General features: G+C 68.1%; 213 protein-coding genes, 11 tRNA genes, 1 other RNA gene and 3 pseudogenes (2 of these 228 running past the window's edge). 124 read left to right on the top strand and 104 right to left on the bottom strand.

Annotated elements, in window-relative coordinates; translation table 11 throughout:
* Positions 1-435: the 5' portion of an enoyl-CoA hydratase-related protein gene (locus AC3A5T_RS07145; protein ID WP_487627980.1), read on the bottom strand. 348 nt of this gene lie to the left of the window's left edge; the window shows 435 of its 783 coding nt (coding positions 1-435); the start codon lies at positions 433-435; its stop codon lies off the left edge, out of view.
* Between the two features lie 181 nt (positions 436-616).
* On the opposite strand from AC3A5T_RS07145, the gene AC3A5T_RS07150 reads away from it, so the two are divergent.
* The 3 genes and pseudogenes from AC3A5T_RS07150 to AC3A5T_RS07160 all read left to right on the top strand — a co-directional run bounded on the left by AC3A5T_RS07150 (position 617) and on the right by AC3A5T_RS07160 (position 3,124).
* Positions 617-1,309, top strand: coding sequence for an FKBP-type peptidyl-prolyl cis-trans isomerase N-terminal domain-containing protein (locus tag AC3A5T_RS07150; protein ID WP_332076793.1), 693 nt, complete (start codon positions 617-619; stop codon positions 1,307-1,309).
* A gap of 131 nt (positions 1,310-1,440) precedes the next feature.
* Positions 1,441-2,261 (top strand): annotated as a pseudogene (locus tag AC3A5T_RS07155) (CoA pyrophosphatase).
* Complete coding sequence (locus AC3A5T_RS07160) at positions 2,258-3,124, top strand: sulfurtransferase (protein WP_487627981.1); 867 nt, start codon at positions 2,258-2,260, stop codon at positions 3,122-3,124. Before AC3A5T_RS07155 ends, AC3A5T_RS07160 begins: the two are co-directional and overlap by 4 nt.
* Positions 3,125-3,385: 261 nt before the next feature.
* Here the strand turns inward: AC3A5T_RS07160 and AC3A5T_RS07165 are convergent, their stop codons facing one another.
* The 3 genes and pseudogenes from AC3A5T_RS07165 to uvrA all read right to left on the bottom strand — a co-directional run.
* Positions 3,386-4,144, bottom strand: a complete 759-nt coding sequence (locus AC3A5T_RS07165) for an enoyl-CoA hydratase/isomerase family protein (protein ID WP_487627982.1) — start codon at positions 4,142-4,144, stop codon at positions 3,386-3,388.
* Positions 4,145-4,253: 109 nt separating this feature from the next.
* Positions 4,254-4,664: an acyl-CoA thioesterase gene (locus tag AC3A5T_RS07170; protein WP_332076796.1), complete on the bottom strand. Its 411-nt coding sequence runs from the start codon at positions 4,662-4,664 to the stop codon at positions 4,254-4,256.
* A gap of 191 nt (positions 4,665-4,855) precedes the next feature.
* Positions 4,856-7,738: pseudogene (gene uvrA / locus AC3A5T_RS07175) on the bottom strand (excinuclease ABC subunit UvrA); the annotation flags it as partial.
* Between the two features lie 353 nt (positions 7,739-8,091).
* Between uvrA and rplU the strand changes: the two are divergent.
* From rplU to cgtA, 3 genes are all read left to right on the top strand, one after another.
* Entirely contained in the window at positions 8,092-8,412 is a 321-nt protein-coding gene (gene rplU / locus AC3A5T_RS07180) for a 50S ribosomal protein L21 (protein WP_332076797.1), read from the top strand.
* Between the two features lie 12 nt (positions 8,413-8,424).
* A complete protein-coding gene (gene rpmA / locus AC3A5T_RS07185; protein WP_332076798.1) occupies positions 8,425-8,685 on the top strand; it encodes a 50S ribosomal protein L27 in 261 nt (86 codons plus the stop codon).
* Positions 8,686-8,900: 215 nt separating this feature from the next.
* A complete protein-coding gene (gene cgtA, locus AC3A5T_RS07190; RefSeq protein ID WP_332076799.1) occupies positions 8,901-9,941 on the top strand; it encodes an Obg family GTPase CgtA in 1,041 nt (346 codons plus the stop codon).
* A 545-nt stretch (positions 9,942-10,486) separates the two neighbouring features.
* Here cgtA and rpsT read toward each other — a convergent pair.
* The gene (gene rpsT, locus AC3A5T_RS07195) at positions 10,487-10,759 is read right to left on the bottom strand and encodes a 30S ribosomal protein S20 (protein WP_232136107.1); all 273 of its coding nucleotides are present in this window, start codon (positions 10,757-10,759) and stop codon (positions 10,487-10,489) included.
* Positions 10,760-10,938: 179 nt separating this feature from the next.
* Here rpsT and murJ point away from each other — a divergent pair, with 179 nt between their 5' ends.
* The 6 genes from murJ (at position 10,939) to AC3A5T_RS07225 (ending at position 18,278) form a co-directional block, all read left to right on the top strand.
* Positions 10,939-12,483, top strand: coding sequence for a murein biosynthesis integral membrane protein MurJ (gene murJ, locus AC3A5T_RS07200; protein ID WP_487628192.1), 1,545 nt, complete (start codon positions 10,939-10,941; stop codon positions 12,481-12,483).
* A gap of 108 nt (positions 12,484-12,591) precedes the next feature.
* On the top strand, positions 12,592-13,563 hold the full coding sequence (locus AC3A5T_RS07205) for a bifunctional riboflavin kinase/FAD synthetase (RefSeq protein WP_487627983.1): 972 nt from the start codon (positions 12,592-12,594) through the stop codon (positions 13,561-13,563).
* A 65-nt stretch (positions 13,564-13,628) separates the two neighbouring features.
* Positions 13,629-16,445 carry an isoleucine--tRNA ligase gene (gene ileS, locus AC3A5T_RS07210; RefSeq protein WP_487628193.1) on the top strand — a complete coding sequence of 939 codons (2,817 nt, stop codon included), beginning with the start codon at positions 13,629-13,631 and terminating at the stop codon, positions 16,443-16,445.
* Positions 16,445-16,936 (top strand): signal peptidase II, encoded by a 492-nt coding sequence (gene lspA / locus AC3A5T_RS07215; protein ID WP_487627984.1) that lies wholly within the window; start codon positions 16,445-16,447, stop codon positions 16,934-16,936. The genes ileS and lspA overlap by 1 nt, the downstream gene beginning before the upstream one ends.
* A gap of 279 nt (positions 16,937-17,215) precedes the next feature.
* The gene (ispH, locus tag AC3A5T_RS07220; RefSeq protein ID WP_332076802.1) at positions 17,216-18,166 is read left to right on the top strand and encodes a 4-hydroxy-3-methylbut-2-enyl diphosphate reductase; all 951 of its coding nucleotides are present in this window, start codon (positions 17,216-17,218) and stop codon (positions 18,164-18,166) included.
* Positions 18,167-18,202: 36 nt separating this feature from the next.
* Positions 18,203-18,278: transfer RNA gene (locus tag AC3A5T_RS07225), tRNA-Thr, on the top strand.
* 63 nt (positions 18,279-18,341) lie between these two features.
* Here the strand turns inward: AC3A5T_RS07225 and AC3A5T_RS07230 are convergent.
* Positions 18,342-19,397 carry a diguanylate cyclase gene (locus tag AC3A5T_RS07230; RefSeq protein WP_487627985.1) on the bottom strand — a complete coding sequence of 352 codons (1,056 nt, stop codon included), beginning with the start codon at positions 19,395-19,397 and terminating at the stop codon, positions 18,342-18,344.
* A 214-nt stretch (positions 19,398-19,611) separates the two neighbouring features.
* On the opposite strand from AC3A5T_RS07230, the gene radA reads away from it, so the two are divergent.
* Both radA and AC3A5T_RS07240 read left to right on the top strand, forming a co-directional pair.
* Positions 19,612-21,000: a DNA repair protein RadA gene (gene radA, locus AC3A5T_RS07235; protein ID WP_487627986.1), complete on the top strand. Its 1,389-nt coding sequence runs from the start codon at positions 19,612-19,614 to the stop codon at positions 20,998-21,000.
* Between the two features lie 26 nt (positions 21,001-21,026).
* Positions 21,027-21,602, top strand: coding sequence for a hypothetical protein (locus tag AC3A5T_RS07240; protein WP_487627987.1), 576 nt, complete (start codon positions 21,027-21,029; stop codon positions 21,600-21,602).
* Positions 21,603-21,688: 86 nt separating this feature from the next.
* Here the strand turns inward: AC3A5T_RS07240 and AC3A5T_RS07245 are convergent, their stop codons facing one another.
* From AC3A5T_RS07245 to AC3A5T_RS07265, 5 genes are all read right to left on the bottom strand, one after another.
* Positions 21,689-23,263, bottom strand: coding sequence for a DHA2 family efflux MFS transporter permease subunit (locus tag AC3A5T_RS07245; protein ID WP_332076806.1), 1,575 nt, complete (start codon positions 23,261-23,263; stop codon positions 21,689-21,691).
* A gap of 22 nt (positions 23,264-23,285) precedes the next feature.
* Positions 23,286-24,485 (bottom strand): EmrA/EmrK family multidrug efflux transporter periplasmic adaptor subunit, encoded by a 1,200-nt coding sequence (locus tag AC3A5T_RS07250; RefSeq protein WP_487627988.1) that lies wholly within the window; start codon positions 24,483-24,485, stop codon positions 23,286-23,288.
* A complete protein-coding gene (locus AC3A5T_RS07255; RefSeq protein WP_487627989.1) occupies positions 24,482-25,984 on the bottom strand; it encodes an efflux transporter outer membrane subunit in 1,503 nt (500 codons plus the stop codon). The genes AC3A5T_RS07250 and AC3A5T_RS07255 overlap by 4 nt, the downstream gene beginning before the upstream one ends.
* 2 nt (positions 25,985-25,986) lie before the next feature.
* Entirely contained in the window at positions 25,987-26,445 is a 459-nt protein-coding gene (locus AC3A5T_RS07260; RefSeq protein WP_487627990.1) for a MarR family winged helix-turn-helix transcriptional regulator, read from the bottom strand.
* A 220-nt stretch (positions 26,446-26,665) separates the two neighbouring features.
* Positions 26,666-27,454, bottom strand: a complete 789-nt coding sequence (locus tag AC3A5T_RS07265; protein ID WP_487627991.1) for a cytochrome C assembly family protein — start codon at positions 27,452-27,454, stop codon at positions 26,666-26,668.
* 116 nt (positions 27,455-27,570) lie between these two features.
* On the opposite strand from AC3A5T_RS07265, the gene ffh reads away from it, so the two are divergent.
* From ffh to rplS, 7 genes are all read left to right on the top strand, one after another.
* A complete protein-coding gene (gene ffh / locus AC3A5T_RS07270) occupies positions 27,571-28,941 on the top strand; it encodes a signal recognition particle protein (protein ID WP_487627992.1) in 1,371 nt (456 codons plus the stop codon).
* Positions 28,942-28,945: 4 nt separating this feature from the next.
* Positions 28,946-30,016, top strand: a complete 1,071-nt coding sequence (locus tag AC3A5T_RS07275) for an NAD(P)H-dependent flavin oxidoreductase (protein WP_487627993.1) — start codon at positions 28,946-28,948, stop codon at positions 30,014-30,016.
* Between the two features lie 8 nt (positions 30,017-30,024).
* Positions 30,025-30,834 (top strand): aminotransferase class IV, encoded by an 810-nt coding sequence (locus tag AC3A5T_RS07280; protein WP_487627994.1) that lies wholly within the window; start codon positions 30,025-30,027, stop codon positions 30,832-30,834.
* Positions 30,835-30,927: 93 nt separating this feature from the next.
* Positions 30,928-31,194, top strand: coding sequence for a 30S ribosomal protein S16 (rpsP, locus tag AC3A5T_RS07285; protein ID WP_232116211.1), 267 nt, complete (start codon positions 30,928-30,930; stop codon positions 31,192-31,194).
* A gap of 37 nt (positions 31,195-31,231) precedes the next feature.
* Positions 31,232-31,759 carry a ribosome maturation factor RimM gene (gene rimM / locus AC3A5T_RS07290; protein ID WP_487627995.1) on the top strand — a complete coding sequence of 176 codons (528 nt, stop codon included), beginning with the start codon at positions 31,232-31,234 and terminating at the stop codon, positions 31,757-31,759.
* Between the two features lie 180 nt (positions 31,760-31,939).
* Positions 31,940-32,707, top strand: a complete 768-nt coding sequence (gene trmD, locus AC3A5T_RS07295; protein ID WP_487628194.1) for a tRNA (guanosine(37)-N1)-methyltransferase TrmD — start codon at positions 31,940-31,942, stop codon at positions 32,705-32,707.
* Positions 32,708-32,853: 146 nt separating this feature from the next.
* Positions 32,854-33,297: a 50S ribosomal protein L19 gene (gene rplS / locus AC3A5T_RS07300; protein ID WP_232136089.1), complete on the top strand. Its 444-nt coding sequence runs from the start codon at positions 32,854-32,856 to the stop codon at positions 33,295-33,297.
* Between the two features lie 326 nt (positions 33,298-33,623).
* Here rplS and AC3A5T_RS07305 read toward each other — a convergent pair whose 3' ends face one another.
* The gene (locus AC3A5T_RS07305) at positions 33,624-33,956 is read right to left on the bottom strand and encodes a PepSY domain-containing protein (RefSeq protein WP_487627996.1); all 333 of its coding nucleotides are present in this window, start codon (positions 33,954-33,956) and stop codon (positions 33,624-33,626) included.
* Positions 33,957-34,084: 128 nt separating this feature from the next.
* Between AC3A5T_RS07305 and AC3A5T_RS07310 the strand changes: the two genes are divergently transcribed.
* From AC3A5T_RS07310 to AC3A5T_RS07325, 4 genes are read left to right on the top strand one after another with little or no spacing between them, the layout of a single operon-like run.
* Complete coding sequence (locus tag AC3A5T_RS07310; RefSeq protein ID WP_487627997.1) at positions 34,085-34,405, top strand: PepSY domain-containing protein; 321 nt, start codon at positions 34,085-34,087, stop codon at positions 34,403-34,405.
* On the top strand, positions 34,405-35,067 hold the full coding sequence (locus AC3A5T_RS07315) for a response regulator transcription factor (protein WP_487627998.1): 663 nt from the start codon (positions 34,405-34,407) through the stop codon (positions 35,065-35,067). Before AC3A5T_RS07310 ends, AC3A5T_RS07315 begins: the two co-directional genes overlap by 1 nt.
* The gene (locus AC3A5T_RS07320) at positions 35,064-36,404 is read left to right on the top strand and encodes an ATP-binding protein (RefSeq protein WP_487627999.1); all 1,341 of its coding nucleotides are present in this window, start codon (positions 35,064-35,066) and stop codon (positions 36,402-36,404) included. The genes AC3A5T_RS07315 and AC3A5T_RS07320 overlap by 4 nt, the downstream gene beginning before the upstream one ends.
* The gene (locus AC3A5T_RS07325) at positions 36,401-36,814 is read left to right on the top strand and encodes an RNA-binding S4 domain-containing protein (RefSeq protein WP_332076819.1); all 414 of its coding nucleotides are present in this window, start codon (positions 36,401-36,403) and stop codon (positions 36,812-36,814) included. The genes AC3A5T_RS07320 and AC3A5T_RS07325 overlap by 4 nt, the downstream gene beginning before the upstream one ends.
* Before the next feature lie 7 nt (positions 36,815-36,821).
* Here AC3A5T_RS07325 and AC3A5T_RS07330 read toward each other — a convergent pair whose 3' ends face one another.
* The 3 genes from AC3A5T_RS07330 to mutS all read right to left on the bottom strand — a co-directional run bounded on the left by AC3A5T_RS07330 (position 36,822) and on the right by mutS (position 42,630).
* A complete protein-coding gene (locus AC3A5T_RS07330) occupies positions 36,822-37,064 on the bottom strand; it encodes a hypothetical protein (RefSeq protein WP_487628000.1) in 243 nt (80 codons plus the stop codon).
* A 236-nt stretch (positions 37,065-37,300) separates the two neighbouring features.
* A complete protein-coding gene (katG, locus tag AC3A5T_RS07335) occupies positions 37,301-39,547 on the bottom strand; it encodes a catalase/peroxidase HPI (RefSeq protein ID WP_487628001.1) in 2,247 nt (748 codons plus the stop codon).
* 482 nt (positions 39,548-40,029) lie between these two features.
* Positions 40,030-42,630 (bottom strand): DNA mismatch repair protein MutS, encoded by a 2,601-nt coding sequence (mutS, locus tag AC3A5T_RS07340; protein WP_487628002.1) that lies wholly within the window; start codon positions 42,628-42,630, stop codon positions 40,030-40,032.
* Positions 42,631-42,897: 267 nt separating this feature from the next.
* On the opposite strand from mutS, the gene AC3A5T_RS07345 reads away from it, so the two are divergent.
* Complete coding sequence (locus AC3A5T_RS07345) at positions 42,898-45,453, top strand: TonB-dependent receptor (RefSeq protein WP_487628003.1); 2,556 nt, start codon at positions 42,898-42,900, stop codon at positions 45,451-45,453.
* A gap of 140 nt (positions 45,454-45,593) precedes the next feature.
* Positions 45,594-46,094, top strand: a complete 501-nt coding sequence (locus tag AC3A5T_RS07350; protein ID WP_487628004.1) for a CinA family protein — start codon at positions 45,594-45,596, stop codon at positions 46,092-46,094.
* Between the two features lie 106 nt (positions 46,095-46,200).
* Here AC3A5T_RS07350 and AC3A5T_RS07355 read toward each other — a convergent pair whose 3' ends face one another.
* A complete protein-coding gene (locus tag AC3A5T_RS07355; RefSeq protein ID WP_487628005.1) occupies positions 46,201-47,427 on the bottom strand; it encodes an endonuclease/exonuclease/phosphatase family protein in 1,227 nt (408 codons plus the stop codon).
* A complete protein-coding gene (locus tag AC3A5T_RS07360; protein ID WP_487628195.1) occupies positions 47,424-48,326 on the bottom strand; it encodes an arginyltransferase in 903 nt (300 codons plus the stop codon). The genes AC3A5T_RS07355 and AC3A5T_RS07360 overlap by 4 nt, the downstream gene beginning before the upstream one ends.
* Here AC3A5T_RS07360 and AC3A5T_RS07365 point away from each other — a divergent pair.
* Complete coding sequence (locus tag AC3A5T_RS07365; protein ID WP_487628006.1) at positions 48,325-48,981, top strand: EF-hand domain-containing protein; 657 nt, start codon at positions 48,325-48,327, stop codon at positions 48,979-48,981. The genes AC3A5T_RS07360 and AC3A5T_RS07365 overlap by 2 nt on opposite strands.
* Before the next feature lie 168 nt (positions 48,982-49,149).
* Here AC3A5T_RS07365 and AC3A5T_RS07370 read toward each other — a convergent pair whose 3' ends face one another.
* The 4 genes from AC3A5T_RS07370 to AC3A5T_RS07385 all read right to left on the bottom strand — a co-directional run bounded on the left by AC3A5T_RS07370 (position 49,150) and on the right by AC3A5T_RS07385 (position 52,798).
* Positions 49,150-50,331 (bottom strand): RNA polymerase sigma factor, encoded by a 1,182-nt coding sequence (locus AC3A5T_RS07370; protein WP_487628007.1) that lies wholly within the window; start codon positions 50,329-50,331, stop codon positions 49,150-49,152.
* Between the two features lie 97 nt (positions 50,332-50,428).
* Positions 50,429-51,247: a hypothetical protein gene (locus AC3A5T_RS07375; protein ID WP_332076828.1), complete on the bottom strand. Its 819-nt coding sequence runs from the start codon at positions 51,245-51,247 to the stop codon at positions 50,429-50,431.
* A gap of 1 nt (position 51,248) precedes the next feature.
* Positions 51,249-52,136 (bottom strand): acyl-CoA thioesterase, encoded by an 888-nt coding sequence (locus AC3A5T_RS07380; RefSeq protein WP_487628008.1) that lies wholly within the window; start codon positions 52,134-52,136, stop codon positions 51,249-51,251.
* A gap of 89 nt (positions 52,137-52,225) precedes the next feature.
* On the bottom strand, positions 52,226-52,798 hold the full coding sequence (locus tag AC3A5T_RS07385; protein WP_487628009.1) for an N-acetylmuramoyl-L-alanine amidase: 573 nt from the start codon (positions 52,796-52,798) through the stop codon (positions 52,226-52,228).
* A gap of 23 nt (positions 52,799-52,821) precedes the next feature.
* Between AC3A5T_RS07385 and AC3A5T_RS07390 the strand changes: the two genes are divergently transcribed.
* The 4 genes from AC3A5T_RS07390 to AC3A5T_RS07405 all read left to right on the top strand — a co-directional run bounded on the left by AC3A5T_RS07390 (position 52,822) and on the right by AC3A5T_RS07405 (position 57,330).
* A complete protein-coding gene (locus AC3A5T_RS07390; protein ID WP_487628010.1) occupies positions 52,822-53,322 on the top strand; it encodes an MOSC domain-containing protein in 501 nt (166 codons plus the stop codon).
* Positions 53,319-53,849: an alpha/beta hydrolase gene (locus tag AC3A5T_RS07395; protein ID WP_487628011.1), complete on the top strand. Its 531-nt coding sequence runs from the start codon at positions 53,319-53,321 to the stop codon at positions 53,847-53,849. Before AC3A5T_RS07390 ends, AC3A5T_RS07395 begins: the two co-directional genes overlap by 4 nt.
* A gap of 183 nt (positions 53,850-54,032) precedes the next feature.
* Positions 54,033-56,240: a bifunctional 23S rRNA (guanine(2069)-N(7))-methyltransferase RlmK/23S rRNA (guanine(2445)-N(2))-methyltransferase RlmL gene (gene rlmKL, locus AC3A5T_RS07400; RefSeq protein ID WP_487628012.1), complete on the top strand. Its 2,208-nt coding sequence runs from the start codon at positions 54,033-54,035 to the stop codon at positions 56,238-56,240.
* Between the two features lie 238 nt (positions 56,241-56,478).
* Positions 56,479-57,330, top strand: coding sequence for a pirin family protein (locus AC3A5T_RS07405; protein ID WP_487628013.1), 852 nt, complete (start codon positions 56,479-56,481; stop codon positions 57,328-57,330).
* Positions 57,331-57,586: 256 nt separating this feature from the next.
* On the opposite strand, the gene AC3A5T_RS07410 is transcribed toward AC3A5T_RS07405, so the two are convergent.
* The 12 genes from AC3A5T_RS07410 to AC3A5T_RS07465 all read right to left on the bottom strand — a co-directional run bounded on the left by AC3A5T_RS07410 (position 57,587) and on the right by AC3A5T_RS07465 (position 67,946).
* Positions 57,587-58,036, bottom strand: coding sequence for a hypothetical protein (locus tag AC3A5T_RS07410; protein WP_487628014.1), 450 nt, complete (start codon positions 58,034-58,036; stop codon positions 57,587-57,589).
* Between the two features lie 78 nt (positions 58,037-58,114).
* Complete coding sequence (locus AC3A5T_RS07415) at positions 58,115-58,975, bottom strand: pirin family protein (RefSeq protein WP_487628015.1); 861 nt, start codon at positions 58,973-58,975, stop codon at positions 58,115-58,117.
* Positions 58,976-59,249: 274 nt separating this feature from the next.
* Complete coding sequence (locus AC3A5T_RS07420; RefSeq protein ID WP_487628196.1) at positions 59,250-59,756, bottom strand: DNA-deoxyinosine glycosylase; 507 nt, start codon at positions 59,754-59,756, stop codon at positions 59,250-59,252.
* A gap of 317 nt (positions 59,757-60,073) precedes the next feature.
* Positions 60,074-60,322, bottom strand: a complete 249-nt coding sequence (locus AC3A5T_RS07425; protein ID WP_487628016.1) for a hypothetical protein — start codon at positions 60,320-60,322, stop codon at positions 60,074-60,076.
* A gap of 272 nt (positions 60,323-60,594) precedes the next feature.
* Entirely contained in the window at positions 60,595-60,960 is a 366-nt protein-coding gene (locus AC3A5T_RS07430) for a hypothetical protein (protein WP_487628017.1), read from the bottom strand.
* Between the two features lie 1,443 nt (positions 60,961-62,403).
* Complete coding sequence (locus AC3A5T_RS07435) at positions 62,404-62,832, bottom strand: hypothetical protein (RefSeq protein WP_487628018.1); 429 nt, start codon at positions 62,830-62,832, stop codon at positions 62,404-62,406.
* A gap of 74 nt (positions 62,833-62,906) precedes the next feature.
* Positions 62,907-63,338 (bottom strand): tetratricopeptide repeat protein, encoded by a 432-nt coding sequence (locus AC3A5T_RS07440; RefSeq protein ID WP_487628019.1) that lies wholly within the window; start codon positions 63,336-63,338, stop codon positions 62,907-62,909.
* Between the two features lie 597 nt (positions 63,339-63,935).
* Entirely contained in the window at positions 63,936-64,313 is a 378-nt protein-coding gene (locus AC3A5T_RS07445) for a ribonuclease E inhibitor RraB (protein ID WP_487628020.1), read from the bottom strand.
* Between the two features lie 77 nt (positions 64,314-64,390).
* Positions 64,391-64,738: an Imm8 family immunity protein gene (locus AC3A5T_RS07450; protein ID WP_487628021.1), complete on the bottom strand. Its 348-nt coding sequence runs from the start codon at positions 64,736-64,738 to the stop codon at positions 64,391-64,393.
* A 552-nt stretch (positions 64,739-65,290) separates the two neighbouring features.
* Positions 65,291-65,638: a hypothetical protein gene (locus AC3A5T_RS07455; protein ID WP_487628022.1), complete on the bottom strand. Its 348-nt coding sequence runs from the start codon at positions 65,636-65,638 to the stop codon at positions 65,291-65,293.
* Positions 65,639-65,708: 70 nt separating this feature from the next.
* Positions 65,709-66,077, bottom strand: coding sequence for a hypothetical protein (locus AC3A5T_RS07460; RefSeq protein WP_487628023.1), 369 nt, complete (start codon positions 66,075-66,077; stop codon positions 65,709-65,711).
* Between the two features lie 1,347 nt (positions 66,078-67,424).
* Positions 67,425-67,946, bottom strand: a complete 522-nt coding sequence (locus tag AC3A5T_RS07465) for a DUF2199 domain-containing protein (protein ID WP_487628024.1) — start codon at positions 67,944-67,946, stop codon at positions 67,425-67,427.
* A gap of 632 nt (positions 67,947-68,578) precedes the next feature.
* On the opposite strand from AC3A5T_RS07465, the gene AC3A5T_RS07470 reads away from it, so the two are divergent.
* The 16 genes and pseudogenes from AC3A5T_RS07470 (at position 68,579) to AC3A5T_RS07545 (ending at position 83,036) form a co-directional block, all read left to right on the top strand.
* On the top strand, positions 68,579-69,583 hold the full coding sequence (locus AC3A5T_RS07470; RefSeq protein WP_487628025.1) for an integron integrase: 1,005 nt from the start codon (positions 68,579-68,581) through the stop codon (positions 69,581-69,583).
* Positions 69,580-72,103, top strand: a pseudogene (locus tag AC3A5T_RS07475) (DNA internalization-related competence protein ComEC/Rec2); the annotation flags it as partial. The gene AC3A5T_RS07470 and the pseudogene AC3A5T_RS07475, both read left to right, overlap by 4 nt.
* Positions 71,997-72,638 (top strand): MotA/TolQ/ExbB proton channel family protein, encoded by a 642-nt coding sequence (locus AC3A5T_RS07480; protein ID WP_332077694.1) that lies wholly within the window; start codon positions 71,997-71,999, stop codon positions 72,636-72,638. The pseudogene AC3A5T_RS07475 and the gene AC3A5T_RS07480, both read left to right, overlap by 107 nt.
* A 3-nt stretch (positions 72,639-72,641) precedes the next feature.
* Positions 72,642-73,091, top strand: coding sequence for an ExbD/TolR family protein (locus AC3A5T_RS07485; protein ID WP_332076860.1), 450 nt, complete (start codon positions 72,642-72,644; stop codon positions 73,089-73,091).
* Position 73,092: 1 nt separating this feature from the next.
* Positions 73,093-74,895: a lipid A export permease/ATP-binding protein MsbA gene (msbA, locus tag AC3A5T_RS07490; protein WP_332076861.1), complete on the top strand. Its 1,803-nt coding sequence runs from the start codon at positions 73,093-73,095 to the stop codon at positions 74,893-74,895.
* Positions 74,892-75,863 (top strand): tetraacyldisaccharide 4'-kinase, encoded by a 972-nt coding sequence (gene lpxK, locus AC3A5T_RS07495; protein ID WP_487628026.1) that lies wholly within the window; start codon positions 74,892-74,894, stop codon positions 75,861-75,863. Before msbA ends, lpxK begins: the two co-directional genes overlap by 4 nt.
* 218 nt (positions 75,864-76,081) lie before the next feature.
* Entirely contained in the window at positions 76,082-76,852 is a 771-nt protein-coding gene (gene kdsB / locus AC3A5T_RS07500; RefSeq protein ID WP_487628027.1) for a 3-deoxy-manno-octulosonate cytidylyltransferase, read from the top strand.
* Positions 76,849-77,331: a low molecular weight protein-tyrosine-phosphatase gene (locus AC3A5T_RS07505; protein ID WP_487628028.1), complete on the top strand. Its 483-nt coding sequence runs from the start codon at positions 76,849-76,851 to the stop codon at positions 77,329-77,331. Before kdsB ends, AC3A5T_RS07505 begins: the two co-directional genes overlap by 4 nt.
* Before the next feature lie 7 nt (positions 77,332-77,338).
* Positions 77,339-78,766 carry a thioredoxin-like domain-containing protein gene (locus tag AC3A5T_RS07510; RefSeq protein WP_487628029.1) on the top strand — a complete coding sequence of 476 codons (1,428 nt, stop codon included), beginning with the start codon at positions 77,339-77,341 and terminating at the stop codon, positions 78,764-78,766.
* Between the two features lie 32 nt (positions 78,767-78,798).
* Positions 78,799-80,688 (top strand): excinuclease ABC subunit UvrC, encoded by a 1,890-nt coding sequence (gene uvrC, locus AC3A5T_RS07515; RefSeq protein ID WP_487628197.1) that lies wholly within the window; start codon positions 78,799-78,801, stop codon positions 80,686-80,688.
* An 18-nt stretch (positions 80,689-80,706) separates the two neighbouring features.
* Positions 80,707-81,306, top strand: coding sequence for a CDP-diacylglycerol--glycerol-3-phosphate 3-phosphatidyltransferase (gene pgsA / locus AC3A5T_RS07520; RefSeq protein ID WP_159679254.1), 600 nt, complete (start codon positions 80,707-80,709; stop codon positions 81,304-81,306).
* 36 nt (positions 81,307-81,342) lie between these two features.
* Positions 81,343-81,418 (top strand) — tRNA-Gly (locus tag AC3A5T_RS07525).
* Positions 81,419-81,495: 77 nt separating this feature from the next.
* Positions 81,496-81,569: transfer RNA gene (locus AC3A5T_RS07530), tRNA-Cys, on the top strand.
* Between the two features lie 46 nt (positions 81,570-81,615).
* Positions 81,616-81,691: transfer RNA gene (locus AC3A5T_RS07535), tRNA-Gly, on the top strand.
* Positions 81,692-81,794: 103 nt separating this feature from the next.
* Positions 81,795-81,881: transfer RNA gene (locus AC3A5T_RS07540), tRNA-Leu, on the top strand.
* A 210-nt stretch (positions 81,882-82,091) separates the two neighbouring features.
* Complete coding sequence (locus AC3A5T_RS07545) at positions 82,092-83,036, top strand: GGDEF domain-containing protein (RefSeq protein ID WP_487628030.1); 945 nt, start codon at positions 82,092-82,094, stop codon at positions 83,034-83,036.
* A 10-nt stretch (positions 83,037-83,046) separates the two neighbouring features.
* Here the strand turns inward: AC3A5T_RS07545 and AC3A5T_RS07550 are convergent, their stop codons facing one another.
* A complete protein-coding gene (locus AC3A5T_RS07550; protein ID WP_487628031.1) occupies positions 83,047-83,358 on the bottom strand; it encodes a hypothetical protein in 312 nt (103 codons plus the stop codon).
* Complete coding sequence (locus AC3A5T_RS07555; protein WP_487628032.1) at positions 83,355-83,603, bottom strand: hypothetical protein; 249 nt, start codon at positions 83,601-83,603, stop codon at positions 83,355-83,357. The genes AC3A5T_RS07550 and AC3A5T_RS07555 overlap by 4 nt, the downstream gene beginning before the upstream one ends.
* Before the next feature lie 238 nt (positions 83,604-83,841).
* On the opposite strand from AC3A5T_RS07555, the gene AC3A5T_RS07560 reads away from it, so the two are divergent.
* A complete protein-coding gene (locus AC3A5T_RS07560) occupies positions 83,842-85,473 on the top strand; it encodes an FMN-binding glutamate synthase family protein (RefSeq protein ID WP_487628033.1) in 1,632 nt (543 codons plus the stop codon).
* A gap of 168 nt (positions 85,474-85,641) precedes the next feature.
* Here AC3A5T_RS07560 and arsC read toward each other — a convergent pair whose 3' ends face one another.
* The 7 genes from arsC to AC3A5T_RS07595 all read right to left on the bottom strand — a co-directional run bounded on the left by arsC (position 85,642) and on the right by AC3A5T_RS07595 (position 91,984).
* The gene (arsC, locus tag AC3A5T_RS07565; protein WP_487628034.1) at positions 85,642-85,998 is read right to left on the bottom strand and encodes an arsenate reductase (glutaredoxin); all 357 of its coding nucleotides are present in this window, start codon (positions 85,996-85,998) and stop codon (positions 85,642-85,644) included.
* The gene (locus AC3A5T_RS07570; protein ID WP_487628035.1) at positions 85,995-87,281 is read right to left on the bottom strand and encodes a dicarboxylate/amino acid:cation symporter; all 1,287 of its coding nucleotides are present in this window, start codon (positions 87,279-87,281) and stop codon (positions 85,995-85,997) included. Before AC3A5T_RS07570 ends, arsC begins: the two co-directional genes overlap by 4 nt.
* Positions 87,282-87,351: 70 nt before the next feature.
* Entirely contained in the window at positions 87,352-87,819 is a 468-nt protein-coding gene (locus AC3A5T_RS07575; protein WP_487628036.1) for an N-acetyltransferase family protein, read from the bottom strand.
* Positions 87,816-88,595, bottom strand: coding sequence for a L,D-transpeptidase family protein (locus tag AC3A5T_RS07580; RefSeq protein WP_487628037.1), 780 nt, complete (start codon positions 88,593-88,595; stop codon positions 87,816-87,818). The genes AC3A5T_RS07575 and AC3A5T_RS07580 overlap by 4 nt, the downstream gene beginning before the upstream one ends.
* Positions 88,596-88,612: 17 nt before the next feature.
* The gene (locus AC3A5T_RS07585) at positions 88,613-89,452 is read right to left on the bottom strand and encodes a MurR/RpiR family transcriptional regulator (RefSeq protein WP_487628198.1); all 840 of its coding nucleotides are present in this window, start codon (positions 89,450-89,452) and stop codon (positions 88,613-88,615) included.
* 7 nt (positions 89,453-89,459) lie between these two features.
* Entirely contained in the window at positions 89,460-90,557 is a 1,098-nt protein-coding gene (locus AC3A5T_RS07590) for a dipeptide epimerase (protein ID WP_487628038.1), read from the bottom strand.
* Positions 90,558-90,580: 23 nt separating this feature from the next.
* Entirely contained in the window at positions 90,581-91,984 is a 1,404-nt protein-coding gene (locus AC3A5T_RS07595) for a C40 family peptidase (protein WP_487628039.1), read from the bottom strand.
* A 255-nt stretch (positions 91,985-92,239) separates the two neighbouring features.
* On the opposite strand from AC3A5T_RS07595, the gene AC3A5T_RS07600 reads away from it, so the two are divergent.
* Positions 92,240-95,035, top strand: coding sequence for a TonB-dependent receptor plug domain-containing protein (locus AC3A5T_RS07600; protein ID WP_487628040.1), 2,796 nt, complete (start codon positions 92,240-92,242; stop codon positions 95,033-95,035).
* A gap of 5 nt (positions 95,036-95,040) precedes the next feature.
* Positions 95,041-96,606, top strand: a complete 1,566-nt coding sequence (locus tag AC3A5T_RS07605; protein ID WP_487628041.1) for a serine hydrolase domain-containing protein — start codon at positions 95,041-95,043, stop codon at positions 96,604-96,606.
* Between the two features lie 75 nt (positions 96,607-96,681).
* On the opposite strand, the gene AC3A5T_RS07610 is transcribed toward AC3A5T_RS07605, so the two are convergent.
* The 4 genes from AC3A5T_RS07610 to AC3A5T_RS07625 form a co-directional block, all read right to left on the bottom strand.
* A tRNA-Asp gene (locus AC3A5T_RS07610) sits at positions 96,682-96,758 on the bottom strand.
* Positions 96,759-97,267: 509 nt separating this feature from the next.
* Positions 97,268-97,344 (bottom strand) — tRNA-Asp (locus AC3A5T_RS07615).
* 15 nt (positions 97,345-97,359) lie between these two features.
* Positions 97,360-97,434 (bottom strand) — tRNA-Val (locus AC3A5T_RS07620).
* 20 nt (positions 97,435-97,454) lie between these two features.
* The gene (locus AC3A5T_RS07625; RefSeq protein ID WP_159679230.1) at positions 97,455-97,736 is read right to left on the bottom strand and encodes an HU family DNA-binding protein; all 282 of its coding nucleotides are present in this window, start codon (positions 97,734-97,736) and stop codon (positions 97,455-97,457) included.
* Positions 97,737-97,997: 261 nt separating this feature from the next.
* On the opposite strand from AC3A5T_RS07625, the gene AC3A5T_RS07630 reads away from it, so the two are divergent.
* The gene (locus tag AC3A5T_RS07630) at positions 97,998-99,983 is read left to right on the top strand and encodes a peptidyl-prolyl cis-trans isomerase (RefSeq protein WP_332076880.1); all 1,986 of its coding nucleotides are present in this window, start codon (positions 97,998-98,000) and stop codon (positions 99,981-99,983) included.
* 93 nt (positions 99,984-100,076) lie between these two features.
* Here the strand turns inward: AC3A5T_RS07630 and AC3A5T_RS07635 are convergent, their stop codons facing one another.
* Both AC3A5T_RS07635 and gloB read right to left on the bottom strand, forming a co-directional pair.
* Positions 100,077-101,234, bottom strand: a complete 1,158-nt coding sequence (locus tag AC3A5T_RS07635) for a lytic transglycosylase domain-containing protein (protein WP_487628042.1) — start codon at positions 101,232-101,234, stop codon at positions 100,077-100,079.
* 11 nt (positions 101,235-101,245) lie between these two features.
* Entirely contained in the window at positions 101,246-102,010 is a 765-nt protein-coding gene (gloB, locus tag AC3A5T_RS07640) for a hydroxyacylglutathione hydrolase (protein ID WP_487628043.1), read from the bottom strand.
* 43 nt (positions 102,011-102,053) lie between these two features.
* Here gloB and AC3A5T_RS07645 point away from each other — a divergent pair, with 43 nt between their 5' ends.
* From AC3A5T_RS07645 to dnaQ, 3 genes are read left to right on the top strand one after another with little or no spacing between them, the layout of a single operon-like run.
* Positions 102,054-102,707 (top strand): class I SAM-dependent methyltransferase, encoded by a 654-nt coding sequence (locus AC3A5T_RS07645; RefSeq protein ID WP_487628044.1) that lies wholly within the window; start codon positions 102,054-102,056, stop codon positions 102,705-102,707.
* A 20-nt stretch (positions 102,708-102,727) separates the two neighbouring features.
* Complete coding sequence (gene rnhA / locus AC3A5T_RS07650; RefSeq protein ID WP_487628045.1) at positions 102,728-103,174, top strand: ribonuclease HI; 447 nt, start codon at positions 102,728-102,730, stop codon at positions 103,172-103,174.
* Positions 103,175-103,187: 13 nt separating this feature from the next.
* Positions 103,188-103,913, top strand: a complete 726-nt coding sequence (gene dnaQ / locus AC3A5T_RS07655) for a DNA polymerase III subunit epsilon (protein ID WP_487628046.1) — start codon at positions 103,188-103,190, stop codon at positions 103,911-103,913.
* 15 nt (positions 103,914-103,928) lie between these two features.
* Here the strand turns inward: dnaQ and AC3A5T_RS07660 are convergent, their stop codons facing one another.
* Entirely contained in the window at positions 103,929-104,633 is a 705-nt protein-coding gene (locus AC3A5T_RS07660) for a PP2C family protein-serine/threonine phosphatase (RefSeq protein WP_487628047.1), read from the bottom strand.
* A gap of 554 nt (positions 104,634-105,187) precedes the next feature.
* Positions 105,188-105,278: transfer RNA gene (locus AC3A5T_RS07665), tRNA-Ser, on the bottom strand.
* 113 nt (positions 105,279-105,391) lie between these two features.
* On the opposite strand from AC3A5T_RS07665, the gene AC3A5T_RS07670 reads away from it, so the two are divergent.
* Positions 105,392-105,802 carry a DUF6165 family protein gene (locus AC3A5T_RS07670; RefSeq protein WP_487628048.1) on the top strand — a complete coding sequence of 137 codons (411 nt, stop codon included), beginning with the start codon at positions 105,392-105,394 and terminating at the stop codon, positions 105,800-105,802.
* A 3-nt stretch (positions 105,803-105,805) separates the two neighbouring features.
* Here the strand turns inward: AC3A5T_RS07670 and AC3A5T_RS07675 are convergent, their stop codons facing one another.
* Positions 105,806-106,180 (bottom strand): hypothetical protein, encoded by a 375-nt coding sequence (locus tag AC3A5T_RS07675; protein ID WP_487628049.1) that lies wholly within the window; start codon positions 106,178-106,180, stop codon positions 105,806-105,808.
* The gene (locus AC3A5T_RS07680; protein ID WP_487628050.1) at positions 106,180-107,259 is read right to left on the bottom strand and encodes a glycosyltransferase family 9 protein; all 1,080 of its coding nucleotides are present in this window, start codon (positions 107,257-107,259) and stop codon (positions 106,180-106,182) included. Before AC3A5T_RS07680 ends, AC3A5T_RS07675 begins: the two co-directional genes overlap by 1 nt.
* Positions 107,260-107,315: 56 nt before the next feature.
* On the opposite strand from AC3A5T_RS07680, the gene AC3A5T_RS07685 reads away from it, so the two are divergent.
* From AC3A5T_RS07685 to ffs, 9 genes are all read left to right on the top strand, one after another.
* Positions 107,316-108,086: a 3-deoxy-D-manno-octulosonic acid kinase gene (locus AC3A5T_RS07685; protein ID WP_487628051.1), complete on the top strand. Its 771-nt coding sequence runs from the start codon at positions 107,316-107,318 to the stop codon at positions 108,084-108,086.
* A complete protein-coding gene (locus AC3A5T_RS07690) occupies positions 108,086-108,856 on the top strand; it encodes an MBL fold metallo-hydrolase (RefSeq protein WP_487628052.1) in 771 nt (256 codons plus the stop codon). Before AC3A5T_RS07685 ends, AC3A5T_RS07690 begins: the two co-directional genes overlap by 1 nt.
* Positions 108,853-109,875 (top strand): GTP 3',8-cyclase MoaA, encoded by a 1,023-nt coding sequence (gene moaA, locus AC3A5T_RS07695; RefSeq protein ID WP_487628053.1) that lies wholly within the window; start codon positions 108,853-108,855, stop codon positions 109,873-109,875. Before AC3A5T_RS07690 ends, moaA begins: the two co-directional genes overlap by 4 nt.
* Positions 109,876-110,186: 311 nt before the next feature.
* A complete protein-coding gene (gene moaC / locus AC3A5T_RS07700) occupies positions 110,187-110,702 on the top strand; it encodes a cyclic pyranopterin monophosphate synthase MoaC (protein WP_487628054.1) in 516 nt (171 codons plus the stop codon).
* Positions 110,699-110,941 carry a MoaD/ThiS family protein gene (locus tag AC3A5T_RS07705; protein WP_232135930.1) on the top strand — a complete coding sequence of 81 codons (243 nt, stop codon included), beginning with the start codon at positions 110,699-110,701 and terminating at the stop codon, positions 110,939-110,941. The genes moaC and AC3A5T_RS07705 overlap by 4 nt, the downstream gene beginning before the upstream one ends.
* Before the next feature lie 2 nt (positions 110,942-110,943).
* On the top strand, positions 110,944-111,387 hold the full coding sequence (locus tag AC3A5T_RS07710; RefSeq protein ID WP_487628055.1) for a molybdenum cofactor biosynthesis protein MoaE: 444 nt from the start codon (positions 110,944-110,946) through the stop codon (positions 111,385-111,387).
* Complete coding sequence (locus tag AC3A5T_RS07715; protein WP_487628056.1) at positions 111,384-112,397, top strand: Vgb family protein; 1,014 nt, start codon at positions 111,384-111,386, stop codon at positions 112,395-112,397. The genes AC3A5T_RS07710 and AC3A5T_RS07715 overlap by 4 nt, the downstream gene beginning before the upstream one ends.
* On the top strand, positions 112,394-112,957 hold the full coding sequence (locus tag AC3A5T_RS07720) for a hypothetical protein (protein ID WP_487628057.1): 564 nt from the start codon (positions 112,394-112,396) through the stop codon (positions 112,955-112,957). The genes AC3A5T_RS07715 and AC3A5T_RS07720 overlap by 4 nt, the downstream gene beginning before the upstream one ends.
* A 104-nt stretch (positions 112,958-113,061) precedes the next feature.
* Positions 113,062-113,158, top strand: an RNA gene (gene ffs / locus AC3A5T_RS07725) — signal recognition particle sRNA small type.
* A gap of 93 nt (positions 113,159-113,251) precedes the next feature.
* On the opposite strand, the gene AC3A5T_RS07730 is transcribed toward ffs, so the two are convergent.
* Together AC3A5T_RS07730 and AC3A5T_RS07735 are read right to left on the bottom strand one after the other, a co-directional pair.
* Positions 113,252-113,803: a lipocalin-like domain-containing protein gene (locus tag AC3A5T_RS07730; protein WP_487628058.1), complete on the bottom strand. Its 552-nt coding sequence runs from the start codon at positions 113,801-113,803 to the stop codon at positions 113,252-113,254.
* A 449-nt stretch (positions 113,804-114,252) separates the two neighbouring features.
* Positions 114,253-114,345, bottom strand: a tRNA-Ser gene (locus AC3A5T_RS07735).
* 124 nt (positions 114,346-114,469) lie between these two features.
* On the opposite strand from AC3A5T_RS07735, the gene dnaX reads away from it, so the two are divergent.
* The 4 genes from dnaX to AC3A5T_RS07755 all read left to right on the top strand — a co-directional run bounded on the left by dnaX (position 114,470) and on the right by AC3A5T_RS07755 (position 117,725).
* Entirely contained in the window at positions 114,470-116,257 is a 1,788-nt protein-coding gene (dnaX, locus tag AC3A5T_RS07740) for a DNA polymerase III subunit gamma/tau (RefSeq protein ID WP_487628059.1), read from the top strand.
* Entirely contained in the window at positions 116,257-116,577 is a 321-nt protein-coding gene (locus tag AC3A5T_RS07745) for a YbaB/EbfC family nucleoid-associated protein (protein WP_487628060.1), read from the top strand. The genes dnaX and AC3A5T_RS07745 overlap by 1 nt, the downstream gene beginning before the upstream one ends.
* Before the next feature lie 88 nt (positions 116,578-116,665).
* Complete coding sequence (gene recR, locus AC3A5T_RS07750) at positions 116,666-117,259, top strand: recombination mediator RecR (RefSeq protein ID WP_487628061.1); 594 nt, start codon at positions 116,666-116,668, stop codon at positions 117,257-117,259.
* Between the two features lie 118 nt (positions 117,260-117,377).
* Complete coding sequence (locus AC3A5T_RS07755; protein WP_487628062.1) at positions 117,378-117,725, top strand: histidine triad nucleotide-binding protein; 348 nt, start codon at positions 117,378-117,380, stop codon at positions 117,723-117,725.
* A gap of 31 nt (positions 117,726-117,756) precedes the next feature.
* Here the strand turns inward: AC3A5T_RS07755 and AC3A5T_RS07760 are convergent, their stop codons facing one another.
* Genes AC3A5T_RS07760 through AC3A5T_RS07775 form a run of 4 tightly spaced genes read right to left on the bottom strand, consistent with a single transcriptional unit; the run spans position 117,757 to position 122,088 of the window.
* Positions 117,757-118,248, bottom strand: a complete 492-nt coding sequence (locus tag AC3A5T_RS07760) for a Slp family lipoprotein (protein ID WP_487628063.1) — start codon at positions 118,246-118,248, stop codon at positions 117,757-117,759.
* The gene (locus AC3A5T_RS07765) at positions 118,245-120,188 is read right to left on the bottom strand and encodes a transglutaminase TgpA family protein (protein WP_487628064.1); all 1,944 of its coding nucleotides are present in this window, start codon (positions 120,186-120,188) and stop codon (positions 118,245-118,247) included. The genes AC3A5T_RS07760 and AC3A5T_RS07765 overlap by 4 nt, the downstream gene beginning before the upstream one ends.
* Positions 120,188-121,141: a DUF58 domain-containing protein gene (locus tag AC3A5T_RS07770; RefSeq protein WP_487628065.1), complete on the bottom strand. Its 954-nt coding sequence runs from the start codon at positions 121,139-121,141 to the stop codon at positions 120,188-120,190. The genes AC3A5T_RS07765 and AC3A5T_RS07770 overlap by 1 nt, the downstream gene beginning before the upstream one ends.
* Positions 121,141-122,088: an AAA family ATPase gene (locus AC3A5T_RS07775; protein WP_487628066.1), complete on the bottom strand. Its 948-nt coding sequence runs from the start codon at positions 122,086-122,088 to the stop codon at positions 121,141-121,143. Before AC3A5T_RS07775 ends, AC3A5T_RS07770 begins: the two co-directional genes overlap by 1 nt.
* A 63-nt stretch (positions 122,089-122,151) precedes the next feature.
* Here AC3A5T_RS07775 and AC3A5T_RS07780 point away from each other — a divergent pair, with 63 nt between their 5' ends.
* Entirely contained in the window at positions 122,152-123,993 is a 1,842-nt protein-coding gene (locus tag AC3A5T_RS07780; RefSeq protein ID WP_487628067.1) for an ArnT family glycosyltransferase, read from the top strand.
* An 11-nt stretch (positions 123,994-124,004) separates the two neighbouring features.
* Here the strand turns inward: AC3A5T_RS07780 and AC3A5T_RS07785 are convergent, their stop codons facing one another.
* Both AC3A5T_RS07785 and AC3A5T_RS07790 read right to left on the bottom strand, forming a co-directional pair.
* Positions 124,005-124,583 carry a Maf family protein gene (locus AC3A5T_RS07785; protein ID WP_487628068.1) on the bottom strand — a complete coding sequence of 193 codons (579 nt, stop codon included), beginning with the start codon at positions 124,581-124,583 and terminating at the stop codon, positions 124,005-124,007.
* Positions 124,580-124,933 (bottom strand): hypothetical protein, encoded by a 354-nt coding sequence (locus AC3A5T_RS07790; protein WP_487628069.1) that lies wholly within the window; start codon positions 124,931-124,933, stop codon positions 124,580-124,582. The genes AC3A5T_RS07785 and AC3A5T_RS07790 overlap by 4 nt, the downstream gene beginning before the upstream one ends.
* A 134-nt stretch (positions 124,934-125,067) precedes the next feature.
* Here AC3A5T_RS07790 and AC3A5T_RS07795 point away from each other — a divergent pair, with 134 nt between their 5' ends.
* The 8 genes from AC3A5T_RS07795 (at position 125,068) to fabF (ending at position 131,450) form a co-directional block, all read left to right on the top strand.
* Positions 125,068-125,586: a YceD family protein gene (locus AC3A5T_RS07795; protein ID WP_332076907.1), complete on the top strand. Its 519-nt coding sequence runs from the start codon at positions 125,068-125,070 to the stop codon at positions 125,584-125,586.
* Between the two features lie 20 nt (positions 125,587-125,606).
* A complete protein-coding gene (gene rpmF / locus AC3A5T_RS07800) occupies positions 125,607-125,801 on the top strand; it encodes a 50S ribosomal protein L32 (RefSeq protein ID WP_159679179.1) in 195 nt (64 codons plus the stop codon).
* A gap of 137 nt (positions 125,802-125,938) precedes the next feature.
* The gene (locus AC3A5T_RS07805; protein ID WP_487628070.1) at positions 125,939-126,922 is read left to right on the top strand and encodes a beta-ketoacyl-ACP synthase III; all 984 of its coding nucleotides are present in this window, start codon (positions 125,939-125,941) and stop codon (positions 126,920-126,922) included.
* A gap of 80 nt (positions 126,923-127,002) precedes the next feature.
* Entirely contained in the window at positions 127,003-127,794 is a 792-nt protein-coding gene (locus tag AC3A5T_RS07810) for a BUD32 family EKC/KEOPS complex subunit (RefSeq protein WP_487628071.1), read from the top strand.
* Positions 127,795-127,888: 94 nt separating this feature from the next.
* Positions 127,889-128,836: an ACP S-malonyltransferase gene (gene fabD, locus AC3A5T_RS07815; RefSeq protein ID WP_487628072.1), complete on the top strand. Its 948-nt coding sequence runs from the start codon at positions 127,889-127,891 to the stop codon at positions 128,834-128,836.
* A 103-nt stretch (positions 128,837-128,939) separates the two neighbouring features.
* Positions 128,940-129,683, top strand: coding sequence for a 3-oxoacyl-ACP reductase FabG (fabG, locus tag AC3A5T_RS07820; protein WP_487628073.1), 744 nt, complete (start codon positions 128,940-128,942; stop codon positions 129,681-129,683).
* A 131-nt stretch (positions 129,684-129,814) separates the two neighbouring features.
* Positions 129,815-130,054 (top strand): acyl carrier protein, encoded by a 240-nt coding sequence (gene acpP, locus AC3A5T_RS07825; RefSeq protein ID WP_096297753.1) that lies wholly within the window; start codon positions 129,815-129,817, stop codon positions 130,052-130,054.
* A gap of 157 nt (positions 130,055-130,211) precedes the next feature.
* Positions 130,212-131,450 (top strand): beta-ketoacyl-ACP synthase II, encoded by a 1,239-nt coding sequence (gene fabF / locus AC3A5T_RS07830; protein WP_487628074.1) that lies wholly within the window; start codon positions 130,212-130,214, stop codon positions 131,448-131,450.
* Between the two features lie 278 nt (positions 131,451-131,728).
* On the opposite strand, the gene cysS is transcribed toward fabF, so the two are convergent.
* Positions 131,729-133,096 (bottom strand): cysteine--tRNA ligase, encoded by a 1,368-nt coding sequence (cysS, locus tag AC3A5T_RS07835; protein WP_487628075.1) that lies wholly within the window; start codon positions 133,094-133,096, stop codon positions 131,729-131,731.
* Positions 133,097-133,261: 165 nt separating this feature from the next.
* Between cysS and AC3A5T_RS07840 the strand changes: the two genes are divergently transcribed.
* The 11 genes from AC3A5T_RS07840 to AC3A5T_RS07890 all read left to right on the top strand — a co-directional run bounded on the left by AC3A5T_RS07840 (position 133,262) and on the right by AC3A5T_RS07890 (position 144,769).
* Complete coding sequence (locus AC3A5T_RS07840) at positions 133,262-133,747, top strand: hypothetical protein (protein ID WP_487628199.1); 486 nt, start codon at positions 133,262-133,264, stop codon at positions 133,745-133,747.
* 292 nt (positions 133,748-134,039) lie between these two features.
* Positions 134,040-135,050 carry an N-acetylornithine carbamoyltransferase gene (locus AC3A5T_RS07845; RefSeq protein WP_487628076.1) on the top strand — a complete coding sequence of 337 codons (1,011 nt, stop codon included), beginning with the start codon at positions 134,040-134,042 and terminating at the stop codon, positions 135,048-135,050.
* A gap of 51 nt (positions 135,051-135,101) precedes the next feature.
* Positions 135,102-136,310: an argininosuccinate synthase gene (locus tag AC3A5T_RS07850; RefSeq protein ID WP_487628077.1), complete on the top strand. Its 1,209-nt coding sequence runs from the start codon at positions 135,102-135,104 to the stop codon at positions 136,308-136,310.
* A 117-nt stretch (positions 136,311-136,427) separates the two neighbouring features.
* On the top strand, positions 136,428-137,519 hold the full coding sequence (locus tag AC3A5T_RS07855) for an acetylornithine deacetylase (protein WP_487628078.1): 1,092 nt from the start codon (positions 136,428-136,430) through the stop codon (positions 137,517-137,519).
* 58 nt (positions 137,520-137,577) lie between these two features.
* Positions 137,578-138,903 (top strand): acetylglutamate kinase, encoded by a 1,326-nt coding sequence (locus tag AC3A5T_RS07860; RefSeq protein WP_487628079.1) that lies wholly within the window; start codon positions 137,578-137,580, stop codon positions 138,901-138,903.
* Positions 138,904-139,530, top strand: a complete 627-nt coding sequence (locus tag AC3A5T_RS07865) for a GNAT family N-acetyltransferase (RefSeq protein ID WP_487628080.1) — start codon at positions 138,904-138,906, stop codon at positions 139,528-139,530. It abuts the gene before it with no gap.
* Entirely contained in the window at positions 139,527-140,480 is a 954-nt protein-coding gene (gene argC / locus AC3A5T_RS07870) for an N-acetyl-gamma-glutamyl-phosphate reductase (protein ID WP_487628081.1), read from the top strand. Before AC3A5T_RS07865 ends, argC begins: the two co-directional genes overlap by 4 nt.
* A 97-nt stretch (positions 140,481-140,577) precedes the next feature.
* Positions 140,578-141,873: an argininosuccinate lyase gene (gene argH, locus AC3A5T_RS07875; RefSeq protein ID WP_487628082.1), complete on the top strand. Its 1,296-nt coding sequence runs from the start codon at positions 140,578-140,580 to the stop codon at positions 141,871-141,873.
* 30 nt (positions 141,874-141,903) lie between these two features.
* Positions 141,904-142,161 (top strand): YciI family protein, encoded by a 258-nt coding sequence (locus AC3A5T_RS07880; RefSeq protein ID WP_487628083.1) that lies wholly within the window; start codon positions 141,904-141,906, stop codon positions 142,159-142,161.
* A 13-nt stretch (positions 142,162-142,174) separates the two neighbouring features.
* A complete protein-coding gene (proB, locus tag AC3A5T_RS07885; RefSeq protein ID WP_487628084.1) occupies positions 142,175-143,323 on the top strand; it encodes a glutamate 5-kinase in 1,149 nt (382 codons plus the stop codon).
* Positions 143,324-143,500: 177 nt separating this feature from the next.
* Positions 143,501-144,769 (top strand): glutamate-5-semialdehyde dehydrogenase, encoded by a 1,269-nt coding sequence (locus tag AC3A5T_RS07890; protein ID WP_487628085.1) that lies wholly within the window; start codon positions 143,501-143,503, stop codon positions 144,767-144,769.
* On the opposite strand, the gene pgaD is transcribed toward AC3A5T_RS07890, so the two are convergent.
* The 6 genes from pgaD to AC3A5T_RS07920 form a co-directional block, all read right to left on the bottom strand.
* Positions 144,770-145,210 (bottom strand): poly-beta-1,6-N-acetyl-D-glucosamine biosynthesis protein PgaD, encoded by a 441-nt coding sequence (pgaD, locus tag AC3A5T_RS07895; protein ID WP_487628086.1) that lies wholly within the window; start codon positions 145,208-145,210, stop codon positions 144,770-144,772.
* Positions 145,207-146,466, bottom strand: a complete 1,260-nt coding sequence (gene pgaC / locus AC3A5T_RS07900) for a poly-beta-1,6-N-acetyl-D-glucosamine synthase (protein ID WP_487628087.1) — start codon at positions 146,464-146,466, stop codon at positions 145,207-145,209. The genes pgaD and pgaC overlap by 4 nt, the downstream gene beginning before the upstream one ends.
* Before the next feature lie 4 nt (positions 146,467-146,470).
* Positions 146,471-148,363 (bottom strand): poly-beta-1,6-N-acetyl-D-glucosamine N-deacetylase PgaB, encoded by a 1,893-nt coding sequence (gene pgaB, locus AC3A5T_RS07905; protein WP_487628088.1) that lies wholly within the window; start codon positions 148,361-148,363, stop codon positions 146,471-146,473.
* On the bottom strand, positions 148,360-150,405 hold the full coding sequence (pgaA, locus tag AC3A5T_RS07910; protein WP_487628089.1) for a poly-beta-1,6 N-acetyl-D-glucosamine export porin PgaA: 2,046 nt from the start codon (positions 150,403-150,405) through the stop codon (positions 148,360-148,362). The genes pgaB and pgaA overlap by 4 nt, the downstream gene beginning before the upstream one ends.
* A gap of 292 nt (positions 150,406-150,697) precedes the next feature.
* Positions 150,698-151,918, bottom strand: coding sequence for a CynX/NimT family MFS transporter (locus tag AC3A5T_RS07915; protein ID WP_487628090.1), 1,221 nt, complete (start codon positions 151,916-151,918; stop codon positions 150,698-150,700).
* A 104-nt stretch (positions 151,919-152,022) separates the two neighbouring features.
* A tRNA-Pro gene (locus AC3A5T_RS07920) sits at positions 152,023-152,099 on the bottom strand.
* Between the two features lie 197 nt (positions 152,100-152,296).
* Here AC3A5T_RS07920 and cydD point away from each other — a divergent pair.
* The 5 genes from cydD to AC3A5T_RS07945 all read left to right on the top strand — a co-directional run bounded on the left by cydD (position 152,297) and on the right by AC3A5T_RS07945 (position 159,798).
* Positions 152,297-154,132: a thiol reductant ABC exporter subunit CydD gene (gene cydD / locus AC3A5T_RS07925; protein ID WP_487628091.1), complete on the top strand. Its 1,836-nt coding sequence runs from the start codon at positions 152,297-152,299 to the stop codon at positions 154,130-154,132.
* Positions 154,129-155,823, top strand: a complete 1,695-nt coding sequence (gene cydC / locus AC3A5T_RS07930; protein WP_487628092.1) for a thiol reductant ABC exporter subunit CydC — start codon at positions 154,129-154,131, stop codon at positions 155,821-155,823. The genes cydD and cydC overlap by 4 nt, the downstream gene beginning before the upstream one ends.
* Before the next feature lie 39 nt (positions 155,824-155,862).
* On the top strand, positions 155,863-157,233 hold the full coding sequence (hisS, locus tag AC3A5T_RS07935; protein WP_487628093.1) for a histidine--tRNA ligase: 1,371 nt from the start codon (positions 155,863-155,865) through the stop codon (positions 157,231-157,233).
* Between the two features lie 289 nt (positions 157,234-157,522).
* Positions 157,523-159,439, top strand: coding sequence for an HAL/PAL/TAL family ammonia-lyase (locus tag AC3A5T_RS07940; protein WP_487628094.1), 1,917 nt, complete (start codon positions 157,523-157,525; stop codon positions 159,437-159,439).
* Complete coding sequence (locus tag AC3A5T_RS07945; protein WP_487628095.1) at positions 159,436-159,798, top strand: hypothetical protein; 363 nt, start codon at positions 159,436-159,438, stop codon at positions 159,796-159,798. Before AC3A5T_RS07940 ends, AC3A5T_RS07945 begins: the two co-directional genes overlap by 4 nt.
* A gap of 111 nt (positions 159,799-159,909) precedes the next feature.
* Here the strand turns inward: AC3A5T_RS07945 and AC3A5T_RS07950 are convergent, their stop codons facing one another.
* Together AC3A5T_RS07950 and AC3A5T_RS07955 are read right to left on the bottom strand one after the other, a co-directional pair.
* Positions 159,910-160,233 carry a tetratricopeptide repeat protein gene (locus AC3A5T_RS07950; RefSeq protein ID WP_487628096.1) on the bottom strand — a complete coding sequence of 108 codons (324 nt, stop codon included), beginning with the start codon at positions 160,231-160,233 and terminating at the stop codon, positions 159,910-159,912.
* 3 nt (positions 160,234-160,236) lie between these two features.
* Positions 160,237-161,394 (bottom strand): hypothetical protein, encoded by a 1,158-nt coding sequence (locus tag AC3A5T_RS07955; protein WP_487628097.1) that lies wholly within the window; start codon positions 161,392-161,394, stop codon positions 160,237-160,239.
* Between the two features lie 209 nt (positions 161,395-161,603).
* Between AC3A5T_RS07955 and AC3A5T_RS07960 the strand changes: the two genes are divergently transcribed.
* The 13 genes from AC3A5T_RS07960 to AC3A5T_RS08020 all read left to right on the top strand — a co-directional run bounded on the left by AC3A5T_RS07960 (position 161,604) and on the right by AC3A5T_RS08020 (position 172,765).
* Positions 161,604-161,927: a YerC/YecD family TrpR-related protein gene (locus AC3A5T_RS07960; protein WP_332076940.1), complete on the top strand. Its 324-nt coding sequence runs from the start codon at positions 161,604-161,606 to the stop codon at positions 161,925-161,927.
* Positions 161,928-161,937: 10 nt separating this feature from the next.
* Complete coding sequence (gene hisG / locus AC3A5T_RS07965) at positions 161,938-162,852, top strand: ATP phosphoribosyltransferase (RefSeq protein WP_332076941.1); 915 nt, start codon at positions 161,938-161,940, stop codon at positions 162,850-162,852.
* Positions 162,849-164,186: a histidinol dehydrogenase gene (gene hisD, locus AC3A5T_RS07970; protein WP_487628098.1), complete on the top strand. Its 1,338-nt coding sequence runs from the start codon at positions 162,849-162,851 to the stop codon at positions 164,184-164,186. Before hisG ends, hisD begins: the two co-directional genes overlap by 4 nt.
* Entirely contained in the window at positions 164,183-165,265 is a 1,083-nt protein-coding gene (gene hisC / locus AC3A5T_RS07975) for a histidinol-phosphate transaminase (protein ID WP_487628099.1), read from the top strand. The genes hisD and hisC overlap by 4 nt, the downstream gene beginning before the upstream one ends.
* Complete coding sequence (gene hisB, locus AC3A5T_RS07980) at positions 165,262-166,347, top strand: bifunctional histidinol-phosphatase/imidazoleglycerol-phosphate dehydratase HisB (protein ID WP_487628100.1); 1,086 nt, start codon at positions 165,262-165,264, stop codon at positions 166,345-166,347. The genes hisC and hisB overlap by 4 nt, the downstream gene beginning before the upstream one ends.
* The gene (hisH, locus tag AC3A5T_RS07985) at positions 166,347-166,946 is read left to right on the top strand and encodes an imidazole glycerol phosphate synthase subunit HisH (protein WP_487628101.1); all 600 of its coding nucleotides are present in this window, start codon (positions 166,347-166,349) and stop codon (positions 166,944-166,946) included. The genes hisB and hisH overlap by 1 nt, the downstream gene beginning before the upstream one ends.
* A gap of 3 nt (positions 166,947-166,949) precedes the next feature.
* Positions 166,950-167,684 (top strand): 1-(5-phosphoribosyl)-5-[(5-phosphoribosylamino)methylideneamino]imidazole-4-carboxamide isomerase, encoded by a 735-nt coding sequence (gene hisA / locus AC3A5T_RS07990; RefSeq protein WP_487628102.1) that lies wholly within the window; start codon positions 166,950-166,952, stop codon positions 167,682-167,684.
* Complete coding sequence (gene hisF / locus AC3A5T_RS07995; RefSeq protein WP_487628103.1) at positions 167,678-168,451, top strand: imidazole glycerol phosphate synthase subunit HisF; 774 nt, start codon at positions 167,678-167,680, stop codon at positions 168,449-168,451. Before hisA ends, hisF begins: the two co-directional genes overlap by 7 nt.
* A complete protein-coding gene (hisIE, locus tag AC3A5T_RS08000) occupies positions 168,448-169,083 on the top strand; it encodes a bifunctional phosphoribosyl-AMP cyclohydrolase/phosphoribosyl-ATP diphosphatase HisIE (RefSeq protein WP_487628104.1) in 636 nt (211 codons plus the stop codon). Before hisF ends, hisIE begins: the two co-directional genes overlap by 4 nt.
* A gap of 155 nt (positions 169,084-169,238) precedes the next feature.
* The gene (locus AC3A5T_RS08005) at positions 169,239-169,802 is read left to right on the top strand and encodes a GNAT family N-acetyltransferase (protein WP_487628105.1); all 564 of its coding nucleotides are present in this window, start codon (positions 169,239-169,241) and stop codon (positions 169,800-169,802) included.
* A 28-nt stretch (positions 169,803-169,830) separates the two neighbouring features.
* Entirely contained in the window at positions 169,831-170,619 is a 789-nt protein-coding gene (locus tag AC3A5T_RS08010) for an SAM-dependent methyltransferase (protein ID WP_487628106.1), read from the top strand.
* 33 nt (positions 170,620-170,652) lie between these two features.
* The gene (locus AC3A5T_RS08015; RefSeq protein WP_487628107.1) at positions 170,653-170,904 is read left to right on the top strand and encodes a hypothetical protein; all 252 of its coding nucleotides are present in this window, start codon (positions 170,653-170,655) and stop codon (positions 170,902-170,904) included.
* 82 nt (positions 170,905-170,986) lie between these two features.
* Entirely contained in the window at positions 170,987-172,765 is a 1,779-nt protein-coding gene (locus AC3A5T_RS08020; RefSeq protein ID WP_487628108.1) for a sensor domain-containing diguanylate cyclase, read from the top strand.
* 21 nt (positions 172,766-172,786) lie between these two features.
* On the opposite strand, the gene AC3A5T_RS08025 is transcribed toward AC3A5T_RS08020, so the two are convergent.
* From AC3A5T_RS08025 to xseA, 3 genes are all read right to left on the bottom strand, one after another.
* Positions 172,787-174,253 carry an aldehyde dehydrogenase family protein gene (locus AC3A5T_RS08025; protein ID WP_487628109.1) on the bottom strand — a complete coding sequence of 489 codons (1,467 nt, stop codon included), beginning with the start codon at positions 174,251-174,253 and terminating at the stop codon, positions 172,787-172,789.
* A gap of 42 nt (positions 174,254-174,295) precedes the next feature.
* Positions 174,296-175,945 (bottom strand): acetolactate synthase large subunit, encoded by a 1,650-nt coding sequence (locus AC3A5T_RS08030; RefSeq protein ID WP_487628110.1) that lies wholly within the window; start codon positions 175,943-175,945, stop codon positions 174,296-174,298.
* 151 nt (positions 175,946-176,096) lie between these two features.
* Positions 176,097-177,440 (bottom strand): exodeoxyribonuclease VII large subunit, encoded by a 1,344-nt coding sequence (gene xseA / locus AC3A5T_RS08035; protein WP_487628111.1) that lies wholly within the window; start codon positions 177,438-177,440, stop codon positions 176,097-176,099.
* A gap of 497 nt (positions 177,441-177,937) precedes the next feature.
* Here xseA and AC3A5T_RS08040 point away from each other — a divergent pair, with 497 nt between their 5' ends.
* Positions 177,938-178,477, top strand: coding sequence for a copper chaperone PCu(A)C (locus AC3A5T_RS08040; protein ID WP_487628112.1), 540 nt, complete (start codon positions 177,938-177,940; stop codon positions 178,475-178,477).
* 28 nt (positions 178,478-178,505) lie between these two features.
* Here AC3A5T_RS08040 and AC3A5T_RS08045 read toward each other — a convergent pair whose 3' ends face one another.
* A complete protein-coding gene (locus AC3A5T_RS08045; RefSeq protein ID WP_332076958.1) occupies positions 178,506-179,087 on the bottom strand; it encodes a response regulator transcription factor in 582 nt (193 codons plus the stop codon).
* A complete protein-coding gene (locus AC3A5T_RS08050; RefSeq protein WP_487628113.1) occupies positions 179,084-180,325 on the bottom strand; it encodes an ATP-binding protein in 1,242 nt (413 codons plus the stop codon). Before AC3A5T_RS08050 ends, AC3A5T_RS08045 begins: the two co-directional genes overlap by 4 nt.
* 187 nt (positions 180,326-180,512) lie before the next feature.
* Here AC3A5T_RS08050 and ispG point away from each other — a divergent pair, with 187 nt between their 5' ends.
* Both ispG and AC3A5T_RS08060 read left to right on the top strand, forming a co-directional pair.
* Positions 180,513-181,772 carry a flavodoxin-dependent (E)-4-hydroxy-3-methylbut-2-enyl-diphosphate synthase gene (gene ispG, locus AC3A5T_RS08055; RefSeq protein ID WP_425497212.1) on the top strand — a complete coding sequence of 420 codons (1,260 nt, stop codon included), beginning with the start codon at positions 180,513-180,515 and terminating at the stop codon, positions 181,770-181,772.
* Positions 181,762-182,466, top strand: coding sequence for a phosphatase PAP2 family protein (locus AC3A5T_RS08060; protein WP_487628114.1), 705 nt, complete (start codon positions 181,762-181,764; stop codon positions 182,464-182,466). The genes ispG and AC3A5T_RS08060 overlap by 11 nt, the downstream gene beginning before the upstream one ends.
* Before the next feature lie 304 nt (positions 182,467-182,770).
* Here AC3A5T_RS08060 and AC3A5T_RS08065 read toward each other — a convergent pair whose 3' ends face one another.
* The 17 genes from AC3A5T_RS08065 to asnS all read right to left on the bottom strand — a co-directional run bounded on the left by AC3A5T_RS08065 (position 182,771) and on the right by asnS (position 197,475).
* A complete protein-coding gene (locus AC3A5T_RS08065) occupies positions 182,771-183,304 on the bottom strand; it encodes a DUF2939 domain-containing protein (protein ID WP_487628115.1) in 534 nt (177 codons plus the stop codon).
* Between the two features lie 95 nt (positions 183,305-183,399).
* Positions 183,400-184,086 carry a DUF2461 domain-containing protein gene (locus AC3A5T_RS08070; protein WP_487628116.1) on the bottom strand — a complete coding sequence of 229 codons (687 nt, stop codon included), beginning with the start codon at positions 184,084-184,086 and terminating at the stop codon, positions 183,400-183,402.
* Complete coding sequence (gene sbcB, locus AC3A5T_RS08075; RefSeq protein WP_487628117.1) at positions 184,083-185,555, bottom strand: exodeoxyribonuclease I; 1,473 nt, start codon at positions 185,553-185,555, stop codon at positions 184,083-184,085. The genes AC3A5T_RS08070 and sbcB overlap by 4 nt, the downstream gene beginning before the upstream one ends.
* Positions 185,552-186,931, bottom strand: coding sequence for an FAD-dependent oxidoreductase (locus tag AC3A5T_RS08080; RefSeq protein ID WP_487628118.1), 1,380 nt, complete (start codon positions 186,929-186,931; stop codon positions 185,552-185,554). The genes sbcB and AC3A5T_RS08080 overlap by 4 nt, the downstream gene beginning before the upstream one ends.
* Positions 186,928-188,205 (bottom strand): kynureninase, encoded by a 1,278-nt coding sequence (gene kynU / locus AC3A5T_RS08085; RefSeq protein WP_487628119.1) that lies wholly within the window; start codon positions 188,203-188,205, stop codon positions 186,928-186,930. Before kynU ends, AC3A5T_RS08080 begins: the two co-directional genes overlap by 4 nt.
* A gap of 64 nt (positions 188,206-188,269) precedes the next feature.
* Positions 188,270-189,280: an amidohydrolase family protein gene (locus AC3A5T_RS08090; protein WP_487628120.1), complete on the bottom strand. Its 1,011-nt coding sequence runs from the start codon at positions 189,278-189,280 to the stop codon at positions 188,270-188,272.
* A gap of 56 nt (positions 189,281-189,336) precedes the next feature.
* Complete coding sequence (locus tag AC3A5T_RS08095) at positions 189,337-189,966, bottom strand: hypothetical protein (RefSeq protein ID WP_487628121.1); 630 nt, start codon at positions 189,964-189,966, stop codon at positions 189,337-189,339.
* A 30-nt stretch (positions 189,967-189,996) separates the two neighbouring features.
* Positions 189,997-190,545 (bottom strand): 3-hydroxyanthranilate 3,4-dioxygenase, encoded by a 549-nt coding sequence (locus AC3A5T_RS08100; protein WP_332076970.1) that lies wholly within the window; start codon positions 190,543-190,545, stop codon positions 189,997-189,999.
* A gap of 4 nt (positions 190,546-190,549) precedes the next feature.
* Positions 190,550-190,975: a RidA family protein gene (locus AC3A5T_RS08105; protein ID WP_487628122.1), complete on the bottom strand. Its 426-nt coding sequence runs from the start codon at positions 190,973-190,975 to the stop codon at positions 190,550-190,552.
* A complete protein-coding gene (gene can, locus AC3A5T_RS08110; protein WP_332076972.1) occupies positions 190,968-191,642 on the bottom strand; it encodes a carbonate dehydratase in 675 nt (224 codons plus the stop codon). Before can ends, AC3A5T_RS08105 begins: the two co-directional genes overlap by 8 nt.
* Before the next feature lie 7 nt (positions 191,643-191,649).
* Complete coding sequence (locus tag AC3A5T_RS08115; protein ID WP_487628123.1) at positions 191,650-193,077, bottom strand: aldehyde dehydrogenase; 1,428 nt, start codon at positions 193,075-193,077, stop codon at positions 191,650-191,652.
* A 31-nt stretch (positions 193,078-193,108) separates the two neighbouring features.
* Positions 193,109-193,918, bottom strand: coding sequence for a DNA-formamidopyrimidine glycosylase family protein (locus AC3A5T_RS08120; RefSeq protein ID WP_487628124.1), 810 nt, complete (start codon positions 193,916-193,918; stop codon positions 193,109-193,111).
* A gap of 61 nt (positions 193,919-193,979) precedes the next feature.
* Complete coding sequence (locus tag AC3A5T_RS08125) at positions 193,980-194,765, bottom strand: SDR family NAD(P)-dependent oxidoreductase (protein WP_487628125.1); 786 nt, start codon at positions 194,763-194,765, stop codon at positions 193,980-193,982.
* A 19-nt stretch (positions 194,766-194,784) separates the two neighbouring features.
* A complete protein-coding gene (locus AC3A5T_RS08130; RefSeq protein WP_487628126.1) occupies positions 194,785-195,402 on the bottom strand; it encodes an FMN-binding negative transcriptional regulator in 618 nt (205 codons plus the stop codon).
* A gap of 27 nt (positions 195,403-195,429) precedes the next feature.
* Positions 195,430-195,744 (bottom strand): hypothetical protein, encoded by a 315-nt coding sequence (locus tag AC3A5T_RS08135; protein WP_487628127.1) that lies wholly within the window; start codon positions 195,742-195,744, stop codon positions 195,430-195,432.
* A gap of 16 nt (positions 195,745-195,760) precedes the next feature.
* Positions 195,761-196,063 (bottom strand): hypothetical protein, encoded by a 303-nt coding sequence (locus tag AC3A5T_RS08140; RefSeq protein WP_332076978.1) that lies wholly within the window; start codon positions 196,061-196,063, stop codon positions 195,761-195,763.
* A 14-nt stretch (positions 196,064-196,077) separates the two neighbouring features.
* Positions 196,078-197,475: an asparagine--tRNA ligase gene (asnS, locus tag AC3A5T_RS08145; RefSeq protein WP_332076979.1), complete on the bottom strand. Its 1,398-nt coding sequence runs from the start codon at positions 197,473-197,475 to the stop codon at positions 196,078-196,080.
* 121 nt (positions 197,476-197,596) lie between these two features.
* Here asnS and AC3A5T_RS08150 point away from each other — a divergent pair, with 121 nt between their 5' ends.
* Positions 197,597-197,932 carry a HesB/IscA family protein gene (locus AC3A5T_RS08150; RefSeq protein ID WP_487628128.1) on the top strand — a complete coding sequence of 112 codons (336 nt, stop codon included), beginning with the start codon at positions 197,597-197,599 and terminating at the stop codon, positions 197,930-197,932.
* Positions 197,933-198,354: 422 nt separating this feature from the next.
* Here the strand turns inward: AC3A5T_RS08150 and AC3A5T_RS08155 are convergent, their stop codons facing one another.
* The 5 genes from AC3A5T_RS08155 to cyoA are packed head-to-tail and all read right to left on the bottom strand — an operon-like array spanning position 198,355 to position 203,402.
* Positions 198,355-199,095 (bottom strand): SURF1 family protein, encoded by a 741-nt coding sequence (locus tag AC3A5T_RS08155; protein WP_487628129.1) that lies wholly within the window; start codon positions 199,093-199,095, stop codon positions 198,355-198,357.
* A gap of 13 nt (positions 199,096-199,108) precedes the next feature.
* Positions 199,109-199,492, bottom strand: coding sequence for a cytochrome o ubiquinol oxidase subunit IV (cyoD, locus tag AC3A5T_RS08160; RefSeq protein WP_332076982.1), 384 nt, complete (start codon positions 199,490-199,492; stop codon positions 199,109-199,111).
* Positions 199,489-200,142 (bottom strand): cytochrome o ubiquinol oxidase subunit III, encoded by a 654-nt coding sequence (gene cyoC, locus AC3A5T_RS08165; RefSeq protein WP_332076983.1) that lies wholly within the window; start codon positions 200,140-200,142, stop codon positions 199,489-199,491. Before cyoC ends, cyoD begins: the two co-directional genes overlap by 4 nt.
* Positions 200,143-200,144: 2 nt before the next feature.
* Positions 200,145-202,157, bottom strand: coding sequence for a cytochrome o ubiquinol oxidase subunit I (gene cyoB / locus AC3A5T_RS08170; protein WP_487628130.1), 2,013 nt, complete (start codon positions 202,155-202,157; stop codon positions 200,145-200,147).
* Between the two features lie 45 nt (positions 202,158-202,202).
* A complete protein-coding gene (gene cyoA, locus AC3A5T_RS08175; RefSeq protein ID WP_487628131.1) occupies positions 202,203-203,402 on the bottom strand; it encodes a ubiquinol oxidase subunit II in 1,200 nt (399 codons plus the stop codon).
* Between the two features lie 180 nt (positions 203,403-203,582).
* Here cyoA and AC3A5T_RS08180 point away from each other — a divergent pair, with 180 nt between their 5' ends.
* From AC3A5T_RS08180 to alr, 6 genes are all read left to right on the top strand, one after another.
* Complete coding sequence (locus AC3A5T_RS08180) at positions 203,583-204,902, top strand: MFS transporter (RefSeq protein ID WP_332076986.1); 1,320 nt, start codon at positions 203,583-203,585, stop codon at positions 204,900-204,902.
* A gap of 407 nt (positions 204,903-205,309) precedes the next feature.
* A complete protein-coding gene (gene rpsF / locus AC3A5T_RS08185; RefSeq protein WP_232135821.1) occupies positions 205,310-205,747 on the top strand; it encodes a 30S ribosomal protein S6 in 438 nt (145 codons plus the stop codon).
* 11 nt (positions 205,748-205,758) lie between these two features.
* Positions 205,759-205,989, top strand: coding sequence for a 30S ribosomal protein S18 (gene rpsR, locus AC3A5T_RS08190; RefSeq protein WP_096208774.1), 231 nt, complete (start codon positions 205,759-205,761; stop codon positions 205,987-205,989).
* An 86-nt stretch (positions 205,990-206,075) separates the two neighbouring features.
* Positions 206,076-206,528 carry a 50S ribosomal protein L9 gene (gene rplI, locus AC3A5T_RS08195; RefSeq protein ID WP_159679047.1) on the top strand — a complete coding sequence of 151 codons (453 nt, stop codon included), beginning with the start codon at positions 206,076-206,078 and terminating at the stop codon, positions 206,526-206,528.
* Positions 206,529-206,927: 399 nt separating this feature from the next.
* Positions 206,928-208,337 (top strand): replicative DNA helicase, encoded by a 1,410-nt coding sequence (locus AC3A5T_RS08200; protein WP_487628132.1) that lies wholly within the window; start codon positions 206,928-206,930, stop codon positions 208,335-208,337.
* 79 nt (positions 208,338-208,416) lie between these two features.
* On the top strand, positions 208,417-209,505 hold the full coding sequence (gene alr / locus AC3A5T_RS08205) for an alanine racemase (protein WP_487628133.1): 1,089 nt from the start codon (positions 208,417-208,419) through the stop codon (positions 209,503-209,505).
* A gap of 9 nt (positions 209,506-209,514) precedes the next feature.
* On the opposite strand, the gene AC3A5T_RS08210 is transcribed toward alr, so the two are convergent.
* The 3 genes from AC3A5T_RS08210 to AC3A5T_RS08220 all read right to left on the bottom strand — a co-directional run bounded on the left by AC3A5T_RS08210 (position 209,515) and on the right by AC3A5T_RS08220 (position 212,647).
* Positions 209,515-209,871, bottom strand: a complete 357-nt coding sequence (locus AC3A5T_RS08210) for a YbaY family lipoprotein (RefSeq protein ID WP_487628134.1) — start codon at positions 209,869-209,871, stop codon at positions 209,515-209,517.
* 167 nt (positions 209,872-210,038) lie between these two features.
* Complete coding sequence (locus AC3A5T_RS08215; protein ID WP_487628135.1) at positions 210,039-210,860, bottom strand: endonuclease/exonuclease/phosphatase family protein; 822 nt, start codon at positions 210,858-210,860, stop codon at positions 210,039-210,041.
* Positions 210,857-212,647 carry a M14 family metallopeptidase gene (locus AC3A5T_RS08220; protein WP_487628136.1) on the bottom strand — a complete coding sequence of 597 codons (1,791 nt, stop codon included), beginning with the start codon at positions 212,645-212,647 and terminating at the stop codon, positions 210,857-210,859. The genes AC3A5T_RS08215 and AC3A5T_RS08220 overlap by 4 nt, the downstream gene beginning before the upstream one ends.
* Before the next feature lie 168 nt (positions 212,648-212,815).
* On the opposite strand from AC3A5T_RS08220, the gene AC3A5T_RS08225 reads away from it, so the two are divergent.
* From AC3A5T_RS08225 to AC3A5T_RS08235, 3 genes are all read left to right on the top strand, one after another.
* A complete protein-coding gene (locus AC3A5T_RS08225) occupies positions 212,816-214,435 on the top strand; it encodes a POT-type proton-dependent oligopeptide transporter (RefSeq protein ID WP_487628137.1) in 1,620 nt (539 codons plus the stop codon).
* A gap of 15 nt (positions 214,436-214,450) precedes the next feature.
* Positions 214,451-215,065, top strand: a complete 615-nt coding sequence (locus AC3A5T_RS08230) for a rhomboid family intramembrane serine protease (protein WP_487628138.1) — start codon at positions 214,451-214,453, stop codon at positions 215,063-215,065.
* 87 nt (positions 215,066-215,152) lie between these two features.
* Positions 215,153-216,133 (top strand): hypothetical protein, encoded by a 981-nt coding sequence (locus tag AC3A5T_RS08235; RefSeq protein ID WP_487628139.1) that lies wholly within the window; start codon positions 215,153-215,155, stop codon positions 216,131-216,133.
* Between the two features lie 51 nt (positions 216,134-216,184).
* Here AC3A5T_RS08235 and AC3A5T_RS08240 read toward each other — a convergent pair whose 3' ends face one another.
* Positions 216,185-216,355 carry a hypothetical protein gene (locus AC3A5T_RS08240; protein WP_332076995.1) on the bottom strand — a complete coding sequence of 57 codons (171 nt, stop codon included), beginning with the start codon at positions 216,353-216,355 and terminating at the stop codon, positions 216,185-216,187.
* A 225-nt stretch (positions 216,356-216,580) separates the two neighbouring features.
* On the opposite strand from AC3A5T_RS08240, the gene AC3A5T_RS08245 reads away from it, so the two are divergent.
* The 3 genes from AC3A5T_RS08245 (at position 216,581) to AC3A5T_RS08255 (ending at position 218,293) form a co-directional block, all read left to right on the top strand.
* Positions 216,581-216,868, top strand: a complete 288-nt coding sequence (locus tag AC3A5T_RS08245) for a GNAT family N-acetyltransferase (protein WP_332076996.1) — start codon at positions 216,581-216,583, stop codon at positions 216,866-216,868.
* Positions 216,869-217,107: 239 nt separating this feature from the next.
* Positions 217,108-217,317: a cold-shock protein gene (locus AC3A5T_RS08250; RefSeq protein ID WP_096006981.1), complete on the top strand. Its 210-nt coding sequence runs from the start codon at positions 217,108-217,110 to the stop codon at positions 217,315-217,317.
* A gap of 142 nt (positions 217,318-217,459) precedes the next feature.
* A complete protein-coding gene (locus tag AC3A5T_RS08255; protein WP_487628140.1) occupies positions 217,460-218,293 on the top strand; it encodes an RsiV family protein in 834 nt (277 codons plus the stop codon).
* A gap of 3 nt (positions 218,294-218,296) precedes the next feature.
* On the opposite strand, the gene AC3A5T_RS08260 is transcribed toward AC3A5T_RS08255, so the two are convergent.
* The gene (locus AC3A5T_RS08260; protein WP_487628141.1) at positions 218,297-219,133 is read right to left on the bottom strand and encodes an NAD-dependent protein deacetylase; all 837 of its coding nucleotides are present in this window, start codon (positions 219,131-219,133) and stop codon (positions 218,297-218,299) included.
* Positions 219,134-219,257: 124 nt separating this feature from the next.
* Positions 219,258-221,453: a M3 family metallopeptidase gene (locus AC3A5T_RS08265; protein ID WP_487628200.1), complete on the bottom strand. Its 2,196-nt coding sequence runs from the start codon at positions 221,451-221,453 to the stop codon at positions 219,258-219,260.
* Between the two features lie 198 nt (positions 221,454-221,651).
* Between AC3A5T_RS08265 and AC3A5T_RS08270 the strand changes: the two genes are divergently transcribed.
* The gene (locus AC3A5T_RS08270; protein ID WP_487628142.1) at positions 221,652-222,134 is read left to right on the top strand and encodes a glutathione peroxidase; all 483 of its coding nucleotides are present in this window, start codon (positions 221,652-221,654) and stop codon (positions 222,132-222,134) included.
* 139 nt (positions 222,135-222,273) lie between these two features.
* Here the strand turns inward: AC3A5T_RS08270 and AC3A5T_RS08275 are convergent, their stop codons facing one another.
* Together AC3A5T_RS08275 and AC3A5T_RS08280 are read right to left on the bottom strand one after the other, a co-directional pair.
* Positions 222,274-223,068, bottom strand: coding sequence for a ferredoxin--NADP reductase (locus tag AC3A5T_RS08275; RefSeq protein ID WP_332077000.1), 795 nt, complete (start codon positions 223,066-223,068; stop codon positions 222,274-222,276).
* A 133-nt stretch (positions 223,069-223,201) separates the two neighbouring features.
* Positions 223,202-224,860 carry the 3' portion of an ABC1 kinase family protein gene (locus tag AC3A5T_RS08280; RefSeq protein WP_487628143.1) on the bottom strand. It continues 18 nt past the right edge of the window, so only the last 1,659 of its 1,677 coding nucleotides appear in the window; its start codon lies off the right edge, out of view — the gene reads right to left on this strand; it ends in the stop codon at positions 223,202-223,204.

Consider the following 224,860-nt stretch of genomic DNA (forward strand, 5'->3'; position numbering starts at 1 on the left):
GCCGCCGAAGCCCGGAATCAGGCCGAGATTCACTTCCGGCTGGCCGACCTTGGCGGTGTCACTGGCGATCCGCAGATGGCAGCACATTGCCAGTTCCAGCCCACCGCCCAGCGCGAAGCCGTTGACCATCGCGATCACCGGCTTGGGCAGGGTTTCGACCCGGCGCATCATCGCTTGGCCGCGCAATGCGAAATCGCGACCTTCGACGGGGCGCAGGTCGGCCATTTCGGCGATGTCCGCACCGGCGACGAACGCCTTGGGGCCGGCACCGGTCAGCACCACGACGCGCACCGCGTCATCGGCCGCGGCATCATCGAACGCGTGGTGCAGCGCATCGAGCGTCGCCGAGTTCAACGCGTTCAGCTTGTCGGGCCGGTTGACGGTGATGACGCGCACGGCGCCCTGGTCTTCGATCAGCAGCGGGGATTCGGACATGGAGACTCCAGGCGCAAAAGCGCCGCCCGTGGAACTTGTCGGGGCGGCCGCGGTCTAGTTGGGGGTCGTCAGTGGCGGTTAAGCCCTTCGACCGGTATCCTAGCGCGTCCATAGGGGGCGGTTCGACCGCCCCTTCGCGCGACAGGCGATATTGAAATCTGACCTAGCGGAGATCCACGGAATGAAGTTGCGTTTTATTGCGGCCGCCGTCGCGGCCATCACGTTCAGCGGCGCGGCGTTCGCGCAGCAGGCGGCAGCCCCCGCGGCTAACGCGAACGATCGCACCACGCTCAGCTATGCGTTGGGTTTCGATCTTGGCAATCGTCTGGCGGAGACCGGTGAGTCGGTCGACGTCAACACGATCATCAAGGGCCTGCAGGACGGTCACGGTCGCAAGGACCCGACCTATACGCCTGAGCAGATGGGCACGGCCTACAACGCGTTCCAGCAGCGCATGCAGGCGAAAATCGTCGCCGAGCGTCGTGCGGCACTGACCCAGAACGAGGGCCAGGCCACCACGTTCATCAACGAGTACAAGGCGCGCGAAGGCGTGGTCTCGCTGCCGAGCGGCGTGATGTACCGCGTCGTCGAAGCCGGCGCCGGCGCCAAGCCGACGACCAGCAGCACGGTCGAAGTCGCCTACCAGGCCCTGATCGTGCCGGCCGGCATCGGTCTGAGCCAGGAAGACAAGACCCCGCCGTTCCGCGTGTCGGAAGCCCCGATCGCCGGTCTGCGCGAAGTGCTGCCGCTGATGCCGCTCAACGCGGTGTACGAAGTGGTGTTCCCGCCGGGCAAGTTCGTCACCGGTGAAGGCACGCAGGAAATCGCACGCCAGCCGGTCGGCGTGATGGTGAAGCTGCTCAGCACCCGCTGATCCGCACTGCGATACGCGATACCCGACGCCGACGTGCTTGCACGTCGGCGTCGTCGTTTCCGGGCCGCGTGCAACGCCGATGCGCGTCCGCGTGCGCGGCGCCTGCGACAGTGCACCGGTAGAATCGGTGCATGGACGAACGCCCACGCGCCGTGCTCACGCCCTGCACCGGCGTCTGCACCCTCGACGAACACGGCACCTGCCACGGCTGCCTGCGCAGCCTGGCGGAGATCGGCGGCTGGCTGCAGATGAGCGATGCCCAGCGCCAGTGGTTGATGGATGTCGAACTGCCGGCGCGCGAGGCCGCGCGCGGATGAGCACCATGTTCGACACCGCTTTCGATACCGACAGCCTCGCGCAGGCGCTGCATCCACTCGATGCACCGCCGTCCGCACGCGGCTGGAACGTCGACGAACTCGATGGCCTGCTGGACGGTGCGGTCCAGCTGCGCGAAGCGGCGGTGCTGGTCGGTCTCGTGCGCCGCGCCGACGGTTTGCAGGCCGTGCTGACGCGCCGTACCGACACGCTGCGCCACCATGCCGGGCAGGTCAGCTTCCCGGGCGGTCGCGAAGAACCCGGCGATGGCGGGCCGCTGCAGGCGGCGCTGCGCGAAGCCTGTGAGGAGATCGGTCTGACCGCAGCGCAGGTGCAGCCGCTCGGCTATCTCGATCCACTGGCGACGATCACCGGCTATCGCGTGACGCCGGTCGTCGCGTTGCTCGATCCCGACTTCGAGGCGGTGCCGGAACCCGGCGAGGTGGCCGAGGTGTTCGAAGCGCCGCTGGCGTTCCTGATGGCGCCGGACAGCCTGCGCCACGTCGACATCGAATTCCGGGGCCGTATGCGCCACGTGCTGGAATACGAAACTCTCGCGGCCGCGCCCTCGCATCGCATCTGGGGCGCGACGGCGTCGATCCTGCTCAACCTGCGCGACCGTCTGGAACGCGCGTGAGCACGCGCTGGACCACGCTGGTCGACGCGCCGACGCTGGCGGCATCGCTGGGCGATCCGGACCTGCGCATCGTCGATTGCCGCTTCACGCTGGCGGTCGCCGGTGCATCCGACGGCGCCGGCGAATCGGCATGGCGCGACGCACACATTCCGGGCGCGGTCTACGCGCATCTCGAACGCGATCTGTCGGGTCCGAAAGGGCCGGGGCTCGGTCGTCATCCGTGGCCGACGGCCGATGCGTTCGCCGCGACGCTGTCGCGTCTGGACATCGCACCGGACATGCAGGTCGTCGCCTACGACGACAGCGACGGTGCATTCGCCGCGCGCCTGTGGTGGTTGCTGCGCAGCTTCGGGCACCGGCACGTCGCGGTGCTCGACGGCGGCTGGGCGGCCTGGCGTGCGCTCGAACTGCCGGTCGAGACGGCGGCGCCGCAGATCGCAGCGGCACCGTTGGCGGTCGGCGCCTTCGACGAAACGCGGCTGCTGCGTGATGCGGACGCCGTGCAGCGTCATCTCGATGCAGGCGGTCTGCTGCTCGACGCCCGCGCGGGGGCGCGCTTCCGGGGTGAAGTCGAACCGCTGGATCCACGCGCCGGCCATGTGCCTGGCGCGCGCAACCGGCCGTCTGCCGACAATCTCGACGCGGGGCGGTTCAAGCCTGCGAACGTGCTCGCGGCGGAATTCGATGCGGTGCTCGGCGGGCATGCACCGACGGATGTGGCGGTGATGTGCGGCTCGGGCGTCACCGCGTGTCACCACCTGCTGGCGATGGCGCATGCCGGCCGCGATGGCGCGAAGTTGTATGCGCCGTCGTGGAGTGGTTGGGTAGCTGATCCTGCGCTTGAGGTTGCGGTCGGGGAGTGAGCCGTCGCTGATGTAGGCGACGAGCCGCTTTGACCGAGAGCATTGTTCAGCCTGTTCGGAACGACCAGCTCGATATCGCCAACAGATCAAAATGGATCCCAGCGTGCGCTGGGATGACGATCCGGGCGGACCACTGACGCAACGGATTGGCGTTGTTGGGCCACGAGGCGCCCACTTGCGTGCGCGAAACTCGAAGCCGTCGCCCCAGCGCACGCTGGGGCCCATCTTGATTCTGCTCTTGGCGAACCGGTCGACCGGACCTCAACGCCCCAGCCGCGCCACCAGCGCCCGCAACCCCGCCTGCGTATCGGGCGCGTTCCACGCATCGACGAAGCGATCGAGTTCGATGTTCGCGGGCGACAGCGCCTCCACCAGATCCGCCCGCGCGATCGCGCGGGTTTCGAGCATCGGCGCGCGGGGCAGGGCGAGCAGGGATTCGAGCCACAGGCGCGCGCGCAGCGGCACTTCATCGATACCCGCCAGTTCATCCACCAGACCGAGACGCAGCGCCTCGTCCGCATCGACGAGCAGGCCACCGACCAGCAACCGCTCGGCCTGGCGCGCGCCGATCGTGCGCCGCATCAGGCGCTGGATGCCGTCCGGTGCGACCAGGCCGACCTGCGTCTCGTTGAGACCGATGCGGTACGCGCCGGACGCCATGACGCGGTAGTCGCAGCACAGCGCCAGCACGCAGCCGCCGGCAGGCGCGTGGCCTGCGATCGCGGCGACGACCGGCATCGGCGCGCCGGCGAGTGCACGCGTGCCAGCGAAGAACGCATCCCAGGCATCGCTCAGCGACGCGGCGTTCGGCAGAGACAACAGATGCGGCACGTCGAGGCCGCCGGAAAACACCTTCGGGCCACCGGCGAGCACGACGCCGCCGACGCCATCTGCGGCCGCGGTTTCGATCGCATCGCGCAGCGCGAGACACAGCGCCGGATCGAGCGCGTTCGCGGGCGGTCGTGCGAGCCTGAGCTCGCGGATCGGGCCGTGGTCCTGGGTCTCGATCAATGCGGTCATCGCGTCGGATCCATGCGGGAAGACTCCGCATGGTAGCGACAGTGCGATGTCTGGGCCGTGGCCCGGCGCTGGAAATGCAGCGCCTGCAGGTGACAGGCGCCGCGTTGAATCAGCCGGCGGCGAGCGCCTTCGCGCGCACCGATTCCGGCAATGCGACCGGACGCCCGGTCGCGCGGTCGATCCACACCATCACCACATGCCCGTCGGCGTGCAGCGTGGCGCCGTCGTCGGACACGATGCGGTGGCCGATCGTCACGCTGGAGTTGCCGAGACGATCGGCCAGCAGTTCGACGACGATCTTCGACGGATACGGAATCGGCACCTTGTAGTTCATCTGCACCGCCGCGAGCAGCGGCGCGGTCTCGTCGGTGACCCAGGCCTCGCCCACCGTGTCGAACCAGCGGATGCGCGCCTCCTCGAGGTAGGTCATGAAGTTGGAATTGTTGACGTGGTTGAACGCATCGAGATCGCGCCAGCGCAGCTCGATCGGCATCCGGATCAGCACCTTCGATTCGCTCATGCCTTGGCTCCCTTCTTCTTCGGCGCCTGTTTCGCGGCGGTTTTCTTCGCGATCGGCGGCGTCGCCGCGTCCGCGTCGGGGTCGACGTGCTTCGAGCCGGCCTTCATCAGTTCCGCGCGCACTTTCGCATCGGCCTCGGCGGCCTTCGTGGAGGCGCCCTTGCGCGGCAAGGGCTTGGGCAGGTGCGACGTCGATTTGCGCGCCAGTTTGCGTTCCGGCTTCGGCGCCGCGGGTTCCGGCAGCGTCGTCTCGAGCAGGCGCGCGAGGAACTGGCCGGTGTGCGATTGGGGCATCGCCGCGACCTGCTCGGGCGTGCCCTCGGCGATGATCTGGCCGCCGCGGTGGCCGCCTTCGGGGCCGAGATCGATGACCCAGTCCGCGGTCTTGATCACGTCGAGGTTGTGCTCGATCACGACCACCGTATTGCCGTCGTCGCGCAGCTTGTGCAGCACGGCGAGCAGATGCTCGATGTCGTGGAAGTGCAGGCCCGTCGTCGGTTCGTCGAGGATGTACAGCGTGCGCCCGGTGTCGCGACGCGAGAGTTCCTTCGACAGCTTGACGCGCTGCGCCTCGCCGCCCGACAGCGTGGTCGCGCTCTGGCCGAGCTTGACGTAGGCCAGGCCGACGTCGACCAGTGTTTCGAGCTTGCGCGCGATCGGTGGCAGGTTTTCGAACAGGCCCAGCGCGTCCTCGACCGTCATCTCCAGCACGTCGTGGATGCTGTGGCCCTTGTAGAGGATCTCCAGCGTCTCGCGGTTGTAGCGCTTGCCGTGGCAGACGTCGCAGGGCACGTAGACGTCGGGCAGGAAGTGCATCTCCACCTTTAGCAGGCCGTCGCCCTGACAGGCTTCGCAGCGCCCGCCGCGCACGTTGAAGCTGAAGCGGCCGGCCGCATACCCGCGTGAGCGTGCCTCGGGCACCTGCGCGAACAGCTCGCGCAGCGGCGTGAACAGGCCGGTGTAGGTCGCCGGATTCGAACGCGGCGTACGGCCGATCGGCGACTGGTCGATGTCGACGACCTTGTCGAACAGGTCCAACCCTTCGATCTCGCGATACGGCGCCGCCTTGTGCGAGGCGCCGTTGATCTCGTTCGCCGCCAGCGAATGCAGGGTGTCGTTGATCAGCGTCGACTTGCCCGAGCCGGACACGCCGGTGATCGCGGTGAACAGGCCCGAATGGATCGTCAGGTCGACGTTCTTGAGGTTGTGGCCGGACGCGCCGAGCAACTTGAGCTGCATCTTCGGATTCGGCTTGTGGCGCTTGGCCGGAATCTCGATGCGCTTGCGGCCGCTGAGGTACTGGCCGGTCAGCGAGCGCGGTGCCTTGAGCACGTCCTCGTACGAGCCTTGCGCCACGACTTCGCCGCCGTGCACGCCGGCACCGGGACCGATGTCCACGATGTGATCGGCGAGACGGATCGCGTCCTCGTCGTGCTCGACGACGATGACCGTATTGCCGAGGTCGCGCAGCCGCGTCAGCGTGCCGAGCAGACGCTCGTTGTCGCGCTGGTGCAGGCCGATCGACGGCTCGTCGAGCACGTACATCACGCCCACCAGACCGGCGCCGATCTGCGACGCCAGGCGGATGCGCTGCGCTTCGCCGCCCGACAGCGTGTCGGCCTTGCGTTCCAGCGTCAGGTAGTCGAGACCGACATCGACGAGGAAGCTCAGGCGCTCGCCGATTTCCTTGACGATCTTGGCCGCGATCTCGCCGCGCCAGCCCGGCAGTTCCATCGTGTTGAAGAACGTCAGCGCTTCATCGATCGGCAGCACGACCAGCGACTGCATCGGCCGGTCGGCGACGAACACGTTGCGCGCCGAACGGTTGAGGCGCGCGCCGCCGCAATCGGGACACGGCCGCTCGCTGATGTACTTGCCCAGCTCCTCGCGCACCGCCGACGACTCGGTCTCGCGATACCGGCGCTCGAGGTTCGGCACGATGCCTTCGAAACGGTGCTTGCGCTGGGTGCGCGCGCCCGAATCGGTGATGTAGGTGAAGTTGATCGTCTCGGTGCCGCTGCCGAACAGCACCGCATCGCGCGAGGCCTGCGGCAGTTCCTGCCACGGCGTGTCGACGTCGAAGCCGTAGTGCTTGGCCAGCGACTGCAGCAGCTGGAAGTAGTACGCGTTGCGGCGATCCCAGCCGCGCACCGCGCCCGCGGCCAGCGACAGCTCCGGATGCACGACCACGCGGTCGGGATCGAAGAACTCGCTGACGCCCAGACCGTCGCAGGTCTGGCAGGCGCCGATCGGCGAGTTGAACGAGAACAGGCGCGGCTCGAGCTCGGGCAGCGCGTAATCGCAGACCGGGCAGCTGTACTTGGACGAGAACAGGTGCGGCGCGATCGAGGCATCGTCGATCGCCTGCACCGACACCATGCCTTCGCCGAGCTTGAGCGCGGTCTCGAAGGATTCGGCCAGGCGCTGCTTCATGTCCTCGCGGACCTTGAAGCGGTCGATCACGGCCTCGATCGTGTGCTTCTGGCGCAGCGCGAGCGTGGGCAGGCCGTCGATCTCGTAGAGCTCGCCGTCGACGCGTACGCGCACGTAGCCCTGCGCGCGCAGCTGCTCGAACACCTGGGCGTGTTCGCCCTTGCGCTCGCGCACGACCGGCGCCAGCAGCATCCAGCGCTGCTCGGGATCGAGGGTCAGCACGTGGTCGACCATCTGGCTGACCGTCTGCGCTTCCAGCGGATAGCCGTGGTCCGGGCAGCGCGGACTGCCGACGCGGGCGTAGAGCAGGCGCAGGTAGTCGTAGATCTCGGTGATCGTGCCGACCGTCGACCGCGGATTGTGCGAGGTCGACTTCTGCTCGATCGAGATCGCCGGCGACAGACCTTCGATGTGGTCGATGTCGGGCTTTTCCATCACGCTGAGGAACTGGCGTGCATACGACGACAGCGACTCGACGTAGCGGCGCTGGCCCTCGGCATAGATCGTGTCGAACGCGAGCGACGACTTGCCCGAGCCCGACAGACCGGTGATGACGATCAGCTGGTCGCGTGGCAGGTCGAGGTCGATGTTCTTGAGGTTGTGGGTACGTGCACCGCGAATGCGGATGGTATCCATCGCCATCGGCTTGGGAATCCGGTTGTGGAACGGGGGGGAGGACGGTCCGGACCCGCACTGCGGCACACGGGGCGCGCGGCGCGGGGCAATCAATCAGACTAGCGAGCCCGACAGATGGGGGCAAACTCCGGATGGACCAGTCTGCGGGCGGGCCGTCGCAGGATCTGCGAATGGCGCCCGTTCATCGCCGCGGGCGGATCGGGAGCGGGAAACGGCCCCTCCGGGCCGGATCGGGGCCGGCTGCGTGGCGACGCCGGGGCGCGGGTTGACCGCAAGTCACTGATCCCATTAAAATCCCGCTCCTGTCCGCCCTCGATGGCGGCAGGTGAGACCACAATAACTACAGAGGAAGTCTGGTCATGAGTTATGCAGTCCTCGTCACGGGCGGTAAGCAGTACCGCGTGATGGCAGGTGAAACCCTCCGCGTCGAGAAGCTCGAAGGCGACGTGGGTAGCGAGATCAAGTTCGACAATATCCTGCTGCTGGGCGACGGTGATGGCGTGAAGCTGGGCGACGCGCTGAAGGGCGCGACGGTTGCCGCGACGATCAAGTCGCACGGCCGCGCCGACAAGATCCGCATCATCAAGTTCCGCCGCCGCAAGCACCACATGAAGCAGCAGGGACATCGTCAGCACTACACCGAAATCGAGATCACCGGCATTGCCGGTGGCAGCAAGTAAGGAGCAGCAGGCATGGCACACAAAAAGGGCGTAGGTTCTTCGCGCAACGGCCGCGACTCCAACCCGAAGTATCTCGGCGTCAAGATCTACGGTGGCCAGGCCATCGAAGCCGGCAACATCATCGTGCGTCAGCGCGGCACCCAGTTCCATCCGGGCGCAGGCGTCGGCCTCGGCCGTGACCACACGCTGTTCGCGCTGGTCGACGGCACGGTCAACTTCGGCACCAAGGGTCCGAAGAACCGCCGCACCGTCAGCGTGCTCGCCGAGGCCTGAGCCTCCCGCGACGCGTGACACCGGAAAGCCCCGCTTCGGCGGGGTTTTTCGTTGATGGCCGCCGCGCGGTGGCCATCGGTTCTCCGCCCGTGCGCCCGTGATGCGATGCATCGCGATCCGGCGCCTCGGGTAAGCTGGCCGGCGATGTGCGTGGTATCTGCCGCGCATCCCGGGCCTGCATTCCTCTTTCCGTTCCGCTCTACCGGTTGCCTGTCATGAAGCTCGTCGACGAAGTCGAAATCACTGTCACCGCCGGCAATGGCGGCAATGGCTGCGTCGGATTCCGGCGCGAGAAGTTCATTCCGCTCGGCGGTCCGGACGGCGGCGACGGCGGCAACGGCGGCAGCGTGCTGATCGTCAGCGACGAGAACCTCAATACCCTGGTCGACTTCCGTCACCAGACGATGTTCCGCGCCGGTCGCGGCGAGAACGGCATGGGCCGGCAGATGTACGGCAAGGGCGGCGACGACAAGGTCATCGTCGTGCCGGTGGGCACGGTGGTGCACAACGTCATGACCGACGAGGTGATCGGCGATCTGACTGAGCACGGCCAGAGCCTGCTGGTCGCGCGCGGCGGGCAGGGCGGTCTGGGCAACATGCACTTCAAGAGCTCGACCAACCGCTCGCCGCGGCAGTCGACGCCGGGCGAGCCGGGCGAAGAGCGCACTCTGCGCCTGGAACTCAAGCTGCTGGCCGACATCGGCCTGCTGGGCTTCCCGAACGCCGGCAAGAGCACGCTGATCCGTGCGGTGTCGGCGGCGACGCCGAAGGTGGCGGACTATCCGTTCACCACGCTGTATCCGAATCTCGGCGTCGTCAGCGTCGAACCTGCGCGTAGCTTCGTCATCGCCGACATTCCGGGCCTGATCGAAGGTGCGGCCGACGGCGCTGGCCTCGGTGCGCTGTTCCTGCGCCACATCCAGCGCACCCGCGTGCTGCTGCATCTGGTGGAGATCGCGCCGCTCGACGGCACCGATGCCGTCGACCAGGTGCGCGCGATCGAGCGCGAGCTCGAGAAGTTCGATGCCGCGCTGCTCGACAAGCCGCGCTGGCTGCTGATCAACAAGGCCGACACGCTGCTGCCGGAAGAGGCCGAATCGGAGGCCGCGCGCATCATCGATGCGCTCGGCTGGACCGCGCCGTGGTTCCTGATCTCGGGTCTCGCCCACGACGGCACCCGCGAAGTCATGCTGAAGCTGCAGGCCACCCTCGACGACATGGATCGCGAGGCACGCGAGGCCGCGGACGCCGTCTGAGGCGCGCAGGCAGCGAGATTGCGCTGCCCGGTCTCGCGACACCGGTTCTGATCGCGTCGCGCCTGCGTATGGGGCGCTTCGTTAACGGTGTCAGCGCGGCACGCACTCGACCGCGTCGACGTCCCTGGTCAGGCCGGTCGACTGCGAATGGCGCGCTTCAGCCATGCGCGCGGTCGCGCTTCGGCGCGCGACGAACGTCTTCGCATCGCGCTGACGACGTATCTGCTGACTGATGCGTACAGTGCGTTGGCTATGCGGTAGGCGAGGGCGCCCGCGCGACATGGGGCGTGCGGTCCCGGCACGGCGTTCGTGTCGACGCCGCAGTGATGCAGGCCGTACGCGTCGAAAGTCGGCTGCTGGCGCACGTGCGCATGTCCGGCGATCCTCGCTTGGCCCCCGGCAACGCAGCGCAGATCCGCCCGTCATCGCGCGGTGCCGCGTTCGCGTCGCACGCAATGCCGGATCGGCCTGGGAGCGGCCCAATAAAAAACCCGGCCGAAGGCCGGGTTCTTCTCGCATCGACCGCCGAAGCGGCCGGGCAGGGATCAGGCAGCGGCCTTGATCGCCTTGATGCGTGCGGTCAGACGGCTCTTGTGACGAGCTGCCTTGTTCTTGTGGATCAGACCGCGCGAGCTGAAACGGTCGAGGATCGGCTGGGCGACGTTGAACGCCTCCTGTGCGCCGGTGGCGTCGTTGGATTCGAGCGCCTTGAGCACTTTCTTGACGGCGGTGCGGAGCTGCGAGCGCTGGGCGGAGTTGCGCGCATTGCGCACGACGGTCTGCTTGGCGCGCTTCTTGGCGGACTTGATGTTTGCCACGATGGATTCCTGGAAGCTGGACGTGTGAAAATCCGGCTTGGCCGGACGAACTGGAAATTTGAGCAGGAAATTATGGGTCTTTCAGATACTTGCGTCAACCGGCCCGGCCTGAACGGCGCGATCTGGTGACGGCCCCCGATCCGGCGGCCGCCAGTCCGGCCCCGAAGAAGCGCGGCGGACTGCTGCGTTCGAGCGCGGTGTTCAGCGCGATGACCCTGATTTCGCGGATCGCCGGCTTCGCCCGCGACATGCTGCAGGCGACGCTGTTCGGTACCGGCGGCGCAATGAGTGCGTTCATTGTCGCCTATCGCATTCCGAATTTTCTGCGTCGCGTGTTCGCCGAAGGCTCGATGGCGATGGCCTTCGTGCCGGTGCTCAACGAGATCAAGGAGCGCGGAGACCGGGCCGCGCTGAAGTCCTTCATCGACCACATGGCCGGTGCACTGTGCGCGGTGGTGCTGGTGGTGTGTGCACTGGGCATGTTGCTGGCGCCGGTGATCGCCCGGCTGTTCGCGCCGGGCTGGGCGGACCAGCCGGAGCTGCTGGGCCAGACCGCGCAGATGCTGCGCATCACGTTTCCGTATCTGCTCTTCATCTCGCTGATGTCGTTGTCGGCGTCGATCCTCAACAGCCACGGCAGATTCGCGCTGCCGGCGTTCACCCCGGTGCTGCACAACCTGACGATGATCGCCGCGATGCTGTGGCTGGCGCCGCGCTTCGCACTGCCGCCGCAGGGGCTCGCCTGGGGCGTGCTGATCGCCGGTTTCCTGCAGCTCGCGCTGCTGTGGCCTGCGCTCGGCCGGCTCGGTCTGCGCCCGCGCTTCCGTCCGGGATTCGCGCATCCCGATGTACGCAAGGTCGGCCGGCTGATGCTGCCGACGCTGTTCTCCTCGTCGGTGGCCCAGGTCAATCTGATCGTCGGCACCGCATTCGCGTCGCTGCTGGCGGCGGGCAGTGTGGATTGGCTGTACTACTCGGATCGCCTGATCGAATTTCCGCTGGGGCTGTTCGGCGTCGCGCTGGGCACGGTGATCCTGCCGCATCTGTCGCGCCGCCATGCGGCCGAGGATGCGCAGGGCTACAACCAGTCGCTGGACTGGGGCCTGCGCATGGCGCTGCTGGCCGGGGTGCCGGCGGGGCTGGGCCTGCTGCTGCTGGCCGAGCCGATCACCGCGACGGTCTACAACTACGGCGCGTTCGGCGCCGACGACACGCGCATGGCGGCGATAAGCCTCACCGCGATGAGCCTGGGCGTGCCGGCCTTCATGCTCAGCAAGGTGCTGGCGCCCGCGTTCTACGCGCGACAGGACACGAAGACGCCGATGCGTGCGGCAATCTGGACGGTCGCCGCGAACGTGGCGCTGACGATCGCGCTGACCACGCCGCTGTGGCTCTACGACGTACCCGGTGCGCATGGCGGCATCGCGCTGGCAACGGCGCTGGCCGGCGTGGTCAATGCGGCGCTGCTGTGGCGGTATCTCCGCCAGCGCGGGATCTTCACGCCGGAGCCGGGCTGGGCGACCTACGCGCTGCGCCTGACCTGTGCCTGCGCGGCGATGGCGCTCGTCGTGCTGGGCCTGCGGTTCTGGATCGGCGCCTGGACCGACATCCACGGCGCGCTTCACCGCATCGGCTGGCTGGTGCTGGTGATCGGGGCAGGCGGAGCGACCTATGCGGTCGCGATGGTCGCGCTGGGGTTGCGTCCGCGACACCTGCGCCACTGACCACCGCCCGAACGGCCGGCTGAACCCGAGTAGAGCCGGGTGGCGGCTATACTTGGCGGTCACTTTTTCCGCGGGCGTGCACTGGTGCGCCCGCCGCAACGGACCCACATGAGCAGGCTGTTCCGCGACATCGCCGGCGGGCCCCTCTGTGCCGACGGCAGCGTGGTCTGCATCGGCGCGTTCGACGGGCTGCATCTCGGACACCAGGCGCTGGTGCGTCACGCGGTCGCGCGGGCGCAGCTGCTGGGCGTCGACGCTGCCGCACTGAGTTTCGAGCCGTTGCCGCGCGAGTTCTTCGCCGCCGCATCGCCGCCGCCGCGGCTGGGGCCTGTGCGCGCGAAGTTCGAAGGCCTGCGGGGTCTCGGTGCCGACGTGGTCGGTCTGTTGCGCTTCGACGCGCGCATGGCGGCGATGTCGCCCGAGGCCTTCGTCGAGGCCGTGCTCGTGCAGCGGCTGCGCGCGCGCGAAGTCTGGGTCGGCCCGGGTTTCCGTTTCGGCCACAAACGCGCCGGCGATCTGGCGACGCTGCAGGCCCTGGGCCGCGAGGCGGGCTTCATCGCCGGCGAGATCGAGCCGCTGGTCGTCGATGGCGAACGCGTGTCGAGCACCCACATCCGCAGCGCGCTGGTGGCGGGTGATTTCGAACACGCCGCGCGTCTGCTCGGACGGCCGTACGCGGTGTCCGGACGCGTGGTGCGCGGCCAGCAGCTCGGCCGCACGCTCGGCTATCCGACCGCGAACCTGCGCTTCGGCGGCAAGGTGCCGGCGCTGCGCGGCATCTACGCCACGCGCGTGCACGGCATCGGCGATGCACCGTGGCCGTCGGTGTCGAGCTTCGGCACGCGGCCGACGGTCGGCGGTGTCGAGCCGCTGCTCGAAGCGCATCTGTTCGATTTCGACGGCGATCTCTACGGCCGCCGCATCGAAGTGGAATTCGTCGCGCGCCTGCGCGACGAGGAAAAGTTCGACGACCTGCCGAGTCTGGTCGCGCAGATGGATCTCGACGCCGCACAGGCGCGGGCCGTCCTCGCCGCACCGCCTTCCCCACGACACGAAACGCAACGACAGGACTTCGCGTGAGCGCAGACGCCAGCAACTCCAATCCCTACAAGTCGACGATCCACCTGCCGGCGACCGACTTTCCGATGCGCGGCGATCTGCCCAAGCGCGAGCCGGCGATGCTTGCGCGCTGGGAAGACGAGGGCCTGTACGCGCAGCTGCGCGAACACGCGCGCGGACGTCCGCAGTTCGTGCTGCACGACGGCCCGCCGTATGCGAACGGTTCGATCCACCTCGGCCACGCGGTCAACAAGATCCTCAAGGACATCATCGTCAAGTCGAAGGGCATGGCGGGTTTCGATGCGCCCTACATCCCGGGCTGGGATTGCCACGGCCTGCCGATCGAGATCGCGATCGAGAAGAAGTGGGGCAAGGTCGGCGTCAAGCTCGATGCGGTGGAGTTCCGGCAGAAGTGCCGCGAATACGCCAATGAGCAGATCGACATCCAGCGTCGCGACTTCAAGCGCCTTGGTGTGCTCGGCGACTGGGACAACCCGTACCGCACGCTCGATTTCCGCTTCGAGGCCGACGAGATGCGCGCGCTGGCCAAGGTCGTCGACAACGGCCATCTGACCCGCGGCGTGAAGCCGGTGCACTGGTGCTTCGACTGCGGCTCGGCCTTGGCCGAAGCGGAGATCGAATACGCGGACAAAGTCTCGCCTGCGGTCGACGTCGCCTACGTCGCGCGCGACTCGGCCGCGTTCGCGCATGCCTTCGGCGCGACGCTGCCGGCCGATGTCGATGTGGCGTTGCCGATCTGGACCACCACGCCATGGACGCTGCCGGCATCGCTCGCCGTGTCGCTGGGCGCCGATCTCGAATACGCGCTGGTGGAAGGTCCGCTTGCGCAAGACGGTCGCCGTCGCTGGCTGGTGCTGGCCGATGCATTGGCCGAGCGCGCGCTGCGCCGCTACGGCGTCGAAGGCGACGTGGTCGTGCACGGTCGCGTCGCCGGCAGCGCGCTCGAGCACCTGGTGCTCGCGCATCCGTTCTATGCCGAGCGCGACATCCCGGTGATCCTCGGCGACCACGTGTCGGCCGAAGACGGCACCGGCGCCGTGCACACCGCGCCCGGCCACGGTCAGGAGGACTACGTCGTCGGCAAGGCCTACGGCCTGCTCGACCGCTACACCGCGGCCCAGCTCAATCCGGTCGATGGTCGCGGCGTCTATCTGCCGTCGACGCCGCCGATCGGCGACACCGTGCTCGCGGGTCTGCACATCTGGAAGGCCAACGACGTCATCGTCGATGCGCTGCGCGCGCAGGGCAGTCTGCTCGCGTTCGCGAAGCTCGAGCACAGCTATCCGCATTGCTGGCGCCACAAGACGCCCATCGCGTTCCGCGCGACGCCGCAGTGGTTCATCTCGATGTCGCAGGCCAACCTGCGCAACGATGCGCTGGCCGCGATCAAGAACGTGACCTGGTATCCCGAATGGGGCCAGGCGCGCATCGCCGGCATGGTCGAAGGCCGTCCGGACTGGACGATCTCGCGCCAGCGCACCTGGGGTGTGCCGATCGCGCTGTTCGTGCATCGCGAAACCGGCGAACCGCATCCGCGCAGCACCGAGCTGATGCGTCTGGTCGCCGATCGCGTGGAAGAACACGGCGTCGACATTTGGTACACGCTCGACGCCGGGGAACTGCTCGGCGACGACGCGGCCCACTACGACAGGATCACCGACATTCTCGATGTCTGGTTCGATTCCGGCGTGACCCACGAAGGCGTGCTGCTGGCGCGTGGCTACCAGAAGCCGGCCGACCTGTATCTCGAAGGCTCCGACCAGCATCGCGGCTGGTTCCAGTCTTCGCTGCTGACCGGCGTGGCGATCGACAAGGCCGCCCCGTACCGGCAGTGCCTGACGCACGGGTTCACCGTCGACGAGCACGGCCGCAAGATGTCGAAGTCGCTCGGCAACGGTATCGAGCCGCAGGACATCATGAAAACGCTGGGCGCCGACATTCTGCGCCTGTGGATCGCCTCGGCCGACTACAGCAACGAGATGTCGCTGTCGCAGGAAATCCTCAAGCGCACCGCCGACGCGTATCGCCGCATCCGCAACACCGCGCGCTTCCTGCTCGGCAATCTGGCCGGCTTCGAGCCGGCGCGTGATCGCGTCGCGCCGCAGGACATGATCGCGCTGGACCGCTGGATCGTGCATCGCGCGGCCCAGCTGCAGGCGCGCATCGAAGACGCCTACGCGCGCTACGACTTCGCCGAGATCGTGCAGGCGCTGTCGAACTTCTGCAGCGTCGATCTGGGTTCGCTGTATCTCGACGTCACGAAGGATCGTCTCTACACGATGCCCGAGCATTCGGTCGGCCGCCGCAGCGCGCAGACCGCGATGTACCACATCGCCGAAGCGTTCACGCGCTGGATCGCGCCGGTGCTGAGCTTCACCGCGGACGAGTTGTGGAGCCACCTGCCGGCGCCGGCGGACGGCACGCGCGAAGCCAACGTGCAGTTCGCGACCTGGTACACCGGTCTGCAGGAACTCGGCAGCGATGCCGACTGGTCGGCGCAGGATTTCGATCGCGTGCTGGACCTGCGCGAGCGCGTGGCCAAGGTGCTCGAACCGATGCGCGCCAGCGGCGAGATCGGTGCGGCGCTCGATGCCGAGATCGAACTGCGCTGCAATGTGGCGGACACGCACTGGCTGTCGCCGGTCGTCGACGAACTGCGCTTCCTGCTGATCAGTGGTGACGTGACGATCGTCGACGACGCGGCGGCGACCGCGATCGGTGTGACCGCGCGCGCGACGACTAAGCCCAAGTGCGTGCGCTGCTGGCAGCGTCGCGACGACGTCGGTGCGCACGCCGGGCACGCCGAGCTGTGCGGCCGCTGCGTGGAGAACATCGCGACCGATGGCCGCGACGGGCAGGGCGAAATCCGGAGGTGGTTCTGATGGCCAAGGTGACCCCCAACGCGCTGCCGTGGCTGGTGCTGTCGGCCGTGGTGATCGTGCTCGACCAGCTGACCAAGTACTGGGTGCTGACCTCGCTGCCCGAGTACACCGCCATTCCGGTCATCGACGGCTTCTGGAACTGGTACCGCACCTACAACACCGGCGCGGCGTTCAGCTTCCTGGCGAACGCGGGCGGCTGGCAGAAGTGGTTCTTCACGATCCTCGCGATCGGCATCTGCGGGATGCTCGGCTGGTGGCTGGCCAAGACCCCGCGCCGCGACTGGCGCACCGCGCTGCCGTTCGCGCTGGTGATCGGCGGCGCGCTGGGCAATGTGATCGACCGGCAGATCCACGGCCACGTCGTCGATTTCATCCAGTGGCACTGGCAGGAGCATTACTGGCCGGCCTTCAACCTCGCCGATGCCGCCATCGTGGGTGGTGCGATCGGGATCGCGTTGTTCGGGTTTTTCCCGGTGAAGAAAGCGAAGTAGGCCGCCACAGCCGCTGATCCAGCACCTCTCCCTCCGGGAGAGAGCTTGCCCCGGACTCGATCCGGGGTCGACGCGCAAAGCGCGCCGGGTGAGGGAAGGGCTCCCGCGGAGATTCTTTGAGATCCTGAACACATCCAAGGCTCATAAGCAGCATCTCCGCGGCGTCGCCCTCACCCCGTCCCCCTCTCCCCAAGGGAGACAGCGTACGTGCCACGCGGGAGACACTTCGTCATGCCCGTTGCCGCTTCATTCCAGCAGCCTTCGGTAAACTACGGTTCTATGGACATCGTCCTCGCCAACCCCCGCGGCTTCTGTGCCGGCGTCGATCGCGCGATCGAGATCGTCAAGCGTGCGATCGAGACCCTCGGCGCGCCGATCTACGTGCGCCATGAAGTCGTGCACAACCGCTTCGTCGTCGAAGACCTCAAGCGCCGCGGCGCGATCTTCGTCGAGGAGCTCGACGAAGTGCCCGATGGCGTGACCGTGATCTTCAGCGCGCACGGCGTGTCGCAGGCCGTCCGCGAAGAAGCCGCGCGTCGCGGCCTCAAGGTGTTCGACGCCACGTGCCCGCTCGTGACCAAGGTCCACTTCGAAGTCGCCCGTCACTGCCGCGCCGGTCGCGACGTGATCCTGATCGGCCACGAAGGCCACCCGGAAGTCGAAGGCACGATGGGCCAATGGCGCGCGGAAGCGGGCACCGGCTCGATCTATCTGGTCGAGGACGAGGCCGACGTTGCCGCGCTGGTCGTCGGCCAGCCGGAGAACCTCGCCTACACCACGCAGACCACGCTGTCGGTCGACGACACCCGCGGCGTCATCGCGGCGCTGCGCGAGAAGTTTCCGGTGCTGCAGGGGCCGAAGAACGACGACATCTGCTATGCCACGCAGAACCGCCAGGACGCCGTGCGCGACCTCGCGCGCGAATGCGATCTGGTGCTGGTCGTCGGCTCGCCGAACAGCTCCAACTCCAACCGCCTGCGCGAGCTCGCCGAGCGCGACGGCGTGGAGGCGTATCTGATCGACGGCGCCGAAGAGATCGATCCGCGCTGGGTCGAAGGTCGCCGCCACATCGGCGTGACCGCGGGCGCCTCGGCGCCGGACATCCTCGTCCAGGGCGTGCTCGACCGCCTGCGCGAACTCGGCGCGGATGGTCTGCGCGAGTTGTCCGGCGAGCCGGAGAACATGGTCTTCGCCCTGCCCAAGGAACTGCGCCTGCAACTGGTCGATTGACCGCAGGCGCCGCGCTCCCTAGAATTCGCGTCCCAAGCCGGAATAGCTCAGTTGGTAGAGCGGCGCATTCGTAATGCGTAGGTCGTAGGTTCGATTCCTATTTCCGGCACCAGGTTCACGAAAAAGGCGACCTCCGGGTCGCCTTTTTCGTGCGCGTTTCGGGCTGCCCGGGCGCTCAGCCGACTTCGACGCGATCGCGGCCCGCTGCCTTGGCGCGGTACAGCGCGGCGTCGGCGTCGCGGATCCAGTCGGCGAGCGTCGCCTGGCCGCTGCGGGTTTCGGCCAGGCCCACGCTGACCGTGCACGTCAGGCCGGGCTCGGCTTCGAACGTCAGAGTGGAGACGCCGATGCGCACGCGCTCGGCGATCACGATCGCGAGTTCGCGGTCGGCGGAGGTCAGCAGCAGCGCGAATTCGTCGCCGCCGAAGCGCGCGGGCACGTCGTCGCCGGTCGCGACGTCGCGCAGCACGTCGCCCACGCGTCGCACCACCACGTCGCCCATGCCGTGGCCGTAGCGGTCGTTGGTGGTCTTGAACTGGTCGATATCGATCAGCAGCAGCGCCGCACGGCGCCCGCTGCGCTGGAACAGCTTGAACGCATGCGCGGCGCGCGCGTCGAAGTGGCGACGGTTCGGCAGGTCGCTGGCGGCATCGGTGCGGGTGGCGCGTTCGAGTTCGCGGTTCTGGCGCGCGATGGTGCGGCCCAGCCGCCAAGTCACCACGCTCAGTGCGAACTGGTAGCCGAACATCAACGGCAGGCACGCGAACACGGTGCGCAGCGAGGTGTCCGGCGCGAACGGCCGGCCGAGCAGCAGCCAGACCAGCAGGAAGCCCGCGAGCAGTGCAGGCAGCGCGCGCGACAGCAGACGCCAGCCGCCGGCCGCGAACCGGTCGGCACTGAGCACGGTCAGCAGGATCGCCGACGGCAACAGGTTGACGCCCATGACCGCGATCCACACGCCACCCGCTGCGGCATCGACGACGAGGCTGCGGTATTCGACGGCCGCCGGATCGCGCGCGCGACGCGCGAGCAGCCAAGCGATCTGCGGCCAGACCAGCGCATTGAAGAGCAGCGCCGCCCAGGTCCACGCGGACGCGGCGGTTTCGTGCAGGACCGACGCGATCGGCACGGCGCAGAGCAGGGTGCCGAGCATGCGCATGCGGTGGATGCGGGTCACGAAGCGCAGCGCGGGGGTGCGCGAGCGATCGGCGATGTCGTCGTAGTAGGGCACCGGCGTGCGGGTTCGCAGAGTCGTGGGGACGTGCGCGGAAATTGTAGAGCGAACGTGAACGCGCGCGGCGGATTTCGTGACGTGCGCCGCAGCATGCATGACCTTCGGCCCATGCGCGGCGGTGGTCGGACATCGCCGCGCGCGGATGTGGGGTCTCCGATGCTGCGACGGGGCTCCGCTATGCTGCGGCGACTTCCGTTTTCGCAAACACGCAGTGGCCAAGAACGCTTCCAAAGCCCGCACCGCCTTCGTCTGCAACGAATGCGGCGCCGATTTCAACAAGTGGCAGGGCCAGTGCAGCGCCTGCGGCGCGTGGGATTCGATTTCCGAGATCGTGCTCGAAAGCGCGGCGGCCGCCAGTTCGCCAGCGTCGCGCCGCAGCGGCTGGGCCGGCAAGATCGATGCGCCCAGGGTCATGGCGCTCAAGGACGTGCAGCAGGGCGAAGACGTGCGCGTGTCGACCGGCATCGGCGAGTTCGATCGCGTGCTCGGCGGTGGTCTGGTCGAGGGCGCGGTGGTGCTGGTCGGCGGCGATCCGGGCATCGGCAAGTCGACGCTGCTGCTGCAGGCGCTGGCGCAGATGGCCGGCACACTGCCGGGCCTGTACGTCACCGGCGAGGAATCGCTGGCGCAGGTCGCGGGTCGCGCGGTGCGGCTCGGCCTGTCGCTCGATGGCCTGCATGCGCTGGCCGAGACCGGCATCGAGCGCATCCTGCAGCACGCATCGGAACTGCGCCCGAAGCTGATCATCGCCGACTCGATCCAGACGTTGTGGACCGAGTCGCTGACCGCCGCCCCGGGCTCGGTGAGCCAGGTGCGCGAGACCGCCGCGCGTCTGGTGCGCTACGCCAAGGAGACCGGCACCGCCGTGTTCCTGGTCGGCCACGTGACCAAGGAAGGCGGCATCGCTGGTCCGCGCGTGCTCGAGCACATGGTCGACGCGGTGCTGTACTTCGAGGGCGACAGCGGCAGCCGCTTCCGGGTCATGCGCGCGTTCAAGAACCGCTTCGGCGCGGTGAACGAGCTCGGCGTGTTCGCGATGGGCGATCGTGGCCTGAAGGAAGTGCCGAACCCCTCGGCGATCTTCCTGTCCGGCGGCAGCACGCCGCAGCCCGGCAGTTGCGTGATGGTGACGCGCGAAGGCACGCGTCCGTTGCTGGTCGAGGTGCAGGCGCTCGTGGACGCATCGCCGCTGTCGAATCCGCGCCGCGTCGCGGTGGGCATGGAGGGCAATCGCCTGGCGATGCTGCTGGCGGTGCTGCATCGCCACGGCGGCATCATGACCGGCGACCAGGATGTGTTCGTCAACGTCGTCGGCGGCATCCGCGTGCAGGAAACCGCGGCCGATCTGCCGGTGCTGCTGTCGGTGCTGTCGTCGCTGCGTGATGCGCCGCTGCCGGACAAGACCATCGCGTTCGGCGAAGTCGGATTGAGTGGCGAGATCCGCCCCGTGCCCAATGGCGAGGAGCGCCTGCGCGAAGCGGCAACGCATGGGTTCAAGCGCGCGATCGTCGCCAAAGCGAACGCGCCCAAGACCGGCAGCTTCAAGGGCATGGAGGTCATCGGCGTCGAGCGCCTGGCCGAGGCGCTGGAACACATCTGAAGCGGCGCGCCGGCTAACATCGGGCGATGCCCCGAAGGTCCCGTTCGACGACCGCTGCGCGCGTCGTCTCCATCGTGCTGCATCCGTTCCTCGTGCTCGCAGCGCTTGCGCTGCTGGCCGCCTGGCGCGTCGATCCGGCATCGCTCGCCCGCACCACGACAGGAATCGGCGTCGCCATCGCGATCGTGTCGCTCTTCATCTGGCAGCGCCGCCGCGGCGGCCATTGGCAGACGGTGGATGCGTCACGGCGGCAGGAACGACCATTGCTGTATGTCCTTGCGTTGCTGGTTGCCGGCGGCTACTGGCTGTGGATGGGCGGCCGCGCGTCGGCGACATCGAACGGCGTACTCGCTGCGGTCGCGATGCTGTGCGTCGCCGGCATCGCCAACCGCTGGATCAAGCTGTCGCTGCACATGGCGAGCCTGTCGTTCGCGGGCGTCGCCGCGTGGGCGCTGTGGCCGGCCGCGGCGATCGTCACGCTGGCCACGATCCCGCTGCTCGGATGGGCGCGTCTGAAGATGGCGCGGCACACGGTGCCTGAAGTGCTCGGCGGCATCGTGCTGGGTCTGCTCTCAGGTACGACGCTGCTCGCAGCGGGCTGACGACGCGGCGGGAGCGCGCTTGCGCGCGATGCGGCTTTCCCGGGGACCATCGCGCGCGAGCGGGCTCCCGCGTTCGCGCGTGGGGCTCAGTGTCCGCCCGACGCGGCGCCCCCCATCTTCGCCGCGAACGGCGGCTTCGCCATCCACACGAAGGCGATGACCACCAGGAACAGGATGCCGAGCAGGTGGAAGACCTCGTTGAAGCCGAGTTGCGCGGCCTGCTGGGCGATCATCTGGTCGAGCATCAAGGCGCCGCGCTGCACGTCGCCGTTGCCGAGTGCGGCGACGGTCTGCTGCATCGTCGGATCGTGCGCCGGGATGTGTTCGACCAGTTGTGCGTGATGCACCGTGGTGCGCTGGTTCCAGCCCCAGGTCGTCAATGACGCGGCGAAGCTGCCGCCGAGCGTGCGGCAGAACGTCGCCAGGCCCGAGCCCGCGGCGATTTCGTGCGGCTCCAGGTCCGACAGCAGGATCGTCAGCACCGGCATGAAGAACAGCGCCACGCCCAGGCCCTGCCACAGCTGCACGGTCGCCACGTGCTGGAAGTCGACGTCGAGGTTGAAGCCCGAGCGCAGGAAGCTGGTGAAGGCCATCACCATGAAGGCGAAACTGGCGAGAATGCGCAGGTCGAAGCGCGTCGCGTACTTGCCGACCAGTGGCGTCAGCAGCACCGGCAGGATGCCGATCGGCGCGGTCGCGAAGCCGGCCCAGATCGGCGTGTAACCGAGGTTGCGCTGCAGCCATAGCGGGACCAGCAGGCCGACGGCGAAGAACGCCGCATAGCCGAGCACCATCGCGATCGTGCCGAAGGCGAAATTGCGGTGCCGGAACAGGCGCAGATTGACGATCGGATCCTTTTCGGTGAGTTCCCAGATCAGGAACACCGCCAGACCGATCACCGCGGTGATGCCGAGCCACACGATCTTCGTCGATTCGAACCAGTCTTCCTCGTTGCCGAGGTCGAGCAGGGTCTGCAGCGCGCCGACACCGATGATCAGCGTGATCAGCCCGACGTAATCCATCTTCGGCGTTTCGAGCTTCTCCGGCCGGCCGCGCAGCTGGTTGGCGACGACGAGACTGGCGAAGATGCCGATCGGCACGTTGATGAAGAAGATCCATTCCCAGCTGTAGTTGTCGGTGATCCAGCCGCCGAGGATCGGTCCGCAGATCGGCGCGACCACGGTGACCATCGCGAGCAACGCGATGGCCTGCCCGCGTTTGGCGGGCGGGTAGATCGAGATCAGCAGCGCCTGGGTCACCGGATACATCGGGCCGGCGACGAAGCCCTGGATCGCGCGCGCGGCGACCAGGAATCCCATGCTCGATGCGAGGCCGCACAGCAGCGAGGCGACCACGAAGGCGAACGTCGCCCAGATGAAGAGTTTGCGTTCGCCGAACCGGCGGGTCATGTAGCCGGTCAACGGCAGCGCGATCGCATTGCTGACCGCGAACGAGGTGATCACCCACGTCGCCTGGTTGGAACTCGCGCCGAGGTTGCCGGCGATCGTCGGCAGCGAGACGTTGGCGATCGTGATGTCGAGCACCTGCATGAACGACGCCAGCGCGAGGCCGATCGTCGTCAGCGCGAGATTCGGCGGACGGAACGCGGATGGCGCGGCCGGGGCAGGGGCCCCGGGCGCGTCGGCGGTGGTCGTGGACATGGCGGCCTCGGCGGGCGACGGATCAGCGACGGGCGACGGTGGTCGCCGGCAGGTTCTGCGCGATGGTGCGTTCGATCAACTCATCGGCCTGCTTCAGCTGCTCGGCATAGGCATCGGTCGCCAGCAGCGGCGTGTTGCGCGGGGCGTCGACCGAGGCCAGCACGGCGCCGTCCTGGTCGCGGATGGCGACATCGACGTGCATCGACAGGCCGAGCCGCAGCGGATGCTCGACGACCTGCTTCGGGTCGAGTTCGATCCGCACCGGTACGCGCTGCACGATCTTGATCCAGTTGCCGCTGGCGTTCTGCGCCGGCAGCAGCGAGAACGCACTGCCGGTGCCCATGCCGAGACTCGCGACGCGACCGTCGTAGCGCACGTCGCTGCCGTAGAGATCGGCGTGCACTTCGACGGGCTGGCCGATGCGCATCTTCGTCAGCTGGGTTTCCTTGAAGTTGGCTTCGATCCACACCTGTTCCAGCGGCACGATCGTCATCAGCGTATTGCCCGGCGCCACGCGCTGGCCGAGCTGCACTTCGCGCTTGGCGACGTGGCCCGAGACCGGTGCGACGATCGCCATTCGCTGCAGGTTGAGCCACGCCTGGCGGAGCTGGCCGGCGGCCGCCTGCACCTGCGGCTGGCTGGCGATCTCGGTCGCGTCGACCAGCGCGCGGCTGCGCGAGAGCTGGCCCTGCGAACCCGACAGCGCCGCCTCCGCCCCGGCCAGGATGTCGCGTGCGTGCGCGAGTTCCTCGCGCGAGACCGCGCCGCTGGCGACGAGCCCTTCGCGACGCTTCACGTCCTCGCGCGCCTGGCGCACGGCGACCTGACGCGCGGCGAGATCGGCCTGGCCGGATTCGACGCTGCTGTAGAGCCCGCGCACCTGGCGCACGGTGCCGGCGAGGTTCGCGACCGACTGGTCGTAGGCGACCTGCGCATCGTTGGGATCCAGATGCACTAGCGCCTGGCCGGCTTCGACGCGCATGCCTTCGTCGGCATCGATCGACACCACCGTGCCCATCGTCTGCGGCACGATGCTGACGACATTGCCCTGCACGTAGGCATCGTCGGTGTCCTGGTGCCAGCGCGCGACCAGCAGGTACCACGCGGCCCAGCCGATGCCGGCGACGATGGCGACGGTGGCGAGGATCGCGAGCGCGCGGCGGCGCTTGCCGTTCTTCTGCGGTGCGGCGGCGTCGGCGACGGAAGTGGATTCGGAAGTCATGGCGTGATCGTCCCGGCGTGGGTCTGCATGGAAGAGGTGGGCGCGGTCGGCGCGAGGCCACCGCCGAGCGCGCGGTCGAGATCGACGGCGGCGCCGAGACGCTGCGCGCGTAGTGCGGCGAGCTGCTGTTCGAGCTGGAACAGCGGGCGTTGCGCGGCGAGCACGTCGAGCTGGTTGCCGAGGCCCGCCTGATAGCGCGTGTCGGCGAGTGCGAATGCCTGGCGCGCGGCTTCGGTGGCGTCGCCGACCGTCGCGATCTGCGCATCGAATGCGCGCGCAGACTGCAGCGCATCGGTCACTTCGCGCAGGCTCGTCACCAGCGTCTGGTTGTAACTGGCGACGGCGAGGTCGTAATCGGCATCACGTTGCGACAGGCCCGCGCGCAGGCGGCCGCCGTCGAAGATCGGCAGGCTGATCGCCGGACCGCCAAGGCCGAGCACCGCGTCGCTGCCGAACAGGTCCGACAGATTGCCGGCGGCGAGGCCGACCAGCGCGCTGAGATTGACGCTCGGCTTGAACGCGGCCTGCGCCGCATCCACGCCGCGCGACGCGGCCTCGACCCGCCAGCGGGCAGCGACGACATCGGCGCGATGGCCCAGCAGTTCGCTCGGCAGCACCTCCGGCACGGTCGGCGCGGCCGCCTGCAGCAGCTGCGGGCGTGCGATGTCGAGACCGCGGTCCGGGCCCTTGCCCAGCAGTGCGGCCAGCGCATTGCGCAGCGCGTCGATCTGCTGCTGCGCGGCCTGCGCCTGCTGGCGCGCGATGGCGATCGACGCATCGGCGTTGCGAAGCTGCAGCTGGTTGTCGAGACCGGCGTCGACGCGTTGCGCGGCGAGATCGCGCAGGCGGCTCGCGCGCGCCTGTTCGCGCGCGACGACGTCCTGCGTGTCGAAGGCCTGCGCCAGCGCGATGTAGGTGCGCGCGACGTTCGCCGACAGGGTGAGCCGCGCCGCCTGCGCCTCCACTTCCGCCGCGCGCGCCTGACCGGCCGCGGCTTCGAACGTGGCGCGCTGGCCGCCCCACAGATCGGGCGCCCAGGCGAAGTTCAACAGCAGCACGTTGCTGGCCTTGAAGTCGCCGCCGAGCGGTTCGGGCGCGATGGTCGCGGGCAACTGCACGCCGCTGACGCGCGCGCTGGCGCCGAGCGTCGGGTTGCGCTGCGCATCGGCGAGCCCGGCCTGCGCACGCGCACTGCGGGCGCGGGCATCGGCCGCAGCCAGCGACGGACTGTCGCGCAGGGCTTCGTCGATCAAGGCATCGAGCTGCGGATCGGCGAACGCGGTCCACCAGTCGGCCCGCGGGAAATCGGCCGCGCTCAGCGCGTCACCGCCGAGGCTGCGCGAGGTGGCGAGTGTGTCGGCATCGGTGGCCACCAGTTGCGGTGCGAGCCCGCGGCTGCTGGCGCAGCCGGCGAGCAGCAGCGCAGATGCGAGCACGGCGACGATCGGCAATGCGGCAGCCCGCGCCCGGCGCGGGGCGCGTGTCGTGGAAGAAGACATGGTCACTGTCCGGGGAAGGAGAGGTTGTCGCGGACCTGTTCGAGGACGCGGATGAACTGCAGGCGCTCCGCCTCGTCCATGCCCGACATCGCGCGCTCGCGCACGCGGTTGCCGCACTGGTCGATGTCGCGCCAGATCGCCTGGCCCTGTTCGCTGAGCTGGATGCGCACCACACGCCGATCGCCGGGATCGGCATGCCGCTCGACCAGGCCGCGTTCGATCAGCTTGTCGATCAACCGCGTCATCGCGCCGGGATTGAGCTCGGCGGCGCGCGCCAGATCGGTCGCGCCGGTGGTGCCGAGGGCCAGCTTCTTCAGCGTGATGTACTGGCTGAAACTCAGATCGTGGCCGGACTTCGACAGCTCGTCGGCCATCCGCGCCCACATCGCATCACGGACCTGCCGGAACAGCAGGCCGAGCGAAGAACCGCTGGCGGAGGCGCAGGGGCGGGAGATGTCCATGGCCGCGCATATTCCTCGCCCGCGCAATTGTTGTCAAGGCAAGTATTTTTGCGGCAATGGATTTCCCGAGGCCGCGTGGGACACCGTTCAGATCCCGAGGTCGTTCCGCGACGGGGTTCCACACGGGAACGGCCGGCTGCGCGGCGCGTGGTGGAGTCGTGCCAGGCCGTAATGCCGGCCGCTCGAAATGATTGGCCTGCGAGCGGTCGCGCCGCAGCGGTCAGCCCGTCCGCCGCAGTACCAGCTCCAGCACGAACTTGCTGCCGAAGAAGGCCAGCACCAGCAGTGCCATCGCAGCGAGCGTCCAACCGACGGCGCGGGCGCCGCGCCAGCCGTGACGCCAGCGGCCGAACAGCAGGGCGCCGAAGGCCAGCCACGACAGCACGCTGAGCACGGTCTTGTGCATCAGGTGCTGGGCGAAGAAATCGTCGACGAAGAGCACGCCGCTCACCAGCGTGGCGGTGAGCAGGATGAAACCCACCCAGATCGTGCGGAACAGCAGCGATTCGAGTTCGGTCAGCGGAGGCAGGGCACGCAGCCAGCGATGGAATTCCCGACGGCGCAGCGCGCGTTCCTGCGCCCACAGCAACAGCGCGAGCAGTGCGGCGACGGCGAGCGCGGCGTAGGCGAGCAGCGCGCACCAGGCGTGCAACTGCAGGCGCCAGTCGAGCGTGTCGGACGACGTATGCGCGGCCTGCCCGTACCCGAGCAGGGTGAGTGCGGCGATCGGAAACACGATCACGCCCAGCGCCGCCATGCGGCCGCGCACGTCGTAGAGCACCGTCAGCGCGGCCATGCCGAGACCGACCAGCGACAGCGCCGCGAAGAAGTGCAGTTCGGCGCCGACCTCGCGCCACACCAGCACGTGCGCCGACACGTGCAGTGCGATCGCACCGAGCGCGGGCGCCGCCCACCAGAGCCTGCCGGGCGCCGGCTCGCGCGCGACGCCGCGCACGAGCGCCGCGGCCGCCAGCAGGTACAGCAGGGCTGCGATGAGAACGATTGTCATCGCGCGAGTGTCGCACGGCGGGCCGGTCCGAAGGGAGCGTCGAGGTGCGCGGGCAGCGGGCCGCGCGGGGTGGCGGGCTATAATCGCCGGCCGAATTCCGTCGCATCGAGTCCCGCATGTTCGAGTCCCTGACCCAGCGCCTGTCCGGCACCATGGAGCGCCTGCGCGGCCGCGGTCGTCTGACCGAGGAGAACATCCGCGAGGCCACCCGCGAAGTGCGCATCGCGCTGCTGGAAGCCGACGTCGCATTGCCGGTGGTGCAGGCGCTGATCGAGCGCATCAAGGTGCGGGCGGTCGGCCAGGAAGTACTCAAGTCGCTGACACCGGGCCAGGCGCTGATCAAGGTCGTGCGCGACGAGCTGACCGCGGTCATGGGCGCGCAGGCGACCGAGCTCAACCTCAACGTGCCGGCGCCGGCGGTCATCCTGATGGCCGGCCTGCAGGGCGCGGGCAAGACCACGACGGTCGGCAAGCTCGCCAAGCTGCTCAAGGAAAAGCGCAAGAAGAAGGTCATGGTGGTGTCGGCCGACGTCTACCGTCCGGCTGCGATCGAGCAGCTGAAGACGCTGGCCGAACAGGTCGATGTGACGTTCTTCCCGTCCGAGTCTTCGGAGCAGCCTGTCGACATCGTGCGCGCGGCGATCGCCGCGGCGAAGAAGTCCTTCATCGACGTGCTGCTGGTCGACACCGCCGGCCGCCTCGCGATCGACGAAGCGATGATGGACGAGATCAAGGCGTTGCATGCCGCGGTCAATCCGGTCGAGACGCTGTTCGTCGTCGACTCGATGACCGGCCAGGACGCCGCCAACACCGCCAAGGCCTTCGGCGAAGCGCTGCCGCTGACCGGCGTGGTGCTGACCAAGACCGACGGCGATGCCCGCGGCGGCGCGGCGCTGTCGGTGCGCTACATCACCGGCAAGCCGATCAAGTTCGTCGGTACCGGCGAAAAGGTCGACGGGCTCGACGTGTTCCATCCCGAGCGTGTCGCCAGCCGCATCCTCGACATGGGCGACGTGCTGTCGCTGGTCGAACAGGTCGAAGGCCAGGTCGACAAGGACAAGGCGCAGAAGCTCGCCGAGAAGGTCGCCAAGGGCAAGAAGTTCGACCTCAACGACATGCGCGACCAGCTCGAGCAGATGCAGAACATGGGCGGCATCGGCAGCCTGATGGAGAAGCTGCCGGGCCTGGGCCAGGTGCCCGAGCATCTCAAGCAGCAGGTCAGCCAGGGCAAGGAAGTGCCGCGCATGATCGCGATCATCGGTTCGATGACGAAGAAGGAACGCCGCAATCCGAACCTGCTCAACGGCTCGCGCCGCGCGCGCATCGCCGCCGGTTCCGGCACCACGCCGGCCGACGTCAACAAGCTGATGAAGCAGTACATGCAGATGGAAAAGATGATGGGCAAGATGGCCCGCGGCGGCATGAAGGGCATGATGCGCGGCCTGCAGGGGATGATGGGCGGCATGGGCCGCATGCCGTTCCGCTGATCGCATGCGCCATCCGACCCGCCAGCGCAGCGACGCCTTCTGTTCGCGCTTCGGGCTGCGGCTGCCGGTGCTGTTGTCGCCGATGGCGGGCGCGTGTCCCGTGGCGCTGTCGCGTGCGGTGATCGAAGCCGGCGGCATGGGCGCAATGGGCGCGGTGCTGTCGCAGTCCGGGGACATCGGCACGTGGATGGACGATCTGCGCGCCGCAGGCGGCGGCCCGGCCCAGATCAATCTCTGGATACCCGATCCTGCGCCGGTGCGGGACGCTGTGGCCGAAGCCGCGACGCGTGGGTTTCTCGCGCAGTGGGGGCCCGTCGTGCCCGTCGAGGCTGGCGACGCGACACCAGCTGATTTCGATGCGCAATGCGACGCGCTGCTCGCCGCCAGGCCGGCGGTGGCGTCGTCGATCATGGGTGTGTTCCCGGCGCCGTTCGTCGCGCGTCTGAAGACGGCAGGCATCGCCTGGTTCGCGTGCGCGACGACGCTCGACGAAGCGCTCGCGGCCGAGGCGGCAGGCGCCGATGCGGTGGTCGCGCAGGGCTTCGAGGCGGGCGGGCATCGCGGCGCGTTCGACGCGGCCAAGGCCGATGTGCAACTCGTCGGTCTGTTCTCGCTGGTCCCGCGACTGGCCGATGCGCTGCGCGTGCCGGTGATCGCTGCGGGCGGCATCGCCGATGGTCGCGGCATCGCCGCGGCGCTGACACTGGGCGCGAGCGCGGTGCAGATCGGTACCGCCTTCCTGCGTACGCCGGAGGCAGGCATCGCACCGGCTTGGGCCGAGGCGCTGGCAGCAGCGGAACCCGAACAGACCCGGCCGACGCGTGCCTTCAGCGGCCGGCTCGGCCGCGCGCTGGCGACGGATTACGTGCGCGCGGCCGCATCCGGAAACGCACCGCCACCGCAGCCCTATCCCGTGCAGCGCGCACTGACCGCGCCGATGCGCGCGGCCGCGGTGCGCGACGGCCGGATCGATGCGATGCAGGCCTGGGCCGGCCAGTCGGCTGCGTCTGCGCAGGCGCGGCCTGTGGCAGAACTCGTCGCCGACTGGTGGCGCACGGCCGACGCATTGTTGTGAACAGGATCGTGTCAGCCACCAGTCTCTGGATCGAGGGCCGGCCTGCCGACACGGCCATGCTGTCCGCGCTGCAGACCAACTACGGCCACCTATCCACCATGCAAGTGCGTGGCGGCGCGGTGCAGGGGTTGGGGCGTCATCTGTCGCGGCTGCAATCAGCCAATATCGAACTGTTCGGCAGCGCGCTGTCCGCTGCGCGCATCCAGCACGAACTCGCCTCGGCGCGTCTCGCTGCCGCAGTCGACGACGCCACGCTGCGGATCTCGGTCGGCGCGCTGGATGCGGCGGCGGTCGAGCGGGGCGATGCAGTGGACGTGACGCTGCTCGTCGCGCTGTCCCCGCCGCGCACTGCGCCCACGGCGCCGCAGCGTCTGCAGAGCTGCCGGCACCAGCGTCCGTTGGCGCATCTCAAACACCTCGCCACGTTGCCCTTGCTGCATGCGCGGCGTACCGCCCGCGCCGCCGGCTTCGACGACGCGCTGCTGGTCGATGATGCGGGCCATGTGCTCGAAGGCGCCTTGTGGAACATCGGTTTCGTCGACGCCGAGGGCGCCATCGTCTGGCCGCAGGGCGATGCCCTGCGCGGCGTCACCGAAAGCATGTTGCGCGCGGGTCTGGACGCCGCGGATTCGGCCCAGCGCATCGAACCGGTCCGGCTGACGGACTGCGTCGGCTTCCGGGCAGCGTTCGCCTGCAACAGCAGTGGCCTGTGGCCGCTGGCAGCGGTGGACGGGCAGTCGTTCGCGGGAGATCCGGTCGTTCCGGAGGCGTTGCAGGCCATTCTGAAGGCCGTGTCGTGGGACCCGCTGGGCGACTGAGCGGCCCCGGCTTGCCGAGCAGGCGGGGGTTTCCGCTATAATCGCCGGCTTACCTCGCCACCCTGGCGACTGGGCAACACAGGAAGCAAAGCAATGGTCAAGATCCGTCTGACGCGCGGCGGCGCCAAGAAGCGTCCGTTCTACCACATCATCGTGACCGACTCGCGCAGCGCGCGCGACGGCCGCAACATCGAGCGCGTGGGTTACTACAACCCGGTCGCCACCGGTGGCGAGCAGCGCATCGTTCTCGATACCGCACGCGTCGACCACTGGGTGTCCAAGGGTGCGCAGATGACCGACAAGGTCCGCGCGCTGTACAAGGACGCCGGCAAGGTCGCTGCTGCGACCGCCGCTGCCTGATTGACGGGCCGCGCCTGCGGGCGCGGCCGTTGTCGACATGAACGACCCGACGCGCCAGCCTCCCCGCCGGATGATCCAGGTGGGCAAGGTCCATGGCGCGTTCGGTGTGCGTGGCGAAGTGAAACTCGAATCCTTCACCGAACCGCGCAGCGCGATCTTCCGCTATCAGCCCTGGGTGCTGCGCGACGTGCGTGGTATCGAGCGCGAATGCGAAGGCGCGAAGGGTCGCGAGACACCCAAGGGTGTCGTCGCGACGTTGCCCGGGGTCGAGGATCGTGACGGTGCCGAAGCGGCGCGCGGACTCGAAGTCTTCGTGCCGCGCGAGGCGCTGCCGCCGCCCAAGCCCGGCGAGTACTACTGGGTCGATCTCGAAGGCCTGCGCGTGCGCAACGTCGAAGGCGTCGATTTCGGCGTCGTTTCGCACCTGTTCTCGACCGGCGCCAACGACGTGCTGGTCGCACAGAGCGATCGCGAGCGCATGGTGCCCTTCGTCGTGCCGGACTACATCGTGTCGATCGATTTCGACACGGCGCTGGTCACCGTGGACTGGGATCCTGATTTCTAGGACGGCGCGACGCGCCTTCGAAACGGCCGCTGTGGCCGTCGATACACCGCTGCATATGCAGGCACCTCAAGCGCTGCGCGATGCGATCGCAGGGGACACGCCATGACGTCCGACCTCATTCCGAATCCAGACGACACCGCGTCCGCAGATGCAGTGCGCGCGTCCGCCGATGCACGCGCCATCCGCATCGACGTCGTCAGTCTGTTCCCCGATTTCATCGACCAGGCCGCAGCCGTCGGCGTGGTCGGCCGTGCGCGTGAGCGCGGCCTGCTGACGATGCAGGGCTGGAATCCGCGCGATTACGCGGACGGCAATTACCGCCGTGTCGACGATCGCCCCTTCGGCGGCGGCCCCGGCATGGTGATGCTGATCGAGCCTCTGCGCGCTGCACTCGCCGCGGCGCGCGCGGCAGATCCGGCGCCCGTGCGGGTGATCTACATGAGTCCGCAGGGACGCCCGCTGACCCAGGCCAAGGTGCGCGAGCTCGCGGCGCTGCCACGGTTGTTGCTGCTGTGCGGGCGCTACGAGGGTGTCGACGAGCGCCTGCTGCAGGCCGAGATCGACGAGGAGCTGTCGATCGGCGACTACGTGCTGTCCGGCGGCGAGCTGGCCGCGGCCGTCGTCGTGGACGCCGTCGCGCGGTTGCAGGAGGGCGCGCTTGGCGATGCGGAGTCCGCGGTGCAGGACAGTTTCGAAGGGGATGGCCTGCTGGATTGTCCGCACTACACGCGTCCCGTCGAACACGAGATGGGCCGGGTGCCGGACGTACTGCTGTCGGGCAACCACGCCGAGATCGCCAAGTGGCGGCGCCAGCAATCGCTGGTCCGCACGCTGGAGCGGCGCCCGGACCTGATCGACGAGGGCGCGCTGGGCAAGGCCGATCGCCGTCTGCTGGCGGCCTGGCGGGCCGGGCAGGGCGGGGATACGACCGGCGGATCGGGCGGCTGATCCGCGCTGCCCGGGTGCTGGCATTCGGCCCGCGGCCCCGTCTATAATGCGCGGCTAACCCGTTTCACCCAGAGCCCAAGAGCTCGCCGAGCCAGAGCGTGCGTCCACGTGCACCACGCCAATAACGACACCAACAGGCCAAGACCATGACCAACAAGCCCTCCTTGCACACCCTGCTGCAGAACTTCGAAAGCGCCCAGACCACCCGCGAACTCCCCGAGTTCGGCCCGGGCGACACCGTTGTCGTCAACGTGAAGGTCAAGGAAGGCAACCGCGAGCGTCTGCAGGCCTATGAAGGCGTGGTCATCGGCAAGAAGAACGCCGGTCTGAACTCCGCGTTCACCGTTCGCAAGATCTCGCACGGCTTCGGCGTCGAGCGCGTGTTCCAGACCCACAGCTCGATCATCGATTCGCTGGAAGTGAAGCGCCGTGGCGCCGTCCGCGCCGGCAAGCTGTACTACCTGCGTGGCCTGGAAGGCAAGAAGGCGCGCATCAAGGAAGACCTGTCCGCTTCGGCGAAGGCGAAGAACGAGAAGGCGCGCGCCGACAAGGCCGCAGCCGCTGCAGCACCGGCTGCCGCTGCCGAGTAATCGGACCGCTCCGAGTCGCACGACGGCCGCCGCAAGGCGGCCGTTTGCGTTCGAGGGGTCAAGAAATTCCGTAATGCTGGTGGAGCGCGCTTGCGCGCGACGCGGCTTCACTGGCGCAGGTCTGAGCGCGCGAGCGCTCGTCTCCACAGGCGCCAGGGCGCCCATAAGACGTCTCGAAGCCGTCTTGCGCGGTGCAGGGCCTGGAGAAATCACGTGCATGTAGGAGCGTGCTTGCGCGCGACGAAGCTCTAACCGGAAAACCGATGCAAAAAAAGGGCGCTGGATACATCCAGCGCCCTTCGGTCCGACGATCCGTCGTCGAACGGTCAGTCGTAATCGGCCTCGAGCAGACGACCGGTGCGCGCCGAATATTCCAGCTCGACGATGCGGCCGTCGTCCTGGCGGATGTCGATGTCGTATTCGCCGTCGTCGTAGGACACGTCGATGACGCGGCCCGGATGACGACGCTGCGCATCGGCGAGGATGGCGTCGAGCGAGGCGCTGTTGGCGCGGAAACGCGGGTCGGCCTTGGCGGCCGCCGCGGCGTGCACGCGGTCGTCGTCGCCGCGGCGGTTGTCGCGGTCCTGGGCGAATGCGAGCGGTGCGGCGACGGCGAACGTGGCGGCGGCGATCAGGCTGGCAATGGCGGTACGGGTCATGGTGAGTCCTCGGTGTGGGATGGGTGCACCGGTCTGCAACCGGTTGACGCCAGTCTCCCCATCGCGCTTAACGCGCTTCTGATCGAGCCGTTCACGGTTCTGTTAATCCGCCTCGCCACACTTGCGCCATGCGTACTCTCATTGCTCCGCTGGCACTCGCCACCCTGCTGCTCGCCGCGCCGCTCGCGCTGCCGCTGCACGCCGATGCGCAGGATCCCCAGGGCACCGCTGACTACGCCCGCGACGGCGTGCGCAGCGGCGAATTCGTCCGGCTCGAACGCCTGCTTGCTGATGCCGAGCGCCGCTATCCGGGGCGCGTGATCGAGGTGGAACTCGACCAGGACGACGACGAGTACGAGATCGAGATCCTGATGCGCGACGGTCGCGTCGCGGAGCTGAAGTACGATGCGCGCACTGGGCGCCTGCTCAAGGTCGAGATCGACGACTGATGCGCATTCTGCTGGCTGAAGACGACGTCGAACTCGCGGCGCGCGTCGCTGCTGCGCTCGGTGCCGCGGGCTTCGCGGTCGATCGTGCACAAGACGGCGCCGACGCCGAGTTCCGCGGCCAGACGGAAGCCTACGACGCGGTCGTGCTCGATCTCGGCCTGCCGAATCTCGATGGCGTCTCCGTGCTGCACCGCTGGCGCGAAGCCGGGCTGACGCTGCCGGTGCTGGTGCTCACCGCGCGCAGCCGCTGGCACGACAAGCTGGCCGGTTTCAACGCCGGCGCCGACGACTACCTCACCAAGCCCTTCCAGATCGAGGAACTGGTGCTGCGGCTGCAGGCGTTGATCCGCCGCAGCGTGGGCCACGCGTCGCCGCGACTGCGCTGCGGACCGCTGGAGTTCGACGCGAATGCGGGCCGCTTCGCGCTCGACGGCGATCCGCTCGCTTTGACCGCGCAGGAACACCGCATCCTCGCGTATCTGATCCATCACGCCGGTCGCGTGGTCAGCCGCGGTGAACTCGGCGAACACGTCTACGACAATGGCTTCGATCCCGATTCCAACGCGCTCGACGTGCTGATCGGCCGCATCCGTCGCAAGCTCGGCGTCGCCCTCGTGCACACGGTGCGCGGGCAGGGGTTCCGGCTGTCGGAGACGCCATGAGGGCGCGGCGCGCCTTGTCCTTGCGCTGGCGGCTGTGGCTGGCGGGCGCGGCGGGTGTCGCGATTTCGGCGCTGATAGCCGGTGGTCTGCTCGGCGCGATGTTCGAGCGCTCCGGACAGCGTGCGCTCGATCGCCGCCTCGACGACGATTTCGCGACCCTCGCCGGCCTGCTCGAAGCACGCGCGGATGGCGGCTGGCAGCTGCGTCGTCCACCGGCCGATGAGCGCTGGGCGCGCGTGTTCTCCGGCTGGTACTGGCGCATCGGCGACGGCGCGGACGCACTGCGCTCGCGCTCACTGTGGGACGACGAACTCGTCGCGCACGACGTGCCCGGCACGGCGGCGGTGTGGTCGGTCGTCGAAGGCCCGCGCGGCCAGCAGCTGCGCATGCGCGCGCAGTTGCTGCGGCTGCCGGGTGTCGCCGATCCCATTCCCGTGCACGTCGCGGGCGACCGTGGCGACGTCGTCGCCGAGACGCGCGGCTTCCGGCAGGCGGCGATGCTGGCCTTCGCCGGCGCGGCGGCGGCGTTGCTGGCGCTGCTCGCCTGGCAGATCGAATGGGGTCTGCGTCCGCTGGGGCGCATGCGCGGCATTCTGCAGCGCGTGCGCAATGGCGACGACGTACGCTTCGGCGCCGAGCGCTGGCCCGCCGAGGCGGCGCCGCTGGCGGAACAGATCGACGATCTGCTCGACGAACATGCACGCCGCGTCGCTCGCGCGCGCCATGCCGCCGAGGATCTCGCGCATGCGTTGAAGACGCCGCTCGCCGTGCTATCGGCGGAAGCGCAGCGCCCGGGCGACGACATCGCCGAAGTGGTCTCGGTCCAGGTGCAGCGCATGCGCGGCGAGGTGGAGCGCAGGCTCGCGGGCGGCTTCGCGGTCGATGCGCGCCAGCGCACGCCGGTCGCGCCCGTGGCCGAGGCACTGTGCGCACTGTTCGCGCAGGCCGCCGGCGATCGCGTGACGCTGCGCTGCGAGGTCGCGGCCGATCTGGTGTTCGCCGGCGCGCGCGAGGACTTGGAAGAGATGCTCGGCAACCTCGTCGACAACGCGGTGAAGTGGACGCGCACGCAGGTGCGGATCCATGCGACATCCGCTGACGGGCGCGTGCGGATCGCGGTCGACGACGACGGCCCCGGCATGCAGTCCGACGCGCTGCAGCAGGCATTGCAGCGCGGCGTGCGCCTCGACAGCCGGATGCCGGGGCACGGGCTGGGTCTGTCGATCGTCGACGGCATCGCAGCCGGTTACGACGGCCGACTAGTGCTCGAGAACCTGCCGGGCGGTTTCCGCGCGCAGCTTGATTTGCCGGCCGGCGCACCGATATCGCACGCATGAGCGAAGCACAGGTTCCCAACGCCGCCGACACCGTGCGCCTGGATCTTTGGCTGTGGGCGGCGCGTTTCTTCAAGACCCGCGCGCTGGCCAAGCAGGCGATCGAGACCGGCAAGGTCGATGTCGGCGGTCAGCGTGCGAAACCCGCGCGCGCGGTCCGCATCGGCGACGCGCTGCGCGTAGCGCGTGGCGAGGAAGTCTTCGACATCGCGGTCGCCGGACTGTCGGACACGCGTGGACCCGCGAGCGTCGCGCAGACGCTGTACAGCGAAACGGAGGCCTCGCGTGAAGCGCGGCTGGCGCGGCTGGCCGAAGCGCGTGCCGCGCGTGCCGGCTACCAGGCGCCGGAGCACAAGCCCGACAAGCGCGCGCGGAAACTGATCCGCGCGCTCGGCGACATCGACGCGCTCTGAGTCCGTCTCAGCCGGGCAACCAGGCTTCGACCAGGGTCTCCGAAACGTCCCACAGCCGCCCAGCCATCGCTGTGTCGCGCTGCGCGTCGCTTTGCGGTGCCGGCGCGAAATCGCGGTAGAACGCACCGTTGATGGCGGATGCCGCAGGCGAGGCCGCGAGCCAGCACGGGGCCCCTGCGTAGGCCGGGTAGCGCGCTGCGAAATCCATCACACGATCCGTCCGCAGCGGCACGCAGAACGCGTGCGTCACGCGCCTAGTCGCGTCGACGCGCGTCTCGACGCAGGCGTGCGATGGATTGTGCTGGGCTTTCCCATCTGACGTTTCCGTGGAAGCGCACTCGCGCGCGACGGCGCGTTTCCGGCAGCGTGTATTCGCGCGCGAGCGCGCTCCCACGGATGCGGGCTTGTCGTCGAAAACACAGACGCCGATGCGTGGAGCATCGGCGTCCGGTCACCCTATCGCCCGAAGGCGATCTCGCGCAATGATCAGCGCAGGTCGTAGCGGTCCAGGTCCATGACCTTCGCCCACGCGGCGACGAAGTCACACACGAACTTTTCCTGCGCATCGTCGCTGGCGTAGATCTCGGCCAGTGCACGCAGGATCGCGTTCGAACCGAACACGAGATCGACGCGGGTGCCGCTCCACCGCTTTTCGCCCGTGCCACGCGCGCGCCCTTCGAACGTGGTGCGGCCCGAGGGCGCCCACTCGGTGCCCATGTCGAGCAGGTTGCGGAAGAAGTCGTTCGACAGCACGCCCGGGCGATCGGTCAGCACACCGTGCGAGCTGCCGTCGTGGTTGGCGCCGAGCACGCGCAGGCCGCCGATGAGCACGGTCGTCTCCGGCGCGGTCAGGGTCAGCAGCTGTGCGCGATCGACCAGCAGATGCTCCAGCGGCACCACCGAGTGGCCCTTGGCGTAATTGCGGAAGCCGTCGGCCCAGGGTTCCAGCGCGTCGAAGGATTCGACATCGGTCTGGTCCTGCGAGGCATCGCTGCGACCCGGTGAGAACGGCACGGTCACCGATACGCCTGCGTCCTGCGCGGCCTTCTCGACCGCCGCCGCGCCGCCGAGCACGATCAGATCGGCCAGCGACACCTGCTTGCCGCCCGCGGCCTTGCCGTTGAAGTCGGCCTGCATTTTTTCGAGCGCGGCGAGCACCTTTGCCAGCTGCGGCGGATTGTTGACCGCCCAGTCCTTCTGCGGCGCGAGCCGGATGCGCGCGCCGTTCGCGCCGCCGCGCTTGTCGCCGCCGCGGAACGTCGACGCCGACGCCCATGCGGTCGACACCAGTTCCGAGACCGACAGGCCGCTGGCGAGGATCGCCTGCTTCAGCGAGGCGACATCGGCATCGTCGATCAGCGCGTGTTCGACCGCCGGCACCGGGTCCTGCCAGATCAGCACTTCGTCCGGCACTTCCGGGCCGAGATAGCGCGCACGCGGGCCCATGTCGCGATGGGTGAGCTTGAACCACGCACGCGCGAACGCGTCGGCGAACTGGTCGGGATTGTCGAGGAAGCGGCGCGAGATCTTCTCGTACGCGGGATCGAAGCGCAGCGCGAGATCGGTGGTGAGCATCGTCGGCACGAGCTTCTTCGACGCGTCATAGGCGTGCGGAATCGTCGCGTCCGCATTCTTCGCCACCCACTGCTGCGCGCCGGCCGGACTCTTCGACAGTTCCCATTCGAAACCGAACAGGTGTTCGAAGAAGTCGTTGCTCCACTGCGCCGGCGTCTTCGTCCAGGTGACTTCGAGACCGCTGGTGATCGTGTCGGCGCCCTTGCCGCTGCCGAAGCTGTTGTGCCAGCCGAAGCCCTGCGCCTCGAGCGTATGCGCCTCGGGCTCTTCGCCGACGTGCTCGGACGGTGCCGCGCCGTGGGTCTTGCCGAAGCTGTGGCCACCGGCGATCAGCGCGACGGTTTCCTCGTCGTCCATCGCCATGCGGCCGAAGGTGTCGCGGATATCCGCGGCGGCAAGCAGTGGATCGGGATTGCCGTCCGGGCCTTCCGGATTCACGTAGATCAGGCCCATCTGCACCGCGGCGAGCGGGTTCTCGAGCTTGCGCGAATGCACGTCGCCGTCGGCGTCGTCATCCGACACCAGCACGCCGTCGTCGCCGTCCTTCGGCACGCCGTGCGAGCCGTGCGCATAACGCACATCGCCGCCGAGCCAGGTGGTCTCGCGGCCCCAGTACACGTCGAGGTCCGGCTCCCAGGTATCGTCGCGGCCGCCGGCGAAGCCGAAGGTCTTGAAGCCCATCGTCTCCAGCGCGACGTTGCCGGTGAGGATCATCAGGTCCGCCCACGAGATCGCGCGACCGTACTTCTGCTTGATCGGCCACAGCAGGCGGCGCGCCTTGTCGAGGCTGACGTTGTCCGGCCAGCTGTTGAGCGGTGCGAAGCGCTGCTGGCCACGACCGCCGCCACCGCGGCCGTCGCCGATGCGATACGTGCCGGCGCTGTGCCAGGCCATGCGCACGAACAGGCCGCCGTAGTGGCCGAAGTCGGCCGGCCACCAGTCCTGCGAATCGGTCATCAGCGCGGCGAGATCGCGCTTGAGGCCGTCGTAGTCGAGCTTGGCGAATTCGGCGGCGTAATCGAAATCCCCACCCATTGGGTCGGACTTCGCGGAATGCTGGTTGAGCAGATCCAGACGCAGCTGGTTCGGCCACCAGTCGCGGTTGCTGGTGCCGCCGCCGGCGGTCTGGTGGAAGGGGCACTTGGCGTCGGTCGACATGGCTGGCGTTCTCCCGTGTGGTGTCTGGACGATGGCGTGCCGGTCACGGCCGGCGGGGCATCGGGGTCGAGTGTGCGAAAAACGGATGACAGAAGGCGTGCACGCGCGGGCGCGGGCCTTCGATCAGTCGGTGCTGGAAGACCACTCGCGACAGCGGCATCGCGGTATTGGGGAATCGATGAGCTGGTGCATGGCGGGCGGCCTCCCGGACTGGACGTTCAGCGTAGGCGCAGTCATTGCCGGGAGGGAAATCGATTGTTCGCGTCTATTTGATAGGGATGGGCTATCGAAACAGCGTCGCGCGATCGCGTAGACGGGCTGGTGCTCGTTCCGCAGCTGGCTGGATTGCCGTCGTGTTTTCGTGATTCCCGCTCGGAATGCCGAGATCAAAATGGGTCCTAGCGTGCGCTGGGACGACGGCGTTGAGACGCGATAGCGAGCGTTGGCCGCGGCGCTGCACCAATCGAGCCGCGCCGCATGCGTCAGAGCAGTGCCCGCACCCGATACAAGGCTTCCAGCGCCTGCTTCGGCGTCAGCTCGTCGGGATCGAGCCCGGCCAGCGCTTCGAGCGCGGCCGAGGCTGGCGCGAACAGGCCGATCTGCTGCGGCGTGTCGAGCGTGCCGGCCGACATCGGCGCGGGCGTTGGACTGTCGTGGCGGCGCTGTTCGAGTTCGGCCAGGCGCGCACGCGCGTCGCGGACCACCGCCTTCGGCAGACCGGCCAGCGCGGCGACCTGCAGGCCGAAGCTTCGATCCGCCGGGCCGGCCTTGACCGCGTGCATGAACACCAGCGTCTCGCCGCCCTGCTTGTCGCGATGCTCGACCGCGTCCAGATGCACGTTGGCGATGCCGCTGCCCTGCTGCGCGAGCGCGGTGAGTTCGAAGTAGTGCGTCGCGAACAGGGTGTAGCTGCGGTTCGTGGCCGCCAGATGGCGCGCGCAGGCATCGGCCAGTGCGAGGCCGTCGTAGGTCGAGGTGCCGCGGCCGATCTCGTCCATCAGCACCAGCGACTGGTCGGTCGCGTGATGCAGGATGTAACTCGTCTCCGCCATTTCGACCATGAAGGTCGACTGGCCCTTCGCGAGATCGTCGCCGGCGCCGATGCGGGTCAGGATGCGGTCGATCGGTCCGATCACCGCACGCGACGCCGGCACGAAACTGCCGATGTGGGCGAGCAGCACGATCAGCGCGTTCTGGCGCATGTAGGTGCTCTTGCCGCCCATGTTCGGGCCGGTGATGACCAGCATGCGACGCGCGTCGAACTCCGCGCCGTCGCCGAGCACCAGATCGTTCGGTTCGAAGGGTTCGCGGCGCACCGCCTCGACCACCGGATGGCGGCCGCGTTCGATGCGGATGCCGGGCGCGTCGTCGAGCTGCGGACGCGACCAGTCCAGCGCTTGGCCGCGTTCGGCGAAGCAGGCCAGTACGTCGAGTTCGCTGAGCGCGCCGGCGCAGTGCTTGAGCGCCTCGATACGATCGTTCAGCGCGTCGAGCAGCTGCTCGTACAGCAGCCGCTCGCGGGCCAGCGACCGTTCGCGCGCAGACAGCACCTTGTCCTCGAAGGTCTTGAGCTCTTCGGTGATGTAGCGCTCGGCATTGGTCAGCGTCTGCCGCCGCGTGTAGTGCGCGGGTGCCTTCGCCGAATGCGCCTTGGAGACTTCGATGTAATAGCCGTGGACGCGGTTGTAGCCGACCTTCAGCGTGGAGATGCCGCTGGCCTCGCGCTCGCGCGTTTCCAGATCGACGAGGAACTGGTCGGCGTAATTGCTCAGCCGCCGCAGTTCGGCCAGTTCGGCATCATGACCATCGGCGAACACGCCGCCGTCGCGCGCGAGCACCGGCGGTTGTTCGACCAGCGCGGTGGACAGCAGATGCGCTTCGCCCGCGTGCTCGCCGAGACTGTCGTGCAGGGCGCGCAGCCGCGGCGAATCGAGCGTGCCGAGAATGCCGCGCAGATCCGGCAGCATCGTCAGACCGTCGCGCAGCGTGGACAGGTCGCGCGGGCGCGCCGAACGCAACGCGATACGCGTGAGCACACGCTCCATGTCACCGAGCGCGCGGAAGCGCTCGCGCAGCGTGTCGTCGCCGCCGGAATCGATCAGCGTCTGCACCGCATGCAGGCGTTCGCCCAGCACGGTGCGGTCGCGCAGCGGCCGGTGCAGCCAGCGCCGCAGCAGACGTCCGCCCATCGGCGTGACGGTGGAATCGAGGACGCCGAGCAGTGTGTTGCGGGTGTCGCCGTCGACACGCGTGTCGAGTTCGAGATGGCGGCGCGTCGCGGCGTTCATCGCGATCGCGCCGTCGCCGCTTTCGACGGAAATCGAGGTCAGATGCGGCAGGCGTTGCTTCTGGGTTTCCTCGACGTAGCCGAGCAGCGCGCCGGCAGACGCCACGGCCAGCGGCTTGTCGTCGATGCCGAAACCGGTGAGGTCGTGCAGGCCGAAGAACTGCAGCAGCTGGCGACGGCCGGAATCTGCATCGAACAGCCACGGCGGGCGGCGACGTGCACCGGTGCGTTCGGACAGGAAGCCCGGCCAGCCGTCTTCATCCGGCACCAGGAGTTCAGCAGGATCGAGTCGGGCGATTTCCGCTTCGAGCATGTCTTCGGTCGCGCACTCGCAGACCAGAAAGCGACCACCCGCGAGATCCGCCCAGGCGATGCCGTAATGCCCGGCGCGATTGCGCGCCACCGCCATCAGCAGCGTGTCGCGACGTTCCTGCAGCAGCGCCTCGTCCGTCACCGTGCCCGGCGTGACGATGCGCACCACCTTGCGCTCGACCAGACCCTTGCTCGCCGCGGGATCGCCGATCTGCTCGCAGATCGCCACCGATTCGCCGAGTGCGACCAGCCGTGCCAGATAACCCTCGGCCGCGTGATGCGGCACGCCCGCCATCGGAATCGGTGCGCCGGCCGAATTGCCGCGCTGGGTCAGGGTGATGTCGAGCAGTCGCGCCGCCTTGCGGGCGTCGTCGTAGAACAGTTCGTAGAAATCGCCCATGCGGAAGAACAGCAGCACATCGGGGTGATCGGCCTTGGCGGCGAAGAACTGCTGCATCAATGGCGTGTGCTGGGGCGAAGACATCCAATCGCTCGTTTGGCCGGCCGCATAGTCTGCCCGAAACCGACGTTTTCCGCGGTCCGCAGTGGCCTCGCGCGCGGCCCGCAGATCGCGCGCAGGTTCCATGCGCACGCGTGTGGAAGCTGTGTTAGGTTTCCGTTCACGGCAGGCGACTGTCGGACGTTCCGGTCTGTCCCCCACGATGACCGGAGCGGCGGGGAATCCCGATGGCGCAATGCCGTCGGGCGTCGGTTTTCGGAAAAAACCACACCACGTCATTCGGGGGACAACATGGATTCACGTAAGTTGCAGCGCAGCCTGCTCAGTCACGCTGTCGTCGTCGCGCTGGCCGCCACGGTCGCAGGTCCGGCGCTGGCGCAGTCGACCAGCACCGAGAACGAAGCACCGACCACACTGTCGGCGATCACCGTCACCGCGCAGAAGCGCGAAGAAGCGCTGCAGGATGTGCCGATCGTCATCAACGTGTTGCCCGAACAGTTGCTGCATGACACCGGCGTGCGTGACATCAAGGACATGCAGGTCCTGGTCCCCGGCCTCACCGTCACCAGCACGCAGTCCGCGGCGCAGACCACCGCGCGCATCCGCGGCATCGGCACGGTGGGCGACAACCCGGGTCTGGAATCCTCGGTCGGCATCGTCATCGACGGCGTCTACCGCGCCCGCAACAGCGTGGGCTTCGGCGATCTCGGCGAGATGGAGCGCATCGAAGTGCTTAAGGGCCCGCAGGGCACGGTGTTCGGCAAGAACACCTCGGCCGGCGTCATCAACGTGATCACCCGGCGCCCGAGCTACACGCAGGCGGTCGAAGGCGAAGTCACCGTGGGCAACTACGGTCTGCTCGGCGTGTCGGGGTCCTACAACGACGCGCTCAGCGACAACGCCGCGTTCCGAATCTTCGCCACCAAGCGCAAGCGCGACGGCGTCGACAACGTCGACACCTCCGGCGGTCCCCGCCAGGAGACCGACGACGGCGACCAGAACTACCACTCGCTGCGCGGCCAGCTGCTGCTCGAGCCGACGTCGAACCTCAACATCAACTTCATCGCCGACTACACCAGTCGCGAAGAGAACTGCTGCGTCTCGATGACCACGTTCCGCGGCCCGACCGCGGCGATCATCGATGCGCTGACGCCGGGCGGCGAGGGCATCATTCCGGTCGTCGATCTCGACCGACGTCTGGCCTACGCCAACCGCACCACCGAGCAGGACCTCAAGGACAAGGGCATCTCGGCCGAGGTCAACTGGACCACGCCGTGGGCCAATGATGCGGTGCTGACCTCGATCACCGCGTTCCGCGACTGGGAGGCGATCACCAGCATCGACTTCGACTACAGCGGCGCGGACATCCTGTATCGCCCGCCGAATCCGGACGGCTCGCTGGTGAAGTTCGAGAACTTCAGCCAGGAACTGCGCCTGACCGGTTCCAGCGATCGCATCGACTGGATGGTCGGCCTGTTCTATTCGGACGAGGATCTGGGTCGCAACGATTCCTACTACTTCGGCGCCGCCTACGAGCCGTATCTGTCGACCGCCGTCGCCTCGCAGGTGCTGCCGGCGATCGCGGCGCAGCTCGCGCCGCTGGGCCTGACCGTCAACACCGCGAATCCGGCGACGTTCCTGTCGCAGGTCAGCGGTCGTCCGTTCGGCACCAACTTCACCGGGCAGGGCGCGCTCGACCGCTACGAGCAGAATGCCAAGAGCGCGGCGATCTTCACCAACAACACCTTCCACGTGACCGACGCGCTCGACGTCACCCTGGGCCTGCGCTACACCCGCGAGAAGAAGACGCTGCAGTCCGATTACACGAATCCCAACGGCGCGCAGGGCTGCGCGGCGACGCTGGCCAATCCGGCCGCGCGTGTCGGTGGCGCGCTGGCGCAGCGCATCAACGGCTTCGCCAGTCTGCCGCCCGCCTTGCGCGCGCAGCTGCTGGCGGGTCTGGTGCCCGCCGTCGCACCGCAGATCGCGGGCTTCATGTGCCTACCTTGGGCCAACATCGCGCACAACGGCCGCAGCACGTTCCAGGAACGCACCGAGAAGGAATGGTCGGGCACCTTGAAGGTCGCCTACGACTGGTCGGATGACGTGATGACCTACGTGTCGGCGTCGCGCGGCTACAAGGCCGGCGGCTTCAATCTCGACCGCGTGCAGGTGGGCATCACGCCGGTGGACGACACCGCGTTCGACGGCGAGTTCGTCGACAGCTACGAGCTTGGTCTGAAGACCAACTGGGCCGACGGCAACCTGCTGTTCAACGCGGCGCTGTTCCACCAGACCTACGAGGACTTCCAGCTCAACAGTTTCCTCGGCACCGCCTTCGTCGTGCGTTCGATCCCGGAAGTGACCTCGATGGGCATCGACGCCGAAGTGCTGTGGCAGACCGGCATGCCGGGCCTGATGCTGCAGGGTGGCGTGACGTATGCGGAAACCGAGTACGGCGACGACATCGTGCCGGATCTGCCGCTGCTGCCGGGCAACCAGATGAGCTTCGCGCCGAAGTGGTCGGGCAACGCGTCCGCCACCTACCAGTGGGACATCGGCTCGGCGCTGCAGGGCCGCTTCAACATCGGCGCCAAGTACATGTCCGAGTACAACACCGGCTCGGATCTCAAGCCGCAGAAGATGCAGGACGCCTACACCGTGCTCAACGCACGCCTCGGCTTCGGGCGTCAGGACCAGCGCTGGATGCTGGAGTTCTGGGGCCAGAACCTGACCGACGAGACCTACAAGCAGGTCGGCATCGATGCGCCGATCCAGACGGGCTCGTTCAATGCGTTCCTCGGCGCCCCGCGCACCTATGGCGTGACGCTGCGCATGCGCTATTGATCCACCGCGTCGACGCGACGGCCGGCCCGAGAGGGTCGGCCGTTCGCGTTTCGGGCGCGTGGAAACGCGGCGTTCCAGGCGCTGGGGCGACGCGCGCGGCACGATGCGGTACAACGGCGGCTCCGATCGCGGGACCGCCCATGCACGACACCCATTCCGATGCCGCGCTGCACGCGCTCGCCGAAGAGACCGGCGCGCTGCTGCGCGCACGCCACCATCGCCTGGTCACGGCCGAGAGCTGCACCGGTGGCTGGATCGCCAAGGCCGTGACCGATGTCGCCGGCTGCTCGGACTGGTTCGACTGCGGCATGGCGGCCTACAGCTACGAGGCCAAGCAGGCGCTGCTGGGCGTCAATCCGCACACGCTGGAAACCCACGGTGCGGTCAGCCGCGAGACCGTGATCGAAATGGTGTCCGGCGCGCTGGTGAATTCCGGCGCGAGTGTCGCGGTCGCGGTGACCGGCATCGCCGGGCCGGGCGGCGGCAGCGAGGACAAGCCGGTCGGCACGGTGTGGATCGGCTGGAAGCGTCGCGGCGGCTACGCGCGCGCGGAACTGTTCCAGTTCGGTGGCGACCGTGATGCGGTGCGGCGGCAGACGGTCGCCGCCGCATTACGTGGTCTGGGGTCGACGGTCGGCTGAGGCAGCCATTCGCCGGACACGTCGTCGACCGGATACCGGCAGTTGACGCGCAGGCGTGATCCATCCGCCTGCGACGCGGCGTCCTGCCGCGTCGCGTGCAACCCGTTTACTGCGTCACATCCACCCACACGAGGCGATGGTCGGTGCCGTCGACGATGTCGGCATGCGCCGCGTCGCTGCGCGGCCAGAACACGCCGTTGCCGACGAGGGCATGCCCCACCGACGGCAGCGCGTAATCGAGGCGCAGGTTGCCCACGCGCGGGCCGAAGCTGCCGGTGTCGTGCGCGGCGGCGCCGCGATGCTGCGCATTCGCGCCGCCATCGGCCTCGGCGGCTTCGATCGCCCCCTCGCTGCGCGGCGTGGCCATGCGGATCACGCGCGGATGTTCGAGCAGTTCGACGATCGCGGTGTGGTCGCCGGCGCCGTCGACGGGATCGTTGTTGAGGTCACCGAGGATCACGAAGCGCGCATCGGGTTCGAGCCCGCCGCAGCGGCCGGCGTCGTCGCACAGCCAGTCGCGCGGGCCCGGCGACAGGTATTCGGTCCAGAACCGGATCTCGTCGTGATTGCGCGCGACGTTGCGCTTCTCCGGGCCGTCGAATGCGGGCGGCGTGGGATGCGAGGCCAGCAGGTGGAGTACGCCGCCGGGCGCGCGCACCTGCACGTCCCAGTGCGATTTCGACGACAGCCGCAGCTGCGACCAGGTGCTGTCGGGATGGAAGGGGCGGCCGTCGGGATAGCGTGGTCGCCGTGCGTCGGGCATCGCATTCCACTTCAGCAACTGGAAGGTGCGCGCGGTCGTCGCATCGATCGGATAGCGCGACAGCAGCAACATGCCGTACTGGCCCGCGTGCAGGCCGTAGCCCCAGGCATCGTTGCCGCGGTCACGGCCGTCGCCGCCGATGCTGCCGTTGTTGTCGAGATCCAGGCCGCTCTGCACGCCGGTGTTGACCGGTGCCAGGTAACGGTAGGGATAGCGGAGCGGTTCGCCGCCGCCCGGCTGCGCGCGTTCGAGCCAGCGCCGCTGGAATAGATCGGCGGCGCTGCCGTCGGCGACGTAGTCGAACTCGTTGAGCAGCACGATGTCGGGCCGCACCTGCTGCAGCACCGCGGCGACCTTGCGTGCGCCTGCGTCGTCGCCCTGCAGGCGTTCGAGCAGACCGCCGGCTTTGTCGCTGTTGAGCGACGTGTTATAGGTCGCGATGCGCAGCGTGCCCGGCGAGGCCGCGTCGGCGGCGTGCGGTGCATCGCCCTGCATGTTGGTGCGCACGCAGGCGGCGAGCAGTACGACGGCCGCGCAGGCGAGCGCGGCGATCAGCCACGTGCGGCTCATGGCGCGGCGTCCGTCAGCGGGCGCCACTGGCGTCCATCGAAGCCTTCGAGCGGCTGGAAATTGCGTTTGTAGGCCATCTTGCGGTGTCCATCGATCCAGTAGCCGAGATAGAGATAGCGCCGGCGGTCGCGCTGTGCCCAGGCGATCTGTCGCAGGATCGCCAGTGTGCCGAGTCCGCGTGACACGCAGTCGGGGTCGTAGAAAGTGTAGACGGCCGACAGCGCGTCCTCGATCAGATCCGTCACCGCGACGGCCACCAGCTGCCCGTGCAGGCGCAATTCCAGCAACCGACCCTCGTTCCAGCTGCCGATCAGGAACTGGTCGAACTCGAGCGCGCCGTGGTCGTCCATGCCGCCGGCCGGATGGCGCGACACCAGGTATTTCCGGTACAGCGCGAGGCGCTCGTCGTTGCGCTCGGCCGGCACCACGCGCGCGTCGATGTCGGCGTTGCGCGCGAGCGTGCGGCGCTGGCTGCGGTTGGGCACGAAGGCCTCGACCGGAATCCGCACCGCCGTGCACGCGCGGCACGCATCGCAATGCGGGCGGTAGACGATGTCGCCGGAGCGGCGAAAGCCCCAGCGCAAGGCCTGCGGGTAGACCGTCGCCAGGCGCGGATCGCGGGGGTCGAGTACCAGGTCGCGTGCTTCGCGATCCGGCCAGTAGCCGCAGGCATGCGACGCGGTGTGGAACAGGCGCAATTCGCCCGTGCCGGCATCCGGTTCTGGTGCGGGGCGCGACGGCGTCTGCATATGCGCAGGATACGCACCGGCGTCGCAGCCGGCGCGACCGCTTCGCCGACCGGCGGCTGAACCGCGCGGGCGTCCGGTCAACGCCGGGTGCGGTGCGGGCGTTGATCCCTGCACAGCGGCACGGTGCCGCGGCAACGGGAACACATCCATGAAGACGAGGCTCATCACCACCGCGCTGCTCGCGGCGCTGTCCATCACCACGATCGGTGCGGCCGCCGCGCAGGCGCCGGCAGCAGGGACGCAGGCGGCGAAACCCGACGGCGAACGGCATCGCGGCCACGGTCCGCGCGGCCACGGCGGCGACCGCGTCGATGCGCTCGCGCGTTTCGACACCGACAACGACGGCCGCATCAGTCGCGCCGAGGCGCAGGCCGGCCAGCAGGCGATGCAGGCGCGTCGCGACGCCCATCGCGCCGCGCGTGGCGACGCGCCGCGTGCGGGCGGCGTACGCAGCTCCGATGCGCGTGGCGAACGTCCGCAGCGTGGCGCGGGCGGCCCGCGTTCGCACAAGGGTTTCGACCTGGTCGCCAACTTCGACGCGATCGACACCAACCGCGACGGCTATCTCACCCGCAGCGAATTGCGCACCTGGCACGCGGCGAAGTCCGCCGAGCGTCGCGCCGAGGGCGAGCGCCGTTTCGATGCGAAGTTCCGCGAAGCCGACCTCAACAACGATGGCAAGCTGAGCCGCGTCGAGGTGTCGGAGAAGATGCCGCGTCTGGTCGAGCGTTTCACCTGGCTCGACGAGAACCGCGACGGCTTCCTGAGCCGTGAGGAACTGCGCCCGGCACGTCCGCAGCGCTGAGCCGCGGGTAATCCGTCAACGGAAAGGCCGCGCAGTGCGCGGCCTTTTTTTCGGGTGCATGCCAGGCATCCCGCGGCGACGTGTCGCCGGGAGGCATGATTCGCGACGACAGCACGCAGTGGAAGACAGGATCCGCGCGCGACCTATAGGCGCCGCCGTCGGAAACGCTCAGGCGGTCTTGAGCCACAGGATCAGCAGCACGCCCACCAGGCCCACGTTGGTCAGGATCAGGCCACTCGTTCCGAACATCAGGCGGTAGCCGAGTGCGCGGCGGGCGCCGCCCCTGGGATCGCGGGCGATGTCGCGGGCGATCAGCGGATTCATCAGGCGCGGCATGCTGGTCAGCAGCGGATAGTTGTAGGGAAACAGAGCGGTCACGAGCAGGATCGACATCCAGCCGACAGACAGTTGGCCAAAGCCCGCGACGAAACCGATACACAGCGCCAGCAGACCTCCTGCCAGGGAACCCCACAGGAACCAGCGGTCGTAGAGCTTGAGAATGGCGATGCGCTCGGCCTCGGTATCGGCATATCGCGCGACCATCTTCCGGCACAGCCACATCGTCAGCCCGCCGAACACCAGCGACACACCGGCAGCGCCGAGTGCGCTCGCACTGCCCAGCGCCGCCTTGCCGGCGACGCCCGCGCCGAATGCGCCGCCGGCGGCGACACCTGCGACCGTGCCCGCCGCGGCAGGTTTCGCGAATGCCGCCAGCCCGGCCGTGACCAGCAGCGTGAACGCCGTGCCCGGCGCCGAGCCCGCCGCGAACTCCTGAAAGCGCGCCATCAGATCCTCGCGCAGGCTGCGGCGTGCGCGCGACAGGCGCTTGCGCACCGCGGCGTCCGACAGGCCGAGCAGGGCGGCGACCTGCTTCGAATTGCCGCCCTCGCGGTAGTACAGCAACAGCACTTCGCGGCTTTCGTCGGGCAGGTCGGAGATCAGGTCCGCGGCGACGCGGCCGGTTTCGTCGTCGATGATCTGCTGCATCGGGCAGGCGTCGGGATCGGCGGCCTGGGCGATGGCGATGTCGGCGGCCTCGCCGGCCACGATGCGGTCACGGCGCGCGCGCAGATGGTCGCGCGCGAGGTTGCGGGTGATCTGTCGCAGCCACGGCAGGAAGCTCGTCGTGTTCTGCAGTCTGCCCAGTTGCTGCCAGGCCTTGAGATAGGCCTCCTGCGCGATGTCCTGGCTGGCCTGCACGTCGCGGGTGATCGCCAGCGCGATCGCGGTGGTCGCGTTCTGGCTCATCTGCACGATGCGGCCATACGCGGCCTGGTCGCCACCGCGCGCAGCGGGCAGCTCCAGGTGGATCCGGTCTTCGAGGCCGAGATCGGCGGCGATGGCGTTCATGGCGATCCTTGCAGGTCAGGTCGCTTCCAAGGACGCGACCCGCGCGCCGGATGTGACCGGCGCCGTCGATGATGCCCGCGGACGCGCGCCGCCGCGATCAGTCGACGGCGCCGAACTGCCAGTCGCGGCCGTCGCGGCGGACCTCGAGGGTGCGCCTGACCAGGCCCTGCGCGGCATCGCTGCCCCCGCGGACCAGATCCACCGTGCCCTGGCCGGAGCCGTCGGTCCGGTAGTTGGTGACGTCGAGCGACGCGGCCTGGCCGTCGCCGCCCCCGCAGGCCGAGGACGGCCGCACGTCGGGATAGCCGGCTTCGAGTTCCGCCAGCAGCGGCGCTGCCGGCGCATCACCGTCGATCGCCACGCAGACCGGGCCGGCCAGCGACGAAAGTGCGTCGGCCAGCACGGCCGTCGCGAGCGCGCGCGGCACCGGTGCGCGGTACTCGCTGGCTTCGACGGTCGGCGGCACCATGTCGAGTGCCGGCTCGGGTGCGGCCGCGACTGTCGTCTCCGCAGGCGCGTCGCTCGACGGCCGGCTCCACCACGACAGCGCGATCACCAGCACCGCGCCGCCGATCAGCGTGTAGCGCACCTTCGAGGCGCGCGACATGCCCTTGCGCGCTTCGGCGGCCGGCGCGAACACCACGTCCGCCTGCTGCAGATAGCTGCGCGCCGACGGCTGGCCCTGCAGCAGTCCGGCCTCGCGCAGCAGTTCGCGCGCGCGCGGCTGGTCGTCGGAGCGGGTGACCCACACCGCCGGCCTCGGGCCACCGGCGTCCTCGCGATAGCTGAAGTTGCTGCGGCGGTTGCCCTTGTAGGAACGGCCGTTGAGGATCTGCACCTCGATGCCGGCATCGCGCAGCAGGGCGGCGACGCGCTCGACGTTCTCGAGGCGGGGACTGGAGAAGACCTGACGCATCTCAGCCCGCCTTCGCCGCGGCGTCGTCACCCGGCAGCACGCGGATCATGCCTTCCTGCGCGGTGCTGGCGACGAGGCGCCCGGCGCGGTCGAAGATCTGCCCGCGCGCCAGTCCGCGCGCGCCCTGCGCGCTGGGGCTGTCGAGCGAATACAGCAGCCAGTCGTCGACGCGGAAGGGACGGTGGAACCACAGCGCGTGATCGAGCGAGGCCATCTGCACGTTCGGCTGGTAGTAGCTGATGCCCTGCGGGAACGTCGCCGTGCCCAGCAGCTGGAAATCGGACGCGTAGGCCAGCAGTGCGCGGTGCAGGGCCGGGGTGTCGTCGACCGGGCCGGTCAGGCGGAACCACATCTGCTGGAACGGCGGACGCTTGGGCGGGCGCAGTTCATCGCGCGGATACACGTGGCGGAATTCGAACGGGCCGCTGCGGTCGAGCCAGCGCTGCACCTTGACCGGCAGCTTCGCCAGCACCTGCGCAGGCAACGGGTCCTGCGGCTCGAGATCCTCGGGCGCGGGCACCTCGGGCATCGACAGCTGGTGCTCGGCGCCGGCCTCTTCTTCCTGGAACGACGCCGCACAGAAGAAGATCACCTTGCCGTGCTGGATCGCGGTCACGCGCCGCACCGAGAAGCTGCCACCGTCGCGGGTGCGGTCGACGTCGTAGACGATCGGTGCTTCGATGTTGCCCGCGCGCAGGAAGTAGGCGTGCAGCGAATGCGCCGGGCGCGGGTTGTCCATCGTGGCCTGCGCCGCCGACAGCGCCTGGCCCAGCACCTGGCCACCGAACACGTACTTGGTGCCGATGTCGCGGCTCTGGCCACGGAACAGGTTGTCTTCGAGGCGCTCGAGCGAGAGCAGGTCGATCAGTTCGGAAACGGGCGGGGTCATCGCGGGGCCGTGCACGGTGGGGCGGCATCGCGGACGCGTGCCGGCCGACGATTATAGGTGGGGGCGGGCCGGGGCCCTGACGCGGGCGTTCAGACGCCGATGCGGGCCAGCGGCACGCGCGCCAGCACGTCGGCCCACGGGAACAACGGCCCGGGATCGCGCTTGCGGGCCACGGTCAGGGCCGGATCGTCACTGGCGGCGACGCGATCGGTGTCCAGATCCTCGTGGCCGGCGATCTCTTGCAGGTTAGGCAGTGTGGCGCGCAGATGCGCGAGGAGGGCGACCAGCGCATCGATCTGCATCGGCGTATAGGCCTCGTCCATCGCCTGATGGCGGCTGTCGTACCAGTCCGGGAAGCGCCCGGTGTTGACCAGTTCGATGCCGACCGACGTCGCGTTGTGGCCGCGCACGTGATGGGCGATGCGGGACGCCGGCACGTATTCGACGATGCGGCCGTCGCGGTCGATGTACCAGTGGCCGCTGGCGCCGGTGCCACTGTCGTAGAGCACGCGCTCGCCGTAGACACGCGCCGTCGCGAGGTCGGGCAGCTCGGTGCAGTGGATGACGGCGAGGCGGATGTCCGACGCGGCGCGGGGCGCCAGCAGGTCCACGTAGGGCAGCGGTTGCAGCGCGATCCGGGGCGCGGACGTGGGGTCGGACATGGCCCGGATGCTAGCATTCACACATGAGAAATCCGCCGCCAGACTCCGACTTGCACGCCTTGATGACGCAGTTTCCGCGCGTCGGCCGGGTCGACTGGATCGGCCTGCGGCCCGCCCGTGAGGCGCCGATCCGCGCCGTCGACAGCGCGGTCGCGGTGACCGGCATCGGCCTCGAAGGCGACCGCTATACCGGCGGCAGCGGCAAGCGCGGCGTGACCCTGATCCAGGCCGAGCATCTGCCGGCGATCGCTGTGCTGAGCGGGCATGCCGAGGTCACGCCGGTCACGCTGCGCCGCAACCTCGTGGTCTCGGGCATTCCGCTGATCGCGCTCAAGGGCCGACGCTTCCGCGTCGGCGAGGTGCTGCTCGAAGGTACGGCGCCCTGCGATCCCTGTTCGAAGATGGAAGTGGCGCTCGGCGCCGGCGGTTACAACGCGCTCCGCGGCATGGGCGGCCTGTGCGCGCGCGTGATCGAAGGCGGTGCGCTGAAGATCGGCGACGCGGTCGAATGGGTGGACGCATGAGTACGCGCGGCCACTGCATCCTCTCGCACGGCTTCGAAAGCGGCCCGGAGGCCACCAAGGTCACCGCGCTCGCCGAAGCGGCGGAGCGTCTGGGCTGGAGCCACGAGCGCCCGGACTTCACCGATCTCGACGGCAAGCGCGACGTCAGCCCGCTCGGCGATGTCGCCGCGCGCATCGAACGCCTGCTGCGGCTGACGCGCGACGCCGCCGCGCGTGGCCCGGTGGTGCTGGCCGGTTCCAGTCTCGGCGCTTGGATCGCCGGGCACGTGTCGCTGCAGGTGCCGGTCGCCGGCCTGTTCCTGATGGCGCCGCCGGTGCGGCTCGACGCCGCGCATCCGCTGCAGGCGGCCGAGGTGCCGCTGTCGGTCGTGCACGGCTGGGACGACGAACTGATTCCCGCCGCCGATGTCGTCGGCTGGACCTGCGCCCGCCGCGGCCGGCTGCTGCTGGTCGACGACAATCACCGCCTGACCGCGCATGTGGAAGTGTCGGCGGATGCATTCGCGGCCTTGCTGCGGTCGCTTTGACGCGAACAGCTGATGTCCGCATCCACGTCTTCCAGCACCATTTTCGTCATTCCCGCGTAGGCGGGAATCCAGTGCCTTGATCGGCACACATCGCTCGGCCAGCACGTCAAGACACTGGATTTCCGCCCGTGCGGGAATGACGGCGTCGACACGTCGGCCTTCAAACGTACGACCCAGGTCCCCATGAAATTTTTCGCCAGCTGCCCCAAGGGCCTCGAATACCTGCTCGTCGACGAGCTGCTCGCACTCGGCTGCGCGCACGCCACCGCGACAACCGCCGGCGCCAACGTCGAAGGCACGCTGCACGACGCGCAACGCGCGGTGCTGTGGTCGCGCCTGGCCAGCCGCGTGCTGTGGCCGATCGCCGACTACGCCTGCGAGGACGAGGACGCGCTCTATGCCGGCGCGCGTGCGATCGACTGGACCGCGCATCTCGACGCGACCATGACGCTCGCGATCGATCCGCATGTCTCGGGCAGCGCGATCACCCACGCGCGCTACGCCGCGCAGCGGGTCAAGGACGCGATCGTGGACGGCTTGCGCGAAGCGACCGGTGCGCGTCCGGACGTCGATGTCGAATCGCCGGATCTGCGCCTGAGTCTCGTGGTGCGCAAGGGCCGCGCGATCCTGTCGGTCGATCTCGGCGGTGGCCCGCTGCACCGTCGCGGCTGGCGCCGTGCGCAGGGCGAGGCGCCGCTGAAGGAGAACCTCGCCGCCGCCGTGCTGATGCGCGGCGGCTGGCCGGCGCTGTATGCCGAAGGCGGCGCGCTGCTGGATCCGATGTGCGGCAGCGGCACGCTGCTGATCGAAGGCGCGCTGATGGCCGCCGATGTCGCGCCCGGCCTGGCGCGCGATGGCGGTGCGGCGACGGCGGGCCGTGCGCCGAGCCGCTGGCGTGGATTCGACATCGCGCACTGGGAAACGCTGTGCGAAGACGCGCTCGCGCGTGAACGGATCGGCCGTCAGCGCCTGCGCGCGGTGTTCTTCGGCCGCGATCTCGACCCGCATGCGATCCATGCCGCGCGCGAGAACGCGACGGCCGCCGGCCTGCGCGAGGCGATCGAGTGGCAGATCGGCGACATCGCCACCCTGCAGGCCCCGGTGCCGCCGGCTTCGCAGGAAGACGCAGCGTTGGCGGAATCGGTGAAGCGCGGGCTCGCGGTCTGCAATCCGCCCTACGACGCGCGCCTTGCCGCCGATCCCGCGCTGTACCGCACGCTCGGCAATGCGCTGGGACGCGCGGTGCCCGAATGGCGCGGGAGCCTGCTGTGCGGCGACCCCGAGCTCGCGCACGCCACCGGCCTGCGCGCGAAGAAGAAGTACCAGGTGTTCAACGGCGCCATCGAGTGCAGCCTGATCGTCTGCGATCCGGTACGGCCGCCGCAGCGCGCCGTCAGCGAATCCGCGGAAGACCTCGGTGAAGGCGCGACGATGGTCGCCAACCGCCTGCGCAAGAACCTGCGCAAGTTCAAGACCTGGCGCGAGCGCGAGGGCGTGACCTGCTACCGCGTCTACGATGCCGATCTGCCGGAATACGCCGCTGCGATCGACGTCTACATCCAGTCCGAAGCGGACGTCAGCGCCGAAGGCACGCCGCTGTGGCTGCACATCCAGGAATACGCGGCGCCGGCCGAGATTCCCGAAGCCGTGACCCGGCGACGTTTCGGCGACGTGCTCGCCGCCGCGCGCGACGTGTTCCGCATTCCGCGCGAGCGCATCGCGGTCAAGACGCGGTCGAAGGGCAAGGGCGGCAGCAAGTACGGCCGGTTCGACGCGCGCCACGAATTCCTGCTCGTCGACGAAGGCCGCGTGCACCTGCGCGTGAACCTGTTTGACTATCTCGATACCGGCCTGTTCCTCGATCACCGCCCGATGCGCCTGCGCATCGCCGACGAAGCCGCCGACACCCGCTTCCTCAACCTGTTCGGCTACACCGGCGCGGCCACCGTGCATGCGGCCGGCGGCGGCGCGCGCACCACGACCACTGTCGATCTGTCGGGCACCTATTTGCAGTGGTGCGCCGACAACCTCGCCGCGAACGGCTACGGCGGCGCGAAGCATCGGCTGGTGCAGGCCGACGCGCTGCAGTGGCTGGAAGCCGAGACGGCGCAATACGATCTGATCTTCTGCGACCCGCCGACGTTCTCGAACTCCGCGCGCGCCAAGGACTTCGACATCCAGCGCGAACACGTGCGCCTGCTGGAAGCCGCGGTGGCCCGGCTCGCGCCGGGCGGGGTGCTGTACTTCTCCAACAACTTCCGCCGCTTCAAGCTCGACGCCGAAGCCGTCGGCGCGTTCGCGCACGTCGAAGACATTAGCCCGGCGACGATCCCGCCCGATTTCGAACGCAACCCGCGCATCCATCGCGCCTGGCGCATCACCGCGCGCTGAAGCGTCGGCTCGGGCCGCCACGTTCCGGGCTGATTCGAGCCCCTCTCCCCTTGGGAGAGGGGTGAGGGCAAGTGGATTGCAACGGTCGATCTCCGCGCGCGTAAGCTTTGTCGACATTCGACCGTCAGCGCTGCTCCCACCGCCGTCCCGTCTCCACGGAAACCTCCGTTCCACCCACGCGCGTATAAACCACGCCTCGCGCCCGCATCGTGTCGGCACATCCGACAGGAGCCGCCCGATGACCACCCCCGATGCCGCCCGCATCATCCGCCACGTGCGCGGCATGCCCGCCAGCGACGGTGCCGGCGTCAAGCTCACCCGTGTCATCGGCAGCCCGCAGCTGCCCGACCTCGATCCGTTCCTGATGCTCGACGAGTTCGGCACCGACACGCCCGAGGATTATCTCGCCGGCTTCCCGAAGCATCCGCATCGCGGCTTCGAGACCGTCACCTACATGCTCGACGGCCGGATGCGGCACAAGGACAACCACGGCAACGAGGGCCTGCTGGTGCCCGGCAGCGTGCAGTGGATGACCGCCGGTCGTGGACTCGTGCATTCGGAGATGCCCGAACAGGAGGCCGGCCGCATGCGCGGGTTCCAGCTGTGGGTGAACCTGCCGGCGAAGGACAAGATGACCGCGCCGAGCTATCAGGAATTCGCGCCCGACCGCATCCCGGTCGTGCAGGCGGGCGAGGGCGTATCGGTGAAAGTGATCGCCGGTGTCGTCGACGGCGTCGCCGGACCGATCGCGCAGCCCGCGACCGATCCGCTCTACGTCGACATCACCCTGGCACCCGGCGCGACCTGGCGCCACGCGCTGCCCGACGGCCACAACGCCTTCGCCTATGCCTTCGAAGGCGCCGTCCGCGTGGGCGAGGGCGACGACGCCCGTTCGCTGGCGTCACAGGAACTCGCCGTGCTCGGGGGCGGCGCGCAGCTGATCCTGGAAGCCGGCGACACCGGCGCGCGGTTGATCCTCGTCGCCGGTCGCCCGTTGCGCGAGCCGGTCGCCCGTCATGGCCCTTTCGTCATGAACACCCGCGAAGAACTGATGCAGGCGTTCGTCGATTTCGAGCAGGGCCGTTTCTGATACGCCTCTAAATGGACGACGTTCGAATCGAGCGCATCTCCAGCTATCCGTGATCCCGGCGGCTTTCAACAGACGCAGGTCTGGTAACGCCGGGATTCAGCGCTTCGCACGACTGGCGACGGTCTGATTGCTGCTCTGCGCTCGGATCCAAGTCGCAGGATTGCCCGCGTTGCACATCGGCGTGAAGCACCCCGGACGTCCCCGGGGTGACGACGCCATCGGGCTTCGGCACCACAGGCAGGCGAGCAGTCTCGGCTTACTTGCTGCCGAGGTGCACGTCCGAAAAATGCAGCGATTCGGCATCGCGCAGCGAACGCGTCAGATCGGCCTCATCCCGTGCGCGCACGATGATGTGTGCGTAATCGCCCGACGGCAATTCCAGCAGCGTTTCGCGCACCAGTGCGCCGGTCAGCTCGTTGTCCGGCGCGTGCCACCAGGTGCGTGTGCCATCGATGGTGACGCGATCGCCCACGCGGTCGTTGCGGCGCGGTTTGAAAGTCGCACTGCGGCCCACGGTCACGGCGAAGGCCTGTTGACCGCTGGCGACGTCCATCGCGCGGCAGAACACGAAATCGGGCCCAGGCTGCACTTCCCAGCGCACGGCCGCATCGGGTGGCAGTTGCGGACATTCGGTGGCGGTCTGCGCGTGCGCCGTGCCCGCACAGAACAGTGCGCCCAACAGCGCAAGCGGTCGGATCGAAAGCATCGTCGTGGTCCCCTGTGACTCGACTTCCGACCATACGCCTGCATCCATGCTGCGGCGCGGTAGCGATTGTGACAACCGTCACCGTTCCGGAAGCGGAATGAATTCCGGGTCGCCCGGGACGGTGCCGAAGCGGCCGGCGCGCCAGTCATCCTTGGCCTGCTCGATCCGGTCCTTCGACGACGACACGAAGTTCCACCACAGGTGACGCGGCCCGTCGAGCGGTTCGCCGCCGAACAGCATCGCCTTGAGCGGCGTCTTCGCGCGCAGCCGGGCGACTGCCCCGGCATCCAGCACCGCAAGGTGACGCGGCGGAATGTCGGCGCCGTCGAGCTGCGCCTCGCCTTCGAGCACGTAGAGCGCGCGCTCGGCATGCGAAGACGGAATCGAGAGCTCGGCGTCCGGCTCGAGATCCAATGCCACGTTGAGTGTGTCGGCGAACACGCGCACCGGCGATTCCTCACCGAAGCCGCGGCCGGCGATCACCCGCACCCAGGCGCCCTCGCGGCGGAACTGCGGCAGCGTCGCCGCGGCATGGTGATGGAACTCCGGCGCGGTTTCCTCGTACGTCTTCGGCAGTGCGACCCAGGTCTGCATGCCGTGCAGCGGGTGCTCGCCTTCGCGCAGCGATTGCGGCGTGCGCTCGGCATGCGCGATGCCCCGACCGGCCGTCATCCAGTTCACGTCGCCCGCGGTGATGTCTTGCGAGTAGCCGAGCGTATCGGCGTGATGGATCGTGCCCGACCACAGGAACGTCACCGTCGCCAGTCCGATATGCGGATGCGGTCGCACGTCCACGCCGGCGCCCTTTTCGAAGATCGCGGGGCCCATGTGATCGACGAACACGAACGGCCCCACGCTGCGCGCCTGCAAGGTCGGCACCGCGCGGCGCACCTCGAAACCGCCGAGATCGTGGGTACGTGGATTGATCAGCAGGGTCATGGCAGCGGCTCCAGCGGCGGCGAGTGCAGGGCATCAGCATGCCAGCGGCGCTGCCCGCGTGGCCCCTGGTCAGCGGGACGATCCGTTGCGGCTGGAAATTTCGTTGGGTGCATGAGGCACCGACCTGGTCCGGGAGATCAATCGCACCCGGCCTCCGGCCTGTTCGCGGGAAACCGGGACATCTCTTTCGTCGGCGAGCATCTGCCTTGGAGTCGATCGATGACCGAGGCGCATGGCGGGTTGGGGAACTGGGTATCGCCAAGTCCAACGCACCTCAAACGTCGGCCAACCCCGCACGCCACACCGCCAGCTTCGCCTCGAATCCCAGCGCCGCGTGCGCCGGACTCGTCGAGGGCAAACGCAGCAGATCGGGCACGACGTCGAGCGTCGGCAGCACATGCCGCCGGAACAGCGTTTCCGCCGCCGCGCCGTTGAACCTGATTCGGGTGATCCCCGGATAGCGCGCCAGCAGCCCGCCGATATCGTTCGGCACCACGCTGCCCGCCTCGATACGCGCATCGAGACTGCCCGGCCGCACGCATTCGCCAGCCACGTCCCACAGCGCCACGCCACGGCCCGTCAGCTGCGCAAGCCGCGCGTCATAAGGCAGCGCCGGATCGAATCCGAACAGCGCGCCGACGATCGGCCAGAACAGATTCCGCGGATGCGCGTAGTAGCGATCCGCGTCCAGCGATGCCACACCCGGCATGCTGCCGAGCACCAGCACGCGTGCGTGATCGCCGACGACAGGTGCGAAGCTGCGGATGCGAATGCCAGTCACAGGAATACGATGCCCATCTGCGGCGGCGTCGGCCAAGGGCATTGGCCAGCGCTTCCACGCGCCATGTGGAGAACGCACATGTCAGTTGCGGTCTTCATGCTGGACGGGCAAGGCTGCTTGACTGCACGACGCAAATCGAACTGCCGACATCGAAGAGCGGCTGCAATCGCATGCGGGTCGGCATCCTGTCGACGCGAGTTCGATGCGCGCACGACATCCCAGACGTAGAGTCACAAGACGACTCGCGACGACATCTGCTGACGCCGAAGATCGATGAAGCTGAAGGAGGTCCGCCCTCCGGGCGCGCGGGTGCTGATTCAGTTGCTTGGCGTGCCGGGCTGCCGCTTGCCCTGTGCTTGCGCGTCAAGCGTTTTGACTTCCCGTCGCGCTTCAACGGCGCGCTCCTGGTCACGATATTTGTGCCAGTTGTTGTCAAGACGATCCGACCGGAGCTGCGCAGATTGCGCTGCCCGCTCTTCACCCGATAACCCGCGCCCGCTTTCGGTAGAAGCGCAACCCGCGACCATCAGGGTCGCAGTCAACATCAGAATTGTGGCCTTGCGCATACCGAATCTCCGTTCATGGAATGGCGAAACGTTTTCGATCGTTGTGCGATCTCGCTGAGTTCTGGCTGCCTCATAACGTCATATCACGTTATGCGCGTTGCACCAATCCGACGTGCACGCCTCCCCAAGTCGCAGCACATCTCTGGATCGACGCGGGCGTCGATACGTGACGAATCGCAACCCGCCAAGCAAGACAGACGGAGTGCGTTCGATGAGCGGAATCGTGCGACGGAAGAGGCGGATATCGCTCATGCGATCTGCGCCAGATTTCTCTAGCTGCCACGCCGCCTGACCGTCACTTCGAGGCCGAGCTCCCCGTCCCGGACACTGGCAGCCTCATCCGGCCGAACGACGATCGTGGGCGCCATGGAACCGTGGGGTGAGTCGAGATTCGCGACCACTTGAATCTGGTCCTCCGTGATTTCGGACACCGTGACCATGAGGGTGTAGCCGTCAGACCCTGCGACCTCGACGGTCGCGGGCGCATTGGCCAGCACCACGGCGTTAGGCTCCCCGAAAGTTCGACCCGCGTTTGTCAGCTTTGCCGACACCACGAACGAGTCAGTGGGGCCAGCCTGGCTGGCAGTCGTCACCGTGATCAAAACGAGTAGTGCGAACACTTTCGAAATCCAACGCATCGGCATCTCCTGGATTGAATAAACCAGACTGCGAGCCTTCCCGCCCATAACGAGCACGAGGGGAGCATCTTCTGCCATATCAAGCCTGAGCTGATGAATTGTTAGGCCGCAATGCCATGGCTTGGAGGCATGAACAGCGCGACCGCAAGAAACCCAACTGCTATGAGCGCCATGAGCAGAACGATAGAGCGATTCTCTGGGATGCTGCCAGGCCTGAGATAAGACTGGACCCCGATACCCAACACGGAGCCGGGGAGCGTGGCCGGCGCGCCTCGAAGTCATGCGGCGTCGAACCAGCTTAGTCCTTGAACTTACAGACTCAGTGCAACTCCAAAACATTACGCAATGAGCGTTGCAATGAATAGCGGATGGACCGGACGTAGATGCTCCCACCCGTACTCAATTTTCATTCCAGAAGATCTGCTCATGTGCGGCCTGACACCTTGAATTAAGCCGAGCCACGAGGCGACTTCGACTTCGATGAATTGTTAGATGGCGCTGCACATATGTGCGCCCACCTCGCCCTCAACTTACGCGTGACGTACCACGTGAGGATCAGTTGGGTGGGCGGGATGAGCAACCACCAGTAGTCGTAACGAAGCCTGATATCCGCAAGAGTGGTGCGCCTGCAGCTACACCCGACACTTCCAGTTGGGGCGCGACAAAGATCTCGTACATCTCGACCGGAAGCAGAATTGCGAACGCTAGGAAAGAGAAGACCCCATACACCAAGGCCGCAATCACCCCGACGAACAGATAGCGGCGTGGCAATGGAGGGCGGGAGCGCAAAGCGACGGTGGCTGGTCACCACAAGGGGGCAACGGACAACAGGCCGTATGAGACTGCGAGGAGCACCATGAGAGCCGCGAGCTTTGGTCCGAACGCTTCAATTGCTTCCATAGACGTCTGACGCCTGAATTAAGCCGTGCCGCGAAGCGGCATCGGATCGAATGAGTTGTTAGCGCTCAGGCCAATAACCTTCGAGCCGCGCCACATGATCGTCGAATGTTGCCGAAGTCACCGCAAGCGACTCAGATCGGAACGTGAACTTTGCCCAGAACTCGCACGAGCACAGGGCAGACACCTTCTTTGGGTTGTACAAATCGTACGGAAGATTGATGACCCCGGAGCTAAAAAATGGACCGTGGGTTGCGTCCGGTGCTTGCCCCGCAGGTCCTAGGGTCGCGAAACAAATAGGTGGCGCCTGTGTCCGAACCCATACCCTAGATCTCCGGTGAGTCCTCTGTATCTGTCCAGTCGCCGCTGCAGCCCAAAAACTCAAATGAATCGATAGCGACTGGATCCCCAAATCGCGCGGCCACGAAGGTAGCTAATCCTCCAGCTGCAATAACGAGTGTGAGAATTAGAATTGCGAGAATCTTTCTCATGAGCGCTAACGCTCGAGTCAAGCCGCGCCGCTTGGCGGTGCCGGCTTGAATGACGTCACTTGCACAAGTTGTCTCTGACCAAGGTGGCGCCTACCTGCTCGGCAGACCAATGGCGAGTGATCCAGATCGACAGCGCGGTGCCAGAAGTGTGCCACCACAAGTTGCTGCTCACAGGGTGCGACGCATTATGAGTGCTAGCGATTTGCCAGGCAGCACGCTCGCCGGCACTTGCGCGACGCGGGTCGTCGAACAAAAGGGTGCCCGCCACTTGCCAAGGATTGGCAACTCCAACTGCGATGGGCAGCTCCTCGCCGCACTGCAGCCATGCCGTGGAGATCGCCTCGGGGCTGAAGATGGTCGGATCTGCGGGCGTCGGCCGACTATGCACCTTGGCAAGACCGATCACGTAGACGAAGCCAGGCCACGCTATGAGCAGTGCGGTCAAGACCAACATAGCTAGGATGGCTCGGTGCCAGATGTGCATTGTGTGACGCCTAACGCCTGAATTAAACCGTGCCGCGAAGCGGTATCGGCTTGAATGAATTATTAGCCCTCACCTTAGGGTGCCGGCTTGAGCCGCCTCTCTGAAAATTCAGTCTCTAGCAACTCCAGCCAAGCGTCGACGCGGTAATGCTCCTCTGGGGCAAACTTGAGCAGGCTATTGAGCACCTGCTTGGCCTCCGATAGCTCACCAAGTTGATAGTGCGCCTTAGCCAGTGCCCAGTGCGCCTCAGGCTTGAATGGCTGTGCCGCAACCCACTCCATTGCAGTTAACTTCGCCGCTTTGCTTTGTCCGGAGGCGAGGAGCTCATCGAGCTCCGAACTCTTTGCTTGGCTCCTGCTCTTGCTCCTGCCCTCTTTGATTGCATCCAGCATATTGACTACAAGAACAAAGAAACTAATCAGCACCCCCAGCGCGCAGATGGCGATAAACACCAAGAGCCACTTGATTGCAGTGAGCTGACTCAGCGACGGCGTTAATGATTCCAACACACTCTCCAGTGAGGGCTAACACCTATGTTAAGCCGAATTGCAGCGCGTAGCCGGACACATGGCAAGCTCTTTCTGCCATACGGCTGGCGTAACGATGCAATTTCGGCTTGAGCGCATTGTTAGGCGCCATCCATAACGCACTGTTTTATCACTGGCTGGATGAGTGCCCGACGCAGAACAAAGGGGCTCTCATCTTTCAAGTCAGGGTCTTTTTTCAGAGCCAGAAAATAGCCGTCAATCATAGCTAGACCCTCGCGCGGCAATTGACCTTGGACGCACGCGACGCTGGAGAGGTGAATTGTCTCAACCGCCCGGCATGAGGCTGCAGAGCTTGGCGTATCCCCGTCGGCGCACACGTTGAGATTGCACCTATTGCCATCGGCAACAACGAAGCCGCAAGTCCTGACAAACTTTCCGTCCCAAGAGCTGGAGCTCTGGACCAGCACCGACGGAGTAACCTCCGTAAATCCGCCGCTACCGCAACCTGTCAATAGAGCAGCAAGTGTCAGACACAGGGCATATTTCATATGGCACATAACTCCTGAATTAAGCCGTGCCGCGAAGCGGCATCGGCTTGAATGAATTGTTAGGCCGCTACTCGACTGCACCCGTACCCCAGCCATCGTAGTAGCCGCCATGCCTAGAAGCCAAAGCCTCCAGGTGGCGAGTGATGGCGGTCATTGCCTCAAGTTGAGGAGCCATGCGGCGTTTAGCGTGCACCTGCCATTGCGACTGATCCGGTGACACGGTGACTGCTACCACGCTATAGCCGAGCTGCTCCATCTCCGCTGCGACAACCTCGGCTCCGGCTCGGCCAGAGAGCATGATGAAGAAGTCGATGTCATGTAGCTTGGACGTATCGGCGCCAGCCGCGCGGAGGTTCTCGATGACGCGAGCATCTTGCTGCTCTGCGACGGACTGCGCAACGCAGGGAGCGATGGCAACCAGGTAGAGGAATGCCCATAAGTACAAGAGACGTCTCATAGCGGCCTATCGCCGAAATTAAGCCGACCCGCGAAGCGGGTTCGGCTTGAATGAATTGTTAGCCGTCAACTCGGACGGTACCCGTCAAACTCCCACAGCAACTCGTGATTGAGAGCTTGGGCAACCTCTTGCCAGCTTGGCCGGGAGGCCTGTGCAAGGAGGCGATTGACCAAGCGCTCAACCTGGGGCCAAGAGAACGAATCCACGATTAACATGCCACGCCCCCATCCAAGCCTCCCCGACTCAGCTATCGCACTTGGCGTGGCCGCAATGAAGGAAAAGTCGTCCCCAGCGGTGCCGGAGCTCGGTCCAATCGTAGCTAGCATCGGGACGAGGCAATGCGCCGGGTCTGGAGCAAGCTCTCCAGCGGCGAGATCGGAGCTTGAGAGACCGAGCAGCTCAGGAACGATCATTGACGGCTAACGCCTGAATTAAGCCGACCCGCGAAGCGGGTTCGGCTTGAATGAAATGTTAGAGCGCACTGCCGCACCGTACGTGCTGTGGTGTGAAAGACGAAGCCCGTACGAAGGCCGGCTTACCCTCAAACTCAACTGGCTCAGGAACAACTGCTACTTGGTACTCAGCCAGAGCTTCGAACAGACAATTTGAGCATTCCCGAGCAGAAAGAACACGCATTTGAGTCCCAGGCGCGAGCGAGAGAGAAAACGTTCTTTCTGGCCCGCTGAATCCGGGGTTCCAAATAGAAATGTAGTCAGTTTTCTTCTCCCTTGCGAGCTTCCTCATTACCCCATGGGCACGGAGGGCTACAAGAAGCTCGCAAGTGTCTCCAACAAACTCCCGATATTTCGGCTTTCCAGAGACGTCCGTATGTGTCTGCTGCATCTCGCAGCCAAGCAGCGAAACGATGAACACTACTAGTGCCGCCAGAGACCGAGCAAGCTTCATGTGCGCCCTAACGCCTGAATTAAGCCGCGCCGCGAAGCGGCGTCGGCTTGAATGAACTGTTAGGCCTCATCCGACGTGCCAGCGCCATTTTGGACAAGGTGCTCGCGAACTTGCAGAAGCGACTTGAAGAGCGGTGTAGGTTCGAGCCTTGCGATCTCATGTAACGCTTCAGCGAGATGCGCGTGATGCTCTGGCGACGCCGGAGTCAGGCGGTAATTGCCGCTCTGGACAGAAAACCAACCTCGCTTGTTGGGGGTGATGAACTCCGCCTCTAGCGGCGAGCCATCAGCGGCCCAGAACAACCAGGTAGCAACCTCAACATCAAGCCCTTCGCAGTACGCCACAACGTCGCGCTCGGTTGGGAAAACCGTCAGCGATCTTTCTTCGGTTTCGACGGCAAAGATCATGGAGGCCTAACGCTTGAATTAAGCCGATCCGCACAGCGGCTTCGGCTTGAATGAATTGTTAGGGGGCGGCCTACGTGGCGTCATGGCTAATTGCCAGGGTGGCGACGAACAACAAGTACCCGACGGCAGCAGCAGTGAGTAGATGAAGCAGGCCGATCCAGCGCCAACGAAGCGAGAAGGTTGAAGGCAGAACCAGAATAAGTGCCGCAATAAAGCCTGCCATAGGCAAGAGTTCAGCGAACTGCGAAGTCTCAATACCCGACACACCTGCCAAGAGACAGGACCCGAAGAACACCAGAAGAGCGGCAAGGCTGGGGGACGAGGCCCAAAGCTTGCGACCAGGAGATGCATTGAGGGCGAAGAAAGGCAACGTTGCTGCAAGTGCGAGCAAGCCCGGTGTGCCTTGCTCCATGGCAAAGAGAACATGATGCCAATCCATAAACTGTCTCTGCCCCCTAACACCTGAATTAAGCCGCGCCGCGAAGCGGTGTCGGCTTGAATGAACTGTTAGGCGGCATTGCGGCCACCTATAGCTCCCTGCAGAACCACTCCCCAAACCCTAGATTGGGCTGGAGCACCTGGTAACAGTCTCCAGCAAGTGTGATCTCCCGTACAACTGGATTGCCACCTACAGAGTGCTTAACAAGGAAGGTGCTGCCGGAGCGAGAAATCAGGTGCCAAGGCTCCCATGCAGCGCTTTCAGGCGACTCGTCAGGGAAGTAAGAACGAGAGTCCCTCTCTCGCGTCTCAACTATCAGCTGGCCATAGAAGTCATTGCGAAAGAACTGGCGTTGCTTATCCGACAAGAGCGTGCTCTTTTCCATTTCCTGCAGCGTAAGTTTGGCATTGGAGCGCCAGCGACTACACAGCTCGCAGGGTTGAGCTGCACAGCTTGACATTGCGATTGCTAATGCGAGAGCTACCAGAATCTGTCTCATGCCGCCTAACGCCTGAATTAAGCCGATCCGCGAAGCGGATTCGGCTTGAATGAACTGTTAGGCCGCGCCACCTGGGGCCGGCCTTCCTGACCGCCGCCGAAGGTATGACGCCGCCGCATACGCCCCACTACCAAGCAATGCATAGAGGACGGTGTTAGAGAGCATGACTAGCGCAAGCATATTTAACGAACACGAATCAAACGGCTCACACGTCGCTGTAGCTAGGAAAAACATATAAGGCGGGCAAAGCACCAAGACAATCACTTGCAGCCAAACGGGAAAGAGTGGCACTGCAAGGGCCAAGAGCGAGAACACCACAGGAACTACAGCACCTACGGCGGCGGATCTTGCGAGGAACTTGAGCAGTGGTGCCATAGCGGCCTAACGCCTGAGCTAAGCCGCGCCGCGGAGCGGCGTCGGCTTGAATGAATTGTTGGGCCAACAGCTAACGCTTGCGAATGGCGCCTGGCTCATTGGCGCCGCACTCAAGAATATAACGTTGGCCTGCCACGAATGATGCACGTACCTCTGGACGGAAATCCATGGAGATGACATTAGGGCAGTTATAGACAATCATGTGCTCCCCGGCGGGCACTCGAATGACGCTGGGGTAGCCTTGTATGCGTTTTCCATTCAATTCCTCGAAGCCACCCGGGTAGCCTTGCGCGCCATTCTCCCGTGCAAAGGTCAATTCCGCTGAATTTGTTATGTCAAGCAATGTCGGATGAGTTGCGCACCCGGCAAGAAGAAAGCTAACGGCTAAAGCCAGAGCTCGCATCGAGTCCTCCATGTTGGCCTAACGCTTGAATTAAGCCGAGTTGCGAAGCAACTTCGGCTTGAATGAGTTGTTAGGAATCACTCTCGTCGAAGTGGCCGCACAACTCAAGGAGTCGATGATGTCTGGCGTGACCGATGCCATCGCGTTGGTCAATAGCGAGCTCATGATCCGCGGACAGCGGAAACGTAAAGATGGGCCGGCTCTTTGCACTCTGAATCTCAATGTCGAGGAGCAGCCCGGTGATCTCAGGAAAGCCGGGGATGGTGTTGGCGAGCTTTCCTTGAAATTTGGTGCCTTGGACGAGTTCGTTGCTGTAGTTGTCCACGTAGAAGTCATGCTCAGGCTTTGAGACCTCGGCCCAAACGCCCCAAGCAAACTCACCTTCTTGGTGGTTGAATGGAATCATGAGAATGCCGCGAATGAAAAAGCGTTGCTCATCAAGGACGCAAAGGTCGGTGTTAGAGCGGGTGCGCCGATACTTGTCCATGTAGGAAAGCTCAAAGGCTTCATCCGGCAGCTTGAAGCCCCAGTCTGTGGGCAACCCCTCGTGCGTCCTGCCGCAACTGGCACAAACGTAGCTCGAATCTGTCATGTGATGCCTAACGCTTGAGTTAAGCCGCGCCGCGAAGCGGCGTCGGCTTGAATGAATTGTTAGGCGGCAGCTTGGGTGCGCCAGATTAGTGGAGCAACAAGCACAAAAGCGCCGCCGAATGCCAGCAGAACATATGTGAACGAAAAGGCCCGGTCACCAACCAAGCCAGCGGTCCACGCGAGGGAGGCATCCTTTGGCTCTCGCCCGTTGAGTCCGACGAACAGTCTCAGGCAGACGCGGAAAAGAATGAGGTGAAGGAAGGGAATTGAGGACGCTACAGCGAAAGCGAGTCCGATAAGGCCGGCGAGGAGCAGTCCTGCAGCGACTACTACGCTCAAAGCGGCTAGAAAGATCAATCGTAGCCAGCGCTTGCGGTCATTCAGCACAGAAATCTTCCCCAGGTAAAGGAGACCTGGAACGAGCATCGTTGTAACCGCAATGAATATGCTGATGCTCAACCTACCGCCTAACTAGTATTCGACCCCGGAAGCGGGGTGTTGCGTCGAGTATGCGGTGGAACTCGGGTGCTCGCAAAGCGGGGAAATCCGACGGCGGATCAACGGCTTGCCGCAGTCGTCTCAGTGTGGGCGCGGATTAGCCTGCCGATGTTATCCGGCGCATGGAGGCGCACCGTGTTATCCGACGGAAACGGGGTGGTAACGGCAGCCGCGGCGCCGCGCTTGCTCGATCAGGTGCGGGCTCGGTGTCGGGTGCGGCATCTGAGCGTGCGGACCGAGCGGGCCTATGTCGGTTGGATCAAGCGTTTCATCCTGGCGAACGGGAAGCGGCATCCGAGGGAGATGGGCGGACCGGAGGTCGAGACGTTTCTGACGGGTTTGGCGACCCGGCATCAGGCGGCAGCGGGCACGCAGAACCAGGCGTTGGCGGCGCTGTTGTTTCTTTACCGGGACGTGCTTGGTATCGAACTGCCGTGGATGGATGACGTGGTCCGCGCGAAGCGGCCGCGGCGGGCGCCGGTCGTCTTGAGTGTCGAGGAGGTCCAGCGGCTGTTGCTGGCGATGGAGGGGCGACCGGCCTTGCTCGCGCGTCTGCTTTACGGCACGGGCATGCGGTTAATGGAGGCCATGCGCCTGCGGGTCAAGGATGTCGATTTCGCGCAAAGACAGATCGTCGTGCGTGAGGGTAAGGGCGGCAAGGACCGTCATGTGCCGTTGCCGGACCGCCTGGTGGCGGGTCTGCATGACGAGATCAAGCGTGCCTTGCACTTGCATGCTGCCGATCTCGCGGCGGGCCAGGGGGCGGTGTGGCTCCCCGACGCGCTGGCGCGCAAATATCCCGGTGCCGCGCGGGAGCCGGGTTGGCAATACGTGTTTCCCGCGCGGCAGCAGTCGCGCGACCCGCGTGAGGGCGTGTGGCGACGGCATCATCTCGACGAGTCGGTCTTGCAACGCGCGATACACACGGCGCGCGTGCGCATCGGCCTGCATAAACCCGCCAGTTGCCACACGCCGCGGCATTCGTTCGCGACGCACCTGCTCGACGCAGGTCAGGACATCCGGACGATCCAGGCTCTGCTTGGCCACAAGGATCTGTCGACGACGCGGATCTACACGCATGTGCTCCAGCGCGGTGGACTGGGTGTACGCAGTCCCCTGGACCGGCTTCCGGGCACGTGAACGCGCAGCGGGTGCCCGGACTGGGGCTGGGCGTCGCCGCCGGGCTGGTGCTCGGCGCGATCGCCTGTCTGCAGTTGCCCGGTCTGCCGCCCTGGTGGGTGATGACGTTTGCGCTCGCTGCAGCCTTCGCGGCCTGGGCAGTCGGGAGCGGGCGAGGGCGCCTGGTTGCGGCTTTCGTTGTTGGCGCAATGCTGTGCGGGCTGCACGCGGCGCATGCCTTGTCGCTGCAGTTGCCGACGACGATGGAGCGCGGTGATTTCGGGGTGCGAGGGCAGATCATCGGGCTGCCGGTGCACGAGCCGCAGCGCACGGCGTTTCTGTTCCGGGTTGCCGGTGACGACGCTGTGCCCGAATCTCTGCGTGGACGTCTGTTGCGTTTGTCGTGGTACGACGATCGGCGCGAGGGCCCCGATCTCCGGCGGTATGAGCTGTACGCCGGCAGCGACTGGGCATTCACCGCGCGGCTGCGTGCGCCGCGCGGGCTGCGCAACCCCGGCTGGTTCGACGGTGAGAAGCGCGCGATGGCGCAGCGGGTCACTGCGGTCGGGTATGTGCGCAGCGCCGAGCCGGTCACGCGTCTCGAAGCCGGCGGCGGCGTGGATCGTTGGCGCGAGCGGGTCGCGACGCGGATCGATGCGGTCGTCGACCGCGACAGTGCGCGCTATGTGCGGGCGCTCGCGATCGGCGACACGCGCGGGCTCGGCGATCTGGACTGGGAGGCGTTGCGTGCGACCGGGCTGACGCATCTGATCGCGATCTCCGGTTTCCACGTCGGCATGGTCGGCGGCTTCTTCGCGCTGGTCGCGACCGGCGTGTGGTGGTGCCTGCCATGGCTGGGCCGCTGGCTGCCACGACCGCAGGCGGCGGCGATCGTCGCGTTGCTGGCGAGCACTGTCTACGCGGCAGTTGCAGGATGGGAGCTGCCCACCGTGCGCACGGTGCTGATGATCGGCGTGGTCGTGATCGCGCGGTTGGCGCGACGGCATCTGCGCATCGCCGACTCGTTGGCCTATGCCGCGATCGCCGTGGTGCTGGTCGATCCGATGTCGGTGCTGTCGGCGGGCTTCTGGCTGAGCTTCGCCGGTGTCGCCTGGCTGGTCTGGTGCCTGCCCGACGCGCGCGAGCTGTCGAAGCTGCGCGGCCTCCTGGCCTCGCAATGGGTCGCGACCATCGGCTTGTTGCCGCTGACCGTGATCCTGTTCGGACAGGCCTCGCTGGCCGGACCGATCGCCAATCTCGTCGCGATCCCCTGGTGGAGCTTGGTCGTGGTGCCGCTGGCGCTCGTCGGCACCGGACTGGAGGCGATCCACAGCGGCGCCGGCGACTGGGCCTGGCGCAGCGCGGCGTGGGCTTTCGATCTGAGCTGGCCGTTGTTCGACTGGCTGGCCGCGAGCCCGATCTCGCTGTGGTGGCTGCCCGAGCCGCACTGGCTCGCGCTGCCGCTCGCCCTGCTGGCCGCGTTCTGGATGCTCTTACCGCGCGGCGTGCCGGGGAAATGGCTGGCGACATTGCTGTGGTTGCCATTGCTGTGGCCGGATCGGCAACTGCCGCGAGAAGGCGAGGCCGAAGTGGTGGTGCTCGACGTGGGGCAGGGCCTGTCGGTGCTGATCCGCACCGCGCATCACGCGGTGCTCTACGACACCGGCCCGGCGGTGCCGGAGGCCTACGACGCCGGCGAGCGCGTCGTGGTGCCCGCGCTGCAGGCGCTGGGCGTGCGGCGGCTGGACGCGATCGTCGTCAGCCACGGTGATGCCGACCACGCCGGCGGCTTCGGCGCCGTGCAGCGACGCTTCGCTGCGCCGGTGATCTTCGCGCCGCAATGGGACCGGGTGCCGGGCGCGTCGCCATGCCTGATGGGCAGCGCCTGGCGCATGGACGGCGTGACGTTCCGCTTCCTGCACCCGGATCTGTACTTCCCCGCATTCCGCAACCCGTCGAGCTGCGTGCTGCGGGTCGAGACCGCACATGGCGCCGCGTTGCTGCCGGGCGACATCGACGATCTGGTCGAGCGTCTGCTGATCCGGCGCGATGCGGCTTCGCTCGAGGCCGATGTCGTGATCGCCGCCCATCATGGCAGCCGCAGTTCATCCGATCCCGCGTTCGTGCGCGCTACAGGCGCTGCGGTCGCGATGATGTCGGCCGGGCACGGCAACCGCTTCGGGCATCCACATGACGAGGTGGTCGAGCGCTGGACGCAGGCGGGAGCTGCGGTGGGCAGCACCGCAGGCGGTGGCGCGACCCGGTTCCGGCTGCAGGCCGGCGGCCTGGGAGTCACGCAGGAACGCGTGCGGCGGCCGCGGTTGTGGGATGCCGCGCGGCAGATCGAGCGGCGGGAACCCCGGGCCGAAGCGGCCGTGCAGGCTGGGCTATCCTATTCCCCGGATTGAACCGGCCTTCGGCCGAAGGGGTTGGCGTGCTCGAACTGGTGAAGGCTGGCGGCTGGCCGATGCTGCCCTTGCTGCTGCTGTCGGCATTCGCGCTGGCGATCATCGTCGAGCGGTTCTGGGCGCTGCGCCGCAAGGCGGTGCTGCCGCCGGGCCTGGGCGAGGAAGTCCGTGCCTGGGCCGCGCGCGGCACGCTCGATCCCGCGCACATCGAATCGCTGCGCGGGACCGCGCCGCTGGGCGCGTTGCTGGCCGCGGCGCTGGACGTGCGCAACCGCCCGCGCGAGGAGATCCGCGAGCGGGTCGAGGATGTCGGCCGCCACGTCGCGTTCCGCATGGAGCGCTATCTCAATGCGCTGGGCACAATCGCCGCCGCCGGTCCGCTGCTGGGCCTGTTCGGCACCGTGGTCGGCATGATCCAGATGTTCATGGGCGTCATGGACCACGGCGTGGGCGATGTGAACCAGCTCGCCGGCGGCATCGGCAAGGCGCTGGTGTGCGCGGCGGCGGGCATGATCGTCGCGGTGCCGGCGCTGATGTTCCATCGCCACTTCCGCGCGCGCATCGACGGCTACATCGTGCAGATGGAACACGAGGCGATCGCGCTGATGGACGTCATCGATCCGCGCAACCGCCGTGGCGTGCAGGTGCAGGCACCGGTGCAGGGCTGACCCATGCGCATCCGCGACCGCCGCGCCGAGGACAATCCGGAACTCAACCTCGTGCCGCTCATCGACGTGATCCTGGTGCTGATCATCTTCTTCGTGATCACGACGACCTTCGATGCGCGCTCGGTGCTCAAGCTCGAACTGCCGCAGGCCAATGGCGAGCGCAACGACGCGCAGGACGGCACGCTGAGTCTGTTGATCAACGCCGACGGCCGGTACTTCGTCGACGACCGCGAAGCACTGCGCACGGATGTCGAATCGCTCAAGCGCACGATCGCCGAGGTCGCCGGCGACGACCGCGAACGCACCGTGCTGCTGCGCGCCGATGCGCGCACCCCGTGGCAGGCCGTCGTGACCGCCTACGACGCGCTGGGCCAGCTCGGCTTCAAGCGCATCGCGAATGCGACCGCGCCGCAGACGGCGGCCGCGCCCGCTGCGGCCACGCAAGAGGAATGACATGAGTACCGTTGTGGACAAGGCGCAGCACGACGCGCCGACGCCGGGACCCGCGCGCGCAGATCGCGCTTGGCCGGTCTATCGCCGGCTGCTGCAGTTCGCCACCGACTATCGCGGGCTGCTGTCCGTCGCCCTGGTCGGCATGCTGATCGAGGCGGCTGCCGGCGGCGCCTTCACCAAGATGATGGAGCCGATCATCGACGAGACCTTCGTCGGCGAAAACGCGGGTGTGAACCTGTGGTTGCCGGCGGCGATCATCGGTCTGTTCGTGATGCGCGGCGTCGCCGGCTATCTGGCCGACTACAACATGGCCAAGGCCGGCCGCGGCATCGCGCGCGATCTGCGCGTGCGCGTGCTGGGCAAGTACCTGCGGCTGCCGGGCATGCGCTTCGATGCCGAGCCGGTGCCGTCGATGCTGGTGCGTCTGGGCTCGGATTCCGACCAGGTCTCGCAGGCGGCGGTCGACGCGGCCAAGGTGATGATCCAGCAGTCGCTGCAGATCATCGCCTCGCTGGTCGTGATGCTGTGGACCAGCTGGCAGGTGACGCTGACGATCCTGGTCATCGCGCCGCCGCTGTCGTGGATCATGGGTAAGGTCGCGCGTCGCTACCGCCGTGTCAGCCACAACATCCAGGACAGCTCGGCGCTGCTGCTGCAGGCCGCCGACCAGTCGCTGAGCAACCAGCAGGAAGTGAAGATCTATGGCGCGCAGGCGGCCGAGAACGCGCGCTATCGCGCGGTCGCCGATACCCACATGCGACTGAACCTCAAGGTCGAGGCGACGCGCGCGATCTCCTCGGCGGTCGTGCAGCTGATGGGTTCGGTGGGGCTGGCGCTGCTGATCGTCATCGCCGGCTACGAGGCGTCGCAGGGTCGCCTGACCGCCGGAGGCTTCGTCGCGCTGATGATCGCGATGATGGCGATCATTCCCGCGCTCAAGCAGCTGACCAACGTGCAGAACATGCTGCAGCGGGGCGTGGCCTCGGCCGAGCGCCTGTTCGAGATTCTGGATTCGGACGACGAACGCGACACCGGCTCGCGGCCGCTGGCGCGTGCGCGTGGCGAGATCGAGTTCCGCAACGTCGGCGCGCGCTACCCGGGCCAGAACGCGCCTGCCTTGCAGGACGTGAGCTTCATCGCCAGGCCCGGCACGGTGACCGCGATCGTCGGCCGCTCGGGCAGCGGCAAGTCGACGCTGATCAAGCTGATTCCGCGCTTCTACGCGCAGGCCGAAGGCGAGATCCTGCTCGACGGCCATCCGATCGACGAGTACAGGCTGGCCGATGTCCGCCGGCAGATCGCGCTGGTCGGCCAGCAGGTGATGCTGTTCGACGACACCGTGGCCGCGAACATCGCCTACGGCGAGATGGCCGGCGTGTCGCCCGACGCGCTGGACGCGGCGATCCGCGGCGCCAACGCGATGGAGTTCATCGAGAAACTGCCCAGGCAGCTCGAAAGCGGCATCGGCAGTCGCGGCGGTCGCCTGTCGGGCGGCCAGCGCCAGCGCCTGGCGATCGCGCGCGCGATGCTCAAGGACGCGCCGATCCTGATCCTCGACGAAGCCACCGCCGCGCTCGATACCGAATCCGAACGTCTCGTGCAGGACGCGCTCGAACACCTGATGCCGGACCGCACGACCCTGGTCATCGCGCATCGACTGTCGACGATCGAACATGCCGACCAGGTGCTGGTGCTCGACCACGGCCGGCTCGTGGAGCACGGCACGCACCAGCAGTTGCTCGAACAGGGTGGTCTGTACGCACGCCTGCATCGCATGCAGTTCCGCGAAGGTGACGCTGGATGAAGGCACCGCGGTACTGGTTCGACGGCAGCCGTCCGCCGCTGCACGCGCGCGCGCTCGCCCGTGTCTACGGCGCCGCATCGCGACTGCGGCTGAAATTCGTGCGGCCGCGCAAGGTGTCGAAGCCCGTGCTGGTGATCGGCAACCTGATCGCCGGCGGCAGCGGCAAGACCCCGTTGACGATCGCGATCGTCACGCGCTTGCAGGCCGCGGGCTGGACACCGGGCGTCGCCAGTCGCGGCTACGGCCGCGACGACGCCCGCACGCCGCGCTGGGTCGAGCCGGTGACCGATCCGAAACTCGCCGGCGACGAGCCGGTGCTGATCGCCGCGCGCACAGGCGCGAAGGTGCGCGTGGACGCGGACCGCGTCGCCGCTGCGAAGGCTTTGATCGCCGCCGGCTGCGACATCGTGGTCTGCGACGACGGTCTGCAGCATTACCGGCTGCGCCGCGATGTCGAAATCGAAGTCATCGATGGCGCGCGTCGCTATGGCAATGGTCTGCTGATTCCGGCCGGGCCGATGCGGGAACTCGCCGCACGCAGTGCCGGTGTCGATTTCCGCGTGCTCAACACCGGTAGCGCGACCGATGTCGCAGCCGAATTCGGCGAATGGCCGATGCGCCTGCTGACCGGTCAAGCGCTGCCGCTGGCCGGCGGTCGCGCGTTGCCGCTGTCGCGCTTCTCCGGCCAGCGTGTGCACGCGGTCGCGGGGATCGGGGATCCGGAGCGTTTCTTCGCGACTTTGCGCAGCCATGGCATCGCGATCGTTCCGCATGCCTTCGCCGACCATCACCGCTATACCGCCGAGGACCTGCGTTTCGGCAGCGATCTGCCGGTCCTGATGACCGAGAAGGACGCGGTGAAGTGCATGCGCTTCGCCGGTGAGCGCCATTACAGCGTGCCGGTGTCGGGGGAGTTGCCCGAGGCGTTCTGGATCGCGTTGCTGGATCGGTTGGCCAAGCTGCGATGAGCGAGCGCTGACCGAAAGCGCGCGGCGTGAGCCCGTCTCCTTCAGGGAGAGGGTTGGGGTGAGGGCCGACGCTCGCGATATGTACTACCCGCGCACAGCTTGTGACTCGACGGGTTTGGTTTTGCTCTATCCATCCATCGCTCCACCGTGTTGGCCGTTGCGCAGGCGCAGCAAAGCGCCCCACAGCCGCGTGCGCCGCGATCTGTGACAATTCCGGCATGAGCACATCCACCGGTTTCGTCGTCGCCATTCCCGCGCGTTACGCGTCCACCCGCCTGCCGGGCAAGCCCCTGCAGTTGCTCGGCGGCGAGCCAATGTTGCTGCATGTCGCGCGGCGTGCGCTGGCGGCCGGCGCGGACGAGGTCTGGGTCGCGACCGACGACGCCCGCGTGAGAGACGCATTGACCGGCACCGCGGTGCAGGTGGCGATGACGTCGCCCGACCATCCCTCCGGTACCGATCGCCTGGCCGAGTGCGCCGCGCTCGCGGGTTGGGACGACGCGCGCGTGGTCGTGAACCTGCAGGGCGACGAACCGTTCGCGCCGGTGTCGGGCATCCGGGCGGTCGCGGCGCTCGCATCGCAGCCAGGCGTGGATCTCGCGACGCTGTGCGCGCCGGTCGAGGACGTCGAGACGCTGCTCGATCCCAACGCGGTCAAGGTCGTGCGCGGCGCGCACGGCGATGCGTTGTATTTCAGTCGCGCGCCGGTCCCGTGGCCGCGCGATGCATTCGCGCGCAGCCGCGACGTCATGCCCGACGGCGACTGGTGGCGGCACATCGGCATCTACGGCTACCGCGTCGGCTTCCTGAAGGCGTTCGCAGCCATGCCGCCAGGGCGGCTGGAGCAGATCGAAATGCTCGAACAGTTGCGCGTCCTCGAGGCCGGGCACCGGGTCGCGGTCGGCATCGCCGCCGAACCGTTCCCACCCGGCGTCGACACGCCCGACGATCTCGCCCGCGCGGACGCGCACCTGGCGGCCGGCGGATGACCCGCCTGCTGGTGGTGTGCCTGGGCAATATCTGCCGCTCGCCGGTGGCCGAAGGCGCGCTGCGCGCGCGGATCGAGGCGGCCGGTCTGGGTCACGTCCTCGAGGTCGACTCCTGCGGCACCGGCGACTGGCATGTCGGCGACCCGCCGGACCCGCGCGCGATCCGCAGCGCCGCGGCGCACGGCGTCGACATCTCCGGCCTGCGTGCCCGCCAGCTCGACGACGCGGATTACCGCGATTTCGACGTGCTGCTGTGCGCCGACGCCAGCACCCTGCGCATCGTGCGGGAGCGCCAGCCGGCCGATGCCACCGGCGACATCGCCCTGCTGCTCGACTGGGCCGGGCAGGGCGGCGGCGACGTGCCGGACCCGTATACCGGGGACGCGGCAGGCTTCGAATCGGTCTGGCAACTGGTCGATGCGGCAGCCGCGGGGGTCGTCGCGCGGCATCGACGCGGCGCCCCGGCCGTTCGCGCATAATCCGGGCATGACCGACGCCGTGACCGCACCCGAGTTCCCGGCCAGCCTGGAGTGGCTGAACCTGACCGACCCGCTGCGTATGGCGCAGCTGCGGGGGAAGGTGTGTGCGCTCGCGTTCGTGAACCTCGCCTCGGCCTGGTCGCAGCAGCGTCTGGCGGATCTGGGCCATCTGCGTGCACGGCATCGCGAGCGTCTCAACGTCGTGGCGGTGCACGCGCCGCGGTTCGATGCCGAGCGCGAATCGCGCCGCAGCAGCAAACGCGTGCATCGCCAGCAGATCGAGTTCCCGGTCGCCCACGATCCGGATTGGACGCTGTGGCAGCACTACGGCGTCGACGCCTGGCCGACCGTGGTGCTGATCGACGGCGAGGGCCGGGTGCGCGAACGCATCGTCGGCGAGGGTGGCATCCGCGAACTCGATGCGCGCGTCAGCGCGCTCGCGGCCGAGCTCACCCCGCATGCCGTCAATGGCGATCCGATCCGCATGCGCCGCAGCGGCGAGCCGCCGTTGCCGTTGCGCTTTCCGGTCGGTCTCGCACTGGCGGGCAATTTCCTCTACGTCGCCGACAGCGGTCACCACCGCGTGCTCGAATGCGACACCAGCGGCCGCGTGCTGCGGCAGTTCGGCAGCGGCAGTCCCGGCTTCATCGACGGGCCGATGGAACTGGCCGCGTTCACCCGGCCGCACGGCATCTACGTCGAACGCGACGTGCTCTACGTCGCCGACACCGGCAATCACGCGGTGCGGCGCATCGAACTGCGCAGCGGCGACATCTCGACGATCTGCGGCGCGGGACGTCCCGGCATCACCGCCGAAGGTGCGCTGAGCGATCCGCGCGCCGTCGCGCTCGACCAGCCGCGCGACATCGTGCTGGCCGGCGACAAGCTCTACATCGCCTGCGCCGGCGACAATCGCATCTGGCGGCTCGATCTCGGCCGCTCGACGATCGAACTGCTGGCCGGCAACGGCAAGCTCGCGGTGATGGACGGCAGCGGGTCGATGGCCTCGTTCGGCGAACCGGTCTCGCTGGCCTGCGTGCAGCAGACGCTCTATGTCTGCGATGCCAGCGGGTCGGCGATCCGCAGCGTGCATACGCGCACGGGCGCGGTGTCGACGCTGGTCGGCCAGGATCCCTGGCAGTTCGGTCGCGTCGACGGTCCGCGCACCGACGCGCGGATGCAGCATCCGCAGGCGCTCGCGCTCGAGCCCGACGCGCCGGTGCTGTGGATCGCCGATGCCGGCAACGACAGCCTGCGCCGCCTGCGGCTGGGCGGCGGCGAACTCACCTCCTTCGATCTGCCGCAGCGCCTGCACGCGCCCGGCGGTCTGGCGATCGGCAGCGATGCGGTGTGGATCGCCGATACCGATGCGCACGCCGTGCTGCGGCTCGATCCCGTCAGCGGCGCCGTGCGGCACGTTCCGATAGGCGAATGACCGGGGCGCGCAAGGCGAGCAGCGGTGGCGTGATGTTCGACGGCAAGGCGTTCGTCGCTGGGCTCAGCACCGCACCGGGCGTCTACCGCATGTACGCGGCGGACGACACCGTGCTGTACGTGGGTAAGGCCGCGGACCTGCGCAAGCGCGTGGCGAGCTATTTCAACGCCTCGCCCAAGGTCACGCGGACGATGGCGATGATCGCGCAGATCGCGCGCATGGAAACCACGGTCACGCGCAGCGAGGCCGAGGCGCTGCTGCTCGAGAACCAGCTCATCAAGTCGCTCAAGCCGCGCTACAACGTCTCGCTGCGCGACGACAAAAGCTATCCCTATGTGCTCGTGACCAGCGACGACTGGCCGCGCATCGCCGTGCATCGCGGGCCGCGCAACGTGCCCGGCCGGTACTTCGGTCCGTATCCGGGCGTGACCGCGGTGCGCGAGACGCTGAACCTGATGCAGAAGCTGTTCAAGCTGCGCAACTGCGAGGACAGCGTGTTCCGCAACCGATCGCGGCCGTGCCTGCAGCATCAGATCGGCCGCTGCACGGCGCCCTGCGTCGGCATGATCTCGGCGCAGGATTACGGCGATGCGGTGCGCCGCGCGTCGCTGTTCCTCGATGGCCGCAGCGACGAGCTCACGCAGGAAGTCACGCGCGATATGGAAGCGGCGGCCGAGAAGCTCGACTTCGAAGACGCCGCGCGCCTGCGCGATCTGCTCGGCAACATGCGCAGCATGCAGGCGCGCCAGTACGTCGACGGCAAGGTGGCCGAACTCGATGTGCTCGCCTGTGCGATGCAGGGCAGTCAGGCCTGCGTGCTGCTGCTGGCGTTCCGCGACGGCCGCAACCTCGGCACGCGCGCGTTCCATCCGCGTACCAACGGCAGCGACGATCCGGCCGAAGTGCTGGCCGCGTTCGTGTCGCAGCATTACGCCGAACAAACGCCGCCGCGCGAGATCGTGCTCGACCGCGCGATCGAGGACGTCGCGTTACTCGAAGAAGCCTTCAGCGAATCCACCGGGCGCCGCGTGCAGATCAAGACCAGCGTGCGCGGCGATCGTGCGCGCTACGTGGATCTCGCGCGCCGCAATGCCGAGATCTCGTTGGCGACCGAGATGAGCAGCCAGGCGGCGCAGAACGCGCGCGCCGAATCGCTGCGCGAGATGCTCGGTCTCGCAGCGGTCGCGCAGCGCATCGAGTGTTTCGACATCAGCCACACCATGGGCGAGGCGACGGTGGCCTCGTGCGTCGTGTTCGACGCCGCCGGCCCGGTCCGTGGCCAGTACAGGCGCTACAACATCGCCGGCATCGAGCCGGGCGACGACTACGCGGCGATGCACCAGGCGCTGACCCGGCGCTTCCGCAAGGCGGCCGACGCGCGCGCGGCCGAGGTCGCTGCGGCAGAGGCGGGCACCGACGTGCCTGCGGCCGCGGAAGGCGCCGGCATCCTGCCCGACGTGCTGCTGATCGACGGCGGCACCGGACAGGTCGCGCAGGCGCGTGCGGTACTCGACACGCTCGGCATCACCGGCATCTGTCTGGTCGGCGTGGCCAAGGGCGAGGCGCGCAAGCCCGGCGACGAGACCCTGCTGCTGCCGGACGGACGGGTGCTCAAGCCCGGCGCGGCATCGCCGGGACTGCAGCTGGTGCAGCAGGTGCGCGACGAAGCGCACCGGTTTGCGATCACCGGTCATCGTGGACGGCGTCAGAAGGCGCGCACGACCAGCCGGCTCGAGGACATTCCGGGCATCGGTCCGCGCCGCCGCGCCAGCCTGCTGAAGCATTTCGGCGGTCTGGGCGGGCTCAAGGCCGCTGGCGCCGAGCAGATCGCCCAGGTCGAAGGTGTCAACGCGGCGCTCGCGCAACGCATCTATGCGACCCTACACGGGCTCGACCCCGGCCCCGGCGCCGGACACGACTGAATCCCCCACAGGCGTCCGATGAAATTCACGATTCCCACCTGGATCACGCTGATGCGGATCATGCTGATCCCGGTGCTGGTGCTGGTGTTCTATTTGCCGTTCCAGTGGACCAACTTCGCCACCGCGCTGGTGTTCGCGTTCGCGTCGATCACCGACTGGCTCGACGGCTGGATCGCGCGCAAGTACCACCAGTACTCCGCATTCGGCGCATTCCTCGATCCGGTGGCCGACAAGCTGATGGTCGCCGTCGCGCTGTTCCTGATCGTGCAGGGCCACCCGACGCCGTGGATGGCGTTCTGGGCGGCGGTGATCGTGGGCCGCGAGATCGCGGTGTCCGCGCTGCGCGAGTGGATGGCCGAACTCGGCCAGCGTGCGACGGTGCGCGTCGCAGCGATCGGCAAGATCAAGACCATCGCGCAGATGGTCGCGCTGCTGTGCCTGCTGTACTCGGTCACGCCCGACCAGCCGCCGCGTCCACTGCCGTGGCTGGGCCGCGAGATCTTCATCATCGGCGACTGGCTGCTGGCGATCGCGGCGATCCTCACGCTGTGGTCGGGCCTGCTGTATCTGCGTGCCGCATGGCCGATCATGCGCGCTGCGGAAAAGAACAAGTATTGACACCCCGGTGGCGATGGGTAGAATTTCGCCTCCCAAGCGGGAATAGCTCAGTTGGTAGAGCGCAACCTTGCCAAGGTTGAGGTCGAGGGTTCGAGCCCCTTTTCCCGCTCCAGTTTCGAAGACGAAGCCCCGGGTTGTACGCGGGGTTTCGTTTTGTCGACAGGACCCAAAGTCCTGCACGGCGTCACCGGCCTGGTGGCAGAGTGGTTATGCAGCGGATTGCAAATCCGTGTACGCCGGTTCGATTCCGACCCAGGCCTCCAGCCGGCGCACCACACGGGTCGCAGGCGGGTTACAATTCGGTTCCAAGCGGGAATAGCTCAGTTGGTAGAGCGCAACCTTGCCAAGGTTGAGGTCGAGGGTTCGAGCCCCTTTTCCCGCTCCAGTTCGAAAGGCCCTGCAGATGCGGGGCTTTTTCGTATCTGGCGCCGCGCGATCGACGCGGCGGTTCCAATCGACCGCGCGCTGGGGCACGCTGTCGACCGCCTGCCCGGATGGCGAAACTGGTAGACGCACCGGACTTAAAATCCGTTGGCCGCAAGGTCGTGCCGGTTCGATTCCGGCTCCGGGCACCATCGTCGGACGCTGCGTTTGCGGACCGACTTCGCAGTTCCCTCGCAGCCCCCACGGATCGACGCGTGTCTTCACGGGCGCATGCGCGCGGCCGGTCCAGGGTGCGATCACAGCGGATGCAGCGCTGGTCGGCGGGAGGAACGGGTACGCCGCCGGCGTGCCCCGGGACGGGCGCCACCACGATGATTTCGAGACTCCGGAACAATTTCCAATTGGCCATCATCACCCTGCTCGGGTCGGTGACCGCGGTCGTGCTCGGCAGTTTTCTGGTGTGGCGACTCGCACGCGGTGACTGGGGCGTCGCGGCGCTGGATGCAGCCGTTGTCGTCACGATGGTCGCGATCGTACGGCTGGCGTGGCGCGAGGGGCGCACCGAACGCGCGGGCGCGTGGATGGTGGTGTTCAATTCCGGTTTCGCGATTCTCGCGTGCCTGACCCTCGGTCCGGCGGCGAGCGGCTGGGTCTACGTCGCGCTGATGACCAGTTTCTATCTGGCGCCGTTACGCGTGGCGACCTGGAGCGGCGCAGTGCTGTTGCTGGTCGCGTCGGCGACGCTTTTGTGGCGCGACGTCGGTCCGTACCACATCAGCACGCTGGTGACGTGGTCGCTGGTGTACGGCTTCTCGCTGGTGTTCGCGCGGCGGCTGCGTACGCACAGCGATTCGCTGGAACTGCTGGCGAGCGTCGATCCGCTGACGCGCATTCCCAACCGCGGCATGCTCGAAGCCGATCTGCGGCATGCGATCGCGACCGGCCAGAGCGGTCGTGCAGGCCTGCTGGTCCTCGACATCGATCGCTTCAAGACCGTCAACGACACCTTCGGCCATGCGGCCGGCGACACGGTGCTGATCGATCTCGCGGTGCTGCTGCGCGAGGAATTGCGACAGGGCGATTCGGTCTATCGCTTTGGCGGCGAGGAGTTCGTGATGTTGTTGCCGGTGCTGTCGGAGCAGGCGCTGACACGCGCGGCTGAGCGCGTGCGCGATGCGGTGGCGACGCGCCTGGTCGGTCCCGGAGGACGGATCACGGTGGCGGTGGGCGGCGCGATGCTGTCGGCGGAGCGCGACTGGCAGGACTGGTTCGCACGTGCGGATGCATCGCTGTACCAGGCCAAGCGCGCAGGCGGCAACACGATCCACATCGCGGAACCGCTCTGAGGACGGACCGTCAGCTCTGGCTGGCGTGGTGCGCGACGCCGGCCGGCGCGTCGCGGTCTTCCCAGTCGGGTGCAGCAGGACGCACGCGCGCGGCACGCACGCGGCGCACCGCGGACAGCCTGCGCCGCCAGCGCAGCAAGGCGCCCAAGATCGACAGCAATGCCAGCGCTGCGGCGAGCACCACGACCCAGGGCGCGAGCCCCGCGAGCGGGGAGAGGATCGATCCGGCCGTGTTGCGCAACGCGAGCGAGAACACGGCGCCCGTGATCAGGATGTAGGTCGGCAGCACGAGCACGCGCCAGATCGTGCGGGGCGAGATCATGAGGCGCTCCCCGTTTCGGCCGGTGACGGTCCGACGACGGGCGCCGCATCAGGCAGGCCGCGCATCGTGCGGAAGTGCGAAGCGGCCGCGGCGCGTGCCGTATCCCAGTCGATCGCGCGCGGGATCAATTCCCACTGCGCACGCAGCACGGGTTCGAGTTCATGCCAGTCCGCGTCCGGTCGGTCCGCATGGACGGCACGCGTCATCTCCGCAAGGATCACCGGGTTGTAGGGAGGCAGCGACATGGACGTTCGACAGGCACGTGGGATTCGGATCGACAGTAGGCAGCGGCCCGCCAAACCGCCGTGAAGCGGCGGCGCGCGCAACGGAACATTCAGTTTCGACTGGCCGTGTGCGGAGGCGCTCCCTACCATGCGTACAACGCGCCGCACGGGGCCGACCGGCCTGCAGCTGGCTTTCACCGTCGTCCGGGGAGGATGACGCGCCGGACGCCACGTTCCGGCGGTTCTGCAAGGGAGTCCAATGGGCCGCTATCTCACATTCGCACTCTGCGTCGTCATGGCGCTGGTCTCGATCGCCTTGGCGTCGCTGCACCAGTCGGTGGGCTGGGCGATCGCGGCGGTGCCGCTGCTGGCCCTGACGGTGCTGGGCACCGTCGATCTGCTGCAGACGCGCGCGACGCTGCGCCGCAGCTATCCGCTGACCGCGCATTTCCGTTACGGCCTCGAAGCCTTCCGACCCGAGATCCGCCAGTACTTCATCGAGGACGACCAGGACGAGGTGCCGTTCTCGCGCCAGCAACGTGCCCTGGTCTACCAGCGGGCGAAGAACGTCAGTGACGTGGTGCCGTTCGGCAGCGAACTGCCGATGTACGGCACGCAGTACGAGTGGATCAACCATTCGCTGGTGCCCGCGCATGCCGAGTCGCACGACTTCCGTGTGCCGGTCGGCGACGAACGCGCGCAGCCGTATACCGCGAGCATCTTCAACATCTCGGCGATGAGTTTCGGTTCCCTGTCGGCGAACGCGATCCGCGCACTGAATCTCGGCGCGAAGCGCGGCAACTTCTTCCACGACACCGGCGAAGGCGCGATCTCGGAGTATCACCGCGAGCACGGCGGCGATCTGGTCTGGGAAATCGGCTCGGGCTACTTCGGCTGCCGCGATGCCAAGGGCCGCTTCGACGAAGACCTGTTCGCGCGCCACGCGGCCGAGCCGCAGGTGCGCATGGTCGAGCTGAAACTCTCGCAGGGCGCCAAGCCCGGCCATGGCGGCATGCTGCCCGGCGCCAAGGTCACGCCGGAAATCGCGGAAACGCGGGGCATTCCGGTCGGCCAGGATTGCGAGTCGCCGGCCGCGCACACCACGTTCTCCACGCCGCTCGGGCTGCTGGAATTCGTCGACCGCATGCGCACGCTGTCGGGCGGCAAGCCGGCGGGCTTCAAGCTCGCGATCGGGCATCCCTGGGAATGGTTCGGCATCGCGCGCGCGATGCTCGACAGCGGCATCCTGCCGGACTTCATCGTCGTCGACGGCGCCGAGGGCGGCACCGGCGCGGCGCCGTCGGAGTTCATCAACCATGTCGGCCTGCCGCTGCAGGAAGCGCTGATGCTGGTGCACAACACGCTGGTCGGCATCGGCCTGCGCGACCGCATCCGCGTCGCCGCGGCCGGCAAGATCACCAGTGGGTTCGACATCGCGCGCACGCTGGCGATGGGCGCGGACTGGTGCAACGCGGGCCGCGGTTTCATGTTCTCGCTCGGCTGCATCCAGTCGCGCACCTGCCATACCGACCAGTGCCCGACGGGCGTGGCCACGCAGGATCCCGCGCGCTGGCGCCTGCTCGACGTGCCGGACAAGGCCAACCGCGTCTTCCACTTCCATCAGAACACGCTCAAGGCGCTGCGCGACATGATCGGTGCGGCCGGACTGGAACATCCGATGCAGATCGGCCCCGAGCACATCCTGCGCCGCGTCTCGCCGACCGAAGTGCGTTCACTGGCGGCGCTGTATCGCTTCCTGGAGCCGGGCGAGCTGCTGACCGGCGTGCCCGAGCACGCGGTGTTCAAGACCTTCTGGCCGAGCGCGCGCGCCGACAGCTTTGCGCCGCCAGCGCGCGCATCGGCGATGCATGTCGCCAAGCGGACCCACTGAGTCCGATGCGCACGCCGGCGATCGATCGCCTGCGTGCGTCGTCCCAGCGCACGCTGGGACCCATCGTCGCCGTCGATTCCAGTTCCAGATGGGCCCAGCGTGACCGGACGTGCGTCCGTCGAGCGCCGCTGGGGCGACGGCAGCTGAAGCTCTAAGAGACAGGCGCTCTCAGTCCAGCAGTGCCAGCAACCGCTCCGTCGGCCTGCCGATGACCGCGCGCTCTCCGTGCACCAGGACCGGCCGTTCGATCAATTCGGGATGCCGAACCATCGCCTCGACGATCGCATCGTCATCGAGCGCTGCATCGGCGAGTCCGAGTTCGCGATACGCATCCTCGCCGGTGCGCAGCAGGTCGCGGGGCGCGATGTCGAGGCGCCGCAGCAGCGTGCGGAGTGCGTCTGCGTCGAGCGGCGTGTCGAGATAACGCACGACGTCCGCCTCGATGCCGCGCGATTGCAGCAGCTCGAGCGCGGCGCGCGATTTCGTGCAGCGCGGGTTGTGCAGCAGGGTCCAGGTGTCGGTCATGTCGGTGGAAGATCCGCAGTGGCTGACGTACCGCTGTGCCGGGCGACGACGGCGGTCGCGGTGACGTCGGCGGTGGTGTTGGCGACGGTGGCGAATGCATCGGGCAGCGTGTCCACGGCGAGCAGCACGCCCAATGGTTCGATCGGCAGGCCCATCGCCTGCGTCACCGGCAGGTTGTTGGTCATGAAGCTCACCTGGCCCGGCAGGCCGACCGAACCCATGCTGATGACGATGCTCAGGCCGACCGCGATCGCGAGCTCCGCGGGTCCCAGCGCTGCACCGTACATCCAGGCGATGAACACCACGACGCTCAGGTACTGGGTGGGGCTGGCGATGCGGAACAGCGACACCGCCATCGGCAGCACCAGCGAGGTCACCGCCAACGGATAGCCCAGACGGTTGCGTGCGCTGTCGATCATCACCGGCAGTGATGCGAGCGAGGACTGCGTGCTCGCGGCGATCGCCTGCACCGGCAGCAGTGCGGCCGCGAAGCGCGGCAGGCGCTCGCCGGCCACGGTCACCGCGACGACGTACATCAGCAGCGTGATCGCGACGTACAGCACGCACTGCAGCGCTATGTAGTAACCCAGCGCGGTCAGCACGCCGAGGCCGACGTGCGCGCAGACCGCGAGCACCAGCGCGAACACGCCCACCGGCGCCGCCCATAGCACCCAGCGCACGACGACGATCATCGCGTCGCCGATCGTGCGCACCAGATCGAGCATGCGTTCGCGGCGCTCGGGTTCGAGCCGGGTCAGCGCGAAACCGAAGAACATCGAGAACACGACCAGTGGCAGCATCGCGCTGGCGGCCGCCGCGGCGATCGCGTTGCTGGGGATCACGCTGGTGATCCACAGGCCGAAGCTCGGCGCCTGCGGCAGGACTTCGGGTGCCTGGATCGCGGCGCGGAACGCGCTGACGAGGGCGTCGTCGCGCGGCACCAGCGACAGCAACGCCGGCGCGGCGATCGCGGCGAAGGTGCCGCAGACCGCGAGCAGCACCGCGAACGTCGCCATCGCCATGCGCGCGTTGCGGCCCGACGCCGCGGCATCGGCCGCGCCGTTGATGCCGACCACGACGAGCGCCGCCACCAGCGGCACCACGGTCATCTGCAGCGCGTTGAGCCAGAGCTTGCCGATCGGCTGCGCGAACTCGGCGACCCGCAGCGCGGTATCGGCGTTCCAGGCCGCGAGCGAGAGACCCACGACCGCGCCGGCCAGCAACGCCAGCAGCACGCGGACCGAGGCGGGAAGGGTGCGACGTGCGGGAACAGCTTCGGTCATGGCGCGCGGCCGGTTCGACGGACCGCAGCAGCATGCCATGCGGCGTGACGCCGGCGCGGCCATCGATGCATCAAGGCCGCGTCGCCAGATCGAGCGCGAGCGTGTCACGGATACCGTCGACGAAACCCGCCCGCAGGTACAGGGCCTTCGCGCGCGGATTGTGGTGATGCACTTCCAGCCGCAGCACGGCGACGCCCCAGGTGCGCGCCTGCGTGCTGGCCAGTGCGAGCGCCTGCGCGCCGAGCCCACGGCCGCGTGCGGCGGGCGCGATGTAGAGCTCGTCCAGCAGGGCGTGGTGGCCGCCCTGTTCGAGACTGAAACCGCGGGTCAGCGCCATGTAACCGTCGGCGCCATCTGCGCCGAGCAGCAGCAGCGCACCGCAGCCGGGATCCGACAGCAGCGCCGACACCGCGCGCGGCGTGGCGACGTCGTCGAAGTGCAGGCGGTCCTCGCTGTAGAACGCCCGCATCATCGCCAGCACCGCGGGCAGATCGTCGAGCGTGGCGATGCGCGAGACCAGCGGCGTCGCGGGGCTCATCGCGGCAGCGCCGGCAGCTGCCAGGCGGCCTGCAGACGCGTGTATTCGGCGTCGGGCAGCAGCACGAAGCGCGGCGTGCGCGCCGGGTCCAGCCAGCCGAGCAGAACGTCCATCGCCGCATCGCTCATCGCGGTGCAGCCGGCCGTGGTCTCGTCGGGGCGGCGCAGCAGGTGGGCGAAGATGCAGCTGCCACGGCCGGCTTCGCCTTGCGCGTTGTGTTCGATGACGAAGCCCTGGCGGTAGCGCACGTCGCCGTCGTTGTGCAGGTCGAGACGCATGCGCTCGCTGGAACCCGCCACTGCGGCCGCGCCGACGTCGCGCTCGTCGACGATGCGGTTGTAGAGCGGCGAGGCCGGCACGTCGATGCAGTAATGCGAGGCCTGCATCGGCAGGTAGGGCAGGGCGCCGATACCGGTGGGGGCGTAGCCGAAGGCCTCGCCGATCGCGAACACACCGGCCGGTGCGCGGCCGTCGCCTTCGCGTTTCTGTGGTTCGCCCGTTTGCGCCGGATGCAGGCCGATGCCCCAGCCACCGCCGCTGCGGCCCAACATCACCGGCACCGCATCGCCCACCGCACGCCAGGCGCCGTCGCCGTCGCGTTCGAAGCGCTGCATCCGCGCCTGCGCGGCGTCCCAGTCGGCGGCGGTCACGACGACGAGCTGCTGCGCACCGGTCAGCGGCGCTGCAGCCGGCGTCCGTGTGGTGCCGCAGGCGGCGAGCAGCAGAGTGGCCAGCAGCAGCGCGGCGCCCGCGGCGCGTCGAGGGAATCGGGGCATGGGAACGTCCTCTGGAGTCATGGATCGAGCAGGCGGCGCATGCGCGCCTGATGGTCGGCGAGTCGGGCCTGCCGGCCGGGCATCGCGCACAGCTGCACGATGACGACATCGAGCAGCTGCTGCAGCGCGCTGTGATAGAGCAGCATCGCGACATGTGGCCGGGCGTCGTGCGCCGAGACCAGCAGCGCATGGTCGGCGCGAGCGCGCAGCGGATTGCTGGAGTGCCGCGTCGCCGACAGCACACGTGCGCCGCGTTCGTGTGCGAGCTTCGCGAGTTGCAGCAACGCCGGCTGCTGGCCCTGTTCGGAGAACAGCGCCAGCAGGTCGCCTTCGCCGAGGCCGGCGACCTGTGCGGCGGCGAGTGCAGGGTCGGGGTGGTAGGCCGCGGCGACGCCGAGCAGCGACAGCCGCAGCGCGAACGCGCGCGCGGCGAGGTTGTCCTCGCCCGAGCCGACCACGACCACGCGTCCGGACGCATGCAGTGCAGCCGCGATCGATTGCAGGCCGGATTCGGGATTGATCGAACGCGTCGCGGCTTCGGCCTGGCTCTTGCCCTGCCACAACGCGTCCGCGACTGCGGGCACGTCGACCGTAGCTGCGGGCGCGACGGCGATCGGCTCGCGTTCGCGCGCGACCGATTCGCCGACCGAGAATTTCAGATCCGGATAGCCGCGGAAGCCGAGTTTCTGGCTGAACTTCACCACGCTCGACTGGCTGATGCCGAGCGCACCGGCGAGCTGCTGCGAAGAGTAGTCGCGCAGCAGATGCGCGTTCTCCAGCACGAAGTCACCGATGCGGCGCTCAATCGCCGACAGCCGGTCGCGTTCGGCGCGGATCTTCAGCAGCGGCGAGGCCATCTGCACGTCAGCAGGCGATGGGCTGCACGTCGCGGATCGACACGATGCCGAGCCCCGGCGCATCGCCGATCGAGATCTCGGCATCGTCGAACGCGACGCCACCCTCGACCGGATTCCAGGCGCACAGCGAAGGGCCGTCGAGATCGACCTTGGTGATGACGTCGGACTTGGCGACGGCCAGATGCGCCGCCGCGGCGACGCTGATGCTGGTCTCGATCATGCAGCCGATCATGCAGTCGACGCCATGCAGGCCGGCGATGTCGGCGAGCTTGATCGCATTCGAAAGGCCGCCGGTCTTCATGAGTTTGATGTTGACGATGTCGGCCGCGCGCATGCGGATCAGTTCGATCAGTTCCACCGGGCCGAACACGCTTTCGTCCGCCATCACCGGCACGTGCACGCGATCGGTGACGTACTTCAGGCCGGCGAGATCGTGGGCCTTGACCGGTTGCTCCAGCAGTTCCGGTTCGATGCCCGCATCTTCGAGCTGGCGCATCGCATGGACGGCCTGCTTCGGCGTCCAGCCCTGGTTCGCATCGAGGCGCAGCAGCGCGCGGCCGTCGACCGCGGCATGGATCGCGCGGATGCGTTCGAGATCCACGCCGAGATCCTTGCCGACCTTGATCTTCAGCGCGCCGAAGCCGCGATCCACCGCCGACAGCGCATCGGCGACCATCTTGTCGATGTAGTCGACGCTGATCGTGATGTCGGTGCTGATCACCGGATCGCCGCCGCCGAGGATGCGGTACAGCGGCGCACCATGCAGTTGTGCGAACAGATCGTAGAGCGCGATCTCGACCGCGGCCTTGGCGCTGGTGTTGCGCTCGAGCGCGGTCTGCACGAGACGCGTCAGCGCGTTGAAATCTGCGATCTCGCGGCCGACCAGTCGTGGCGCGATGACGGTCGAGATCGCCGCGACGATCGCGCCGTGAGTATCGCCGGTGATCACCGCGGTCGCCGCGGCCTCGCCGTAGCCGATGTGGCCGGTGTCGGTGTGGATCGACACGATGATGTCGTCGACGCTCTCCACGGTGCGCAGCGCGGTCTTGAACGGCGTCTTCAGCGGCACGCGCACCATGCCCAGCTGGATGTCGGTGATCTTCATGGAAGTCCGGTGAGGTGCACGCGTCAGCGCACGCGCTGGATGCTGGTGATGCGGTCGATGGTGGTGCCGTCGGCGCCGGACAGCAACGGCGTGACCGGCGTGACCACCACGCCGTTGAGTGGCAGACGCGCGATCGCACCGCCGGCGTCGCGCACGCTCATGCCGGCGGTGTCGTGGATCACCCAGGGCTCGCCATCGACGTGGCCGATGACCATCATCACGTGGCCCGGAATGAACACCATGTCGCCCACGTCGGCGTCGCGCAGCAGTTGCAGCCGCTGTGCATGCGGCGTGTCGGCCGGCACTTCGATGCGGTTCAACGCCGGGCTCGTCGCTTGTGCGCTGGTATTGCGGGGCAGCAGGATGCCGACGCTGCGGTAGATCTCCGACACGAAGCCGCTGCAATCGCGCGCGTTGTATGCGTGTCCCCAGCCGTAGCGTTCGCCGAGGAACTTGAAGGCCTGGCGGATCAGCGCGGCGCGCGTGTAGGGCAGCACGTCGTCGGCCACCTCGGCGGACGCCGGAAGCAGCGCTGGCGAAAACGACAGCGCACCATCGTCAGCGCGCACGGGCAGTTCGACGATGTCACCGAATGCCGGCACCTGCCCGTGCAGCACGCGCGTCGCGCCCCAGTCGGCACGCGGCACGCGCACGCCCATCTCCAGCTGCACGTCCGAGACCGCCGGTGCCTCGGGTGTGAAGACCGTGCGCGCGGTGGCGCCGGTGACGACGATACCGTCGGCTGCACGCGCCGCGTATCCGGCGACCGCATCACGCGTGCCGATCGCGATGTGCGTGGTCTCGACCCAGGCGCGATAGCGCTCGCTGACCACGAACAGCCAGTCGCCGTCGCGGCTGGCATGCAACACCGCGACCGGCGCACCGGGGAACAGGGCATCTTCCTGGAAGCGGTCGATGTCGGTGTCGCCCGGGCGGCTGAAGACGCGGGTCGCGGTCGGAAATGCGCGCAGGTTGGCGCGGCGCACGACGAGGCCGAAACGCGGCGTCACCTGCGCGGGCAGGGCGTCCAGCGCCAACGCATCCATCCAGCCATCGAGCGTCGCGGCATCGACCTGGCCGTCGACGGTGAAGCGTGGCGCCGTGGGACGCGTCGACAGCGCTTCGATCCAATCGGCGACCGTGCGCCGATCGAGTCGATCGGGTAGGGCGAGTGGATCCTGGATCGACGCATCATCGCGCCGCATTGCCATGTTCTGCGCGTCGATCGCGGCGGCGTCGAGGACCACGGCATCCGGTGCGTCGAGTCGCGCGATCCAGTGTTCCGGCGACAGCATCGATGCGCTCAGGCCCGGAATCGCCGGCGACGCCGCATGCGTCGCGCCGGGTGCCGGCAGCAGTGCGGCGAGCGTCAGCAGCGTGGCGAGGAGGGCGCGCGTGGCGAACGGGGACAGTCGGTTGAAGCGCATTGCGGCTCCTGCGGTCGGCGCGCATGCACGCGCGCCGGTCTGCGATCGAGGCTTTGAGAATATTTGTTTTCAGCGTCAGAACAAGGCGGAATAATTAATTGACATCGATTCATGGTGGGTGTTAATCACGTGGTCATACCCGTCCGGTAAGGGGGCCCTCCGGGGCGGCCGGGTTGCTACCGATCTCGGCCGCACCGGTGTGACCTGCCGGTTGCGCGCGCCGTGTCGCCACGCCAACCGGGGAGTCCGTTCCGCATGTCCTGCCAGCCCACGTCGCCACCGCCCGTCCTCCGTCGCCTGAGCGCTGCGCTGCTGCTGGCGCTGGCCATGCCCGCAATCGTCCATGCGCAGACGTCCACCGCGGACGAACGCGTCAGCACGCTCGACCAGGTGCAGGTGACCGGCTCGCGCATCGCGCGCACCGAGATCGAGGGTCCGGCGCCGGTCACGGTGATCACCGCCGAAGACATCCAGAAGCAGGGCTTCAGCACGGTCTGGGAATCGCTGGGCACGCTGACCCAGTTCACCGGCAACACGCTCAACGAATCCGACCAGACCGGCAATTCGCCGAACGGGCAGTTCATGAATCTGCGCGGGCTGGGGCCGGGCTACCAGCTGATCCTGCTCAACGGCCAGCGTCTGGCCGACTACCCGCAGCCCTACGGTTCGAACGGCACCGCGGTGAGTCTGGGCAGCATTCCGGCGGCGGCGATCGAGCGCATCGAGGTGATGAGCGGCGGCGCCTCGGCGATCTACGGATCGGACGCGGTCGCCGGCGTCGTCAACATCATCACCAAGGAAAATTTCAGCGGCGACACCATCCGCCTGCGCGGCGGTACGACGACGCAGGGCGGTGGCGATACCGGCCTGTTCCAGTGGACCGGCGGGCGCACCGGCGACCGCTGGAGCCTGACCTACGCGATCGAGCGGCTCGACCGCGAGGAGATCGTCGCCTCGCAGCGCGATCTCACCTATCTGGCGCATCCGCAGTACCGCACCAACCCCGAACGGCCGACCGCATCGATCAGCGGCGTCTATTTCCGCGCCGGCCAGAACTACCTGTGGCGCAACGATGCCGGTGCGCTGTCGCCGTCCTACCAGGCGCTGCTCGAAGCGTGCGATGCGACCAATCCGGATTTCGTGCCCTTCCATTCGGCCACGACCGTCGCCGTGCCCAACCGCTGCGGCGCGCTCGGGTACTACGACGCGCGCTCGATCCAGAACGCCTACGGCAAGACGTCGGCCTACGTGTCGGGCAGCTTCGACTTCAGCGACACGCTGACCGGTTATGCACAGCTGCTGGGCAGCGATTCCAACGACAAGAGTTCCAGCCAGACGCATTACTACATCGGCGAAGGCCCGTTCACCGAGCGCGACCCCGTGCGCGGCCTGGTGACCGCGCAGCGCATCTTCCTGCCCGACGAAGTGGGCGGCACCAAGTACATCGAGTACGACGAACGTGCGTGGTCGATCAACGCCGGCCTGCGCGGCACGCTGGCCGATGGCCGTTTCGACTGGGACGCGAGCCTGACCTCGTCGCGCTTCGAGATCACCACCACGCGCCCGCGCTTCCTCACGCGCGCCGTGCGCGACTACTACATGGGTCCGGTGCTGGGTATCGCGCCGGACGGCAACGAAATCCGCGAGTTCTACACCGATCGCCTGTTCGCACCCGGCTCGGCCGCGTTGTACGACCGGCTCACCACCACGGTGGTCAGCGATGGCGTGTCGAAATCCGACCAGGCGCAGTTCGTCTTCAGCGGTCCGCTGTTCGATCTCCCGGCCGGTCCCTTGCAGATGGCGGCCGTCGTCGAAGCGGCCAAGCAGGAGTATTCGCTGACGCCCGACCCGCGCACGACCGTCGACTACACCGGGCCGGACCGCGTCTACAACCTGACCAGTACGCCCGGCGGTGGCCCCCGCAACCGCTACGCCGCCGGTCTGGAGTTCCGCGTCCCGGTCTTCTCCAGCCTGGATGCCACGCTCGCCGGCCGTTACGACAAGTACGACGACGTCACATCGGTCGACGATGCGATCACCTGGCAGGCGGGCCTGGAATGGCGGCCGTTCCGCAACCTGCTGCTGCGCGGGGCGCACGCGACCAGTTTCCGCGCGCCCGATCTGCTGTGGATCTACGCCGGCACCACGGGGTCCAATCCGATCGTCGACGACGAATACCTGTGCCGGCTCAACGGCATCGCCGCCGAGACGCCCGCCTGCACGGCGGCATTCAATTACCAGACCTACATGACGCAGTCGTCGAACCCGCTGCTCGAAGAAGAGAAGGGCAAGTCGACGACGCTGGGCGTGGTGTGGGACGTGCTGCCGACCCTGTCGGCGAGCGTCGACTGGTATCGCATCGAACTCGAAGGCCGGGTGCAGGCGCTGTCGAACAGTTACTACCTCGAACAGGAAGCGAACTGCCGCCTCGGTCGGGATCGCAACGGCGGCGCGGTCGATACGAGTTCGCAGGCCTGCCAGTTCTATGCCGGCGCCGTGCAGCGCGTGGTGTCGGACCTCAATCCCGAGGGCCGCATCACCCGTTTCGCGACCTATCCGATCAACGCCTCGCTGATGCGCACCGAAGGCCTCGACGCGTCGTTGCGCTACGGGCTCGACCTCGGCCGCTGGGGCGATCTGAACCTGCAGGCCGGCTACACCCACGTGCTCGAATTCGAGGTTGCGCAGTTCGGCGACGAAGCGCCGCGCGACGTGCGCAGCACCGTCGAATACAACAGCCAGCGCAGCCGCGCCAACTGGCGCGCCAGCTGGTCGACCGATGACTGGAACACCAGCCTCTACGGCTACCGCTACGGCAGCCGGCCGAACTACAACGGCAACGTGCTGCCGGGCCGCACGTCGGGCTACGTGATCTGGAACGCCGACGTCTCGCGACGCATCACCGACGACTTGACGCTCGGCATCAGCGTGCTCAACCTGCTCGACGAGATGCCGCCGCGCGATGATTCCCACACCGCGTGGCCGTATTTCGCCAGCAGCTACAGCGCGATCGGGCGCCAGGTGTTCGCCAACATCACCTTCGATTTCTGACGGCGGTGCCTACGCGCAGCGCGCGCTGGTTGCTGATCGCCTGCTTCGCTGTCGTGGGGCAGGCCGGCGCGCGCGAGACGCAGGTCGATGCTGGACGGCTCGCATCACTGGTCGACGAGGCGTTCGCGCGCTACGCGCTGCCCGGGATCGCGGTGGGTGTCGTCGTCGAGGGCGAGGTGGTGTTGCGGCACACGCGCGGCGAACTGCGCGCCGGGCAGGGCGAGCCGGTCGATGCGGCCACGCTGTTCAAGATCGCATCCAACAGCAAGGCGATGACCGCGGCGGTGCTGGCCCGCCAGGTCGATGCCGGCCTGCTGCGCTGGGACGATCCGGTGGTGCGGCACCTGCCGGATTTCCGCATGGCCGACGACTGGGTCACGCGCGAGATCCAGGTCCGCGATCTGCTGATCCACAACAGCGGACTCGGCCCGGGCGCCGGCGATCTGATGCTGTGGCCGTCACCGAACCGCTTCACGCGCGCGGAGGTCATCCACGGCCTGCGCCATCTGCAGCCGCGCTGGAGCTTCCGGTCGCGCTACGCCTACGACAACACGCTCTACATCGTGGCCGGCGAAGTCGCCGCCGCCGTCGCCGGCGTGCCGTTCGATGTGCTGGTGCGGCGTGAAGTGTTCGAACCGCTCGGCATGACGCGCTGCCAGGCCGGCAGCTGGTCGCGCGATGCGGTCGGCAATATCGCCCAGCCGCACGCACGGACGGGCGACCGCAATGTCGTGGTGCGCGCCGACGGCGCGACGATTCCCGACGAGCCGATGATGGCGGCAGGCGGACTGCGCTGCAGTCTCGACGACATGCTGCGCTGGGCGCAGGCGTGGCTCGACACCGGCACTGTGCAGGACGACCGCCCGTGGCTGTCGCAGGCGCAGCGCGATGCCGTGTGGACGGCGCACATGCCGATGCCGCTCAGCGCGCGCATGCAGTCCTGGGATCGCAGCCATTACTCGGCCTACGGCTACGGCTGGCGGCTGACCGATGTCGACGGCACGTCGAAGGTCTCGCACACCGGCACGCTCAAAGGCATGTACTCCGCGCTGACGCTGCTGCCCGAGCGCGGCGTCGGCATCGTCGTGCTGATCAACGGCGATGCGGACGAGGCGCGCACGGTGTTGATGCAGGCACTGGTCAAGCAGTTCAGCGCTGCACGCGGGCCGCACGATGTCGCGGACTACGCCGGTCTGCTCGCCGCCGAACGTGCCGACAGTGGCGCGTCCGGGTCCGGTACGCGAGGCCCGGCGCGCGCGCCGACCGCGGCCGAGACTGCGAACGTCGTCGGGCGCTGGCGCGATCCGTGGTTCGGCAGCGTCGACGTGTGTCCGCAAGGAGATGGACTGCGCTTCGTCTCCGAACGTTCGCCAAAGCTGCACGGCGACGTCGTCGCCGTCGATGGCCGGCTGCAGGTGCGCTGGCGGGATGACGACGTCGACGCGTGGCTGATCGCATCGCCAGCGCAGGGCAGCGCGAGCGCGCTGCACATGGCCAAGGTCGATCCGGATGCCGATTTCAGCTACGACTTCGAGGATCTCGCGTTCGTGCGCGAAGGCGATTGCCGGTAGCGGCTGAAAAGGCCGGGATCGAGCTCGGCACAAACGAAAAACCCCTGCATTTCTGCAGGGGTTTTCGTTTGCAAATGGCGGAGCGGACGGGACTCGAACCCGCGACCTCCGGCGTGACAGGCCAGCATTCTAACCAACTGAACTACCGCTCCAAGGCGCGAGATTCTACATGAAACTCGGGACTTGGGAAGAGGCTGTACGCACTTTTTTTCGCGATGTTCGAGGTGGCATCGATCCGGGTCGCAACGCCGATCGGTGATTGCGTTCTCGCACATTGGGTGTCGTCGCAGGTGATGCGCTCTGACGTATCGAAACGACAGGCGGGCGTATGCCGATCACACCCGATTCGCAGACGCGCGAATGCACGCTCCAGGCGGAATGCCCCGATCGTCGTGGCGGCTGATCGTGCGCCGCTCGATGTCGACGCGCCCGCCGGTGACCAGGTGTTCGAATGACATCATCGATGCAAGAACCGGCGCCAACGATGTTTCCAGAAGGGCGCACACGGAACATCGATCCGGCGAGCGGGCCTGTCGTGTCGATGCGTGCGCCCGGAACACCGGCATCGATCGCGCAGTGCCCGCTCCGCACCGCAGGTCTCGAAAGAAAAACGCAGCCCACAAAAAACCCCGCATCTCTGCAGGGCTCTTTGCTTGTAGATTGGCGGAGCGGACGGGACTCGAACCCGCGACCTCCGGCGTGACAGGCCAGCATTCTAACCAACTGAACTACCGCTCCGCGCTTTGAAACTCTTGGTGGGTGCTGAGGGTTTCGAACCCCCGACCCTCTCCGTGTAAAGGAGACGCTCTACCGCTGAGCTAAGCACCCATGCGGAACAATCGAGCCGCTTACTTTACTGCATCCTTGAGCGCCTTGCCAGCCTTGAACGCAGGCACGGTCGAAGCGGCGATCTGGATCGGCTCCTTGGTCTGCGGGTTCAGGCCGGTGCGCGCAGCGCGCGGACGGGCGACGAACGAACCGAAGCCGACGAAGTTGGCCGCGTCGCCGTTCTTCAGCGCCTCGGTGATCGTGTCGAGCAGGCCGTCGACGGCACGGCCAGCGTCGGCGCGCGACAGGCCGGACTTCTCGGCGACCGAAGCGATGATGTCGGACTTGGTAAGGTTTGCCATCAGTGAATTCCTCTTCTTCTTGAGATAGCGACGTGTCGTACGTCTGGAGCATCCGGCCGGCCGCGCTGTGCGCTGCTGGTCCGGACGGGGATTCCGGTCAGGCGCGCATGGTACGCGATCCCCTTGGCGATTACGACCGGATTCCGGATCGCGACTGAACAGGTGCGAGCGCGCTCGCGGCGCGGTATGAAAGGCCGTTGCGCCTGCGCGGTCGCGGGCTTGCGGGTACACTGGGCGGCTCGCCATCCCGTGTCCGGACCCATGCTGCAAGCGCTTCGAGATAAGACCAGTGGTTGGATCGCCATCGCCATCGTGGCGGTGCTCGCGGTCCCCTTCGCGTTCTTCGGCATGGAGCAGTATCTGTTCCAGAACAATGCCGACTATGCCGCCAAGGTCGAGGCGCCGCCGAAATGGTGGCAGTCCGCGCCGGACTGGTGGCTGGTGCGCAAGTTCGCGTGGACCTCGGCCGAGGTTAGCGCCGAAGAGTTCCGCCAGACCTTCGACAGCATGCGCGAGCAGCGTCGTCAGCAGGAAGGCGAGGCATTCGATGCGCGTGCGTTCGAGACGATGGAGAGCAAGCGCGAGGTGCTCGAGCAGTTGATCGACCGTGCGGTGCTCGGCCTCGCCGCCGATCGCGCCAACATCGTCGTCGGTGACGCGCAGGTGCAGCAGATCATCCAGTCGATCCCGGCGTTCCAGGTCGAAGGTCGCTTCGATCCGCAGCGTTACCAGATGGCGCTGCAGTCCACGCAGCCGCCGCGCACGCCGCGCGAGTTCCAGGAAGCCATCCGCGTCGACCTGCAGCGCGCCCTGGTGCCGCAGTCGATCGCCGAGACCGCGTTCGTCACGGCGGGCGAGTCCACGCGTCTGATGCGTCTGCTGGGCGAGCGTCGCGACGTCAGCTTCGTCGTCGTGCCGCCGCCGGCCGTCGATGCGGCCGAAGTGTCGCAGGCCGACCAGCAGGCCTGGTACGAATCGCATGCCGCGCGCTACCGCGAGCCGGAGAAGGTCGCGCTGGAATACATCGAGTTGAAGGCCGCAGCCGACGCCGGTGCAGAGAACGCGACGGTCGACGAGGCCGAGGCGCGCGCCCATTTCGAGCAGGTGAAGTCGCGCTTCGCGACGGCCGAGCGTCGTCTGGCCTCGCACATTCTGGTCGAAGTGCCCGCCGGCGCCGACGAGGCGACGCAGCAGGCCGCGCAGAAGAAGGCTGCCGACATCGCCGCCAAGGCGCAGGCACCGGGCGCCGATTTCGCTGCGCTCGCACGCGAGAACTCGGACGATCCTGGTTCCAAGGACGGCGGCGGCGATCTGGGCTGGGTCGAGAAGGGCATGATGGCCGGCGCGTTCGAGGACGCGTTGTTCGCGATGCAGCCCAATGCGGTCAGCGCGCCCGTGCGCACCGACTTCGGCTGGCACGTGCTGCAGCTGCGCGAAGTGGATGCCGGCAAGCCGGTCGCGTTCGAGGACGTGCGCGAGCAGATGGAAAAGGAAGTCAGCGAAGGCGACAGCTCGCGCGTCTACAACGAGCAGGTCGGTCGCGTCGTCGACGAGATCAACAAGAACCCGATGTCGCTGGAACCCGCCGCGGCCGCCGGTGGCGTGCAGATACAGACCATCGCGCCGTTCGCGCGCGGTGCCGGCAGCGGCATCGCGGCCAACAACGCGGTGGTGCAGGCTGCGTTCTCCGAAGCGCTGACCCAGGACGGTACGGTCAGCGATCCGATCGAGATCGGCCCGAACCAGACGGTCTTCATCCGCGTCACCAGCCACACGCCCGAGCGCGCGCAGCCGCTGGAGCAGGTGCGCGAGCGCGTGATCGCCGAGGTGCGCGCCGACCGTGCGCGCACGCAGGCCGAGCAGGCTGCCGATGCGATGGTCGCCGAGATCAAGGGCGGCAAGACCCTGCAGGCGCTGGCCGGCGAACGTCAGCTGCAGGCGCAGGACGTGCCGGGCATTCCGCGTGGCGCGCCGGTGCCGGACGCGAATGCGAGCCAGGCCTATTTCCGCGCGGCGCCGCCAAGCGGCGATACGCCGACGCCGGGCAAGGTGATGCTGGCCGACGGCAGCGCGGTGGTGTTCGTCGTGACCAGGGTCGAACCTGGCAAGCCCGAGGATGCGAGCGAGCAGGAGCAGACGATGCTGCGTCAGCAGCTCGGCAGCCTGCTGGGCAGCGAGGACGCGGAAATCATGCAGCGCAGCCTGCGCCGCGAAATGAAGATCACGGTCAACGAAGCGCGCCTGTAAGGACGCTTCGCACTGGCCACGAAAAAAGCCCGGCTCGCGCCGGGCTTTTTTTATGCAGGTGCGATGCGCGGTACGCGCGTGCGCTGCGCCCGATCAGCGCTCGTCGATCAGCAGTTCCATGCCCGGCCGCAACACGCTGCGTGCATCGAGCGCGTTGCGGGTCAGCAGTTCCTGCGTGCGCAGGCCGTAGCGCTTGGCGATCGACCACGGCGAATCGCCGCGCACGACGGTGTGCATGCGTCGCGCGGCCGTGGTGGCGTCGTGGGTCGCAGGCGGGATGTCGACTTCGGGCGGCGCTTCGGCCATGAACACCGGCGGCGCGGCGGCGGCCTGCGGCACCAGCAGCGTGACCGGCTGGCCGATCCGCGCGAGGCGGCCATCGACGTGCGCGGGATTCAGGCGCTTGAGGCGCGCGGCGTCGGTCTCGTGGCGGCTTGCCAGCGTGTCGAGATCGCGAATGCCGTCCGGCACCGCGATCGCGGTCAGCGCCGGCACTTCCCGGTCCATCGAGGCCATCCAGGTCTCGCGCTCGCCGGCTTCCTTGATCAGGCACGACAGCGCGTGCAGCTTGCGCACATAGGCCTGGGTGGTCTGCGGCATCGGCAGCGTGTCGGGTGTCGCGTCGCGCGCCTCCTGGCCGGCGCGTTTGAGCGCACCGAACACGCGGTACTCGCCGGCGTTGTAGGCCATCACCGCCAGACGCCAGTCGCCGGCGAACATGCCATGCAGGGTCTTCAGATAGCGCACTGCGGCGCGGGTGGAGTCGGCAGGCGACAGGCGGCCGTCGTAGCCGGGCCGGATCGGAATCTCGTGGTTGCGCGCGGTCACCGCGATGAACTGCCACAGGCCCGCGGGACCGGATGCACTGCGGGCGCCGGGCCGGTAGCCGCTCTCGACGAACGGGATCAGCGCGAATTCGGTCGGCAGATGCTGGGCGCGCACCTCTTCGACCACGTAGGCGAACAGCGGCAGCACGTCGTTACCGCGCGAGGCCAACTGGCGTGGCACGTGGCCGAAGTGCGAGCGCCAGCGCTCGGTCGCATCCGCGGCGCACTCGGGCTCGGACAGACCGTCGAGAAAGCGACGGTAGACCTCCTGGCCATTGCGGGTGACCGCCGGGGTCGTGGTGGCGGACGCGGTGAGCGAGGCCGGGACCAGAGCCGCAGTGGCGGTGTGGGACGGTGCGTCGGTCGCGAAGCTGGTGGCTGCAGGCGCCGCGAATACGAGCAGCGCTGCGGCCAGCCGGGTCATGCGCCCCGGCATCATGCGCGGAAGCCGTCTTTCCAGCGCCGCAGTGCGGCGAAGACATCGACCCGGTCGGTCAGCGCGGTGCCGGCCGCACGCGAGGCGGCGGCGCGGACGGCGTCGGCGTCGACGCGGAGGAAGGGATTGCAGGCGAGCTCGCTGGCGAGCGCGACGGGCAGGGTGGGGCGCGGAACGCTGCGCATGTCGAGAATCTCCTGTTCACGGCGCCGCAGCGCTGCGTTGTCCGGGTCGACCACGCGCGCGAACGCGGCGTTGGACCGGCTGTATTCGTGACCACAGCAGACCAGTGTATCGGCAGGCAGCGCGGCCAGCCGATCGAGCGAGGTCAGCATCTGGGCCGCAGTACCTTCGAACATGCGTCCACAGCCGAGGCTGAACAGGGTATCCCCGCTGAACAGATGGCCGTGTCCATGAAAGGCGATGTGGCTGCGGGTATGGCCGGGCACCGCGAGCACATCGAAGCGCCACTGCGCGATGTCGACGGTATCGCCGCCGCCCACGCGGACCGTCGCCTGCGGAATCCGCGGATCGTCGGGCGCGTACACCGGGAGGTCCGGCCAGCGCGCCAGCAGCGCGTCGACGCCGCCGATGTGGTCGGCGTGGTGATGGGTCAGCAACAGCGCGATGGGCGTCAGGCCGTTTTCGGCAGCAGCCAGTACCGGGCCGGCGTCGCCCGGATCGACCACGATGGCGCTGTCGGACGCGTCCGACAGCGTCCAGATGTAGTTGTCCTCGAAGGCGGGCAAGGGCTGCAGTCGCATCGGGTCGGCTCGGCGGCGGCTGGAAGCCATTACAATGCCGACCATGCCCGCGATCTCCCCGGCCGGTCAACCCGGCAGCGCCTGCAACTGGTTCGAGACACCGGCCGGCCGCGCGATTCTCGACAGCGAGCACGCGCTCGTCGCCGATGCGCTGGGCTCGCATCCGGGTCTCCCGTGGCTGTGGTGCACCCCGGCCGTACCCGAACGCCACGTCGACGGCCGCGGCCTGTGCCTGGTGCGCGAGGGCGACGGTCTGCAGGGGCCGGTGCGCTGCGGCGTGCCCCTGCCGCTGCCGAGCGAAGCCTTCGGCGCGGTGGTCCTGCAGCATGTGGTCGGTGGCCGGGGCGACACGCTCGCGCTGCTCGCCGAGGCCGCGCGCGTGCTCGCGCCCGGCGGCCATCTGTGGCTGCTGGTCCTCAATCCGCTCACCCCGTACCGCTGGCGTTGGCGCGGGACCGGCATCGCGAGCGCCGAACCACTGACCTGGCGTCGCCGCATGCGGGATGCCGGCCTGGCACCGGATGCGGTGTCGAACGGCGTGGGGCCGAGCTGGCGCACCGAGGCCGTGACCGAATCCCAGAACGGCCCGGGCCTGCGCGCGGCCTACGCGCTGCGCGGTCAGAAGCGGCATCTGCCGCTGACGCCGATGCGCAGCCGCCGCCCGATGCCGATGCCGTTGGCCGCCCCGGCTGCCTGATCTTTTTTTACGGAACACCGATGAAGTCGATCGAGATCTATACCGATGGCGCCTGCCTCGGCAATCCCGGCCCCGGCGGCTGGGGCGCCTTGCTGCGCTACAAGACCACCGAGCGCGAGCTGTCGGGTGGCGAGCCGCAGACCACCAACAACCGCATGGAACTCATGGGCGCGATCGCCGCGCTCGAAGCGCTCAGCGAGCCCTGCGAGATCGTGCTGCACACCGATTCCCAGTACGTGCGCCAGGGCATCACTGAGTGGATGCGCAACTGGATCAAGCGCGGCTGGAAGACCGCCGGTGGCGGCGCGGTCAAGAACCAGGATCTGTGGCAGCGGCTGCAGGTCGCCTGCGAGCGCCACCAGATCGACTGGCGCTGGGTGAAGGGCCATTCCGGCCATCCCGAGAACGAGCGCGTCGATGCGCTCGCCAGTGCCGCCGCGCGCGAACAGCGCAACGCCGCAGCCTGACGGAAGGATACGCATGCGCCAGATCGTGCTCGATACCGAAACCACCGGCCTGGAATGGAAGAAGGGCAACCGCGTCGTCGAAATCGGCTGCGTGGAACTGGTCGAGCGCCGCCCGACCGGCCGCACCTATCACCAGTACATCAAGCCCGACCGTGATTTCGAACAGGGCGCGGCCGAGGTGACCGGCCTGAGTCTGGAGTTCCTCGCCGACAAGCCGCCGTTCGCCGACATTGCTGACGCGTTTCTGGAGTTCATCGAAGGCGCCGAACTGATCATCCACAACGCGGCCTTCGACGTCGGCTTCCTCGACAACGAACTCTCGCTGCTGGGCCCGGACTACGGAACGCTGCGCCAGCGGGTGACGGTGGAGGATTCACTGCTGCTCGCGCGCCAGCGCTATCCCGGCCAGCGCAACTCGCTCGATGCGCTGTGCCGCCGGCTCGGCGTGGACAACGCGCATCGCCAGCTGCACGGCGCGCTGCTCGATGCCCAGCTGCTGGCCGAGGTGTACCTCGCACTCACCGCCGGCCAGCACGAGATCGGCTTCGGCGCAGCGGTCGAGCCGGAGCGCGACACGAGCCACATCGTGCTCTCGCAGCCTGTCGGCGCGCGGCCAGTGCTGAGGGTGCAAGCCGACGAGCTCGCCGCACATGCAGCGCGGATCGAATCGATCCGGAAGAAAGCGGGCGTGTGTCTGTGGGCGCCCGTGGACGCGCCGGTGGAACTGGAGACGGCCTGAAATCCGCGCCGGCGATCAGTGCCGGCGGATCAGGATCACGGTGACGTTGTCCGAGCCGCCGCCATCGAGCGCCGCGGCCACGAGGCCATCGACGCACTCCTGCGCGCTGCATTCCAGATGCGCCAGCACCCGCGAGATCGCGCGGTCGTCGACTTCCTCGGTCAGCCCGTCACTGCACAGCAGCAGCTGGGTGCCGGCGCTCAGCTCGCCCGACAGGGTCTCGACGTTGAGCGTCTGCGGATCGGTGACGCCCAGCGCCTGGGTCACCACATTGCGATGCGGATGGCTGCGCGCCTGGTCGATGCTGATCGCGCCCTGGGCGATGAGTTCCTGGACGTAACTGTGGTCCTGCGACAGCTGCGCGAGCTTGTTGTCGCGCCACAGGTAGACGCGGCTGTCGCCGACCCACGCGACTTCGAATCGATTGCCGGTCACGCGCGCGGCCACGACCGTCGTGCCCATCGGCAGGCTGTCGTTGCGGCGGCGCGAGGCGCGGATGATCTCCTCGTCGGCGATGCGGATCGCCTGCGGCAACGCGGTGCCCTGGCGAATCTCGCGGACGATGGTTTCCCGGGCGAGCGCGCTGGCGACCTCGCCGTATTCGTGACCGCCCATGCCATCGGCGATCAGCCACAGCCCGAGCTCGCTGTCGCCGTAATAGGTGTCCTCGTTGAGGTCTCGCCGCAGGCCCACATGCGTCAGGTGGCCGAACTCGATCATGCGTGTCCCCTGGCGAAGCCGGATTGGGGTGTCTGTCGCTGACAACGCGACGGCTCCCTCTGCGCGGCCAGCGCGGGTCGGCGGATGGCGCGAGACACGATACGGAGCGTCCGGAACGGGGAGGAGAGGCGCATTCGGTATTGTGACGGTGGACCCGTTCGGGAGCATAGGGCAAGCGTCGTGCACGTGGTGCATTGCGTGGGGTGATCGAGGCACGTTGGTGGAGCGACGTCATCCCAGCGGACGTTGGAGGCGTCTTTCGATAGCGGGAAGGCTGGTCATCCATTCTGATTTGAGGCGATCGAACGGGTGTCAGCGAAAGTTCTGCGCGTGGTGTCTTGGGTTTAGTGGTGAAGCGCAGCTTCGCGTCTGTCAGTTGTTGCGCGCTCGTCTACCGGGGGATTGACTCGGCCCATCCATGGGCCTCGCCCCTTCGGGGCAGCCTGCGGCTGTCCGGATCGGCAATCCTGCCGATCCGTCGAACCCGCGGGGGTTCTCCATCCGCCCCTCTCCGCCAGAAACGCAAAACGCCCCTTTCGGGGCGTTTGCGAATCTGGCGGAGAGGGGGGGATTCGAACCCCCGAGGCGCTATAAACGCCTGCCTGATTTCGAGTCAGGTACATTCAACCGCTCTGCCACCTCTCCAGATGGTCCCCGATCGCCTCGCGGCGTCCGGGGGCGCAATCATACGGGCGCTCCGCGTGGGCGACAAGCGCGGCGTTACACTGGCGGGCCCGTTCACCTACACGGCGCTGTCCATGTCCGAAATCACCGTCCCCGTTTCGTTCGGCGAACTCCTCGACAAGCTCTCGATCCTGCAGATCAAGTCCGAGCGGATGGACGATCCCGCCAAGCTCGCCAACGTGCGGACCGAGCTGAGCGCGCTGGAGCAGACGTGGATGGCGCACCCGGCCGCGGGCCACGACATCGTGCGGCTGCGCGCGGACCTCAAGGCGGTCAACGAGCGCCTGTGGGACATCGAGGACGCGGTGCGGGTCAAGGAGCGCGCTGGCGAATTCGGCGAGGACTTCGTGCAGCTGGCGCGCAGCGTGTATCTCGAGAACGACGAGCGCGCGCGGATCAAGAAGGCGATCAATCTGGCGCTGGGCTCGGCCTACGTCGAAGAGAAGTCGTACGCCGATTACCGGAGCGGTCAGGCCGCGCCGTGAGACTCAGTCGGTAGCGGCAGCGTCCGCGCGCCGCGCCTTGTGTTCGATGTATTCGTCCATGCGGCTGAGCAGCCGCCACCATTCGCTGCCGTCGTCGCGATAGGTGCGTACGGCGCCGGCGCGCACGAGGATGCGCCGCAGTTCGTCGTCCTCGAATCCGCCCAGATGCTTGCGCAGCACGTCGAAGGAGCGGTCGGTGTAGCCGCGATGGCCGAGAAAATGCCGCGCGGTGTCCTCGGCGGCGAACTCGGTCTTGTGCTCGGTGCGCAGACGTTCGAGCTGCTGCGCGTGCAGTTGCCGGTTGAGCAGGAAGCTGACCGCGCCGCCGACGATCGCGCCGACGAGGGTGGCGAGCAGGCCAGCGACGATGGGGTCCATCAGTGTTGCTCCAGATCGGCGCGGCGGCGTTCGAAGGCGGTAATCGCGTCGTCCACGGTGACCAGCGCCATCACGTCGTCGAACTCGATCTTCGTGCCCCATTTGAGGTCCGCGGCGGGTTTGCCGAGGAATTTGCGGGCGGCCTCGTCGTAGCGGTCCACGCAGAAGCGGCGGTCGGAATACGGGCCGCTGCGCTCGGGATTGCTGGCCGCGTGCAGGCCCAGCACCTTGGTGCCCATCGCATTGGCGATGTGCATCGGGCCGGAGTCCGGCGTGACCAGCAGCTGTGCACGCGACAGCAGCGCGGGCAACTGCTTGAGCGTGTCCTTGCCGACCAGATCGAGCGCGTCGTGGCGCATCGCCGCGAGGATCGCGTCGGTGGTCTGCCGCTCCAGATCGCTGCGCCCCCCGCACAGCACGATGCGCCAGCCGGCGTCGGCGGCGTGATCGGCGAGTGCGGCGTAGCGATCCGGATACCAGTTGCGACGCACATGGCTGGAGCACGGCGAAATCATCAGCACCGGGCGGCCGTCGTCGGGCCATTGCGCGCGCGCCCATTCGAAGGCCTCGGCGGGCACCGGCATGTCGTCCCATTCGACGCGATCCTGCCGCAGTCCGAGCGGTTCGGAGAAGCTGCCCAGTGCGTCGAGCACGTGGATACCGGGGCGATCGGCGATGCGCGTGTTGATGAAGAGACCGTGCAGATCCTTGGAGCGCGCAGCGTCATAGCCCACGCGCACCCGCGCGGGAATGAACGCAGACAGCAGGTTCGCGCGCGCGGCGACCTGCATCTGCAGCAGGGCATCGAAGCGTTCCGCCGGCCCCAGGCGCGCCTTCAGTTCGCGGCGCATCGCGCGCATGCCGGCGATGCCGGTCTTCTTGTCGTAGACCACGAAATCCACGCCCGGCAGCCCGTCGAGCAGACGGTGTTCGCCCTTGCCGATCACCCACGTCAAGGCGACATCCGGCCAGGCCGCGCGCAGCGTGCGGATCAGCGGCAGCACGTGGGTGACATCGCCCAGCGCGGACAGGCGCAGCAGGCAGATCGAACGCGGCCGCGCGTGCGGGCTGGAAGCCACCGTCGGGGTGTCGGAACCGGGCAGGGCGGGCGTCAAGGCTTGATAGACTCGCGTCGATGAGCAGATTCGATCCCGCCGAGAGCCTGACGCCGATACCGGCGGGCGATCGCGCGAGCGGGCAGGCGGGCACGTACGGAGCCATTCTGTTCGACGGCACACAGCTGCGGCAAGCCGATCCGCGCTGGTTCGATCCCGATGCCTGGGGCGATCGCGCGCAGCGCGTCGACGGCAGTGGCCGCGGTGGCGCCTGGTTCATCGACGCCTCGCATGGTCCCTGCGTGCTGCGGCAGTACCTGCGCGGCGGCATGGTCGGGCGTTTCAACCGCGACCAGCATCTGTGGCGCGGCACGCAGCATGTGCGCAGCTTCGTCGAGTTCCGCCTGCTGCGTGAACTGCTGCGACGCGATCTGCCGGTGCCGCAGCCGATCGCCGCGAGCTATCTGCGGCGTGGACTCTCCTATCGGGCCTGGATCCTGATGGAGCGGATCCCCGACGTACGCTCGCTGGCCGATCACATGGCCGAAGCGCCCGCGGATGCGCCGCTCGAACAGACCGGCCGCCTGATCGCGCGCTTCCACCGCGCCGGGCTCGACCATGCCGATCTCAACGCCCACAACATCCTGTTCGATGGGGTCGGCAAGGGCTGGTTGATCGATCTCGACCGGGGCGCGCTGCGCATTCCCGAGACCCGCTGGCGCGAACAGAATCTTGCGCGCCTCAAGCGCTCGTTGCTGAAGCTGCGTGGCACGCGACCGGAGGCGGACGTCGAGCAGGATTTCGCACGGCTGCGCCGCTCCTACGACGCGCTGTGGAGCCGGGGCACCTGATGGCGGGCGGTGACGACTGGGCGCTGCGGTTCCAGGGCGTCGGCAACGCGTCGGCGGTGGCGCTCGGTTCGCCGATGGCCACGATCGAATGCGAGGGCGCGCCCTGGCTGACGATCGACTGCGGCGCCGAAGGTCTGACCGCGTATCTCGATCACTACGGCGAAGCGCCGCGCGCGCTGTTCGTCACCCATGTACATCTGGATCACGTGGCCGGCTTCGAGCGCCTGTTCGTCGACCGCTACTTCGACCCTGCACGCCGCGGTCGCCTGCCGATCTACGTGCCGGCGCCGGTGGTGCCGCTGCTGCACAAGCGGGTAGGCGATTACCCGAACGTGCTGGCCGAAGGGGGCGCGAACTTCTGGGATGCGTTCCAGCTCATCCCGGTCGGCGATGCGTTCTGGCACGACGGCGTGCGACTGGAGGTGTTCCCGGTACGCCATCACTGGCCCGAGACCGCGTACGGCATGCGCGTGCCGGGCAGTCTGGTGTGGAGCGGCGACACGCGGCCGATTCCCGAGATGCTGGCGCGCTTTGCCGATCGCGACGAACTGGTCGCCCACGACTGCGGCCTGCACGGCAACCCGTCGCACAGTGGCATCGAGGATCTGCAGCGCGAGTATCCGCGCGAGCTGCTCGCGCGCTGCGTGCTGTATCACTACGCCTCCGAAGCCGACGGCGCTGCACTGGAAGCGCGCGGGCATCGGATCGCCCGGCCGGGCGCCCGTTTCGCGCTGCGTCCACCGGGCGTGGTCCAGGCTCCGGTCGCATGAGCGCCCTGCCACATCTGCCCCAGGCGCCCCTCGACCGGCTTGGACGTCCGCTGCACGACCTGCGCCTGTCGGTGATCGAAGCCTGCAATTTCCGCTGCGGCTACTGCATGCCGGCCGATCGCGTGCCCGACGATTACGGCTTCGACCAGGCCGGGCGGCTGTCCTTCGACGAGATCGAGACCCTGGTGCGCGGCTTCGCGCGACTGGGCATGCACAAGCTGCGCCTGACCGGCGGCGAGCCGCTGCTGCGCAAGAACCTGCCGGCGCTTGTCGAACGCCTGGCCAAGGTGCCGGGCATCACCGACCTGGCGATGACCACGAACGCGTCGCTGCTGGCGCGCCATGCGCAGGCCCTGCGCGATGCCGGCCTGCAGCGGCTGACCATCAGTCTCGACGCGCTCGATCCGGATCTGTTCCGCACGCTGTCGGGCGGACGCGGCGAGATCGACGACGTGCTCGCCGGCATCGCGGCCGCCGAGCGCGCGGGATTCACAGGGATCAAGTTCAATTGCGTCGTCCAGCGCGGCGTCAACGACCACGAAGTCGAACGCATGGCCGCGCATTTCCGCGGCAGCGGCCATGTGCTGCGTTTCATCGAGTATATGGACGTCGGCACCTGCAATGGCTGGGATCGCGCGCGCGTCGTACCGTCGCGTGAACTGCACGCACGCATCGACGCGCGCTGGCCGCTGCGCGCGCTGGATGCGAACTACCGCGGCGAAGTGGCCGAGCGGCATGCCTTCATCGACGGCGCCGGCGAGATCGGCTTCATCAGTTCGGTTACCGCGCCGTTCTGCGGCGACTGCCAGCGTGCCCGCGTCTCGGCCGACGGCAGCCTCTACACCTGCCTGTTCTCCGGCAGCGGCCAGCCGATGCGCAGCTGGCTCGGCGATGGCGAAGCGGCATTCTCCTCGCGGCTGGCCGATCTGTGGTCGCGCCGCGCCGATCGTTACAGCGAATTGCGCGGCAGCGTGCGCGCGCCGCGCAAGCACGTCGAGATGTTTCTGGTCGGCGGCTGAGCTTGTTCTGTCAGGGGCGCAAACATCTCCACTGCAGCCTTGATCGTCATTCCGGCGGAAGCCGGAATCCAGGGCCTCTACGCGGGTCTCGCCGAGTGCGGCCAGACTGAGCGAGGGTAGGCAAGTCGCTGGATTCCGGCTGTCGCCGGAATGACGGGAAGACCTTCAGGGCCGCCGTCTAGCCTTCCGGATTTCCGGTACTCGATCCGTGCATGTTTCGAATCGGATTTTCGTCATCGAACTCCAGGTGTCGCGAGCCACTTCAGACCGGCCCCGGTAACATCCGCTTTCCGCAGTCACGACGCAGGCGCATGGCCCGCACGAAACCGAAAGCGCCCGCAGCGCTGACCCACATCGACGCCGCCGGCCGACCGACCATGGTCGACGTGTCCGCGAAAGCGTCCACTGCGCGTGTCGCCAGCGCCGAATGCCGCGTGCGCTTTCCCGCCGATGTCGCCACGCAGTTGCACGCCAACGGTTTGAAGAGCGCGAAGGGCGGCATCGTCGACACCGCGATCATCGCCGGCACGATGGCGGTCAAGCGCACGCACGAACTGATTCCGTTCTGCCATCCGTTGCCGATCGACGGCATCGCCATCGCGATCGATTGGCTGGGCGAACGCGAGCTGCGCATCGAATGCACGGTGAAGACCACGCACCGCACCGGCGTGGAGATGGAGGCGCTGACCGGCGCGACCATTGCGGCGCTGACCGTCTATGACATGTGCAAGGCGCTGTCGCACGCGATCGTGCTGGGCCCGGCAAAACTGGTCGGAAAGCGCGGCGGCAAGCGCGATGTCGGATCGATCGCGGGCGGTGCGCGATGAGCGACGTGCGCGTGCTGTATTTCGCCAGCCTGCGCGATGCCGCGGGGCAGGGCGAGGAAACCTGGACCACAGACGCGGCCGACCTGCGCACGCTGTACGCGGAACTGCGTGCGCGCCACGGCTTCGTGTTGCCGGTCGAGCGTCTGCGCGTTGCCGTCGATGGCACGTTTGCGCGCTGGGACGATGCGCTGCAGGCCGGCAGCGAGATCGCGTTCATTCCACCGGTCAGCGGAGGCTGAGCATGGACACTCGAGAATTCTGGCTGGCGGATGCGCCGGTCGATCTGGCACCGCTGCGCCGCCGCGTGCAGCACGATCGTGCAGGCGCGTTCGCGAGCTTCGAAGGCTGGGTGCGCGACCACAACGACGGGCGCCCCGTGCTCGGCCTGCGTTACGAATCCTATGTCGCGCTGGCCGAGGCCGAAGGCGCCAAGGTCGTCGCCGAGGCGCGCGAGCGCTTCGACCTGTGCGCGGCGCTGTGCGTGCACCGCATCGGCGACCTGGCGATCGGCGACATGGCGGTGTGGGTCGGCGTGACCGCCGCGCATCGAGGCGCGGCGTTCGACGCCTGCCGCTACATCATCGACGAGATCAAGGATCGCGTGCCGATCTGGAAGCACGAACGCTATGCCGACGGCGATGCCGGCTGGCTGCATCCCGAGTCGCCGCGCGGCGGTGACGCATGAGGCGGCTCGCCCTCGCTGCGGTGCTGGTCGCGGCCTTGTGCAGCGCGCATGCCGCGCCGCGACTGCTGGTCGGCAACAAGTCGGCCGATACCGTCTGGGCACTCGATCGCGCGACGGGCGCACGCCTCGCCGAGTACGCGACCGGCCCGGCGCCGCACGAGATCGCAGTCTCGCGCGATGGCCGCACCGCTGTCGTTACCACCTACGGTCACCAGGACGCGCATCACGCGCTGACGGTGATCGATCTCGTCGAAGGCGATACGCGCACCATCGACCTGGGCACCCACGGGCGCCCGCATGGCCTGCAACTGCTGGCCGATGGCGATGCGCTGGTCACGACAGAAAGCAGCGGCGCGCTGTTGCGCGTCGACATCACGCGCGGAGCGGTGACGGGCGTCGCGGAGGTCGGCGACGGCATCGGTCACATGGTCGCAGTGTCGAAGGACGGCGCGTTCGCATACGTCAGCAAGATCCGCGCGGGCACCGTCGTGCGCGTGGGTCTGGCGACCATGCGTGCGACCGCGGAGCGGTCGGCGGGCGCCGGCGCGGAGGGCATCGCCGTTGCGCCCGACGGACGCGTCTGGGTGACCAATCGCGCCGACGACATCGTGACCGTGCACGACCCCGAATCGCTCGAGATCGTCGCGACCCTGCCGAGTGCGGGATTCCCGATCCGCGTCGCGTTCACGCCCGATGGTCGGCATGCGCTGGTCACCAACGCGACCGCCGCGACGCTGTCGGTGTTCGACGTTGCCTCCCGCCGCGCTGTGGCGTCGGTCGCACTGGCACCGAAGGATGCCGCGCTGCAGACGACGCTGCTCGGCAACGGGCCGCTGCCGATCGGCGCGATCGTCGATCCGGACACGCCGCGTGCCTATGTCGCGATCAGCGGTGCCGACCGGATTGCCGTGATCGATACGCGCGACTGGAACGTTCTCGATTACTGGACGACGGGGCGCGAACCCGATGCGCTGGCGCTGGCGCTGGCACCGGGCGAGGTCGCGCCTTGATCCGCGGCATCGGTGTGCTCGTCTGCATCGCAGGCCTCGCCGGTTGCGCTTCGTCGCCGCCGGTCGAACCGGCCCAACCGCCCGAGCCGCCACCGCAGGGTGCAGTCGGCGCGTCCTTGATGGAGCCGGCCGCGGATACGCGGCGCATGGACATGCAGCGCAATCGCCGTTTCATCCATCCCAATCTCGACATGCCTGCGGCAATGCCGGTCTATCCAGCGGATCAACTGATTCTGCGTCTTGCGCCGGTCGTGGTGTGCATCGATGCCGCAATCGACGCGACGGGCGCGGTGGCCGCAGCTGCGCCGCGCACCGATGCGGACTGCGCGCTGCCGGAGGCGATCGAGATCGCACCGTTCACCGATGCAGCGCTCGCCGCCGTGCGCCAGTGGACGTATGCGCCCGCGTTGCTGTGCGTGGCGCCGGAACCATTCGATGGCACTGATCCCTGTCAGGCCGAGGGCGTCGTCGAAACCCCGACCGCGGTGCGCCTGTCCTATGCATTCCGGTTCAGCCAGCAGGCCGGCACGCCCGAGGTCGAGCGCGTAGGCGCGCCGTGATCGCTCGCAGCGGATAGGCGAGTCGTCGCGGGCCTGCTAGACTCCGCGTCCCGTCGTCATGGCGGGGTCGGGCGCACGGCCCGATGCGTGCCTCCATGGTGGCCCCGTCGGCCCCTCGCGACGCTAGATCGAAAATCCCGCCAGGGCCGGAAGGCAGCAACGGTATCGGTCGATGCGGGCGCCGAGGTCAGTCGGCGGGGTCATCACCTTGTCCGGCAGTCGCCAGCGAATTCCGGTCACGGATCGCAGTGCATCCGGCGGATGGACGCGCGTGCCGATCCGCCGCATCGAGTCTCAACGCGTCTCGCGTGCACGCTCGAAGGTGATGATGCTGCGCGTCTCGCCTTTGTCGGCCCAGTTCGGCATGACCCGCCACGGCGTCAGTACCTGCAGGCGATCGCCGTCGAGCTTGAACTGCCGGCGCTGCTCGGTGCCGACCCACGCCGGATTCCATGCCACATCCACCGCGGTGATCCAGGTGTCGCCTTCGATCCGGTAGCGGCCGGTATAGGCGATCACGGTTTCCAGCAGGCGCGCCTTTTCCTGCGCACTCTCGCCCGGCTCGCGACCCTCGCCGGTCAGCACGAACCACACGCGGCCTTCGGGCGCGAACATCACGTAGCCGGTCGGCTGGTCGCCCATCGGCGGAAAGGTCTCGCCGCCTGCCTTGACCTCGACTTCGTAGGAGACCAGTCGCCAACTGCCTTCGACGGGCGCGGGTGTCGCGGTTGCGGCGGGCTCGGGCGTGTCCTGTGGAGTCGACGGAGTGGTCTGGGCCATGGCGAACGTGGACAGTGGCAGTGCGATGGACATCAGCAGCGGGGCGGCGAGACGACGGGTCAGCATGGCGGATCTCCGGATGGGATGCGATGCGGGCGGGCGCCGGATGCGGACTGGGAGCGCGGGCCCTTCGGTCGTGCAGCGATACGCTGTGATGCGTGAACGTGTTGTTGGAGGGGGCGATCGGGGTTTCGTGCCTGGGCAGCGAGTCCGTTGAGTTGCAGCACCTACGAACGCAGGGTCGTCATCCCAGTGGCTTCCAACAGACGAATGTCTGGTCACGCTGGGAGCTATTTTGACTTGGCTCGATCGAAGATCGGGCAAGCGGGTCGCGCAATGGGCGGATTGCTCGGCCCATCCATGGGCCTCACCCCGCCGGCGCAGTGCGCCTGCGGGGCCAGCCATTCGGCTGTCCGGATTCGCTCCGGGCGAATCCGTCGAACCCGCGAGGGTTCTCTCACCCCCTCTCTCCGCCAGAAACGCAAAACGCCCCACGAGGGGGGCGTTTGCGTTTCTGGCGGAGAGAGGGGGATTCGAACCCCCGAAGCGCGGTTTAGACGCTTACACACTTTCCAGGCGTGCTCCTTCAACCGCTCGGACACCTCTCCAGAACTGGCCCTTCGCGGAGCGCCTGGGCGCTGCGCAACGGCGTCGGGACGCCGCGGGCCGGCCATTCTATCCGTCGGCGCCTGCGGTCACAAGGAACCGTTGGGGGCGTGGCAGAATACGGGGATGTCCTATCTCGTCCTCGCCCGGAAGTGGCGTCCGAAGCGGTTCGCCGAGCTCGTCGGCCAGGAGCACGTGGTCCGTGCGCTGACCAATGCGCTGGAAACCGGCCGCGTGCATCACGCCTTCCTGTTCACCGGCACCCGTGGCGTCGGCAAGACCACGATCGCGCGCATCTTCGCCAAGAGCCTGAACTGCGAGACGGGCACGTCGTCCGATCCCTGCGGCGAGTGCGAGACCTGCCGCGCGATCGACGCGGGCCGCTACATCGATCTGCTCGAGATCGACGCCGCCAGCAACACCGGCGTGGACGACGTGCGCGAGCTGATCGACAACGCGCAGTACATGCCCTCGCGCGGCCGGGTGAAGGTCTACCTGATCGACGAAGTGCACATGCTGTCGAAGTCGGCGTTCAACGCGCTGCTCAAGACGCTGGAAGAGCCGCCGGGGCATGTGAAGTTCCTGCTGGCGACGACCGATCCGCAGAAGCTGCCGGTCACCGTGCTGTCGCGCTGCCTGCAGTTCAACCTCAAGCGGCTCGACGAGCAGCAGATCCAGGGTCAGATGACGCGGATCCTCGAGGCCGAAGGCATCGCGGTCGAGGCCGGTGCGATCCGCCAGCTGTCGAAGGCCGCCGATGGCAGCCTGCGCGACGGGCTGTCCCTGCTCGACCAGGCCATCGCCTATACCGGCGCGGGCGGCGAGGGCGGCGCGCTCGGTGATGCGGCAGTAGCGACGATGCTCGGCAGCGTCGATCGCACGCGCGTCGGTGCGCTGCTGTCTGCCTTGGCCGATGGCGATGGTGCGGCGCTGCTCGCCGAGGTCGCGACATTGGCCGAATTTTCGCCCGACTGGGGCGGCGTACTCGACGCGGTCTCCGAAGCGCTGCATCGCATCCAGGTGCGGCAGCTGGTGCCGGAAGTTTCAGTCGATAACGACGGCGTCGATGTCGATGCGATCGCAGCGGCGGTACGTCCGGAAGTCGTGCAGCTCTGGTACCAGATGGCGCTCAACGGACGCCGCGACGTCGGCCTGGCGCCGAGTCCGCGCGCCGGCTTCGAGATGACCGTGCTGCGCATGCTCGCGTTCCGGCCTGCCGAAGGCGGCGCTGCTGCGCGGGCCGCGGGCAGCGGCCACCGTACGAGCGGTCCTGCCGCGGCGCGTGCTGCATTGGGGGCACAGGTGGCGGCCGAGTCTGCAGTTTCACCGCGCGCAGTCGCGCCGTCGCTGCAGGCCGCACCTACGCTGGCACCGCCACCTGCGGTCGTCGAAACGCGTGCTGTGCGTCCGGCGCCTGAACCTGCGCGCGCTGCGCCGCCCGTCGAGCCGCCGCCGGTCGCCACGCCGCGGGCCGAAGCATCGCCGCCGGCCGTCACTGCGAAACTGCGCACGCTCGACGCCCACCAGTGGCTCGATCTCGTCGCCGACCTGCCACTGCGCGGACCGGTGCGCGAACTCGCCGCGAGCGCTGCCTTCGTCTCGCTCGACGGCGCCGTGCTGCGGCTCGCGTTGCCCGAAGCGGACGAGCATCTGAAAGCGCCGATCATGGTCCACCAGCTCTGCGAGGCACTCGCCGGCCCGCTCGGCGGCGCGCCGCAGATCCGCTTCGAGACCGCGGCCGCCAGCGAAACCGTGACGCTGCACGAACGCAATGCGCGCGAGCGCGATGCGCGGCAGTCGAACGCGGAAACCAGTTTCATGTCCGATCCGGACGTGCAGCGACTGATGTCGCAGCAGGGCGCCAGACTGGTGCCCGATTCGATACGCCCTTTTGAAGAACGAGGATTCCAGTGATGCGTGGAAACATTGCCCAGTTGATGCAGCAGGCGCAGAAGATGCAGGAGAACATGCAGCGCGTGCAGCAGGAGCTCGCCAGTCTCGAAGTCGAGGGCAGCGCCGGCGGCGGCATGGTCGCGGTCACGCTGACCGGCAACAAGGAATGTCGCAAAGTGCGCATCGATCCCAGCGTGCTGTCGGACCCGGAAATGGCCGAAGATCTCATCGCCGCCGCGTTCAACGACGCGTCGAACAAGGTCGACGAAGAGTCGAAGAGCCGCATGTCGGGCGCGACCGCCGGCATGCCGCTGCCGCCCGGCATGAAGCTGCCGTTCTGAGCTGCAGTGATTCGTGATCCGAGGTGACAGGCCGCGCGCTGCCAGCTTCTTGGCCCTCACGCATCACCTCTGACGAATCAGCAACCGCATGTCCGCCCTGCTCGAACAATTGATCGATGCGTTGCGTGTGCTGCCCGGCGTCGGGCAGAAGTCCGCACAGCGCATGGCCTACCACGTGCTCGAACGCGGGCGCGAAGGTGGCGCGCGGCTCGCGACGGCGCTGGCCGAAGCGGTCGAGAAGATCGGCCATTGCCAGCGGTGTCGTGACTTCAGCGAAACGCCGGTCTGCCCGACCTGCAGCAGCGCCGCGCGCGATTCGCAAACGCTGTGCGTGGTCGAGACGCCGGCCGACCGGCTCGCGATCGAGCAGGCCACGGGCTTTCGCGGGTTCTACTTCGTGTTGCAGGGCCGGCTGAGTCCGCTCGATGGCATCGGTCCGCACGAGCTCGGGCTCGACCTGCTCGGCGCGCGGCTGGCCGAAGGCGAGGTGCAGGAACTGATCATCGCGACCAACCCGACCGTCGAGGGCGAGGCGACGTCGCATTACCTGGCGCAGATCGCGCGCCAGCACGGCGTGCGCCCCAGCCGCCCCGCGCATGGTCTGCCGCTCGGCGGCGAACTGGAATACGTGGATCGCGGCACGCTGTCGCATGCCTTCGGCAGTCGCAGCGAAGTTGCCTGAGCATCGAAGTTCGGGCGTCGGATGACCGGTTACCCGTCGACGGCGGGCGTTCGCGGGGGCGTGGTGCCGTGAGCGGTGACGTATGCTTTTCGGAACCCTCGCTCGATTCCAGAAGCCCATGACCACCATCTTCCACAAGATCATCCAGCGCGAGATTCCGGCCGACATCGTCTTCGAGGACGACCACGTCATCGCGTTCCGAGACATCGCGCCGCAGGCGCCGGTGCATGTGCTGTTCGTGCCGAAACAGGATTTCGCCACGCTCAATGACGTGCCGGTCGACGCGCCCGAGATCATCGGGCGGCTGGCGGTTGCGGCCGTCCGGTATGCGAAAGCGCAGGGGTTCGCTGAAGACGGCTACCGCATCGTCATGAACTGCAACGCACACGGCGGGCAGACGGTGTTCCAGATCCATCTGCATCTGCTGGCCGGCGCGCCGCTGGGGCGCTTTGGCACTGCAGCGTGATCCGCAACCGCGCGCTTCTACAGAACGACGATCACCAGTAACCCCACCACGGCCATGGCGCCGGGCGCGTGATCACGTCGACGCGCTCGCGCTTCGGCCACAGATAGACCACGTCGGCCTCGACGCGCGGAAAGCGGTAGTCGTACGCGCCGACACGGCGAGAGTCGTAGCCGGCGATGCGGCCGGTGAAGGTGACTTCGCGGTTGACCTCGAACACCGCCGGATCGTAGAAGCCGGCGCGGCAGGCAATGAAGCGGCCATTGGTGTCGTCGCTGGCCCAGTACGGCCGGCCGGTCGCGGTCAGGCGCGTGGCGATCATCTCGAAGCAGGTCGCGTCGGTGCGCGGTTCCACCTGCACGATACGCCCGCCCCAGCGCACCATCGCGCCGGTGTGCTCGCCCTGTACGGCGGCGTGCGGGGTCAGCGCTTCGACGTAGCCGCCCTGCAGCGGTTTCGGTTGGGACGCGCATGCGCCGAGCAGCAGGGCGCCGGCGACAACGGGCAGCAGGCGAAGGGCGGTCATCGAGCGGTCTCCCGGGCTGGACGGTGCGTGCGCAGTGCCCGCACCAGCGTCGCGTCGGACGCCGCCGGAGCGTAGCGGGCCGCGACGAAACGGTGGGTGAGGGCGACGAGCGCGGCCTCGTGCGGGCGCGCGGCCCGGACGCGTTCGGCCCAGGCGATCGCAGGCTCGTGCCGTTCGCGTGCCAGACCGAGGCGCGCATACCGGCGGCCCAGTCGATGCCAGGCGCGCAGCAGCGGATCGCGCTCGCGTTCTGTCCGCGCGACCAGCCACAGCATCCAGCCCAGCGCCAGCGCTGCGCACAGCGAGAACAGCGCGGCGAGGCCGCCGGTGTCGATGTTTTCGAACCCGATGCGCTGGAGCATGCGCTGCTGGCGCGCGGCGTCGAAACCGAGCACGAAATCGTTCCACGCGCGCCGTGCCCAGTCGCCGAGGTCGGCCATCGGCAACAGCGCAGCACCGCCACCGCCACCGGCGCCGAGCCGGTCTTCCAGCGTGTCGTAGATACGCTCGGGCGCGACGGCTGCGGTCGGATCGACGCGCACCCAGCCGCGGCCTTCGAGCCAGACTTCGTTCCAGGCGTGGGCATCCATGCGCCGGACGATCCAGTAGTTGCCGAAGCGGTTGCGGGTGCCGCCCGTGTAGCCGGTGACGACGCGCGTGGGAATGCCGGCCTCGCGCATCAGCACCGCGAAGGCGGAACTGAAGTGTTCGCAGAAACCGGCGCGGTAGTCGAAGAGAAATTCGTCAACGGCGTGGCGGCCGGGCAGCGGTGTGTCGAGCGTGTAGGCGAAATCGCTGCGGATCCAGGCGAGCGCGCGGTCGACGAGAGCGCCGTCGTCGTTCGTTTCGGCACGCCACTGCTGCGCCAGCGCCCGCGTGCGTGGATTGAAGTCAGCGGGCAGTTGCAATGCGAGCCGGCGCAGCGAATCGGGCAGGTCCGCTTCGAAGCGGGTCGGCGGCGCGGACCGCAGCTGCCAGCGGGTCACCCGGTCGAGCCGGCGTTCGCTGGTCAGCGTGTATTCGTGCGCGGCGCGCATGCCGTCGGGAAATGCGAGCGGCATCTCCAGTGCGACCAGCAGGTTGCGCTCGGTCGGTTCCAGCGCGATCTCGTAGTTCCAGGTCGGCGCGCCGTGTTCGACCGTTGCCGGCGGCAGGCTGCGCAGCCAGTGCGACGCCGTCCAGCTGCGGCCGTCGTACTGCGTCAGCGTCGGGCCGCGCCAGTACATCTCGCGCGTCGAGGGTTCCGCGCCGCGGAAGGTCACGCGCATCGCAGGGGTGTCGTCGGCGATGAGGTCGATCCAGTCGCCGGGCGACATCTCGTCCGACAGGCCGGGCCGCGCGGTCGACAGATCGGGAATACCCCAAAGCGGCGTCGCGAGACGCGGGAACAGCCAGAACGCGGCGAGTGCAAGCGGCAGACCGATCGCGATCAATCGCGCGACGATGCCGATGCGCGTGGCGTGGCGCACGCCGGCCGCCGGCAGTCCCGATTCCTGTTCCGACAAACGCGCGAGTGCCGCCAGCACGAGCACTGCGCCGACAAGACCGAGCGCGAGGGACAGTGGCCCCTGGTCGAGCAGGAACGTCGCGAACGGTGCGAACAACGCGAAGCCGAGCAGGCTGCGGGCATCGCGCACGGTGCGCAGTTCGGACGGCTTGATCGCGAGCATGCCGGCGAGCAGGGCGCAGCCGGTGTCGCGGCCGACGTTCATCCCGCCCTGCGCGAGCACGAGGCCGAACACGGCCAGCGCCAGCACCGTGCGCAGCCACCCCGGCGCCGCGCGCCGCGACGCCATGGCCGCGGCGATCGCGCCGGCGCCGGCGATGACCAGCGGCAACGGCATCGGCAACTGCAGCAGCAGCGGCAGCAGGCAGACGGCCGCGGCAGTCAGCGACCAGCGTCGGCCGGCGGTATCGAGTGCGAGCGCGGTGCGCGCCATCAGCCGGCGTCCGGCAGCAACGCGAGCGCGCGCAGGCAGGCATGGCGATGCGCAGCGCCGCGATCGGGACCGATCACCGGTTGGCCGGGCAACTGCAGCCGATAGCGCACGGCCTCGCGTTCGGCCTCGTCGACCCAGCGCGCCAACCGGCGGATCTTCGATTCGGGGTCGAGCGTGCCCAGACGCTGCCAGTCCAGCGTCAGGTCATCGCCCTGCGGGCGCTCGAACTCGCGCACGATCAGCGCATCGCGCCGCGCCGATGCTTTCCACGCGATGGTCCGTGGCGCATCGCCCGAGCGCCAGTCGCGCAGATGATGCAGCTCCTCGCCGGCCGGATTGAGCCGGGCCTGCGCTTCGTCGCCGCCACCCTCAGGCAACGGCGGGCCGGCTGCCTCCGGCGCGGGGTAGACGAGAAAGCGTGCCGTCGGCCAGACCCACGACCACGCACGTGCCAACCCCAGCGGGCGTGTGGTGCTGATGCGCAGCCGCGGCGACGTCAGCCAGCCGCGACGGACCGTCGGCAAGGAGACGGTCGCTTCGCCGCCGGATGCGCCGAGCGACAGCGGCGCCGCGCTGTCGCCGATCGCCACGCGCAGACCGCGACGCTCGCGGCCGGGCGCCGCTTCGACGTGCACGTGCAGCGGCATCGGCGTGCCGGCCGCGACCGGTTCGCCGTGCACCGCACGGATCTCGAGACCGCTGAGCTGCAACTGCGTCCACAACAGGCTGGCCATCGCGGCGCCGACCAGCAACAGGCACAGCAACAGGGCCGGATTGTTGTTGTAGTTGAGCGCGCCGATCGCCATCGTCGCCAGCAGCGCGGTGACGAACGCGCCGAAGCCCGTCGGCAGGATATAGATGCGCCTGCGATCCAGACGCGCCGGCAACACTTCCGGCCGGCGCGGACGCGCCCAGCTTTCGACACGACGGCGCAGGCCGGCGAACGCGGGCATCAGTCGACCGGCACGGCCTGCAGGATCGACGCCGCCAGTCCGTCGCCGGCCGCATCGGCCTCGGCGACCAGGCGGTGGCTGGCGATCAGCGGGAACAGTGTCTGCACATCGTCGGGCAGCGCGTGATCGCGGCCCTGCAGCAATGCGAGTGCACGGGCCGCGCGCAACAGCGCGAGACCGGCGCGCGGCGACAGGCCCACGCGGACGCCGGGATGCTGACGGCTGCGTCCCATCAGCGCCTGCACGTAATCGATCAGTGCCGGGCTCGCGTGGATCGCCGTGACTGCGCGGCGCAGCGCGAGCAGGTCATCGGCGCCGAGCCGTGGCAGCGTTTCGGCGATCAGCGTGCGCCGGTCGCTGCCCGAGAGCAGCGCACGTTCGGCATCGCGATCGGGGTAGCCGAGCGTGAGCCGCAGCAGGAAACGGTCGAGCTGCGAATCGGGCAGCGGATACGTGCCCGAAAGATCCACCGGGTTCTGCGTGGCGATGACGAAGAACGGATCGGGCAGGGCATGCGTGGTGCCGTCGACGGTGACCTGCTGCTCGGCCATGGCCTCGAGCAGCGCGCTCTGGGTACGCGGCGGTGCGCGGTTGATCTCGTCGGCCAGCAGCACGTTGGTAAACACTGGGCCGCCGTGGAATTCGAAGCGGCGCGCGCTGCCTTCGTAGACCGAGACGCCGACGACGTCCGACGGCAACAGGTCGGAGGTGAACTGCACGCGCTGGAAGTCTAGGCCGACCGTCGCCGCGATCGCATGGGCCAGCGTGGTCTTGCCGAGTCCGGGCAGATCCTCGATCAGGATGTGGCCGTCGGCGAGCAATGCGACGAAGCTCATCGTCACCGCCGTCTCCTTGCCGAGCACCAGCCGGTTCACCTGGACCAGCGATGACGACAGGGCTTCACGCTGGGTGTCGGTTAGCATGGCGGGCGTCGTCGGGTCGGGCATGCATGTGCTCCTGCGGCGGTCCCCCCGAGTGTAGCGAGGTCGAGTTCAATGCGGCGGATGGAAATGCGCACGGTGTTCGTCGTGCTGTGGACGACGATCGTGCTGCTGAAACTGGCCATCGCCGCGCGGCTGCCGCTGTTCGTCGACGAGGCGTTCTACTGGCTCGAAGGCCAGCACCCCGCGTTCGCCTATTCCGATCTGCCGGGCCTGACCGCGTGGCTGATCCGCATCGGCACCGAAGTCTTCGGCGACGGTCTGCTCGCGGTCCGTCTGCCCTTCATCGCGATCTCGGCGCTGGTGCCTTGGCTGGTGGTGCGCCTGACCGCGCGCGAGTTCGATCCGCAGTCCGCGTGGCTGTCCGGATGCGCGGCGCTGTTGCTGCCGCTGCTCGGTTCGCTCGGCGTGATGGCGCTGCCCGACGCGATGCTCGCGCTGGCGACCGTGCTGTGTCTGGACGCGGGCGTGCGCCTGCTGCGCGGCGTGACCCACGGCGGCGCCCTGCTGCTCGCGCTCGGCCTGTCGCTCGGCGCACTGAGCCACTACCGCTTCATCGCGGTGATCGGCGTCGGCATCGTCGCGCTGCTCGCGATCGCCAAGGGTCGCGAAGCGCTGCGCGACCCGCGCGTGTGGATCGCCATCGCGACCGGCGCCGCGGCATGGATTCCGCTGCTGGTGTGGAACGTCGACAACGCCGAAGCCGGACTGCGCTTCCAGATGGTCGATCGGCATCCGTGGGCGCTGCATGCCGACGGCTGGCAGTTCATCGTGATCCAGGCGGTGATGGTGACGCCGCTGCTGTTCGCCGCACTGCTGGTCGCGGCCTGGCGTCTGCGCCGCGCGCCGGACGATGCGGCGCGCTTTCTCGCGATCTCCGGCGGGTTGATGGTGCTCGGCTTCTTCGCGCTCGGCTTCGTCGCCGACACCGAACGCGCGAGTTTCCATTGGCCGCTGCCGGGCTATCTCGCGCTGCTGCCGCTGGTGGGCTTCGTGCTGATGACGTGGCCGCGCTGGCTGCGCATCGCCACGTGGGTGACGCTGGCGCTCGGCTTCGTCGGTGTGGTGGGGTACTACGCCGCGGTGTCCGCGCCCGAAGTGCGCGAGCGCAGCGCGGGTCTGAAGTGGTACCCATCGAACTTCGCAGGTTGGGACACGCTGGCCGATGCGGTGCGCGAAGAGCTCGCGGCCATGCCGGCCGACACGGTGCTCGTGGCCGACAACTTCAAGATCGGCGCCGAACTCGGCTTCGCGCTTGGCGATCCGCGCATCCGGGTGCTCGACCATCCGCTCAACCGCCACCACGGTCGCGCGCCGCAGCTGCAGCTGTGGCATCTGCAGCTCGACGATCGCGCCGAACTGGCCGGACGCCCGGTGCTGCTCGTCACCGGCGCCAACGACGTGAAGTTCAGTGCACTGCTGCAGCGCTACCAGACGATCTGTGCGCGCATGGGCGCATTGCCGGTGTCGCGCGTCGTCAACGCGGACCGCGGCGCGCAGCGTTTCATCCTCTCGCGCTTCGATGCGGATGCGACGTCGGGCGAGGGCGACTGCGTCACGCCGGCGCTCGCCCATGTCGACACACCGCTGGCGGGCGCGCGCGTCGATGCGCCGTTCGAAGTGCGCGGCTGGGCGGTCAAGGACGGCAGCGGCGTCGCCGCGATCGCGATCACCCTCGACGGTGCGCCGGTTGCGCAGGCGCAGTACGGCGCGCCGAATCCCTGGATCGTCGAGCAGTTTCTGGCCGGCAGATCCCGCGATCCCGCGGGCGTCGACATCGGTTTCAGCGCGACGATCGATCCGGCGACGCTTGCGCCCGGTCGCCACTGGCTCGGACTCGAGATCACCGGCCGTGACGGCTCGGTCGAACGCTGGGCCGAACAGCCGATCCAGGTCGCGCCCGCGCGCTGAGGCGCGCAGCGTCAGGGCAGGGTGTAGCCCGCCGTACGCAGCAGGCGCGCGGTCGCGATCAGCGGCAGGCCGACCAGCGCGGTCGGGTCATCGCTTCGGATCGCCTCGAACAGCACGATGCCGAGCCCTTCGCATTTGAAGCTGCCGGCGCAGTCGAACGGTTGCTCGGCATCGACGTAACGCGCGATTTCGTCCGCCTGCAACATGCGGAACACGACTTCGGTGCGGTCCTGCGCCTGCAGCGTCGGCTGTCCCGCGCGCGCCAGCGCCAGCGCGGTGTGGAAGATCACGCTGCGGCCGGACATCGCCGTCAGCTGCGCGATCGCCGCGTCGCGGCCGCCGGGTTTGCCGAGCGGACGACCATCGAGCGCGGCCACCTGGTCGGATCCGATGACCCATGCGCCCGGCGCCCGCGCAGCAACCGCCTCGGCCTTTGCCACGGCGAGCCGGGCTGCGAGCGTATCGGGGGCTTCACTGCGTCCGGGCGTCTCGTCGACCTCCGGCCGTTCGCAGGTGAACGGCAGCCGCAGGCGGTCCAGAATCCCGCGGCGATAGACCGATGTCGAGCCGAGGATCAGCGGCGGGTTCATGCGCCGGCCCCGGCGCGGACCAGCGCCAGCTGGGCGAGCTGGCGGTCGATGCGGGCCTGCGCCTGTTCGATCGATTCACGCATCGCCTCCAGCGCCGCGACATCCGCGCGCGCGCCGTGCTGCTGCAGCCACAGCCGCTGGCGCAACATCTCCTGCAGCGCATCGCGCACGGGATCGCCGCCGTCCTGGCCGATCTGGGCACGCGCGATCCGCAGCCGCGCTTCGAAGGTGTCAGCGGCGTCCAGCACGCGCGCATACGCGCGGTGCCGGCGCCGGACGCGGTGGCGCCAGGCCAGTACAATGGCGGCCGCAAGCAGGGTGGCCAGCAGCAGGCTGGGGATCGGCTGCACGCAGGATGTCCGGTGGCGCGGCGGGCCAGTCTGCCCGGTTGCTCGCAGGGCCGGCAAATCCGCCTGTCGACGGGGTTGGCCAGCGTGGTGCTAGGTTTGACAGCCCGGGATCGCATCTTTAACATTCGGCGGCTATGTCCGCGCAAATGCCCGAGTTGGTAGACGCTTGGCGCATGGTCGCAGGCAGCATGCGCCTCGACGGGCGCCTGCCATTGGCGTCGTTGACGCGCCTGCGTGACCTCCTGGCCGATGTCGAAGGCGACGACGTGATCTGCTCGATCGAGTTCGGTCGCGATGCGCTGCAGCAGCCGTTCGCGCTGTTGCGCATCGAAGCCGGGTTGCCGCTGGTGTGCCAGCGGACGCTCAAGCGTTTCGTGTGGCCGCTCGAGATCGAGCAACGGCTGGGCCTGATCCGCGACGAGGCGGACGAGGCGGGTCTGCTGCCCGATTACGAGGCGCTGTTGCTGGAAGGTGACGGTGCGTTGTCGCCGGTCGCGCTGGTCGAGGACGAACTGATTCTGGCAATACCCGCGATTCCGGTCGCACCCGGCTCCGAAGCGATCGATCGCGACTGGCCGGTGTCGCCCGAGGAAGAGACACGCGTCAACCCGTTTTCGGCGTTGGCGGGTTTGAAGAAAGATCGAAACAACTAGAACCTGTTGGAGCAATTCCCATGGCTGTGCAGAAATCCCGCGTCACCCCGTCCCGTCGTGGCATGCGTCGCGCGCACGACAAGCTGAGCGCCAAGCTGCTGTCGACCGACCAGACGACGGGTGAGACCCATATCCGTCATCACATCACCGCCGACGGTTACTACCGCGGCAAGCAGGTGATCCAGCCGAAGACGCGCGTCGTCGAGGAAGATTGATCCTCGCTGCCCGCCAGGTTCACGGCGGGCGCACGATGCACCGGGCGCAGCCACCGTCCCTGACGGGCGGCTGCGCCTGCCGTCGGCAGGGATGCCGCTCTTAAGATCACGCGCCTGACGCGAGGGCCGCTCCGCAGATGACCAGCGAACGCATCTATTCCCGCATTGCCGGCACCGGCAGTTACCTGCCCGAGAAAGTGCTGACCAACGACGACCTCGCGAAGTTCGTCGACACCAGCGACGAATGGATCGCCACGCGCACCGGCATCCGCGAGCGACACATCGCCGCCGAAGGCGAGACGACCAGCGATCTGGCCTTCCATGCCGCCACGCGTGCGATGGAAGCGGCCGGTGTGTCGGCGTCCGAGATCGATCTGATCATCGTCGGCACCACGACGCCGGACATCATTTTTCCGTCCACCGCCTGCCTGTTGCAGGCGCGGCTGGGCGCCAACGGCTGCGGCGCGTTCGACGTCAATGCGGCGTGTTCGGGCTTCCTCTACGCGTTCTCGATCGCCGACAAGTTCATCAAGTCGGGCGATGCGAAGACGGTGCTGGTGGTCGGCGCCGAGACGCTCACGCGCATGGTCGACTGGAACGAGCGCACCACTGCCGTGCTGTTCGGCGACGGTGCCGGCGCGGTCGTGCTCAAGGCCGATGTCGAGACCGGCATCCTCAGCACCCATCTGCACGCCGACGGCGCGAAGAAGGAACTGCTGTGGAATCCGGTCGGCGTGTCGGCCGGCTTCCGCGACGACCAGCCCAATGCGGGCGTGCGCATCCAGATGGCCGGCAGCGACGTCTTCAAGTACGCGGTCAAGGCGTTGGATTCGGTGGTCGAGGAAACGCTCGAGGCGAACGGTCTCGATCGCCACGACATCGACTGGCTGATTCCGCACCAGGCCAACCTGCGCATCATCGAAGCCACGGCCAAGCGCCTGGACATGCCGATGGATCGCGTCGTGGTCACGGTCGACAAGCACGGCAACACCTCGTCCGGTTCGGTGCCGCTGGCACTCGACGAGGCCGTGCGTTCTGGTCGCGTACAACGCGGCCAACTGCTGCTGCTCGAAGCCTTCGGCGGCGGCTTCACCTGGGGTTCGGCGCTGCTGCGCTATTGAATCCCGCGTGCGGGGCCGGCCGGCCCCGCAGGTGATTCCACTTCGCGGACTTCGCGTCCGCACGACACGGAGGCTGCCGCATGGGCGTCGAATCCATCGTCGTGGCCGGGCGCGATGCCTGGCTCAAGGCATATGCCGACGGCGACAGCCGCAAGTTCGGCCTCGGCATCCTCGACGCGATCGCGCGCGGGCTCGACATCGACGCCTTGCGTCCGCCGCCGCATCCCGGTGGCGGCGAGGCCAAGCAGATCGAAGCGCGCCGCATCGCCGAACTCGACGCGCAAGGCGTGCGTGTGCCGCGCGTGCTCGGCGAAGGCGCATCCACGCTGCTGCTGAGCAATCTGGGCGATACCTTCGCCGCACAACTGCGCGCCGCCGATGGCGATGCGACGCGTATCGATGCATTGACCACGGCGGTGATCGACGCGATCGCCGACGCGCATGCGCGCGGTGCCTATTTCGGGCAACCGCTGCCGCGCAACATCACGCTCGACGACAGTGGCCGTGTGGGCTTCATCGACTTCGAGGAAGACCCGCTGGAAGTGATGTCGCTGCCGCAGGCGCAGGCGCGCGACTGGCTGATGTTCGCGTTCGGCATGGCGAAGTATTACGACGGCCGTACCGACGTGCTCGCCGACATGCTGTCGCAGGTGATGCAGCGCGAGCCGGAAGTGGCGGCGCATGCGGGTCGCGTGGGACGTCTGAAGGGCTTCGCGCAGCGCATCGCCTGGCTCGGACGTTCCGCACGCCACGTCGCGCATTCGATCCTCGTCGTGCGCGCGGCGACTCTGCTGCCGATGCTGCTCGTCGTCGCCGTGCTGTGGGACTGGCTCGAGGACGGCGAGATCGAATTGCTGCGGATGATGTTCTGAGCCGCCGCCGCGCATCGCCCGCATACGCCCCGGTACAGACAATGTCGCGGCTTCGCACTTATCATCGCCCCCGGTTTTGAGGCTGGAAATACGCGTGACCGCATCGCAACTCGCATTCGTCTTCCCCGGGCAGGGCTCGCAGTCGCTGGGCATGCTCGGTGATCTCGCCGCGCGCCATCCGGTGATCGTCGAGGCATTCGCCGAAGCGTCGGAAGGCGCGGGCGTCGATCTGTGGGCGCTGTCGCAGCAGGGCCCCGAAGCCCAGCTCAACCAGACCGAGTTCACCCAGCCCGCGTTGCTGGCCGCCGGTGTCGCCGTGTGGCGTGCATGGCAGCAGCGCGAAGGCGCGGTGCCGGCCGCGCTGGCCGGCCACAGCCTCGGCGAATACACCGCGCTGGTCGCGGCCGGCGTGCTGTCGCTGTCCGATGCCGCGAAGCTGGTCCGTCTGCGGGGCCAGCTAATGCAGAGCGCGGCGCCTGCGGGCACCGGTGCGATGGCCGCGGTCATCGGCGCCGAAGACGCGCTGGTCAACGAGGTCTGCCGCGATGCGTCGCAGGAGGGCAGCGTCGCCGTGCCGGCCAACTTCAATTCGCCTGGCCAGATCGTCATCGGTGGACATGCGGCGGCGGTCGATCGCGCGATCGCACTGCTCGGCGAGCGCGGCGTGCGCAAGGTCGTGAAACTGGCGGTCAGCGTGCCGTCGCACACGCCGCTGATGCGCGAGGCTGCGGATCGTCTGGCCGAATCGATGGATGCGGTCGCATGGCAGGCGCCGTCGCTGCCGGTGGTGCAGAACGTCGATGCGGCCGTGCACGAGCGCGTCGATGCGATCCGCGATGCGCTGGTGCGCCAGCTGTATCTGCCGGTGCAGTGGACGCGCTGCGTCGAAGCGCTGTCGGCGCGCGGCGTGACACGCATCACCGAGTGCGGCCCGGGCAAGGTGCTGACCGGCCTGGTCAAGCGCATCGACAAGTCGATCGAGACCCGCGCGCTCGCCGCGCCGGACGATTTCGACGCCGCGCTGGCAGACTGGAAGGTCTGAACCCGGCGGAAGGACGCGGATCGGCGCACACTGCGGGCAGTGGCTGCGGCCGATGTCCGCGTGGTCCCATATCCGCCGCCATACACGCCTTATTGGAGTTCTCATGAGCGCACCTCTTTCCGGCGAGATCGTTCTCGTCACCGGCGCAAGCCGCGGCATCGGTGCCGCGATCGCCGACACGCTGGCCGCGCAGGGCGCGACCGTGATCGGCACCGCGACCAGCGACGCAGGTGCAGCGAAGATCGGCGAGCGCCTGTCCGCGCACGGCGGCCACGGCCGCGTGCTGGACGTCTCGCAGCCGGGCGCGATCGAAGCGCTGGTCGAGGCGATCACGTCCGAGTTCGGCGCGATCTCGATCCTCGTCAACAATGCCGGCATCACCCGCGACAACCTGCTGATGCGCATGAAGGACGAGGACTGGCAGGCCATCCTCGACACCAACCTGACCAGCGTCTACCGCAGCTCGAAGGCGGTGATGCGCGGCATGATGAAGGCGCGCAAGGGGCGCATCATCAACATCGCATCGGTGATCGGCGTGACCGGCAATGCGGGCCAGGCGAACTACGCCGCGGCCAAGGCCGGCATCATAGCCTTCAGCAAATCGCTGGCGAAGGAAATCGGCTCACGCGGCGTCACCGTGAACGTGGTTGCGCCCGGCTTCATCGCCACCGACATGACCCGCGATCTGCCCGAAGACTCCAAGGCCGCATTGACCGAACGCATCGCGCTCGGCCGTCTCGGCGAGCCGGACGACATCGCGCAGGCCGTGGCCTTCCTCGCCGGTCCGTCGGCGGCGTACATCACCGGCGAAACCCTGCACGTCAACGGCGGCATGTACATGCCCTGAGACGGGCTGCGTCGACACTTCAATTCCGAGGGCAAGCCGTTGAATGGCAAGGGCTTTGATGGTGGTGCGCCCATCGCCCGGCTTTCCCTTACACTATCCACCGAAAATCGCCTCCCCGGAGCAGACTACCCATGAGCAACATCGAAGAGCGCGTCAAGAAGATTGTCATCGAGCAGCTGGGCGTCAAGGAAGAAGAAGTCAGCAACAGCGCTTCTTTCGTCGACGACCTCGGTGCCGATTCCCTCGACACCGTCGAGCTGGTGATGGCGCTGGAAGAAGAGTTCGAGTGCGAGATTCCGGACGAAGAAGCCGAGAAGATCACCTCGGTGCAGCAGGCGATCGACTACGTCAAGGCGCACGCCAAGGGCTGATGCCCGCGTCCGCGCCCACGGTTCGATCCGATGGGCGTGCGACGGGTCCGGCCGCGATGCGGCCGGACAGACAGGTTCCAGCACGAGGCCGCGTTGCGGCCTCGTGCGTATTGGCGGCGACCAACCGCGCCGCCACCGACTTCTCAGGAGTTGAACAATGGCCAAGCGCCGCGTCGTCATCACGGGCATCGGCATCCTCTCGCCGCTGGGCAACGACCTGGCTTCGAGCTGGGACGGCATCGTCAACGGCCGGTCGGGCATCGGCCCGATCACCCACTTCGACGCCACCAATTTCGCCACGCGCATCGCGGGCGAGGTGAAGGGCTTCGACGCGACCCAGTGGATCGCGCCGAAAGACGTCAAGAAGATGGATCCCTTCGTGCACTACGGTGTCGCCGGCGGCCTGATGGCGATCGCCGACGCGGGCATCGACGTGCGTGAATCCGACGCCGAGCGCATCGGCGTGGCGATCGGCGCGGGCATCGGTGGCCTCAAGGGCATCGAGGAGACCGCGATCAAGTACGCCGAGGGCGGCCCGCGCAAGATCTCGCCGTTCTACGTGCCTTCGACGATCATCAACATGATCTCCGGCCAGGTCTCGATCATGACCGGCGCCAAGGGTCCGAACATCGCGGCCGTCACCGCATGCACCACCGGCACGCACAACATCGGTCTGGCGATGCGCATGATCCAGTACGGCGACGCGGACGTGATGATCGCCGGCGGCGCCGAGTTCGCGACCACGCCGACCTCGGTCGGTGGCTTCTGTTCGATGAAGGCGATGTCGACCCGCAACGACGACCCGACCGGCGCGTCGCGTCCGTGGGACATCGAGCGCGACGGCTTCGTCATGGGCGATGGCGCGGGCGTGCTGGTGCTCGAGGAATACGAGCGCGCGAAGGCGCGTGGCGCGCGCATCTACGCCGAGCTCGCGGGCTTCGGCATGAGCGGCGACGCGTTCCACATGACCTCGCCGAGCGAGAACGGCGAAGGCGGCGGCCGCTGCATGCGCGCCGCGATCGACGACGCCGGTATCGATCCGTCGCAGATCGGCTACATCAACGCGCACGGCACCTCGACGCCGGCCGGCGACGTCGCCGAGACGATGGGCATCAAGGGCGTGCTCGGCGCGCACGCATCGAAGGTCATGGTCAGCTCGACCAAGTCGATGACCGGCCACCTGCTGGGCGCGGCCGGCGGTATCGAGGCGGTGTTCTCGGCGATGGCGCTGCACACCGGCATCATCCCGCCGACGATCAACCTGCACACGCCGGGCGAGGGCTGCGATCTCGACTACGTGCCGCTCACCGCGCGCGAGCACCAGGTCGAATACGTCATGTCGAACTCGTTCGGCTTCGGCGGCACCAACGGCACGCTGGTGTTCCGCAAAGTCTGACGGCGAAGTTGGATCGGCGAGAAAAGAAGGCCCGCGCAAGCGGGCCTTTTTCTTGTCTGCCGAGGAGGCGATCGGGTGGAGCGTTTGGGTCCTTGCCGTCATCCCAGCGGCTTTCAACAGACGGATGTCCAGTCAAGCTGGAACCCATTTTGATGTTGGCTTCTGCTGCGCGCGCATCGCACTGAAGCGATCGGTCCGATCAGCGATCAGTTCTTCGCGAAGATCAAAATGGGCCCCAGCGTGCGCTGGGGCGACAGGGTGAGCCAGGTTCCGCTCGCTCAGCCCCGCTTCCACCGCACGCCCTGCGGCGTGTCTTCGAGCACGATCTGCTCGGCAGCCAGCTGGTCGCGGATCGCATCCGCGCGAGCGAAGTCGCGGGCCTGCTTGGCGGCGATGCGTTCATCGATCAGTGCCTGGATGCGCGCATCGTCGTCGTCACTGGCACCGCGGGCGAACCAGTCGGCGGGCGCCTGCTGCAGCAGACCCAGCGCGAGGCCAGCGCCGAGCAGGTCCGCCTTGAGCGTCGCGCGCGTGGCGTCGTCGGTGGCCTTGCGTGCATCACCGGCGATGCGCGCGACCTCGGCGAGCGCGGCCGGCGTGTTGAGATCCTCGTCCAACACGGCTTCGATGCTGGCGGGAATCCGCGCCTCGGCCTCGACGTCGCCCAGATCGCGCAGCGTGCCGTACAGCCGGTCGAGCGTGCGCACCGACTGTTCGATCAGCGCATCCGACCAGTCCAGCGGCTGGCGGTAGTGCGCGGAAAGCAGGGCATAGCGCAGCGCTTCGGGGGCGTGCGTGCGCACCAGGTCGTGCACGCGCTCGATGTTGCCGATCGACTTGGACATCTTGCTGCCGGCGAAGGTCAGCATGCCGTTGTGCAGCCAGATGTTCGCGAACGGCGCGCCGCCGTGGGCGCATTCGCTCTGTGCGATCTCGTTCTCGTGGTGCGGAAACTGCAGGTCGACGCCGCCGGCGTGGATGTCGATCGTCTCGCCCAGATGCGCGGCGGCCATCGCCGAGCATTCGATGTGCCAGCCCGGCCGGCCGACGCCCCAGGGCGACGCCCAGCCCGGCAGATCGTCGGTCGACGGCTTCCACAGCACGAAATCACCGGCATCGCGCTTGTACGGCGCGACCTCGATGCGTGCGCCGGCGATCATGTCGTCGGTGTCGCGGCGCGAGAGCTTGCCGTAGCCGTCGAAACTGCCGACCGCGAACAGCACGTGGCCTTCCGCCGCATAGGCATGGCTGCTGTCGATCAGGCGCTCGATCATCGCGACGATCTCGCCGATGTGCGCGGTGGCCGCGGGTTCGATGTCCGGCGGCGCGATGCCCAGCGCGGCCATGTCCTCCCGGTAGGCGGCGGCGAAGCGGTCGGTGATCGCCGAAATCGGCACGCCCTGGTCGCGCGCGGCGGCGTTGATCTTGTCGTCGACGTCGGTGATGTTGCGCGCGTACTTCAGCGCGCCGTAGCGGCGGCGCAGCAGGTCGGCCAGCACGCCGAACACCACCGGCCCGCGGGCGTTGCCGATGTGGACGTAGTTGTAGACCGTCGGGCCGCAGACGTACATCGTCGGGCACGCGGGATCGAGAGGCGCGAACGGTTCGAGCTGGCGGGTCAGGCTGTTGTAGAGATGCAGGGACATGGCGGACTCGCCGGGATAACCGGACGATTCTAACGCGCCCGCCGCGCTGCGCTGTCTCCGGGACAGCGCAGCCTGCGCGCCGCGTCGCAGCGGGCCCGATACGTGTTCACGACAGCATCGATTCAGCCCCCGCAGGTGGGCGCGGCCTACACTGCATCGGTGTCGATCGCGCTCCGAAGCCACCCTCGTGCGAACTCCGCGCTGCCTGTCCTGGCGGTGCTGTTCGTCTGCGTGTGTCCGGCCTTCGCGCAGAGCCCGCCGCCGGCGCCCGAGAACGCGCGTCTCGAGTACGCGCAGGTGCTGCGGGCTGAGCCGGTCTACCAGACGCTGCGCGCGACCAGCATGGTCGAGCGTTGCGAAGCCACTACGCCGGTCGCGGAGGAACAGCGGCGCGGTGTCGCGCGCTGGGTCGGCGCGGTCAAGGATGTGCTGCGTTCCGAGGACGACCGGGTCGAAGAGACCGACCGCTCCGCCGGCGGCGACTGCCGCATGGTGCCGATCGAGCGCGAGTTCCGCCGGCCGATCGCCTACGACGTCGACTATGTGCACAAGGGCGTCAAGTACCGCTCGCGTCTGCCGTACGACCCGGGCAACCGCCTGCGGGTACGCGTGTCGGTGACGCCGATCGTGCCGCCGGCCGGCGAGCGTTGAACGGTGTATCCGCCGCTGTTGCAGTGCAGCGCTTCGCGTGCGAGGATTCGCGCCTCATGAACGCCCTGCGCGCCGACGCCGACATCCTCACCTCCGCCCGCATGGCGTCGGGGATGACCTCGCGTGCCCGCCGACCGGAAGCCCACATCCTCCCGGGCTAGTCGGAACGTCGTTCGCGTATGCGTGCTGTTCTGCAGAAAACCCGGCCGATGCCGGGTTTTTTCGTTTCCGAAACACCGGTTTCATCGATCCATCCGATCCTCCTTCCATCGCCTCCACGAGATTTCCACCGATGACCGCGATCCGACACTTCCTCAACACGCAGGACTGGTCCCGTCCCGACCTCGACGCCCTGCTGGCCGAGGCCGCGCGCTTCAAGAAAGAGAAGCTCGGCGACGCGCTCAAGGGCAGGTCGATCGCGCTGGTGTTCTTCAATCCGTCGATGCGCACGCGCACCAGCTTCGAACTCGGCGCATTCCAGCTCGGCGGTCACGCCATCGTGCTGCAGCCGGGCAAGGACGCATGGCCGATCGAATTCGACCTGGGCACGGTGATGGACGGCGACACCGAGGAGCACGTGGCCGAGGTCGCGCGCGTGCTCGGCCGTTACGTCGACATGATCGGCGTACGCGCGTTTCCGAAGTTCGTCGACTGGTCGGTCGATCGCGAAGACAAGGTGCTCAAGGCGTTCGCGCAGTACTCGCCGGTGCCGGTCATCAACATGGAGACCATCACCCATCCCTGCCAGGAGCTCGCCCACGCGCTGGCGCTGCAGGAGCACTTCGGCACGTCCGATCTGCGCGGCAAGAAGTACGTGCTGACCTGGACCTATCACCCCAAGCCGCTCAATACCGCCGTCGCGAATTCCGCGCTGACCATCGCCACGCGCCTGGGGATGGACGTGACCCTGCTGTGCCCGACGCCGGACTACGTGCTCGACCAGCGCTACATGGACTGGGCGGCGCAGAACGTCGCCGAGAGCGGCGGCTCGCTCGCCGTCAGCCACGACATCGACAGCGCCTATGCCGGCGCCGACGTGGTCTACGCCAAGAGCTGGGGCGCGCTGCCGTTCTTCGGCAACTGGGCGCCCGAGAAGCCGATCCGCGACCAGTACCAGCACTTCATCGTCGACGAGCGGAAGATGGCGCTGACCAACTACGGCGTGTTCTCGCACTGCCTGCCGCTGCGCCGCAACGTCAAGGCGACGGATGCGGTGATGGATTCGCCCAACTGCATCGCCATCGACGAAGCCGAGAACCGCCTGCACGTGCAGAAGGCGGTCATGGCGACCCTGATGCGCTGACGCGCGCCGCACTTCATCCGAATTCTTTTCCGCATCCCCACGGACAACTCCATGACCAGCGCCCACACTTCCCGCGACATCGTCCTCGCCTTTTCCGGCGGCCTCGACACCAGCTTCTGCGTGCCCTATCTCAAGGAACAGGGCTGGACCGTGCACACCGTATTCGCCGACACCGGCGGCGTCGATGCCGAAGAGCGCGCCTTCATCGAGCAGCGAGCGGCCGAACTCGGCGTTGCCAGCCACGTCACCGTCGATGGTGGTCCCGCGATCTGGGACGGTTTCGTCAAGCCCTTCGTGTGGGCCGGTGAGGCTTATCAGGGCCAGTACCCGCTGCTGGTGTCGGACCGCTATCTGATCGTCGACGCTGCGCTCGCGCGCGCCGCCGAACTCGGCACCAATGCGATCGCGCACGGCTGCACCGGCATGGGCAACGACCAGGTGCGGTTCGACCTGGCGGTGAAGGCGCAGGGCGAGTACCGCATCGTGGCGCCGATCCGTGAGATCCAGAAGGAACACACGCAGACCCGCGCTTACGAGCAGGCGTATCTGGAAGCGCGCGGCTTCGGCGTGCGCGCCAAGCAGCAGGCCTACACGATCAACGAGAACCTGCTGGGCCTGACGATGTCCGGCGGCGAGATCGACCGCTGGGAAGCGCCGGGCGAGGGTGCCCGTGGCTGGTGCGCGCCGCGCGCCGAATGGCCGGAGGCGCCGCTGCAGGTCAAGCTGCGGTTCGAGCAGGGCACGGCGGTCGCGCTCGACGGCGAAACGCTGCCGGGCGCGCAGATCCTCGCGAAGCTCAATGCACTGTTCGCGCCCTACGGCGTGGGCCGCGGCGTCTACACCGGCGACACCGTGATCGGTCTCAAGGGCCGCATCGTGTACGAAGCACCGGGCCTGGTCTCGCTGCTCGCCGCGCACCGCGCGCTCGAAGACACCGTGCTGACCAAGCAGCAGAACCGCTTCAAGCCCGAAGTCGCGCGCAAGTGGACCGAGCTGGTCTACGAAGGCTTCTTCCACGATCCGCTCAAGGCCGACATCGAAGCGTTCCTCGCATCCTCGCAGGCCAAGGTCACCGGTGAAGTGGTGCTGGAAACCCGCGGCGGCCGCGTCGACGCGGTGGCGGTGACCTCGCCGCACATCCTCAACGCGAAGGGCGCGACCTATGCGCAGTCCGCAGACTGGGGCGTCGAGGAAGCCGAGGGTTTCATCAAGCTGTTCGGTATGAGCAGCACGCTGTACGCGCAAGTCAACCGCGGCTGACCGCGGTCGACTTGCCGGGGCATTCCACCTTAACCCCGCGCCGTTGGCGCGCCCCCTTCAACAAGAAGGGGGCTCTCCTCCTGCCAAGTACACGTAGTTCTGAAGGCTTACCGAAACATGCTTGAACAGACCCTCGACCATCTCGAACAGCTGGTGTCCTTCGACACCCGCAATCCGCCGCGCGCGATCGCGGCCGAGGGCGGGATCTTCGGCTACATCCGCGGCCAGCTGCCGGGCTTCGATGTCGAGGTGATCGACCACGGCGACGGCGCGGTGAGCCTGTTCGCGGTGCGTGGCGCGCCGACGGTGCTGTTCAACGTGCACCTGGACACGGTGCCGGATTCGCCAGGCTGGAGCGCCGATCCGCACGTGATGCGGCGTCTCGAAGATCGCGTAATCGGCCTCGGCGTCTGCGACATCAAGGGCGCGGCGGCGGCGCTGATTGCGGCGGCCAATGCCGGCGACGGCGACGCGGCGTTCCTGTTTTCCTCGGACGAAGAAGCCAACGATCCACGGTGCATCGCCGCCTTTCTCGCGCGCGGTCTGCCGTTCGAGGCCGTGCTGGTCGCCGAGCCGACGCAGTGCGAAGCGGTGCTCGCGCATCGCGGCATCAGTTCGGTGCTGATGCGTTTCGCCGGCACGGCGGGGCATGCATCCGGCAAGCAGGATCCGGCGGCGAGCGCGTTGCACCAGGCGATGCGCTGGGGCGGCCGCGCGCTCGATCACGTCGAATCCCTGGCGCACGCGCGCTTCGGTGGACTGACCGGTCTGCGTTTCAACATCGGCCGGGTCGAGGGCGGCATCAAGGCCAACATGATCGCGCCGGCCGCCGAGCTGCGCTTCGGTTTCCGGCCGTTGCCGTCGATGGACATCGACGATCTGCTTGAGACCTTTTCCGGTTTCGCGCAGCCCGATGCGGCGCATTTCGAGGAAACCTTCCGCGGTCCGAGCCTGCCGTCGGGCGACATCGATCGCGCCGAAGACCGCAGGCTCGCTGCGCGCGACATCGCCGACGCCTTCGATCTGCCGATCGGCAACGCCGTCGATTTCTGGACCGAGGCCTCGCTGTTCTCCGCCGGCGGTTACACCGCGCTGGTCTACGGCCCGGGCGACATCGCCCAGGCGCATACCGGCGACGAATTCGTGACGCTCGACCAGCTGCAGCGCTACGCCGAGTCGGTGCACCGGATCATCAACGGCGATCGCTGAGCACCACCCGCACCTTCCGCTCTCCACGCGTCATCCCACGCCCAACCGATTGCAGCCCGTGAACATTCCCGCGACCCACGTCCAGACCCGTCAGACCATCGTGCGCCTGCTCTCGAGCATGGCCAGCGCGAAGGAGATCAGCCAGTACCTCAAGCGCTTCTCGCAGCTGGATGCGAAGCGCTTCGCCGTGGTCAAGGTCGGCGGCGCGGTGCTGCGCGACGAGCTCGACGATCTGACGTCTTCCCTCTCGTTCCTGCAGGAGGTCGGCCTGACACCGATCGTGCTGCATGGCGCAGGCCCGCAGCTCGACGCCGAACTCGCCGCGGCCGGCATCGAAAAGCAGACCGTCGGCGGCCTGCGCGTCACCACGCCCGAGGCGCTGGCCATCGTGCGCCGCGTCTTCCAGGCCGCGAACCTGCGCCTCGTCGAAGCCCTGCAGCGCAACGGCGCGCGTGCGACCTCGATCACCGGCGGCGTGTTCGAGGCGACGTATCTCGACCAGAGCACGTATGGCCTGGTCGGTGAAGTGAGCGCCGTCAATCTCGCCCCGATCGAAGCCAGCCTGCAGGCCGGCTCGATTCCGGTGATCACGAGCCTGGGCGAAACCGCCGCGGGGCAGATCCTCAATATCAATGCGGACTTCGCCGCCAACGAACTGGTGCGCGAACTGCAGCCCTACAAGATCATCTTCCTCACTGGCACCGGCGGCCTGCTGGATGCCGACGGCAAGGTCATCGACTCGATCAACCTGTCGACCGAGTACGACCATCTGATCCAGCAGCCGTGGATCCACGGCGGCATGAAGGTCAAGATCGAACAGATCAAGGCGCTGCTCGAAGGCCTGCCGATGGCCTCGTCGGTGTCGATCACGCGGCCCGCCGATCTGGCCAAGGAACTGTTCACCCACAAGGGGTCCGGCACGCTGGTGCGGCGCGGTGAGCAGGTGTTGCGTGTGACCGACTGGTCGGAACTGGATCTCGAACGTCTGAAGTCGTTGATCGAATCGAGCTTCGGCCGCGCGCTCGCGCCGGATTATTTCGAACGCACGCCGCTGTTGCGCGCCTATGTCAGCGAGAACTACCGCGCCGCGGTGATCCTGACCGAAGGCGAGGGCACGGTGTATCTAGACAAGTTCGCCGTGCTCGACGACGCGCAGGGCGAAGGCCTCGGCCGCGCGGTGTGGAACGTGATGCGCGACGAGACGCCGCAGCTGTTCTGGCGCTCGCGCCACCACAACCAGGTCAACATCTTCTATTACGCCGAGTCCGACGGCTGTATCAAGCAGGAGAAGTGGAAGGTGTTCTGGTACGGCCTCGACGGCTTCGAGCAGATCCAGCGCTGCGTCGCGCATTGCGCGGCCCGTCCGCCGACGCTGGTGGGCTGAGTGGGCGAACGCGCCGCCAATGCCGCGTGGCATACGGTGCCGACCCTGACCGGTCGTCACGTCTCGCTGGTGCCGCTTGCGCCGGCGCATGCGGACGCGCTCGCGATCGTCACTCGCGACAGCGGTCTGCATACGGCGTGGTACACCAACGTGCCTGCGCCGGATGACGTGCCGCGCTACATCGACAAGGCGCTCGAGGCGCAGGCGGCCGGCGAAGCGCTCGCGTTCGCGGTGCTGGATGCCGATGGCAGCGTCGTCGGCAGCACGCGCTTCTACGATCTCGACGCCGCGGTGCCCAATCTCAAGATCGGCTACACCTGGTATGCGCCACGCATGCAGCGCACCGGTCTCAACACCGAAGCCAAGCTGCTGCCGTTCACGCACGCCTTCGATGCGCTCGGGTGCGCGTCGGTGGCGTTCGAGACCAGCTGGTTCAATCACGCCTCGCGCGCGGCCATCGCGCGCCTGGGCGCACAACAGGATGGCGTGCTGCGCCATCACAAGCGGCATGCCGACGGCTCGCTGCGCGACACCGTGGTGTTTTCGGTGATCGACGCAGAATGGCCGGCGGTGCGTCGCCATCTGCGATTCAAACTCGACACGTTCAAGCTGGACAGCCCTCCATGAGCACATCCCCCATCCGTCTCGGCATCGTCGGCGCGCGCGGCCACACCGGCCAGGAACTGATCCGCCTCGTCGCCGCGCATCCGGGCCTCGAACTCGCGTTCGTGTCCTCGCGTGAGCTCGACGGCCAGCGCGTCGCCGATCACACCGACGGCTTCGCGGGCGAACTGCGCTTCGAAAGCCTCGATGCCGATGCGGTCGCCGCGAAGGGCGCCGATGCAGTGATCCTCGCGCTGCCCAACGGCAAGGCCGCGCCGTTCGTCGCCGCGATCGATGCCGCGAAGCCGGACACGCTGATCGTCGATCTGTCGGCCGACTACCGCTTCGAGGCCGGCTGGTATTACGGACTGCCGGAACTGACGCGTGCGCGGTATGCCGGCCAGCGCCGGATCAGCAATCCCGGCTGCTACGCGACCGCGATGCAGCTGGCGATCGCGCCGCTGGCCGAGCATCTCGCCGGCCCGCCGCAGTGCTTCGGCGTGTCGGGCTACTCGGGTGCGGGCACCACGCCGTCGGACAAGAACGACACCGCGCTGCTGGCCGACAACCTGATGCCGTATGCCCTGACCAACCACGTGCACGAGCGCGAGGTGTCGAAGCAGCTGTCGCTGCCGGTCGAATTCATGCCACACGTCGCGCCGCACTTCCGCGGCATCACGATGACGGTCAACCTGTGGCTGTCTGCGCCGATGTCGCGCGACGCGGTCAAGGCGCTGTTCGATGCGCGCTACGCCGACGAACCGCTGGTCGAGGTCCTCGACGATACGCCGTGGGTCAGCCGGATCGCCGGCCGTCACGGCGCGCAGATCGGCGCCTTCACAATGGCGCCGGGCAATGGCCGCGTCGTCGTCGTGGCGACGCTCGACAACCTGCTGAAGGGCGCGGCGACACAGGCGATGCAGAACCTCAACCTCGCGCTGGGCTTCGACGAGCTGACGTCGATCCCGCATTGATCGTCTCCGTGGGCGCGCGTTCGCATGCGAAGGCGCTCTACCGGTTCAACTTGATCGCGCGCAAGCGCGCTCCCACAGATCCAACCCGGAAACCGACATGAGCACTCTCCTCTGGCAGAAGCCCGGCGTCGCCGTCGACACGCAAATCCAGGCGTTCCTCGCTGGTGACGACGTGATCCTCGACCGCGAATTCTTCCTGCACGACATCGCCGCGAGTGCCGCGCATGCCGAAGGCCTGCAGCGCGTCGGCATCCTGTCGAGCGACGAGCTCGACGGCTTGAAGCGCGAACTGGCGACGCTGGCCGACGATTTCCGCAGCGGTACCTTCGTGCTCGACGAACGTTTCGAAGATGGCCATTCGGCGATCGAGGATCGTCTGACCGAACGCCTCGGCGATGCCGGTCGGCGCATCCACACCGGCCGCAGCCGCAACGACCAGGTGCTGGTCGCAACGCGCCTGTGGCTGAAAGAGAAGCTCGCGCGTCTGGCGTCGCTGTCGCGCGAGATCGCCAAGATCGCGCTCGATCGCGCCGAAGCCGAGCGCGAGCTGCCGATTCCCGGCTACACGCACATCCAGCGCGCCGTGCTGTCCTCGGGCGGCATGTGGTGGTCGGGCTGGGCCGAGGCCTTCATCGACGATGCCGTGCGTGCGCAGGACACGCTCGCGCTGATCGACTGCAATCCGCTCGGCACCGCGGCCGGCTACGGCGTGAACCTCGCGCTCGATCGCGACCACACGACTGCCGCACTCGGCTTCGCGCGCCTGCAGGTCTCGCCGGTCTACGCGCAGCTCTCGCGCGGCAAGTTCGAACTGGCCGCGCTTGAAGCGCTGGGCAGCGCGACGCTGGATCTGCGTCGCCTGGCCTGGGACCTGTCGCAGTTCACCAGCGCCGAGTACGGCTTCGTCGCGCTGCCGGCGCAGTACACGACCGGCAGCTCGATCATGCCGAACAAGCGCAATCCCGATGTCGTCGAACTGATGCGTGCCACGCACGCCAGCGTCGCCGCGGCACGCACCGAGATCGAGCAGTTGCTGTCGCTGCCGTCGGGCTATCACCGCGACCTGCAGAGTTCCAAGGGCGCGATCTTCCACGGCTTCGGCCGTGGGCTCGCCGCGCTGGAACTGCTGCCGGCGTTGCTGGCGAATCTGGAATGGCGCGAGGACCGCCTGCGTGCTGCGGTCGATTCGGGCATGTACGCGACCGATGTCGCAGTCGAGGCCGCGATCGCCGGCGTGCCGTTCCGCGAGGCCTACAAGGCCGCCGCGCAGAGCGCCGACACGGCCGGGCAGGGCCGCACGCCGGAAGGCAGTCTCGCCGCGCGCACCTCGCCGGGCGGCGCCGCCGATCTGCGCCTGGACACGCTGCGTGCGCGCTGGGATGCGCTGGCCTGATTTCCTGATTCCCTTGCGAGAGCTGCCGCCATGAAACGCTTCCTCGTCATCGCGATGCGCCGGCCGGACTTCGATGTGTCCGTCGTCGCGCCGCATCAGGCCTTCCTCGACGACCTGCGTGCGCGCGGTCTGCTGGACATGACCGGCGGCTTCGCAGACGGCACGGGCGGCGCGTATCTGCTGAGCGGAATCGGGACACTGGACGAAGCGCGGGCGATCGTCGCGGCCGATCCGCTGGCACTGCAGAATGCGAGCGAGCTCGTCGTCCACGAGTGGAACACCCGCTGAGCGCAGCCGACCGATGCACGTGCCCGACACCGATGCGTTCCCCGAGCAACCGCTGCCGCCCTGGCGACGCGCGGTGCTCAAGGTCGGCAGCAGTCTGCTGGCGGCCGATGGTGGTGGTCTGTCGGCGCAGTACGCCGACGCGCTGGCCGGTTTTGTGCGCGCGAGCCACGCTGCGAGGCGCGAGGTCGTCGTGGTGTCGTCGGGCGCTGTCGCGGCGGGCCGCGCGATCCTGCATGCCAATCCCGCGCCCGGCGCGCCGATGGCCGAACGCCAGGCGCTCGCCGCATTGGGCCAGGCGCGGTTGACCGGCTTCTGGCAGGGCTTCTTCGAACGCCCCGTCGCGCAGGTGCTGCTGACCCACGACGACCTGCGCAACCGCCGCCGTTATCTCAATGCGCGCGCGACACTGACCGCGCTGCTGCGCCACGGTGCGCTGCCGGTGGTCAACGAGAACGACACGGTCTCGGTCGACGAACTCAAGCTCGGCGACAACGACAACCTCGCCGCGATCGTCGCCGCGCTGGTCGATGCGGACGTGCTGTTCATCGCCACCGACATCGATGGCCTGTATGACGCGGACCCGCGCATCGAACCGCACGCGCGGCCGATGCCGGTCGTCGCGAAGATGAGTGCCTCGCTGCTGGCAGTCGCCGGTGGCGCCGGCAGCAGTGTCGGCACCGGCGGCATGCGCACCAAGCTCGAAGCTGCGCAGCGCGCCGCATCGGCCGGTGTCGCGACCGTGCTGTTCAACGGCCGCCGCGCCGCTGTGCTCGACGGCCTCGCGCACGACCGCCTGCGCGGCACGCGAATCCATCCGCTGCGCACGCGCATGGCCGCGCGCAAGCACTGGCTGCAGAACGCGCCAGCGGAACCGGGCGCGATCATCGTCGACAACGGCGCCGCGAACGCGATGGTCGAAAAGGGCGCTTCATTGCTGCCGGGCGGCGTGCTCGCCGCGGAAGGACAGTTCCGGCGCGGCGATCTGGTGTCGGTGGTGCTGCGCGACGGCGAAGCGCGCGAGCCGATCGCGCGAGGCGTGACGCAGTACTCCGCCGACGACATCCGCCGGCTCGCGCGGCGGCATTCGCGGGACATCGAGGCGACGCTGGGCTACAGCTACGGCGAGACCATCGTGCATCGGGATGATCTGGTGCTGGTGTGATCCGGTCAGTCTCACTACGCGTCCAACCATGGACCGTCATTCCGGCGAACGCCGGAATGACGGCGCTCGACGGCGCCAGCACTGGTGAGTTGCACGTACAGGCAGTTGCCACCGCAAGCATCGCGCCCATCTCCGCATCGCGCTAAGTTGTCGCTCCCCACACCACGCCCACCTCCCATGAGCGAGATCCGAACCGCCGCCCTGGCCTGCCGCGACGCCGCCGCGCAGCTGGCGATGCTCGATACCGAGGCGCGCAATGCACTGCTGCGTGCAATGGCCGATGCGCTCGACGCGAACGCCGGTGCGATCCTCGCCGCCAACGCGCGCGACATCGAAGTCGCCGAAGCGCGCGGCACCGCCGGTGCGCTGCTCGATCGTCTGCGTCTGGACGCTTCACGGCTCGCCGGCGTGTCCGCTGCGGTGCGCGAAGTCGCCGATCTGCCGGATCCCGTCGGCCAGGTCACCCGCGACGACGTGCGCCCGAACGGCATCCGCGTGCGCAAGGTGCGGGTGCCGCTGGGCGTGATCGCGATGATCTACGAGGCGCGGCCGAACGTGACCGCCGACGCCGCAGCGTTGTGCATCAAGGCCGGCAACGGGGTGATCCTGCGCGGCGGCAGCGAGGCGATCGAGTCCAATACCGCGATCGCCGATGCATTGCGCGGCGCGATCGAAGCGCAGGGCATCGGCGCCGACGTGCTGACCCTGGTCACCGATCTGCGCCGCGAGACCATGCTCGAGCTGCTGCAGCTCAGCGACATCGTCGATCTGGCGATTCCGCGCGGCGGCGAAGGCCTGATCCGCTTCGTCGCCGAGCACGCGCGCGTGCCGGTGATCAAGCACTACAAGGGCGTCTGCCATCTGTTCGTCGATGCCAGCGCCGATCCCGATCTCGCAATGCGTCTGCTGCTCGACGGCAAGACCGGCCGACCTAGCGCCTGCAATGCGCTGGAGACGCTGCTGGTGCATGTCGACATCGCCGATGCGTTCGTGCCGCGCGCGATCGCAGCGCTGCAGGCGCGCGGTGTGGAAGTGCGCGGCGATGCCGGCATCGCCTCACGCGCCGTTGGCGTCGTGCCGATCGGCGAGGACGATGATGCGGCCGAGTTCCTCGATCTCGTCATCGCCGCGCGCGTCGTCGATTCGCTCGACGCCGCGCTCGCGCACATCCGGCGTTTCGGCTCCGACCATACCGAGGTCATCGCCACGCGCGATGAGGCGAATGCGCGTCGCTTCGTCGCCTCGCTGCGTGCGGCCGTCGTCATGGTCAACGCCTCGTCGCGTTTCAGCGACGGCGGCGAACTCGGGCTGGGCGCGGAGATCGGCATCTCCACGACGCGGCTGCACGCCTACGGCCCGATGGGTCTCGAAGCGCTGACCGTCGAACGCTTCGTCGTCGACGGGGCGGGGCAGGTGCGGCACGCGGAGAACGCGGCCGAAGTCTGATCAGCTGCCGCTGGTCGCCGCGACCGGGCGCGCATCGTCATCGAGCGCGAGTCGCACGATGCGGCCATCGCGCAGCTTCGCCGCCAGTACCGGGCTCGCGCCGAGCGAGATGCGGACCTGCTCCTCGCTGGTCTTCACCCGGCGCTTGCGGCGGTCGGCCTTGGAGAAGCGCACGCGGTTGTATTCCGCCCAGCCGATCAGCAGCGCGCCGCAAATCAGCGCGATCACCGGCAGCGACAGCAGCAGGAACGCGTCGATCTCGTTCTCGTTGAGATACAGCCGCAGATACGCGGTGCGCACGCCGACGAACCAGGCGACCGCGGTGATCAGCGGCACCCAGAGCCACGCGTAGATGGTCCATGCCGCGGCGGTGAGCGCGCCCGAGGCGAAGCGCTTGCGCGGGCCGCGTGCGGGCGTGTGGTCGATGATCGGCGGGGTCATGCGGCGGCTCCTCGGTCGGGACTGATCCACACCGCGCGGCGACGGCGGCGCAGCAGGGTGCGCGGGAATGCGACGACGGCGGTGAACATGCCGAGCATCCAGAAGGCGATTGGATACCAGATGACCCAGTAGAAATGCCGGGCCATCTTCGTTTCGTACCGGCGTTCGATCAGCAGGCTGGTGCCGAACTGCAGCATGCAGACGAAAGCCAGCACCACGCCGTGCCAGCGCGGCAGGATGGTGTCCACGTGCCAGGCCGGCGGCAGGGCCACGAACAGGCCGACCAGCCACAGCGTGATGATCGTCAGCATCACGTAGGCCCAGGCCAGGCTCAGCACGTATTCGAGCAGCACGCCCCACATGCGGCGCTTCTTCCACGCGAGCACGCTGCGGCCGTGACTCAGCAGCACTTCGACGCCGCCGCAGGCCCAGCGCAGGCGCTGCGACCACAGCCCGCGCAGGGTTTCCGGCATCAGGATCCAGCACAGCGCGTTGGGTTCGTAGCGGATGTCCCAGCCGGCGAGCTGCAGGCGCCACGAGATGTCGATGTCCTCGGTGACCATCCGGTCCGACCAGTACCCGACATCGTGCAGCGCGGTGCGACGGAAAGCGCAGATCACGCCCGACACCGTGAACAGACGGCCGTAGATGCGCTGCGCGCGTTTGATCAGGCCGATGATCGCGGAGAATTCCCCGATCTGCATGCGGCCCATCAGTGTGGTGCGGTTGCGGATGCGCGGGTTGCCGGTCACCGCGCCGACGCGCGGGCCGTCGATCAGATGCCCGACCATCCAGCGCACCGCGTGCGGGTCGAGCGTGGCGTCGGAATCCACGCAGACGAGGTAATCGGACGTCGCCGCCAGCGTGCCCATGCGCAGCGCATTCGCCTTGCCCTGGTTCTCGGCCAAGTGCACCACGCGCAGGCGTGGATGATCGGCGGTGAGTGCATCGAGCAGTTCCGGCGTGCGATCGGTGCTGCCGTCGTCGATCGCGATGATCTCGAAGTCCGGATACACCTGGGCCGAGAGCGCCGCGACCGTCGAGACGATGTGGTCTTCCTCGTTGAAGCAGGGCACGAGGATGGAGACGAACGGCGTGCGCCGCATCGGCGGGGGCGCGTCGGGTTTCGGCGCGTTGCGCTCGCGCCGCAGGTAGTAGTACACGCCACCGGTCATCCAGAAGAACGCCATGATGATGGGGTAGAAGAACGCGAAGTTGAACAATCCGCGCGTCCAGTCGATCGAAGACCAGTCCATCGGCTCAACGCTCCAGGTAGGGGAAGGCGCGCGCGGACATTGCGTCGCGCGCGTCCTCGAGCGTTGGCTGATTGCCGATGAAATCGTCGGGGTAGTAGCCCAGGTGGCGGATGCCGGCCGCCTGCAGCAGTCGCGACTGCGCGCGCAGCGTGTCGCCGGGCAGCGGCGTGGGCACGCGCCAGTCGACGGTCTGCAGTTCGAACAGCGTGCGCTCCACGCCCTTGGGCGTCGCGCGCACCGAATCGGCGAGCGTGCGCAGCCACGCCTGCGGATCGTCGGCCTGCTCCATGTGCGGCATCGCCATCAGCGCGGTGGTGTCGTAGGCCGCGAGGAAGGGTTCGAGCCGCTGCGCGAACCAGGCTTCCGACGCCGGTTCCAGCACCGGCCGTGCGAACAGGTTGCGCGCGGTCGTGAGCTTCGGCCGCCAGCGCTGGGCCGAAGTCTTGAGCGCCATCGTGAAATCGATCAGAGCCTGCGTCCGCGCGGCGGGCACGCCGCCGCCATACGCGGGAATCTCGTCGTCGCGCAGATAGGCGTCGTCGTGGAACAGCAGACCGTCGAAATGGCTGTTCGCCGCGAGTTCGGCATAGATGTCGGAGACGATCGCAAGCGTGCGCGGGTCACCGGGATCCAGACGCGGAATCTCGTTCTCGCCGGTCGCGACAACCTGCAGTTCGCGCTGCAGCTCCGCATCGGCCAGCTTGAAGCCGAGCACCGGCATCCACGCATACACCCGGACCTGCGCGCGCGTGCGCAGCTGCCAGGCGACGCGGTTGAACAGGTCGGCGCGCACCGGCATGTGTTTGCTCGGGAAGTAGACCGCCTCGGCGGCGCCATCACCGTCGGGATCGGCGAAGGCCTGCAACCAGACATGGGTGGGTCCGATGTCCTGCATGCGCTGCACCAGCGCGTCGACATTGCGCGCCAACTGCGCGGGGTCTGCGTCGTAGACGTAATCGAGATCGACCTGGATCGCGCGCACGCCATCGAGTGACAGATCGCGCCGCAGTTCACCGGCGAGATCACGCACATCCGGATTGCGGTGCATCAGCAGGCGCGCGAGGCTCGCGAGCGAGGCCTGGTCCGCCCGTGCCTCGCCCTGCAGGCCGAGGTCGGTTTCCTGCGCGCGACCTTCGAGGTCGAACGACAGCGTCATGCCGAGCGCGGTGGCGATGCCGTTGGCGACATCGTTGTAGGCGGCGTAGGGCCACACGATCACGCGCGGCGCTTGACCGACGTTGCGTTCGATCAGCGTCCGGCTGGCCTGCAGATCGGATTCGATCCTTGCGCGCCAGTCGGCCTCGTTCTCGTAGCCGCTGCCCTCGGTCCAGATGCGGGTCACCGCGGCCGGCGTCTGGTTGCCGAAGGGATTGCCGGGCAGGCCGCGATGCAGATCGTGACTGTGCGAACCGATCTCGATCAGGCCGCTGTCGTGCATCTCGCGCAACTGCGCCCAGGTCAGGAAATCGTCGCGGGTGAAATCGCGCGGACCATACGGCACCCCCTGATCCGCCGGCAGTTCGACCCAGCTCGTGACCGGCGCGACCAGCGCGGGCCAGTTGTAGGCACGCAACAACGGGAACACGTGCGTGTACGCGCTGCGCAGACCGTCGTCGAAGGTCAGCAGCACGGCCCTGTCCGGCAGCGTGCCGCGACCGGCGCGCGCATCGATGACCGCCTGCACGCTGACGGCCTGGTAGCCGTGGGCGCGCAGCCAGTCGAGGTGCTGGGCGAAGTTGGTCGTCGACACCGCGTAGGGATCGGGATCGCCCTTCGGCGCCACGTCGTCGCGGATGTCGTGATAGCTGAGTACCAGCAGCGACGCGTGCGCGGGCGACAGGACCGACAGCAGCGCGAGCAGCGCGGCCGCGATCCACGTGCGTGTGGACGCGATCATCGGGCACCTCCCCAGCGCAGTTCGACATCGAAGGCGACGCGCTGCTCGCGCAGGCCGTCGTAGACAGGACGCGACCACGCCACGCCGTATTCGAGTTCATGGCCGTCGCGCCGCCACGGGTGGCGATAGCCCAGCGACGGCACCCAGCGCGTGCCCGCGTCGCGCTGCCAGTACGGCCCAGCCATCAGTTCGACACGCTGCTGGAACGCGGTCTCGTAGCGCCGCCAGGTGATGTGGTCGAAGCGCAGGCCAACGCTCGCCGACGCGTCGCGTTCGGGATTGAAGTAGCCCACCGTGTCGCCGCGCGAGCCGCGGCTGGTGTACGCCGACAGCAGGCCGTCGATCATCAGATGCGGACGCGTCAGCAGACGCTGCGTCGCATCGACGCCGAGCTGGTCGCGCGTGTTGCCGTCGTCGTAGCGCAGTCGCGACAGGCGGCCCTGCAGGGCGAAGGTGTCGCTGGGCACGTACGACGCGGTGAGCGTCGCGCTGTCGGCGTCGATGCCGAGGCGGCGCGCCTGCAGCGACGTGTCCTGTGCGTTGCGCGCGACTTCCACGCCGGCGCGCCAGGCATCACTGAAGCGCCAGTCGGCGCCCAGCGTCCACGTCGCGCCGCTCGATGCACCGCCCGCTGCGCCGAGCGTCGCCCAGGCGCCGAGCCTGTCGTGGCGATACCAGGTGCCGACGCCTGCCGCGCGATGGCGCGTGCGGCCGTCGATGAAATCGGCCCAGTCCTCGTGCGCGAACACGCCGACGCGCCAGCGGTCGTCGATCAGGGGCGAACGCATCTCAAGCGCCCAGCCACCATCGCGACTGCCGAACGGCGAGATCGACGTGCCGGCGCCCTCGCGTTGCCGACTGCGGCCGCGATCCGCCGACAGCGTGGCCTGGACGCCGCGGTGGCGTTCGAGATCGCGTTCGACGCGGTCCAACCGTGGATCTTCGGGATGCGCGCGCTGCAGGGCGCCGAGCGCATCGCGCGCCTCGTCGATCCGGTCGAGCGCGGTCAGCGCGCCGACGCGGCCGGCCAGCGCATCGCGGTCCTGCGGTGCCATCGTCAGCGCCATCTCGTAGCGTTCGAGCGCGGCAGCCGGGCGCAGCCTGCGCGACTGCACCGCGCCGTAGGCGGCCTGCAGGCCGGGGTTGTTCGGACCGATGCCGGCCTGCGCCTGCAGCATCGTCTCCGCGCGTGCGTTGTCGTTGGCGTAGGACTGCGCCAGCGCGTGATTGAGGTCGGCGCTGTAACGGTCCCAGTTCTCGTAGCCGTTGCGCGCGCCGGCGTGACGCGGCCAGGGTTCCTGCGATGCGGCCAGCGTTTCGAACAGGGGCAGTGCGCGGTCGAAGCGCTCGGTCTCGATGAAGGCGTAACCGAGCAGGATGCGGGCGTTGACGTCGTGCGGTGCGTGGGCGATCGCGCGCTCCAGCACCGGGACGGCCTCGGCCGGGCGTCGCAGGGCGAGCAGCGAATCGCCGACCGTGCCGAGGATGTAGGCGGGCACTTCGATGCCATCGTCGAGCAGCGCCTGGTAGCCGGTGACGACGGCTTCGTGCTGCTGCAGGTGGTTCAGCGCCGACAGCGCGTCGACACGCAGGCGGGTGGCTTCCCAGTTGGTCTGGCGCGGCGCATCCCGCTGCAGCGCTTCGAGTTCGGCCAGCGCGGCGCGCGACTCGGCCAGTCGCGCGTCCGGTGTCTCCGGTTCGACCCGGCCCCAGCCGATGGACCGTGCGACCGCGTCGCCTTCGATGCGCTCGCGCTCGTGATCGGCGAACAGCTGCGGACGCTGGCGCATCGCTTCCATGGCGAGTCGCGAGCTGCCGAGGTCGGTGAGGATCAGCGCGCGCAGGCGGAACGCATCGTCGTCATCGGGCGCTGCCGCGAGGCGGCGCTCGACGACCAGCAGCGCTTCGGCGGGGCGATTCTGTTCGCGCAACTGCTCCGCCTGCCGGCGGACGTCCGGATCCGACACCGCCCAGACCGCGCCGGCCAGCGGCGCGATGAGGCAGGCGAGGACCAGTGCCCGGCACAGACCGCGCGGTCGCAATTCAGATGAACGGGGGTGACCGGAACGGCGCGGACAGACGGGCACGGCATCTCGCTTGGGCTAGGAGCTGCACGACAGGTGCAGCGGCGGCGGGATGCTGGCGGTTACAAAGTGAGGAGCGCGTCACGCAATCGTGTGAATTACCGGCCGGTTCGATGCAGTTTTCAAACACGTTCGCGTGAAGATAGCGACTGAACAGGGTTCTGGCTGAACCGGTTCAGCACCATAAGAAAATTCTCAACAGAACCTGTACAGGCGTGCTGACGTCGGGTCTGGGCGGACCAGACTCTGCCTACCAGGTGTCCTCGAGCCAACGTGGCTTGCACGCCAGCCAGCCACCGAACACGAGGACCGCAACGGCCACGAGCAGCATCGCGAACGGCCAGCGCCAACCGCCCGTCGCGGCATGCAGCACGCCGAACAGCAGCGGGCCGGCGCAGCTGAGCGCGTAGCCCGTGCCCTGCATGAAGCCTGAGAGCGCGGCCGAGCCGCCCGGGGTGCGCGTGCGCAGATTGATCAACGTGAGGGCCAGCGGGAAAGTGCTGGGGCCGAGGCCGAGCAGGATCACCCACAGCACCGGCGCGGCCATCGGCGCGAACAGCAGGCCGGCGTACGCGCCCAGATGGCAGCCCGCGCACAGCAGCACGATCACGAAGGGATTGCGCATGCGCACCGCGATCGACGGCATGCCCAGCGCACCGATCAGGCCGAGCGTGGAGAACAGCGCGACCATCGTGCCGCCGAACGCGGGCGACGCGCCGGCTTCGGTCAGCAGCAGCGGCAGCCAGGTGAACATCGCGTAGGTGATCAGCGAGGTCATGCCGAACATCAGCGCCATGCCCCACGCGATCGGCGAATGCCAGACGCGGCCGGCCGGCGCGACGACGGCGTGCGCATCGACGATGGGCGCAGGCGGTGCCAGCGATTCGCGATGGCGCAGCAGCAGCAACAGCCACGGCAACGCCGCCGCGAATGCGGTCAGCGACCAGATGCCGAGCGCCCAGCGCCAGCCCGCGGCATCGGCGACCGGCACGGCCAGCAGCGCGGGCAGCATCGTGCCGAGCTGCAACACGGTGATGTAGAGCGTGCTGATCGCGCCGACGCGGTTCGGGAACCAGCGCTTGACCAGCGGCGGCAGCACCACATTGCCGATGCCCATGCCGGCCAGCGCGATCGTCGCGCCGAGGCCCAGCACGCCCACGCCGTCGGCCAGCGAGCGCAGCACCAGGCCACCGCCCGCCAGCGACATCGCCAGCAGCGCGGTGCGCTCGAGACCGATGCGGCGCGTCAGCGCCGGCGTCGCGACACCGAACACCGCGAACGCGGCCGTCGGCAGCATGCCGAGCAGGCCGGCGGTAGTGGAACCGAAGTCGAAGACGTCGCCGAGCACGTCCAGCAGCGGCGTCAGCGAGGTCACCGCGGTGCGCAGGTTGAACGCGGACAGGGCGATGCCGGCCAGCACGAGTACAGGCAGCAGACGGGGCGCGGAATGCGCGGGGGCACGCGAAGTCATGGCGGCGGGGGAACCATCCATCGCCGCGAACCGGGCACGGCCGGAAAAACGAAAAAACCGGCGCAAGGGCCGGTTTTCGATATCACCTACCGCATTGCTGCGGATGGTCGGGGAGACAGGATTCGAACCTGCGACCTCTACGTCCCGAACGTAGCGCTCTACCAGACTGAGCTACACCCCGAAGGTGAGCCGCGCATTCTACTGATGCACCCTCGGGGAGGGCAAGCACTTCGTGAAGGGAATTTTGCAGCCGCGCATCGGAGGCGATGGCGGCCGCGTCCCGGACGCGGCGGGCTGCGATAATAGCGGCTCGCGATACCGGTGTGCGGTGTCCGCGTTCCGGAACCCGCATGTCCGCATCCGCATGACCACCTCCGCATGAGTGCGCCGTCGCCGGAATCCACGGCCGATGCGCGGCGTCGGCGGAGCGGTTGGCTCGATGCGCAGCTCGCGCCGTGGCGCGACCGTCATCGCCGCGCCTGCGCCTGCCAAGTGCTGGCCGGCTGGCTGTGGATTCCGCAGGCCGCAGCGATCGCCTGGGCGCTCGATGCATTGCTGTCCGCGCGCGCCGGGCTCGATGCGCTGCATGCGCCGCTGATGCTGCTGGCCGCCACGCTTCTCGCGCGCACGCTGCTGGTGTGGGCGGGACAGCGGCTGCAGGCGGATGTCGTCGAATCGCTGATCGCGCATCTGCGCACCGGACTGGCCGGCGCCGTCGCCGCACGCGGCCCGGTCTGGCTGCGTGGCCGACGCAGCGGCGCGCTGGTCGCGCTGTCGACCGGGCACGTCGACGCGACCGCCGGCTATTACGGTGGCTATCTGGTCGCGCGCGCCGAAATCATGTGGGTGCCGGTGGCGATCCTGGTCGCGGTGTTCGCCGCCGACTGGATCGTCGGTCTGGTGCTGCTGCTGACCGCGCCGCTGGCGCCGCTTTTCATGATGCTGATCGGCAAGGGCGCCGAAACGGCCGGCCGTCGCCAGCTCGCCGCACTCGCGCGCGCCGGTGCGCATTTCACCGATCGCCTGCGCGGACTGGATCTGATCCGCGTCTACGGCCGTGGCGACGCGGAACTCGCGCAGGTCGGCGAGGCGACCGAAACCATCCGCGTGCGCAGCATGCGCGTGCTGCGGATCGCGTTCCTGTCGTCGGCGGTGCTGGAGTTCTTCGCGTCGGTCAGCGTGGCGCTGGTCGCGGTGTATTTCGGCTTCACGTATCTGGGCATGCTCGACCTGCGCGGCGAAACGCTGCCGCTGTCGACCGGCCTGTTCTGCCTGCTGCTCGCGCCGGAGTTCTATGCGCCGATGCGAAGATTGGCGGCGAACTACCACGACCGCGCGAACGCGCTGGCGGCGGTAGCGGAAATCGAAGCGGCGTTCGATGGGTTGCCCGAGCTCGCGGCAGACGAGCCCCTTCCCCCGCGCGCGGGGCGACGTGCCCTCGGGGTAGAAGGTTGGGATGGGGGCAAACCGTGCGGGCCGACGAACACCACGGCCGCTCAGACATCGCCCCCACCCCAGTCCTCCACCCCGAGGGCACGTCGCCCCGCAAGCGGAGGAGGGGGCGCAACTGGCGAACCACCAGCTCTGGCACTTATCCGCATCTCCGACCTCACGCTGCGCCACCCCGAAGCCCGCACGCCCGCACTGCAGAACATCTCTCTGGAAATCCAGCCGGGCGCGCGTCTCGCCCTCGTCGGCCCCAGCGGTTCCGGCAAGAGCACGCTGCTCGATGCAATTGCAGGTTGGTTGCAGCCCGAATCCGGTGAGGTGCGAATCGCCCCTGGCACGCGCATCGCGCTCGCCGGCCAGCGTCCGTGGCTCTTCCACGGAAGCATTGCCGACAACCTGCGCGTCGGTGCGCCACATGCCAGCGATGCCGAACTCGCCGAGGCCGCGCGCGTCGCGCAGGTCACGCGGTTCGCATCGCGGCTGCCCGAGGGCATGGACACCCCGATCGGCGAGCGCGGCTTCGGCCTGTCCGGCGGCGAAGCGCGTCGCGTCGCGCTGGCACGCGCGCTGCTGTTGCGGCCGCAGCTGTTGCTGCTCGACGAACCGACCGCCTTCCTCGACCCTGACACCGAGGCCGATCTGCTCGCCGCGCTGGACGCACATCTCGACGGCTGCACCGTCATCGTCGCCACCCACAGCGACGCGGTGATGGCGTGGGCCGGCGCGCAGTGGCAGGTGCCGGCGCCGGCGGAGGTCGCGCCGTGAGCGCTCGGGATCCGACACGTATCCAATCGACCCGCGCACTGTTGCGTGGCCATCGCCGCGGGGTGCTGCTCGCGGTCGCGCTGATGCTGCTGACGCTGGTGGCCGGCGTCGGCCTGCTCGGGGTCTCCGGCGCCTTCCTCACGGGCGCGGCGCTGACTTTCGGGGTACTCGGCAGCTTCAATTTCTTCACGCCGTCGGCCGGCATCCGCGGTCTGACGCTGGCGCGCATCGTGTCGCGCTATCTCGAAAAACTGCTCGGCCACGACGCGATGCTGCGCATCGCGCGCGACCTGCGCAGCTGGTTCTTCGCGCGCGCGCTGCGCCTGAGCCCGGCGCAGCTCGGTCGTCTGCGCACCGGCGATCTGCTCGCGCGGCTGCTCGACGACATCGACGCCGTCGACGGCCTGTTGCTGCGCGCGACCGGGCCCCTGCTGGCCTTGCTCGGCATCGGCGTGTTCGGTCTCGGCATCGTCGCTTGGTTGCACTCGCCCAGTGCGGCGTGGCTGGCGCTGATCGCCGCGCTGCTCGCGATCGTCGTGCCGGCGCGCGTGGCCTGGCGCCGCGCCGCCGAGGAAACCCTGCGCGCGCAACGGCGCGCCGCGCTGCGCGCCCGCCTGCACGAACTCTATGAAGGCCGCGCCGATCTGGCCGCGCTCGATGCGACTTCCGGCTGGCTGGCGCGCGTGGACGCCGACGCAGACGACGTCGCCACGCTCGAACGCACGCGCCGTTGTCGCCTGGCCGATGCGCAGGCGCTGCACGGCGGGATCGCCGGGATCGGATTGCTCGGCCTGCTGTGGAGCGTCGCGACCGGTTTCGCCGCCGGGACGCTGCCGGCAGCGCACGCCGCGGCGATCTTCTTCGTCGCGATCGGTCTGTTCGAAGCTTGGGCCGGCGCCGGGCTTGCCTGGCAGGCGCTGCTGGCCGCGCGTGCGTCGATCGCGCGCCTCGATGCGGTGGCCGGTGCGTCGCCTGCGGTCGGCGATCCCGCGCAGCCGGTCGCGGTGCCTGCGCATGGCGCCTTGCGTTTCGACGACGTGACCTTCGCGTGGGCCGCGGATGGACCGGCGGTGCTGCAGGGTCTGGATCTGACCATCGCGCCCGGCGAGCGCGTCGCGATCAGCGGCGACAGCGGCGCCGGCAAGTCCACGTTGACCGCGCTGCTGCTGCGCAGCGCCGAAGCGCAGGCGGGGCAGGTGACCTGGGCGGGCATCGATCTGCGCGCGATGGCGCAGGCGCACTGGTATGCGCGCATCGCTTGGCTGCCGCAGAACGCGCCGGTGTTCGCCGGTCGCGTGCGTGACAACCTGGCCTTCGGTGCACCCGATGCAGACGACGCCACGCTGTGGGCGATGCTCGCGCAGGTGCGGCTCGATGGTTGGGCCGAGCGGATCGGCGGGCTCGATGCCTGGGTCGGCGAGGCCGGCGTGACGATGTCGGCCGGTCAGGCCCGTCGCCTGGCGCTGGCGCGCGCGTTGCTGCGCGATGCGCCGCTGGTGGTGCTCGACGAACCCACCGAAGGCCTCGATCACGACACCGCCGATGCGCTGCTGGGCGACCTGCCGGAACTGCTGGCCGGCCGCAGCCTGCTGCTGATCACCCACGGCGTGCTGCCGGACGGCCTCGTCGATCGCCACCTGTGGCTGCGCGACGGACAGCTGTCGGAAACCGCACCCGCGGCTGCCCGGTAGAATGGGCGCCTCATCCGCATCACCGAAGAGCCTGCCCGCATGATCAAGCCCCGGACCCCGCCCGGCGTCATGGAACTGTTGCCGCGCGACCAGATCGCCTTCCAGCGCATGCTGGACACGATCCGCCGCACGTTCGAGGGCTTCGGGTTCCTGCCGATCGAGACGCCGGTGTTCGAACTGTCGGACACGCTGCTGACCAAGTCCGGCGGCGAGACCGAGCGGCAGGTGTATTTCGTCCAGTCCACCGGCGCGCTGGAAAAGGCGGCCGACGGCCTGCCGGAACTGGCGCTGCGCTTCGACCTCACCGTGCCGCTGGCGCGCTATGTCGCCGAGCACGAACACGACCTCGCATTCCCGTTCCGCCGCTACCAGATGCAGCGCGTCTACCGCGGCGAACGCGCGCAGCGCGGCCGCTTCCGCGAGTTCTACCAGTGCGACATCGACGTCATCGGCAAGGATTCGCTGTCGCCGCGTTACGACGCCGAAGTGCCGGCGGTGATCAGCGCGGTGTTCGCCGCGCTCGACATCGGCGAGTTCACGATCCAGCTCAACCACCGCAAGCTGCTGCGCGGTTATTTCGAAGGGCAGGGCATCGACGACACGCGGCAGATGACGGTGCTGCGCGAGATCGACAAGCTCGACAAGCGGGGCGAGGACGCGGTGCGCGCCACGCTGACCGGTGAAGACTTCGGCCTGTCCGACGAGGTCGCCGAACGTCTGCTCGCGTTCTCGCGCGTACGCTCGATCGGCCACGACGATGCGCTGGCGAAGCTCGACGCGCTCGGTGCCGGCACCGGGCTGTTCGAAGAGGGCCGCAATGAGTTGCGCGACCTGCTCAACCAGCTGCGCGCGCTCGGCGTGCCGGAATCGCGCTACGCGTTGAACCTGTCGATCGCGCGCGGCCTCGATTACTACACCGGCATGGTCTACGAGACGGTCCTCGATGCGCATCCGCAGATCGGTTCGATCTGCTCGGGCGGCCGCTACGACAATCTCGCCAGCCATTACACCAAGTCGAAGCTGCCGGGCGTCGGCATCTCGATCGGCCTGACGCGCCTGTTCTGGCAGCTGCGCGAAGCCGGTCTGATCGCCACCGCCGACAGCTCGGTCGACGTGCTGGTCACGCTGCTCGACGATGCCTCGCTGCCCGACGCGCTCGCGCTGTCGCAGCGCCTGCGCGGCAGCGGGCTCAACGTCGAAACCCAGCTCGAACCGCGCAAGCTCGCCAAGCAGATGCAGTACGCCGACCGCGCCGGCATCCGCTTCGTCGTGATCCGTGGCGAGGACGAAGCCGCCAAGGGCGTGGTCGCGGTCAAGGATCTGCGCCGCGGCGAACAGTTCGAGGTCGCCGACGACGACCTGCCGCGCACGCTGCTGGTCGAGCGCGAGCAGGCGAGGTCGATGCCGTGAGGCTCAACTCGCTGAACTGCTTAGCAGCGCTGTTGATCGTTTCGTTATCTGCTTGTTCCGATGAGCCGAACATCTCCGTTGTCGAGGCTGCGAGCGGCAGCTTCGGCGCAGTAGCATGGCGCTGTCTCGATGATGGCGGCGAAGCGCGCGCTCGCGCGGATATTGCATCGGAAGCAGCGCGGCGCTGTAGTCAGGAGTATCGACTGGGGCCGCCAATGACCGCGCCGGTAGAACGGAAATGCGATGCGGTTGAGGTACGCATCTTTGTTCATTGCGAAGGAGATGCATCGTGACGCCCATCCGCCTCGACGGCCGTTCGCTGACGCGCGCGCAGCTGGTCATGGTCGCGCACGGCGCACCGGTCGCGCTCGACGACGACGCGCTGAAGGGCGTCGCCCGCGCTGCCGATTTCCTCGCCGAGCAGGTGCGCCGCGAGGAACCGATCTACGGCGTGTCGACCGGCTTCGGCAGCAATGCCGACCGTCTGCTCGGTGCGCGTCCGCTGCGCGACGATCTGCCGGGCGCGACGCCTTCGGGCCGTTCGCTGCACGAGGAACTGCAGGTAAACCTGATCGTGACCCACGCGGTCTGCGTCGGCGAGCCGCTGTCCGCGGACGTGGTGCGCGCGATGCTGTGCATCCGCATCAACACACTGCTCAAGGGCCATTCGGGCATCCGCGTGCAGACGCTGCAGGCGCTGGCCGCGCTGCTCAATTCGGGAGTCGTGCCGGTGGTGCCGGCGCTGGGCTCGGTCGGCGCGTCCGGCGATCTCGCGCCGCTGTCGCATCTGGCGATCGTGCTGCTGGGCGGCGGCGAAGCCTTCGTCGACGGCGAGCGGATGCCGGGCGCCGAGGCGCTGAAGCGCGCCGGTCTCGAGCCGGTCACGCTGTCGTACAAGGAAGGCCTGGCGCTCAACAACGGCACCGCGCAGATGCTCGCCACCGGCGTGCTCGCGCTGCAGAAGCTAGACGCGCTGCTCGACACCGCCGATCTCGCCGCGGCGATGACGATCGACGCCTTCGCCGGTCGTCTCGGCGCCTTCGATCCGGACGTGCACGCATTGCGCCCGCATCCGGGCCAGGTCGAGGTGGCCGCGCATCTGCGCGAACTGCTCGCCGGCTCCACGCTTGCCGACATTCCGTATCACCTCGTGCCGCGCTTCCGGCCGTGGCTGCCGACGAGCTGGGACACCGCCGAGGCGCAGGCCTTGCGCTTCGACATCGGCTGGGACTGGGTGCCGAGCGACCAGCGCCACGGCCGCGAGAAGTTCTACACGCGCTTCCGTCCGTTTCGAGGCGGCAAGAAGCACCAGCCGCAGGACAGCTACTCGCTGCGCTGCATTCCGCAGGTGCACGGCGCCGTGCGCGATGCGATCGAGCAGGGCAAGCGCGTGTTCGAGATCGAACTCAACGCGGTCACCGACAATCCGCTGGTGTTCCCCGATCGCGAAGCCGAGCACGTCGAGGAGAAGGTCATCTCCGCCGGCCATTTCCACGGCATGCCGCTCGCGCTGGCGATGAGCTACGTCAAGGCCGCGATTCCGGTGCTGGCGTCGATCTCCGAACGTCGTCTCAACAAGCTGGTCGATCCGTCGACGAACGACGGTCTGCCGGGCTTCCTGATCGGCAACGAGGACGCGACCGAGTCGGGCTACATGATCGTGCAGTACACCGCGGCGGCGATCGTCAACGATCTCGCCACGCGCGCGCATCCGGCCAGCGTCTACTCGATCCCGACCAGCGCCAACGCCGAAGACCACGTGTCGATGGGCACCAACGAGGCGCGCCACGTGCTGTCGATGGCCGAGGATCTGGGCAAGGTGCTGGCGCTGGAGATCTACACCGCCGCGCAGGCGCTCGATCTGCGGGTCGATATGATCAACGCCGCGCGCGATCTCGCGCGACGCGGAGATGCGGAAGCGCTGGCGGCGAAGGTGCAGGGCGGTCCCGCGTCGGATCGGCCGACCCGCGACGCCTTCGTCGACGAAGTGGAAGCGCTACGTGCCGAACTCGCCGCCTGCGAACCCTTCCATCCCGGTGAGATCGTCGCTGCGGCGCACGCCATCGTGCGCGAGGCGATCCCGTTCCTCGATCGCGACCGCGCGCTCGACGGCGAAGTCGCCGCCGCGGTGAAACTGGTGTCCGAAGGCGCACTGCTCGGCGTGTTGCCGCGCTGGCGCGTGCAGTCTTCCGGCCCGGCCGCTTGAACCTCGCGCTGCATTTCGGCTGGCTGGGCGTGCTGGAGGCGGCGCTGATCGCGCTCGGGGTCGGCGCGGTCTGTTATCTCGTGTTCCATTGGCTCGGCGCACGCAGCCGCTGGGCGCACGGGCATGCGATCGGCTGGGGCAGCCTCGTCGCCCTGGCGGTCGCGACCGGCATCGACGCCTGGCATCTGTTCTACATGGGCGTGGTGCGGCTCGAATCGCCGGTCTACGCGCGCATCGCACTGCAGAAGATCCACGACCCGAACTTCCTCGCCGCTCGGGTGTTCATGTCGTCGGTCGGCGCGTTGTCGGGCGTCGCGCTCGCGTGGATGGCGATGCACGCGCGCAAGCGCGTCGACTGACACGCCGCCATCTCCGGTGGGAGCGCGCTTGCGCGCGAAGCGGTTTTACCGGGCAAGCCCATCGCGCGCATGCGCGCTCCCACGCTCCAGCCGCGGCATTGCACGTATCGCTCAAGACTCCAACTGCCGCCCGCGCTCGATACGCCGCAGGAACACCGTCATCTCCTTCGACGACTGCACGTCGCCGCGCCGCGCTGCCGCCTCCAGTCCCGCGCGCCACGCCGTTTCGGCCTCGCCCTCGCGACCCAGTGCCAGCAGCGCCTTGCCGAGCAGCTTCCACGCCGCCGAGTAGTCCGAATCGTGCCGCGTCGCCGCCGCCAGATGCGTGGCGGCGGCGTCCGAATCGCCTGCCTGCAGGCAGGCGTTGCCCAACCCGAAGCGCAGCAGCGCATCGTCGCGTCCCGCATCGAGCAGTGCCTGCAATCGTTCGCGCATGAATCACCTGTGTCCGGAAGTCGTGTCCCCGATGTTCGCCGGAGCAGCGCTGCCCGAGGTGGAATGCAGCAATCCAGCCTGTGCCAGCGCCGCGTTCAGGGCGTCGCGATCACTGCCATCGCGACGCCATCCGCTGACATGCGCCACGAGCTGTCCGTCGCGGAAGACCAGAAACTGCGGCGTCGTGTCGAGTGCGACAGGCCACTGTGCGGCATCGACGGCGATCCCGATCTCGGCGTCCGGATTGCGCAGGTTCCATGCGCGCAGGGCTGCCACATCCGCGATCGCGTCGGGCGCGATCAGCCAGACCGCGTGCTCCGCGAAGATGGGGCCGAGTATCGGGTCGGACGGGATCGCGGCGGCGGCTGCGCGACTGAAGCCGCAGCCGGGCGACGTCACGACGACGATGCGGAGGCCGAGATCCAGCGGGTGCTGGCGCAGGGTGGGCACGTCGCCGTCGTCCCCGTCGATCCGCCAGATACGCACGGTGCCTTGCCCGGGCGACCGTGAGACATCGAACCGCGGCACCGCTGGCAGGCGCGCTTCGGGCACGCCTGCGGTAAAAGTCCGGGCTGCGTCGATACGACCGCTGACGAGCAGCAGGCGCTGCAGCGACCGGTGGTCCTGCCGGGTCGCAAGTCCCTCGGCATGGAGGCGCGCATGCAGGGCGCGTGCAGTGTCGAGACGGGCGTCGTCTCGGAATTCGTCCGCACGCTCCAGGGCTGCCCGGTGCAGCAGGCGCAGGTCCTCGCCCGCGTCGCTGCCGGCACGTGCCTGCTCCGTGGCCAGCCGGTCGATGGCGAGGCCGGACATCTCCGTCGGTTCGGCCGTTCTGCGCCAGTCGCGGTAGGCGGCCAGCACGCGCGCCGAAGGACCCGCGAGCGCGCCTGCAGCGCGGGCAGCCCGCAGTCGCGCCGCTTCCTCGATCTCAAGGCCGGGCAGGGGCAGTGCTTCGGCGAGCAGCAGGCGCTGCACCTCGGCCAGTTCCGCAGTGGTCAGTTCGGGTGCGAGCTCGGCGTACGGAAAGCTGCGGACACCCCTGGGGCCGAAGTCGAGCGCCTCGATGAACAGTTCGCGCGCATGGGGCGGCGCCTGATCCAGGGGTGACGGGTGGCGGGCGAGCCAGTCGGTCAATGCTGTCGATGTGACGAACGGCGGCATTGCGCCGTCCGTGTCTGCCGCACGCGCGGGCATCCACAGCAGGACTGCGAAACAGACGACAGCGAGGCTTCGGAACATCGCGATCCTTCGCGGCGGGGATGGATGCATTCGAACACGTGTGCGGCCTGGCAGCCATTCCGGGATTGACTCTGCAGCAAATTGGCGTAATGTACTAGCACGCTATTACATTGATACGTCGACCCGCGCCCGTGAAGCAACGCCCCGAACCCCTGCCGGACCATGAAGCCAGCACCTCGCTGACGGCGCTGGCGCGTGCGTTCGCGCAGCTGAAGACGGCCGACGAGGTCGCGCGATTTCTCGACGATCTGTGCACGCCGGCGGAGCTGGAAGCGCTGGTCGATCGCTGGCGCGTGGTGCCGCTGCTGCAGCAGGGCGTGCCGTATCGCGAAATCCACGAGCGCACCGGCGTCAGCGTGACGACCGTCGGCCGCGTCGCGCGCACGCTCGATCGTGGCGCCGGCGGCTATGCGATCGCGGCGCGCCGTGTGGCGCGCACACCCGAATCCCACTGAGGTCATCCCCATGAGTCCTGTGAACGGCGGCGCCACGCGCGATCGCCTGCGCATCGCCATCCAGAAGTCCGGTCGCCTGAGCGAGCCGGCGCGTGCGCTGCTCGCGTCCTGCGGCCTGTCCTGGCGCGAGAGCCGCGACAAGCTGTTCTGCTACGGCGAAACGCTGCCGGTCGATCTACTGCTGGTGCGCGACGACGACATCCCGGGCCTGCTCGCCGATGGCGTCTGCGATTACGGCATCGTCGGTCGCAACGTGCTCGACGAGGTCGGCGCGGATCGCGCGCTGCGTGGCCTGCCGCAGGTCTCGAAAGCCGTGCGCGGTCTCGGTTTCGGTGGCTGCCGGCTCGATATCGCGATTCCCGAATCCACCGAATGGACCGGGCCGGCGCAGCTGCAGGGCAGCCGCATCGCGACCAGCTATCCGGGCCTGCTGCAGCAGTGGCTGGACGCGCAGGGCGTGCAGGCGACGATCGTCAATCTCTCGGGTTCGGTCGAGATCGCGCCGCGTCTGGGCCAGGCCGACGTCATCTGCGATCTGGTCTCCAGTGGGGCCACGCTGACCGCGAACCAGCTCAAGCCCGCGGTCACGCTGATGACCAGCGAAGCGGTGTTGGCCGGGCCGGTCACGCCGTTCGCCGATGTCCGCGGCGAACTCGCGTCACTGCTGCTGCGTCGTCTCGACGGCGTGCTGCGACTGCGCGACAGCCGGCTGGTGATGTTCCAGTCGCGCCGCGACGGCGTGGACGCGCTGCTCAAGCTGCTGCCCGACGCCGAAGCGCCGACGCTGCTGCAGGTCGACGGCAGCGACAAGGTCGCGTTGCAGGTGCTCTGCCACGGCGAGATGACCTGGCCGCGCCTCGAAGCGCTGAAACAGGCCGGTGCCGCCGGGCTGATGGTGCTGCCGGTGGAGCGGATGCTGGCATGAGCGCCACCAGAACTTCGTCCATCGACAGCGCGATTCCCGCGATCGTCGACTGGGATGCCGCGGATGCGGAGACCCGTACAGAACTGCTGCGCCGGCCCTCGCAGACCGTGGCCGCGCAGACGCGCAGCGCGGTCGCCGATGTGCTCGACGATGTGCGCACGCGCGGCGATGACGCCCTGCGCGAACTGACCGAACGTTTCGATCGCGTCGTGCTCGAAGACTTCGAGGTCGGCGCAGACGAATTCGCCGCCGCTGAAGCCTCGGTGCCTGCGGACCTGCGTCAGGCGATGATCAACGCGGCCGCGCGCATCGAGCGCTTCCACGCGGCTGGCATGACCTCGGGCTACAACGTCGACACCGCGGATGGCGTCAACTGCGCGCGCGTCGTGCGGCCGATTCCGCGTGTCGGCCTGTACGTGCCTGCCGGCACCGCGCCGCTGCCGTCGACCGCATTGATGCTGGGCGTGCCCTCGCGTCTGGCGGGGTGTCGCGAGGTGGTGCTGTGCACGCCGCCGCGTCCCGATGGCAGCGCAGACCCGGCCGTCCTCGTCGCCGCGAAACTCACCGGCGTGCACCGCGTGTTCAAGCTGGGGGGCGCGCAGGCGATCGCCGCGATGGCCTTCGGAACGCTGCGCGTGCCGGCCTGCGACAAGCTGTTCGGGCCGGGCAACAGCTTCGTCACCGAAGCCAAGCAGCAGGTCGCGCAGTCGGGCACGGTCGCAATCGACATGCCGGCGGGCCCGTCGGAAGTGCTGGTGATCGCCGATGCGGGCGCGGATGCAGCGTTCGTCGCCGCCGATCTGCTGTCGCAGGCCGAACACGGCCCGGACTCGCAGGTGTTGCTGCTGTCCGACGACGACGCGTTGCTGGAAAAAGTGCGGGCCGAACTCTCCACGCAACTCGCGGCCCTGCCGCGTGCCGCGATCGCGCGCCAAGCGATGGCGCGCTCGCGTCTGCTGCTGGTGGACACGCTCGATACCGCGTTCGACATCAGCAACCGCTACGCGCCCGAACACCTCATCCTCGCGCTGCGCAGCCCGCGCACCTGGCTCGACAAGGTCGAGGTCGCCGGCTCGGTGTTCCTCGGCGACTGGACACCCGAAGCGCTCGGCGATTACTGCAGCGGCACCAACCACGTGTTGCCCACCGGCGGCGCGGCGCGCGCCTGGAGCGGGGTGAGTGTGTCGAGCTTCCAGAACACGGTCAGCGTGCAGTCGGCGAACGCTGCCGGCATCCGTGCAATCGGTCCGGACGCGGTGACGATGGCGCGCGCTGAAGGTCTGGACGCGCATGCGAACGCGGTCGCGCTACGCATCGCCAAGGCCACGGCATGAGCAGCGTGCTGGATATGGTCCGCGAGGATCTGCGCGATTTCGCCGGTTATGCGTCGGCGCGCACGCAGCGGCTCGAAGGCGACGTCTGGCTCAACGCCAACGAGGCGCCGCTGTCGAATCCGGGCGACGCCGACGGCCGCTGCCGGCGGTATCCGTCGCCGCAGCCGCCCGAACTGCAGGCGTGCCTGGCCGAGCTGTATGGCGTCGATGTCGGGCAATTGTTGATCGGCCGCGGCAGCGATGAGGCGATCGATCTGCTGGTGCGCGCCCTGTGTGTGCCCGGTCGCGATGCCGTGCTGGCGACGCCGCCGGTGTTCGGCATGTACGCGGTCAGCGCGCGGCTGCAGGGCGCCGACTTCATCGAAACGCCGCTGGTCGATGGCACCGATGGATTCACGGTCGATGTCGAAGCGGTTCGCACCGCGGCGCTCGCGCGTTCGGCCCGACTTGTGTTTCTCTGCTCCCCGTCGAATCCGACCGGCGGGCTGGTGCCGCTGTCCGACGTGACCGGTCTTGCCGATGCGCTGGCGGGTCGGGCGGTCGTCGTCGTCGACGAGGCCTATATCGAATTCGCCGGCGCGGACTCGGCCACAACCGTGCTCGCCGCGCACGACAACATCGTCGTGCTGCGCACGCTGTCGAAGGCGCATGCGCTGGCGGCCGCGCGTATCGGTGTGGCGATCGGCCATCCGGACATCATCGCGGTGCTGCGCCGCTGTCAGGCGCCGTATCCGGTGCCGACGCCGTGCGCCGATCTCGCGCTTGCCGGACTGTCGCCTGCGGCGCTGGAGGTCACGCAGGCGCGCGTGGCCGAGACCATCGCCGAGCGCGATGCGCTGGCCGCGGCATTGGCGACCACGCCGGGCGTGCGCCGGGTGTATCCGTCGGCCGGCAACTACCTGCTGGTGCGCTTCGTCAATGCCGATCGCGCGTTCGCCGCGCTGCTGTCGGCCGGCATCGTCGTGCGCGACCAGCGCGCTGCGCCCCAACTTGGCGACGCGTTGCGCATCAGTCTCGGCACGCCCGCGCAGAACGCGCGCGTGCTCTCCGCCCTGCAAGCCTTGGAGATCGCGGCATGACTGCGCGTGGCCAGAAGATCCTGTTTGTCGACCGCGATGGCACCCTGATCGAGGAGCCGGCGGATTTCCAGATCGACGCGTTCGAGAAGCTGCGCTTCGTGCCCGGCGTGATTCCGGCGCTGCTGCGCCTGCGCGATGCGGGCTTCGAGTTCGTCATCGTCACCAACCAGGATGGCCTCGGGACCGAAGGCTATCCGCAGGCCACGTTCGACGGCCCGAACGATCTGATGCTCGGTATCTTCGAGAGCCAGGGCATCGTGTTCCGCGAAGTGCTGGTCGACCGCAGCTGGCCGGCCGACAACGCACCGACCCGCAAGCCGGCGCTCGGTCTGGTGATGCACTACCTGCGCGACCGCGGCATCGATCTCGACCGCTCGGCGATGATCGGCGACCGCGATACCGACATCCAGTTCGCGGAGAATCTGGGCATCCGCGGCTTCAAGCTGCGCACCGCGCAGTTCGGCGGCGAGTGGGACTGGGCCGGCATCGCGCATGAACTTTGCGATGCGCCGCGCCGCGCGACCGTGGTGCGCAACACCAAGGAAACCCGCATCCGCGTCGAACTCGATCTCGACGCCGTATCGGACGCGCGCGTGTCGACGGGGTTGCCGTTCTTCGACCACATGCTCGACCAGATCGGCAAGCACGCCGGCATTTCGCTGGTCGTGCAGGCCGAAGGCGATCTGCAGATCGACGAACACCACACGATCGAGGACACCGGCATCGCGCTGGGCCAGGCGCTGCGCGACGCGCTCGGCGACAAGCGCGGCATCGCGCGCTACGGCTTCACGTTGCCAATGGACGAAACGCTGGCGAGCGCCGCGCTCGATTTCGGCGGCCGACCGTATCTCGTGTTCGACGGCCGCTTCGTGCGCGAACGCGTCGGCGACATGCCGACCGAACTGGTCGAGCATTTCTTCCGCTCGATCTGTGATTCAGCGGCGCTGAACCTCAACATCAAGGTCGAAGGCGACAACGACCACCACAAGGTCGAAGCCTGCTTCAAGGCCTTCGCCCGCGCGCTCGGCCAGGCCGTGCGCCGCAGTGGCGATGCGCTGCCGAGTACCAAGGGGACGTTGTGATGCGCGTCGTCATCGTCGACGCCGGCGGCGCCAACACCGGTTCGGTGCGCTACGCCTTCGAACGTCTCGACATCGACGCGGCACTGATCACCGACGCCGCGAGCATCCGCGCTGCCGACCGTGTGATCCTGCCCGGTGTCGGCACGGCGGCGCAGGTCATGGCGCGGCTGCAGCAGCTCGATCTGGTCGACGTCCTGCGCACGCTGGAGCGGCCGCTGCTCGGCATCTGCGTCGGCATGCAGCTGCTGTTCGAATCCTCGGAAGAGGGCGAGGTCGCCGGTCTCGGTTTGCTGCCGGGGCGGGTGTCGCGCCTGCGCGGCGGTCCGGGACTGCGTGTGCCGCACATGGGCTGGAGCACGTTGCGCGCAACGCGGCCCGATGCGCTGGTCGAAGGCGTCGACGGCGCGCAGGCCTACTTCGTCCACAGCTTCGCCGCGCCGGTCACCGATGACTGCGTGCTGGCCGGCGATCACGGCCAGGCGTTCGCCGCTGCCGTGCGACGCGGGCCCATCGCCGGCACGCAGTTCCATCCCGAGCGCTCCGCCGCGGTCGGCGCGCGCGTACTGCGCAATTTCCTGTCTCCTGCGTTCGAGGCCTGAGTCATGGCATTCACCGTCTATCCCGCGATCGACATCCGTCACGGCCGCGTCGTGCGCCTGGCACAGGGCGATTACGCGCAGGAAACCCGCTACGGAGACGATCCGCTGGTGCAGATCGAGGCCTATGCCGCTGCCGGCGCGGAGTGGTTGCACCTGGTCGATCTCGATGCCGCGCGCGAGGGCGGCTATACGCTGGCGCCACTGCTGGCCCGCATCCGCGCCGATACCGGGCTGCGCGTGCAGACCGGCGGTGGCGTGCGCACCGAAGACGACGTGCGCCGCATCCTCGATGCAGGCGCCGAACGTGTCGTGGTCGGCTCGCTGGCGGTACGCGAGCCGGCGCAGGTGCTGCAGTGGATCGAGACCTTCGGCGCCGAGCGCCTCACCGTCGCGCTCGACACCCGCCAGGGCCGCGATGGCGTCTGGCATCTTCCCGTCCATGGCTGGACCGAGACCGCGGATGCCACGCTCGACGTGCTGGCCGTGCGCTACGCGCAGGGCGGCCTGCGTCATCTGCTGAGCACCGACATCGCCCGCGACGGCATGTTGTCGGGTCCCAACCTCGATCTCTACGCGCATCTCAAGGCGCTGGTGCCCACGCTCGACGTGCAGGCATCCGGCGGCGTGCGCGAGCTGGCCGACGTGCGCGCCGCCAAGGCCCAGGGCTGCGGCGGCATCGTGCTCGGCCGTGCGCTGCTCGAAGGGCGCCTGGGCGTGGCCGAGGCGCTGGCATGCTGAGCCGCCGCATCATTCCCTGCCTCGACGTGCGCGAGGGGCGCGTGGTCAAGGGCGTGCGCTTCCGCGACCACGTCGACATGGGCGACATCGTCGACCTCGCGCTGCGCTACCGCGACGAGGGCGCCGACGAGCTGGTGTTCTACGACATCTCGGCCAGTCCGCAGGGCCGCTCGGTCGATCGCGGCTGGGTGGAACGCGTCTCGCGCCTGATCGACATTCCGTTCTGCGTCGCCGGCGGCATCCGCGATGTCGACACTGCGCGCGCGGTGCTGCATGCCGGCGCCGACAAGATTTCGATCAACACGCCGGCGCTGGAGCGCCCCGCGCTGATCTCCGAGCTTGCCGAAGCCTTCGGCGTGCAGTGCGTGGTCGTCGGCATCGATTCGATCCGCGAGACCGACGGCGAGTGGCGCGTGCGCAGCCACACCGGCGATCCCGACCGCACCCGCGAACTGCCGATCCGCACGCTCGACTGGATCGCCGAGGCCGTGCGTCTGGGCGCAGGCGAGATCGTCCTCAACTGCATGGACAACGACGGCGTGCGCACCGGCTACGACATCGCCCAGCTGCAGGCCGCGCGCGCCGTCTGTCCGGTGCCGCTGATTGCATCCGGCGGGGCAGGTGCATCCGTACACTTCGCCGCCGCCTTCATCGAAGCCGATGTCGACGGCGCGCTCGCGGCCAGCGTGTTCCACAGCGGCCGCATCGCCATCCCCGCGCTCAAACGCGAACTGGCCGATCAGGCCATCGACATCAGACGCCAATGACCGAACTGCAGGACGACACCCCCGCCATCGCCATCGCACCCGACGTCGACACACTCGACTGGTCCAAGGGCGACGGTCTGCTCCCTGCCGTCGTGCAGGACGCGGCCACGCTGCGCGTGCTGATGCTCGGCTACATGGACCGCGCCGCCTTCGCCGAAACTTTGCGCCGCGGCGAGGTCACCTTCTTCAGCCGCAGCAAGAATCGCCTGTGGACCAAGGGCGAACAGTCCGGGCACACGCTCGAACTCGTGTCGATGGAAGCGGACTGCGATGCCGACACGCTGCTGGTGCTGGCGACGCCGCGCGGCCCCACCTGCCATCTGCAGCGGCCAAGCTGCTTTCCGACCGCGCCGGCCGGCGTCCTCGCCGAACTCGACGCGCTGATCGAGACCCGGGAACGCGAACGCCCCGAAGGCAGCTACACGACCCGCCTGTTCGATGGCGGCGTGCGCCGCATCGCGCAGAAGGTCGGCGAGGAAGGCGTCGAGACCGCACTCGCCGCCCTCGTGCAGACCGACGAGGAGCTGCTGGGCGAGGGCGCCGACCTGCTGTACCACCTGATCGTCCTGCTGCGCGCGCGCGGGCTGTCGCTGGCGGACGTCGAGCGGGTGCTGACGGCGCGGGGCGGCTGACGGGCGGTCGCGGTGCAGGACCGCCGGATCCGATGGCTTCGATGGCCGTGCCCTGTGCCTCGCGGATCGACCGGCCCCGTCGTCCTGAAGTCCCCACGGAAGGCGGTGTGCTGCGTGATGGCCGGCGTGCGGCCGGCAACGCCGGCGATCCGACCATGAGCGCTGATCCCACGCCCGTGGCGTCGTCGCGTGGTTGGCCCGGAGATTTCCTCGCCGCCGGCGTGCGCGCCACGTTGCTGGGCGACAAGGACGCGGATCTGTTCGTCGCCCTGTACGGTGATCCCGCGACGATGCGGCACGTCGCGCCAGTGCTCGATCTCCAGGCCGCGCACCGGGCGTTCGCGGCCGCGCTCCGGCAGATGCGGGCCGACCCGCCTGCCGCACGTTACTGGCGTCTCGAGACCGTGTCCGGTGCGGACGGGCTGCTGTCCCTCGTCCCCGATGCGGATGGCCGTACCGCCGAGACCGGACTGTTGCTGCCGCCGGCTGTGCAGGCGCAGGGCGTGGCCACCGCGGCGCTCGGTCATCTGTGCGACGCCGTTCTCCGTGCGGACGCGTTCGATGCGCTGTGGACTCGTCATCGCATCGGCCATGCAGCCGCCGTGGGGCTGATGCGGCGCCTGGGTTTCGTGCTGGAGGTGCCCGCCGATGGCTGGCAGCGGTGGCGTCTGGAGCGCCGGACCTGGCGCGCGCTTGTGGACGCACCGCCCGCCGACTAGATTCCGCGCTCGCACAGGGGAAATCGGAATGGAGCGGAAGGGGCGGCTGGCCTGCGTGGGCGTCGGCATGATGCTCGGCGCGCATCTGGGGCCGCGCGCGCGGCGGCATATCGAAACGGCCGACGTCGTGTTCGTCGCCGTGTCCGACCCTCTGGTCGAGCTGTGGGTGCGGCGGATGAACGCAGATGTCCGCAGCCTGCAGCCGTTCTATCGGGCAGGCCGTTCCCGGCACCGCAGCTATGCGGACATGGTCGCTGCGATGCTGGCCGAGGTCCGCGCCGGCCGTGACGTCTGCGGCGCGTTCTACGGCCATCCCGGGGTATTCGCCCGGGTGCCGCACCAGGCCATTGCTGCCGCACGTGCCGAGGGCTTCGAGGCCGTCATGGAACCGGGCATTTCGGCCGAGGACTGCCTCTATGCGGATCTGGGTGTGGACCCCGGGGATGTGGGCTGCCAGCACTACGAGGCTAGCCAGTTCCTGTTCTACCGCCGCATCATCGATCCGTCCGCCTGGCTGGTGCTGTGGCAGGTCGGGGTGGCCGGTATCCGCGACACAGGCCGTTTCCACAATACGCGGGAGGAGCGGGCCATGCTGGTCACCCGGCTCGCCCGGGACTACCCGTCCGGGCATGTTGTGACGCTCTACGAAGCTGCTACGCTTCCCACCGTGCGGCCGCGGATCGAGCGGCTGCCGCTCGGGGAACTCGTCGATGCCAGACTGCTCCAGCACACAACGCTGGTGGTGCCGCCGGGACGGGCGATGGAGCGGGAAACGGGGATGGAGTGTGAGCCGGCGCGTCCGGCCCATGTTCCGTAAGCGGACGACTGAAACAGAACGCAGGGGAACTGCATGCTGGACGTTGTGGCGTTGCTGGAATCGGCGGGCGCGGGTACGGCATTCGATCGCGTGGACACCGACGTGGCCGATGCGGTGCAGGCGTTCCTGGCTGAAAGTGCCGACGTGCCCAGGGTCATCGCCTGCATGATCATGACCCCGGACGACGGGCAGAGCGAGCCGGCGCAGGACGAACCGGATCAGGACGATGACGGTGACGGGCAGGACGGGCAGGACAGGGATGCGCCGGGCGAACGCCCCGTCTGAGGTGCGGCTTGGCGTCGCGCGATCCTGTCGATCGCGCGCGCGCTGGCTCACCTGCGTCTTGCTGCTGGGGCTCGTATGCCCCATGCATGTGCTCGCGAGCGAAGCGCTCGATGCGTTGATCGGCGAGGCGACTGCCTTGCGGACGTCCGATCCGAAGCGCGTCGATGCCTTGCTCGATCAGATGTCTGGCATGCTGGCCGGCGCCACGACGGTCCAGCGCGACCAGGTCCGCATTCTGCGCGCGCACCGGATGATGACGAGTGGCCAGTCCGCGCGCGCGATCGAAGAGCTGACGGACCTGCTGTCCTCGACGGCCGACCCGGTCGCGCGTTTCGAGACGGCATCGATGCTGGCCAACGTGTATGCGGTGCAGCGGCGGTTCGAGGATTCGCTGCGCATGCTCGAGACGATGCTGCCGGTTGCCGAGCAGGTCGGCGATGCCCAACTGCGCCATCGCGGGCTCATGGTCGCGGCCATCGTCTACAACCAAGTCGGTGAATTCCGCCTCGCGCGCCAGTATGCCGAGCGCGTGCTGCGCGACGACCCCGCAGGCCGTAACGCCTGCGCGGCGGGGGGCGTGATTCTGGAAGCCATGAACGGCCTCGATCAGCATTTCACCGACGGGTTCGGCCGGGAATCGCTGGCGCGCTGCGAATCGCAGGGTGAGCCGATCTTCTCCGGTTTCGTCCGTCTGCACATTGCGCGCCAGTGGGAAACGCAGGCCAGGCAGGCGGAGGCGTTGTCGATGCTCGGTGGCGGGCTCGCCGATGTCGAACGCACCGGGTATCCGTTTCTGATCGCGCAGACCCGCGCCGCGCTCGCGGCGCTCGCGCAACACGCGGGGCGGAGCGCCGCCGCGCGCGTGCATGCCGAGGCCGCGCTCGCGAACAGCCATGATGCCAATGCCGCCGAAGCGCGCGTCACTGCGCATCGCGTCCAGTACGAACTCGCGATGGCGGATCACGATCCGGCTGCTGCGCTCGCCGCCTACCGGCTCTACACCGATGCCGAACGCGCGCACTTCAACGACGTCAAATCCCGCGAAATGGCCTATCAGGTCGTCCGCCACCAGTCGCTGCAGCAAGCGCAGCAGATCGAACTGCTGCATCAGAAGAACCAGCTGCTGGTGCTGCAGCAGAACGTCACCGAGCAGCGCGCGCGCAGCTGGCTGTTGCTGGCGCTGGTGCTGGTCGGACTGGTCGCGTCGGTGGGGTACTGGGCCTACAAGACCAAGCGCATGCAACTCAGGCTCAAGCGCATGACCGAGACCGATGCGCTGACCGGCATCTTCAACCGGCAGCACTTCGCGGAGCGCGCGACCGCAGCGCTGCTGCAGTGCGAACGCGACGGCCGGCCGGCGACATTGGTGATGTTCGATCTCGATCACTTCAAGCAGGTCAACGACCGGTACGGCCATGCGGCCGGCGACTGGGCATTGCGCCAGGTCACCGAAGCCGTGCAGCCGCTGTGTCGCGCGATGGACGCGTTCGGACGGCTCGGCGGCGAAGAATTCGCGATGCTGCTGCCGGGACTGGACGCATCCGCGGCGGTGCGTCTGGCCGGCGATGCGCAGGCGCGTTTCTCGGCGATCGATACCGCCGCGGCGGGTTACGGCTTCCAGCTCGCCGCGAGCTTCGGCGTGGCGGAAACTGGGCAGGGCGGCTACGCGCTGGCCACGTTGCTCAGCCATGCCGACCAGGCGATGTACGCCGCCAAGCGCGGCGGTCGACGGCAGGTGCGCGTCTACGTACCCGGCATCGATGATCCGGATGCGGTGGTGGAAACGATCGAACTGCTGCGCGAGATCGTGCGCGAGCCCGCTTCCGTGGTCGACGTGCCGCCGCGTCGCGCGATCGCCTGATCGCGCGACGGTCCGCCGGCCTCAGGCCGGGTCGCGAATCACCAGCAGGCGCTCTTCGGTCATGTCGCGGATCGCGTACTTCACGCCTTCGCGGCCGCAGCCCGAATCCTTGATGCCGCCGTAGGGCATGTTGTCGACGCGGAAGCTCGGCACGTCGCCGACGACCACGCCGCCGGCTTCGATCCGGTCCCAAGCGCGCATCGCGTGGGCCAGGTTGCCGGTGAACACGCCGGCCTGCAGGCCGAAATCGCTGTCGTTCACGCGCGCGATCGCCTCGTCGAAGCTGTCGACCGGTTCCAGCAGCGCAACCGGGCCGAACACTTCCTTGCGCTCCAGATCGGCATCGCGCGGCACCTTCTCCAGCAGCGTCGCCGGAATGATGTTGCCCTCGCGCTTGCCGCCGGCGATGACCTTGGCGCCGGCCTTGCGGGCGGCGTCGATCCAGGATTCGATGCGGTCGGCCGCGTCGCTGTCGATCACCGGGCCGACGAAGGTGGTTTCCTCGCGCGGATCGCCACTGCGCAGCGCGCTGATCGCCTTCTTGAGCTTGCGCCGCAACGCCTCGTGCACGGTGCGATGCGCGTAGATCCGTTGCACGCCGATGCAGCTCTGGCCTGACTGGTAATACGCGCCGAACACCAGTCGCTCGACCACCTTGTCCAGCGACAGGCCGGGATCCTCGTCGACGATGCAGGCCGCGTTACCGCCGAGTTCCAGCACGACCTTCTTCTTGCCGGCGCGCGCCTTGAGGTCCCAGCCGATCAGGCCACCGGTGAAGCTCAGCAGCGCGATGCGCTCGTCCTCGGTCAGTGCCGCGGCGTCCTCGTTGCTGCACGGAATCACCGAGAACGCGCCCTTGGGCAAGTCGGTTTCGGCGAGGATCTCGCCGATGATCAGCGCGCCGACCGGCGTCTTGGCCGCCGGCTTGAGCACGAACGGGCAGCCCGCCGCGATCGCGGGCGCGACTTTGTGCGCGACCAGGTTCAACGGGAAATTGAACGGCGTGATGAAACTGCACGCGCCGATCGGTACGCGCTTGACCAGACCGCGATAGCCGCGCGTGCGCTCGGAGATCTGCAGTTCGACGTACTCGCCTTCGGTCCGCGTGGCTTCGCCGGCCGCGATGCGGAAGGTGTCGATCAGGCGCGTGACTTCGCCGCGTGCATCCTTGATCGGCTTGCCGGCCTCGATGCACAGCGCGAGTGCGAGTTCGTCGAAGCGTTCCTCGAAGCGGCGCACGCAGTGTTCGAGCACGTCGCGACGCTTGTCGGGCGGGAAGTCGGCCATCGGCCCGCGCGCCTTGTGCGCGGCGACGATGGCCTTGCGGATCGCCGCGGCATCGCCCATCGCGACGCGCGTGGCGACCTTGCCGCTGTATTTGTCGCGGACCTCGAGATCGGTGTTCGCGGCGACTGCGGCATTGGCGAGGTAGTAGGGATAGCTGCGTGCGAGCCCGGCGGTCTTGCGGGCGGTCGTCTTCTTGGCCATGGGGCGCTCCGGAATCGGACGGAAGGAAACGCGCGGCGCGGATCAGTCGATCGCGGCGCTGCGCGCGGGAATTTCGGTGTTGAGCAGGGCGTCGTCGTCGCCGTAATCGATGGCGAGATCGATCAGGTCCACGCCGGGCGTGTCGAGCGCGGTGCGCAGGACGTCCGCGAATGCGGCGGCGCTGTCCGGGCGATGGCCACGCGCGCCGTAGCTTTGCGCGTAGTGCACGAAGTCCGGATTGCCGTAGTCCATGCCGTAGACCGGATAGTCCTCGTGCTGCTGCTTCCACTTGATCATGCCGTAGGCGTCGTCGCGCAGTACCACGACCACCAGATCGAGCTTCAACCGCACCGCGGTTTCGAGTTCCTGGGAATTCATCATGAAGCCGCCGTCGCCGCAGACCGCCACGATCTTGCGGTCGGCGTGCACCAGCTTCGCCGCGATGGCTGACGGCAGGCCGGCGCCCATCGTCGCCAGCGCGTTGTCGAGCAGCAGGGTGTTGGGTTCACGGCAACGGTCGTTGCGCGCGAACCACAACTTGTAGAGGCCGTTGTCGAGACAGACGATGTCGTGCGGGTCGAGCGCGTCGCGCAGGGTCTTGACCAGATGCGGGCCGTGCACCGGAAAGCGGTCGTCGCCGGCGAGTGCTGCGATGTTCTCGCACAGCGCCTCGCGCACACGGTCGAAGAACGCGAAGTCCCAGTGCGGCTGCGGTGCATCCAGTGCTTCTGTCAGCTGCCAGACCGTGTTGGCGATGTCGCCGACGACCTCGATCTGCGGGAAATACACCTGGTCGACAACGGCGCTTTCGTAGTTCACGTGGATCACTGTGCGCCGGCCGCTGCGCATGAAGAACGGCGGCTTCTCGATGACGTCGTGCCCGATGTTGACGATGCAGTCGGCCGCGTCGATCGCGCGGTGCACGAAATCCTTGTCCGACAGCGCGGCGGTGCCGAGCCACAGCGGATGCGTTTCGTCGAGCACGCCCTTGCCCATCTGCGTGCTGAAGAACGGAATGCCGAGCCGGTCGACGAAGGCGCGCAGCATCTTCGCCGTGGTCTTGCGGTTGGCGCCCGCGCCGATCATCAGCAGCGGATGCTTGGCATTGCGGATCGCCTCGGCGGCGTGCGCGATCGCCTTGTGCTCGGCCAGCGGCCGGCGCGTGTAGGGCGCGGGCAGCAGGCGCGCATCGGTGTCGTCGCCGGCGATGTCCTGCGGCAGTTCGAGATGGGTCGCGCCGGGGCGTTCCTCTTCCGCGCGCTGGAACGCATCCCGCACGCGCGCCGGAATGGCATCGGCGGACACCAGCTGGTGCGTGGACTTGGTCAGCGGCCGCATCATGTCGACGACGTCGACGATCTGGAAATGGCCCTGCTTGCTGGTGCGGATCGGCTTTTGCCCGGTGATCATCAGCATCGGCATCGCACCGAGCTGCGCATAGGCGGCCGGCGTGACGAGATTGGTCGCGCCGGGGCCCAGTGTCGACAGGCACACGCCGGCCTGACCGGTGAGGCGCCCGTAGGTCGCAGCCATGAAGCCGGCGGCCTGCTCGTGACGGGTGAGCACGAGCGCGATATCGGACGCGCGCAGGGATTCGAGCAGGTCGAGGTTTTCCTCGCCGGGAATGCCGAAGACGTGGGTCACGCCCTCAGCTTCAAGCGCCTGGACGAACAGGTCGGACGCCTTGGTCATCGTGCGGGCACTCCGTCGTGACGTGGGCGCCCAGCATGCCAGCGGCGGTGTGAGCGGCGGGCGAGATGGGGCGGAACGCTGCGTCCGGTTCGTCGCAGCCCCGCGGGATCGCCGCCGCACCACACGATGTGCGATCAAGCCGACACGCGGCTCAGGATTCCGACGACTCCACCCGCACGCGCAGGTTCCCGTCGACGAGCCGCGCCTGCAACGGCTCGCCGGGCGCGGCGTCGAAGACGCTCCGGACGACGCCCCCGTCCTCGCGCTGCAGGATGCTGTAGCCGCGTGCGATCGTCGCCAACGGACTCACGGCTTCGAGTGAGCGGGCGAGCCCGCGCAGACGCAGTCGATCGCGTTCGAGATGGCGGGCGAGTGCGGCGCGTGGACGCGGACCGAGCGCGGCGAGGCGTTCGCGCAGTTGCTGCAGCCGACGTCGCGGCGTGCCCGCGCGCAGCACCGCCTCGGCGTGACGCAGGCGCGCGCCGCGCTGTTGCAGCTGCTGGCGCATCGCCATCGACAGGCGCCGCAGGGCTTCGGCCTGGCGCAGGCGCAGCGCGTCCAGGCGCGCCTGCGGACGCTGCGCCTGCAGCCGCAGCGCGGCGCGGTCCAGGCGCTGGAACCGCTGCTGCATGGCGCGCAGATGGGTGTCGTCGACGTGGCGCTGCAGGCGACGCACGCGCGTCGCGAGCTCGTTGCGGTCGGGCACCAGCAACTCCGCGGCCACCGAGGGCGTGGGCGCGCGCAGGTCGGCGGCGAAATCGGTCAGGCTGAAGTCGGTCTCATGGCCGATCGCCGAGACCACGGGCACGGGCGAGGCGGCGACGGCACGCGCGAGCGCTTCGTCATTGAACGCCCACAGGTCTTCCAGAGAACCGCCGCCACGTGCCAGCAGGATCACGTCGTAGCGGCCGCTGGCACCGGCGCGTTCAAGCATCGCGCGGATCTTCGGCGGTGCATCGGTGCCCTGGACCGGCACCGGCAGCACGTCGACCTCGACCAGCGGCAGACGCCGCGCGAGCACGCTCAACACGTCACGCACCGCCGCGCCCGATGGCGAGGTGATGACGCCGATCCGCCGCGGAAACGCGGGCAGGGCGCGTTTGCGCTCCGCGTCGAACAGGCCTTCGGCCTGCAGCCGCGCTTTCAGCACGTCGAACGCGCGACGCAGCGCGCCTTCGCCGGCTTCTTCCAGCGAATCGAGAATCAGCTGGTAGTCGCCGCGCGCCTCGTACAGCGTGACCCGCCCGCGCGCGCGGACGAGCAGGCCTTCGCGCGGCACGAATCGCAGGCCCTGGCTGCGCGAACGGAACAGCGCGCAGCGCACCTGCGCGCGAGAATCCTTGAGCGTGAAGTACAGATGCCCCGACGCCGGCCGCGACAGATTGCCGAGTTCGCCCTCGACGACGACGTTCGGAAATGTGTCTTCGAGCAGACCACGCGCCAGCGTGTTGAGCTGGGAGGGGGTAAGGACGTCGGAAGGGCTGTTGTCTCGCATGGGGACAGGATACCGGTTGGCCCGGAAGCCGAAATGAGGCGTCAGCCGAAGCCGGACACGTCCATCAACGGCAGGGGTTTTGAATCCTCCTCCGTTTCACGTTGGAGGGTTGGGTGGGGGCAATCGATCCGGAGCTGATGTATCGGATCGAGCGATTCAGAAGTGCGGACGCCCCGGCGTTCCGGCGACTTGATCGTTCGCCCCCTCCCAACCCTTCCCCGCAACACGGGGGAGGGCTACAGCGGCGCGTGCTCGCGGCGAAGTGGGCTCCAATCGACGCGTGCTCGCTGTGCAGGGCGCTCCAATCGACTCCCGCTCTGAGGCCAAGGGAGTGCATCGACCCTCACTGCGACACCCGGTCGCATTGGCATCGCCGCCTCCACGCGGCCAGCATGGCGATCGCTGGCGTCGCGCGACTGCCGGATATCGTGCGCTGCGATACTGCCCGTCATCGGGCGAGATGCCGGCGCCCACCTGTCGAACCTAGGAGCACCGCGATGTCCGCACGCCGTCCGTTTTCCCTCGCCATCGGCCCCGTCGCCGCCGGGCTGATCCTCGCGCTCGCCGGCTGCCAGCCCGCGACGCCGGACGCGTCGTCATCGTCGTCACCGACGCCGGCTGCGAACGCCGCCGACGCCAGCGCCGGCATCGTGGTCAGCGAGGCGTGGATCCGTGAGACGCCGCCGAACGCGGCCGTCGCCGGCGGCTATCTCACGCTGCGCAGCGGTGCAGCCGACCGGCTGCTCTCGGTCGAAACGCCAGCGGCGGCCAGCGTCGAGATCCACGAGATGTCGCACGAGGGCGGCATGATGCGCATGCGCGAACTCGCCGACGGCGTCGAGCTGCCCGCCGGCACCGAAGTCACGCTGAAGCCCGGTGGCAACCATCTGATGTTCATCGACCCGGTCGAGCCGGTGCGCGCCGGCCAGTCGATCGAGGCCACCCTGCGTTTCGCCAACGCGCCGGAACAATCCGTGACCTTCGAAGTGCGTCCGCTGGCAGGCGATGCGCCTGCCGCCGACCACACCGGCCACTGATCGACGGAGCGCATCCTGCCTGGCGCTTTCACCCGTCCGTGGGCGGACGACGTTCCGGACCTGGCCGCTTCGCGAGCTTGCGCTGCAGCGAGCGGCGGTGCATGCCGAGCAGGCGTGCGGTCGCGGAGATGTTGCCACCGGTCTCGGCCAGCGCCTGCTGGATGTGTTCCCACTCCAGCCGGTGCAGCGGAATCATCGTCGGGCTTTCGAGCGTGTCGTCCTCGTCGCGTTCGGGCAGTGGGGCGCCGGGCGCGGTGTCGGTCTCGGTGTCGAGCAGGATGCGCTGCAGCGTGTCGGCCGAGACCGGCTTGGGCAGGTAGTCGTCGGCGCCGCGCTTGATCGCTTCCACGGCGGTCGCAATGCTCGCGTAGCCGGTGACCAGCAGGATGCGCATGTCGGCGCGGATCGCGCGCAGCGGTTCGATCAGCGACAGGCCCGAGGCATCCCCGAGCTTGAGATCGACCAGTGCGAAATCCGGCGCGATGCGCGTGGCGACGGCCAGCGCGGTGGCCGGATCGGCGGCGATCTCGCATTCGATGCCACGCCGGGTCAGCGCGCGCCGCAGCGCGTCCAGATACAGGGTGTCGTCGTCGACCAGCAGACCCTTCATCGCATCGTCTCCGTCTCGCGGGAGTCGCCGCCGGCGCCGACCGGCACGCGGAAATGCACGCGTGCGCCGCCGCCGTCGGCTTCCTCCATGTCCAGTTCGCCGCCCAGCTGTTCGATCGCGGCATGCGACAGCGCCAGGCCGACGCCGAGACCGTCGGGCTTGCCGCTGCGGAACAGCACCGGCAGGAACGGCGCCTGCGCGTCGAAGCCGGTGCCGTAGTCGCGGATCGCGCCGTCGAGCACGCCGTCCTCGATCTGCAGGCGCAGATCCACGCGGGTGCTGCCGTTGCCTTCGCTGGCGTCGGCGGCGTTGTTGAGCAGGGCGAGCAGTAGATGGCCGATCGTGCGGTCCACGCGTTCGTGCACGTCCACGTTGCCGCTGCGCGCGAGCACGATCGCCGGACGCACGAGCTGCCAGTGTTCGAGCACGCGGCCGATGTCGACACGCGTGCTCGCCGCGGGATCGGCCGGGTTGGCCAGCGAGCGCACCCGGTCGCGGCAGGTGTCGACGAGCTTTCGCAACGTGGCCACGTCTTCGGCGCCGTCGGCGCCCATCGCGCTGGTGTCGAGATCGTCGAGCAGCAGGGTCATCGTGCCCAGCGGCGTGTTGAGTTCGTGCGCGACCGAGGCCGCGTGCGTGGCCAGCGCCAGGATGCCCTCGTTGCGCACGAAGCGTTCGCGCAAGCTCGCCAGCTCCTGCTCGCGGCGGTCGCGTGCGGCGGCGAGCCGCAGCAGGAAATACGAGACCAGCGCCATCGACAGGAAGAAGTTCACCGCCATGCCGGCCAGGTGCAGGTCGAAGTGGTCGTGCAGATGCGGCAGCGGCTGGCCGAAGTTGACGGCCAGCATGTAGCCGGTCACGCAGGCCAGCGCGGCGGCGATCGCCCAGGCCTGGGGTAGCGCCATCGCGGTCAGCGCGATCGGCAGCAGGAACAGCGACGCGAAGGGATTGGCGATGCCGCCGGTCCACGCCACCAGCCAGGCCAGCACGGCGGTATCCACCAGTACGTGGGCGAAGGCCTCGGCCGGCGCGGCGTCGCGGCTGTGCGCGAGGCGCAGGTGCACCACGACGTTGAATGCCGCCAGCAGCAGCACCGGGCCCCACAGCGGCCAGCGCGGCAGCGCCATGTCGAAGCTGTGTGTCGCCCACAGGATCGTCAACGACTGCCCGCCCACCGCGAACCAGCGCAGGCTGTACAGGGTGCGGAGCAGGGCGGTGGCGGGCGGTTGCGGCTGCATCGCCGGCCATCGTAGTGCAGGGGGCTGCGGGCCGCCCTGCGGCTTTCGGTCGCACCCGCGGGTGGGCGCAGGCGCGGTTAGGCCCGGCGTCACCGAAAAGACCGGCGCGACCCGCTAAAATGCGCGCATGTCCGCCCAGCCTGCTCCTGTCAACGCGTCCGCCGGCGCGCCCGCGCCGTCCGCCTGCCTGTCCGAACCCGTCGCCCTGCCGGCTTTCGGCGCCGCCGCGCGCCGCGGCACGCGTCAGGTCCATGTCGGCGGGATCGCCCTCGGCGGCGCGGCGCCGGTCGTCGTGCAGTCGATGACCAATACCGATACCGCCGATGTCGCCTCGACCGCGAAGCAGATCGGCGAGTTGTGGCGCGCCGGTTCGGAACTCGTGCGCATCACGGTCAACAATCCCGAATCCGCCGCCGCGGTGCCGCGGATCGTTGAACGACTGGCGATGCAGGGCATCGAAGTGCCGATCATCGGCGACTTCCACTACAACGGGCACCAGTTGCTGGCCGGCGAACCGGCCTGCGCGGAAGCGCTGGCGAAGTACCGGATCAACCCCGGCAACGTGGGCTTCGGCAAGAAGAAGGACCTGCAGTTCGGGCAGCTGATCGAATTCGCGATGCGCTACGACAAGCCGGTGCGCATCGGCGCGAACTGGGGCTCGCTGGACCAGTCGCTGGCCGCCGCGCTGATGGACGAGAACGCCCTGCGCGCCGTGCCCTGGGATGCAGGGCGCGTGCTGCGCGAGGCGCTGATCCGTTCGGCGCTCGATTCGGCGGAACGCGCCGTGGAATTCGGACTGGGGCGCGATCGCATCGTGCTCAGCGCCAAGGTCAGCGGCGTGCAGGAACTGGTCGCCGTGTACCGCGATCTGGCTGCGCGCAGCGACTTCGCGCTGCATCTGGGTCTCACCGAGGCCGGCATCGGCAGCAAGGGCATGGTCGCGTCCAGCGCCGCGCTGGCGATCCTGATGCAGGAAGGCATCGGCGACACGATCCGCATTTCGCTCACGCCCGAGCCCGGCGCCTCGCGCACCAAGGAAGTCGTCGTCGCGCAGGAACTGCTGCAGACGATGGGTCTGCGCGCGTTCACGCCGATGGTCACCGCCTGCCCCGGCTGCGGCCGCACCACGTCGGAGTTTTTCCAGGAACTGGCCGGCGTGGTCCAGGACCACGTGCGCGACAAGATGCCGGAGTGGAAGATCACCCACCCGGGCGCGGAAACCATGACGCTCGCGGTGATGGGCTGCGTGGTCAACGGTCCCGGCGAATCGCGCCACGCCAATATCGGCATCTCCTTGCCCGGCACCGGCGAGGCACCGTCGGCGCCGGTCTTCATCGATGGCGAAAAGGCGATGACGCTGCGTGGCGAAAACATCGCCCACGAGTTCGTTGCGCTGGTCGACGACTACGTGCACCGCAACTACGGCCGCCGCGTCGATGCCGTCTGACGGCGGGACGGTCGTCGCCGAGGGCTCACGCGAAACCGGTGGCCTGCTGCGGCGGCACGGCTGGAAGTTCCTGCTGCTGTTCGCCGGCGTGCTGTTGCCGATGTGGGGCTTCATGGAACTCGCCGACGAGGTCCACGAGGCCGAGGTGATTCCGTTCGACGAACCGATCCTGCTGTTCGCGCAGGATGTCGCGCGCGACGGGTATACCCGCGTGTTCCTGTTCTTCTCCGAGATCGGCTACGCCAAGGGCGTGGTGCCGGTCGACATCGCGCTGGTGCTGATCCTGCTGGCGATGAAGCGCTGGCGCGACGGGTTGTTCGTCGCGGTCGCGACCGGCGGCTCGGCGCTGTTGAACCTCGCGACCAAGCGCCTGTTCGCGCGTGACCGGCCCAGCCTGTGGGACTCGATCGCGCCCGAGGCCACCTACAGTTTTCCCAGCGGCCACGCGATGGGATCGATGACGCTGGCTGCGGTGCTGATCCTGCTGGCCTGGCCGACGCGTGCGCGCTGGTGGGTCATCGCCGCAATGGCCGTCTTCGTGCCGATGGTCGGCCTGTCGCGCGTGTATCTGGGCGTGCATTACCCGTCGGACATTCTGGCGGGGTGGGCGGCGGCGTCGGCGTGGGTGGTCGGCGTGTATCTGGTGATGTATCACCGGCCGCGGTTCGGGCGGGGGGCGTTGGACCGGCCGTAGGATGTGGGCCTTATCGCTCCGATGTCTGGCGCGCTTCCGTAGGATGGGGAGAGCGTCGCGAAACCCATCGTTGCGGGATGCTGCAGAGACGCAGACGCTCAAGCGCTACTTCGTCGGACTCCGCGCTGCCCTCACCCCACCGATTGCTTCGCAATCGGCCCCCCCCCCCGGCTGCCGCCCCCCGGCCATGCGCAGCACGCATGGCGCTCCGCTGTGCGCGAGCCAGTGGCTCGCAAGCAGCACATCGTCGCCCCGCGCGGGAGAGGGGACGCGGGCGTCTCCTGCCGCAGGCAGGAGACGATCTTCAAAGGGGTAACCGGATGTCCGACAGCTTCCAGGTGAGCCCCTTGCGCGTCAGCACAAATTCGATCGGGCGATCACGGTCGTCGCGCACCGTGGCGGTGAAACGCGAGGTCGAGTTGTAGCGATAGTGCGCATCCGCCAGCGGCGGTTCGCGTTCGGCGTCGGGGCGGACCTGCGTCGGCGAGGCACCGCCGGCGAGGCTCCACAGCCGCTGGCCACGCATCAGCGCGCTCAGGCCGACCGGCGTCACCATCATGTCGACGCCCGTACCAGCCGCGCTGCCCGCGAGTCGCAGACCAATCGCGCCGAGCAGGTTCGACTGCAGGTCCGGTCCGGCCTCGCGCACGATCGCGTCGGCCAGCTGAAGCCGCAGGCTTTCTCGCAACGCCGGGAAATCCACCTGCTTCGACAGCGCTCGCGAATCCTCGTTGCGCACCGCCTCGCGGATCGCGTGGACGGTCAGATACGGGCCGGCGACCACGTAGCCGAGCAGCAGGACGAGAACCGCGAGGGTGAGCCAGCCGAGTCGCTTCATCGCAGATCGCATCGAAGGGGAGGCGGTGATTGTCGGAGACGGCGGCGCAGTCCCTGCTGAACGACGACGCGCGCGCACGACTGCGGCGCGCGGGATCAGAACTCCAGATCCAGCGATGCGCAGAGGTAGTCGACGAACGGCGCCAGCGTGACGAGGTCGGCGGCGATCGTCTGCCGCAACTTCGGGCCGGTCATCGTGTCGTCGTCGAGCGTGCGCCAGAAGACCCAGTTGCGGTGCTTGAGATCGTCGATGAATTCGAACTGCGGATCGAAGCCGCGCGGCGGGCGGACCAGCATCTCGCTGGTCTCGAATTCGAACTGCTTGCGCAGCTTCTTCGCGTGCGCGGCGGCCTTCCAGCTTTCCGGGTTGTCGACGATGAACTGCCGGACTTTCCGCTGGGTGTCCGATTCCGGGTGCCACAGGCCGGCGCCGACGAAGCTGCCGCCGGGTTGCAGATGCACGTAGAACGACGGCGCCGCAGTCTCGCGGCGGCGCTCGTGGAACAGGCGCGCACCCTGCCAGGTCTTGTACGGCGACTTGTCGTTGGAGAAGCGTGCGTCGCGATGGATGCGGAACAATGAGCCGCCGACGGTGCGCGTGTCGGCGCGGAAATGGGCACTGACCGCGGCGACATCCGGCTGCAGATCGCCGATCAGGCGCAGGAACGGCTGGCGCACGTGCGCCTCGTAGTCCTTGCGGTGTGCTTCGAACCAGGGCTTCTCGTTGTGGCGCGCCAGCGCGCGCAGGAACTTGAAGCTCTTGTCGCTGAAATACGTGGTCATGCGGACTGGGTGGGCAGCGTGGGGGACGGATGCAGGTGGGTCTGCAGGCGCCGGCCCCAATCATCGAGGGCGTCGAGCAGGGGCAGACGCCGAGCGTCGGTGGGATCTTCGTCGCGCAGGGCGTCGATCTGCGTGAAGTAGCTGGCGAAATCCTGTTCGGCCTGCGTCGTGCCGGGCGCGAGGCGCGCGCGCCGGTAGTCATCCCAGCAAAGCTGTTCGTTGGGAGCCAGCGTGTCCGGCCAGTTGCGCGCGCGGTAGCGCAGCAGCAGGGCGTCGAGGCGTGGATCCTCGAAGCCGAAGTCGCGCGCGCCCAGCAGTGTCGGTGGCGTCGCGCGGACCTGGGCCATGCGGCGCTTGTCGCCGTCGCCGGCGAAACCGTCGTAGAGCGCGCCATCGGGATCGGACGGTCCGAATTCGCGCTCGACTGCGAACACCTGGCGGATCTTCTCGGCCAGTGCGGGGCCGGCGGCGCGCAGCCGGGCGGCGCGTCGTTCGATGTCGGCCGGATCGATCGAGAGCCGCTCGAAATCCGCTTGGCGCAGATGACTCCAGGCCACCAGCGCCGGGCAGCGGTTGCTGTGGACTTCCTTGAGTGGAATGCGCGCGACGCCTTCGGGCAGATCCTCTCGGCGGACGAACACGCGCGCGGCGATCGCTTCGGCATCAAGGTCGAGCAGCCAGTCCGGATCGCCGTCGAGGTCGAACACCACCACGCGGCTGTCGATGCGCGGATGCCGCGCGATCGGCAGCACCGGCGCCGCGCACAGGCGCGCGGCCGGGTAGCGTTGCGACACGTGCAGCACGGGCGTCATTGCGATGGTGTCGAGCATCGACGCGGCAAAGCGCTTGTCGCGGAGCTTCGCTGCGTAGTCCCACAGCCGCGGTTGCGCGGCCTTGAAGAGGCGCGCGAGACCGATCAGCGCGCGCACATCCGACAGCGCCTCGTGCGCGTCACCGGTACGCACGTCATTGGCCGTCGCCAGATGCTCGAGCTTGAACGAAGTCGCGCCATCCTCGCGCGTCGGCCACACCAGGCCTTCGGGGCGCAGTGCATGCCACAGGCGCATCACGTCGAGCAGATCCCAGCGCGAATTGCCGCTGCGCCATTCGCGCTCGTAGGGATCGTGGAAATTGCGGTACAGGCCGAAGCGCACGAACTCGTCATCGAAGCGCAGCGAGTTGTAGCCCAGTGTGCAGGTCTTCTGCCGCGCCATTTCCTCATGGATCCGCGCGAACGCGTCGGCCTCGGACAAGCCTGCGGTCAGCGCATGCTGCGGCGTGATGCCGGTGATCAGCGTCGCGATGGGCGAGGGCAGCAGATCGTCGGCAGGCCGGACGAAGAAGTCGATCGGCTCGTCGATCTCGTTGAGCTCGGCATCGGTGCGGATCGCGGCGAACTGGGCGATGCGCGTGCGGCGCGGGTCGGCGCCGAAGGTTTCCAAGTCGTAGAAGAGAAAGCTGTCGCTCACGCCGGCACATCCGCCAGCGGCGTCAGCAGCTCGCGCACCTCGGCATCGAGCGCGGCCCAGTCCAGCGTCGACAGCGATGCATGCCCCACCGTCGCGCGTTCGAGAATGCCGCGCTGGATATCGGTGCGCGTCATCGCCAGCGAGTAGGGAATGCGCATGAAGGTCACCATCGCGTAATGCGGCACGAAGCGGCCGGGGTGACGCGCCTGCAACGCCAGTTCCAGCTCACGCTGGAGCAGATAGTCCGCATCGTCGACGCGGTCGCGCATCTCCAGGTAGTTGTCGAGCGCCATGCGCTGGATCGCCGCGGCATCGGGCTTGCGTTCGGCCTCGAAGGCGGCGAACGCGGCCGCGAGATCCTCGTGCGCATCCAGCTGCCGGGCCAGCGCGACACAGTCCTCGAACGCGCAGTTCATGCCTTGGCCGTGGAACGGCACCATCGCGTGCGCGGCGTCGCCCAGCAGCACCGCACGGCCGTCGAGGTGCCAGCGGTCGAGGTACAGCGTGGCCAGCTGGCCGACCGGATTGGCCGCCCAATCGCGATCGAATTCCGGAATCAGGGCGAGCGCGGACGGAAAGTCGCGCGCGAAGAACGCGCGCGCGCTGTCGATATCGCCGAGCTGGTCGAATGCCGGACCGCCATCCGCGCCCGCGTGATGCGGCAGGAACAGGGTGACGGTGAAGGTCTTCTCGTCATTGGGCAACGCGATGCACATGTAATGCCCGCGGGGCCAGATGTGCAGCGCGTTGGGCTCGATCCGGAAACCGGCATCGGCGGTCGGCGGAATCTCGAGTTCCTTGTAGCCGTGGTCGAGGAAATCGCTGCGCTCGCCGAGGTCGCGCACACGGTGCATGGCCGCGCGCAGCGCGGAGCCCGCGCCGTCGGCGCCGACCAGTGCCTCGAACGGCACTTCGTGGGTGCTGTCGTCGCGCGGATCGCGGAACACCGCGCGGCGCGAATCGAAGTTCACCGCGTCCAGGCCGGCATCGAAATGCAGCCGCGCGCCGACGGCTTCGGCCAGATCGAGCAGCACGATGTTGAGATCGCCCCGATGCACCGACCAGATGACTTCGTCGTCGTCGCGCCCGTAGCGCTGCAGCACCGGCTCGGTGTCGCCGACGTGGACCATGCGGCCGCGCATCATGATCGCGTGGTGCATCACCGCGTCATCCGCATCGGCGGCACGCAACGCATGCCGGCCCCGTTCGGCCAGCGCCAGATTGATCGAACGGCCGCCACCGTAGCCCTGCACGCGCGGATCGCCGCGCTTCTCGTACAGATCCACGTCCCAGCCGCGGCGCCGCAGCAGGATGCCGAGCAGCGCGCCCGCCAGGCCCGCGCCGATGATCGTCAGATGGCGTGCGGGTGCGGTCACGCGTCGCGCCAGCGCGCCACGGTGCGCACGAAACGCAGCACGTCGGCGTGGGTGTTGTAGAGCGGCGCGGGCGAGATGCGGATCACGTCGGGCTCGCGCCAGTCGCCGAGTACGCCGTTGTCGGACAGGTATTCGAACAGCGCGCGGCCCTGCTCGCGTCCGCCGCGCACGCGCAGCGACAGCTGGGCACCGCGACGCGCGGCGTCACGCGGCGTGGCGATGTCGAGCACGTCGTCGAGCTGGCTGCGGATCAGCGTTTCCAGATAACCGGTCAGCGTTTCCGACTTCGCGCGCAGGGCCGGCATCCCGGCCTCGGTGAACAGGTCCAGCGAAGCGCGCAGCGGCGCGAGGCCCAGGATCGGTGGATTGCTGAGCTGCCAGCCCTCGGCGCCCGGCGTGGGCTGGAAGTCGGGTCCCATGCGGAACCGCGTCGCCGCGTCGTGGCCCCACCAGCCGGCGAAGCGCGGTCGGTCGGTCTGCGCATGTCGCGCGTGCACGAATGCACCAGCCACCGCGCCCGGACCGCTGTTGAGGTACTTGTAGTGGCACCACACGGCGAAGTCGGCATCGTTGTCGTGCAGCTGCAGCGGCAGATTGCCGGCCGCGTGCGCGAGATCGAACCCGACGACCGCGCCGGCGGCATGCCCGAGGCGCACGATCTCCGCGAGATCGAAGGCCTCGCCGGTGCGGTACTGCACACCCGGCCACAGCACCAGCGCGACGCGGTGGCCGTGTTCTGCGATCGCGGCGGCGATCGCGTCCATGCCGAACAGGCCGTCGGCACCGGGCTGCACTTCGATCAGGTCGGTCGCCGGGTCGAAGCCGTGGAAGCGCACCTGCGATTCGAGCGCGTAGCGATCGGACGGAAACGCGCCGGCCTCCATCAGGATGGCCGGACGCTCGGCGGTCGGGCGATAGAAGCCGACCATCAGGAAATGCAGGTTCGCGGTCAGCGAGTTCATCGCGACGACTTCCTCGGGCTGCGCGCCGACGATCTCGGCCAGCTGCGCGCCGACCAGACCGTGATACGTCATCCACTGCGAATTGCCGCGGAAATGGCCTTCGACCGCTTCCATCGCCCACTTGTCGAGGACGTCCTCGACCTGCGCGCGCGCGCCGCGTGGCTGCAGGCCGAGCGAGTTGCCGACGAAGTACGCCTGTTCCACGTCGCCGAAACGCGGCAGATGGAACTGGGCGCGGAAGCGCTGCAGCGGATCGGCGGCATCGGCGGAGGCGGCGTAGTCGTCGGAAAACAGGGTGTGCGGATCGGTCATGGACTTCGTTCGGTCGAAGGTCGCGTGGATGCGCGACGCAAGAAAAGGAAAGTGCGGGGCGCGATCACGCGAAGCGGCCGGGCGACAGCCCCAGCCATTCGAGCGCGGTGCCGTGATACAGGCGCGCCCGGGACGCATCATCGAGCGGGATTTCTTCGATGCCGGCGCCCGGCACCTGTTCGCCGAGCGGGAACGGGTAGTCGGTGCCGAGCATCACCCGGTCCGCGCCGCAGGTATCGAGCAGATACTGCAGCGCCCGCGGATCGGCCACCCAGGAATCGAAGTACAGCTGCTTGAGGTAGCCGCGCGGATTGTGCGGATTGTCGGTGGCGACGAGATCGGGCCGCATGTTGAAGCCGTGTTCGATGCGGCCGATCGTGTACGGGAAACTGCCGCCGCCGTGCGCCATGCAGATCTTGAGTTTGGGCAGCCGCTGCAGCACGCCGCCGAAGACCAGGCAACATGCCGCGCGCGACTGTTCGGCCGGCATGCCCACCAGCCACGGCAGCCAGTATTTGGGCATCGACTCGCTGCCCATCATGTCCCAGGGATGCACGAGCACCGCCGCGCCCAGATCGGCCGCGGCTTCGAAGAACGGGAAGAGCTCCGGCGCGTCGAGATTCCAGTCGCCGATATGGCTGCCGATCTGCACGCCCTGCAGGCCGAGCTGATCGACGCAGCGCTCGAGCTCCTGGATCGCCAGTCGCGGCGACTGCATCGGCACCGTGCCGATGCCGGCGTAATGGCGCGGATGCGCCGCGACGGTGGCGGCCATGTGGTCGTTGAGCGACTGGTGCAGTTCCAGCGCATGCGCAGGCTTGGCCCAGTAACTGAACATCACCGGCACCGTGCTGATCACCTGCACCTGCACGCCGAAGCGCGCGTAGTCGTCGATGCGCTCGCGCGCATCCCAGGTCTTGGACCAGATCTCGCGGAAGAAACGCCCGTCCTTGTAGATGCGGTGGCGGCCGTCGTCGGTGTGGTGGATCACCGGAAACCGCGGCTCGCCGTACTTCGATGCCAGATCGGGCCAGTCGCGCGGCAGATAGTGGGCGTGGATGTCAATCTTCAGCATGGCCGTCATCCTAGACGACCGGCCTGCGACGATCACGCCGCAGGCGCACAGCGGGTTCAGGGGGCGTCGTTCTCGCCCGCGCGGCGTTCCTGTCGCAGCTGTTCGATCGTCGGCGGCTGGGGACGCGGCTGCTGGCCCATCGATTCCGCCATTTCGCCGACTCTGGCCTGCGATTGCGCGAGCGACGGCACGCCCATGCGCGCACGTTCGGCGTCGTCGATCGCGCCATCGGCGACCGGATACAGGAACAGGCCATCGTCGCTGCCATGGAACTGGGTGCCGTACCACTGCGGCTGCAGTTGCGTGGTCATGATGCGATCCCAGGACGCGGCAGCCAGCCACCGGTAGCGCATGTCGTCGGGCGCCAAAGTCGATGCCAGCGTCGAAAGCGCGTGGGCGATGCGGATGTCGTCCAGACCGTTGCCGTGCTGGAAGACCATGGCCGCGTGGTAGTGGTCGGCTGCGGTGCGCATCGCCCCCTCACGCATCAGCGCGCGTACGCGTACGCGACGTGCGGCATCCTCGCGGTACACCACCGACCAGTCAATGTCCGCTGCATCTTTGCGTGCCTCCTGGTCCGCTCGATACAGCGCTGCGAGGTCGGGGTTGTCTACTGTCTGCGCATGCAGCGGCGCCATCATGCCGAGCAAACAGGTCAGCAGCACAAACAGCAGGGGGCGACGCATGCGCGGTCTCCAGTCCATGGAAATCGGGTTTCAAGTGATGTCAGCCAGCGTGTCCGGATCTGGATCGTAGCGGGCGGGGCGGGGGTTCAGATGGCCGCAGGCGTCGCAGGTGCGATGTTCGATGGAGCCGTAGAAGCGGTCGAACACGGGCGGGAAATCCTGCTCGATGTCGTGCAGGTGGAAGTACTGCTCGAACAGCTTGTGGTTGCAGCGTTCGCAGAACCACAGCAGCCCGTCCTGCTCGTGCGGCAGACGTTTGCGCTCGATGACCAGGCCGATCGAATCCGGCCCGCGCTGCGGCGAGTGCGGCACCTTCGGCGGCAGCAGGAAGGTTTCGCCGGCGCGGATCGGGATGTCGCGGACGCGGCCGTCCTCCTGGATGCGCAGCACCATCTCGCCCTCGAGCTGGTGGAACCACTCGGGGCCTTCTTCCCAGTGGTAATCGGTGCGCGCGTTCGGCCCGCCGACGACCATGACGATGAAGTCGCCGTCGTAGATGCACTTGTTGCCGACCGGCGGCTTGAGCAGATGGCGGTGTTCATCGATCCACGTCTGGAAGTTCAGCGGTCCGGGGATCATCGGTTCACTCCTTCGGCTCGGCGACGCATTTGAGTTCAATCGCGATCGGCGTCGGCAACGCATCGATGCCCAGCGTCGTGCGGCAGGGTGCGGTGGCGGGATCGGGGAAATACTCGGCCCAGACCGCGTTGTAGGCGGCGAAATCGCCGGCCATGTCGGTGAGGTAGACGGTCACGTCGACGAGGTCGTCCCAGCGTGCACCGCTGGCGTCGAGCACGGCGCGCACGTTGGCGAACACCGCGCGGGTCTGCGCGGCGATGTCGTGGCGGATGACGCGGCCGTCGGCATCGAGCACGTTGCCCGGCACGGAATCCGTGGCCGGATCGCGCGGTCCGATGCCCGACAGGAACAGCAGGCCGCCCGCGCGACGCGCATGCGGGTAGCGGCCGACGGGCCGCGGCGCCGCACTGGCCTGGACGGCCTCAGCCATCACGCCGGCCCTGGGCGGCGACGCGTGCGATGTCGGCGACGGCGGCCTCGTAGGCGGGGCCGATGTCGTCGTGCGAGGTCACGTCCATGCCGAGCTCGCGCACGCGGCCATCGCCGAGCGCGTACACCCAGCCGTGCACCGCGAGCTTCTGTCCACGCGCCCAGGCATCGCGGACCACAGTGGTCTGGCAGATGTTGAGCGCCTGCTCGACCGCGTTGAGTTCGCACAGCCGCGCGTGGCGCAGGCTGGTGTCCTCGACCGTGGACAGCAGCGCGCCGTGCTTGTGGTTGACGTCGGCGACGTGGCGCAGCCAGTTGTCGGCCAGACCGACGCGCGCGCCGGTCATCGCCGCGTGCACGCCGCCGCAGCCGTAATGGCCGACCAGCAGGATGTGTTCGACCTTGAGCACATCGACGGCGAACTGGATCACCGACAACGCGTTGAGATCGCCGTGCGAGAGCACGTTGGCGATGTTGCGGTGGACGAAGACCTCGCCGGGGTCGAGCCCGAGGATCTGGTTCGCCGGCACGCGCGAGTCGGAGCAGCCGATCCACAGATAGCGCGGGATCTGCTGGTTCTCCAGACGGTGGAAGAAATCCGGGTCCTCGCGCACGGCGCGCTCGGCCCAGTCCCGGTTGTTCTGCAGAAGATTGTCGAGTTCGCCCATGTTGCGATTATCCCAGAGACAGGCCGACGTTCTTCGGCTCGGTGAAGAAACGCATCGCTTCCATGCCGCCCTCGCGCCCGAGACCGGACGCGCCGGTGCCGCCGAAGGGCGTGCGCAGATCGCGCATCAGCCAGGTGTTGATCCAGACCATGCCCACGTGCAGCGCCGCGGCGAGGCGGTGCGCGCGGGTCAGGTCGCGTGTCCAGATGACGGCCGACAGGCCGTAGTCGCCGGCGTTCGCGAGCGCGAGTGCGTGCGCATCGTCGTCGAAGGGCTGCAGCGTGACCACCGGCCCGAAGATTTCCTCGCGGTTGGTCGCGCAATCCGGGCCGAGACCGTCGATGACGGTCGGTGCGATGAACCAGCCGGGCCGCTCCAGCGCATGGCCGCCGCACAGCACGTGGCCGCCCTCATCGCGGGCACGGGTGATCGCGGCGAGCACCTTGTCGTGGTGCGCCTGCGACACCAGCGGGCCCATGCGCGCGTCGGGATCCATCGGATCGCCGACCTGCAGCGCAAGCACTTCGGCGACGAAGCGCTCGCGAAAATTCGCGTAGATGCTGCGTTCGACGAGAATGCGCGAGCCGCACAGGCAGATCTGCCCGGCGTTCTGGAACGCCGAGCGCACCAGCGTGGCGAGTTGTGATTCCCAGTCGCTGTCGGCGAACACCAGCGTCGCGTTCTTGCCGCCGAGTTCCAGCGAAGCCTTCTTCAGCTGCGCACCGGTGCGTGCGCCGATCCGGCGGCCCACGGCGGTGCTGCCGGTGAACGACACCGCGCGCACGCGCGGATCGTCGATCAGTGCATCGCCGACATCGGCGCCGACGCCGTGCACGACGTTGAGCACGCCCGGCGGCAGACCGATCTCGCCCGACAGCGTCGCCAGCAGCGACGCGCTCGCCGGCGTGATCTCCGAAGGTTTCGCGACGACCGTATTGCCGGCCGCGAGCGCGGGCGCGATCTTCCAGGTGAACAGGTAGAGCGGCAGATTCCACGGCGAGATCGCCGCGACCACGCCCAGCGGCGCACGCAGCGTGTAGTTCAGGCCGGCTTCGCCGTGATGCGATTCGCTGGCGAACTGCGTGGCCGCATGCGCGAAGAAGCGCAGGTTGGAGACCGCGCGTGGTATCTCGGCATCGCGGGCGAGGGCGAAGGGCTTGCCGCCATCGCGGGCCTCGGCGTGGGCGAAGTCGTCGATCCGGGCTTCGAGCGCCGCGGCGAGCGTTTCGAGCCAGGCCGAGCGCGCGCTGTTCGGCAGCGCGGCCCATGCGGGCGCGGCGCGGGCGGCGGCGGTGATCGCGGTGTCCATATCGGCGGCATCACCGGCGGCGACTTCGGCGTAGATACGGCCGGTCGCCGGCTCGTGCACCGGCAGCCAGTGGTCCCGGCCGGGTGCGCGCGCAGCGCCATCGATCCAGTGCGTCAGCCGTTGCATGTCGCCAGCTTACCCGAGGCGTCAAGGCCGCTCAGGTCTGGCAGCCCTTGCACCAGTACAGGCGGCGCCCGGCCAGACGTTCCTCGACGATGCGGCCGTCACCGCGCGGGCAGGGATCGCCCTTGCGCTCGAAGACCTCGAAGCCGAATTGCGCGCGGGTCTTCGCGAGGTAGTCCTTGCCCGGCGGCAGCGCATCGTCGTGCTTGGCGCGATACGCGCGCCGCGGCACGTCGAGCAGCGCGTTGGCGAGGCGGCGCCGCTCGCCGGTCGTGAGGTCCTGCAGCAGACGGTACGGCGCGAGCTTCGCCTTGAAGAGCACCTCAGAGCGCAGGTAGTTGCCCATGCCGGCCGCGAACGCCTTATCGAGCAGCAGCATGGCCAGCGTGCGCCGGGCGAAACGGGGTGTGCGCATGTGCGCGAGCAACGCCTTCGCGTCGACCGCGGGATCGAGGACGTCCGGACCGAGCTTCGACAGATAGGGCTGCGCGCCGAGCTCGTCGGTGCGCCACAGCGAGATCGACGGCGCGGCGTACAGCGCGGCGACCCCACGCACGGTGGCCAGCACCAGCCGTGGCGGCGCGCCGTCGGGCAGGGACTCGAGGTCTTCGACGAATCGCCAGAAGCCGAACAGGTGGCTGTGTGTGTACAGCGTCCAGCCGTCATCAACGGCGGTCAGCAACGCCTTGCCGCGTGCCTCCACCGCGAGCACGCGCTGGCCTTCGAGCAGGCTACGCCGGCGCTGCAGCGCGGGATCGATGAAGCGCACATGGGTCAGCGTCTCGTCGACGAGCAGGGTCGACAGGCGATCGGCGAGTGCGTGGGTTTCGGGACCTTCCGGCATGGCCGCATCGAAGCAACGGACGCGTCGCGGCGTCGTGACATTCGCGAAGCGCGTGCGCCGATCAGATCGACGCCATTCGCCCGCCGTCGACCGGCAGGCTCACGCCGGTGACGTAGGCCGCCGCCGGCGCACACAGGAACGCGATGACCCCGGCGGTCTCCGAGGCTTCCGCGAAGCGGCCGGCGGGCACGCTGGCGCGCATCGCCGCCAGCACGGCTGCTTCGTCCTGGCCGGTGCGACGGATGCGATCCGCGACCACCTGGTCGATGCGGCCGGTGCGGGTGTAGCCGGGCAGCACGTTGTTGACCGTGATGCCGTCGGGCGCGAGTTCGCGCGACAGCGTCTTGGCCCAGCTGGCGACCGCGCCGCGCACGGTGTTCGACACGCCCAGGCCGGCGATGGGTTCGCGCACCGAGGTCGAGACCACATTGACGATGCGGCCCCACTTCGCGGCGCGCATCGCGGGCAGCACGGCCTGCACCAGTACCTGGCCGCCGATCAGATGACGGCGGAACGCGGCCTCGAATGCGTCGAGCGGCGCTTCGTGCGCGGTGCCGCCGGCGGGACCGCCGGTGTTGTTGACCAGGATCTGCATCGGGTGCGCGGCGACGTGCGCGGCGATGGCGGCCTGCAGGGCAGCAGAGTCGTCCATGTCGACGGCGAGCGCGTGATGCGTCTGGCTCTGCGCCGTAGGCAACGCGTCGACCACGGCCTGTAGCGCATCCGCGCGGCGCGCGAGCACGGTCACATGTGCGCCGAGCTGGGCCAGTTCGTGCGCGGTGGCGCGGCCGATGCCTTCGGAGGCGCCGCAGACGAGGGCGTGGCGGCCGGTGAGATCGAGGTCCATATCAGGCTCCGGTGCGGAATCAGGATGCGATCGCGCGCATCATCGCGGCGATCTCGCGGGCGTTCGTGTCACCGCCGGACAGCGCATCGGCGACCGCGCTGCGGTTGGCGGCCGGATGGTTCTGGCTGAGCTTGTGCTTGATCTCGACCACGTCGACGTGGAAGCGGAAACCCACGATGCCGCGCAGCTGCCGGCGCTGACGATCGTCATCTGGCTCGAAGCGCCAGTCGCCGCCGACGCGGGCCTCGAAGACATCGCTGGTGCGCGCGACCAGATCGGCCAGTGCGGCCTCGTCGTCGAAACGTTCGAGCCGGCCGCGCAGATGCGCGGTGGCGTAGTTCCAGGTCGGCACGCGCGCGGCTTCGATCTTGTCCGGATACCAGCCCGGCGACACGTAGGCGTGCGGACCGTGGACGATCATCAGCGCCGGACCGTCGTGCGACGCCTGTGGATTCGGTCGCGCCCAATGGCCTTCGACGTGCAGCGTGTCGCCGTCGCGGCGGTAGAGCACCGGCAGCTGGCTGGCGAGCGGCACGCTGTCGGCACCGGTCGTCAGCAGCGTGACGAAGGCGTCGCGCGCGAACAATGCATCCAGCGCCTGCAGGTCATCGACAGCGAAAGCGCGGGGCGTGTACATAGTCTGCCGCGTGTCCGGTGTGCAGGCTCAGGCGCGCTTGCCGAGCGATTGCACCATCCGATCGCGCAGCTGTGCATCGTCGTCGGCCTGCGGCGGCGCGATCTCGTCGAGCGCGAATCCGCGCTCGAGCGCGTCCTCGGGGTCGAGCCCGTCCCATTCGACGAATTCCGCATCGAGCAGCATGCTGCGCGCGGTGTCCTCGCTGTCGTAGACGAGCGTATTGCCGTCGCTGTCGAGCACTTCGGCGACACCGGCCTCACGCACGCGCAGGCGCGCCCAGATCACGGTGCGGGCGATTGACGCGAGCCACCACCGGTCCTGGGACGTGGAGTCGTGGGTCATGGCAGGAAGCTCCGGGTCAGGGGGCGATCGACCACAGCCACAGCACGGCCGAAGCCGCGAGTGCGCCGAGGATCACCATCAACGAGATGCGGGCCGGCGTCGCCAGCCCGGTGAACTGCCGGTCCGGCACTTCGCGATAGGCACCCGCGAGCAGCCAGCGCAGCGCCGCGGGTTGCACGAACGCGTTCTCACCGAAGCGGCCGCGGACCTGCGGATGGCGGTCGCGCAGATGCACCAGCGACAACGGCCAGAAGATCACGAACGCGGTAAATCCGCCGATCGCGACGCCGAAGAAACACAGGGCGAGGAAGAGGGTCACGGGAGCACCGCGCCTCAGTACTCCGCCTGACCCGGCGCGCGCGGATACGGGATCGCGTCGCGGATGTTCGACAGGCCGCAGATGTAGACGATCAGGCGCTCGAAGCCGAGACCGAAACCGGCGTGCGGCACGGTGCCGTAACGGCGGAAATCGCGGTACCAGCCGTAGTGCTCGCGATCGAGGCCGAACTGGTCCATGCGCGCATCGAGCACGTCGAGACGTTCCTCGCGCTGCGCGCCGCCGATGATCTCGCCGATGCCCGGCGCCAGCACATCCATCGCCGCGACGGTCTTGCCGTCGTCGTTGAGGCGCATGTAGAACGCCTTGATGTGCTCGGGGTAGTTGGTCACCACGACCGGGCGACCGACGTGCTGCTCGGTCAGCCAGCGCTCGTGCTCGGTTTGCAGGTCCAGGCCCCATTCGACCGGGAACTCGAACTTGTGACCGGACTTGCGCAGCAGCTCGACCGCGTCGGTGTATTCGATGCGCTCGAACGGCGCATTGACGAACGCTTCCAGGCGCGTGATCGCGTCCTTCTGCACGCGCTCGGCAATGAAGGCCATGTCGTCGGCGCGCTCGTCGAGCACCGCGCGGAACAGGTACTTGAGGAATTCCTCGGAGATGCGCGCGTTCTCGGCGAGATCGGCGAATGCGATCTCCGGCTCGATCATCCAGAACTCGGCCAGGTGGCGCGTGGTGTGGCTGTTCTCGGCGCGGAAGGTCGGCCCGAAGGTGTAGACCTTGCTCATCGCGAGGCAGTAGGCCTCGACGTTGAGCTGGCCGGACACGGTCAGGAACGCTTCCTTGCCGAAGAAGTCGCGGCTGAAGTCGACCTTGCCCTCGCGCATCGGCAGGTTGGCCAGGTCGAGTGTCGAGATGCGGAACATCTGGCCCGCGCCTTCGGCGTCGGACGTGGTCACGATCGGCGTGTTGATCCAGTAGTAGCCGTTCTCGTGGAAATAGCGGTGCGCCGCCTGCGCCAGGCAGTGACGGATACGCGTGACCGCGCCGAACAGGTTGGTGCGCGGGCGCAGATGCGCGACCTCGCGCAGGAACTCCAGCGAATGCGCCTTAGGCTGGATCGGATAGGTTTCCGGATCCTCGACCCAACCGACGACTTCCAGCGACTGCGCCTGGATCTCGAAGCTCTGGCCCTGGCCTTGCGACTTCACCAGCGTACCGGTGGCGATGACCGAGCAACCCGCGGTCAGGCGCTTGATTTCGGATTCGTAATTGCCCAGCGCGTCCGGCGCGACGACCTGAATCGGCGCGAAGCACGAACCGTCGCTGACGTTGACGAAGCTCAGCCCGGCCTTCGAATCACGGCGGGTACGGACCCAGCCACGGACGGTGACTTCTCCGCCTTCTGGAATGTGCCCGGCAAGGGCCTGTTGGACGCTGATCGTGGTCATGCCTTGAATCCTGGTAATCCGGTCCGATAACACGCGGCAGCACAGTCTACCGGAGCCGGCCTGCGCGCCGGCGCCTCCGGGCGCCAGCGGGCGTTCGGGTCCACGGGAGTACAATCACGTCATGGCCATCGCACTCGCCCCCGCCGCCCTCGAACGCGCCCGCCGCTTCCTTGCGGCCAGCCCCGACGCCCTCGGTCTGCGCTTCGGCGTCACCAAGACCGGTTGTTCGGGCTGGGGTTACGTCGTCGACATCGCCCGCGAGGAACAGCCGGGCGATGCGATCAGCGAGCACGAAGGCGTGCGCATCTACGTCGATGCGCAGAGTCAGCCGATCGTCGACGGCACCGAGATCGACTTCGCGCAGAAGGGTCTGAACCAGGAATTCGTGTTCCGCAACCCGAACGCGGCTGCCGCTTGTGGATGTGGCGAAAGTTTCACGACGGATCCGACGAAGTAATCGGGTACTGCTGAGGCGGGTGCGCGTCCGCTTTGCTTACTTTGGGGTGATACGGGCTGCCTGCTTCGCTGTGGCGGAGTAGGGCGGTCTCGCGTTGATATCGGGCACGCATTTTTTTTCCGTTTCGAAGCGGTGGACGGATCGCGTGCGTCTACCGGCTGCCCTCACCCCAACCCCTCTCCCGGGGGAGAGGGGCTCGGATCTGTGTGGCGTTTCGGACGCGACGATTTCTGGGCGTGCAGACGCGAAGTACGGCATCTGTATGCGTACTCCGACGAGTGGCGAGAAACTTGCGCAGGTGCGCTGGTCCGGCAGGCGAACCGTCTCGAGCCCCTCACCCTCCGGAAGCGGGGTTGGGGTGAGGGTCGACGATCGCACCGGTACAGAATCGCGCGACGCACATCCCCGGAAAGACCCAAGCTTTACCGCGTCCGCCGGAACTCGCTCCGCAGCACGAAGCCCGTCGCCAGCAGTCCCAGCAACGCCATGCCGAACCAGGTCAGCGCATAGCTCAAGTGGTTGTTGCGGAACTGCACCATCGTCAGGCCCGGCACCGGCCAGTTGCCGGTGTCGATGCGGTCCTGGGCGTCGATGAAGAACGGGGCGACCACGCCGTCGACGTTCCGTGCGGCCGAGAACTCGGCAGGCGCGCGGGTATACCAGCGGTCTTCGTCCGGCACATTCGCGCGCAGGAATACGCCGTGCTGCTCGGGCATGCGCAGCAGGCCGGTGACGGTGACCGTCTTGGATTCTTCGTGTCGGGCGCGGGTCTCGCGGGCACGATGGGCGTTGTCGACGTAGCCGCGGTTGACCCAGACGGTGCCGTCGCCGGTGACCAGCGGGGTCATGATCCAGTAGCCGGGGCCGCGTTCGGTCGTCGCGTATACCGCGACTTCCTGCGTGTGCAGCAGACGGCCGGTGGCGGTGACGCGGCGGTACTCGTCCTCGGCGGGATCGAGCGCGGACCGGAACGACGACGCCGGCACAGGCGCCGGCGTCGCGTGCACGCGTGCATCGACGCGTGCGATCAGATCGCGCTTCCATTGCAGGCGTTCCACCTGCCACACACCGAGGGCGATGAAGCCCACGGTGGCGGCGATCAGGAAGACCAGCAGCGCCCAGCGGATGACCGGACGTGCGGCGGCGCGGGGGGCTTCGCTCACGATAGGGCGCGCGTCAGGGGGCGACGCGCATCTGCTCGGGCGACATCGGCATCATGTTGGCGTCGAGGTGGTGCATGACCCACAGCGATCCCACCAGCGCGATGACGATGATGATGCCGGTGAACAGCAGCGACATCAGGATCCAGCCGCCTTCCGATTTCCGGTTCATGTGCAGGAAGTAGACCATGTGCACGACGATCTGGATGGCGCCGAAGAGCATGATCAGCGCGACGGTCCAGACGCGGCTTTCCAGCACCTCGCCCATGACCAGCCAGAACGGGATCACGGTGAGGATGACCGACAGCACGAAGCCGATCACGTAGTCGCGCATGCTGCCGTGGCCGTGCGCGTCGTGCGCCGACTCGTGGGCGGCGTGATGGTTGGTTTCGGTGCTCATCCCACGACTCCCATCAGGTACACATACGAGAACACGCCGATCCAGATCACGTCGAGGAAGTGCCAGAACATCGACAGGCACATCAGGCGACGGTTGTTGGCTGCATTGAGGCCGTGCTTCTTCAGCTGGAACACCAGCGTCACCAGCCAGATCAGGCCGAAGGTCACGTGCAGTCCGTGCGTGCCGACCAGGGTGAAGAACGACGACAGGAACGCGCTGCGCTGCGGCGTCGCCCCCAGGTGCGCCAGGTGGTGGAACTCGTAGAGCTCGATGCACAGGAACGCCAGGCCGAACAGGCCCGTGACGAGCAGCCAGATGATCGTGCCGCGTACGTTCTGCTTGTACGAGTTCAGCATCGCGAACCCGTAGGTGATCGACGAGAACAGCAGCATGAACGTCGCGACCAGGATCAGCTTCAGGTCGAACAGGTCTGCCGGCGACGGGCCGGCCGCGTAGTTGCGGCCGAGCACGGCGTGGACGGCGAACAGGATCGCGAAGATGAGGCAGTCGCTCATCAGGTACATCCAGAAACCGAGATTGGTGCCGGTTTCCGGATGGTGCTCGTGCCCGTCGTCGTGGGCGTGCGGATCCTCGATCACGTGGTAGACGCGTTCGGTGGTCCCGCTCTCGGTTTGAATCGTGTGTGCCATGTTCAGAGCGCCTGCTGCGCGAGTTCGCGCGTCCGTTGGTCCTCGGTGTCCGTCACTTCCTGGGCCGGGATGTAGAACTCGCGGTCGTAGTTGAAGGTGTGCCAGATCGCCGCGACGATCAGACCCACGAACGACACGCCGGCCAGCCACCAGATGTGCCACACCAGACCGAAGGCCAGGACCACGCTGATCGCCGACAGCACCACGCCCGCACCCGTGTTCTTGGGCATGTGGATCGGCACGAAGCCGGTCGTCGGACGCTTGTAGCCGTGCTTCTTCATGTCATTCCACGCATCGATCTCGTGGATGACCGGGGTGAACGCGAAGTTGTAGCTCGGCGGCGGCGACGAGGTCGCCCATTCCAGCGTGCGGCCGTTCCACGGATCGCCCGTGGTGTCGGCCAGCTTCTTGCGGTTCTTCACCGCGACCGCGATCGACATCAGGAAGGCCAGGATGCCGATGCCCACCAGCGCAGCACCCACGGCCGCGATGATGAAGAACAGCGACAGCGAGGTGTCCTCGAACTGGCTCAGACGGCGCGTGATGCCCATCAGGCCCATGATGTAGAGGGGGGTGAACGCGAGCCAGAAACCGACCAGCCAGCACCAGAACGAGACCTTGCCCCAGAACTCGTCGAGCTTGAAGCCGAAGGCCTTCGGGAACCAGTACACCATGCCGGCGAACAGGCCGAAGACCACGCCGCCGATGATGACGTTGTGGAAGTGCGCGACCAGGAACAGGCTGTTGTGCAGCACGAAGTCTGCCGGCGGCACCGCCAGCAGCACGCCGGTCATGCCACCGATGACGAAGGTGAACATGAAACCGACCGTCCACAGCATCGGCACGTCGAAGCGGATGCGGCCCTTGTACATGGTGAAGAGCCAATTGAAGATCTTCGCGCCCGTCGGGATCGAGATGATCATCGTCGTGATGCCGAAGAACGCATTGACGCTCGCGCCCGAGCCCATAGTGAAGAAGTGGTGCAGCCACACCAGGTACGACAGGATCGTGATCACCGCGGTCGCGTAGACCATCGACGTGTAGCCGAACAGGCGCTTGCCGCAGTACGTCGCGACGACCTCGGAGAAGATGCCGAAGGCCGGCAGGATCAGGATATAGACTTCCGGGTGACCCCAGATCCAGATCAGGTTCACGTACATCATCGGATTGCCGCCGAGATCGTTCGTGAAGAAATTCGTGCCGACGTAGCGGTCCATCGTCAGCAGCGCCAGCGTCGCCGTCAGGATCGGGAACGAGGCAACGATCAGGATGTTGGTGCAGAGCGAGGTCCAGGTGAAGATCGGCATGCGCATCAGCTTCATGCCCGGCGCGCGCATCTTGACGATGGTCACGATCAGGTTGATGCCTGACAGCGTGGTACCCACGCCCGCCACCTGTAGACCCCACAGGTAGTAGTCCATGCCTGTGCCCGGACTGTAATCGGCGCCCGACAACGGCGGATACGCCAGCCATCCGGTGCGCGCGAACTCGCCGACGAACAGCGAGATCATGATCAGCACCGCGCCCGCGGTGGTCATCCAGAAGCTGAAGTTGTTGAGGAACGGGAACGAGACGTCACGCGCGCCGATCTGCAGCGGCACCACGTAGTTCATCAGGCCCGTCACCAGCGGCATGGCCACGAAGAAGATCATGATCACGCCGTGCGCGGTGAAGATCTGATCGTAGTGGTGCGGTGGCAGGAAGCCCTCGCTGCCGCTCGCCGCCATCGCCTGGTGCGCGCGCATCAGCACCGCATCAGAGAAGCCGCGCAGCAGCATCACGATTGCGAGAATGCAATACATGATGCCGATCTTCTTGTGGTCGATGCTGGTGAACCATTCCTTCCACAGGTACCCCCACAGGCGGTACTTGGTCAGCAGGAAGAGCAGGGCGATACCGCCCAGCACGACGCCGACGAAGGTGACGCCCACGACGGGGTCATGGAGAAACGGCAGTGCATCGAGCGAAAGTCGCCCGATCCACGGTGAGTTGATCTGGTCCTGGGGTGCGGACATGGGGTTCCTGCCTGGTACTTGATTGCTTGTGTGCGGTGCGGACGATCAGCGGCCGGTCCGGCCGCCGTCGTTGTCCGGCTTGCCGGGTGCGCCTTCCTGCTGCGGCGCCTGGCCCGGCGGAATCGGCTTCACGCCTTCGTCGTCGTCCTCGTTGGTCGGCGTCGGGACCGGCGTCTCTTCTTCCGGCGACACGGCGCGCGGCTGGTGGCCCTGCGGCTCGTCGCCACGTGCCTCGCGGCCCGCTTCCGGGAACGTCGCGGCAGGCGCCGCGGACGGTTCGTCGGCATGGCGGTTGTCGTAGCGCAGGCGGTCGTAGTTGGCCTGGCTGTCCACGCCACCGCCGCCGCTGCGGTCGATGTGCACCATCTCGTGCACGCACATCGAACCGGGCGCGACGCACATGTTGAGGATCGCCTCATACAGCGACGGGTCGACGTCGTTGAAATAGCGCACCGGCTCGCGTTCCGACGGACGCTCGAGCACCAGGTACTCCTCGCGGCCCAGCGCCACGCCTTCGGCGCGCGCCTTCTCCACCCATGCATCGAAACCGTCCTGGCTCAGGCCATGGAAGTTGAAGTGCATGTGCGAGAAGCCGTCGCCGCTGAAGTTGCCGGAGAAGCCCTTGTAGACGCCTTCCTTGTTGATGACGGCGTTGAGATTGGTCTGCATGCCCGGCATCGCGTAGATCTGACCCGCGAGTGCCGGCACGAAGAACGAGTTCATGATCGACGAGGACGTGAGCTTGAACTGGATCGGCGTGTTCACCGGCGCAGCCAGCTCATTGATCGTGGCGATGCCCTGTTCGGGATAGAAGAACAGCCACTTCCAGTCGATCGCGACCACTTCGACCACCAGCGGCTCGATGCCTTCGGGCATCGGCGTGTTCGCGTCGATGCGGTCGAGCGGACGATACGGATCGAGCTTGTGCGTCGCGATCCAGGTCACCGTGCCGAGCACGAGGATGATCGCCAGCGGCGCCGACCAGATCACCAGCTCCAGACGGGTGGAGTGGTGCCACTCGGGCGCGTACTCCGCGTCCTTGTTCGACTCGCGGTACTTCCAGGCGAAGAAGAACGTCAGGAAGATCACCGGCACGATGATCAGCAGCATCAGGACCGTGGACAGCACGATCAGATCGCGTTGCTGGACGGCGATATCGCCGGCCGGCGACATCACGACCCAGTCGCAGCCCGACAGCAGCATGGCTGCCAGGAGCAGCGCGGAGACTCGAAGAATGGATTTCATTGGGGGGGATCGACGACAACGGGAGAGGAAAACGACTTGACGGAGACGCTACGGCGCGGCCATTAGCGTGGGGGTGTAGCGGGGCACCGGACCTTGCTGCTGCGCACCTTGCCTGGCGGGCCCGTTTCAGGTTCACAATGCGGTGCATTATCCCCCATAACGACCGGAGAGAGCGCGCAGATGAGCGAACACGCACAGCAAGCCACCACCGGCCTCGACGACGCACCGGAATCCGACGACCTGGACATCTCGCCAGGCAAGATCGCGTTTCCCGTCGTCATGGGGCGGACGTCGGAGTTCTTCGACTTCTTCGTCTACGGCATCGCCGCGGTGCTGGTGTTTCCGTACCTGTTCTTTCCCGACAGTGATCCGGTGCAGGCGACGCTCAAATCGTTCGCGGTGTTCTCGCTGGCCTTCATCGCGCGCCCAATCGGCTCGATCATCTTCATGGCGATCGACCGCAACTTCAGTCGCGCGGCCAAGCTGATCGGCGCGCTGTTCCTGTTGTGCGGTTCCACGATGGCGATCGCGTTCCTGCCCAGCTACGCGCAGGCCGGCATGCTCGCGCCGGTGCTGCTGGCGGTGTTCCGCTTCGGCCAGGGCCTGGGCTGGGGCGGCGCCTGGGACGGCCTGCCGTCGCTGCTGTCGCTGAGCGCGCCGGCCAACCGCCGCGGTTGGTACGCGATGGTGCCGCAGCTCGGCGCCGCGCTCGGTTTCATGCTCGCCTGCGGCATGTTCTATGTGTTCACGCGCGTGCTGAGCCAGGAAGACTTCATGTCCTGGGGCTGGCGCTTCCCGTTCTTCGTCGCGCTGGCGCTCAACGTGGTCGCACTGTTCGCGCGTCTGCGTCTGGTGGTCACGCCGGAGTTCAAGCGTCTGTTCGACGAGAAGGAACTGCAGCCGCGGCGCGTGATCGAGACCATCCGCACGCATCCCCGCCAGGTGTTCGTCGGCGCGCTGATTCCGCTGGCCACCTACGCGATGTTCCACCTGGTGACGATCTTCCCGCTGAGCTGGACCACGCTCTACACCGATCACAACGCGGCCGATTTCCTCGGCAGCCTGTTCATGGGGTCGGTGGTCGGCGGGCTGGGCATCATGCTGTCGGGCATCCTCGCCGACCGCGTGGGCCGTCGTGGCCAGCTGGCGATCGCCGCCGTGCTGATCGCGATCTTCAGTTTCTTCGCCGCGCCGCTGCTGGGCAGCGACACCACCGGTGGCCGTACCACCTACGTGATCGTCGGCTTCGCGCTGCTGGGCCTGTCGCTGGGTCAGGCGAGCAACGCCATCGCCTCGCGCTTCGAGAGCATCTACCGCTACACCGGCGCTGCGGTGACGTCCGACATCGCCTGGCTGGTCGGCGCCGGCTTCGCGCCCTTGGTGGCCCTGGGCCTGTGCAGCAAGTTCGGCCTCGAGTACGTGGGTTACTACCTGCTGTCGGGCGCGGTGGTGACGCTGGCCGCGCTGGCCTTCAGCCGCACGCTCGAAACCGTGCGCTGACCGCCGCCGCTTCGCGCACACGCACGTCGCCCTGCGGGGGGCGTGCGTGATGCGGGGGCGAGGCGCTTGCATGGGGAACGGTCCTCGGCGCCGCATCGGCGGCGCGCGTCTTGATCTAGGTGTGGATCCGGCCGGTTGACGCGATCAAAGGTCTGCGCCCCGGCACGTGCATTTCACCACGTCGCGCAGGTCCGTGAGACTGCGACCGAATGTCGCAGCGCCCGCGCACCCCGTTTTCTGCACTACGAAACGGCCCTGCTTGCCCGGACGGGGCGCTTCTGTGAGAATGCCCGGCTCCCTGCGGCGTCCGTCGCCGGGAGACCCTTGCCCCACCATGCGGCGTCGCCGCGCCGGGGGGCTATCCAGGCCGCTGCGAACGCGCGGTCGATATCCGAAAGGAAACCAACATGCGTCATTATGAAGTCGTGTTCCTGGTCCATCCGGACCAGAGCGAGCAGGTGCCCGCGATGATCGAGCGCTACAAGTCGCTGATCGAAGGTGCCGAAGGCAAGATCCACCGCCTCGAGGATTGGGGCCGCCGCCAGCTGGCCTACCCGATCAACAACCTGGTCAAGGCCCACTACGTGATGTTCAACATCGAAGTCGGCCAGGCCGGTCTCGATGAGCTCGTCGAAGCGTTCCGCTTCAACGACGCCGTGCTGCGTCACCTGGTGGTGCGTCGCGACGAGGCGGACACCGAGCAGTCCCTGATCATGAAGAACAAGGACGAGAAGGGCGACAAGCCCGAGCGTGGCGAGCGTCGTCGCCGTGACGACGACGGCGATTCGGTCGGCGGCAACGATGCCGACGCTGACAAGTCCGACAACTCCGCCGAAGCCGCCTGAGGATCACGCACATGTCCAAGTTCTTCCGCCGCCGCAAGTTCTGCAAGTTCACCGCTGAAGGTGTCAAGGAGATCGATTACAAGGATCTCAACACCCTGCGCCAGAACCTCACCGAGAACGGCAAGATCGTCCCGAGCCGCATCACCGGTACGAAGTCGCGCTACCAGCGCCAGCTGGCTACGGCCGTCAAGCGCGCACGTTTCCTCGCGCTGATCCCCTACACCGACAACCACAACGTCTGATCCCGTCCGGGGTCACGCGTTTTCGTCCGATTCGGACAGCAACCGTTGCGGCGCCCCGGCGCCGCTAACGAATACGGAGCAACACCATGCAACTGATTCTTCTGCAGAAGGTCACCAACCTCGGCAACCTCGGCGACAAGGTCAACGTGAAGCCGGGCTACGGCCGCAACTTCCTGGTGCCGCAGGGCAAGGCCGTGCCGGCCACCACGAAGAGCATCGCCGAGTTCGAAGCGCGTCGCGCCGAGTACGAGGCCAAGGCCCAGTCGCAGCTCGACGAGGCGCAGCAGCGCCTGGCCAAGCTCGAAGGCGCCAGCGTCACGATCTACGCCAACGCGTCGACCGAAGGCAAGCTGTACGGCTCGGTCGGCCCGCGCGAAATCGCCGACGCGCTGACCAAGGCGGTCACGCCGGTCAACAAGTCGGAAGTCGTGCTGGGTGAAGGCGCGTTCCGCAACACCGGCGAGTTCGAGGTCGTGGTGCATCTGCACGCCGACGCCGAGACCACCGTCAAGGTTGTCATCGAAGGTGAGGTCGCCTGATCCATCGGATCGGGTCGACCTGGAACGGGCGCCGTGAGGCGCCCGTTTTCGTTTGGGCTTCCGTGCATCTGCTGACTCCGGATACGCGAGTCGGACAGCAAGCGACTCGCGGACGCTGCTCCGTTGCAGGCGGTACAGGTGGGCATCTCTCCCCGGGAGAGCGCCTGCTCTCCCGGACTTGATCCGGGATCGCACGGCGACGCGCGGCAGGCGAGGGCAGGGTTCTTCTCGCATGTGTACGCGTGTCGGGAACCCGGTTCGCAGCCCGCGAGATCGCGACACGCGAACCTGTCGCGCACGCGCCCAGCAAATCTTATCCACAGGTTGTGGGGGCGCGTATCCACAGGCGCCCGGCCTAACATCCGACAGCAGCATTCCGTTCTTCCGAAACCGACCGCCATGTCCGCACGCAACGACTTCCGCCACACCGACCGCCACGAGCGCAGCGATCCGCGCGTCGAACAGCTGCGCGTGCCGCCGCAGTCGATCGAGGCCGAACAGGCGGTGCTCGGTGGCCTGATGCTGGTGCCCGATGCGTTCGACCGCATCGCCGACCTGCTCGTGCCGGACGATTTCTATCGCCGCGATCACCAGAAGATCTACGCCGCGATCCAGGAGCTGGCGGAGAAGAGCAAGCCATTCGACGCGGTCACGCTCGGCGAATGGTTCGAATCCAACGGTCTGTCCGAACTCGTCGCCGGCGGTGCGTATCTCGGCGAGCTCGCCAGCACCACGCCATCGGCGGCCAACATCCGCGCGTATGCGGAGATCGTTCGCGACAAGGCGATCCTGCGGCAGCTGATCGAAGTGGGCACCGAGATCGTCAACGACGGTTTCCAGCCCGAGGGCCGCGACAGCAGCGAGATCCTCGCCAAGGCCGAGCAGCAGGTGTTCAAGATCGCCGAGGCCGGCGCGCAGGGGCGCACCGACTTCACCGCGATCAACAAGGCGATGGCCGACGCCTTCGACGTGCTGCAGACCCGCTACGCCAACGGCGGCGGCGTCACCGGCCTGCCGACTGGCTACACCGAATTCGACGAGATGACCGCCGGCCTGCAGCCGACCGATCTGATCATCCTCGCGGCGCGTCCGGCGATGGGCAAGACGACGTTCGCGCTGAACATCGCCGAGTACGCCGCGATCAAGACCAAGAAGGCGGTCGGCGTGTTCTCGATGGAAATGTCGGCCAGCCAGCTCGCGCTGCGCCTGATTTCCTCCAACGGACGCATCAACGCCACGCGCCTGCGCACCGGCCAGCTCGAGGACGAGGACTGGAGTCGCGTCAGCAGCGCGATCCGCATGCTCAAGGAAACCAAGATCTTCATCGACGACACGCCGGGCCTCGGCCCCGACGTGTTGCGCGCGAAGTGCCGCCGCCTCAAGCGCGAACACGATCTGGGCCTGATCGTCATCGACTACCTGCAGCTGATGTCGGTGCCGGGCAACAGCGAGAACCGCGCCACCGAGATCTCCGAGATCTCGCGTTCGCTCAAGGGACTGGCCAAGGAACTCAACGTGCCGGTGATGGCGCTGTCGCAGCTCAACCGCTCGCTGGAAACCCGCGCGGACAAGCGTCCGGTGATGGCCGACCTGCGCGAGTCGGGCGCCATCGAGCAGGACGCCGACATCATCATCTTCATCTACCGCGACGACTACTACAACAAGGAAACGTCGCCGGACAAAGGCCTGGCCGAGATCATCATCGGCAAGCAGCGTAGCGGCCCGACCGGCTCGGTGAAGCTCAAGTTCTTCGGCGAATACACGCGTTTCGACAACCTGTCGCACGACTCGATCGGCAGCTTCGAGTAGGTCCGCGGTTCACCTGCGCGTCCAGCGGACGCGTCGCGGCGAAGGCACAATAGACGGCCCCACACCCGCTGCGCTTCGCATGGCCCGCCCGATCACCGCCACCATCCACACCGACGCATTGCGCCACAACCTGGGCGCGATGCGCGCGCGGGCGCCAGGGCGGCGGCTGATGGCGATGGTCAAGGCCGATGGCTACGGACACGGTCTGGAAACCGCGGCGCGCGCGTTGCGCGAGGCGGACGCGTTCGGCGTCGCCGCGATCGAGGACGCCGCGCGCATCCGCGCTGCCGGGCTCGCACAACCGATCCTCGTGCTCTCGGGTTTCGACAATCCCGACGATCTCGACCAGCTGCGCGCCCTCGGCGCCGAGGCGATCGTGCATCACGCGGCGCAGCTCGATCTGCTCGAGCGCACCGACGGCGCGCCGATCCGCGTCTGGCTCAAGGTCGACACCGGCATGCACCGGCTCGGCTTCGCACCCGATCAGGTGCGCGCGGCGCATGCGCGACTGCGCGCGGCGCGCGGCGTCGCCGGCGACATCGTGCTGATGACGCACTTCGCCAGTTCCGACGAATTCGACGCGCATACGCCGAACGGGCTGCAGACGCCGGCGCAGATGCGTGCCTTCGTCGCGGCGACCGAAGGGCTCGACGGCCCGCGCTCGCTGGCCAACTCCGCTGCCGTGCTCGGCTGGCCCGATGCCTATGGCGACTGGATCCGTCCGGGCGGTGCGCTGTACGGCATGTCGGTCGTCGCCGGCCGCAGTGGCGCCTCGTTCGGTCTGCGGCCTGCGATGACGTTCGAGACGCGCCTGCTCGCGGTCAATCGCGTTGCCAAGGGCGAGCGCATCGGCTATTCGGCCACCTGGGAAGCCCCCGAAGACATGCCGGTCGGCGTGGCGGCAGTCGGCTACGGCGACGGCTATCCGCGGCTTGCGCCCGCCGGCACGCCGGTTCTGGTCAATGGCTGCGTGGCAAGCGTGGCGGGCCGCGTGTCGATGGATCTGATGACGATCGATCTGCGCGGCCAGCCCGACGCACGCGCCGGCGATCCGGTCGTGCTGTGGGGCGATGCCTTGCCGGTCGAGACCGTAGCCGAAGCCGCGGGTACGATTTCCTACGCGCTGACCTGCGGCATCACCCGCCGCGTGCGCTTCGTCAACGACTGACGGCCTGTCTTATGGCTGGACGTGGGTGAGACGGATCCGGCCCACGTGCACGTCCACCGTATCGGCGGCGATGTTCACCGGCACGCGCGTGTCGGTGACGAAACGCAGGCTGCCGTCGGGCATCGACACCGAGGCGTGCAGGCCGTACTGGCCGTTGGCGCGCAACTTCGCACGCGGCACGTCGATCGCGAATTCGTAGGGCCCCGGGCCGACGGTCGTCACCTGTTCGGCAAGCACCGCCTGCTGCGTGTCGGCGAGCTGGTTGTCGAGCACCTGCACGCGCAGTTGCGCACCTTCCGGCAGCAGGATCTTCTCGAAGTACATCGCCTCGCCCTGGATGCGCACGCGCTCGGTGGATTCGGTCATCGGTGCGGGTCCGGAAGCGGTCGGGGGCGGCGCGGTCTGACAGGCGGCGAGCAATGCGGAAGCGCACAGCGGCAGCGCAGCAAGGCGGAGCAGGGCACGGGACATGGTCTGGCTTCCTGGAGATGGGCGTCGCGGCCGAGCATGCGCCGGCGCAGTGGAACGGCGGGTCAACGCCCGGTCGGGCGCAGCACGACGAAGGTGCCGAAGTGATCCGACGGCCAGGTGCCGTCCGCGCCGGGCGTGTCGAGCACGACACGCGCTTCGCGGACATCGAAGCGATCGGCTTCCGCGAACACCAGATCGATCCGCGCACGGTAGTCGAAGAAATGCGGATTGAGCGTGGTCGTGCCCGCGGCATCGGCGCCAGGATGCAGCGCGCCGTAGGTGTCGACGAAGCCGTCGAGCACCGCCAGTTCCGGCGCGGTCGCCGGTGCATTGAAATCGCCGAGGACCAGCGACGGCACTGCGTCATCGCGCCGGTCGATGAAGCGGCGCGCATCCTCGAGCTGCTCGCGGCGGATCGCGCCGCCGTCGAGCGTCCAGTGCAGATGGGTGAAATAGACATCGAGCGGCTTGCCGTCGAAGCGCAGGCGCGCATGGCCGAGGCTGCGCGAATCGTCGAGCGGCTGCAGCCGCGTCCAGCCCTGTTCGATCACCGGCAGACGGGTCAGCAGCGCATTGCCGTAGCGATGCGGCTGGCCCTCGGGATCGGTCGAGACGAACTGCACCGAATAGCCGAGCGCGTCGCCCAGCGTCTGCGCCTGGTTCGGCAGGTCCGCGGTCTGCAGCACTTCCTGCAGCGCGATGACGTCGGCATCGAGCGCACGCAGTTGTTCGACGATCAGCGGCAGCCGCTTCGGCCATTCGGCCTTGTCGTGATAGATGTTGAGCGTGGCGACACGCAGCTCGGGCGCTGTGGTAGCGCGCGGCGACGTGGACGTGCAGGCAGCGAGCGAGAGGGCAAGCAGGGCGGCGAGCAGATGCGTCATGGCGTGGCGTCTCCGATGGCGGGCACGGTGTCGATGCGCAGTACGGGATAGAGGTTGTAGCGATCATCCCAGGCGCTGTGGCGGCGATAGAAGAAATCGAGGCGTGCCTCGGGGCTGGCCGCGAACGCGGCATCGTCACGGAGCTTCGCCTCGAACTCGGCGCGCAACGCCGGATCGCGCGCCAGCATCTCGCGCGCGACCTGTTCGGCCACGTAATCCTCCATGTATTCCTTGCGCTCGAAGTGCGTATTGAACCGGCCCCAGGCCACGAGCGAATCGGGCGCCTGCGGCTCCAGCAGTGCGGCCACGAGGCGGGCTTTCGGCTGCGCGATCGGCACGAACAGTGCGCCGGCGCCGATGCCGTGCTGCTCGACCGACCAGGTGCCCTGCAGATCGAGGCGCTGGTGGCCTTCGACCGACGCGGCCGCGGGCGATGCGGTCGTCGCGCGGAACACCTCGACCGCGCCTGCGGGCTGCGCTGCCGCGAGCGTGTGGAAGACGATGCCGTGCTGGCGCAGTTTCTCGCCCACCCACGCCGCATGCGCGGCCGGTACCAGATAGCCGCCGCGCGGCAGCGCGACCTCGACCGACGGCAGCAGGGTGTCGCGCATCGGCACCCGCCACAGTTGCGGCGTGGTTTCGTCGTAGCGGGTCATCAGCGCGCCCGAGACTTCGGACGGCGTGCGCGTGTACGCGTAACCCCGGAAATCGACGGTGTGGCTGGCGTCGGTCGCCTTCCATGCCAGCGGCGCAAGCGTGCCGCCGAGCGTTGCGGCGCGGGCATCGGCTTCGCGCGCGGTGCGCATCCAGCCGCGACCGTGGCGCGCGATCTGCTCGACCACAGACACGACGGTGTTGCGGGTGATGCGCACGCGCACCGGGTATGCCTTCCACGAGTGCGTTTCGACCAGCATGCCGATCCGGTTGCGCAGCAGGAAGTAGCCGGTCGAGAACCGCGGCGGCGACACGCCGTCCTCGAAACCGGATGCCGGATTGTCGTGCTCGACGAACGAGGGGTAGTAGGGCAGCGGCAGCGAGCCTTGTTCGGCGAGATCGGCCATCACCGCGTCGCGGAACGTGCGGCCGACCTCGCGCAGCGCGGCATCGCCCGCATGCACCGGCTCGACCTGGATCGAGATGTCGTGCTCGAACTGCGCACCGTTGGTGGCGTGCAGATCGACGTAGGCGATCGGATCCCAGGCCTCGACCAGCGCCAGCATCGCCTGCATCTCCGGCGCGTCGGCCTTGGCGTAGTCGCGATTGAGGTTGAGGTTCTGCGCGGTGGTGCGCCAGCCCATTTCGCGCGGGCCGCGCTGGTTGGGCCGGTTCCACGCGCCGAAGCGCTCGTGGCCGTCGACGCTGAACACCGGCACGAACACCAGCACCGCATCGTCGAGCGCGCCGGGTGCGGCGCTGCCGTCGAGCAGCTCGCGCAGCGCGAGAAAGCCCGCGTCCTTGCCGTCGATCTCACCGGCATGGATGCCGCCCTGCACCAGCACAACCGGAACGCCGGCCGCGTGTGCAGCTTCGGGATCCAGCGCGCCGCTGCGGCTCGCGACCAGCGCCTGCATCGGACGGCCTTCGGGCGAGGTGCCGAAGCGGATGCAGCGCACCGCGTCGGGATGCAGCCGCGCGAAGGTCTCGCACAGCGCGATCACCTCGTCGTAGCGGCCGGTCTCGACGAAGCCGCTGCGCTCGGCGACGGTGATGCGCGGGTCGTCCGCCGCGGCGGCGGGCAGGGCGGACAGCAGCAGGGCGAGGGCGAGCGGCAGGCGGGGCGACGGCATGGCGGAGTCCGGTCAGGCGATCCGCCATGATGCCGCCCGGCGCGCGCAGGCCCAAGTGCGTGGAGCGCGCACGCCCGGCACTTGCCGGTTCGGGACGCGCGTGCAAGCGGCTGGCGGCGGGCCGCGATCGGGTAGTCTGTGCGGCTTCCAGACAGCCGCGACGCGCCGATGACGACACCGCAGACCACCAGTGGACCGATGCCCCGCCAGATCGGTTACATCATCGGCAATGAAGCCTGCGAGCGCTTCAGCTTCTACGGCATGCGCAACATCCTGGTGCCGTTCCTGATCAGCTCGGTGCTGCTGGGCTACCTGCCGCAGGGTGCGGACCGGGATGCGGCGGCGAAGGACATCTTCCATACCTTCGTGATCGGCGTGTACTTCTTCCCGCTGCTCGGCGGCTGGCTGGCGGACCGCTTCTTCGGCAAATACCACACCATCCTGTGGTTCTCGCTGATCTACTGCGCCGGCCACGCGTGCCTGGCCGCCTTCGAGAACAACGCGACCGGGTTCTACACCGGTCTGTTCCTGATCGCGCTCGGCTCGGGCGGCATCAAGCCGCTGGTGGTCTCGTTCTGCGGCGACCAGTTCGACCAGACCAACAAGAGCAAGGCGAAGGTGGTCTTCGATGCCTTCTACTGGATCATCAACTTCGGCTCGTTCTTCGCATCGCTGCTGGCGCCGCTGTTCCTGCGCCATTACGGGCCCGCCGTCGCGTTCGGCATCCCGGGCATCCTGATGTTCATCGCGACCTTCGTGTTCTGGCTGGGCCGCAAGGACTACGTCAACGTGCCGCCGGCGCGCCGCGATCCGCACGCCTTCTTCGAAGTGGTCAAGACCGCGCTGCGCGCGCGCCACGCGGGCGAAGGCCGGCCGGGTCTGGCGGTGGCGATGGTCGGCGTGGTGTCGGCCGTGGTGATGCTGGCGCTGTGGCTGCTGTCGGCGACGGTGTCGCTGTCGTGGTGGCCGACCGACTTCGGTTTCGTCATCACGGCGTGTCTGGCGCTGGGCGTGATCATCGCGCTGGGCGGCTGGGGCGCTTCGCTGCAGCTCGAGCGTGCGCGCGGCCTGCACCCCGATGCGGCCGTCGACGGCGTGCGCGCGGTGCTGCGCATCCTGATCGTGTTCGCGCTGGTCACGCCGTTCTGGTCGCTGTTCGACCAGAAGGCCTCGACCTGGATCATCCAGGGCCGCGAGATGGTGATTCCGCACGCGTCGGCGTGGTGGCCGAGCTGGTTGATCCAGGACGCCGCGCAGATGCAGGCGCTCAACCCGCTGCTGGTGATGCTGCTGATCCCGTTCAACAACCTCGTGCTGTATCCCGCGCTGCGCAAGCTCGGGTTCGAGCCGACCGCGCTGCGGCGCATGGGCTGGGGCATCGCGATCTCCGGCATTTCGTGGATCGTCGCCGGCGGCCTGCAGCTGTGGCTCGACGGGGGCCAGGAAGTGTCGCTCGCCTGGCAGTCGCTGCCGTATCTGCTGCTGACCTTCGGTGAAGTGCTGGTGTCGGCAACTGCGCTGGAGTTCGCCTACAGCCAGGCGCCGCAGGCGATGAAGGGCGTGATCATGGCGCTGTGGTATCTCACCAGCACCTTCGGCAGCCTGTGGGTGCTGCTGACCAACGCGGGCGTACGCAACGACGCGGTGACGGCGTACATCGCGTCGACCGGCATGAGCGAGAACGCCTTTCTGATGTTCTTCTTCGCGGCCTTCGCATTCGTCGCGGCATTGGCGTTCGGACTCTACGCGCGCCGCTATCCCATGCAGGACAACTACCGCGTCGCCTGACGCGGAGGATCTTCGATGAACTTCGGACCCGTCACACTCGTCCTGATCGCCGTGACCGTGCTGGTCTCGTGGCAGGCCTTCGAGAAACCGCAGCTGCTCGGACGCCTGATCCTGTGGCCGCCGGCGATCGATCGGCACAAGCAGTACGACCGGCTGATCACGCATGGCTTCGTCCACGCCGACTGGCAACACCTGATCTTCAACATGATCACGCTGTTCTTCTTCGGCGCGGGCATCGAACGCGCGTTCGCGCCGTACATCGGGCCGGTCGGATTCCTGCTGTTCTACGTGTCGGCGATTCTGGTCGCGATCCTGCCGACGTACCTGCGTCACCGGCACGATCCGAACTACCGCAGCCTCGGCGCGTCGGGCGCGGTGTCGGCGGTGCTGTTCGCGTCGATCCTGATCAATCCCTGGCAGCTGTTGCTGGTGCTTTTCATTCCGATGCCGGCGATCATTTTCGGCATTTGCTACATCGGCTACAGCATCTGGATGGACAAGCGCGGCGGCGACAACATCAACCACAGTGCGCATCTGTGGGGCGCGGGCTACGGCATGCTGTTCACCGTGATCATGGAGCCGCGGATCATCGGCGTGTTCCTCGATCGGCTGATGTCGCCGTCGTTCTGAGTACGTGTTTCCCGGTGACCGCTCTCACCGCATCTGCATGTAACGCATGATAATTCTGGCTGCACGTCCAACCACGGAGTGCGCCTTATGGCAGTTACGCGAGCGAAAGCCACCGCCCTGCTCAACAAGACGGAAATGGGCCTCTACGACGACAGTCGTGCGAACGCCCTGCGCGATCACAGCGACGCTCGTCTGACGCAGCTGGTCTCACGTGCACGCACGGCGCGCGATCGCGCGCGTGATCTGGAAAAGCGTCAGCGCCTGGCGTCCCGCAAGACCAGCGGCAGCAAATCGGGCCGTACCGGACTGGCCAATGCACGTACGGGTGAGAAGGCCGAGTTGCTGGCCGACATCCTGTCGCGTCTCGAAACCCGTCAGCGCGACGCCGCCAAGGCCGCGAAGACCGCCGCGAAGTCCAAGCCGGCGAAGACGGCCGCGCCGAAACGCGCACCAAAGGCCGCGAAGGCCGCCGGCAAGACCACGAAGCAGGCCACGAAGTCGGTGGGCACGAAGCCTTCGAAGCCCGCGAAGAAGACGACGACTGCGAAGAAGGCGGCAACGCCTGCGTCCGCGGCGAAGGCCACGAAGAAGGCCGCCACGAAGACAGCCAGAAAGGTCTCGAGCAAGACCGCGGCAGCAGCGCCGCCGAAGGCTGCCAAGACGCCGGCTGCGAAGAAGGCCGCTGGCAAAGCGTCCGCGTCTGCGAAACCGGCGGCAGCGGCCAGGCCCGCGGATCGCACTGCGACGAAGACAGCGAAGGTCGAAGCGCCTGCAGGCAAGACCGGAAAGTCCGGCGGTCGTGGCAAGCGCGGCATCACGCCGGAACAGGCGCTCGAGAACACCCGCAAGCTGCTCGAGCAGCACGAAGCCGAGGCCAAGGCCGGCAAGCACTGGGAAACGATCGGCAACGAAGGCGCCCCGGTCGACGCGCCCGGTTACCAGTCACCGCAGGCGCGTTCGAAGGCGCTGGCGCTGCACGAGGCCGAGACCCGTCAGGCGTCGATCAACGGCAGCATCAGCACGCGCGACCGCCGCAACCAGGGCAAGCGCGACCACCGCAACGACTGATCAGTCAGGGCGCGCGTGCCTGCTCGGGCGCGCGCCCGCTGCATCTCCGGCTCAGGCCACGACGCGCAACGCGACGTCGGGGACTTCGGCGTAGGTATCCAGCAGGCGCTGCTGGATGAAATGGTCCAGCTGCTCGAATTCGCTGGACCCGGTCTGGTCGAGGCGAGTCAGTTCGTACAGCCGCTCGATGGCTTCCCGCAAATCGGTGCGTCGTGTGTCCATGTCTGCCCGTTCCCCTGTATCCCCGGGACTCAGCACGTCCCGTGCCAACCTCCCCTCGACCCCGCATGCCCGGGCATGACCGCCGACGTCACTCCGAGTGACGTCTTCGGCGCAGAACCGTGACGCGCCGCGTCATGACCGCGCGGCGTCGCCGCGGGCATCCGCGGCACACGACGTGTCAGCATGGGGTCGGAAATTTCCGAATCTGAAGTAGGACGATCATCCATGTCGAACCCACCGATCCGTCTGGATGCGGCCCGGCACCTGTTCGAGATCAGCGTCGACGGCCAGGTCGCGCATCTCGAATTCCGCGAAAAACAAGGCGTTCTGACCATCCTGCACACCATCGTGCCCGGTGCGCTCGGCGGCCGTGGATACGGGGCGGCCCTGGTCGATGCAGCGGTCGCGCATGCCGGAAGCAGAGGGCTCCAGGTAGCCTCCGAATGCTGGTATGCGACCCGTCATCTGGCCGCCGAAAAGGACCCCGGAACAGGCGGAAAAGGGGGCCACTAAGGGCCATTCCCGCATTCACCTTTTCTTTTTCAATTGCGGTATCGTGCGCGAACTGTTCAAGGCGGGATCACGGTACATCGTGACTCCGATGCGGTAGATCCAAGTTGAACGCCCGGTTCGCCGGTCGGGACGATCCGCTCCATCGCTTCGCGTTACCCCTTGCTCGACAGTCGCGGCATCCGGACCACAGCGTCGGCGGGTGCCGTGTTCCCATTAAAACTGATTCAAGGAGTAACACCATGAGCGATCGTCAGAGCGGCACCGTCAAGTGGTTCAACGATGCCAAGGGCTTCGGCTTCATCACCCCGGAAAGCGGCCAGGACCTGTTCGTCCACTTCCGTTCGATCCAGGGCACCGGCTTCAAGTCGCTGCAGGAAGGCCAGAAGGTGACCTTCAAGGTCGTCCAGGGCCAGAAGGGCCTGCAGGCCGACGAAGTGCAGGCCGTCTAAGACGCCCCGCCTTCCGCGAGACCCGGCCCCGGACGGAAACGTCCGGGGCTTTTCGTATGTGCGATGCGCAGGCGTATGCCGTCACGATAATCGCACGGCACGCCCATTAGTTTTTCGTTTCGCCACGTCATTTGGAGCGACGATGTCCGCACCGATCCGGTCCCTATATTGCCTGCCACTGCTGGCCCTGGCGCTGTCCGCGTGCCAACGCGACGTGCCGGCACCTGCGCAGTCCGCGGCTGGGGACACGCCGCCACCCGCTGAGACCGTGCAGCCGCTGGAAGAGACGACGCCCGAGTTGAAGGACGTCGTCGAGATGGACCCGAAGTTCATCGTCGGCATCAGCTATTCGCCCGAGGCCAACAAGTACCCCGGGCTCGCCGCGGAACTGCACCGCTACGCACAGGCCGCGCGCGACGAATTGATGGAAGCGGTCGGCGGCGCCGAGCTGCAGCCGGGGACGATGTACGACCTGTCGCTCAACTTCAGCACCCTGGTCGACTCGCCGGACATGTTGGCGATCGCAGCCGACGGGAGCAGCTACACCGGCGGCGCGCACGACAATCCGCTGATCGAGCGCTTCGTCTGGCTGGTGCGCGAGCAGAAGCTGCTGACCGCCGAGGTGCTGTTGTCCGGCGAAGGCGACTGGAAGGCGATCTCCGGTTATGTGCGCGAGCAGTTGCACGCAGCGTTGTCGCAACGCATCGACGCTGACGAGCTCGAACCCGAGGAGCGCAGCCGCCAGATGCGTTCGGCCGGCAAGATGATCGACGAGGGCTCAGGCCCGGACGTCGCCAACTATCAGCAGTTCGAGCCGATTCCCGGCCCCGGCGGCAAGCTGTCGGGCCTGCGGTTCGTGTTTCCGCCCTATCAGGTGGGGCCGTACTCGGACGGCGTGCAGACGGTCGATGTGCCGGCCGCGGTGCTGCTGCCGCATGTGGCGCCGGCCTACCGCGACCTGTTCGTCCAGGCCTGAGCCTTAGCTTGCGAGCGCGCCCAGCGTCGCGCCGATCTCCGCGTCTAGCCGTAGCGTCGCGAGGGCGTCGGCGCGCGTCGTACCACCGTTGAGGATCGCCAGTGGAAGGCCGGCATCGGCCGCCATCTTGGCGAAGCGGAATCCCGAATAGACCATCAGCGACGAGCCGACGACGAGCATCGCGTCGCTCGCGCCGAGCGCCGCCTGCGCATCCTGCACGCGCGCGCGCGGCACGTTCTCGCCAAAGAACACGACGTCCGGCTTCAGCATGCCGTCGCACAGCGGGCAGCGCGGCGGGACGAAGATCTTTTCCGCATCGGCCGCGATGTCGGCATCGCCGTCGGGCGCCATCGCCGCGTCGCCGGGATGCCAGTGCGGATTGTCCGCGACGAGCCGCGGCTGCAGGACGTCGCGTGGCGTGAGGTGGCCGCAGGACAGGCAGGTCACCTGGTCGAGCCGGCCGTGCAGATCGATGACGCGTCGGCTCCCCGCGCGCTGATGCAGGCCGTCCACGTTCTGGGTCAGCAGCGTCGTGACCGGCCCGCCCTGTTCGAGCGTCGCCAGGGCGCGGTGCGCGGCGTTGGGCTGTGCGACCGAGAACTTCGGCCAACCGACGAAACTGCGGGCCCAGTAGCGACGGTACACGGCCGGATCGCCGGTGAACGCCTGCCAGGTCACCGGCGCGGCGCGCTTCCAGTCGCCGTTCGCGTCCCGGTAATCGGGAATGCCCGAGCCGGTACTGATGCCCGCGCCGGTGAGCACGAACACACGCTGGAAGCCGGCGAGCCAGTCGCGCAATCGCGTGGTGGCATCGGGTGCATCGAGGACGATCGCGGACATGCGGCCATGCTACAGGCCGAGTGTGCGGCGGACGTGTGCGCCGTGGAATGCGCGCGTCCGAAGGCCGCAAACGAAACGCCCGGCGCGGGGCCGGGCGTTTCGGGTCACACGGTGCGGTGAGCGGTCAGTTCGCCGCGGCCTTCGGATCCGGTGCGAGACCCCGCTTGATCAGCAGCGGCTCGATCTGCGGCTCGTGGCCGGTGAAATCGATGAACAGCTGCTTGGCATCCTTGCTGCCGCCGCGCGAGAGCAGCGTGCTGCGGAAGCGGTCGCCATTCTCGCGGGTCAGGCCGCCGTTCTGCTCGATCCACTGCACGGTGTTGGCGTCGAGCACTTCCGACCAGATGTAGGCGTAGTAGCCCGCCGCATAACCGCCGTTGATGTGGCTGAAGTACGGCGTGCGGTAGCGCGGCGGCACCGGTGCGTAATCGAGGCCGGCAGCCTTGAGCGCGGCGGCCTCGGTCGCCATGACCTCGGAGCCATCGGGCAGCTGGTCGGCCGGCAACTGGTGCAGGTACTGGTCGAGCATCGCCGAGCCCAGGTACTCGGTCGTCGCGAAGCCCTGGTTGAACTTCGCCGCGGCCTGCACCTTGGCCAGCAGCTCGGCCGGCATCGGCGCGCCGGTGCGGTAGTCCTTCGCGTAGTTGGCGAGGATCGATGGCCAGTCCGCCCACATCTCGTTGACCTGCGACGGGAACTCGACGAAGTCGCGCGGCACGCTGGTACCGCTGAAGAACGGGTACTTCACGTCCGAGAACATGCCGTGCAGCGAGTGGCCGAACTCGTGGAACATCGTCGTCACTTCATCCCAGGTCAGCAGCGTCGGCTGGCCGGGCTGCGGCTTCGGAATGTTCTGGTGGTTCGCGGTGACCGTCAGCGTGCCGTCCAGCTCGGACTGCGAGACGTACGAGTTCATCCACGCGCCGCCGCGCTTGGACGGACGCGCATAGGGGTCGAAGATGAAGATCGCAAGCTGGCTGCCGTCTTCATTGAAGACGTCGTAGGTCCAGGTGTCGGGGTGGTACTTCGGCAGGTCCGTGCGTTCCTTGAACGTGATGCCGTAGAGCTGCGTCGCGGCGAAGAACACGCCGTTCTCCAGCACGTTCTTCATTTCGAAGTAGGGCTTGAGCTGCGCGTCGTCGAAGCTGTACTTGTCCTGGCGGACCTTCTCCGAGTAGTAGGCCCAGTCCCACGGCTCGAGCTGGAACGTCGGCTCGCCCTTGGCGGCCTGTTCGCGGTCGATCATCGCCTGCAGTTCGGCGGCTTCGAGCTTGGCGTTGGCGACGGCGGCCGGTGCGAGCTGGCCCAGCATGTCATTGACGGCCTCGACGGTGCCGGCGGTCGAATCCTCGAGGATGAAGGCGGCCTGGTTCGGGTAGCCCATCAGGTTCGCGCGTTCGGCGCGCAGCTTGAGGATCTGCGAGATGACCTCGGTATTGTCGTACTGGTTGCCGCGGCTGCCGCGGGCGACCGACGCCTTGTGCACGCGCTCGCGCAGCTCGCGGTTGTTGATCTGCGGCAGCGGCGGCTGGCCGGTGGTGTTGAGCAGGGTGATGACGTACTTGCCCTCGAGGCCGCGCGACTTCGCCGCATCCGCCGCGGCGGCGATCTGCGCCTCGCTCATGCCGTCGAGTTCCTCGACGGTATCGACGACGACGGCCGAATCGTTGACTTCGTTGAGCACGTTCTGGCTGAAGGTCGTGCCGAGCTTCGCCGACTCGGCGTTGATGCGGCGCATCTCCTGCTTCTGCGCTTCGGTCAGGTTGGCACCGGCGCGGACGAACATCGTGTGGTAACGCTCGACGAGGCGCTTGCCCTCGGCGTCCAGACCCAGCGAGTCGACATTCTTGAACAATGTGTCGACGCGTGCGAACAGCTTCGGGTTGAGCATCACCGCATCGCGGTGCGCGGCGAATTTCGGCGCGTAGTCGGCGTCGATCTTCTTGCGTGCATCGTTGGTGTCGGTGCCGTTGAGGCTGCCGAAGATGCCGCGGGCGCGCGACAGCACTTCACCGGACTTCTCCAGCGCGATGATCGTGTTGTCGAACGTCGGCGCTTCGGGATTGTTGGCGATCGCCTCGATCTCGCGCAGGTTTTCGGCCATGCCGGCGTCGAACGCGGGACCGAAGTGCTCGTCCTTGATCTGGTCGAAGTGCGGATAGCGCAGATCGAGCGTGCTCTCGACGAACAGCGGGTTGTCGGCGGTGCGCTGGGCGCTCGCGGCGGGCGTGGCGGAGGCGGTGCCGGTGGTCTGCGCGAAGGCGGGCAGGGCGGACACGGCGAGGGCCGCGCACAGGGCGACGGCGAGCGGGTGCTTCAGCAAGGGGATTCTCCCGGTGACATGACCCACTAGGCTAGCCGATCGGGTGTGGACGTGGCCCATGCCGGAAGTCCGGACACGCAATTCCACGGTGCGACAAGGGCTTACGCGCGCAAGCTGCGCCGCATTGCGAAGGATGTGTCGCGCGGGACGGACCGGTCGGTCAGACTGGCGATCCGTTTTCCTGCCGGAGCCGCGATGACCAGCGCATTCGATTTCCAGGCCACCAGCCTCGACGGTTCGCCGCAACCGCTGTCCGATTACGCCGACCGCGTGCTGCTGATCGTCAACGTCGCTTCGAAGTGCGGATTTACCCCGCAGTACACCGGCCTGCAGCAGCTGTGGCGCGATTACCGCGACCAGGGTCTGGTGGTGCTGGGCTTTCCCTGCGACCAGTTCGGGCATCAGGAGCCGGGCACGGCGGCCGACATCCGCGATTTCTGCGCGCTGAACTACGCGGTCGATTTTCCGATGTCGACCAAGGTCGACGTCAACGGCCCGGACGCGCATCCGCTGTGGACCTGGCTGCAGGCGCAGAAGCGCGGCGTGCTGGGCACGCGCGCGATCAAATGGAACTTCACCAAATTCCTGGTGGGCCGCGACGGGCAGGTCATCGACCGGTTCGCGCCGTCGGCCAAGCCGGAAAGCCTGCGCAAGCCGATCGAGGCGGCGTTGGGGTGAGGGGGAAAGCGTCAGCGCATCCCGTCGCTGACCTGTTGTCACTGACCTGTTGAATTACCGCGCGCGTTCGCCCTCACCCCAACGCCTCTCCCGGGGGGGGGAGGGGCTCGAAGCCGATGCGCGGCACGCGCCGCGCGCATCACTTCTCGACGAACGCGCGCTCGAAGACGTACTGGCCCGGCGTGCCGATGCGCGGCGCGGCTTCGAAGCCGCGGGCGTCGAGCAGCTGGCGGAAGTCGGCCAGCATCTGCGGGCTACCGCAGATCATCGCGCGGTCGTGTTCGGGGTCGAGCGGCGGCAGGCCGAGATCGGATGCCATGCGTCCGCTGTCGAGCAGTTCGGTCAGACGGCCGCGGTGGCTGCGGCCGTTGAAGTCGAAGTCCTCGCGGGTCACCGCGGGGTAGTACAGCAGCTGCTTCGCCATCTGCTCGCCGAGGAACTCGTGGTGCGGCAGTTCGTTGACGATGTAGTCGCGGTAGGCCAGGTCCTGCGGCGTGCGCACGCCGTGGGTCACGATGACCTTGTCGAAGCGCTCGTAGGTCTCGGGATCCTTGATCACCGACAGCCACGGCGCGAAGCCGGTGCCGGTGCCCAGCAGATACAGGTTCCGGCCCGGGTGCAGATCGTGGATCAGCAGGGTGCCGGTCGGCTTGCGGCCGATCAGCACCTGGTCGCCCGGCTGGATGTGCTGCAGGCGCGAAGTCAGCGGGCCGTTGTCGACCTTGATGCTGAAGAACTCGAGCTGCTCTTCCCAGTTCGCGCTGGCGATCGAGTACGCGCGCAGGATCGGCTTGCCTTCGGTTTCCAGCCCGATCATCACGAACTGGCCGTTCTCGAAGCGGAAGCCATCGTCGCGGGTGGTGGTGAAGCTGAAGTAGGCGTCCGTCCAGTGACGGACATCCAGCACCGTTTCGGTGCCAAAGGCGGCTGACATAAGCGGAAGAAGCGACGCGGGAAACCGGGAATGATACCAGCGATGAGACCGGTTCTCATTTTGCCGACGACGAGCGCGCCGGACATGGCATTCCACCCGCGCCCGGTGCGCGGGTGCTATCGGACGGGCGGGCCTAGTTCGGCCCGCGTTCCTCGTTCGGTTTGGCGCGCTTGTCGCCGAGCAAGGCGCTGAGCACGATCGCGATGCCGAGCCCGGCGCCGGTGAGGAACAGCAGCAGCGCGATCGCCGGATAGCCGAACAGCCGTGGGCCGCCGGGGTTGTCCATCATCATCGCCGAGGCCAGGATCAGCGCCGCGGTGACGATGCCGGCCGCGATGCGGTTGGCGATCTTGTGCAGGCTTTCGAGCAGGTGCGATTCCTCGAGCCCGGTCAGCCGCACGCGCAGGCGGTTCTCCGACAGCAGCGACAGCACGTTCGAGACCTTGCGCGGCGCATCGCGCACCAGCTCCTGCATGTCCATCAGTTCGCTGGCGAGATTGGCCGGCGACAGGGACTTGCGCAGGCGCTGGCGCATCATGTTGTTGAGGTGGTCTTCGACCACGCGCTTCATGTCCATGTCGGGGTCGAGCGCCTGCACCACCGATTCGAGATGCAGCAGCGTCTTGCCGAGCAGGCTCATCTCCGGGGCCGTACGCAGGCCGCAGGACGTAGCGAGACGCACGAGATCGAGCATCAGACGGCCTTCGGTCTGCCCGGTCGCGCCGGACTGCGCGGCGTAGCGCGCGACCAGCTGGCCGACGTCGCGGTAGTAGCGTCCTTCGTCGAAATCCTCCAGCCGCGTGCCCATCGCGATGCCTTCGGCCGCCACCTGCTCGCCGCGTCCGTCCACGGCCGCGAACAGGAGCTTGAGCAGGCGTTCGCGGGTGCGCGGCGGCACGTGCGCCACCATGCCCAGATCGAGCAATGCGAGACGCCCGTCGCGGGTGAACAGCAGGTTGCCCGGATGCGGATCGGCGTGGATCTCGCCGTGCACGAACACCTGGTCGAGATAGCCGTGCAGCAGTTCGGTCGCCAGCGGCGCCATGTCCCGCTCGGTACGCTGCAGGCCGGTGATGTCGGTGACCTTGGTGCCCTCGACCAGTTCCATCGTCAGCACGCGCGCACGGGTGAGATCCCAGATCGGCTTGGGCACGAACAGCGCGGGATAGGCCACGAAATGCGCGTCGAACCGGTCGAGGTTCTCGGCCTCGACGCGGTAGTCGAGTTCGGCCAGCAGCGTGCGCCGGAACTCGTGCACCCAGTCGGCGAAGCGGATGCGACGGCCCACCTCGGTGACCCGGTCGACGCCGCCGGCCAGACGGGCGAGGGTGTCCAGATCGTCGCGGATCTGTTCGGTGATGCCGGGGCGCTGCACCTTCACCGCGACCTTGCGGCCGTCTCGCAGCGTCGCGCGATGCACCTGCGCCAGCGACGCCGCGCCGATCGGCGTTTCGTCGAAGTTGTCGAAGATCTTGCTGATGCGCACGCCCAGCGCATCCTCGACCGCATCGTGGATGACGTCGAACGGCAGCGGCGCCACGTCGTCCTGCATGCGCTCCAGCGCGGCGAGATAGGCGGGCGGCACCATGTCCGGGCGCGTCGACAGCGCCTGGCCGATCTTGATGAAGGTCGGGCCGAGCGCTTCGAGGTCGTCGACGAAGGCTTCCGGCTTGCCGGGCTCGCCTTCGAGCGCGGCATCGGCCGTGGCGGGATCGAACTCGAAACCCGACAACACCCCCGCGCTGCGATATTTCATCAGGAATCGCAGGATCTGCGCATGACGCGCAAGCGC

Source organism: Luteimonas sp. Soil_C_16 (genome assembly GCF_057657295.1).

Bases quoted from the DNA above. Each gene is read 5' to 3' on its own strand.
- rplS (WP_232136089.1), top strand. From the start codon at position 32,854: ATGACCAACAAGCCCTCCTTGCACACCCTGCTGCAGAACTTCGAAAGC.
- AC3A5T_RS08095 (WP_487628121.1), bottom strand. From the start codon at position 189,966: ATGCGTCGCCCCCTGCTGTTTGTGCTGCTGACCTGTTTGCTCGGCATG.
- AC3A5T_RS07455 (WP_487628022.1), bottom strand. From the start codon at position 65,638: ATGATCTTTGCCGTCGAAACCGAAGAAAGATCGCTGACGGTTTTCCCA.
- AC3A5T_RS07310 (WP_487627997.1), top strand. From the start codon at position 34,085: ATGCGTACTCTCATTGCTCCGCTGGCACTCGCCACCCTGCTGCTCGCC.
- AC3A5T_RS08225 (WP_487628137.1), top strand. From the start codon at position 212,816: ATGACGACACCGCAGACCACCAGTGGACCGATGCCCCGCCAGATCGGT.
- AC3A5T_RS07365 (WP_487628006.1), top strand. From the start codon at position 48,325: ATGAAGACGAGGCTCATCACCACCGCGCTGCTCGCGGCGCTGTCCATC.
- asnS (WP_332076979.1), bottom strand. From the start codon at position 197,475: ATGACCACGATCAGCGTCCAACAGGCCCTTGCCGGGCACATTCCAGAA.
- katG (WP_487628001.1), bottom strand. From the start codon at position 39,547: ATGTCGACCGACGCCAAGTGCCCCTTCCACCAGACCGCCGGCGGCGGC.
- AC3A5T_RS07595 (WP_487628039.1), bottom strand. From the start codon at position 91,984: ATGCGCTTCAACCGACTGTCCCCGTTCGCCACGCGCGCCCTCCTCGCC.
- cyoB (WP_487628130.1), bottom strand. From the start codon at position 202,157: ATGTCCGCACCCCAGGACCAGATCAACTCACCGTGGATCGGGCGACTT.
- kdsB (WP_487628027.1), top strand. From the start codon at position 76,082: ATGAGCACATCCACCGGTTTCGTCGTCGCCATTCCCGCGCGTTACGCG.
- dnaX (WP_487628059.1), top strand. From the start codon at position 114,470: ATGTCCTATCTCGTCCTCGCCCGGAAGTGGCGTCCGAAGCGGTTCGCC.
- AC3A5T_RS08105 (WP_487628122.1), bottom strand. From the start codon at position 190,975: ATGGCTGAGGCCGTCCAGGCCAGTGCGGCGCCGCGGCCCGTCGGCCGC.
- AC3A5T_RS08235 (WP_487628139.1), top strand. From the start codon at position 215,153: ATGGCAGTTACGCGAGCGAAAGCCACCGCCCTGCTCAACAAGACGGAA.
- AC3A5T_RS08010 (WP_487628106.1), top strand. From the start codon at position 169,831: ATGGAGCGGAAGGGGCGGCTGGCCTGCGTGGGCGTCGGCATGATGCTC.
- AC3A5T_RS07670 (WP_487628048.1), top strand. From the start codon at position 105,392: ATGTCCGAAATCACCGTCCCCGTTTCGTTCGGCGAACTCCTCGACAAG.
- hisIE (WP_487628104.1), top strand. From the start codon at position 168,448: ATGACCGAACTGCAGGACGACACCCCCGCCATCGCCATCGCACCCGAC.
- AC3A5T_RS08120 (WP_487628124.1), bottom strand. From the start codon at position 193,918: ATGCCGGAAGGTCCCGAAACCCACGCACTCGCCGATCGCCTGTCGACC.
- ispH (WP_332076802.1), top strand. From the start codon at position 17,216: ATGGACATCGTCCTCGCCAACCCCCGCGGCTTCTGTGCCGGCGTCGAT.
- AC3A5T_RS07660 (WP_487628047.1), bottom strand. From the start codon at position 104,633: ATGATCGAGTTCGGCCACCTGACGCATGTGGGCCTGCGGCGAGACCTC.
- AC3A5T_RS07345 (WP_487628003.1), top strand. From the start codon at position 42,898: ATGGATTCACGTAAGTTGCAGCGCAGCCTGCTCAGTCACGCTGTCGTC.
- cyoC (WP_332076983.1), bottom strand. From the start codon at position 200,142: ATGGCACACACGATTCAAACCGAGAGCGGGACCACCGAACGCGTCTAC.
- cgtA (WP_332076799.1), top strand. From the start codon at position 8,901: ATGAAGCTCGTCGACGAAGTCGAAATCACTGTCACCGCCGGCAATGGC.
- AC3A5T_RS07360 (WP_487628195.1), bottom strand. From the start codon at position 48,326: ATGGATGTGTTCCCGTTGCCGCGGCACCGTGCCGCTGTGCAGGGATCA.
- AC3A5T_RS07560 (WP_487628033.1), top strand. From the start codon at position 83,842: ATGGGCCGCTATCTCACATTCGCACTCTGCGTCGTCATGGCGCTGGTC.
- rpmA (WP_332076798.1), top strand. From the start codon at position 8,425: ATGGCACACAAAAAGGGCGTAGGTTCTTCGCGCAACGGCCGCGACTCC.
- cydD (WP_487628091.1), top strand. From the start codon at position 152,297: ATGAGTGCGCCGTCGCCGGAATCCACGGCCGATGCGCGGCGTCGGCGG.
- AC3A5T_RS07250 (WP_487627988.1), bottom strand. From the start codon at position 24,485: ATGACTTCCGAATCCACTTCCGTCGCCGACGCCGCCGCACCGCAGAAG.
- hisS (WP_487628093.1), top strand. From the start codon at position 155,863: ATGATCAAGCCCCGGACCCCGCCCGGCGTCATGGAACTGTTGCCGCGC.
- AC3A5T_RS07255 (WP_487627989.1), bottom strand. From the start codon at position 25,984: ATGTCTTCTTCCACGACACGCGCCCCGCGCCGGGCGCGGGCTGCCGCA.
- AC3A5T_RS07775 (WP_487628066.1), bottom strand. From the start codon at position 122,088: ATGCCCGACCCGACGACGCCCGCCATGCTAACCGACACCCAGCGTGAA.
- AC3A5T_RS07395 (WP_487628011.1), top strand. From the start codon at position 53,319: ATGAGTACGCGCGGCCACTGCATCCTCTCGCACGGCTTCGAAAGCGGC.
- msbA (WP_332076861.1), top strand. From the start codon at position 73,093: ATGAGTACCGTTGTGGACAAGGCGCAGCACGACGCGCCGACGCCGGGA.
- AC3A5T_RS07435 (WP_487628018.1), bottom strand. From the start codon at position 62,832: ATGCACATCTGGCACCGAGCCATCCTAGCTATGTTGGTCTTGACCGCA.
- AC3A5T_RS07805 (WP_487628070.1), top strand. From the start codon at position 125,939: ATGACCAGCGAACGCATCTATTCCCGCATTGCCGGCACCGGCAGTTAC.
- AC3A5T_RS07170 (WP_332076796.1), bottom strand. From the start codon at position 4,664: ATGAGCGAATCGAAGGTGCTGATCCGGATGCCGATCGAGCTGCGCTGG.
- AC3A5T_RS08215 (WP_487628135.1), bottom strand. From the start codon at position 210,860: ATGACGCATCTGCTCGCCGCCCTGCTTGCCCTCTCGCTCGCTGCCTGC.
- AC3A5T_RS08240 (WP_332076995.1), bottom strand. From the start codon at position 216,355: ATGGACACACGACGCACCGATTTGCGGGAAGCCATCGAGCGGCTGTAC.
- rlmKL (WP_487628012.1), top strand. From the start codon at position 54,033: ATGAAATTTTTCGCCAGCTGCCCCAAGGGCCTCGAATACCTGCTCGTC.
- AC3A5T_RS07765 (WP_487628064.1), bottom strand. From the start codon at position 120,188: ATGGCGCGCACCGCGCTCGCACTCGATACCGCCGGCCGACGCTGGTCG.
- AC3A5T_RS08135 (WP_487628127.1), bottom strand. From the start codon at position 195,744: ATGACCCACGACTCCACGTCCCAGGACCGGTGGTGGCTCGCGTCAATC.
- AC3A5T_RS07730 (WP_487628058.1), bottom strand. From the start codon at position 113,803: ATGCTGACCCGTCGTCTCGCCGCCCCGCTGCTGATGTCCATCGCACTG.
- AC3A5T_RS07415 (WP_487628015.1), bottom strand. From the start codon at position 58,975: ATGACCCTGCTGATCAATCCACGTACCCACGATCTCGGCGGTTTCGAG.
- hisB (WP_487628100.1), top strand. From the start codon at position 165,262: ATGACTGCGCGTGGCCAGAAGATCCTGTTTGTCGACCGCGATGGCACC.
- AC3A5T_RS08030 (WP_487628110.1), bottom strand. From the start codon at position 175,945: ATGACCAAGGCGTCCGACCTGTTCGTCCAGGCGCTTGAAGCTGAGGGC.
- AC3A5T_RS08210 (WP_487628134.1), bottom strand. From the start codon at position 209,871: ATGACCGAATCCACCGAGCGCGTGCGCATCCAGGGCGAGGCGATGTAC.
- AC3A5T_RS08230 (WP_487628138.1), top strand. From the start codon at position 214,451: ATGAACTTCGGACCCGTCACACTCGTCCTGATCGCCGTGACCGTGCTG.
- proB (WP_487628084.1), top strand. From the start codon at position 142,175: ATGCACGTGCCCGACACCGATGCGTTCCCCGAGCAACCGCTGCCGCCC.
- AC3A5T_RS08050 (WP_487628113.1), bottom strand. From the start codon at position 180,325: ATGCAGCCGCAACCGCCCGCCACCGCCCTGCTCCGCACCCTGTACAGC.
- rpsP (WP_232116211.1), top strand. From the start codon at position 30,928: ATGGTCAAGATCCGTCTGACGCGCGGCGGCGCCAAGAAGCGTCCGTTC.
- cyoA (WP_487628131.1), bottom strand. From the start codon at position 203,402: ATGAAATCCATTCTTCGAGTCTCCGCGCTGCTCCTGGCAGCCATGCTG.
- AC3A5T_RS08270 (WP_487628142.1), top strand. From the start codon at position 221,652: ATGACCAGCGCATTCGATTTCCAGGCCACCAGCCTCGACGGTTCGCCG.
- AC3A5T_RS08245 (WP_332076996.1), top strand. From the start codon at position 216,581: ATGTCGAACCCACCGATCCGTCTGGATGCGGCCCGGCACCTGTTCGAG.
- lpxK (WP_487628026.1), top strand. From the start codon at position 74,892: ATGAAGGCACCGCGGTACTGGTTCGACGGCAGCCGTCCGCCGCTGCAC.
- AC3A5T_RS07915 (WP_487628090.1), bottom strand. From the start codon at position 151,918: ATGACTTCGCGTGCCCCCGCGCATTCCGCGCCCCGTCTGCTGCCTGTA.
- ileS (WP_487628193.1), top strand. From the start codon at position 13,629: ATGCGCGGCGATCTGCCCAAGCGCGAGCCGGCGATGCTTGCGCGCTGG.
- AC3A5T_RS07580 (WP_487628037.1), bottom strand. From the start codon at position 88,595: ATGCCCCGATTCCCTCGACGCGCCGCGGGCGCCGCGCTGCTGCTGGCC.
- AC3A5T_RS07880 (WP_487628083.1), top strand. From the start codon at position 141,904: ATGAAACGCTTCCTCGTCATCGCGATGCGCCGGCCGGACTTCGATGTG.
- AC3A5T_RS08250 (WP_096006981.1), top strand. From the start codon at position 217,108: ATGAGCGATCGTCAGAGCGGCACCGTCAAGTGGTTCAACGATGCCAAG.
- AC3A5T_RS08090 (WP_487628120.1), bottom strand. From the start codon at position 189,280: ATGCTGAAGATTGACATCCACGCCCACTATCTGCCGCGCGACTGGCCC.
- AC3A5T_RS07320 (WP_487627999.1), top strand. From the start codon at position 35,064: ATGAGGGCGCGGCGCGCCTTGTCCTTGCGCTGGCGGCTGTGGCTGGCG.
- AC3A5T_RS07950 (WP_487628096.1), bottom strand. From the start codon at position 160,233: ATGCGCGAACGATTGCAGGCACTGCTCGATGCGGGACGCGACGATGCG.
- hisA (WP_487628102.1), top strand. From the start codon at position 166,950: ATGGCATTCACCGTCTATCCCGCGATCGACATCCGTCACGGCCGCGTC.
- xseA (WP_487628111.1), bottom strand. From the start codon at position 177,440: ATGCGAGACAACAGCCCTTCCGACGTCCTTACCCCCTCCCAGCTCAAC.
- cyoD (WP_332076982.1), bottom strand. From the start codon at position 199,492: ATGAGCACCGAAACCAACCATCACGCCGCCCACGAGTCGGCGCACGAC.
- moaC (WP_487628054.1), top strand. From the start codon at position 110,187: ATGGCCCGCACGAAACCGAAAGCGCCCGCAGCGCTGACCCACATCGAC.
- AC3A5T_RS07510 (WP_487628029.1), top strand. From the start codon at position 77,339: ATGACCGACGCCGTGACCGCACCCGAGTTCCCGGCCAGCCTGGAGTGG.
- AC3A5T_RS07385 (WP_487628009.1), bottom strand. From the start codon at position 52,798: ATGTCCGACCCCACGTCCGCGCCCCGGATCGCGCTGCAACCGCTGCCC.
- hisG (WP_332076941.1), top strand. From the start codon at position 161,938: ATGAGTCCTGTGAACGGCGGCGCCACGCGCGATCGCCTGCGCATCGCC.
- AC3A5T_RS07845 (WP_487628076.1), top strand. From the start codon at position 134,040: ATGACCGCGATCCGACACTTCCTCAACACGCAGGACTGGTCCCGTCCC.
- rpmF (WP_159679179.1), top strand. From the start codon at position 125,607: ATGGCTGTGCAGAAATCCCGCGTCACCCCGTCCCGTCGTGGCATGCGT.
- AC3A5T_RS07570 (WP_487628035.1), bottom strand. From the start codon at position 87,281: ATGACCGAAGCTGTTCCCGCACGTCGCACCCTTCCCGCCTCGGTCCGC.
- AC3A5T_RS07465 (WP_487628024.1), bottom strand. From the start codon at position 67,946: ATGACAGATTCGAGCTACGTTTGTGCCAGTTGCGGCAGGACGCACGAG.
- AC3A5T_RS07550 (WP_487628031.1), bottom strand. From the start codon at position 83,358: ATGATCTCGCCCCGCACGATCTGGCGCGTGCTCGTGCTGCCGACCTAC.
- AC3A5T_RS07770 (WP_487628065.1), bottom strand. From the start codon at position 121,141: ATGCCCGCGTTCGCCGGCCTGCGCCGTCGTGTCGAAAGCTGGGCGCGT.
- kynU (WP_487628119.1), bottom strand. From the start codon at position 188,205: ATGACCGATCCGCACACCCTGTTTTCCGACGACTACGCCGCCTCCGCC.
- AC3A5T_RS07150 (WP_332076793.1), top strand. From the start codon at position 617: ATGAAGTTGCGTTTTATTGCGGCCGCCGTCGCGGCCATCACGTTCAGC.
- AC3A5T_RS08130 (WP_487628126.1), bottom strand. From the start codon at position 195,402: ATGTACACGCCCCGCGCTTTCGCTGTCGATGACCTGCAGGCGCTGGAT.
- AC3A5T_RS07450 (WP_487628021.1), bottom strand. From the start codon at position 64,738: ATGATCGTTCCTGAGCTGCTCGGTCTCTCAAGCTCCGATCTCGCCGCT.
- AC3A5T_RS08070 (WP_487628116.1), bottom strand. From the start codon at position 184,086: ATGACCACGTATTTCAGCGACAAGAGCTTCAAGTTCCTGCGCGCGCTG.
- AC3A5T_RS07890 (WP_487628085.1), top strand. From the start codon at position 143,501: ATGAGCGAGATCCGAACCGCCGCCCTGGCCTGCCGCGACGCCGCCGCG.
- moaA (WP_487628053.1), top strand. From the start codon at position 108,853: ATGAGCGCCCTGCCACATCTGCCCCAGGCGCCCCTCGACCGGCTTGGA.
- AC3A5T_RS07795 (WP_332076907.1), top strand. From the start codon at position 125,068: ATGTCCGCGCAAATGCCCGAGTTGGTAGACGCTTGGCGCATGGTCGCA.
- AC3A5T_RS07745 (WP_487628060.1), top strand. From the start codon at position 116,257: ATGCGTGGAAACATTGCCCAGTTGATGCAGCAGGCGCAGAAGATGCAG.
- AC3A5T_RS07375 (WP_332076828.1), bottom strand. From the start codon at position 51,247: ATGCGTCAGGTCTTCTCCAGTCCCCGCCTCGAGAACGTCGAGCGCGTC.
- AC3A5T_RS08150 (WP_487628128.1), top strand. From the start codon at position 197,597: ATGGCCATCGCACTCGCCCCCGCCGCCCTCGAACGCGCCCGCCGCTTC.
- AC3A5T_RS08065 (WP_487628115.1), bottom strand. From the start codon at position 183,304: ATGAAGCGACTCGGCTGGCTCACCCTCGCGGTTCTCGTCCTGCTGCTC.
- AC3A5T_RS07485 (WP_332076860.1), top strand. From the start codon at position 72,642: ATGCGCATCCGCGACCGCCGCGCCGAGGACAATCCGGAACTCAACCTC.
- AC3A5T_RS08015 (WP_487628107.1), top strand. From the start codon at position 170,653: ATGCTGGACGTTGTGGCGTTGCTGGAATCGGCGGGCGCGGGTACGGCA.
- AC3A5T_RS07350 (WP_487628004.1), top strand. From the start codon at position 45,594: ATGCACGACACCCATTCCGATGCCGCGCTGCACGCGCTCGCCGAAGAG.
- AC3A5T_RS07955 (WP_487628097.1), bottom strand. From the start codon at position 161,394: ATGCCGCCGTTCGTCACATCGACAGCATTGACCGACTGGCTCGCCCGC.
- AC3A5T_RS08025 (WP_487628109.1), bottom strand. From the start codon at position 174,253: ATGGCCAAGAAGACGACCGCCCGCAAGACCGCCGGGCTCGCACGCAGC.
- AC3A5T_RS07675 (WP_487628049.1), bottom strand. From the start codon at position 106,180: ATGGACCCCATCGTCGCTGGCCTGCTCGCCACCCTCGTCGGCGCGATC.
- AC3A5T_RS08180 (WP_332076986.1), top strand. From the start codon at position 203,583: ATGAGCGAACACGCACAGCAAGCCACCACCGGCCTCGACGACGCACCG.
- hisH (WP_487628101.1), top strand. From the start codon at position 166,347: ATGCGCGTCGTCATCGTCGACGCCGGCGGCGCCAACACCGGTTCGGTG.
- AC3A5T_RS08040 (WP_487628112.1), top strand. From the start codon at position 177,938: ATGTCCGCACGCCGTCCGTTTTCCCTCGCCATCGGCCCCGTCGCCGCC.
- hisC (WP_487628099.1), top strand. From the start codon at position 164,183: ATGAGCAGCGTGCTGGATATGGTCCGCGAGGATCTGCGCGATTTCGCC.
- AC3A5T_RS07715 (WP_487628056.1), top strand. From the start codon at position 111,384: ATGAGGCGGCTCGCCCTCGCTGCGGTGCTGGTCGCGGCCTTGTGCAGC.
- AC3A5T_RS08060 (WP_487628114.1), top strand. From the start codon at position 181,762: ATGCCGTCTGACGGCGGGACGGTCGTCGCCGAGGGCTCACGCGAAACC.
- AC3A5T_RS07600 (WP_487628040.1), top strand. From the start codon at position 92,240: ATGTCCTGCCAGCCCACGTCGCCACCGCCCGTCCTCCGTCGCCTGAGC.
- AC3A5T_RS08100 (WP_332076970.1), bottom strand. From the start codon at position 190,545: ATGATCCCCGGACCGCTGAACTTCCAGACGTGGATCGATGAACACCGC.
- pgsA (WP_159679254.1), top strand. From the start codon at position 80,707: ATGAAATTCACGATTCCCACCTGGATCACGCTGATGCGGATCATGCTG.
- AC3A5T_RS07685 (WP_487628051.1), top strand. From the start codon at position 107,316: ATGAGCAGATTCGATCCCGCCGAGAGCCTGACGCCGATACCGGCGGGC.
- AC3A5T_RS07625 (WP_159679230.1), bottom strand. From the start codon at position 97,736: ATGGCAAACCTTACCAAGTCCGACATCATCGCTTCGGTCGCCGAGAAG.
- AC3A5T_RS07705 (WP_232135930.1), top strand. From the start codon at position 110,699: ATGAGCGACGTGCGCGTGCTGTATTTCGCCAGCCTGCGCGATGCCGCG.
- AC3A5T_RS07305 (WP_487627996.1), bottom strand. From the start codon at position 33,956: ATGACCCGTACCGCCATTGCCAGCCTGATCGCCGCCGCCACGTTCGCC.
- pgaB (WP_487628088.1), bottom strand. From the start codon at position 148,363: ATGATCGCGTCCACACGCACGTGGATCGCGGCCGCGCTGCTCGCGCTG.
- hisD (WP_487628098.1), top strand. From the start codon at position 162,849: ATGAGCGCCACCAGAACTTCGTCCATCGACAGCGCGATTCCCGCGATC.
- rplI (WP_159679047.1), top strand. From the start codon at position 206,076: ATGCAACTGATTCTTCTGCAGAAGGTCACCAACCTCGGCAACCTCGGC.
- lspA (WP_487627984.1), top strand. From the start codon at position 16,445: ATGGCCAAGGTGACCCCCAACGCGCTGCCGTGGCTGGTGCTGTCGGCC.
- AC3A5T_RS07260 (WP_487627990.1), bottom strand. From the start codon at position 26,445: ATGGACATCTCCCGCCCCTGCGCCTCCGCCAGCGGTTCTTCGCTCGGC.
- AC3A5T_RS07380 (WP_487628008.1), bottom strand. From the start codon at position 52,136: ATGACCCCGCCCGTTTCCGAACTGATCGACCTGCTCTCGCTCGAGCGC.
- AC3A5T_RS07430 (WP_487628017.1), bottom strand. From the start codon at position 60,960: ATGCGTTGGATTTCGAAAGTGTTCGCACTACTCGTTTTGATCACGGTG.
- AC3A5T_RS07245 (WP_332076806.1), bottom strand. From the start codon at position 23,263: ATGTCCACGACCACCGCCGACGCGCCCGGGGCCCCTGCCCCGGCCGCG.
- rpsR (WP_096208774.1), top strand. From the start codon at position 205,759: ATGTCCAAGTTCTTCCGCCGCCGCAAGTTCTGCAAGTTCACCGCTGAA.
- rnhA (WP_487628045.1), top strand. From the start codon at position 102,728: ATGAAGTCGATCGAGATCTATACCGATGGCGCCTGCCTCGGCAATCCC.
- AC3A5T_RS07855 (WP_487628078.1), top strand. From the start codon at position 136,428: ATGCTTGAACAGACCCTCGACCATCTCGAACAGCTGGTGTCCTTCGAC.
- AC3A5T_RS08125 (WP_487628125.1), bottom strand. From the start codon at position 194,765: ATGGACCTCGATCTCACCGGCCGCCACGCCCTCGTCTGCGGCGCCTCC.
- AC3A5T_RS07265 (WP_487627991.1), bottom strand. From the start codon at position 27,454: ATGACAATCGTTCTCATCGCAGCCCTGCTGTACCTGCTGGCGGCCGCG.
- AC3A5T_RS07370 (WP_487628007.1), bottom strand. From the start codon at position 50,331: ATGAACGCCATCGCCGCCGATCTCGGCCTCGAAGACCGGATCCACCTG.
- AC3A5T_RS07810 (WP_487628071.1), top strand. From the start codon at position 127,003: ATGGGCGTCGAATCCATCGTCGTGGCCGGGCGCGATGCCTGGCTCAAG.
- AC3A5T_RS07780 (WP_487628067.1), top strand. From the start codon at position 122,152: ATGCGCACGGTGTTCGTCGTGCTGTGGACGACGATCGTGCTGCTGAAA.
- AC3A5T_RS07760 (WP_487628063.1), bottom strand. From the start codon at position 118,248: ATGACCGCCCTTCGCCTGCTGCCCGTTGTCGCCGGCGCCCTGCTGCTC.
- arsC (WP_487628034.1), bottom strand. From the start codon at position 85,998: ATGACCGACACCTGGACCCTGCTGCACAACCCGCGCTGCACGAAATCG.
- AC3A5T_RS07425 (WP_487628016.1), bottom strand. From the start codon at position 60,322: ATGCGCAAGGCCACAATTCTGATGTTGACTGCGACCCTGATGGTCGCG.
- dnaQ (WP_487628046.1), top strand. From the start codon at position 103,188: ATGCGCCAGATCGTGCTCGATACCGAAACCACCGGCCTGGAATGGAAG.
- AC3A5T_RS08260 (WP_487628141.1), bottom strand. From the start codon at position 219,133: ATGTCCGCGATCGTCCTCGATGCACCCGATGCCACCACGCGATTGCGC.
- AC3A5T_RS07710 (WP_487628055.1), top strand. From the start codon at position 110,944: ATGGACACTCGAGAATTCTGGCTGGCGGATGCGCCGGTCGATCTGGCA.
- AC3A5T_RS07390 (WP_487628010.1), top strand. From the start codon at position 52,822: ATGAGAAATCCGCCGCCAGACTCCGACTTGCACGCCTTGATGACGCAG.
- AC3A5T_RS07590 (WP_487628038.1), bottom strand. From the start codon at position 90,557: ATGAAGATCACCGACATCCAGCTGGGCATGGTGCGCGTGCCGCTGAAG.
- rplU (WP_332076797.1), top strand. From the start codon at position 8,092: ATGAGTTATGCAGTCCTCGTCACGGGCGGTAAGCAGTACCGCGTGATG.
- AC3A5T_RS07275 (WP_487627993.1), top strand. From the start codon at position 28,946: ATGCGCCATCCGACCCGCCAGCGCAGCGACGCCTTCTGTTCGCGCTTC.
- AC3A5T_RS07410 (WP_487628014.1), bottom strand. From the start codon at position 58,036: ATGCTTTCGATCCGACCGCTTGCGCTGTTGGGCGCACTGTTCTGTGCG.
- AC3A5T_RS07505 (WP_487628028.1), top strand. From the start codon at position 76,849: ATGACCCGCCTGCTGGTGGTGTGCCTGGGCAATATCTGCCGCTCGCCG.
- AC3A5T_RS08275 (WP_332077000.1), bottom strand. From the start codon at position 223,068: ATGTCAGCCGCCTTTGGCACCGAAACGGTGCTGGATGTCCGTCACTGG.
- AC3A5T_RS07165 (WP_487627982.1), bottom strand. From the start codon at position 4,144: ATGACCGCATTGATCGAGACCCAGGACCACGGCCCGATCCGCGAGCTC.
- ffh (WP_487627992.1), top strand. From the start codon at position 27,571: ATGTTCGAGTCCCTGACCCAGCGCCTGTCCGGCACCATGGAGCGCCTG.
- AC3A5T_RS08220 (WP_487628136.1), bottom strand. From the start codon at position 212,647: ATGCCGTCGCCCCGCCTGCCGCTCGCCCTCGCCCTGCTGCTGTCCGCC.
- hisF (WP_487628103.1), top strand. From the start codon at position 167,678: ATGCTGAGCCGCCGCATCATTCCCTGCCTCGACGTGCGCGAGGGGCGC.
- AC3A5T_RS07460 (WP_487628023.1), bottom strand. From the start codon at position 66,077: ATGGATTGGCATCATGTTCTCTTTGCCATGGAGCAAGGCACACCGGGC.
- alr (WP_487628133.1), top strand. From the start codon at position 208,417: ATGGCCCGCCCGATCACCGCCACCATCCACACCGACGCATTGCGCCAC.
- AC3A5T_RS08020 (WP_487628108.1), top strand. From the start codon at position 170,987: ATGCATGTGCTCGCGAGCGAAGCGCTCGATGCGTTGATCGGCGAGGCG.
- rpsF (WP_232135821.1), top strand. From the start codon at position 205,310: ATGCGTCATTATGAAGTCGTGTTCCTGGTCCATCCGGACCAGAGCGAG.
- AC3A5T_RS08115 (WP_487628123.1), bottom strand. From the start codon at position 193,077: ATGCAACGGCTGACGCACTGGATCGATGGCGCTGCGCGCGCACCCGGC.
- AC3A5T_RS07755 (WP_487628062.1), top strand. From the start codon at position 117,378: ATGACCACCATCTTCCACAAGATCATCCAGCGCGAGATTCCGGCCGAC.
- AC3A5T_RS08005 (WP_487628105.1), top strand. From the start codon at position 169,239: ATGAGCGCTGATCCCACGCCCGTGGCGTCGTCGCGTGGTTGGCCCGGA.
- AC3A5T_RS07355 (WP_487628005.1), bottom strand. From the start codon at position 47,427: ATGAGCCGCACGTGGCTGATCGCCGCGCTCGCCTGCGCGGCCGTCGTA.
- recR (WP_487628061.1), top strand. From the start codon at position 116,666: ATGTCCGCCCTGCTCGAACAATTGATCGATGCGTTGCGTGTGCTGCCC.
- AC3A5T_RS07690 (WP_487628052.1), top strand. From the start codon at position 108,086: ATGGCGGGCGGTGACGACTGGGCGCTGCGGTTCCAGGGCGTCGGCAAC.
- AC3A5T_RS07645 (WP_487628044.1), top strand. From the start codon at position 102,054: ATGCCCGCGATCTCCCCGGCCGGTCAACCCGGCAGCGCCTGCAACTGG.
- AC3A5T_RS07635 (WP_487628042.1), bottom strand. From the start codon at position 101,234: ATGACCCGGCTGGCCGCAGCGCTGCTCGTATTCGCGGCGCCTGCAGCC.
- AC3A5T_RS08255 (WP_487628140.1), top strand. From the start codon at position 217,460: ATGTCCGCACCGATCCGGTCCCTATATTGCCTGCCACTGCTGGCCCTG.
- can (WP_332076972.1), bottom strand. From the start codon at position 191,642: ATGGGCGAACTCGACAATCTTCTGCAGAACAACCGGGACTGGGCCGAG.
- AC3A5T_RS07585 (WP_487628198.1), bottom strand. From the start codon at position 89,452: ATGGCCTCGCCGCTGCTGAAGATCCGCGCCGAACGCGACCGGCTGTCG.
- mutS (WP_487628002.1), bottom strand. From the start codon at position 42,630: ATGTCTTCGCCCCAGCACACGCCATTGATGCAGCAGTTCTTCGCCGCC.
- AC3A5T_RS07575 (WP_487628036.1), bottom strand. From the start codon at position 87,819: ATGAGCCCCGCGACGCCGCTGGTCTCGCGCATCGCCACGCTCGACGAT.
- acpP (WP_096297753.1), top strand. From the start codon at position 129,815: ATGAGCAACATCGAAGAGCGCGTCAAGAAGATTGTCATCGAGCAGCTG.
- AC3A5T_RS07630 (WP_332076880.1), top strand. From the start codon at position 97,998: ATGCTGCAAGCGCTTCGAGATAAGACCAGTGGTTGGATCGCCATCGCC.
- cysS (WP_487628075.1), bottom strand. From the start codon at position 133,096: ATGTCCCTGCATCTCTACAACAGCCTGACCCGCCAGCTCGAACCGTTC.
- argC (WP_487628081.1), top strand. From the start codon at position 139,527: ATGAGCACATCCCCCATCCGTCTCGGCATCGTCGGCGCGCGCGGCCAC.
- AC3A5T_RS07555 (WP_487628032.1), bottom strand. From the start codon at position 83,603: ATGTCGCTGCCTCCCTACAACCCGGTGATCCTTGCGGAGATGACGCGT.
- AC3A5T_RS07325 (WP_332076819.1), top strand. From the start codon at position 36,401: ATGAGCGAAGCACAGGTTCCCAACGCCGCCGACACCGTGCGCCTGGAT.
- rimM (WP_487627995.1), top strand. From the start codon at position 31,232: ATGAACGACCCGACGCGCCAGCCTCCCCGCCGGATGATCCAGGTGGGC.
- AC3A5T_RS07850 (WP_487628077.1), top strand. From the start codon at position 135,102: ATGACCAGCGCCCACACTTCCCGCGACATCGTCCTCGCCTTTTCCGGC.
- fabF (WP_487628074.1), top strand. From the start codon at position 130,212: ATGGCCAAGCGCCGCGTCGTCATCACGGGCATCGGCATCCTCTCGCCG.
- AC3A5T_RS07405 (WP_487628013.1), top strand. From the start codon at position 56,479: ATGACCACCCCCGATGCCGCCCGCATCATCCGCCACGTGCGCGGCATG.
- AC3A5T_RS08045 (WP_332076958.1), bottom strand. From the start codon at position 179,087: ATGAAGGGTCTGCTGGTCGACGACGACACCCTGTATCTGGACGCGCTG.
- AC3A5T_RS07315 (WP_487627998.1), top strand. From the start codon at position 34,405: ATGCGCATTCTGCTGGCTGAAGACGACGTCGAACTCGCGGCGCGCGTC.
- argH (WP_487628082.1), top strand. From the start codon at position 140,578: ATGAGCACTCTCCTCTGGCAGAAGCCCGGCGTCGCCGTCGACACGCAA.
- AC3A5T_RS07205 (WP_487627983.1), top strand. From the start codon at position 12,592: ATGAGCAGGCTGTTCCGCGACATCGCCGGCGGGCCCCTCTGTGCCGAC.
- pgaC (WP_487628087.1), bottom strand. From the start codon at position 146,466: ATGGACTGGTCTTCGATCGACTGGACGCGCGGATTGTTCAACTTCGCG.
- gloB (WP_487628043.1), bottom strand. From the start codon at position 102,010: ATGCGACTGCAGCCCTTGCCCGCCTTCGAGGACAACTACATCTGGACG.
- AC3A5T_RS07785 (WP_487628068.1), bottom strand. From the start codon at position 124,583: ATGAACCCGCCGCTGATCCTCGGCTCGACATCGGTCTATCGCCGCGGG.
- pgaD (WP_487628086.1), bottom strand. From the start codon at position 145,210: ATGACCCCGCCGATCATCGACCACACGCCCGCACGCGGCCCGCGCAAG.
- fabG (WP_487628073.1), top strand. From the start codon at position 128,940: ATGAGCGCACCTCTTTCCGGCGAGATCGTTCTCGTCACCGGCGCAAGC.
- AC3A5T_RS08200 (WP_487628132.1), top strand. From the start codon at position 206,928: ATGTCCGCACGCAACGACTTCCGCCACACCGACCGCCACGAGCGCAGC.
- uvrC (WP_487628197.1), top strand. From the start codon at position 78,799: ATGTTCGACGGCAAGGCGTTCGTCGCTGGGCTCAGCACCGCACCGGGC.
- AC3A5T_RS07240 (WP_487627987.1), top strand. From the start codon at position 21,027: ATGCCCCGAAGGTCCCGTTCGACGACCGCTGCGCGCGTCGTCTCCATC.